This window comes from Geminocystis sp. NIES-3708, assembly GCF_001548095.1.
GTDB lineage: Bacteria > Cyanobacteriota > Cyanobacteriia > Cyanobacteriales > Cyanobacteriaceae > Geminocystis.
The window spans coordinates 115,343-346,028 of sequence record NZ_AP014815.1 but is presented as its reverse complement, the minus strand read 5'-3'; the positions used below and the strand labels follow the sequence as shown (position 1 = coordinate 346,028).

At 31.9% G+C, this 230,686-nt stretch carries 201 protein-coding genes, 2 tRNA genes, 4 pseudogenes, 1 riboswitch and 1 other annotated feature (2 of these 209 cut by a window edge); of the genes and pseudogenes, 103 read left to right on the top strand and 104 right to left on the bottom strand.

The window, feature by feature from the left end; genetic code table 11:
* The 6 genes from GM3708_RS01480 to GM3708_RS01455 all read left to right on the top strand — a co-directional run.
* Nucleotides 1-2,259 carry the 3' portion of a response regulator gene (locus GM3708_RS01480; protein WP_066343470.1) on the top strand. It extends 705 nt beyond the left edge of the window, so the window shows 2,259 of its 2,964 coding nt (coding positions 706-2,964); its start codon lies beyond the left edge, outside the window; the stop codon is at nucleotides 2,257-2,259.
* Between the two features lie 87 nt (nucleotides 2,260-2,346).
* Entirely contained in the window at nucleotides 2,347-3,660 is a 1,314-nt protein-coding gene (locus GM3708_RS01475; protein ID WP_066343463.1) for a PleD family two-component system response regulator, read from the top strand.
* 138 nt (nucleotides 3,661-3,798) lie between these two features.
* The gene (locus tag GM3708_RS01470) at nucleotides 3,799-4,539 is read left to right on the top strand and encodes an MHYT domain-containing protein (protein ID WP_066343456.1); all 741 of its coding nucleotides are present in this window, start codon (nucleotides 3,799-3,801) and stop codon (nucleotides 4,537-4,539) included.
* 366 nt (nucleotides 4,540-4,905) lie between these two features.
* Nucleotides 4,906-5,685, top strand: coding sequence for a molybdate ABC transporter substrate-binding protein (gene modA / locus GM3708_RS01465; RefSeq protein WP_066343455.1), 780 nt, complete (start codon nucleotides 4,906-4,908; stop codon nucleotides 5,683-5,685).
* On the top strand, nucleotides 5,682-6,332 hold the full coding sequence (gene modB, locus GM3708_RS01460; protein ID WP_066343454.1) for a molybdate ABC transporter permease subunit: 651 nt from the start codon (nucleotides 5,682-5,684) through the stop codon (nucleotides 6,330-6,332). The genes modA and modB overlap by 4 nt, the downstream gene beginning before the upstream one ends.
* Before the next feature lie 140 nt (nucleotides 6,333-6,472).
* Entirely contained in the window at nucleotides 6,473-7,741 is a 1,269-nt protein-coding gene (locus GM3708_RS01455) for a cytosine deaminase (protein WP_066343450.1), read from the top strand.
* A gap of 29 nt (nucleotides 7,742-7,770) precedes the next feature.
* Here GM3708_RS01455 and GM3708_RS01450 read toward each other — a convergent pair whose 3' ends face one another.
* The 4 genes from GM3708_RS01450 to GM3708_RS01435 all read right to left on the bottom strand — a co-directional run bounded on the left by GM3708_RS01450 (nucleotide 7,771) and on the right by GM3708_RS01435 (nucleotide 10,339).
* A complete protein-coding gene (locus GM3708_RS01450) occupies nucleotides 7,771-8,745 on the bottom strand; it encodes a DMT family transporter (protein WP_082713970.1) in 975 nt (324 codons plus the stop codon).
* Nucleotides 8,729-9,097 carry a cupin domain-containing protein gene (locus GM3708_RS01445; RefSeq protein WP_082713968.1) on the bottom strand — a complete coding sequence of 123 codons (369 nt, stop codon included), beginning with the start codon at nucleotides 9,095-9,097 and terminating at the stop codon, nucleotides 8,729-8,731. Before GM3708_RS01445 ends, GM3708_RS01450 begins: the two co-directional genes overlap by 17 nt.
* 315 nt (nucleotides 9,098-9,412) lie before the next feature.
* The gene (locus GM3708_RS01440) at nucleotides 9,413-9,895 is read right to left on the bottom strand and encodes a DUF2808 domain-containing protein (protein ID WP_066343445.1); all 483 of its coding nucleotides are present in this window, start codon (nucleotides 9,893-9,895) and stop codon (nucleotides 9,413-9,415) included.
* 66 nt (nucleotides 9,896-9,961) lie between these two features.
* On the bottom strand, nucleotides 9,962-10,339 hold the full coding sequence (locus tag GM3708_RS01435; RefSeq protein WP_066343442.1) for a hypothetical protein: 378 nt from the start codon (nucleotides 10,337-10,339) through the stop codon (nucleotides 9,962-9,964).
* Between the two features lie 115 nt (nucleotides 10,340-10,454).
* On the opposite strand from GM3708_RS01435, the gene GM3708_RS01430 reads away from it, so the two are divergent.
* Nucleotides 10,455-11,348 (top strand): LysR family transcriptional regulator, encoded by an 894-nt coding sequence (locus tag GM3708_RS01430; RefSeq protein ID WP_066343441.1) that lies wholly within the window; start codon nucleotides 10,455-10,457, stop codon nucleotides 11,346-11,348.
* Nucleotides 11,349-11,435: 87 nt separating this feature from the next.
* On the opposite strand, the gene GM3708_RS01425 is transcribed toward GM3708_RS01430, so the two are convergent.
* From GM3708_RS01425 to fbp, 9 genes are all read right to left on the bottom strand, one after another.
* Nucleotides 11,436-12,212 carry an ABC transporter ATP-binding protein gene (locus GM3708_RS01425; RefSeq protein WP_066343440.1) on the bottom strand — a complete coding sequence of 259 codons (777 nt, stop codon included), beginning with the start codon at nucleotides 12,210-12,212 and terminating at the stop codon, nucleotides 11,436-11,438.
* A gap of 28 nt (nucleotides 12,213-12,240) precedes the next feature.
* Nucleotides 12,241-13,074: an ABC transporter permease gene (locus GM3708_RS01420; protein ID WP_066343439.1), complete on the bottom strand. Its 834-nt coding sequence runs from the start codon at nucleotides 13,072-13,074 to the stop codon at nucleotides 12,241-12,243.
* Between the two features lie 149 nt (nucleotides 13,075-13,223).
* Nucleotides 13,224-14,276 (bottom strand): ABC transporter substrate-binding protein, encoded by a 1,053-nt coding sequence (locus tag GM3708_RS01415; protein ID WP_066343437.1) that lies wholly within the window; start codon nucleotides 14,274-14,276, stop codon nucleotides 13,224-13,226.
* A gap of 74 nt (nucleotides 14,277-14,350) precedes the next feature.
* Entirely contained in the window at nucleotides 14,351-15,058 is a 708-nt protein-coding gene (gene hypB, locus GM3708_RS01410; protein WP_066343436.1) for a hydrogenase nickel incorporation protein HypB, read from the bottom strand.
* Between the two features lie 182 nt (nucleotides 15,059-15,240).
* Complete coding sequence (gene hypA, locus GM3708_RS01405) at nucleotides 15,241-15,594, bottom strand: hydrogenase maturation nickel metallochaperone HypA (protein WP_066343434.1); 354 nt, start codon at nucleotides 15,592-15,594, stop codon at nucleotides 15,241-15,243.
* A 9-nt stretch (nucleotides 15,595-15,603) separates the two neighbouring features.
* A complete protein-coding gene (locus tag GM3708_RS01400; RefSeq protein WP_144439259.1) occupies nucleotides 15,604-15,831 on the bottom strand; it encodes a hypothetical protein in 228 nt (75 codons plus the stop codon).
* Between the two features lie 101 nt (nucleotides 15,832-15,932).
* Nucleotides 15,933-16,544 (bottom strand): glutathione S-transferase family protein, encoded by a 612-nt coding sequence (locus GM3708_RS01395; protein ID WP_066343431.1) that lies wholly within the window; start codon nucleotides 16,542-16,544, stop codon nucleotides 15,933-15,935.
* 5 nt (nucleotides 16,545-16,549) lie between these two features.
* Nucleotides 16,550-17,707, bottom strand: a complete 1,158-nt coding sequence (speB, locus tag GM3708_RS01390) for an agmatinase (protein ID WP_066343428.1) — start codon at nucleotides 17,705-17,707, stop codon at nucleotides 16,550-16,552.
* Nucleotides 17,708-17,777: 70 nt separating this feature from the next.
* A riboswitch (guanidine-I (ykkC/yxkD leader) is annotated at nucleotides 17,778-17,899 on the bottom strand.
* Nucleotides 17,900-17,977: 78 nt separating this feature from the next.
* Complete coding sequence (gene fbp, locus GM3708_RS01385) at nucleotides 17,978-19,012, bottom strand: class 1 fructose-bisphosphatase (protein WP_066343426.1); 1,035 nt, start codon at nucleotides 19,010-19,012, stop codon at nucleotides 17,978-17,980.
* Between the two features lie 180 nt (nucleotides 19,013-19,192).
* Here fbp and GM3708_RS01380 point away from each other — a divergent pair, with 180 nt between their 5' ends.
* The 6 genes from GM3708_RS01380 to GM3708_RS01355 all read left to right on the top strand — a co-directional run bounded on the left by GM3708_RS01380 (nucleotide 19,193) and on the right by GM3708_RS01355 (nucleotide 25,987).
* Nucleotides 19,193-20,524, top strand: coding sequence for a sensor histidine kinase KdpD (locus GM3708_RS01380; RefSeq protein WP_066343424.1), 1,332 nt, complete (start codon nucleotides 19,193-19,195; stop codon nucleotides 20,522-20,524).
* Complete coding sequence (locus GM3708_RS01375; protein ID WP_066343417.1) at nucleotides 20,521-22,182, top strand: AarF/ABC1/UbiB kinase family protein; 1,662 nt, start codon at nucleotides 20,521-20,523, stop codon at nucleotides 22,180-22,182. Before GM3708_RS01380 ends, GM3708_RS01375 begins: the two co-directional genes overlap by 4 nt.
* A gap of 94 nt (nucleotides 22,183-22,276) precedes the next feature.
* Nucleotides 22,277-23,572: a histidinol dehydrogenase gene (gene hisD / locus GM3708_RS01370; RefSeq protein WP_066343415.1), complete on the top strand. Its 1,296-nt coding sequence runs from the start codon at nucleotides 22,277-22,279 to the stop codon at nucleotides 23,570-23,572.
* 86 nt (nucleotides 23,573-23,658) lie between these two features.
* Nucleotides 23,659-24,414, top strand: a complete 756-nt coding sequence (locus GM3708_RS01365; protein WP_066343413.1) for an SDR family NAD(P)-dependent oxidoreductase — start codon at nucleotides 23,659-23,661, stop codon at nucleotides 24,412-24,414.
* A gap of 11 nt (nucleotides 24,415-24,425) precedes the next feature.
* On the top strand, nucleotides 24,426-25,523 hold the full coding sequence (locus GM3708_RS01360; protein WP_066343411.1) for a cell wall metabolism sensor histidine kinase WalK: 1,098 nt from the start codon (nucleotides 24,426-24,428) through the stop codon (nucleotides 25,521-25,523).
* 32 nt (nucleotides 25,524-25,555) lie between these two features.
* Nucleotides 25,556-25,987, top strand: coding sequence for a hypothetical protein (locus GM3708_RS01355; RefSeq protein ID WP_066343408.1), 432 nt, complete (start codon nucleotides 25,556-25,558; stop codon nucleotides 25,985-25,987).
* Here the strand turns inward: GM3708_RS01355 and serS are convergent.
* The 3 genes from serS to GM3708_RS01340 all read right to left on the bottom strand — a co-directional run bounded on the left by serS (nucleotide 25,981) and on the right by GM3708_RS01340 (nucleotide 28,763).
* Nucleotides 25,981-27,273, bottom strand: a complete 1,293-nt coding sequence (gene serS / locus GM3708_RS01350; protein ID WP_066343407.1) for a serine--tRNA ligase — start codon at nucleotides 27,271-27,273, stop codon at nucleotides 25,981-25,983. The two genes, GM3708_RS01355 and serS, sit on opposite strands and share 7 nt — an antisense overlap.
* Nucleotides 27,274-27,363: 90 nt before the next feature.
* Nucleotides 27,364-28,029, bottom strand: coding sequence for a photosystem II biogenesis protein Psp29 (psb29, locus tag GM3708_RS01345; RefSeq protein WP_066343406.1), 666 nt, complete (start codon nucleotides 28,027-28,029; stop codon nucleotides 27,364-27,366).
* Nucleotides 28,030-28,259: 230 nt separating this feature from the next.
* Complete coding sequence (locus tag GM3708_RS01340; RefSeq protein ID WP_066343405.1) at nucleotides 28,260-28,763, bottom strand: DNA-processing protein DprA; 504 nt, start codon at nucleotides 28,761-28,763, stop codon at nucleotides 28,260-28,262.
* 309 nt (nucleotides 28,764-29,072) lie between these two features.
* Between GM3708_RS01340 and GM3708_RS01335 the strand changes: the two genes are divergently transcribed.
* Both GM3708_RS01335 and GM3708_RS01330 read left to right on the top strand, forming a co-directional pair.
* A complete protein-coding gene (locus tag GM3708_RS01335) occupies nucleotides 29,073-29,849 on the top strand; it encodes a DUF2092 domain-containing protein (RefSeq protein WP_066343399.1) in 777 nt (258 codons plus the stop codon).
* A gap of 50 nt (nucleotides 29,850-29,899) precedes the next feature.
* Nucleotides 29,900-30,766: a DUF6515 family protein gene (locus GM3708_RS01330; protein ID WP_066343393.1), complete on the top strand. Its 867-nt coding sequence runs from the start codon at nucleotides 29,900-29,902 to the stop codon at nucleotides 30,764-30,766.
* Nucleotides 30,767-30,863: 97 nt separating this feature from the next.
* Here GM3708_RS01330 and GM3708_RS01325 read toward each other — a convergent pair whose 3' ends face one another.
* The 3 genes from GM3708_RS01325 to GM3708_RS01315 form a co-directional block, all read right to left on the bottom strand.
* Nucleotides 30,864-31,904: an AI-2E family transporter gene (locus tag GM3708_RS01325; RefSeq protein ID WP_066343391.1), complete on the bottom strand. Its 1,041-nt coding sequence runs from the start codon at nucleotides 31,902-31,904 to the stop codon at nucleotides 30,864-30,866.
* Between the two features lie 108 nt (nucleotides 31,905-32,012).
* Nucleotides 32,013-33,111, bottom strand: a protein-coding gene (gene prfB / locus GM3708_RS01320) for a peptide chain release factor 2 (protein ID WP_144439258.1) whose coding sequence is annotated in 2 segments (ribosomal slippage) — nucleotides 32,013-33,038 and nucleotides 33,040-33,111 — 1,098 coding nt in all. Because the reading frame shifts where the segments join, the coding sequence is not laid out codon by codon here.
* A 93-nt stretch (nucleotides 33,112-33,204) separates the two neighbouring features.
* Nucleotides 33,205-34,044, bottom strand: a complete 840-nt coding sequence (locus GM3708_RS01315; RefSeq protein ID WP_066343387.1) for a M90 family metallopeptidase — start codon at nucleotides 34,042-34,044, stop codon at nucleotides 33,205-33,207.
* A 126-nt stretch (nucleotides 34,045-34,170) separates the two neighbouring features.
* Between GM3708_RS01315 and GM3708_RS01310 the strand changes: the two genes are divergently transcribed.
* A complete protein-coding gene (locus GM3708_RS01310; protein WP_066343384.1) occupies nucleotides 34,171-35,043 on the top strand; it encodes a 6-carboxytetrahydropterin synthase in 873 nt (290 codons plus the stop codon).
* 98 nt (nucleotides 35,044-35,141) lie between these two features.
* Here the strand turns inward: GM3708_RS01310 and GM3708_RS17715 are convergent, their stop codons facing one another.
* Nucleotides 35,142-35,303 carry a hypothetical protein gene (locus tag GM3708_RS17715; protein ID WP_231933022.1) on the bottom strand — a complete coding sequence of 54 codons (162 nt, stop codon included), beginning with the start codon at nucleotides 35,301-35,303 and terminating at the stop codon, nucleotides 35,142-35,144.
* A 17-nt stretch (nucleotides 35,304-35,320) separates the two neighbouring features.
* The gene (locus GM3708_RS01305; protein ID WP_066343381.1) at nucleotides 35,321-35,854 is read right to left on the bottom strand and encodes an OsmC family protein; all 534 of its coding nucleotides are present in this window, start codon (nucleotides 35,852-35,854) and stop codon (nucleotides 35,321-35,323) included.
* A 262-nt stretch (nucleotides 35,855-36,116) separates the two neighbouring features.
* Between GM3708_RS01305 and GM3708_RS01300 the strand changes: the two genes are divergently transcribed.
* The 4 genes and pseudogenes from GM3708_RS01300 to GM3708_RS19155 form a co-directional block, all read left to right on the top strand.
* Nucleotides 36,117-36,818 carry an MgtC/SapB family protein gene (locus GM3708_RS01300; protein WP_066343379.1) on the top strand — a complete coding sequence of 234 codons (702 nt, stop codon included), beginning with the start codon at nucleotides 36,117-36,119 and terminating at the stop codon, nucleotides 36,816-36,818.
* Between the two features lie 32 nt (nucleotides 36,819-36,850).
* The gene (locus GM3708_RS01295; protein WP_066343376.1) at nucleotides 36,851-37,252 is read left to right on the top strand and encodes a rhodanese-like domain-containing protein; all 402 of its coding nucleotides are present in this window, start codon (nucleotides 36,851-36,853) and stop codon (nucleotides 37,250-37,252) included.
* Between the two features lie 163 nt (nucleotides 37,253-37,415).
* Nucleotides 37,416-38,108: pseudogene (locus GM3708_RS19160) on the top strand (FAD/NAD(P)-binding protein); the annotation flags it as partial.
* Nucleotides 38,109-38,894: 786 nt separating this feature from the next.
* Nucleotides 38,895-39,572: pseudogene (locus GM3708_RS19155) on the top strand (MBL fold metallo-hydrolase); the annotation flags it as partial.
* 216 nt (nucleotides 39,573-39,788) lie between these two features.
* Here the strand turns inward: GM3708_RS19155 and GM3708_RS01285 are convergent.
* Nucleotides 39,789-40,463 carry a cadmium resistance transporter gene (locus GM3708_RS01285; protein WP_066343372.1) on the bottom strand — a complete coding sequence of 225 codons (675 nt, stop codon included), beginning with the start codon at nucleotides 40,461-40,463 and terminating at the stop codon, nucleotides 39,789-39,791.
* Between the two features lie 273 nt (nucleotides 40,464-40,736).
* Between GM3708_RS01285 and GM3708_RS01280 the strand changes: the two genes are divergently transcribed.
* Nucleotides 40,737-41,915 (top strand): aliphatic sulfonate ABC transporter substrate-binding protein, encoded by a 1,179-nt coding sequence (locus tag GM3708_RS01280; RefSeq protein ID WP_144439257.1) that lies wholly within the window; start codon nucleotides 40,737-40,739, stop codon nucleotides 41,913-41,915.
* Nucleotides 41,916-41,922: 7 nt separating this feature from the next.
* On the opposite strand, the gene GM3708_RS01275 is transcribed toward GM3708_RS01280, so the two are convergent.
* From GM3708_RS01275 to GM3708_RS18630, 3 genes are all read right to left on the bottom strand, one after another.
* Nucleotides 41,923-43,584, bottom strand: coding sequence for a DUF3352 domain-containing protein (locus GM3708_RS01275; RefSeq protein ID WP_066343369.1), 1,662 nt, complete (start codon nucleotides 43,582-43,584; stop codon nucleotides 41,923-41,925).
* A 79-nt stretch (nucleotides 43,585-43,663) separates the two neighbouring features.
* Entirely contained in the window at nucleotides 43,664-44,638 is a 975-nt protein-coding gene (locus GM3708_RS01270) for a PRC-barrel domain-containing protein (protein ID WP_066343367.1), read from the bottom strand.
* Between the two features lie 237 nt (nucleotides 44,639-44,875).
* Entirely contained in the window at nucleotides 44,876-45,043 is a 168-nt protein-coding gene (locus GM3708_RS18630; RefSeq protein WP_158505843.1) for a hypothetical protein, read from the bottom strand.
* Between the two features lie 26 nt (nucleotides 45,044-45,069).
* Here GM3708_RS18630 and GM3708_RS01265 point away from each other — a divergent pair, with 26 nt between their 5' ends.
* Both GM3708_RS01265 and GM3708_RS01260 read left to right on the top strand, forming a co-directional pair.
* A complete protein-coding gene (locus GM3708_RS01265; protein WP_066343366.1) occupies nucleotides 45,070-46,185 on the top strand; it encodes an ABC transporter permease in 1,116 nt (371 codons plus the stop codon).
* 95 nt (nucleotides 46,186-46,280) lie between these two features.
* A complete protein-coding gene (locus tag GM3708_RS01260; RefSeq protein WP_066343364.1) occupies nucleotides 46,281-47,183 on the top strand; it encodes a PhzF family phenazine biosynthesis protein in 903 nt (300 codons plus the stop codon).
* 23 nt (nucleotides 47,184-47,206) lie between these two features.
* Here GM3708_RS01260 and devC read toward each other — a convergent pair whose 3' ends face one another.
* Together devC and GM3708_RS01250 are read right to left on the bottom strand one after the other, a co-directional pair.
* Nucleotides 47,207-48,358 carry an ABC transporter permease DevC gene (gene devC, locus GM3708_RS01255; RefSeq protein ID WP_066343362.1) on the bottom strand — a complete coding sequence of 384 codons (1,152 nt, stop codon included), beginning with the start codon at nucleotides 48,356-48,358 and terminating at the stop codon, nucleotides 47,207-47,209.
* A gap of 41 nt (nucleotides 48,359-48,399) precedes the next feature.
* Nucleotides 48,400-49,653, bottom strand: coding sequence for an HlyD family efflux transporter periplasmic adaptor subunit (locus tag GM3708_RS01250; RefSeq protein ID WP_231933021.1), 1,254 nt, complete (start codon nucleotides 49,651-49,653; stop codon nucleotides 48,400-48,402).
* 107 nt (nucleotides 49,654-49,760) lie between these two features.
* Here GM3708_RS01250 and GM3708_RS01245 point away from each other — a divergent pair, with 107 nt between their 5' ends.
* The gene (locus GM3708_RS01245; protein ID WP_066343359.1) at nucleotides 49,761-50,348 is read left to right on the top strand and encodes a TetR/AcrR family transcriptional regulator; all 588 of its coding nucleotides are present in this window, start codon (nucleotides 49,761-49,763) and stop codon (nucleotides 50,346-50,348) included.
* Between the two features lie 253 nt (nucleotides 50,349-50,601).
* Here the strand turns inward: GM3708_RS01245 and GM3708_RS01240 are convergent, their stop codons facing one another.
* Nucleotides 50,602-51,294, bottom strand: coding sequence for a sugar transferase (locus tag GM3708_RS01240; RefSeq protein WP_066343356.1), 693 nt, complete (start codon nucleotides 51,292-51,294; stop codon nucleotides 50,602-50,604).
* Nucleotides 51,295-51,578: 284 nt separating this feature from the next.
* On the opposite strand from GM3708_RS01240, the gene GM3708_RS01235 reads away from it, so the two are divergent.
* The gene (locus GM3708_RS01235; RefSeq protein ID WP_066343354.1) at nucleotides 51,579-52,244 is read left to right on the top strand and encodes a PEP-CTERM sorting domain-containing protein; all 666 of its coding nucleotides are present in this window, start codon (nucleotides 51,579-51,581) and stop codon (nucleotides 52,242-52,244) included.
* A gap of 304 nt (nucleotides 52,245-52,548) precedes the next feature.
* Here the strand turns inward: GM3708_RS01235 and GM3708_RS01230 are convergent, their stop codons facing one another.
* The 3 genes from GM3708_RS01230 to GM3708_RS01220 form a co-directional block, all read right to left on the bottom strand.
* Complete coding sequence (locus tag GM3708_RS01230; RefSeq protein ID WP_066343352.1) at nucleotides 52,549-53,985, bottom strand: GTP-binding protein; 1,437 nt, start codon at nucleotides 53,983-53,985, stop codon at nucleotides 52,549-52,551.
* 411 nt (nucleotides 53,986-54,396) lie between these two features.
* Nucleotides 54,397-54,621 carry a hypothetical protein gene (locus GM3708_RS01225; RefSeq protein ID WP_231933019.1) on the bottom strand — a complete coding sequence of 75 codons (225 nt, stop codon included), beginning with the start codon at nucleotides 54,619-54,621 and terminating at the stop codon, nucleotides 54,397-54,399.
* A 115-nt stretch (nucleotides 54,622-54,736) separates the two neighbouring features.
* A tRNA-Asn gene (locus GM3708_RS01220) sits at nucleotides 54,737-54,808 on the bottom strand.
* A 130-nt stretch (nucleotides 54,809-54,938) separates the two neighbouring features.
* On the opposite strand from GM3708_RS01220, the gene GM3708_RS01215 reads away from it, so the two are divergent.
* On the top strand, nucleotides 54,939-55,430 hold the full coding sequence (locus GM3708_RS01215) for a hypothetical protein (RefSeq protein WP_066343341.1): 492 nt from the start codon (nucleotides 54,939-54,941) through the stop codon (nucleotides 55,428-55,430).
* Here GM3708_RS01215 and mraY read toward each other — a convergent pair.
* The 6 genes from mraY to sufB all read right to left on the bottom strand — a co-directional run bounded on the left by mraY (nucleotide 55,423) and on the right by sufB (nucleotide 64,606).
* On the bottom strand, nucleotides 55,423-56,487 hold the full coding sequence (mraY, locus tag GM3708_RS01210) for a phospho-N-acetylmuramoyl-pentapeptide-transferase (RefSeq protein ID WP_066343338.1): 1,065 nt from the start codon (nucleotides 56,485-56,487) through the stop codon (nucleotides 55,423-55,425). The two genes, GM3708_RS01215 and mraY, sit on opposite strands and share 8 nt — an antisense overlap.
* A 160-nt stretch (nucleotides 56,488-56,647) precedes the next feature.
* Complete coding sequence (locus GM3708_RS01205) at nucleotides 56,648-59,221, bottom strand: glycosyltransferase family 39 protein (RefSeq protein ID WP_066343335.1); 2,574 nt, start codon at nucleotides 59,219-59,221, stop codon at nucleotides 56,648-56,650.
* Nucleotides 59,222-59,249: 28 nt separating this feature from the next.
* Entirely contained in the window at nucleotides 59,250-60,608 is a 1,359-nt protein-coding gene (locus tag GM3708_RS01200) for a hypothetical protein (protein ID WP_066343328.1), read from the bottom strand.
* Nucleotides 60,609-60,934: 326 nt separating this feature from the next.
* Nucleotides 60,935-61,819, bottom strand: coding sequence for a tRNA pseudouridine(55) synthase TruB (gene truB / locus GM3708_RS01195; protein WP_066343326.1), 885 nt, complete (start codon nucleotides 61,817-61,819; stop codon nucleotides 60,935-60,937).
* A gap of 125 nt (nucleotides 61,820-61,944) precedes the next feature.
* Entirely contained in the window at nucleotides 61,945-63,012 is a 1,068-nt protein-coding gene (gene bchI / locus GM3708_RS01190; protein ID WP_066343325.1) for a magnesium chelatase ATPase subunit I, read from the bottom strand.
* Between the two features lie 154 nt (nucleotides 63,013-63,166).
* Complete coding sequence (gene sufB, locus GM3708_RS01185) at nucleotides 63,167-64,606, bottom strand: Fe-S cluster assembly protein SufB (protein ID WP_066343323.1); 1,440 nt, start codon at nucleotides 64,604-64,606, stop codon at nucleotides 63,167-63,169.
* A gap of 270 nt (nucleotides 64,607-64,876) precedes the next feature.
* Between sufB and GM3708_RS01180 the strand changes: the two genes are divergently transcribed.
* Together GM3708_RS01180 and GM3708_RS01175 are read left to right on the top strand one after the other, a co-directional pair.
* The gene (locus GM3708_RS01180; RefSeq protein WP_066343322.1) at nucleotides 64,877-65,386 is read left to right on the top strand and encodes an inorganic diphosphatase; all 510 of its coding nucleotides are present in this window, start codon (nucleotides 64,877-64,879) and stop codon (nucleotides 65,384-65,386) included.
* 57 nt (nucleotides 65,387-65,443) lie between these two features.
* Nucleotides 65,444-66,121: an N-acetylmannosamine-6-phosphate 2-epimerase gene (locus GM3708_RS01175; protein WP_082713966.1), complete on the top strand. Its 678-nt coding sequence runs from the start codon at nucleotides 65,444-65,446 to the stop codon at nucleotides 66,119-66,121.
* 16 nt (nucleotides 66,122-66,137) lie between these two features.
* On the opposite strand, the gene GM3708_RS01170 is transcribed toward GM3708_RS01175, so the two are convergent.
* Nucleotides 66,138-67,277 (bottom strand): LptF/LptG family permease, encoded by a 1,140-nt coding sequence (locus GM3708_RS01170; RefSeq protein ID WP_066343321.1) that lies wholly within the window; start codon nucleotides 67,275-67,277, stop codon nucleotides 66,138-66,140.
* Nucleotides 67,278-67,478: 201 nt separating this feature from the next.
* The gene (locus GM3708_RS01165) at nucleotides 67,479-68,750 is read right to left on the bottom strand and encodes a pitrilysin family protein (protein WP_066343319.1); all 1,272 of its coding nucleotides are present in this window, start codon (nucleotides 68,748-68,750) and stop codon (nucleotides 67,479-67,481) included.
* Nucleotides 68,751-68,864: 114 nt separating this feature from the next.
* Between GM3708_RS01165 and thiD the strand changes: the two genes are divergently transcribed.
* Entirely contained in the window at nucleotides 68,865-69,662 is a 798-nt protein-coding gene (gene thiD / locus GM3708_RS01160) for a bifunctional hydroxymethylpyrimidine kinase/phosphomethylpyrimidine kinase (RefSeq protein WP_066343313.1), read from the top strand.
* A gap of 15 nt (nucleotides 69,663-69,677) precedes the next feature.
* Here the strand turns inward: thiD and GM3708_RS01155 are convergent, their stop codons facing one another.
* Entirely contained in the window at nucleotides 69,678-70,484 is an 807-nt protein-coding gene (locus tag GM3708_RS01155; RefSeq protein WP_066343312.1) for an alpha/beta fold hydrolase, read from the bottom strand.
* Nucleotides 70,485-70,825: 341 nt separating this feature from the next.
* On the opposite strand from GM3708_RS01155, the gene GM3708_RS01150 reads away from it, so the two are divergent.
* Together GM3708_RS01150 and mnmE are read left to right on the top strand one after the other, a co-directional pair.
* Nucleotides 70,826-70,945, top strand: coding sequence for a photosystem II protein Y (locus GM3708_RS01150; protein WP_066343310.1), 120 nt, complete (start codon nucleotides 70,826-70,828; stop codon nucleotides 70,943-70,945).
* 126 nt (nucleotides 70,946-71,071) lie between these two features.
* Nucleotides 71,072-72,454: a tRNA uridine-5-carboxymethylaminomethyl(34) synthesis GTPase MnmE gene (gene mnmE / locus GM3708_RS01145; RefSeq protein WP_066349291.1), complete on the top strand. Its 1,383-nt coding sequence runs from the start codon at nucleotides 71,072-71,074 to the stop codon at nucleotides 72,452-72,454.
* An 87-nt stretch (nucleotides 72,455-72,541) separates the two neighbouring features.
* Here mnmE and GM3708_RS01140 read toward each other — a convergent pair whose 3' ends face one another.
* The 4 genes from GM3708_RS01140 to GM3708_RS01125 all read right to left on the bottom strand — a co-directional run bounded on the left by GM3708_RS01140 (nucleotide 72,542) and on the right by GM3708_RS01125 (nucleotide 77,375).
* A complete protein-coding gene (locus tag GM3708_RS01140) occupies nucleotides 72,542-72,976 on the bottom strand; it encodes a DUF4079 domain-containing protein (RefSeq protein ID WP_066343307.1) in 435 nt (144 codons plus the stop codon).
* Nucleotides 72,977-73,544: 568 nt separating this feature from the next.
* A complete protein-coding gene (gene shc / locus GM3708_RS01135) occupies nucleotides 73,545-75,464 on the bottom strand; it encodes a squalene--hopene cyclase (protein WP_066343301.1) in 1,920 nt (639 codons plus the stop codon).
* A gap of 68 nt (nucleotides 75,465-75,532) precedes the next feature.
* Nucleotides 75,533-76,237 (bottom strand): 1-acyl-sn-glycerol-3-phosphate acyltransferase, encoded by a 705-nt coding sequence (locus GM3708_RS01130; RefSeq protein ID WP_066343299.1) that lies wholly within the window; start codon nucleotides 76,235-76,237, stop codon nucleotides 75,533-75,535.
* A 115-nt stretch (nucleotides 76,238-76,352) separates the two neighbouring features.
* Nucleotides 76,353-77,375: a calcium-binding protein gene (locus tag GM3708_RS01125; RefSeq protein WP_066343297.1), complete on the bottom strand. Its 1,023-nt coding sequence runs from the start codon at nucleotides 77,373-77,375 to the stop codon at nucleotides 76,353-76,355.
* A gap of 50 nt (nucleotides 77,376-77,425) precedes the next feature.
* On the opposite strand from GM3708_RS01125, the gene GM3708_RS01120 reads away from it, so the two are divergent.
* Together GM3708_RS01120 and GM3708_RS01110 are read left to right on the top strand one after the other, a co-directional pair.
* Nucleotides 77,426-77,647, top strand: coding sequence for a hypothetical protein (locus tag GM3708_RS01120; protein ID WP_066343291.1), 222 nt, complete (start codon nucleotides 77,426-77,428; stop codon nucleotides 77,645-77,647).
* A 942-nt stretch (nucleotides 77,648-78,589) separates the two neighbouring features.
* The gene (locus tag GM3708_RS01110; RefSeq protein ID WP_066343285.1) at nucleotides 78,590-78,784 is read left to right on the top strand and encodes a hypothetical protein; all 195 of its coding nucleotides are present in this window, start codon (nucleotides 78,590-78,592) and stop codon (nucleotides 78,782-78,784) included.
* Nucleotides 78,785-78,795: 11 nt separating this feature from the next.
* Here GM3708_RS01110 and GM3708_RS19575 read toward each other — a convergent pair whose 3' ends face one another.
* Nucleotides 78,796-79,077 carry a putative toxin-antitoxin system toxin component, PIN family gene (locus GM3708_RS19575; RefSeq protein WP_255358456.1) on the bottom strand — a complete coding sequence of 94 codons (282 nt, stop codon included), beginning with the start codon at nucleotides 79,075-79,077 and terminating at the stop codon, nucleotides 78,796-78,798.
* 63 nt (nucleotides 79,078-79,140) lie between these two features.
* Here GM3708_RS19575 and GM3708_RS18200 point away from each other — a divergent pair.
* The 10 genes and pseudogenes from GM3708_RS18200 (at nucleotide 79,141) to GM3708_RS17695 (ending at nucleotide 87,042) form a co-directional block, all read left to right on the top strand.
* Nucleotides 79,141-80,056, top strand: a pseudogene (locus tag GM3708_RS18200) (IS630 family transposase).
* A gap of 477 nt (nucleotides 80,057-80,533) precedes the next feature.
* Nucleotides 80,534-83,515: an isoleucine--tRNA ligase gene (ileS, locus tag GM3708_RS01090; RefSeq protein WP_066343282.1), complete on the top strand. Its 2,982-nt coding sequence runs from the start codon at nucleotides 80,534-80,536 to the stop codon at nucleotides 83,513-83,515.
* Between the two features lie 308 nt (nucleotides 83,516-83,823).
* Nucleotides 83,824-84,042 carry a DUF2283 domain-containing protein gene (locus GM3708_RS01085; RefSeq protein WP_066343280.1) on the top strand — a complete coding sequence of 73 codons (219 nt, stop codon included), beginning with the start codon at nucleotides 83,824-83,826 and terminating at the stop codon, nucleotides 84,040-84,042.
* Nucleotides 84,043-84,058: 16 nt separating this feature from the next.
* Nucleotides 84,059-84,289, top strand: a complete 231-nt coding sequence (locus tag GM3708_RS01080) for a type II toxin-antitoxin system MqsA family antitoxin (protein ID WP_066343279.1) — start codon at nucleotides 84,059-84,061, stop codon at nucleotides 84,287-84,289.
* A gap of 14 nt (nucleotides 84,290-84,303) precedes the next feature.
* The gene (locus GM3708_RS01075; protein WP_066343277.1) at nucleotides 84,304-84,561 is read left to right on the top strand and encodes a hypothetical protein; all 258 of its coding nucleotides are present in this window, start codon (nucleotides 84,304-84,306) and stop codon (nucleotides 84,559-84,561) included.
* 37 nt (nucleotides 84,562-84,598) lie between these two features.
* Nucleotides 84,599-84,832 carry a sel1 repeat family protein gene (locus GM3708_RS01070; protein WP_066343276.1) on the top strand — a complete coding sequence of 78 codons (234 nt, stop codon included), beginning with the start codon at nucleotides 84,599-84,601 and terminating at the stop codon, nucleotides 84,830-84,832.
* Nucleotides 84,833-84,974: 142 nt separating this feature from the next.
* Nucleotides 84,975-85,367 carry a type II toxin-antitoxin system Phd/YefM family antitoxin gene (locus GM3708_RS01065; RefSeq protein ID WP_066343274.1) on the top strand — a complete coding sequence of 131 codons (393 nt, stop codon included), beginning with the start codon at nucleotides 84,975-84,977 and terminating at the stop codon, nucleotides 85,365-85,367.
* A gap of 18 nt (nucleotides 85,368-85,385) precedes the next feature.
* Complete coding sequence (locus GM3708_RS01060) at nucleotides 85,386-86,078, top strand: hypothetical protein (protein WP_066343271.1); 693 nt, start codon at nucleotides 85,386-85,388, stop codon at nucleotides 86,076-86,078.
* Between the two features lie 164 nt (nucleotides 86,079-86,242).
* Nucleotides 86,243-86,647 carry a PD-(D/E)XK nuclease superfamily protein gene (locus GM3708_RS01055; protein WP_066343269.1) on the top strand — a complete coding sequence of 135 codons (405 nt, stop codon included), beginning with the start codon at nucleotides 86,243-86,245 and terminating at the stop codon, nucleotides 86,645-86,647.
* Between the two features lie 221 nt (nucleotides 86,648-86,868).
* Nucleotides 86,869-87,042 carry a hypothetical protein gene (locus GM3708_RS17695; protein WP_231933017.1) on the top strand — a complete coding sequence of 58 codons (174 nt, stop codon included), beginning with the start codon at nucleotides 86,869-86,871 and terminating at the stop codon, nucleotides 87,040-87,042.
* A 133-nt stretch (nucleotides 87,043-87,175) separates the two neighbouring features.
* On the opposite strand, the gene grrM is transcribed toward GM3708_RS17695, so the two are convergent.
* The 8 genes from grrM to dacB all read right to left on the bottom strand — a co-directional run bounded on the left by grrM (nucleotide 87,176) and on the right by dacB (nucleotide 94,975).
* Nucleotides 87,176-88,357 (bottom strand): cyclophane-forming radical SAM/SPASM peptide maturase GrrM/OscB, encoded by a 1,182-nt coding sequence (grrM, locus tag GM3708_RS01050; RefSeq protein ID WP_066343268.1) that lies wholly within the window; start codon nucleotides 88,355-88,357, stop codon nucleotides 87,176-87,178.
* A gap of 47 nt (nucleotides 88,358-88,404) precedes the next feature.
* Entirely contained in the window at nucleotides 88,405-88,806 is a 402-nt protein-coding gene (grrA, locus tag GM3708_RS01045) for a GrrA/OscA1 family cyclophane-containing rSAM-modified RiPP (RefSeq protein WP_066343265.1), read from the bottom strand.
* Between the two features lie 60 nt (nucleotides 88,807-88,866).
* On the bottom strand, nucleotides 88,867-89,220 hold the full coding sequence (grrA, locus tag GM3708_RS01040; protein ID WP_066343263.1) for a GrrA/OscA1 family cyclophane-containing rSAM-modified RiPP: 354 nt from the start codon (nucleotides 89,218-89,220) through the stop codon (nucleotides 88,867-88,869).
* Nucleotides 89,221-89,247: 27 nt separating this feature from the next.
* Complete coding sequence (grrP, locus tag GM3708_RS01035) at nucleotides 89,248-90,156, bottom strand: extracellular substrate binding-like orphan protein GrrP (protein WP_066343261.1); 909 nt, start codon at nucleotides 90,154-90,156, stop codon at nucleotides 89,248-89,250.
* Between the two features lie 154 nt (nucleotides 90,157-90,310).
* The gene (locus GM3708_RS01030) at nucleotides 90,311-92,623 is read right to left on the bottom strand and encodes a DHH family phosphoesterase (protein WP_066343260.1); all 2,313 of its coding nucleotides are present in this window, start codon (nucleotides 92,621-92,623) and stop codon (nucleotides 90,311-90,313) included.
* A gap of 105 nt (nucleotides 92,624-92,728) precedes the next feature.
* A complete protein-coding gene (gene murQ, locus GM3708_RS01025; RefSeq protein WP_066343258.1) occupies nucleotides 92,729-93,622 on the bottom strand; it encodes an N-acetylmuramic acid 6-phosphate etherase in 894 nt (297 codons plus the stop codon).
* Nucleotides 93,623-93,681: 59 nt separating this feature from the next.
* On the bottom strand, nucleotides 93,682-94,071 hold the full coding sequence (locus GM3708_RS01020; protein ID WP_066343249.1) for a DUF3110 domain-containing protein: 390 nt from the start codon (nucleotides 94,069-94,071) through the stop codon (nucleotides 93,682-93,684).
* A 16-nt stretch (nucleotides 94,072-94,087) separates the two neighbouring features.
* A complete protein-coding gene (dacB, locus tag GM3708_RS01015; protein WP_066343247.1) occupies nucleotides 94,088-94,975 on the bottom strand; it encodes a D-alanyl-D-alanine carboxypeptidase/D-alanyl-D-alanine-endopeptidase in 888 nt (295 codons plus the stop codon).
* A 71-nt stretch (nucleotides 94,976-95,046) separates the two neighbouring features.
* Between dacB and GM3708_RS01010 the strand changes: the two genes are divergently transcribed.
* The gene (locus GM3708_RS01010) at nucleotides 95,047-95,697 is read left to right on the top strand and encodes a 1-acyl-sn-glycerol-3-phosphate acyltransferase (RefSeq protein ID WP_066343244.1); all 651 of its coding nucleotides are present in this window, start codon (nucleotides 95,047-95,049) and stop codon (nucleotides 95,695-95,697) included.
* A 109-nt stretch (nucleotides 95,698-95,806) separates the two neighbouring features.
* Here the strand turns inward: GM3708_RS01010 and GM3708_RS01005 are convergent.
* Nucleotides 95,807-95,888: transfer RNA gene (locus GM3708_RS01005), tRNA-Leu, on the bottom strand.
* The gene (locus GM3708_RS17690; RefSeq protein ID WP_071827553.1) at nucleotides 95,867-96,727 is read right to left on the bottom strand and encodes a M48 family metallopeptidase; all 861 of its coding nucleotides are present in this window, start codon (nucleotides 96,725-96,727) and stop codon (nucleotides 95,867-95,869) included. The genes GM3708_RS01005 and GM3708_RS17690 overlap by 22 nt, the downstream gene beginning before the upstream one ends.
* 241 nt (nucleotides 96,728-96,968) lie before the next feature.
* Between GM3708_RS17690 and GM3708_RS01000 the strand changes: the two genes are divergently transcribed.
* Entirely contained in the window at nucleotides 96,969-97,307 is a 339-nt protein-coding gene (locus GM3708_RS01000) for a hypothetical protein (RefSeq protein WP_066343242.1), read from the top strand.
* A 282-nt stretch (nucleotides 97,308-97,589) separates the two neighbouring features.
* On the opposite strand, the gene GM3708_RS00995 is transcribed toward GM3708_RS01000, so the two are convergent.
* The 6 genes from GM3708_RS00995 to GM3708_RS00970 form a co-directional block, all read right to left on the bottom strand.
* The gene (locus GM3708_RS00995) at nucleotides 97,590-98,666 is read right to left on the bottom strand and encodes a class I SAM-dependent methyltransferase (protein ID WP_066343241.1); all 1,077 of its coding nucleotides are present in this window, start codon (nucleotides 98,664-98,666) and stop codon (nucleotides 97,590-97,592) included.
* A gap of 151 nt (nucleotides 98,667-98,817) precedes the next feature.
* On the bottom strand, nucleotides 98,818-100,173 hold the full coding sequence (locus GM3708_RS19715) for a WD40 repeat domain-containing protein (RefSeq protein WP_066343239.1): 1,356 nt from the start codon (nucleotides 100,171-100,173) through the stop codon (nucleotides 98,818-98,820).
* 30 nt (nucleotides 100,174-100,203) lie between these two features.
* Nucleotides 100,204-100,503: a type II toxin-antitoxin system HicB family antitoxin gene (locus GM3708_RS19745; RefSeq protein WP_082713958.1), complete on the bottom strand. Its 300-nt coding sequence runs from the start codon at nucleotides 100,501-100,503 to the stop codon at nucleotides 100,204-100,206.
* Nucleotides 100,504-100,525: 22 nt separating this feature from the next.
* Nucleotides 100,526-101,425 carry an AEC family transporter gene (locus GM3708_RS00980; protein ID WP_066343236.1) on the bottom strand — a complete coding sequence of 300 codons (900 nt, stop codon included), beginning with the start codon at nucleotides 101,423-101,425 and terminating at the stop codon, nucleotides 100,526-100,528.
* Between the two features lie 103 nt (nucleotides 101,426-101,528).
* Nucleotides 101,529-102,683, bottom strand: coding sequence for a DNA-processing protein DprA (gene dprA / locus GM3708_RS00975; protein WP_066343234.1), 1,155 nt, complete (start codon nucleotides 102,681-102,683; stop codon nucleotides 101,529-101,531).
* 179 nt (nucleotides 102,684-102,862) lie between these two features.
* Complete coding sequence (locus GM3708_RS00970; protein ID WP_066343231.1) at nucleotides 102,863-108,598, bottom strand: alpha-2-macroglobulin; 5,736 nt, start codon at nucleotides 108,596-108,598, stop codon at nucleotides 102,863-102,865.
* 159 nt (nucleotides 108,599-108,757) lie between these two features.
* On the opposite strand from GM3708_RS00970, the gene pbpC reads away from it, so the two are divergent.
* Entirely contained in the window at nucleotides 108,758-111,133 is a 2,376-nt protein-coding gene (gene pbpC / locus GM3708_RS00965; protein WP_066343228.1) for a penicillin-binding protein 1C, read from the top strand.
* A 248-nt stretch (nucleotides 111,134-111,381) separates the two neighbouring features.
* A complete protein-coding gene (locus GM3708_RS00960) occupies nucleotides 111,382-112,245 on the top strand; it encodes an aldose epimerase (protein WP_066343226.1) in 864 nt (287 codons plus the stop codon).
* On the opposite strand, the gene GM3708_RS00955 is transcribed toward GM3708_RS00960, so the two are convergent.
* Nucleotides 112,242-113,495 (bottom strand): folylpolyglutamate synthase/dihydrofolate synthase family protein, encoded by a 1,254-nt coding sequence (locus GM3708_RS00955; protein WP_066343224.1) that lies wholly within the window; start codon nucleotides 113,493-113,495, stop codon nucleotides 112,242-112,244. The two genes, GM3708_RS00960 and GM3708_RS00955, sit on opposite strands and share 4 nt — an antisense overlap.
* A gap of 300 nt (nucleotides 113,496-113,795) precedes the next feature.
* On the opposite strand from GM3708_RS00955, the gene GM3708_RS00950 reads away from it, so the two are divergent.
* Nucleotides 113,796-114,323: an SH3 domain-containing protein gene (locus tag GM3708_RS00950; protein WP_066343223.1), complete on the top strand. Its 528-nt coding sequence runs from the start codon at nucleotides 113,796-113,798 to the stop codon at nucleotides 114,321-114,323.
* A gap of 256 nt (nucleotides 114,324-114,579) precedes the next feature.
* Here the strand turns inward: GM3708_RS00950 and GM3708_RS00945 are convergent, their stop codons facing one another.
* The 3 genes from GM3708_RS00945 to lnt form a co-directional block, all read right to left on the bottom strand.
* Nucleotides 114,580-114,900: a DUF3155 domain-containing protein gene (locus GM3708_RS00945; RefSeq protein WP_066349289.1), complete on the bottom strand. Its 321-nt coding sequence runs from the start codon at nucleotides 114,898-114,900 to the stop codon at nucleotides 114,580-114,582.
* Between the two features lie 345 nt (nucleotides 114,901-115,245).
* Nucleotides 115,246-117,039, bottom strand: coding sequence for an iron uptake porin (locus GM3708_RS00940; protein WP_066343220.1), 1,794 nt, complete (start codon nucleotides 117,037-117,039; stop codon nucleotides 115,246-115,248).
* A 134-nt stretch (nucleotides 117,040-117,173) separates the two neighbouring features.
* A complete protein-coding gene (lnt, locus tag GM3708_RS00935) occupies nucleotides 117,174-118,742 on the bottom strand; it encodes an apolipoprotein N-acyltransferase (protein WP_071827551.1) in 1,569 nt (522 codons plus the stop codon).
* A gap of 173 nt (nucleotides 118,743-118,915) precedes the next feature.
* Between lnt and pap the strand changes: the two genes are divergently transcribed.
* The 3 genes from pap (at nucleotide 118,916) to GM3708_RS00920 (ending at nucleotide 121,379) form a co-directional block, all read left to right on the top strand.
* Nucleotides 118,916-120,415, top strand: a complete 1,500-nt coding sequence (pap, locus tag GM3708_RS00930) for a polyphosphate:AMP phosphotransferase (RefSeq protein ID WP_066343216.1) — start codon at nucleotides 118,916-118,918, stop codon at nucleotides 120,413-120,415.
* A gap of 84 nt (nucleotides 120,416-120,499) precedes the next feature.
* On the top strand, nucleotides 120,500-120,715 hold the full coding sequence (thiS, locus tag GM3708_RS00925) for a sulfur carrier protein ThiS (protein ID WP_066343214.1): 216 nt from the start codon (nucleotides 120,500-120,502) through the stop codon (nucleotides 120,713-120,715).
* A 70-nt stretch (nucleotides 120,716-120,785) separates the two neighbouring features.
* A complete protein-coding gene (locus GM3708_RS00920; RefSeq protein ID WP_066343212.1) occupies nucleotides 120,786-121,379 on the top strand; it encodes a hypothetical protein in 594 nt (197 codons plus the stop codon).
* 76 nt (nucleotides 121,380-121,455) lie between these two features.
* Here GM3708_RS00920 and aroQ read toward each other — a convergent pair whose 3' ends face one another.
* Together aroQ and GM3708_RS19570 are read right to left on the bottom strand one after the other, a co-directional pair.
* A complete protein-coding gene (gene aroQ / locus GM3708_RS00915) occupies nucleotides 121,456-121,902 on the bottom strand; it encodes a type II 3-dehydroquinate dehydratase (RefSeq protein WP_066343210.1) in 447 nt (148 codons plus the stop codon).
* A gap of 40 nt (nucleotides 121,903-121,942) precedes the next feature.
* Nucleotides 121,943-122,077, bottom strand: coding sequence for a hypothetical protein (locus GM3708_RS19570; protein WP_255358410.1), 135 nt, complete (start codon nucleotides 122,075-122,077; stop codon nucleotides 121,943-121,945).
* A gap of 192 nt (nucleotides 122,078-122,269) precedes the next feature.
* On the opposite strand from GM3708_RS19570, the gene pipX reads away from it, so the two are divergent.
* Nucleotides 122,270-122,539 carry a transcriptional coactivator PipX gene (pipX, locus tag GM3708_RS00910; protein WP_066343207.1) on the top strand — a complete coding sequence of 90 codons (270 nt, stop codon included), beginning with the start codon at nucleotides 122,270-122,272 and terminating at the stop codon, nucleotides 122,537-122,539.
* On the top strand, nucleotides 122,536-123,222 hold the full coding sequence (locus GM3708_RS00905; RefSeq protein WP_066343206.1) for a YggS family pyridoxal phosphate-dependent enzyme: 687 nt from the start codon (nucleotides 122,536-122,538) through the stop codon (nucleotides 123,220-123,222). The genes pipX and GM3708_RS00905 overlap by 4 nt, the downstream gene beginning before the upstream one ends.
* Before the next feature lie 6 nt (nucleotides 123,223-123,228).
* Here the strand turns inward: GM3708_RS00905 and GM3708_RS00900 are convergent, their stop codons facing one another.
* Together GM3708_RS00900 and GM3708_RS00895 are read right to left on the bottom strand one after the other, a co-directional pair.
* Nucleotides 123,229-123,942 (bottom strand): energy-coupling factor ABC transporter ATP-binding protein, encoded by a 714-nt coding sequence (locus GM3708_RS00900; RefSeq protein ID WP_066343204.1) that lies wholly within the window; start codon nucleotides 123,940-123,942, stop codon nucleotides 123,229-123,231.
* 131 nt (nucleotides 123,943-124,073) lie between these two features.
* Nucleotides 124,074-125,411 (bottom strand): TRAP transporter large permease subunit, encoded by a 1,338-nt coding sequence (locus tag GM3708_RS00895; RefSeq protein WP_066343203.1) that lies wholly within the window; start codon nucleotides 125,409-125,411, stop codon nucleotides 124,074-124,076.
* A 71-nt stretch (nucleotides 125,412-125,482) separates the two neighbouring features.
* On the opposite strand from GM3708_RS00895, the gene GM3708_RS00890 reads away from it, so the two are divergent.
* The 9 genes from GM3708_RS00890 to cynS all read left to right on the top strand — a co-directional run bounded on the left by GM3708_RS00890 (nucleotide 125,483) and on the right by cynS (nucleotide 134,411).
* Nucleotides 125,483-126,439 (top strand): PhoH family protein, encoded by a 957-nt coding sequence (locus GM3708_RS00890; protein WP_066343199.1) that lies wholly within the window; start codon nucleotides 125,483-125,485, stop codon nucleotides 126,437-126,439.
* Between the two features lie 98 nt (nucleotides 126,440-126,537).
* Nucleotides 126,538-127,137, top strand: a complete 600-nt coding sequence (locus GM3708_RS00885) for a DedA family protein (protein ID WP_066343198.1) — start codon at nucleotides 126,538-126,540, stop codon at nucleotides 127,135-127,137.
* A 318-nt stretch (nucleotides 127,138-127,455) separates the two neighbouring features.
* The gene (gene hemH, locus GM3708_RS00880; protein ID WP_066343196.1) at nucleotides 127,456-128,619 is read left to right on the top strand and encodes a ferrochelatase; all 1,164 of its coding nucleotides are present in this window, start codon (nucleotides 127,456-127,458) and stop codon (nucleotides 128,617-128,619) included.
* 505 nt (nucleotides 128,620-129,124) lie between these two features.
* Nucleotides 129,125-131,635 carry a phosphoenolpyruvate synthase gene (ppsA, locus tag GM3708_RS00875; protein WP_066343194.1) on the top strand — a complete coding sequence of 837 codons (2,511 nt, stop codon included), beginning with the start codon at nucleotides 129,125-129,127 and terminating at the stop codon, nucleotides 131,633-131,635.
* A gap of 54 nt (nucleotides 131,636-131,689) precedes the next feature.
* Nucleotides 131,690-132,901 carry an AAA family ATPase gene (locus GM3708_RS00870; RefSeq protein WP_066343193.1) on the top strand — a complete coding sequence of 404 codons (1,212 nt, stop codon included), beginning with the start codon at nucleotides 131,690-131,692 and terminating at the stop codon, nucleotides 132,899-132,901.
* A gap of 19 nt (nucleotides 132,902-132,920) precedes the next feature.
* A complete protein-coding gene (locus GM3708_RS19135) occupies nucleotides 132,921-133,085 on the top strand; it encodes a hypothetical protein (protein WP_231933015.1) in 165 nt (54 codons plus the stop codon).
* Nucleotides 133,086-133,529 (top strand): DUF4276 family protein, encoded by a 444-nt coding sequence (locus GM3708_RS00865; RefSeq protein ID WP_315862630.1) that lies wholly within the window; start codon nucleotides 133,086-133,088, stop codon nucleotides 133,527-133,529. It begins immediately after the preceding gene.
* Between the two features lie 32 nt (nucleotides 133,530-133,561).
* Complete coding sequence (locus tag GM3708_RS19740; protein ID WP_144439342.1) at nucleotides 133,562-133,750, top strand: putative PEP-binding protein; 189 nt, start codon at nucleotides 133,562-133,564, stop codon at nucleotides 133,748-133,750.
* Between the two features lie 217 nt (nucleotides 133,751-133,967).
* The gene (gene cynS / locus GM3708_RS00860; RefSeq protein WP_066343191.1) at nucleotides 133,968-134,411 is read left to right on the top strand and encodes a cyanase; all 444 of its coding nucleotides are present in this window, start codon (nucleotides 133,968-133,970) and stop codon (nucleotides 134,409-134,411) included.
* A gap of 45 nt (nucleotides 134,412-134,456) precedes the next feature.
* Here the strand turns inward: cynS and GM3708_RS00855 are convergent, their stop codons facing one another.
* The gene (locus GM3708_RS00855; RefSeq protein WP_066343188.1) at nucleotides 134,457-135,311 is read right to left on the bottom strand and encodes a metal ABC transporter permease; all 855 of its coding nucleotides are present in this window, start codon (nucleotides 135,309-135,311) and stop codon (nucleotides 134,457-134,459) included.
* Between the two features lie 73 nt (nucleotides 135,312-135,384).
* A complete protein-coding gene (locus tag GM3708_RS00850; protein WP_066343186.1) occupies nucleotides 135,385-136,137 on the bottom strand; it encodes a metal ABC transporter ATP-binding protein in 753 nt (250 codons plus the stop codon).
* A gap of 213 nt (nucleotides 136,138-136,350) precedes the next feature.
* Here GM3708_RS00850 and scpB point away from each other — a divergent pair, with 213 nt between their 5' ends.
* From scpB to GM3708_RS00835, 3 genes are all read left to right on the top strand, one after another.
* Nucleotides 136,351-136,836, top strand: coding sequence for an SMC-Scp complex subunit ScpB (gene scpB, locus GM3708_RS00845; protein ID WP_066343184.1), 486 nt, complete (start codon nucleotides 136,351-136,353; stop codon nucleotides 136,834-136,836).
* A gap of 74 nt (nucleotides 136,837-136,910) precedes the next feature.
* On the top strand, nucleotides 136,911-137,234 hold the full coding sequence (locus GM3708_RS00840) for a DUF760 domain-containing protein (protein WP_066343182.1): 324 nt from the start codon (nucleotides 136,911-136,913) through the stop codon (nucleotides 137,232-137,234).
* Between the two features lie 328 nt (nucleotides 137,235-137,562).
* Nucleotides 137,563-138,306: a hypothetical protein gene (locus GM3708_RS00835; RefSeq protein WP_066343181.1), complete on the top strand. Its 744-nt coding sequence runs from the start codon at nucleotides 137,563-137,565 to the stop codon at nucleotides 138,304-138,306.
* A 66-nt stretch (nucleotides 138,307-138,372) separates the two neighbouring features.
* On the opposite strand, the gene bchB is transcribed toward GM3708_RS00835, so the two are convergent.
* Both bchB and GM3708_RS00825 read right to left on the bottom strand, forming a co-directional pair.
* Nucleotides 138,373-139,899 (bottom strand): ferredoxin:protochlorophyllide reductase (ATP-dependent) subunit B, encoded by a 1,527-nt coding sequence (bchB, locus tag GM3708_RS00830; RefSeq protein ID WP_066343179.1) that lies wholly within the window; start codon nucleotides 139,897-139,899, stop codon nucleotides 138,373-138,375.
* A gap of 460 nt (nucleotides 139,900-140,359) precedes the next feature.
* Complete coding sequence (locus GM3708_RS00825) at nucleotides 140,360-141,745, bottom strand: aldehyde dehydrogenase (RefSeq protein ID WP_066343177.1); 1,386 nt, start codon at nucleotides 141,743-141,745, stop codon at nucleotides 140,360-140,362.
* A gap of 249 nt (nucleotides 141,746-141,994) precedes the next feature.
* Here GM3708_RS00825 and GM3708_RS00820 point away from each other — a divergent pair, with 249 nt between their 5' ends.
* Nucleotides 141,995-143,671, top strand: a complete 1,677-nt coding sequence (locus GM3708_RS00820; protein WP_066343175.1) for a transglutaminase domain-containing protein — start codon at nucleotides 141,995-141,997, stop codon at nucleotides 143,669-143,671.
* Nucleotides 143,672-143,947: 276 nt separating this feature from the next.
* Entirely contained in the window at nucleotides 143,948-145,270 is a 1,323-nt protein-coding gene (locus GM3708_RS00815) for a sugar ABC transporter substrate-binding protein (RefSeq protein ID WP_066343174.1), read from the top strand.
* A gap of 199 nt (nucleotides 145,271-145,469) precedes the next feature.
* Here the strand turns inward: GM3708_RS00815 and GM3708_RS00810 are convergent, their stop codons facing one another.
* Entirely contained in the window at nucleotides 145,470-147,215 is a 1,746-nt protein-coding gene (locus tag GM3708_RS00810; RefSeq protein WP_066343173.1) for a M61 family metallopeptidase, read from the bottom strand.
* A gap of 85 nt (nucleotides 147,216-147,300) precedes the next feature.
* A complete protein-coding gene (locus GM3708_RS00805) occupies nucleotides 147,301-147,993 on the bottom strand; it encodes a Crp/Fnr family transcriptional regulator (protein WP_066343171.1) in 693 nt (230 codons plus the stop codon).
* A 236-nt stretch (nucleotides 147,994-148,229) separates the two neighbouring features.
* Between GM3708_RS00805 and GM3708_RS00800 the strand changes: the two genes are divergently transcribed.
* Entirely contained in the window at nucleotides 148,230-148,631 is a 402-nt protein-coding gene (locus GM3708_RS00800) for a DUF4278 domain-containing protein (protein ID WP_066343163.1), read from the top strand.
* A 65-nt stretch (nucleotides 148,632-148,696) separates the two neighbouring features.
* On the opposite strand, the gene eno is transcribed toward GM3708_RS00800, so the two are convergent.
* The gene (gene eno, locus GM3708_RS00795) at nucleotides 148,697-149,986 is read right to left on the bottom strand and encodes a phosphopyruvate hydratase (protein WP_066343161.1); all 1,290 of its coding nucleotides are present in this window, start codon (nucleotides 149,984-149,986) and stop codon (nucleotides 148,697-148,699) included.
* A gap of 28 nt (nucleotides 149,987-150,014) precedes the next feature.
* Nucleotides 150,015-150,764: a DUF3887 domain-containing protein gene (locus GM3708_RS00790; RefSeq protein ID WP_066343150.1), complete on the bottom strand. Its 750-nt coding sequence runs from the start codon at nucleotides 150,762-150,764 to the stop codon at nucleotides 150,015-150,017.
* 355 nt (nucleotides 150,765-151,119) lie between these two features.
* On the opposite strand from GM3708_RS00790, the gene GM3708_RS00785 reads away from it, so the two are divergent.
* Entirely contained in the window at nucleotides 151,120-152,442 is a 1,323-nt protein-coding gene (locus GM3708_RS00785) for a hypothetical protein (RefSeq protein WP_066343148.1), read from the top strand.
* A gap of 244 nt (nucleotides 152,443-152,686) precedes the next feature.
* Here GM3708_RS00785 and GM3708_RS00780 read toward each other — a convergent pair whose 3' ends face one another.
* The 4 genes from GM3708_RS00780 to GM3708_RS00765 form a co-directional block, all read right to left on the bottom strand.
* Complete coding sequence (locus GM3708_RS00780; RefSeq protein WP_231933011.1) at nucleotides 152,687-153,922, bottom strand: VWA domain-containing protein; 1,236 nt, start codon at nucleotides 153,920-153,922, stop codon at nucleotides 152,687-152,689.
* A 155-nt stretch (nucleotides 153,923-154,077) separates the two neighbouring features.
* A complete protein-coding gene (locus GM3708_RS00775) occupies nucleotides 154,078-154,371 on the bottom strand; it encodes a hypothetical protein (protein WP_066343146.1) in 294 nt (97 codons plus the stop codon).
* 105 nt (nucleotides 154,372-154,476) lie between these two features.
* The gene (locus tag GM3708_RS00770; protein ID WP_066343143.1) at nucleotides 154,477-157,182 is read right to left on the bottom strand and encodes a CBS domain-containing protein; all 2,706 of its coding nucleotides are present in this window, start codon (nucleotides 157,180-157,182) and stop codon (nucleotides 154,477-154,479) included.
* A gap of 12 nt (nucleotides 157,183-157,194) precedes the next feature.
* On the bottom strand, nucleotides 157,195-159,231 hold the full coding sequence (locus GM3708_RS00765; protein WP_066343141.1) for a hypothetical protein: 2,037 nt from the start codon (nucleotides 159,229-159,231) through the stop codon (nucleotides 157,195-157,197).
* A gap of 169 nt (nucleotides 159,232-159,400) precedes the next feature.
* Between GM3708_RS00765 and GM3708_RS00760 the strand changes: the two genes are divergently transcribed.
* Complete coding sequence (locus tag GM3708_RS00760) at nucleotides 159,401-160,165, top strand: hypothetical protein (RefSeq protein WP_066343136.1); 765 nt, start codon at nucleotides 159,401-159,403, stop codon at nucleotides 160,163-160,165.
* A gap of 109 nt (nucleotides 160,166-160,274) precedes the next feature.
* On the top strand, nucleotides 160,275-162,278 hold the full coding sequence (locus GM3708_RS00755) for an NAD(P)H-quinone oxidoreductase subunit 5 (protein ID WP_066343134.1): 2,004 nt from the start codon (nucleotides 160,275-160,277) through the stop codon (nucleotides 162,276-162,278).
* A gap of 202 nt (nucleotides 162,279-162,480) precedes the next feature.
* Here the strand turns inward: GM3708_RS00755 and GM3708_RS00750 are convergent, their stop codons facing one another.
* Nucleotides 162,481-165,969: a response regulator gene (locus GM3708_RS00750; protein WP_066343128.1), complete on the bottom strand. Its 3,489-nt coding sequence runs from the start codon at nucleotides 165,967-165,969 to the stop codon at nucleotides 162,481-162,483.
* Between the two features lie 271 nt (nucleotides 165,970-166,240).
* Nucleotides 166,241-167,182 carry a spermidine synthase gene (locus GM3708_RS00745; RefSeq protein ID WP_066343127.1) on the bottom strand — a complete coding sequence of 314 codons (942 nt, stop codon included), beginning with the start codon at nucleotides 167,180-167,182 and terminating at the stop codon, nucleotides 166,241-166,243.
* A gap of 392 nt (nucleotides 167,183-167,574) precedes the next feature.
* On the opposite strand from GM3708_RS00745, the gene egtD reads away from it, so the two are divergent.
* The 3 genes from egtD to GM3708_RS00730 all read left to right on the top strand — a co-directional run bounded on the left by egtD (nucleotide 167,575) and on the right by GM3708_RS00730 (nucleotide 171,738).
* A complete protein-coding gene (gene egtD / locus GM3708_RS00740; protein WP_066343119.1) occupies nucleotides 167,575-168,567 on the top strand; it encodes an L-histidine N(alpha)-methyltransferase in 993 nt (330 codons plus the stop codon).
* Between the two features lie 96 nt (nucleotides 168,568-168,663).
* The gene (gene ovoA / locus GM3708_RS00735; protein ID WP_066343114.1) at nucleotides 168,664-169,983 is read left to right on the top strand and encodes a 5-histidylcysteine sulfoxide synthase; all 1,320 of its coding nucleotides are present in this window, start codon (nucleotides 168,664-168,666) and stop codon (nucleotides 169,981-169,983) included.
* 171 nt (nucleotides 169,984-170,154) lie between these two features.
* Nucleotides 170,155-171,738 carry an NAD(P)H-quinone oxidoreductase subunit 4 gene (locus GM3708_RS00730; RefSeq protein WP_066343100.1) on the top strand — a complete coding sequence of 528 codons (1,584 nt, stop codon included), beginning with the start codon at nucleotides 170,155-170,157 and terminating at the stop codon, nucleotides 171,736-171,738.
* Between the two features lie 161 nt (nucleotides 171,739-171,899).
* Here the strand turns inward: GM3708_RS00730 and GM3708_RS00725 are convergent, their stop codons facing one another.
* Nucleotides 171,900-172,649, bottom strand: a complete 750-nt coding sequence (locus GM3708_RS00725; RefSeq protein ID WP_066343099.1) for a phycobilisome rod-core linker polypeptide — start codon at nucleotides 172,647-172,649, stop codon at nucleotides 171,900-171,902.
* A gap of 277 nt (nucleotides 172,650-172,926) precedes the next feature.
* On the opposite strand from GM3708_RS00725, the gene GM3708_RS00720 reads away from it, so the two are divergent.
* The gene (locus tag GM3708_RS00720) at nucleotides 172,927-173,796 is read left to right on the top strand and encodes an RnfABCDGE type electron transport complex subunit D (protein ID WP_066343093.1); all 870 of its coding nucleotides are present in this window, start codon (nucleotides 172,927-172,929) and stop codon (nucleotides 173,794-173,796) included.
* 74 nt (nucleotides 173,797-173,870) lie between these two features.
* On the top strand, nucleotides 173,871-175,181 hold the full coding sequence (locus GM3708_RS00715; protein ID WP_066343091.1) for a DUF2330 domain-containing protein: 1,311 nt from the start codon (nucleotides 173,871-173,873) through the stop codon (nucleotides 175,179-175,181).
* Nucleotides 175,182-175,348: 167 nt separating this feature from the next.
* Here GM3708_RS00715 and plsY read toward each other — a convergent pair whose 3' ends face one another.
* A complete protein-coding gene (plsY, locus tag GM3708_RS00710) occupies nucleotides 175,349-175,981 on the bottom strand; it encodes a glycerol-3-phosphate 1-O-acyltransferase PlsY (RefSeq protein ID WP_082713954.1) in 633 nt (210 codons plus the stop codon).
* Nucleotides 175,982-176,205: 224 nt separating this feature from the next.
* On the opposite strand from plsY, the gene lipA reads away from it, so the two are divergent.
* Nucleotides 176,206-177,078: a lipoyl synthase gene (gene lipA, locus GM3708_RS00705; protein WP_066343085.1), complete on the top strand. Its 873-nt coding sequence runs from the start codon at nucleotides 176,206-176,208 to the stop codon at nucleotides 177,076-177,078.
* Nucleotides 177,079-177,094: 16 nt separating this feature from the next.
* On the opposite strand, the gene GM3708_RS00700 is transcribed toward lipA, so the two are convergent.
* The 3 genes from GM3708_RS00700 to GM3708_RS00690 form a co-directional block, all read right to left on the bottom strand.
* Nucleotides 177,095-178,459 (bottom strand): recombinase family protein, encoded by a 1,365-nt coding sequence (locus GM3708_RS00700; protein WP_231933009.1) that lies wholly within the window; start codon nucleotides 178,457-178,459, stop codon nucleotides 177,095-177,097.
* Nucleotides 178,460-178,546: 87 nt separating this feature from the next.
* Nucleotides 178,547-179,140: a ParA family protein gene (locus GM3708_RS00695; protein WP_066343079.1), complete on the bottom strand. Its 594-nt coding sequence runs from the start codon at nucleotides 179,138-179,140 to the stop codon at nucleotides 178,547-178,549.
* A gap of 75 nt (nucleotides 179,141-179,215) precedes the next feature.
* Nucleotides 179,216-180,535: an ABC transporter substrate-binding protein gene (locus GM3708_RS00690; protein WP_066343078.1), complete on the bottom strand. Its 1,320-nt coding sequence runs from the start codon at nucleotides 180,533-180,535 to the stop codon at nucleotides 179,216-179,218.
* Nucleotides 180,536-180,712: 177 nt separating this feature from the next.
* On the opposite strand from GM3708_RS00690, the gene GM3708_RS00685 reads away from it, so the two are divergent.
* The 7 genes from GM3708_RS00685 (at nucleotide 180,713) to GM3708_RS00660 (ending at nucleotide 189,668) form a co-directional block, all read left to right on the top strand.
* Nucleotides 180,713-181,255 (top strand): DUF3124 domain-containing protein, encoded by a 543-nt coding sequence (locus tag GM3708_RS00685; RefSeq protein ID WP_066343075.1) that lies wholly within the window; start codon nucleotides 180,713-180,715, stop codon nucleotides 181,253-181,255.
* A 145-nt stretch (nucleotides 181,256-181,400) separates the two neighbouring features.
* Nucleotides 181,401-182,522 carry a vWA domain-containing protein gene (locus GM3708_RS00680; RefSeq protein ID WP_066343063.1) on the top strand — a complete coding sequence of 374 codons (1,122 nt, stop codon included), beginning with the start codon at nucleotides 181,401-181,403 and terminating at the stop codon, nucleotides 182,520-182,522.
* Between the two features lie 161 nt (nucleotides 182,523-182,683).
* Entirely contained in the window at nucleotides 182,684-182,929 is a 246-nt protein-coding gene (locus GM3708_RS17680; protein ID WP_082714179.1) for a nucleotidyltransferase family protein, read from the top strand.
* Nucleotides 182,916-183,293, top strand: a complete 378-nt coding sequence (locus GM3708_RS00675) for a DUF86 domain-containing protein (RefSeq protein WP_066343061.1) — start codon at nucleotides 182,916-182,918, stop codon at nucleotides 183,291-183,293. Before GM3708_RS17680 ends, GM3708_RS00675 begins: the two co-directional genes overlap by 14 nt.
* Nucleotides 183,294-183,429: 136 nt before the next feature.
* Nucleotides 183,430-186,837: a tubulin-like doman-containing protein gene (locus GM3708_RS00670; protein WP_066343058.1), complete on the top strand. Its 3,408-nt coding sequence runs from the start codon at nucleotides 183,430-183,432 to the stop codon at nucleotides 186,835-186,837.
* Between the two features lie 115 nt (nucleotides 186,838-186,952).
* Nucleotides 186,953-187,168, top strand: coding sequence for a hypothetical protein (locus GM3708_RS00665; protein ID WP_066343056.1), 216 nt, complete (start codon nucleotides 186,953-186,955; stop codon nucleotides 187,166-187,168).
* A 448-nt stretch (nucleotides 187,169-187,616) separates the two neighbouring features.
* Nucleotides 187,617-189,668, top strand: coding sequence for a methyl-accepting chemotaxis protein (locus GM3708_RS00660; RefSeq protein ID WP_066343046.1), 2,052 nt, complete (start codon nucleotides 187,617-187,619; stop codon nucleotides 189,666-189,668).
* A gap of 132 nt (nucleotides 189,669-189,800) precedes the next feature.
* Here GM3708_RS00660 and GM3708_RS00655 read toward each other — a convergent pair whose 3' ends face one another.
* Together GM3708_RS00655 and GM3708_RS00650 are read right to left on the bottom strand one after the other, a co-directional pair.
* Nucleotides 189,801-190,142 carry a DUF86 domain-containing protein gene (locus GM3708_RS00655; RefSeq protein ID WP_066343043.1) on the bottom strand — a complete coding sequence of 114 codons (342 nt, stop codon included), beginning with the start codon at nucleotides 190,140-190,142 and terminating at the stop codon, nucleotides 189,801-189,803.
* Nucleotides 190,139-190,453: a nucleotidyltransferase family protein gene (locus GM3708_RS00650; RefSeq protein WP_066343041.1), complete on the bottom strand. Its 315-nt coding sequence runs from the start codon at nucleotides 190,451-190,453 to the stop codon at nucleotides 190,139-190,141. The genes GM3708_RS00655 and GM3708_RS00650 overlap by 4 nt, the downstream gene beginning before the upstream one ends.
* Nucleotides 190,454-190,524: 71 nt before the next feature.
* Between GM3708_RS00650 and GM3708_RS00645 the strand changes: the two genes are divergently transcribed.
* A complete protein-coding gene (locus GM3708_RS00645) occupies nucleotides 190,525-190,776 on the top strand; it encodes a hypothetical protein (RefSeq protein WP_066343039.1) in 252 nt (83 codons plus the stop codon).
* Here GM3708_RS00645 and GM3708_RS00640 read toward each other — a convergent pair.
* A complete protein-coding gene (locus GM3708_RS00640; RefSeq protein ID WP_066343038.1) occupies nucleotides 190,773-192,191 on the bottom strand; it encodes a mechanosensitive ion channel domain-containing protein in 1,419 nt (472 codons plus the stop codon). The two genes, GM3708_RS00645 and GM3708_RS00640, sit on opposite strands and share 4 nt — an antisense overlap.
* A 327-nt stretch (nucleotides 192,192-192,518) precedes the next feature.
* Between GM3708_RS00640 and GM3708_RS00635 the strand changes: the two genes are divergently transcribed.
* Both GM3708_RS00635 and GM3708_RS00630 read left to right on the top strand, forming a co-directional pair.
* Entirely contained in the window at nucleotides 192,519-193,148 is a 630-nt protein-coding gene (locus GM3708_RS00635; protein WP_066343031.1) for an OmpA family protein, read from the top strand.
* Between the two features lie 919 nt (nucleotides 193,149-194,067).
* Nucleotides 194,068-194,298 (top strand): hypothetical protein, encoded by a 231-nt coding sequence (locus tag GM3708_RS00630; RefSeq protein WP_066343026.1) that lies wholly within the window; start codon nucleotides 194,068-194,070, stop codon nucleotides 194,296-194,298.
* A 19-nt stretch (nucleotides 194,299-194,317) separates the two neighbouring features.
* Here GM3708_RS00630 and GM3708_RS00625 read toward each other — a convergent pair whose 3' ends face one another.
* Nucleotides 194,318-194,818 carry a YchJ family protein gene (locus tag GM3708_RS00625; protein ID WP_066343023.1) on the bottom strand — a complete coding sequence of 167 codons (501 nt, stop codon included), beginning with the start codon at nucleotides 194,816-194,818 and terminating at the stop codon, nucleotides 194,318-194,320.
* A gap of 203 nt (nucleotides 194,819-195,021) precedes the next feature.
* Here GM3708_RS00625 and GM3708_RS00620 point away from each other — a divergent pair, with 203 nt between their 5' ends.
* Nucleotides 195,022-196,614: an RNA-directed DNA polymerase gene (locus GM3708_RS00620; RefSeq protein ID WP_066343020.1), complete on the top strand. Its 1,593-nt coding sequence runs from the start codon at nucleotides 195,022-195,024 to the stop codon at nucleotides 196,612-196,614.
* 31 nt (nucleotides 196,615-196,645) lie between these two features.
* Here GM3708_RS00620 and GM3708_RS00615 read toward each other — a convergent pair whose 3' ends face one another.
* The 5 genes and pseudogenes from GM3708_RS00615 to acnB form a co-directional block, all read right to left on the bottom strand.
* Entirely contained in the window at nucleotides 196,646-196,891 is a 246-nt protein-coding gene (locus GM3708_RS00615) for a hypothetical protein (RefSeq protein WP_066343018.1), read from the bottom strand.
* A complete protein-coding gene (locus GM3708_RS00610; RefSeq protein ID WP_066343016.1) occupies nucleotides 196,891-197,079 on the bottom strand; it encodes a hypothetical protein in 189 nt (62 codons plus the stop codon). The genes GM3708_RS00615 and GM3708_RS00610 overlap by 1 nt, the downstream gene beginning before the upstream one ends.
* Nucleotides 197,080-197,280: 201 nt before the next feature.
* Nucleotides 197,281-197,622, bottom strand: a complete 342-nt coding sequence (locus tag GM3708_RS00605; protein ID WP_066343010.1) for a XisI protein — start codon at nucleotides 197,620-197,622, stop codon at nucleotides 197,281-197,283.
* A pseudogene (locus GM3708_RS00600) lies at nucleotides 197,610-197,990 on the bottom strand (element excision factor XisH family protein); the annotation flags it as partial. The gene GM3708_RS00605 and the pseudogene GM3708_RS00600, both read right to left, overlap by 13 nt.
* Nucleotides 197,991-198,071: 81 nt before the next feature.
* Nucleotides 198,072-200,675, bottom strand: a complete 2,604-nt coding sequence (gene acnB / locus GM3708_RS00595) for a bifunctional aconitate hydratase 2/2-methylisocitrate dehydratase (RefSeq protein ID WP_066343007.1) — start codon at nucleotides 200,673-200,675, stop codon at nucleotides 198,072-198,074.
* A 451-nt stretch (nucleotides 200,676-201,126) separates the two neighbouring features.
* Here acnB and GM3708_RS00590 point away from each other — a divergent pair, with 451 nt between their 5' ends.
* The 3 genes from GM3708_RS00590 to GM3708_RS00580 all read left to right on the top strand — a co-directional run bounded on the left by GM3708_RS00590 (nucleotide 201,127) and on the right by GM3708_RS00580 (nucleotide 205,110).
* Nucleotides 201,127-202,680 carry a hypothetical protein gene (locus tag GM3708_RS00590; protein WP_066343006.1) on the top strand — a complete coding sequence of 518 codons (1,554 nt, stop codon included), beginning with the start codon at nucleotides 201,127-201,129 and terminating at the stop codon, nucleotides 202,678-202,680.
* Nucleotides 202,681-202,846: 166 nt separating this feature from the next.
* Nucleotides 202,847-203,020: a type II toxin-antitoxin system PemK/MazF family toxin gene (locus GM3708_RS00585; protein ID WP_082713953.1), complete on the top strand. Its 174-nt coding sequence runs from the start codon at nucleotides 202,847-202,849 to the stop codon at nucleotides 203,018-203,020.
* A 1,184-nt stretch (nucleotides 203,021-204,204) separates the two neighbouring features.
* A complete protein-coding gene (locus tag GM3708_RS00580; RefSeq protein WP_066343004.1) occupies nucleotides 204,205-205,110 on the top strand; it encodes a S1 RNA-binding domain-containing protein in 906 nt (301 codons plus the stop codon).
* A gap of 85 nt (nucleotides 205,111-205,195) precedes the next feature.
* Here GM3708_RS00580 and rimM read toward each other — a convergent pair whose 3' ends face one another.
* Together rimM and GM3708_RS00570 are read right to left on the bottom strand one after the other, a co-directional pair.
* Complete coding sequence (gene rimM / locus GM3708_RS00575) at nucleotides 205,196-205,837, bottom strand: ribosome maturation factor RimM (protein ID WP_066343002.1); 642 nt, start codon at nucleotides 205,835-205,837, stop codon at nucleotides 205,196-205,198.
* Nucleotides 205,838-206,214: 377 nt separating this feature from the next.
* Nucleotides 206,215-207,510, bottom strand: coding sequence for a pentapeptide repeat-containing protein (locus tag GM3708_RS00570; protein WP_066342999.1), 1,296 nt, complete (start codon nucleotides 207,508-207,510; stop codon nucleotides 206,215-206,217).
* A gap of 307 nt (nucleotides 207,511-207,817) precedes the next feature.
* Here GM3708_RS00570 and ctpC point away from each other — a divergent pair, with 307 nt between their 5' ends.
* The 3 genes from ctpC (at nucleotide 207,818) to GM3708_RS00555 (ending at nucleotide 211,230) form a co-directional block, all read left to right on the top strand.
* Complete coding sequence (gene ctpC, locus GM3708_RS00565; RefSeq protein WP_066342997.1) at nucleotides 207,818-209,083, top strand: carboxyl-terminal processing protease CtpC; 1,266 nt, start codon at nucleotides 207,818-207,820, stop codon at nucleotides 209,081-209,083.
* A gap of 250 nt (nucleotides 209,084-209,333) precedes the next feature.
* A complete protein-coding gene (locus GM3708_RS00560) occupies nucleotides 209,334-210,155 on the top strand; it encodes a Cof-type HAD-IIB family hydrolase (RefSeq protein ID WP_066342994.1) in 822 nt (273 codons plus the stop codon).
* A gap of 106 nt (nucleotides 210,156-210,261) precedes the next feature.
* The gene (locus tag GM3708_RS00555) at nucleotides 210,262-211,230 is read left to right on the top strand and encodes a protochlorophyllide reductase (RefSeq protein ID WP_066342992.1); all 969 of its coding nucleotides are present in this window, start codon (nucleotides 210,262-210,264) and stop codon (nucleotides 211,228-211,230) included.
* A gap of 251 nt (nucleotides 211,231-211,481) precedes the next feature.
* Here the strand turns inward: GM3708_RS00555 and GM3708_RS00550 are convergent, their stop codons facing one another.
* The 3 genes from GM3708_RS00550 to GM3708_RS00540 all read right to left on the bottom strand — a co-directional run bounded on the left by GM3708_RS00550 (nucleotide 211,482) and on the right by GM3708_RS00540 (nucleotide 214,816).
* Nucleotides 211,482-212,558, bottom strand: a complete 1,077-nt coding sequence (locus tag GM3708_RS00550) for a DNA cytosine methyltransferase (protein ID WP_066342990.1) — start codon at nucleotides 212,556-212,558, stop codon at nucleotides 211,482-211,484.
* Between the two features lie 51 nt (nucleotides 212,559-212,609).
* Complete coding sequence (locus GM3708_RS00545) at nucleotides 212,610-213,374, bottom strand: hypothetical protein (protein ID WP_066342982.1); 765 nt, start codon at nucleotides 213,372-213,374, stop codon at nucleotides 212,610-212,612.
* A 194-nt stretch (nucleotides 213,375-213,568) separates the two neighbouring features.
* Nucleotides 213,569-214,816 (bottom strand): FGGY-family carbohydrate kinase, encoded by a 1,248-nt coding sequence (locus GM3708_RS00540; protein ID WP_066342979.1) that lies wholly within the window; start codon nucleotides 214,814-214,816, stop codon nucleotides 213,569-213,571.
* A gap of 266 nt (nucleotides 214,817-215,082) precedes the next feature.
* Here GM3708_RS00540 and GM3708_RS00535 point away from each other — a divergent pair, with 266 nt between their 5' ends.
* The 8 genes from GM3708_RS00535 (at nucleotide 215,083) to GM3708_RS00500 (ending at nucleotide 224,629) form a co-directional block, all read left to right on the top strand.
* Nucleotides 215,083-215,817, top strand: coding sequence for a PEP-CTERM sorting domain-containing protein (locus GM3708_RS00535; protein WP_066342972.1), 735 nt, complete (start codon nucleotides 215,083-215,085; stop codon nucleotides 215,815-215,817).
* Nucleotides 215,818-215,883: 66 nt separating this feature from the next.
* A complete protein-coding gene (locus tag GM3708_RS00530) occupies nucleotides 215,884-216,684 on the top strand; it encodes a sulfotransferase domain-containing protein (protein ID WP_231933007.1) in 801 nt (266 codons plus the stop codon).
* Between the two features lie 132 nt (nucleotides 216,685-216,816).
* Nucleotides 216,817-217,629, top strand: coding sequence for a sulfotransferase domain-containing protein (locus tag GM3708_RS00525; protein WP_066342968.1), 813 nt, complete (start codon nucleotides 216,817-216,819; stop codon nucleotides 217,627-217,629).
* Between the two features lie 39 nt (nucleotides 217,630-217,668).
* Complete coding sequence (locus tag GM3708_RS00520; protein WP_066342966.1) at nucleotides 217,669-218,805, top strand: glycosyltransferase family 4 protein; 1,137 nt, start codon at nucleotides 217,669-217,671, stop codon at nucleotides 218,803-218,805.
* A 230-nt stretch (nucleotides 218,806-219,035) separates the two neighbouring features.
* The gene (locus GM3708_RS00515) at nucleotides 219,036-219,287 is read left to right on the top strand and encodes a hypothetical protein (protein WP_066342961.1); all 252 of its coding nucleotides are present in this window, start codon (nucleotides 219,036-219,038) and stop codon (nucleotides 219,285-219,287) included.
* Between the two features lie 74 nt (nucleotides 219,288-219,361).
* Nucleotides 219,362-220,810 carry an Asp-tRNA(Asn)/Glu-tRNA(Gln) amidotransferase subunit GatA gene (gatA, locus tag GM3708_RS00510; RefSeq protein WP_066342958.1) on the top strand — a complete coding sequence of 483 codons (1,449 nt, stop codon included), beginning with the start codon at nucleotides 219,362-219,364 and terminating at the stop codon, nucleotides 220,808-220,810.
* Nucleotides 220,811-220,992: 182 nt separating this feature from the next.
* Entirely contained in the window at nucleotides 220,993-221,418 is a 426-nt protein-coding gene (locus GM3708_RS00505; RefSeq protein WP_066342955.1) for a thiol-disulfide oxidoreductase DCC family protein, read from the top strand.
* 115 nt (nucleotides 221,419-221,533) lie between these two features.
* Nucleotides 221,534-224,629: a type ISP restriction/modification enzyme gene (locus GM3708_RS00500; protein ID WP_066342953.1), complete on the top strand. Its 3,096-nt coding sequence runs from the start codon at nucleotides 221,534-221,536 to the stop codon at nucleotides 224,627-224,629.
* A gap of 87 nt (nucleotides 224,630-224,716) precedes the next feature.
* Here GM3708_RS00500 and rplL read toward each other — a convergent pair whose 3' ends face one another.
* Nucleotides 224,717-225,097, bottom strand: coding sequence for a 50S ribosomal protein L7/L12 (gene rplL, locus GM3708_RS00495; RefSeq protein ID WP_066342944.1), 381 nt, complete (start codon nucleotides 225,095-225,097; stop codon nucleotides 224,717-224,719).
* A gap of 57 nt (nucleotides 225,098-225,154) precedes the next feature.
* Nucleotides 225,155-225,688 (bottom strand): 50S ribosomal protein L10, encoded by a 534-nt coding sequence (gene rplJ, locus GM3708_RS00490; RefSeq protein WP_066349285.1) that lies wholly within the window; start codon nucleotides 225,686-225,688, stop codon nucleotides 225,155-225,157.
* A 156-nt stretch (nucleotides 225,689-225,844) separates the two neighbouring features.
* Nucleotides 225,845-225,965, bottom strand: a sequence feature (ribosomal protein L10 leader region).
* A gap of 555 nt (nucleotides 225,966-226,520) precedes the next feature.
* Here rplJ and GM3708_RS00485 point away from each other — a divergent pair.
* Nucleotides 226,521-230,686: the 5' portion of a CHAT domain-containing protein gene (locus GM3708_RS00485; RefSeq protein WP_066342942.1), read on the top strand. It continues 4,414 nt past the right edge of the window; only the first 4,166 of its 8,580 coding nucleotides appear in the window; the start codon lies at nucleotides 226,521-226,523; its stop codon lies off the right edge, out of view.

Below are 230,686 nucleotides of genomic sequence, written 5' to 3'. Positions count from 1 at the left end.
CATGCTTTGGTGATGCGTGGTAGTTTTGATAAGTTACCTTCTAAGGTGGAAAGCCATGATTTAATCGGTTTCAATGAATCTGTTTTTGATGCTGAGGGTTTTAACTTTGATTTTAATGAGGATGATCTCTCATCATTAACTAATGCTTTAGATGAGGCTGTTAATTTGGAAATTGTCGTTAGTAATGATTTCCCTTTGACAGAAGAAATTGCCTTATCAGATTTTGATTTATTCTCAGAGGAAAAAATTGAAAGTGAGGATTTAGAAAAGTTACAAGATGCTTTTGCTCAAGTTTCTGAACCACAAAAATCTTTAATTCCTGAACCTAAAACTCTTCAAACTTCACCCAAATCAGGTAAATTGGTGCGTGTACCTGTAGAACAATTATCTCAATTTAACACTTTATTCGGTAAGTTGATTATAGAACGTAATCGCCTTAATCTGCGGTTAGAACAATTGAAAAATTTTGCCCAGTTAATGCAACGGCGGATGAATCAATTAGAACAATCCAATAAACAGTTAAGAAATTGGTATGATCATGCTTCTACTGAAGGTTTGTTGAAAGAGCAATCTTTCACTCAAATTCCGACTTTTGTTGGAGTAAATGTTTCTAATTCTTTGATGGCAGATCAGACTTTAGCTCAATTCGATGCTTTAGAAATGGATCGTTATAGTGATTTACACTTGATTTCTCAGGAACAAATCGAAACCATTGTGCAATTAAAGGAAGTCAGTACAGATATTGATTTTGGCTTAGAGGATATTAACCAAGTTGTACAAGAATTAAATCATACGATGCGATCGCTTCAGAAAAATGTGACCCGTATTCAGATGCGTCCTTTTGCCGATTTAGTGAGAAGTTTTCCTCGCCTAATCAGGGATTTGAATTTACAGTTTGGGAAAAAAGTTAATCTCAAAATTGAGGGAGAAAGTACTTTACTTGATCGTACCCTAATCGAAGCCCTCAATAACCCTTTAATGCACCTAATTCGTAACGCTTTTGATCATGGTATTGAAGATCCTCAAACTCGGACAATGGCAGGAAAACTTAGTGAGGGAAATATTACCATCAGTGCTATTAACCGAGGTACACAAACTATTATCAAGATTAAAGACGATGGAGCGGGGATTCGCCTTAATAAAATATGCGATCGCCTACGATCAATGGGTATTAGTGATGAAGAAATTAAGAAAATGTCGGAGTCGGAAATAATTGACCATATTTTTCAAGCAGGTTTTAGCACTTCCACAAAGGTAACAGAACTTTCAGGCAGGGGAGTGGGAATGGATGTAGTTCGTACCAACTTAGAAGAAATTCGTGGTGATATTCATGCCGAGACAAAAATAGGACAGGGTACAACCTTTACCCTCAAAGTTCCTTTCAGCCTGTCCATTTTAAGAGTGATGATAGTGGAAATAAAAGGCATGGTGTTTGCCGTACCCGTTAATAGTGTTCGAGAAATGTTACATTTGAAACCAGAACAAGGTTTAACGCTCGAAGACTTAACATACATTAGTTGGCACGAACAAACAGTACCTTTGGCTCACTTAGAGCAAACATTAACCTTTAATCGACCATCAAAACCTTTTGAAATGCCCGGAAATCCCGTGATTAACCAACCGACAATTCTCTTGGTAGGAGAAGGAGATGATCTGGGTGCGATTAAAATTGATCGATTCTGGGGCGAACAAGAAGTAACTATTCGTCCTATCAATACCCATTTACCTCTAACTGTGGGGTTAATTAGTTCTATGATACTAGGAGACGGTCGAGTTTTACCTCTAATTGATCCTGTGCAAATTTTCCAAGAATCTTTGAAAACTAAAATAAGGGAAAATAAAACTGATTTAATTTCCAAAGATAAAAATGGAGAAATTAATTCTACCAAAGTTAACACAATTCTGATTACAGATGATTCTATCAACGTTCGCCGTTACTTAGCCTCAACTTTAGAAAAAGCAGGTTATCAAGTTGAACAAGCTAAAGATGGAAAAGAAGCAGTAGATAAACTTTTAGGTGGACTATCTGTTCAAGGGGTTATTTGTGATATTGAAATGCCCCGTCTTGATGGTTATGGTGTTTTAGAGGAAATTAAAGGTAAACCAGAATTTCAATCTCTTCCCATTGTGATGTTAACATCTCGCAGTAATGAAAAACACCGAAAACTAGCTTTTAATTTGGGAGCATCTGCTTATTTTTCCAAGCCTTATAATGAACAAGAATTACTGAGTAAAATTAGCGAGTTAATTGGTACTTAGATTTTAGATTTATTTTCCATTTACGTTATATGAGTCACTTAAGTTTTATTCCATAATTTATCATCTATCTTTTTTCTAAAAAAAATCATGAAATCAAATTTTCAGCCCTTTAAAATTCTTGAAGATGGACTTAATCTAAAAAAAACTAATCATCTTCAAATCACCTCAAATTCAGTAAATTGGAATATTTATTTAGTCGAGGGGAAATTGCAATATGCACATCATTCCTTACAATCTTTAGAAACACTTAAGTATTATTTAATGCGTATAGCACCTGATATAGCTTCTAAAATGTCTTTAACTCAACCTCAAAATAGTACCAATAATCTTGAACTCATAACAATAATAAACGGGTTAGTTTATCGGAATGATCTCAGCTCAAGTCAAAAAACAATGTTGATTATGGAATTGACTCAAGATGCGTTAGAGTCTTTTCTTTGGTTAAGGGATGGAGAATATCAATGGAATCAAATTAATACAGTTGAATCCTTGAAAATGAAAACTACGATAGAAGTAAATCCCATGGAACTTTCTACCCTTCTAAAGTCTTTGAAGATTCGCCTAAAAATGTGGCAAAAGCTAACTCCTTTAATTACTTCTGTTCACCAACGCCCTTTCTGTATAGATCCTTCTAAATTACAAGAAAAAGTTCCCAATGGTAATCTTTCTCCAGGTATTTTGATGCAGTTGGCAAAATTAATGAAGGGTGCAACGATTCGTCAGTTAAGTATTTTTCTAAAACAGGATGAGTTAAGAGTAGCTCAATTGTTATTTCCTTATCTTCAATATAAAGTTATTAAATTATATTCTCCGAAAACCCCCCTTGATAAATTACCCTCAATTCCTTCAACGTTAGAAAATCAACCCGAAAATAATCCTCCCTTAAAATTTTCAAATTCCAATATTATTAGTCGAAGTCAAACGACAGTTACTCGTGAATTCTCTCTAAAAAATAGTCCCTCAATTAATCCTAAAGGTCTTATGGCTAATGAACCTAAGACTTCAAAAACAAATGTTCAAACAAATGAGCAAAAAACTTATCGGATTATTTGTATTGATGATAGTCCGACAATGCTAGAAACTATTAAAGAGTATTTAGGAAGTGATAAATATGAAGTCTTTACGGTGATAAATCCCATGGAATCTCTTTCATTTTTATTCAATATTAAACCCAATTTAATTTTGATGGATTTATCGATGCCCGGTATTAATGGAAATCGACTAGCTCAAATACTCAAAAATAGTTCTGTTTTTAAGAATGTTCCGATTATTATTATCAGTGGCAATACAAAAATGTTGGATCAAGAAAAAATTGAAGCAATTGGAGCAAAAGATTTTTTAGCAAAGCCATTTACACAGCAAAGTTTATTGGCTATAGTAGATAAATATTTACAAGTTTAAGATTCGAGAAAAGAAGTTAATAAAATCTTTCAAATTTTTCATATTTATTAATTATAAATATCTGAGAAAATTTTTCAAAAATCAGCTTTAATTTAGTCAAAATATTACAAAAATCTTGTTAAAAAATAGGTATTAATTATGAATGTTACTTATAATATTCCTTTAGTCATACTTTCAGCAATTGTGGCTGTGGCGGCGGGTTACTTCACCATTGAAATGTCAAGAGAAATCACTTTAAATAAGGGTTTAGAGCGTTGGACATGGTTAATTATTAGTGCGGTAACTATGGGCATGGGTATTTGGGGAATGCACTTTATTGCCATGACTGCTTTTTCCATCGAGCCTAAAATTACTTATGATTTTGTGATCGTCTTAATTTCTTTAGTTGCCGCCGTTGCGGGATGTCTTCAAGGTTTATATATTATTACTCAACCTTTGATTAATAAGAAAATTCTGATTGCTGGATCTATTACTATGGGTTCAGCCATTGCAGGAATGCACTATATTGGTATGGCAGCTATGAGAGTATCGGCTAATATTAGTTATGATCCCCTAATTTTCGCTTTATCCGTATTAATTGCCATCGTCGTTTCTTTTGCGGCAATCATCATTGTAATAGGATTACGCACAGCCAAAAAAGATCAAACTTATACTTGGAAAACAATTCTTGCTTCTTTGATTATGGGGGGTGCAGTTTTATCAATGCACTATACTGGGATGGCTGCCGCCCGATTTAAGATTAACTACGGTATGATTATCGAACAAACTAATATGTTGGATAGTGGAGTGATTGGTTTTTCTATCGCTTTAGCTGTGTTAGGAATGTTTGCGATCGTCTATGTTGTATTACTTAATGCAAACTGGAATCGTTCTACTTAATACTAGAGAGTGGCATAAATTAGACTTATAATAACTTTTCGGTTAGTTGGAATATTATTGAAATCTTTAATTGTCATTTTGAGCTTATCCAAGAATATCAAAAAGTTCTAAGCATGATAATGACTACTATAAAGTCATTAGTTTATCTCACTCCAACAAAATAAAAATAACAAAGACGAGACAGACTGGGAGACTAGAAGAAAAATTTCCGGTATTTTTGTATTTTGAGACAATTATATTGACTAAGTTTTAATTTTACATAAAATTTATTCTAAATATTGCAAAATTGTCCTTATCGAAGGTATTGCTAAAGTTAATAAGATAATTATTCTATATAATATATTATTTTAAATTTAAGATAAAAAAATGTTAAGAAAATCTTTGTTAAAAGGACTATTTATTTTTTCTTTAGTATTATTAGGAATAATCTCTTTTCCTTCTATAACAAGAGGAAATAATAATCCAAAGATTTTAGTAGGTGCGGCGGCTAGTCTTCAACTAGCTTTACAAGAATTTAGTAAAAAATATCCCCAAAATGTTGATTATAATTTTGCTTCATCTGGTATTTTACAACAACAAATTGAACAAGGTGCACCCATTGATGTGTTTATTTCTGCCGCTTCTAAACAAATGGATGCTTTAGAAAAAAAGAATTTATTATTACCGAATACTAGAAAAAATTTATTACTTAATCAAATTGCTTTAATTACTCCTAAAAAAAACCCTTTATCTTTATCTTTAGCTAATTTTTCTCAACTAGCACAACCGAAAATAAAATTCATTGCCATTGGCGAGCCACGAAGTGTACCAGCAGGACAATACGCAATAGAAGTATTTAAAAATTTAAGAATTTTAGCCTCCTTAGAATCTAAATTTGTGTTTGGAAATAATGTCAGAGAAACTTTAACTCATGTAGAAACTGGTAATGCTGATGCTGGAATTATCTATTTAACTGATGCTAAAAGTTCTGATAAAGTAAAAATAATTGCCATCGCAGATAAAAAGTTACACACCCCCATTGTTTATCCTATAGCAGTTATTAAAAATAGTAAATATAAAGAAGTATCAAAAAAATATTTAAAATCTTTACAAAGTGAAACTGCTAGAAAAATTTTTCAAAAATATGGATTTGGCATAGCTAAATGACAATTAATTTATCTCCTTTGTGGATTTCTTTAAAAGTATCATTATTATCCACTATAATTACTTTTGTTTTAGGAATTATTATTGCTTATCAAGTATATCAATATAAAGGAAAATGGCGATCATTTATCGAAACAATTTTATTGATTCCCCTTGTTTTACCGCCTACCATAGTAGGATTTTTAATATTAATATTACTAGGAAAAAATAGTATAATTGGTCAAATATTATCCCGATGGAATTTAAACGTTATTTTCACATGGTATGGTGCTGTAATTGCTTGTATAATAATCGGTTTTCCCTTGATGTTTCGAGCTACTTTAGGTACATTTGAACAAATTGATTCTTTATTATTAGATGCAGCGAGAATTGAAGGTGCGTCAGAAATTGCCATATTTTATTATATTAGTTTACCCTTGGCTTTTCGAGGTATTTTGGCGGGAATAATCTTATCTTTTACCCGTATGTTAGGAGAATTTGGAGCAACTTTAATGGTAGCTGGAAATATCCCGAATAAAACTCAAACAATTCCGATGGCTATTTATTTTGCAGTACAAGCAGGAGAATTTGAAGAAAGTTGGTTTTGGGTTATAATTCTTTTATTCTTTTCTTTTTTAACTATTTTTCTTTTCAATAATTTATCACGATAAAATAAACTTTAATTGTGAAAAACTATTGATAACAATCAGTTGAAATTATTACTCAATATCATTGGCAATTATTGATAAAAACCTTTATAAGAAACAATAAATTTTTAGTAAATCATTTAATATTTTTATAAAAAAACTTAATGATAAATCATAGTAATTACTGGCTTAAAAATGCTCATATTCCTTCTTGTTTGATAGTCAATAATCAATTTATTTCTGATACAAGAGAAAATTTATGTTTATGTGATATACAAATTGAAAAAGGAAAAATAATCAAAATTATCAAGGCTTCTAATAATACCATTGGTATTGATTTACAAAAAGGAATTGTTTTGCCTTGTTTTGTTGATATACATACCCATCTTGATAAAGGACATATTTTTGAGCGATCACCAAACTTACAAAGTGACTTCAAAACAGCCTTAGAAACAGTAAAAAAAGATGCTATTTTCTGGGATGAAGAAGACTTATATAAGCGCATGGAATTTGGTTTAAAATGTAGTTATGCTCATGGTACGATCGCTATTAGAACACATTTAGATTGTCATGAAAATCAAGCCGATATTACTCTAAAAGTTTGGCAAAAATTACAAAAAGCATGGCAAAATAAAATTACTTTACAAGCCGTTTCTTTAGTTAGTTTAGATTATTTTTTAACAGAAAATGGTGTAAAATTAGCAGATAAAATGGCAGAAATTGGTGAAATTTTAGGAGGAGTTGCTTATACAAATCCAGAATTAGAAATTCAGTTAGAGAAAGTTTTTCAACTAGCAAAAGAGAGAAATTTAGATTTAGATTTTCATGCAGATGAAAACGGAGAAATTGACTCAATTTGTCTGCAAAAAATTGCTGAAATAGCGATTAAAACTAATTTTAGTGGTAATATTCTTTGTGGACATTGTTGTAGTTTGTCGGTGCAACCAAAAGAAGTAGTACAAAAAACAATTAACTTAATAAAAGAAGCAAATATTAATATTGTTAGTTTGCCGATGTGTAATTTATACTTGCAAGATAGAAAAGAAAATATAACTCCTTTTTGGCGAGGAATAACTAAAGTTAAAGAGTTAAAAAAAGCAGGAATAAAAGTTGCTTTTGCTAGTGATAATTGTCGTGATCCTTTTTTCGGTTTCGGTGATCATGATTTGTTAGAAGTGTTTAATCAGTCCGTAAGAATTGCTCACTTAGACACTCCTTATAGCGACTGGATTACCTCTGTTACGAAAATTCCTGCTGATTTAATGCGATTACCACAGTTAGGGCGAATAGGGGTAAATTATTCTGCTAATTTAGTAGTTTTTAAAGCTCGTTATTTTAGTGAATTATTATCTCGAAATCAAAATGATAGTCTTATCATTAGAGATGGTAAAATAATAAAAAATGAGTTACCTAACTATCAAGAATTAGATTAAAAAAAGGCTCATCTTACAGCAAACTCTAATTATTGAGGTAAATTACCTAAAAAACTAAGGATAATTCCTATTAGCAATAAACTTCCTCCCAAATATTGAGCCATAGTAGGAATTTCTCCTAAAATCAAATAAGCCATAAAAATAGCAACCATAGGATTAAATAAACTAGCTAAGTTAATTTGCGTTGAAGTGGCATTCTTTAAACCTGCTAACCAACAAAATTGACCAAATACAACAATAATTCCTGCATATATTAACATCCATTGCCAAAGAAAAGGAGATAAGACATGATTAAAATGATCTAATCCATAAAGAAAATTGGCTAAGAGAAAAAAAATTACTGTCCCTAGTATATTACGATAAATCATAAAAATTCCTAAAGGAATAGATCTCAATTGTAACTTACCCATAATGGTGGAAATCGAGGAGATAATAGCGGCAATCGCCACAAAAATTTCGCCAATTCCGATTTGAAATCCGCCCATAGAGATCATCTGTCCAGAACTTGCGAATAAAGCAGTTATAACCACACCAAAAAAGGATACAATAGAGCCTGTCATTGTCCAAAAATTAACCCGTGAACTTAACAACCAAACACCCAAAATTAGGTTTAAAATAGGTTCTATACGTCCAATTAAAACAATATTAGTTACATTGGTTTTCTCAAGAGCAGTGAAAATTAACCAAGGTGCGATCGCCCCTGATAAAATACCTGTAACGGTTAAACTAATCCAATCTTGACAAGTTAAAACTTTAAGAGTAGTAAATTTCCAATCTTGACGAAAAATCAGGAACATTAATCCTAAAGCACAAAGATTACCCACAAATAAAACATTACAGGGTGAAATGGGATTTTGACCATCAATTAAGTGAGATTTACCAATGTCAATAAGTTTAGTGGTAACGGAGTTAGAAGCCCCAAAAATTAAAACCGCAATAATAAGATATATTTTAGTAGAAACTCGACTTAAATTTTTTTGTACATTATCAATAGTTTTCATCATCTGTTAATAATGCTTTTTCATAGCCGATGTTTGGTGCAGAATAAATAGAGACAAACACAGCATCTTCGTTACTTTTATTTATCGCCCCATGAATCTGATTTTTTTGAGCTAAAGCAATTTCACCAGCATTTAAACTTTGACTTTGACCATCACCTAAATAATAGGTTAAAGTACCTTTGATCATTATCCAACTATCTTGCCCGTGGGGGTGATAATGAGATGGAACAATTTGTCCGGGTTTTACTAACCATACGGCAATACTAGAATTTTCAGTCTGAGTAATCTCTGTCACCGTAGCATTTTGGTCATTGGAACAAGTATAGTCTTCTAAAGCAAAAATTCTTCTATTCATATTATCTATCATGAGAGTTTGATTAAATATAAAGCATGAAGGAGTAATACTGTGAAATTAACAATTTTTATATAATGAGGAATCATATGGCAAGATACCTATTCCCCACCTCAGTTCGACAGAAGAAAAATGATGAAGACAAGACGGCAGAACAAGTAGTAGGGAAGGGTAGGTAAAAAAATTGCCAATATTTCTGCTGATGGAGAAAATTTTATTCCTTCACAAAAACATAATCTCCTGTGTCTACCAAATCTTCCAAATCTTTCATCACCTATTTTTTTATATCGAACTCAGGAATTTCTCATTCCTCATTACTTAAGTTTGATCCTTTAATCTTACCATTGCCGAACCAATGGGGATTTCCTCTCCTATTTCTTGTAACTTAGCACTTACACGATAAAGGACACGACCGCCCATTCTCGACATATCAACTCCTGAAAGCCTAATGGTAACATAATTATCTGGTTTTACAGGTTGAGCAAAATTAATTGTTACATTACCCGGAGTTAATGCAATGGTACTGGCAATCTCTCTACCATCTCTATCTACCGCCTTTGCTGTAATTGAACGCCCCATATCCATTGGTAAAGAAATTGTAGCTGATTCTAAAGAAAATCCCGTTACCGCTAAAGTAATAAAATGCGTATCTCCTGAAGCTCCTACAATACCTGAGTTAGAAACAAAAGGCGCAGTAAAACTCATGGTCATTTGCGCTTGTGCTTGGGGAGTGATTATGGGGAGAAAAGTAGTGGAAATAGCTAAAGCAGAAAGAGAAGTTGCGATTAAACGAAGGTTCATAGTATTAAACTCCTTAATAATAAAATTTGATAAGTAATAAATAGATATTGATGAAGATAGTATTAATTACTTAACTTCATTAGGGGGAAACATAGTTACTTTACCTTTTTTGACGGCTACAACCACATCATAGGTAGCACAGTAAGAAAAGGTGACATCATTGGCTTTGTTGTAAAGATTCACCACCATACCTGCACCTCCGGGTTGTACCCCTAAAGGTAACAAATCACCATAGAAAAAGCGACGCAATTGATCACCTCCTCCAATTTGTCCTTTATTTTTTGTCACTGCTTCAATTTGTTGAGCAGGGGTCATTTTTGGTGCTGCGATCGCCTTATTTTCCAATGGAGGAATAAAACTATCAATAGCGACATTTCCCACCGTGATAACCGTGGCAACGGCTAAAGAAGTCAGAAAAGTACCTAAAAATCTTGACTTTAACATTTTTTTTGGGAAATCAATGAAATTAATAACGGTATGGTAATTTATTTAATTTTTTTTGAGAAGTGGGCAAATTAGAATATTAGATATGCCATTTTGGAAGAGGTAAAACTGTTGTATGGATCGACTTGCTTGTATGCAGAGTTTTGTTAGAGCCGTTGAATTAAATAGTTTTTCTGCCGTAGCACGAGAACAACAGACGACGCAACCAACTATTAGTAAACAAATTGTTGCACTAGAAAAATATTTAGGTATACAGTTACTAATTCGTTCTACTACGAATTTATCTTTAACGGAAGAGGGCAAAATATATTATCAATACTGTCAGCAAATTTTGGAAACCGTTGCCGAAGCTGAAGCTAATCTGAGGGGAAAAGAAGAAGCTAAAGGTACTTTACGAATAGGTTGTTCTGTTCTTTTTGGACAAATGCAGATTTTACCCAGATTAAATACTTTTATCAAATATTATCCTGATCTCAAAATCAATTTGGTGATGGCAGATCATTTTGTGAATATGGTGGAACAAGGTTTAGATGTTTTAATCCGTATTGGCGATCACCAAGATAATTCTCTGATTAGTCACCCTATTGGTACTACTTATCGAATAACGGTAGCAACAAAAGACTATTTTGATCAAGCTGGTAAACCACAAACTCCTGAAGATTTAGTTAATCATCACTGTATTATTTATAGTAATCTAGCAACAGGAAATGAGTGGCATTTTCAAGGAAAAGACGGATTAATTAAAGTACAAGTTGCAGGATATTTTCAAACTGATAGTTCTATAGCTATTCGATCAGCAATTTTATCAGGTTTAGGTATTGCCGTTGCACCGGTATGGATGTTTGGTGATAAAATTTATGAAAATGATCTTCAAATTGTGTTACAAGATTATCCCCCTACATCATTTCCTATTAATGCCGTTTATCGTCGTAGTCGTTTTTATCCTGCTAAAATCAGTTGTTTTATTAATTTTTTAAAGTCAGAATTTAAACTTGATCCTTGGGTTTAAGAAAGTTTTTTAACACCATCAAGAATTAGATTAAAAAGAGGCTTATCGTAACAACTAAAACCCTAGTTTTCCTGAATTTTAGACAAATCAAGCCACCATAGTTAAGGCTTCTTTTCCGTGCAATCGCATTAATTCCATTAATTCATCACGATAGTCATGAAATTGACTATGACGTTTGACATGAGCGGTTCTTTCTGGTAAGCTAATAGTCATCTCTTTTCTGACTGTACCCGGACGAGAACCTAAAGCATAAATACGGTTAGATAAAAACACCGCTTCTTCTACATCATGGGTGATCATAAAGATAGTTAATTTAGTACGTTTCCATAAATCTAAGATAAATTCGTGCATGGATTCTTTAGTGTGAATATCTAATGCGCCAAAAGGTTCATCCATAAGTAATACTTTAGGTTCTGAGGTTAAAGAACGGGCTATGGCAACTCGTTGTTTCATACCGCCAGATAATTCTTTAGGTAAAGATTTGGCAAAATTAGTTAAGCCAACAACACTTAGATAATAACTAGCTTTTTCCTTTCTCTCTTTTTTATTTAATCCTTGTAATTTCAAACCAAATTCAGTATTTTCTTGTACTGTTAACCAAGGATAAAGAGTGTAATGTTGAAAAACCATTCCTCGATCTGGACCAGGTGCAGTGATAGTTTTACCATCAACTTTTACTTCTCCAAAACAAGGCTTATCTAACCCTGCAATTTGACGTAATAAAGTAGATTTACCTGAACCAGAAGCACCTACAGCACAAATAAATTCACCTTCCTCAATGATCATATTAATATCTTTGAGAACTGATAATTTTCCATTTTTAGTATCAAAATTTTTGTGTAAATTATTAACTTGTATAAACATATTTTTCTTTTTTTTGTTATAATTAAAATTAGCGTTTTTGACTAGACCAATTACAGGAAACTCTTAATAAATATTGAAATAATAAATCTAAAGATAAACCAATAATTCCAATCACAATTAAACCGACAAAAATTTCATCAGTTTTGAGAAATCTTCCTGCGACACTAATACGTCTTCCTAAACCTTCCGTTGACGCAATTAACTCTGATACGATTACTAATTGCCATGCGGCGGCTAAATTAATACGACAAGCATCAAGAATACCGGGCAAAGAATGGGGTAAAATCACTTGAGTTAAAATCTGCCAACGATTACCCCCTAAAATATACGTTGATTCGATTAAATCTTTTGATACAAATTTTACAGTATCCATAACCATTAGTGCATTAAAGAAAAATACACCTATAAATATCAGGGTTATTTTAGGTTCTTCCCCAATACCTAGATAAAGGATTAGTAAAGGAATAAAAGCGGGGGCTGGCATATAACGCATCAATCCAAAAATAGGCTCAAATAATGCTCGAATACTGGCAAAACTGCCCATTAAAATCCCAATGGGGATAGCGAACAATGCCGCAAAGAAAAAACCAAATCCCACACGCCACAAACTGGCTACAGTATCTTTTTGTAAATCTCCACTACTCCATAACCTGCTAAAAGCTTCTAAAACTCTTGAAGGAGAAGGTAAAAATTTAGGATCAATATTACCAAGAGTAGTAACTAACCACCACACTAAGAATGGAATAGCAATAGAAGCAACGGTAAGGGTTATATAAAGAGGTTTAGGAATATCCTCTGATAAACGCCAAAAACCGTTAAGAATATTTGCTTTACTTTTGTCCATGTTTTTGGTTATAGTCATAATTGTTATTCATTTTTTACATGATGTTGTTAGTTAAGTCTCAAAAAGTTAGCTAACCATCTATATCAAGCTAAATCTAAAAAACACATAAATTTACTGATGAGAATAGGCACTCTTACAATAGTTTCACGGTGTTTAAATCATAATTGCTATTTACCTTTGATTTTTTCTGCATAGGCTTTGACAAAACGATCATCAAAAATAGTAGTAGTATCAATTTCTTTAGTCGCTAAACCCACATCCACAAGAAACTTACTCAATTGTTTAGCTGAAAAATCAAGAGATTTCATGTTTTCACCTTTAGTAAAGGCTTCTAAATTTTCTTCAATGGTAAATAACTTAGTACCTTCGGCGTATTTTCCATATTCTTCAACGGAAACTCCTGCCCGTTTTGCCATAATTTCATTAGCTTGATCAGGATTAGTTTTGATATAGTCTAAGGTAGCGAACCAACTATCCACCATTGCTTGTACTTTTTCGGGGTTTTCCTCCACAAATTTACGAGTAAACACAAGGTGATCAGAAATTGAACCGGGAAAGTCTTTTGAGCTAAATAACTCTTTACTATTAGGGCGAGTTAAGGCTTGAGTCGTAAAGGGTGCAAACACCGCTACAGCGTCAACTTGACCAGCTACAAAGGCGGCGGCGGCTGAACCAGTTTCCAATGGTACAAATTCAATGTCTTCTGGTTTTAAACCTGCTTCCTTCATGCCCAAAAGTAAAAGAAAATGATCTACTGTACCTTCTTCGGCGGCGACTTTTTTACCTTTCAAGTCTTGAACAGAATTAATACCTTCACTGACGATGATTTTATCGTTACCTGTAGAATTATCATTAACTAAAACAACGAGTTGATCAGCACCACCTGCGATCGAACTAACGGTATCCCCTAAAGTTTGACTATTAGCATCTATTTGTTCGGCATTGAGAGTGCTAATGGATTCGAGATAGCCATCAAACCACTTTAAATCAACCTTGACATTATTTTGATCAAAAATATCTTGATCATTTGCTACTTGCCAAGGAAACCAACCAGGCCAAGCACTAAAACCCAGTCTGACTCCAGTTTCAGTGGAAGTGTTTGGAGTTGTAGGGGTTTCTGTATTAGTCTGAATGTTAGATGCAGGGTTAGAACAAGCTACACTTAAGCTAACAGTTGCCAAGAAGATGACAATATATGATAAGAGCGATCGTCGTTTCATGGTTGTAACTCTCAAAGGATTAAATGTTGATCAAAATGAAAAATTAATTGAGTTGAATAATTGCTAATAAATTTTTAAACAGTTATAAACTCTTTTGTCTCCGAGTTTTTGCGATCGTTAACCTGATTTTTGACCCAAGTAAACCATTCATCTAACCCCATTTCTGTCTTACTAGATACAGGAATAATTGTTACATGAGGATTCATTTGTCTGACATTGTTAATTAATTTATCCAAGTCAAAGTCTAAATGTGGTGCTAAATCTATCTTAGTGATAAGCAAACAATCAGCTTCTTGAAACATAATGGGATATTTAAGAGGTTTATCTTCTCCTTCAGTAATGCTCAATAAAGCTACTTTAGAATGTTCACCAACTTCAAACTCTGCGGGACAAACTAAGTTACCAACGTTTTCTACCCACACCAAATCAAATTCAGAAGGGTCATATTTAGCCACTAATTGATGAATGCCTCCCGATACCATTTTGGAGTCTAAATGGCACGATCGCCCTGTATTAATGGCAATAACAGGCACATCATAAGCTCGGAGTCGATCAGCATCTAATTCTGTAGTCATATCCCCTTCAATGACTGCCATTTTTAACTCTTGATTAAGATGAGCGAGGGTTTTTTCTAGTAAAGCGGTTTTACCTGCCCCGGGGCTACTCATGAGGTTAAAGCAAGTAATACCCCATTCGTCAAAGTGTGAGCGATTATGATCAGCACCGGCTTGATTGGCATGGAGTAGATTTATTTCTAAAGCGGCATCGAATGTTTGGTGCATAATTAGTGAATAGTGAAGAATGAATAGTGATTAGTGATTAGTGATTAGTGATTAATTTTTTAATTCGCTTTAGCAGACTTTAACTATTAACTTTGTTAATTTATTGCAAAGCTATTTATTGCTTAAAACCTCAGTATCATAACTTTTAAGATTTAATGAGAAAACGAAAATACACTACAGTATTAAACACAAGAATACTCCAAGCGATCAATCTTTAACTCTCTACCTGAGCGAATATCATCCATCGGAGAATTACACTTAGGGCAGGAATACTGCAAACCAATTTCGGGCTTGTATTCTTCTTGGCAATGATGACAATAGGCAACTAAGGGAATTTCTTTAATGGCTAAGGTTGCTCCCTCAAGGAAAGTGTTACGGGTTTGCACCTCAAAGGCAAATTCCAAAGATGCAGGTTCAACACAAGTAAACTCCCCTACAATTAAATGAACCTTATCAATTTTGTAGGGTTGGGGTTGAGAGTCATACCAGTCTTTCACTGTCATAATGAGAGCCTTTGTCATATCCGTTTCGTGCATGATAGGAGTTTAACTTTTTTCTAAATTTTCAATTCGGCGAGTAAGTTGTAACAATCTTTCCTCATAATCAATCTGCTTTATTTCTTGGGCTATATGTAGATTTAGTAATTGCTCTAAAGCTGTATTTAGTTTCAATTGTTCGTCATGGAGTTTGATTTGAGACTCCTGTAACTTTAATTGAGATTCCTGTAAGCCTCGTTGAACACCTAACATACCTTTGATCGCCAAGGGCGGCACTGTGCGATCGTATTTTCAATGTCCTCTATATTCATTGTCTTAATCTGATATTTGATTAATTCTTAGGATAATTTATAGATTTAATCATTGACAGGTAACTTTTATGAGAATCGATGGGTTATAGGCACATAATCAGGTTTTTGCTCAATACGATTCAACCAAGAAAGAATTGAGGGAAACGATCGTAAATTAAATCCTCCTTCTTCTGCTACATGGGTATAAGCATATAAAGCAATATCGGCAATGGTATATTGTTCATTGACAAAAAAGGTTCTTGTTTGCAAATGTGCTTCCATTATTTTTAAAGCATGGTATCCTCCTTGTTTTTTTTTCTCTAATTCCCTTTGATATTCTTCAGGTTGATTGAGAATTATTAACCAATATCGAGAAGTTGCTATATATGGTTCATGACTGTACTGCTCAAAAAATAACCATTGCATTACCTGAGCGTCATACCATGAATCATGAGGAAAATAGGAGGTATTTTGACTTAGGTAGTAAAGAATAGCGTTAGACTCAACTAAATATTGATTAGCAGAAATTTCTAATACAGGTATTCTACCATTGGGATTTTTCGTCAAAAACTCAGATTTTCTTGTTTCTTCTCTTAAAATATCAACTTCTATCCAATCAAAAGGAATTTTGAGTTGACTTAATAGCAACCGTATTTTGTAACCATTTCCCGAAGACAAAAAATCATAGAGACGGTACATTTTACTTAACTCCAAGGCTCATCAACCACTTGAGCTTCCTCATGGATATAATAGGGTTTCTCTTTGCGAGGTAACTGCCCAGAAACAACCAAATGAGCCATAGTATCGCAAATAACACGGGTTGCCATTAAAGAAGTCATATCGCTGACATCATAGGGCGGTGAAACTTCCACTACTTCAATACCGCAAACTGTGGTATTTTGTACAATTTTCTTAAGTAGATATAAAGCCTCACGGGGTAATAAGCCTCCGGGTTCAGGCCATCCCGTGCCGGGTACAAAACCAGCGTCAATACAGTCAATATCAAAGCTAATCCAAACGCAATCAGTGCCATCGGTTGCTTTTTTGATCGCAAAATCGGCAGCCGCATCTAACCCCATTTCCATAATGTCGGTAACGGTGAGGATATTAGTAGCTCTTTCACGGCATACCTTAACCCCCTGACGTGGCACTTGCCAACCACCTATGCCTAGTTGTACAAGGTTTTTGGCTGGTGCGTTTGCCATGTTAGTGGCATGAAACCAAGGGCAAGTGTGCATTCTTTCGTCTAAGTCTGTTTCTTGAGTATCCACATGACGATCAAAATGGATGATTCCTACTTTTTTATCTCCTAAATGACGACAAATTCCCCTGACGGTAGGGAAACCGATGGAATGATCACCGCCTAAGATAATGGGAAATGCACCCGATTTGAAGATATGGGCGATACCTTTGGAGATTTGATCAAAAGATTTTTCGTTATTAGCAGGAATAGTGAAGATGTCTCCTACATCGCATAGTTTAATTTGTTCTCTTAAATCTACGCCCAACTCAAAGTTATAGGGAGTATATAAGGCACTGATACGGCGAATACCTTGAGGGCCAAATCTTGTACCGGGGCGGTAAGTCGTACCAGAATCATGGGGTACACCGACGATGGCGACATCATAGTTACCAACTTTATGGACATCTTCGATATAAGGTGCTTTTAGGAAAGTATTAATACCTGCATAGTGAGGCAATTCTCCACGAGAGAAAGTTGAAATAGTCCGATCTTTGATACTATCCGCCGCTTCGAGTCCATAATTTAAACCGTCTTGAACTTCCTGTTGCCACCCTGTGAATGATAGTTGAGTCTCCTTTTTTAAAGCTTTTTGAGCTTCACTTTCTGGTTGATTACTCATGATTTATTCTCCTTGAATTGGTGTTATAGATCAACAAAAAACCCAGAAGGGTGACAGTCATACCATCACATCCTCCCGGGCTTTTCTCCCTCCGTGTAGCTACTTTTATCCTTATCAAAAAAAAATCTTGTCAGTAGCTCGTTTCTCTCGGACCAGTCATGTAGGCACATCGGAACCCTAGAAACCTTCTTTATTACTTTTTTGTTGGCTACAGGATAACAAACCCCCCTAGGGGATAACTGTATAGAAAGATACGAAAATAACAATTAATTATTCACCTTTATCTTGAATAAAAGATTCTACTAATTGCACATCTTTTTTACTGCCTAAAATGGCAGGAGTTCGTTGATGAATTTTTTCTGGTACAATATCTAATATTCTTGTTGTGCCTGTAGATGCTTTGCCCCCAGCTTGTTCCATAATAAATGCTATGGGTGCAGTTTCATATAACAATCTTAACTTACCTTCTGGTTGGTCTGTTGTACCTGGATATAAAAATACTCCCCCTTGCATCAAAATACGATGAATGTCTCCCACTAATGCACCACTATAACGCCCAGTGTAACCTTCATGACGATGAACATAACGAATATAATCCCTTAAAGAATCATTCCATTGCCAAAAATTGCCTTCATTGACGCTATATACTGAGCCATGATCAGGAATTTTAATGTTTTCTTGTGCTAAGATAAACTCTCCTAAACTTGGATCTAAAAAAAAAGAATGTACACCTTGACCGATAGTATAAACTAATACGGTAGCTGGTCCATAAAGAATATAACCCGCCGCAATTTGTTTAGAACCATCTTGTAATAAGTCGGTTGCTTTACCATCAAAATCTTCCCCTTCCTGTTGTCGAATCGCAAAAATTGAACCAACATTTAAGTTTATATCGACATTGGACGAACCATCAATGGGATCATAAAGTAAAGTATATCTACCAATGGGGCAATTTTCAGGAATATAATAGGGTTTTTCCATTTCTTCCGAAGCCAAACGACAAATTAAACCACTTTGCTTGAATACAGAGATAAACACTTCATTGGCATAAATATCCATTTTTTTGACGGATTCCCCTTGAATGTTGCTGTCTCCTGTAAAGCCTAATACATCTTCCATTAAACCAGCACGACTGAGACGACGAGATATTAATTTTCCTGCCAATGCAATACGGCTCATAATAGCACTTAAATCTTGAGCATCGGCAGAAAAGCTGTTTAATTGTTGTAGAACGTGTCGGGATAAAGTGGTACAATCTCGATCAAGACTATATTCGGGAATAATTATTTCTGATTGTGCGATCATGTCCATTGATATTTCTCATAAATAGTTGCTAACATTATCATTTTACCTTTACAAACTAAATTCTATTGTTTTTATTCTTTGTGATAATTACTTTTCGTTAAAAATTTCATGGTTAATCATTAATGATAAATTCTCCTTTAGAATAAATATTAGTTGTCAATACTTACCCAAGATAAAATAATGGATGGTATCTTTGATGTCGATATTGCTACAACAGCAAAAATACTAAAATTAGATCGTTTTTTTATTTTAAGATTTAAGTATAAAAATTTTTCTAATCAAAATCAAACTGACACCATTCCATCCGCAACGGTAGAAATTAGTTTTAATTGGGAATTAAATTCAGATAACTTTCATAAAAAAAAAGTTAATTCTTATCAATTATCAGACTCTCCTTTAACTTATTATGCTTGGCAACAAGCCCCCTCTTATACTAAGATTAGTAATAGAAAACAACTAGAAAATCTTAATATTTCTCAGGATGTTATCGAAGTTTTTGATATAAACTTAATTGAATCTTTATTAATTATACCTCTTTTTTTGCAACGTAATTCTCAAAATTCTTTACCTTCTCAATCTCTAATTCTTGGTTTATTAGTGATGGAAAATTATAAACCTAGACGGTGGCAAATTTCAGAAATAGAAACAGGAAAATGGATGGCAAAACAAATTACTGCATCTATTATTAATCAACAAACAGTGGAAAAGGTTCAATCATTAGTAGATGAACGCACAACTCAACTACAAGTTAGTTTAGATGTACAGGCAAAATTAGGTAAAAGAATGCGAGATTATATTGACGAATTAAAACGTTTAAATATGATTAAAGATGAGTTTATTGCGAGTTTAAGTGATGCCTTAAAAACACCATTATCTAATATGAAAATGGGGATAAAAATGTTACGTTTAATTAATAAACAAGAACAAAATATTCGTTATTTAGATATTCTTGAAGATGAATGTGAAAAAGAAATTAATTTAGTTAATAATCTTTTAACTTTACAAGAATTAGAATCAAATCAATTAGCTATCGAACCTCAAAAAATTTATCTTAAACCTTTATTAGATGATTTGTATAACTTTTTTTCTCAAGAATTACACTATAAACAAATTAGATTAACCATTGAGAATCAACAAGATTATATCTACACGGACTTAAATAGTATGAATTTAATAATTAAAGAGTTACTTAATAATGCTAGTAAATTTTCTGAAGAAAAAACCGAAATTATTTTACGAATTTATCCTAAAAAATCTGATAATATTATTGAAATTAGCAATTATGGATGTGCTATCAATGAAGAAGAAAGAATACGAATATTTCAACCTTTTTATCAAGGACTACAAGTAGAAAATGTTACAAACAGTGGTACTGGATTGGGCTTAGCTTTAGTCAAATCTTTAGTACAAAATTTAAACGGAATAATTGATGTTTCTAGTATTTTTATCAAGAAATCAAACAATTATTTAAACACTTTTACCATTACTTTTCCTCAACTATCTAATGAATGAGATCTTTGCAATATAATCTATCTTGGGATTACCAAAATTATTCTCCTTTTCAGCGTCAATGGGATATTTTTCTCGTAGCATTACAATTTTCTTGGTTTATATTTACTGATTTTATTACCAGAAATAACTCTAGTCGTCAATATCATAAAAGAGCAAAATGGTTAGTACAAAAATTAATTAAACTAGGTCCTACTTTTATCAAAATTGGTCAAGCATTATCAACTCGTCCTGATTTAATTCCTTTAGAATACATAGAAGAATTTAGCTTACTACAAGATCGTGTTCCTCCTTTTTTATCTGAAGATGCCATCACTATTATTGAACAAGAATTAGGAGAAAAATTAGATAATATTTACGAAGAATTTGAAAGAGTACCTATTGCCGCCGCTAGTTTAGGACAAGTTCATTTAGGAGTCTTAAAAACAGGTGAAAAAGTTGTTATTAAAGTACAAAGAAAGGGTTTAGAAAAATTATTTAAACTCGATTTTCATGTATTAAAAACTTTCATTAATTTAGGTGATCGCTTTTTACCCGGATTTAAAAAATATGAATTAAAATTAATATATCAAGAATTTTTTACGATTTTATTTGCTGAAATAGATTATATAAAAGAAGGAGAAAATGCTGAACGCTTTAGTTATAATTTTCAGGATGATCCTAGAATAATTGTCCCAAAAGTTTATTGGCAATATACTACTAAAAAAATATTAACATTAGAATATTTACCCGGTATAAAAATTAATGATAAAGAAACCTTAAAATCTAAAAATATTCCTTTAAAACCTTTAATTGAATTAGGAATTTGTACTTATTTAAAACAACTATTAGAAGACGGTTTTTTTCAGTCAGATCCTCATCCGGGCAATATGGCAGTAAACAAGGATGGATCTATAATTTTTTATGATTTCGGTGCGATGGCAGAGGTAAAAGGATTAGCACAAGAGCAAATGGTACAAACATTCTTTGCTATGCTACGAAAAGATGCAGATCAGGTATTAGATACATTAATATATATGGGTTTAATTGAGCCTGTCGGAGATATGACGGCTATAAAAAGGTTAATCAGCTTTTCTTTAGCACGTTTTCTTGATAAACCTATAGATATTAATGCTTTTCGAGAAATTAGTACCGAAATTTACATTATGTTTGAGCAACAACCCTTCCGTTTACCGCCTCAAATGACTTTTATTATCAAAGCCATAACTACTCTTGACGGTATTGCACGTAATTTAGATCCACAATATAGCCTTCTATCCGCTAGTCAACCTTTTTTCCGCAGAATTACTCGCTCTAGTGCATCTAACAACATATTATTAATACTTGCTCGTCAAGGAAAACTTTTTCTTCAGCAACAGTTTCAAAAACCATCACCCTTAGAAACGACTATTCAAAATTTTCAAGAAAAATTAGAACAAGGTGAATTACAAATTAGAATACGTTCTCTGGAAAATGAAAGGATTAGCAAAAGTCTTTATTTAGCAATAAAAGTTCTAATTTATACTTGTTTAACTGGCTTTTCTTTACTCAATGGCATCCTTCTCATTTCAACTATTTATCACTCATGGGCTGTTATTTTATTCGGTTTGACAGGATTATTTACTTTTCTTTTACTGCGATCATTGATCATTTTAACGGTATCAGAAAAATTATTAAAATAAACAAAAACTCGTAATTAACTATTTCCCAATACTTTTAAGAAAACTGCTATGATAAACAAAATAGTTAAGGTTTATTTAGTTTGATAGAATCTAAATGCTGCGAATAATAACGGATCAAGTCGAAGCAAAACAAGAATTGCAACGCATTAGCGATCGCACTCATAATGAGCAAATCGAAACACAATCTGCCATCGTAAAAGACATTATTCAAACGGTGAGAAAACGTGGAGATGAGGCTTTATTAGAATATACTCAGAAATTTGATGGTCAAACTATTGCCCTCGAAAATCTAAAGGTGAGTGGGTCGGAAATTGATGCGGCTTATCAACAAATTTCGAGAGATTTATTAAAAGCTATCAAACTAGCAACGAAAAAAATTGAGGCTTTTCACCGACAAAGAGTACCGAAATCATGGGTACAGTTTGCAGAAGATAATGTTGTTTTAGGAAGACGTTATACCCCCGTAGATCGTGCTGGTTTATATGTACCTGGGGGCAGAGCCTCTTATCCTAGTACGGTACTAATGAATGCAATTCCCGCTAAAGTTGCTCAAGTACCCAGAATTGTAATGGTTACACCTCCTAGTCAAGATGGAAAAATTAATCCTGCGGTATTAGTAGCCGCCAGTGAAGCAGGAGTAACAGAAATTTATCGTGTTGGTGGTGCCCAAGCAGTCGCAGCTTTAGCCTATGGTACGAATACTATTCCCAAAGTTGATGTTATTACAGGACCTGGTAATATTTATGTCACTTTGGCGAAAAAGGAAGTTTATGGCACTGTGGGCATTGATTCCTTAGCAGGACCTAGTGAAGTATTAATTATCGCCGATAAATTGGCAAATCCAGTGCATGTAGCTGTTGATTTGTTAGCACAGGCAGAACATGATCCGATGGCGGCGGCAATTTTAATTACGGATAATCGTGATCTAGCGGAAAAAGTCCAATTAGAAGTGGTGAGACAATTAGAAGATCATCCCCGTCGTACTTTAACCGAAAAAGCGATCGCCCATTATGGGGTAATTATCCTCACCGAAAACATAACTCAAGCCGCAGAATTATCAAATTTATTCGCCCCCGAACACTTAGAATTAGAAGTCGAATCTCCTTGGGAATTGGTAGAATCTATTCGTCACGCAGGAGCAATATTCTTAGGTAACTCTACCCCTGAAGCTGTGGGAGATTATCTAGCTGGACCTAATCATACTTTACCAACATCTGGTGCAGCTCGTTACGCTTCGGCTTTAGGAGTTGAAACTTTTATGAAATATTCTAGCTTAATTGAATATAGCCCCGTAGCTTTACAAAAAGTATCTCAAGCCATTATGGATTTAACCGTAGCCGAGGGTTTACCATCTCACGGTAATTCCGTTAAATATAGAAAGCTAAAATAATTGAAAATTGGGTGGATAAGCTAAAGAAGAAGGCTTACAGCAAGGTTTAGAAAATTGGTTTGAAAATAATTAAATAATTTTCTTTTATGGCAACTAAAAAAAATATCCTAATTATCGGTGCAAGTCAAGGTATTGGCAATGGGTTTGTAAAAGAATTAATTAATGATAATAATATAGAGCATATTTTCGCTACTTATCGTACAGGAAAAAATGCGCAAAATTTATTGTCTTTAAAGGTATTAAATCCAGAAAAATTAACTATTATTCAAGCAGATGTTACCTTGGAAAATGATATTCAAGAAGTAACTAATATTATTAAATCTCAAATAGATAAATTACATTTAGTGATTAACTGTGTTGGTGTTTTACATGAGGAAAATTTACAACCAGAAAAAAGTTTAAAGCATCTTAATGCCGATAATTTATTACGTTATTTTCAAGTTAACACAATTCCTACAGCTTTATTTGCTAAACATTTACAACCTTTATTTAAACATCCAGAATTAAGTATTTTTGCGACAATTTCCGCTAAAGTTGGTAGTATTGAAGATAATAAAATTGGTGGTTGGTATGGTTATCGTGCCTCGAAAGCGGCTTTAAATATGTTAATTAAAAATATTGCCATTGAATATAGTAGAGTTAGCAAAAATACTGCAGTTATTGCTTTACATCCAGGCACAACTAATACTCAATTATCCGCCCCTTTCCAAAAAAATGTTCCACCTGAAAAACTTTTTTCGGTTAATCTTTGCATTCAGCAATTATTATCAGTAATTAATAATATTACTATTCAAGATAACGGTAAATTTTTTAGTTGGGATGGTAGTGATCTTCCTTGGTAAGATTCAAAATTATGAATCAAAAATTAACTTTAGCAACAAGACTGTTTCTGTCTCATTTAGCGGTAATGATGGTGGGTTTAGGCACTTTTGTTTTTATCGCTAAATTTTCTTCACCTCAATTTTTCATGTTACGGTTAGAACAGTTAGAAAAAAAAGGTTTTATGACAGTAAGATCTGCTAAAACTTACTTAATAGAGGGTTTTGAAATAGCATGGAATCGTAGTACTTTTTGGTCATTAATTGTAGGTAGTGGTACGGCAGGATTTTTAAGTTATTGTTTAAGTAGAAGAATTATGCAACCTCTGGATAAAATGAAGGATATAACCCAAAATTTTGCGGGGGGAAATTGGGAAGAAAGAATGCCAGAAAGTGATATTCCTGAATTAAATCAACTTAGTGTTAGTTTTAATCGTATGGCTAGTGGTTTAGAGGATGTAGAAATTAGAAGAAGAGAATTAGTTAGTGACTTAACCCATGAATTACGAACTCCTTTAACGGTAGTTAGAGGATACTTAGAAGAATTAGCCGCAGGAGATATTGAGGCAACTTCGGAATTATATTCAAGTTTAGTGAATGAAACAAGAAGATTAGAGCGTTTAACTAGAGATTTACAGGAGTTATCAAAAGCAGAAGCTGGTTATCTTTCTATTAATGCTAAATCCTTTAATTTATATCCTTTACTACAGTCTTTAGTTGATAGATTTTCTGATCAACTTTTAGAAGATGGTCCTATTCTAACCCTTGATAGTCCCCTTTCTTTACCAAATATCATAGCCGATCGTGATCGTACTCAACAAATTTTGGTTAATCTAATTGGTAATGCTATTCGTTATACAGAAAATGGCACTATTACCCTGAAAACAGAAATTAAACCTCCTTATCTTTGGATAGCGGTGATTGATACTGGAGTTGGTATTTCTGCTGATGATTTGCCACACATTTTTGAACGATTTTGGCGTGCAGATCGTTCTCGTTCAAGTTATTCTGGTGGTAGTGGTATTGGCTTGGCGATCGCAAAAAGACTTGTGGAGTTACAAGGAGGAAAAATAGAGGTAGATAGTGAAATAAATAAAGGTACAACTTTTCGATTTTGCTTACCTTTAGGATAAATTTTTACTCAAATTTTTCAAAAATAAAGAATATGTTAATTAATACTTTTATTGCTTCTTTTTTGGTTGCCAATAGTCAATTATCTCCTGAATTTAGTGAATTAAAACAAAGGTTAGAAAAATATAATTTCACGGTTAAAATTGAATCTCCTTCGGTGAGAAGCACCTATGGTTTGTTGGAGATAAAAACCCGCACTATTTACATTTCACCCATAGTCTTTGATTTAGGTATTGCTTTACCTACTCTAATTCATGAAGCCACCCATGCCGCACAATTATGTGGAGGAAAAGGAGAAATCAGAGCATTAAATTTACCTTTTTCACCTCCTAATGTTAGTCGTCCTTTTTTCACTCATTATAACAACGGTTTAAGACGACATTTAGAAGCCGAAGCTTATGCAGTACAAACTCACCCTGATGGTTATAATTTAGTACTTTCTTTGCTGGATAGATATTGTCAATAAGCACTTAAAATATCCGTTTTAAGATAAGGCTGTAATACTTCAGGAATTTTTACACTACCATCAAATTGTTGATAATTCTCTAAAATAGCAGCCATAGTACGCCCGACGGCTAAACCTGAGCCATTCAAAGTATGTACATACTCCGTACCTTTTTTACCTTTTTCTTTAAAGCGAATATCAGCCCTTCTTGCTTGAAAATCATGACAGTTTGAGCAACTGGAAATCTCTCGATAAGTATTCGCTGAAGGCAACCACACCTCCAAATCATAGCATTTAGCCGCACCAAAACCTAAATCTCCAGTACATAAATCCACCACTCGATAAGGTAATTTTAGAGCCTGTAAAATCGCCTCTGCATTATTTACCATCTTCTCATGCTCTTCGGCACTTGTTTCAGGGCGAACTAATTTAATTAACTCGACTTTGTTAAACTGGTGTAAACGAATTAAACCGCGCATATCTCGCCCATAACTTCCTGCTTCTCGACGAAAACAAGGAGTATAAGCACAATGATAAATAGGTAATTTTTCCGCTTCCAAAATTTCTCTACTGTAAAAATTAGTTACAGGCACTTCCGCAGTAGGAGTTAACCATAAATCATCATTTTCACACTTAAAACTTTCTTCCGCAAACTTAGGTAATTGTCCTGTCCCTTGCAATGCTTCACTATTAACTAACACAGGTGGCATAACTTCAATATAACCTGCTTCTATTTGGCGATCGAGCATAAAATTAATTAAAGCTCTTTCTAAAGCCGCACCCATGCCAACAAGAGCAACAAAACGACTTTGAGCGACTTTTACCGCTCTTTCTGAGTCAATAATGCCTAATTTTTCGCCAATTTCCCCATGAGGAAGAATATGACTACCATCAGGAATAAACTCATCACCCCAGCGTCTTACCTCAATATTTTCCGTTTCATTTTTGCCGATAGGAGTGGTTTGTGAAGGTAAATTAGGCAATTCTAACAATAAAGCGTCAATTTTAGCTTTTAACTCTCTTTCTTCAGGTTCTAACTGTGCTAATCTAGTTTTAACATTATTACCCTCCTCTTTTAAAGTTTTGATTTCTTCACTTTGAGGATTTGCACCACTAAGGCGCATTTTTTCACCGATAATCTTACCAATTTCATTACTTCTAGCTTGTAATTCTGTTCTTACAGATTGCATTTCTCTTTGTTTAGTATCTAAATCGAGAATTGCCCCTAATTGATAATCGGTATTGCGTTGATGTAATAATTTTAAAACTTCATCAGGATTTTCCCTAATTCTTTTTAAATCCAACATGATAATAAATAATTAATAATAAAATAAAAAAAATAGAGTACTAGGAAAAAGTAGAATATTTATTGATTCCTAATTCCTAATTCCTAATTCCTAATTTTTTTCTAGTCTTTTTTTCTTACTAGCTTCAAGAGTATCAGCTAATACGATAAGCATTTGAGTCATTTTTTCAATATTACTACGATATAACTCTAAGTCTTTTTTAAGTTTATCAATAGGTAAATTTAATTTATCAGTTAAAGGTTTAATTAGCTCAGAAAACTTAGTTTCATCTTTGACAATTTCAGAATCACTTTTTTCCAATAAACTATAAAACCCAATGGCAAATAAACGACTATATTTAAAATTAGGATTATCTAAAGCATAACGCCAATGATCGGCAACGGCATCCATACCATTATCATTATCAGGAGAAAGTAACCAGTTAATTAAATCTTGAGGGGATTTTTGAGTGGCAAAATTAAGTAAAGTGTCCGATTTATAACGATATTCATCAGGATTATCACCCATAGACTGGCATAATGCCCTAAAAATTGATTCCTTATCAGATTCTGGAGTATAACCATTCATAAATTGATTAAAACTCTGACATACACCCAAATAATAAACAGGATCAGAACGAAAATCAACATTAACAGATAACAAGTGCATTTCTACCATTAATTCTTCTACCACACGGCGATAAATAGAATTAATGGGGCGATTGTGATGTTGATAAAAATTTCTTTTAGTGTCCGAAACGGTACGAAGTTTATCCACGTAATATAATAAATAAGTTGATAATTTTGTTAACAATACTTAATTATCTCACATCTTTATCCCTTACTAATGACTCATAGAATCATTTTCTCTATTTATATTTTTATTTCAACCTATGAGCAACTCCATAAATCGTTTTTATGAAATCGCCAAAAAAACAAATCAAGCACGAGACAAGACAAAATTTGATCGTTTTGCCTTAAGCCTCCTGCATGAAACCGATTGCACCATTAATCAAAATAAAATCGAGTTACTAATTTTCGTTGTTCATCAGCCTCTTCACAAGTTTGCATTAAAGTATGACTATCATGAAAAGCGAAACAAATCAACTGCTGACAACGAGAAATAATATCACGGTTACAAATAGCACTAGCTTCCCCTAACGAGAGATGATCGTGATCTTGATTTTCCACTAGGTGAATAACCTGATTTAGTTGATCTTGAGATTCTCTTGGTTGACGAGCTAGACTTTGAGGTAATATTACTGTCAGTAAATTAGGATCGGCACGCATCGCCCCTCTAATAGCCGCTGAATTAGTTCCAGCCGCCCCAGAAGTAATGATTCTATTGCCTTCTAACACAAGTGCATAACTCATCATTTCGATTAAATGCTGATGAGTAATTGGAACATGGCGAGAACCTAGCAAAGCTATTTTTTTCGAGCTTGTTTGCTGAATAGCTGCTAATTCTTGTGCCAAGGTATCGAGTTTAGGAATTTCTAGTGATTGACTCAAAGACTGTTAATTTATCCTTACATTTCCCATGTTATTGTAACAAATGATCGTGAATGATCCCATATTTTTTATTTATTTTACAATTTGTAAATTTTTTTGCTATTTTCAGTAATATTTTGGGAAAATTGTTCAGTAGGAGAATTTATTGACAAATCATAATTGTCTCCCCATTCGCAAATCTGGAAAATAAACTTAGATTTTGCACTAAAACTGAAATTCACTGGTGAAAATAAATACAAGGGCAAGGAATTAAACAGGTAAAGAAATAAATTCTTCACTCAACAATACAATTTGGTTGACAATTATACTATGATTAATCCTCATATCTTTTTTGTGTTGATCATAAGCCTGATAACTACTTTTACTCTCAGCGAAAAAGTAGAAGCTCAAAATCAGGATGATACAACATCGTCGAGTCAAACATCATCTATAACTACTGATAAATTATTAACCCAAGTATGTGATTTTCTCAAAAGTAAGTCTTCTTTCACTGTAACAATGGATATTACTTATGATAATGTCTTAGAATCGGGATCAAAAGTTCAATATAGCGGTTATCAGAAAGTAGAAGTTCAAAAACCAAATTTTTTACATACTGATTATGTGGGAGATCAAGGTAACAAACATTTTTACTATGATGGTAAGAATTTTACTTTATTTTCCCCTGATCTCAAAGTCTTTGCCACGAAAAAAGCGCCTGCTACCCTTGATGAATTAGTTAATAATATTGAGGAAAAACATGGCTTTACCATTCCCATGTCTAACTTGTTAGTTAACAATCCTTGCAATGTTTTAGAATCGGCAACGGAAGATCCTTTATATATTGGAAGTGATTTAGTTAATCGAGTGGAAAATGACCATATTTTAATTGTCACAGAAGATTGGGATGGACAATTATGGATTAGTCAAACCGAACCTCCTTTAATTTCTAAAATCCTTCTTACTTATAAAAAATTACCGAACTCTCCTCAATATACGGTGTTATTTTCTGACTGGAATTTTGAATCTTCTATCCCCAAAGAAACTTTTATCTTTAAACCGATGAAAGATGATGTTCAAATTCAAATGTTACCTCCATTTCCTTAAATCACTTGTCCATAATTGTTATAACTTAATATTTTTAAGAAATTAAGACTATGAAAAATTTATCCTATAAACCCTTTATTTTGACTCTAACAGTACTATTCACTACTTTAATTCTTCTTTCTGATGTTGTTTATGCAGGAAGAGGTGGAGGTGGTAGAGGTGGAGGTGGTAGAGGCGGTGGTGCGAGAACAAGTAGTGTACAAAGATCTGGTGGAGCAAGATCTGGTGGCTCAAGATCGACTGTGAATAGAGGCGGTGGTGCATCTTCACGAGTCGGTAGTAGCTCTAGTTTACAAAATCGAGGTAATTTCAGTAATTCACGTTCTCAAGCTCGTCAAGGCACTCGTCAACAAAATGCTGGTAATCGTCAAGGTAATCGTCAACAAAATCAAGGCGATCGCCAAAATATCAGAAACGATCGTCAAGGCACTCGTCAAGACAATGCGGGTAATCGTCAAGATAATCGTCAACAAAATGCGGGTAATCGTCAGGATAATCGTCAACAAAATGCTAGTAATCGTCAGGATAATCGTCAAGACTTTCGTAACAATAATTGGCGAGGGGGAGGATGGTATGGTGGGGGTTACTATGCACCTTCTGGATGGGGAGCATGGACTGCGGCGGTAGGATTTACCACAGGAGTTATACTAGGAGCAACGGTTTCTTCTCCTCCACCTTATTATGACACTGTTTATGTCGGCTCAAATTCCTATATTTATTCCGATGGTGTATATTTAGAGCCTGTAAATGACTCTTATACGGTGATTTCTCCCCCTATTGGTGCGGTGGTTAACTACTTACCTGATGGATGTAATATAATTCAAGAGGAAAACACTCAATACTATGATTGTGCTGGTGTTTATTATGAGACTTTTTATCAAAACGGAGCAACGGTATATAAAGTAGTTCAGTTTTAATAGTCTAACTTCTTAGGTTTTAGGTTGATTTTTCTAAATCCTAATTCATTAAATAACCTAAGTTCAAAATAAAAATAGGTAATTATTGAATTTTATATTAATTATTAATATTTTCGGAAGTTTCTTCTAATAATATAGATTCTTCAACTTTGAATGATCGCATCCAAGCCCCAATCATTCCTGCAATGGGAATAGCAAGAAAAACTCCCAATAATCCTGCAATTCTTTCACCGATAAATAAAGCTAAAAATAAAAGTACAGGATCTAGTTGTAAAGCATTACTCATCACTTTAGGATGAATAATATTATCTTGGATTTGTTGTAGCAAAACACTAATAATTACTACTGTTAAAGCCATAGTACCGCCTTCAGAAGTAAAAACTAATAATGTGACTACTACAATACCTAAAGTTGCACCGATACCCGGAATGGCATCTAAAATACCAATAATGATAGATAAAATTAGTGCATAAGGAACTCCAAAAAGAGAGAAAATAATAAAAGTGGATATTGATAAAAATATCATTAATAATAATTGTCCTCGTAAAAATCCGAGAAAACTTTGTATAAAAGTTTGTTTAAAACGATCACGAGATGACAATGGTATTAATTTAAGAAATGATTGCCATAATTTGTTACCGTCAATCAACATATAAACAGTAATTACAGCACCAAAAATTACTTTAAATACGCTGGAAAAAATTGTTTGTACGATGGTTAAACCAGAAGCTAATCCTGTTTGTAGTGTTGAAATTATTTTATCAATTTCTAGTTTCTCTAAAAAATTCTGAAAAGGTAAAAAATTTTCTTCATTTAATGTGTCTTGAAGTTCGTTTAATAATCCTTGTCCTTGATTAATTACTTCTATACCTATAATTAAAATTATGCCTATCACTAAGGCTACAGCAACAATAAAAGTAGTAGCAATGGCAACTCCTCGTGGTAAATAAAGAGATAACCAAACCACAGGGTAATTTAACAAAGTAGCGAAAATCCCAGCAATGGCAAACAAGGCGATCGTGTTATAAAAATAATTTATTAAAATTACGATTGACCAACCACAGGCAAAAAGTAGCAAAAAACGCAGAAGAATTGAGTTGCTGAAATTGTTCCACAATTTCGATGAAGGAGGTTGCATAGTTAGATGTTCTCTATATGATGCACCACCAACAATAGCATATTCTTAACAAATATTGTGCAGAAAAAATCACAATTTAATTTATGAAAAAATAAACATGATTTTATCTTATAAGTTTCTTAAATATGCTTCCACAAAGTTATTTAATTCACCATCTAAAACATCATTGACTGCTGTTGTTTCGATATTAGTACGCAAATCTTTGACTAATTGATAAGGGTGAAAAACATAGTTACGGATTTGATTTCCCCATGCGGCTTCCACTATATCCCCTCGAATTTCGGCAATCTCCTTCGCTCTTTGCTCTTCTAAAACTATCAATAGTTTACCTTTGAGTATAGCTAATGCTTTTTCTTTATTTTGTAACTGTGATCTTTGTTGAGTACATTTGACCGCAATACCTGTAGGAATATGAACAATACGCACAGCCGTTTCTACCTTATTAACATTTTGTCCTCCTTTGCCCCCAGAGCGAGTAGTTGAAATATCTAAATCTTTATCTGGAATATCTAACTTAACGGCATCATCTCCTAAATTCGGCATAACATCCACTCCCGCAAAACTGGTTTGTCTTTTGCCGTTAGCGTTATAAGGGGAGATTCTAACTAAACGATGTGTGCCTTTTTCTCCTTTAAGATAACCAAAAGCATATTTCCCTTCAATTTCTAAAGTTGCTGACTTGATACCTGCCTCGTCTCCTTCGGAAATTTCTGCTAAAGTAACTTGATAATTTTGTTTTTCTGCCCAACGAGTGTACATTCTTAGTAACATTTGAGCCCAATCCTGTGCATCTGTACCACCAGCACCAGCATTAATGGTGAGAATAGCACCTTTTTGATCATAAGTGCCACTCAGTAATTTTTGCAATTCCCACTTATCCAAATCACGAGTTAAATCAATGATATTATTTTGTGCTTCCGTAAATAATTCTTCATCTCCTTCTAATTCTAATAATTCAATAATTGCTTTGGTATCTTCTAAGTTATTTTGCCAGTGATAAAATTGCTCTAAATTTGACTTAACATCATTTAATTGTTGTAAAGTTTGTTGTGCTTCATCTCCACTATCCCAAAATTCTGGCTGAGAAGCTACTTGTTCTAAATCAACAATTTGTGCCTTAAGATTGGGTATGTCAAAGATAGTCCTGAGTTTTACCCAGGCGATCACTGATTATGTTAATATCTCTCTTTAAATCTGATAATTCCATTCCTATTCTATATTCTTCCGAGCTTTGAATTTTTTGTCAATTATGATTTAGTTGTTTCAATAAATTCTATTGTCAATGGTTAATTGTTAACTGTCAACTATCAACTGTCCATGAGATAGGATCAAGATTATAATATTTACACAGTTGTTGATATAGCAAAGGATGATGCGCCTTAAAAAGTCTTGAGTTAAGAAAAAAAGCCTCCGTTACTACCGCAAAAAATTCTGCACTGTTGATTGCACCATAAGAATCTATTACTGTAGGATAATTTTTTTTCACTGCTTGACAATGATCATAATATTCCTTCGCAAAAATTTCACCCCAGATTAAACTATCTTGTAAATTTTTTAAGCGAGGCATTCCCGTAGCGTTACCAAATTCTTGATCAAGTTGATGAGCAAATTCGTGTAAAATTACATTTTCACCCTTAGAGGGAAATTGAGATTGTTTTGTCACTTCATTCCATGATAAATATACTACCCCATCATAACCACTCTTATTGCCAACAGATGATAGACCTAATAATATTAAAGGTTTTTCTTTCGGATTTTGATTGTCAATGACAATATCAGGATAAACATAAATATATTTAAGATAGGGAAAATAATTCCGTCTATTCTCTTTATCCCCTAATAATAAGACACTCGCTTGGGATGCGATAGTTAATTTTACCTCAAAAGTGATAGTAAAACCATTTTGACCAATAAACTGCTTTTCTGCTAAAAAAACTTTGATATAATCTTGTAATTCCAACTTTAAATGAATTGGTAAAATACGATATAGATAAATATTTTTTTCTAAAAAATTGTGCCAATCCAGAGAAAAATTTGTCTGTTTTAAATATTTTCTTCTTCTTTTTATTTGTTCAGGAATAATTACATAATAAATAAAAATAAAAATAATTAATAAAAAAATTAATAACACATCAACCATAAATCTAATTATCTCTTTTATTTTGCAAGAGGTTTAATAAAACATTAAGCAGAGTAAAGCTAAAAATGGTAAATTAATATAAGAATCTTAAAGATAAGCATCAACTAACTAATTACCAATTATTATATGGAATGTGTCGTCAATCGTAGGGCGAAATTTAGCGCTAGTCATCGTTATTGGTTGCCAGAGTTATCAGAATCAGAAAATCAAACCAAATTTGGGGCAAATAGTCGTTTTCCGGGTCATGGACATAACTATGTGCTATATGTATCTATTATCGGTGAATTGGATAAATATGGCATGGTACAAAATCTTTCTAACGTCAAGAAAGTTATCAAACAAGAAGTTACTAGCCAGTTAGACTATAGCTATCTTAATGATACATGGGCTGAATTTGAGGTAACATTACCGACTACCGAAAATATTGCAAAGGTAATATGGGAACGTTTATCACCTCATTTACCATTAGTAGATATACAATTGTACGAACATTCTCAACTTTGGGTTAATTATCAAGGAAATAATATGGAAGCCACTTTAACTATCCAAACTCATTTTAGTGCCGCACATCGTTTAGCTTTACCTGAGTTAAGTTTTGAAGAAAATACCGAAATTTATGGTAAATGTGCTCGTCCTAATGGTCACGGACACAATTATCATTTAGAAGTATCAGTAACAGGTGAAATGGATGCTCGTACAGGTATGATTATAGATCTAGTTGCTTTACAAAAAGTTGTTGATGATTATGTAGTAGAGCCTTTTGATCACACTTTTCTCAATAAAGACATACCTTATTTTGCAGAAATAGTACCGACTGCGGAAAATATTGCTGTTTATATTGCTCAGTTATTACAAGAACCTATCAGTAAATTAGGTGCGCAATTAGATAAAGTAAAATTAATTGAAAGTCCGAATAATTCCTGCGAAATTTTCTGTCGTAAATCAATATTAAAAGGAGAAAAAATTGGGGAATTTAATTTACAACCTCTTTTAACATAAAGAAAGTTTGCCTTCATGGGTTTTCTGATGAAAAAAGTAGATAGGAAAAAGACTTACAAATCGAAGTGTTTATAAATTAACTTTTCCATCTACTGACTTTATCTTTCATGTTTCCAATATTGATCTGCTAAACGAAAAGCTAAATCAAGTCCATAACCAATAGCACCAATAATTATAATTACTGATAATAGTTCTGAGTAGGCAAGACGATCACGAGTATCTAAAATATAATAACCTAAACCAGCCCTTACTCCCAACATTTTATTAAAATAATTTACTAGGCTAAAGACACATCAATATTGACGGGTAAACGTAAAGTATTCGCCACAGGAGACCAATTATTTGAATGGACAATAAGGGCATCTAATTCTTCTCTGGTAGTATCCCCTTCAATATCGACTTTGACTCGAATATCTGTAAAACCTAGTCTTTTTTCTGATAAATCACCAATGCCCCAGACACCAGTAATATTAATATCACCTTCTAGGTTTAATTCTAATTTCGTTAAATTAATGCCTCTACTAATCGCATTAGCATGAATTCCCACAGATAAACACGAACCCAACGCCGCTAAAACCGCTTCAGAAGGATTGGGGGCAGTATCATCTCCTAATAGAGTTGGTGGTTCATCAATTACATGAGCTGGTAAATCACGCACATAGTTTAAATTACGAAACTTTCCCTCTAAAATAGTTCGAGTTTTTACTGTGGCGATCGCTTGGGGATTATTACGAGCTTTTTCGGCTAATTGTTTTAATCCTTCCTTGCGGATAGGTTCAATTACTTTCGTTTCTAAAGTTTTTTGAGGCATAACTTTAAGACTTGATAAATGGATATAGAAAATAATACATGACTGTTAAAGAAAATTATAACACAAAATCAGATTAAAACAATCAAAAAACATTTTAAAAACAAATTAGAATAGATTTTTTCTTGACATAAAAAACATATTGACATCTTTCTCATTTGTATCCTAAGATAAGTTGTTAACCTTTTCTTAACCTTTATGTTGTGACAAAAGTAATTAAGAGAAAATACTAAGCAACTTTTGCTTTGAAGGGGGATAAATAATAATGGAGTGGACAGATTTTGCACTGAGAATAATTGTTGCATTTTTATTAGGTTCAGCTTTAGGATTTGAACGTCAATGGCGACAACGTATGGCAGGATTGCGTACTAGCACTTTAGTAGCCACTGGATCAGCACTTTTTGTCATTTTTTCTGTACTAACTCCGAAGGATGCTAGTCCTACCCGTATCGCAGCTCAAGTTGTTTCTGGGATAGGTTTTTTAGCAGGTGGTGTTATCTTAAGAGAAGGTTTAACCGTTAAAGGATTAAATACGGCTGCAACTATTTGGTGTTCTGCTGCTATTGGTTCTTTGGCTGGAGGAGGTTATATCAGTCAAGCTTTTATGGGTGCGATCGCTGTACTTCTTTCTAATACTGTTTTACGACCGATCGCCCATCGTATCAATGCACAATCTTTACAAGGCACAGAAAGACAATTAGCTTATCAATTTTCTTTAGTGTGTCAACGAAAACAGGAAATTCATGTTCGCGCATTATTATTACAATCTCTTACGTCGGGAAGTATCACATTACGTTCTTTACAAAGTGAGGATTTTGCGGATACTACCGATAAAGTAAAATTAGAAGCGGAAATGCTAACCCAAACCAAAGATGATCAACTTTTAGAACAAATTGCCAGTAGATTAAGTTTACAAAGGGGAGTTGTATCGGTTAGTTGGCGTTTGTTAGAAGAAGAATTTGGCTAATAAAAATCAAATTAGATCTAAAATAATTTAAAATGATTTTTAATACAATTAAAATAAAAATTGAAAACATGAATCATCAAGAATTAGTAGAATTAGCCCAAGAGTCAAAAACCCGTATTCAAGAAATTACCATCGATGAAGCTCAAAAAGCGATCGCAGAAAAAGATGTAATTATTTTGGATGTAAGAGAAACCGATGAGTATGAAAGTGGACATTTAGCGGATACCCTTCATCTGAGTTTAGGAGAAGTGAAAGAGCAAATTCACAACGTAATTAAGGATAAATCTACAAAAATAATTTGTTATTGTGGTGGTGGTAATCGTAGTGCTTTAGCAACAGATACTTTGAATCAATTAGGTTATGAAAATGTAGTTTCTTTAATGGGGGGTATTACTGCTTGGGAAAATAGTGGCAAAGAAGTAATTAGAAATTAGAAATCAAAAGTTTTTATTATCATCGAATTTGTAATAATTAATCGTTATTTATTATTATGAGTTATCGATGTTAAGTTTACTTTAAAAAATATTTTATTAATAATATTATTAATTTTTAATGTTATATTTCAGAATTTAAAGGACATTTTTAATAGGTTAAATTATGATCAATTCCAGCTTTTTTCATGTGTCTAATCCTGTGACAATAGCTATTGTGGGCGGTGGTTTTAGCGGTTCATTAATTGCAACTCATTTACTGAAAAATGCTACACAACCTTTGATTATTAAATTGATTGAAAGAGCGAAAGAAGTTGGAAAAGGTATCGCTTATGGTACAGAAGAAAATGGTCATTTATTAAATGTTTCTGCGGGAAACATGAGTGCTTTTCCCTACGATGCAGGACATTTGTTACGGTGGTTAAATTATAATGAGCAACAGTTAAAAAACTTATTACCTGAAACTGTCGATGCTAGTACTTTTATCCCTCGTAAAGTCTATGGCTTATATATTCAGTCGATTTTAGCCGAAGCAGAAGCAACGACTTCCTCCGATGTGCGCTTAGAAAAGTTAAAAGATGAAGTGGTAGGTATTGAAGCAGGAGTTAAAGGAGCGATTATATCTTTAAGTAGTGGTAGATGCTTCTCGGCGGATAAAGTCATTTTGGCAGTGGGTAACTCTCCTTTTCTCCCTGAAGTAACCAAAGAAGAATATGTTAAAAATGCTTGGTCTACCTCAGCTTTAGACAATATTGATTCTACTGCTAATGTGTTATTAGTGGGTAGTGGCTTAACGATGGTAGATATGATTGTCACTTTAAGAGATCGCCAACATACAGGAAAAATTTATGCTATTTCTCGGCGAGGTTTATATCCTCAACGCCACAAAAAAGCTCAACCTTATTCACCATTTTTAACGGTAGAAACTGCCCCAAATAATGCTTTAGCTTTACTTAAAATTATTCGTCAGGAAGTAAAATTAGCTCAAAATTTAGGTTATGATTGGCGCTCAGTAATTGATTCTTTACGCCCTATAACTCAAAAAATATGGAAAAAATTATCTTTTACCGAGCAAAAAAGGTTTTTACGTCATGTAACACCCTATTGGGATATACACCGTCATCGTATTGCTCCAAGTATTGCGAATCTTTTAGAAGAAAAGATCGCATTAGGACAATTACAAATTTTTCCTGCCCGTATCAGAGGTTATGAATTGGAGAATAACAAGCTATCGGTAACAATTCGCCCTCGTCATCAATCAGAAGAAAGTTTTTTAGTAGTTGATCGCATTATTAATTGTACTGGTATTCCTGCGGATTATCGTAAAACATCTCATCCTCTCATTACCGATTTAATTGCCCAAGGTTTGATTTTGCCCAGTGATTTGGGCTTAGGAATACACACGGCTTCTAATGGTGCAGTGATTTCCGCCGATGGACAAGTATCATCTTTAATTTATACCATCGGTACACCTCGTAAAGGAGATTTATGGGAAACCATTGCTGTGCCAGAATTGAGACAACAAGCCTTAAGTTTAGCCCAAATTATTCTAAACAATTTACCGTTACAAGTACGTCCATTACCAGCTTATTCTGTGGCTTCGCAAGAGAATAATTTAGCTGTTAATAATGGTAAAAGTAACTTTATTTTCCGTCAATTTTTCGATCCTGAAACTAGCAGTTATACTTATTTAATAGCTGACAACTATACCAAAGAAGCAGTATTGGTTGACTCGGTATTAGAGCAAGTTGATCGAGATTTGGAAGTATTAGAAGACTTAGGCTTAAAATTAATTTACTCTTTAGAAACTCATCTCCACGCTGATCATATCACGGGAGCAGGAAAACTCAGAGCATTAACAGGATGTAAAGTCATTGTACCTTATAACCCAGCCGTTACTAAAGCTGATCGCTCTTTAAGTGGGGGAGAAACCTTAAAAGTAGGCTCTGTTACCATTGAAACTATTACCACACCCGGACATACTGCTAGTCATATAACTTATTTCGTGAATAAAACTCACCTTTTAACAGGAGATGCTTTATTTATTCGAGGTTGTGGGCGTACAGATTTTCAAGGAGGAGACGCTGGTACATTATACGATGTTGTCACGGAAAAATTATTTACTCTCCCCGATGAAACTTTAGTATATCCTGCCCATGATTATAAAGGGCGTACAGTTTCCACCATTGGGGAAGAAAAACGTCTTAATCCTCGCTTTGCTAACCATAATCGTGAGCAATTTATCACTATCATGAATAATCTTAATTTAAGTTATCCTAAAAAGATGAATTCTGCAGTACCTGCTAACGAATATTGTGGGGATTTTATCTCTCAAGATAGCATTATCAATAATGTTAATTTAGCTCAAGAAGAAAAAGAAAAAATAGCGGAAACCGTCGATAAAAATACCGAAATTTATAATGATTATTTTGCTATGTACATATAAACTTTACAGTGGATAACGGATAATGATTTCCCCTTGTCTCCTTGTCTCTACGCCCTGCCTTCTAACTTCATCAAAAAACTTTTTCATCACACCCTAACTATAAGGCAAAAAAAGTTTATAGGATTCATTGTCTAAAATAATACGTAAACCTAACCACATTAATACAAAAGGGAACAGTTTACCGGCATAACGACTTAAAACTACGGCTATTCCGGGTTGACGAGTGAGATTATAAGACATAAAAAGCCAAACAAGCACAAGAGCATAACAACAGAGGATAATAACGATTAAACTTTCCAGACTACTACTAGCAAATAAAGGGATATAGATACCTAAATTATTTCCTCCGTTGGAAATGGTAACAGCAGAAATTTGATAGGTTTTTCGATCTTGTAACACTTCCCAAAGAGATAAACGACGAGAATCAAAGCCATGAAATTTAGCATTCTTTCTTAAATTAGCTGATATATCCTTGGAAGAATCATCCCGACTAAGAAGAATTAAACGTAAATTATTGAACCCAATTAGTATCGGTAAAAATCCAAGTAAACCTATCCAATTAGGAGAAATTACTAAACCGATTAAAAAACCGATTAAGCTAATACATACTAAGGTTGTAAAGCCTAATAGTTCGCCTACAACAACGTGTTTCGGGCGAAAAGTCCGATTTACCTTACTAAAAAAGCCCGTTAAATAGATATTATCATCAAAAGTAGTTGCTAAACCCGTTGCTAAACCGATTTTAATGGCTGTCATTAACCAATCCATTATAAAAGTCCTTATCCCAATAATTATTTAAGTAAAACTACAAAATCTTCTCATCATGTTATATTTTTGATTAACGAAATATTTTGATGGTTTATTTTGTATATTATGATTAATTTAAGACACAATTATAATAAAATTGAACTCAATATCAAATACATTTTTATTTTTTTTGACACAATTGTCAATATGCTTAATCATTTATTCAAAAAAATTCATAAAAATTTCCTTCCATTGCTTAAATTGATTTTCTGGCAAAGAATTCAATATCGATTTATGTTTTTATTTAGTGGAGGATTGATTGTTAGTTTGCTCTGGAGCGTTATTTTTAGTGACTCTAGTTTTGCTAATTTGATTCCAAATCATAGTTTTTCGCCCGTTGTGAGTCAATTTACTCTACCTAAAAATACGAATCGCCGTGTATTGGAAACCATCGGCTTATTTATTGGCGGCATACTGTTTGCGATTATGCTTGATCGAATATTCTATAAGCGTTCTAATGGTGATACTCAAATTTATATAACCAAAGAAGCAAAAAAACTGAAACAACTAAAAATTGGTTATCCAGAAGGGATGACAAATTTAGAAGTGTTAAGAGAACAAAAATTTCTCGAAAAATACTTTGAACCATTGGGTGTTACCGTTACTTGGACAAGTTTTTTAGCGGCATCTTCTCTCATTGAAGCCTTGAGTAATGGTTCGATCGATTTTTGTGGTGGAGGAGGCACTGCCAGTATTTTTTCCCAAGCCGCCGAACACGTTTTTGTTAGAGTAGCACGAGAGAAATATACTGCTCCCAAAGGTCAAGCTATTTTAGTTTTAGACAATTCTCCCATTCAAACTTTGGCAGATTTAAAAGGCAAAAAAATTGCTTTTGATCAAGGTTCTAGTTCTCATTATGTTCTGATTCGTGCCTTAGAAAAAGTAGGATTACGTTATAGTGATATTGAACCTATTTATCTGAATCAACCAGATGCTTTACCAAAATTTCGTCGAGGTGAAGTAGATGCGTGGGTAGTATGGGTTCCTTATACTTCTACCCAGACTCGTACTGCTTACCCAGGTCGTTGTATTGCGGATTTAGAAACTATTTTTGGAGATCGGGCTTCTATAGAAGTTCCCACATTATATTACGCTATTCCTGAATTAGTTAGAGATTATCCTGACATTTTAAAAGTAATTTTAGAAGAAGTCAACGAAGCTGGAACTTGGGCTAGAAAACGAGAATTAGAAGCAACTCAACGATTAGCGGAGCATCATCAAATTGATCCTATGATTATCAAAAATTTACAACAACGTAGTATCGAACGGACAATTATTCCTATTGATGAAGCAACTTTAACCGCTTTACAACATCAAGCCAATACTTTTCGAGATTTAAAATTAATTCCTGAGCGCATTAATGTTAAAGATGGAACTTATAGTTTATTAACAAAACAAAATTGGACTTATTAGTAATAGATTAACGATCAACTAAATTAAAGAAAATTGTACCTCGTCTAATGCCATTTTCTACGCCTTCACTGGTAAGAGTTAAAGATTGTAAATTGTCAAATAAAGGTTTAAATGCTAATTCAACTATTTTAATCACAGGAAATTTTTTGACGAGATAAGGTTCTGCAAGTTGCCATTTGAGATATAAATAACCATCGTTATTATCGGGTAAATCTTGAATTATTGACTGAAAATCAGTAGATTGTAATAAATTATTTTCGGGATGACTTAAATTATTACTTAAAACATTAACTGAATTAGTTAAAATCTCATAGGAATCTTTTTGTGTATGTACTCCTTTGACTTGTGCTTCAAGGCGTGAAAAATTATTTTCAGAGGTGGTAATTAATTGTGTCCAAGCAGTAATTGTATTATTTTTTAAAGGTAATTTGCCAACACTCAAACTTCTGTCTTTAGCAATATTATCTAATTTATCCGTTAATAATTCTTCTTGTTTTTCCGTAACAAATAACCAGTCTAATTCTTGATTTATTTCATCAATAGATAACGATAAACCATATTCTCCTGTTATGTAAGAAAAAATATCTTCAGCAAAATCTAATTGTAAAGATTCTTCTAAGGGATGAATACCTTGATAAATTAATTGGGGTAATGGGTTATTATTGTCTAATCCTGTCTTAATTTGTTGCCAAAAATCTTGTAAGTTGACTCCCACAACTGACAAAATACTATTATCGGGAATGTAAGCTAAGGTTTGTGGTGGCTTTGTTAAACTAGGAGGTTGATTTTCCTCTACCGTTGTGCCGAATAAGGCGGAATGAATTATCAATCCTTTAGGATTAAGGGCTAAAGATAAAGTTAAGCTTTCATTGACTGAAGGAATAGAAATTTCCCCTTGATTGGTAATCCATGCAGAGGTAGTGGGTAAATTTAGATAAGCAAGACTAACTTTTGGATTAGTTAAAGAGGCGATCGCTTTTTGATAAGCTAAATCATGAGCTAAATTAAGATCAACAGCTTGAGCATTATTAATCGCTTCTTTTAAAACCTGTAAATCATTGGCAAATAAAACAAAATCTGCCACTACTGCCGCCGCAACTTGTTTAATTTCCGTATCAACTATTGTAGAACGTTGATAGACTAAATTAACTCCTTTATATTGTTCAAAAATTAATTCAGCAGTATTTGAAACCGCCTGTTTAGCATAATAAGTTTGTAAAAATTCTTTCGCCAATTCTGGTGATTTATTTTTAGCTACTAACAAATATCCCGGTTTAGCACCATTATCAATATTGTGATCATAATCTAAAGATGTCACGGCTAAAGTAATTTCATCTCCCAACCAATCTCGTAAATCTTCCACCGAGTCCACTTGAGCTTGAGATAGTAGTTTTGTTCTTAATTGTTCAATCGCTTTAAAAACTCGTTTTTGTTCACCATTAGAAGGTAATAAGGTTGCTATGTTACCTAATTTATCAGGATTGATTAATAAAGACACCATAAGGGGCGACTGTTTGGGAATAAAAACTACTCCTTGAGGATTATTTTTAACTCCTCCTTTGGTGATGTAATTAGAATATTTGCCAAAAAATAACCATAAACTAACTACGGCGACAAAAATCACCCCTATCACTATCACAATTTTAGACACAGGGAAACGAGATTTCATGGGCAGATTAATTAATTAGGAATTTGTTATTTGTCTTCTCTCATTATCAATTGTTAATTGTTAATTATTCATTGTTATTTTATTCTTCGTATTCAGGAATTCTCTGTTTTTGAGGAATATTAACTCTTTGAGGACGATAATCAGACTCGACATCATCATCCCACATATCTTCCTCTAAAGAATCATCATCATAATCTCGTTTATTTGGAGCATCATAATTACTCGATTGATAGCGAGGAGCGGGTTCTCTTTCCACTACATTTTGACCCCAATTATCTTCTTCGATGTCATCTTCATATTCATCATAGGGCATCGATTGTGCTTTTTGACGAGAAGGTGCATTTACAGGTCTTGCTTCTTCCCATTCATCATCATTCCAATTTTCTTCTACTACAGCAGGACGACTTTTTACTGTCTGTACTACAGGTTTCATGGGAGTTCCTGTGGGCAATTGATTAGCGGGAGGAGTTGTGGGAGCATAGTACATTTCCTCGTCTTCTTTTTCCCAAATTGGTCTGCCGATACCTAATCGCTCTAAAACACCGACAGTAAGCTGAGTTAAGCGTTCTTCTGCCCCTTCAAAAACGATTATTCTATTTGGTCCACTACTAACGATTTCATCGACTGATAATTCATAGGTACTGATTAATTGCTCTGGAATTTGAGGATAACCAATCACTGCAAGAGTCAAAGAAAAAACTTGACCATCAATTAAGTTAAACTGAAAATCTCTTACTTTACCTAAAGGTTCGCCTGTTTCGGTGACTACTTCACAATTAATTAAAGGACTATAAAGATCTATATCAACATCTTCAATTATGTTTTCATCTTCTACTAAAATAACATCTCCTGTCTGAATAACACTGTTAAGATACATATATTTAGGGATACCCGACATCGCTAAACGATTATCTCTTAATCCTAATGCTACTACTTCTCGACGATCAATATCTACTAATACTTCTCTTACTATTCCGAGTCGCTTCCCTGTTGTTCTTGTTATTACTTGAGTATTTAAAAACTCATTGCGTAAACGATTATCTGCATTTGTCATAATAGTTTATTTATAAGGGGAACTTAATTTGATTTAGACTGTTTAATTAATTTGCTCTTAGTTTATTGATAATAACTCAAAATCTTGACTTTTAGAGTTAGTTTTAGTCGTTAAACTATCAACTTCTGCTAAAAAAAAGATCTGAGTTCGACTAAAAATACATAATGACTGACTCTTGTTAACAGAAAAACAGGCAGATAGGGTAATTATATTTTGCTTGAATCAATAAAGTTATTTTCAAAATGTGTAACTATTGGTAATTTTTCTCCCTGTCCACTTGTCCACCTGTCTCGTCTTCACCATTTTTCTTCTGTCGAACTCAGATGTCCTCCCTGTCTTGCTTTCACCATTTTCTTTTGCTAAACTGAGGTAAAAACGATTTTCGGGTATTAAAATAGTGGACATCAACTTCAATAATCATTTTAAAATATATGAATTGGTGGCGTAAACTCAATAAAAATCCTTTGGCAAAATTAGGAGCTATTACACTAATACTTTTCTACATGATAGTTATAGCGGCAGATTTTATCGCACCCTATAATCCTTATTCTGCTCAAGAAAACGGTTCTTTATTGCCACCAACAACTATTTATTGGCGTACTCCACAAAACCAATTTATTGGTCCTCATGTTTATCCTACCACTCAAGGTAAAACAGATTTAGAAACAGGCGATCGCTTATTAGAAATTGATTATACAAAACCATCACCACTAGGCTTATTTGTTAAAGGTGAACCGTATCAATTTTTACAGATAAAATTACCTTTTCCTCCTCAATTTAAGGAAAAAGAAATATTTTCTGGTTTTAAATTAAATAGACATTTATTCGGTACGATAGGGGAAGGGAAAATCAATCTTTTAGGCACAGATGAACAAGGAAGAGATCAACTAAGTAGATTATTACATGGGGGTAGAATTAGCCTTTTTATTGGCTTAATTGGAATTTTAATTTCTTTTCCTCTTGGTATGATAATTGGAGGTATTGCTGGCTATTATGGAGGCATTTTAGATAATATTTTAATGCGACTGGTGGAGGTTTTAATGACCATTCCGGGTATTTATTTATTAGTAGCATTAGCGGCTATTTTACCTCCTAGCTTAAGCAGTGCTCAACGATTTTTATTAATTGTTTTAATTACTTCTTTAATTGGTTGGTCAGGATTAGCTAGAGTCATTAGAGGACAAGTTTTAACCATAAAAGAGCAAGAATTTGTACAATCAGCTAAAGCAATTGGAGCAAGTTCATTTCAAATTATTATCAAACATATTCTACCTCAAACTGCTACTTATATTATTATTTCTGCAACCTTATCTATTCCTAGTTTTATCATTGCTGAATCAGTTTTAAGTTTAATTGGTTTAGGTATTCAACAACCAGATCCTAGTTGGGGTAATTTATTATCATTGGGGACTAACGCATCAGTATTAGTTTTACAACCTTGGTTAATTTTTCCTCCTGCAATTTTAATTATTTTAACAGTTTTATCTTTTAATTTATTGGGGGATGGTTTAAGAGATGCTCTTGATCCAAAAACTATTAATAATTAATAAATAAAAGGAACAATAACTAATTTATTTTGATTTTTAAGCGATAATAAATTAACACAATAAAAGTCAATTTTATCCATTGTTAATTAATAAAAATGAAATTTTACACTCTTGATGTTTTTACCAATCAACCCTTTAGTGGTAATCAATTAGCTGTATTTCCCCATGTTGAGGAGTTATCTTCGCAAAAAATGGCAAAAATCGCTAAAGAATTTAATTTTTCGGAAACGGTTTTTGTTTTTCCTCCTAGCAACCTTGAAGCTAACTTTGATGTGAGAATTTTTACCCCCGCTGGTGAGATTCCTTTTGCGGGACATCCGACCATTGGTACTGCTTTTCTGTTAGCATATTTGGGAATGATACACTTAACGGGTAATACCACCGAAATTATTTTACAAGAGAGAATAGGTAACGTTCCTGTAACTATTTACTGTCAGTATAATGAAGTCGTCTCTGCAGAATTAACTGCCCCAAATCCTCCCAAATTTTTTAGTGATATACCTTCAAAATTAGCTTTAGCAGAAGTTTTGTCTTTATCACAAACAGATTTAAGCGATAAATATACTCCTCGAGCCGTTTCTTGCGGTTTACCCTTTTTAATTATTCCTGTTAATAGTCTTTCCGCTTTAAATAAAGCACAAATTAATTTAATTTCATGGCAAAAAACTTTATCTAATCATATCGCTCCCCATATATATCCTTGTTATCAAGTTGATGAATTTGAATGGAAAGTGAGGATGTTTGCTCCAGCTTTAAATATAACAGAAGATCCCGCAACTGGTTCGGCGGCTACGGCTTTTGCCGCTTATTTAGCTAGTTATCAGCCTGAGATTAATGGTCATTGGCAATGGTTAATTAACCAAGGTTTAGAGATTAATCGTCCTAGTAAAATTATAGCTAGTGCTAGTAAAAAAGATAATAAAATCACCGAGATTAAAGTTAAGGGTGAATCAGTAATTATTACTGAAGGAATTTTGACAATTAATAATTACAATTAATAATTAATAATTACTAAACTATTTTAAAAAATGTCCGCAGGATCAGCAGATTTCAATTTATTGACAGCGATCGCACCTGATAAAAAGCACATAATAACAGTTAAAATAAATACTAATATGGCTAAATCTTTAGTCATAATAATGGGTAAACCAGTAGCTTTTGCCGCCTGATAATAAAGAAAACTAGAAATCCCAAAACCCGGAATAAAACCTAAACAAGCTAAAATAATTGCTTCTTGAAAAACGAGAATTAAAAGATAAGAATTATCATAACCCATCGCTTTTAAAGTAGCATATTCAGGTAAATGATCAGCAACATCAGTATAAAGAATTTGATAAACAATAACGATACCAACAACTAAGCCCATACCTGCACCAAGAGTAAAAATAAAACCAATAGCAGTGCTACTTTCCCAATAATTTTTTTCATAATTTAAGAATTCTTCTCTGGACAAAATTAAAACATCACCGCCATTTAATTTCTGTTTTAAAGTGTTAATAACTGCCGTAGAATCAGCCTCTTTTTCAAGTTTAATAACTCCAATATCAATTAAGCCTTTACTACGATTAGGAAATAATCTTAAAAAGTTTAAATCACTGGTAATCAAGTTACCGTCAGCACCAAAAGTTGCACCAATAGTGAATAATCCGCCTACTTTTACTTGCCGACTATCAATTTCTGTTTTTACTTCTTTTTCTTGTTCATAAAGTTGGGAAATATTGCCAAATTCTGGACGAGATTCATTATCAAATAAAACCACATCCGGTAATTTTAATTTATCTAAATTTTCAGTGACTCCTGATAAGTTAAAAACTCCTTGTTTGGGATTAAAACCTACTATCATAATTTGTCTAGTGTTTTGATTTTCAGGATTTTTCCAAATACTGAAACCGATATAAATAGGATTAATCGACTCTACACCATCAACTCCTAAAGCCTCATATAAACGCCGAGAAGAGAAACTTTTCATGGCAATTAAAGCATCAGATTGAGGGCTAATTAAAAATACATCTCCTTCGATTTTTTCGTGTAATCTCACAGAACTATTTAGTAAAGCAGTTTTAAATCCTAACTGCATAAACATTAAAATATCGGCAAATCCAATTCCTGCTAAAGCGATTAATAAACGTATTTTCTCTCTACTTAATTGCAACCAAGCTAAGGGTATTTTCATAGTGAATAATTAATAGTGAATAATTAATTGATAAATATTTATTACAATGAAATTTCAGCAATGATTTGAGCGTAAATTAAGTTATTAACAATGTGATTATCTTCAGGATTAATAGCTATTTTTACCTCTATCACTCGTGCATCAACACTAGCGGCAGGATCTGTTTCTAATACATCTTTTTTGCCTATTTTTGGGCTAATTTCAATGATTTTACCCTTTAAAGTTTGATTAAAACTATCATTATCACTTTTTATCTTAGCTTCTTGTCCTAACTTAATTTTACTAACATCACTTTCATATACTTCTGCTACGGCTACCATTTGAGTCGTATTAGCCATTTCTACTACTCCTTTGAGGTTATCAATATTTTCTCCCTCCCTTGCGATAATTTCCAGAATTTTGCCATCACTAGGTGCTTTAATTTTTGTTAATTCCAAGTCAATTTCTTTATTTTTGACAACAGTTATAGCTTTATCTACTTGTGTTTTGGCTTGTATCACATCCACTTGCCGAATTTCCTGAATTTCTCTTAATTTAGCTTCTGCTTCTGCAATTTGTTTTGTCAAGGTATTTACTTGTTGAGTGGCTAGTGCTTCTGCCTCTCGGATTTCTTGTGTTAAAGTAGTAAAAGTTTTTTGATAACTTGCCTGAGATTCTTGATAACTTTGAGTTGCTGTATCAAAAGTCAACTGTCTCGATTCCAAATTTGAGGTAGAAATTACTCCATCTTTTGCCAATTCTTGATAACGCTGTAATTCTGATTTTGCATTATTTACTTCTGCTTTTAACCGTTGAATAGCTGCTTTTTTTTCTGACATTTCTGCTGATAATTGGGCATTTAACCGAGCAATTCTGGCTTTATTTGTGGCAATAACTCCATTTAATTCTGCTTTCAATCTTTCAATAGTAGATTCTTGTGCTTCTAAAGTTCCTTCTTTTGCACCAGCTTGTATAATAGCTAAATTAGCTTGGGCAACTTCAACTTCTTTTTGAGCAGTTTCTAACTCTGCTTTTTTTGTATCATAATCCGTCGTGATGGCTATAGTATCACCTTTTTTAACTATGTCTCCTTGTGTAACCAATAATGTTTTCACTTTTGCTCCCGCCATGGTGGGTGATGCGATTACATTAATAACATCTCCCAGGGGTTCAATTCTACCTAAAGCGGTAACTGATTTTAAGGGATTGATTTGAGTAATTGAGGTCTGCTTAGTATTTTTGACTTCTAGTTGATGAAAGAGATAAAATCTGGTGAATATAATCATTAAAGGTATAAATATACCGATCATGATCATTATTTTCTTCCCGTTTTTCCTTAAAAAAGATGTTGATTCGCCCATGTTGCCTAAATTTTAGACTAGACTGTACAGTGTGATTTTATATGAAAAATTATAACACTAAAATGACTTTAAATTATCATCAGCAAAAAACGGAAGCAAAAACAGAAAAGATTTTGCAAGGTGCATTATCTGAATTTTTAAATCATGGTTATTTAGGTACAACTATGGATAAAATTGCCCAAACTGCTGGAGTTTCTAAACAAACTTTATATAGTCATTTTGGTGATAAAGAAAAATTATTTAAGGCATTAATTTATGAAGTGACTACAAAAAAATTCCAACTGGTTTGGTCAAAACCATTGCAGGGAAAACCAGAAATTGTATTAAAAGAATTAGCAGACAGAATTATTAATGAGGTTAATGATCCTCAATATTTAGATTTTGTTCATATTATCGTTACTTCTGCTAAAATTTATCCTGAATTAGGAGAGTTATTTTTAGAAAATGTTGCTAAACCAGCTATGAATATTTTAACTAAATATCTTGATGATTGTTCTGATTTAAGTTTAACTGATTCTGAAGCGATCGCACATATTTTTGTGAATAGTTTAATTCACCACATCCTCACCCAAGAAACATTACAAGGCAAAAAAGTTATCCCTATCAGTGTAGATAGAATTGTAGATCAATTAATAATTATGATTAAATAGAGTCAAAAATCATTACTACAGAGTTAAAAAAGTTATCATTATTGATGTTCTGTAGCTTAAAATAATGACAAAAATTTTTAACAATAAAGAAAAAGAAGAAATCTTATCCTCATTTTTTCTTTTTGTTTTTTTATCCTTTAATTTTATATTTTTTACTTTATATAAAATAGTATTTATTAAAAATATTATTTATAATTCAAATGCTAATCCGAACTATTTTAGATTATTTAATATTAGATGTTAAATGTGATATTTAATGGGCTCCTTTACCGTGAAAAACGACTTTTATCGTTTCCAATATTAAATTTAAGTCATATAAAACAGTCCATTTTTTTTGATAATCTAAATCTAAGGTAACAATTTCCTCAAAGTCGTCCACTAAAGATCTTCCTCTTACTTGCCACTCTCCTGTAATGCCAGGTTTTACGTTTAAGCGTAACCAATGACGTTTACTATAGTTATTTACTTCGTCTTGAGTAGGAGGACGAGTACCAACTAAGCTCATATCATTAAATAATACATTCCAAAATTGAGGAAATTCATCTAAGCTGGTTTTTCTTAAGAATTTACCTATTTTTGTAATACGAGGATCTTGCTCATTTTTAAAAATATGACCTTTTGCTTGATTTTCTACTAAATGTTTTTTTTGATCTGCATCAGAATACATAGAGCGAAATTTCCAAATCCGAAAAGTTTTTCCAGATAATCCGCAACGAGTTTGACTATACAAAATTGGTCCTTCGCTGTCTAACTTTATGGCGATCGCCACAGGAATAAAAATCAATGCCGTAATCAATAAACCAACTAACGAACCGATAATATCAATAAACCTTTTCAGATTGCTAAAGGTAGAAATATGAACTGTTGAGCAAGAATTATTAGAAGAATTGATGAATGTTTCATCATAAGGATATTGGTTAATCAATCTAGTGTCTGAAAAAAACATAACGTTTGTGCCTCTTGGTTATAAACTAAAAGTTTACACTATAGTGTTTTTACGTAAGTATAAGACTTGTTATTTAGTATATATTTTTTTTCTCCAATTGTGTTATTTTTTTATTAAAGATTCTATAAAGTTCTAATTTGATTAATCTGCAAGGTATTCTTGATGGGGAAAAAAATATTAAGAAAAAATAAAATTTTCAAAAATTAGTGGCAAAAAATAAAAAGCTGTTATATTGGGTAAGTAGAAAACACTTACGTGTAAATAAGTAGGAAAACCTTAAAATTATGAACAATTTTCTTTGTCTTTCCCTAATTCCCCTAGGGAAAAAATCTTTTAAAACTATAGCTTCTAGCTCTCTTGCCTTGGGAATGGCAACGGTGGCTTCCTTAGCAGGTTCAACTCTTCTTGCTCCTGGTGCACAAGCACTTACATTGTGGGATTTTAAACAAGCTCCTATCATTTTGGGAGATAAACAGTTTACATACATTTTTAGCGATAACATAGATGATGGTGCTACCATAGATGTGTCATCTAGTGGACAAGACTATATATTTAGCTTAGATTTACTAGGTGCAAATCGCAATGTTGCGGCTTTTAAATTAGATTACGATGTACAGGTCTTAGATCCCAAATATGTAATCGCGGAAGTTGATCTCGATTCTACTGTAAACTCCTTTGCTCCTAATGAAGTGTTAACAACTGACTTTAATGCTACTCAGTTGGTAAGTACCAATGGATCTGCTGATATAGGTGGTATTGTTCCTCGCTCTGCTGTTGTTGCCGTTCGTAACGATTATGTTTCTAATGGAGGTACAATTTTCTCATTCCAGAACAGTTTCCATCAAGTGGAAGTACCTGAACCTTTAACCATTTTAGGTACTGGAATTGCTTTAGGTTTTGGTGGTTTATTCAAAAGTAAATCTTCTAAAAAACAATCAGCGGAGGCTTAATAAGATAAGGTCATTCTATTTCCTTGGGTTGAATTTTTATTAGAAAAAAATCTAAAAAAAATCTAATAAATATAGATAATTTAGGGAAATTGTCGTTGTGATTCGCTATAATGAAAATCGATTTGTATATCAACTCTTCTCAAGATCAGGCTAATTTTTGTGATTTGTTTTTTCTCATTTATTGCTCTTGATTGAGTAATAAATTTCAACCTTAATGTTAACTCATTAGGGTTTTTTTTTTGAAGAAATCTTTTGCTAATTTGGTCATTTAAGGAGAAAAATTTTATAGTTTAGAAAAATAATCTTAAGGTAATATATTCGGATTTTTCAATTTCGCTTTTAATTCCCACTTAATACGATTTAGAATTGAAGTTTCATCTAAGGAATTAATGATATTTTCTACTACCGCTGAAGGTCCATTTTCCCCCCAAGATGCACCATTTGCAAGATAAACTTTTGTAACTTGTCCAATAGCGTAAGTAGAGACTCCAGCGATTGCCCCTTGAGTAATAGCAACAGAAAGATAAGGAGCGATACTTAAACCACCAGATACGGGAGTAGCTAACCCGAATAAGCCTTTGAGAGAACTTAAACCAAATGTTACTAATATATCACTAGCAGTAATTCCTCCTAAACTCATGGCAATTTTTTGTAATAATTTAACCGCACTTTGTTGAGTCATGGAAATACCATAAAGATGAGAAAGAGTTAAAATCATGGCAACATCAATAATCGCCCCTGTAAATAAATCTAAAGCAGTAACGGGATTAAAAGCAATGGCAGTGGCTTTCGTCATAACAGTTTTTTGAATTATTTTTTCAGCTTGGGTTTCTCGACAAATAAATTTTTGTTGTACTAATTTTTCGTTAATTTCCCCGGTAAATAACATGGCATTTAAAGCCACTAAAGATTTGCCTTCTTGATGAAGAATTTGCAAAATTTTGACTTGTAAATCTTGAATTTGTGGTTTTCCCCGTTGACGAGAAATGCTGATTTTTCCTTGTTTATCTTTAACGCTCGTGATAATTAAAGGAGAAGCGGCAACCATGACAATTTCATCAGGAGATAATAATTCCCTCACCCTAACATCTCTAATGGTAGAATAAATTTCTGTGCGATCAGCATCAGGATACTGATCAATTTTATTAAATACTAATAACATGGGTTTTCCCACTTCTCGTAACTGACATAAAGCGTTATATTCAACCCTCGTTATATCTCCTGCAATCACGAATAAAATTAAGTCAACTTGGGTGGCAATTTGATGAGCTAGAATTTCCCTCGTTTCGCCGTCTATTTCATCAATGCCGGGGGTATCAATTAATTGTATTTGCACATTTTCGATGGCTTTAATTAAACGTTGCACTTTTTGCTGACTTTCGCCGATGTTTTCCTTGGTTAAGTGCCAATTAGTTTGCTCTTGCTCACGAGTTACGCCATGTAAAGGACCAGTAATAAAAATTTCTTGCCCGACTAAGGCATTTAAAACACTAGATTTTCCTCTGCCAACCATACCAAAAGCAGCAATTTGAATAACAGAATCTTCTAATTTTTGTAACATTTGGCTTAAATGTTCAATATCGGTTTCTAAGCCTTGTTTTTCTTCTTCTTTTAGATCAATATTAAGTAATAAATTTTGTAAAGATTCTTGTGCTTGTTTATAATTAATTTCTCCTTGCAAATGAGCAAAATCGAGGATAGTATTTTCCCAATCTTCTTCTTGCCATTGCCATTCTTTCATCTTATTTTCTACCTAAAAGCTTATAAAAAATTTGAATTTTATGAATTATAAAAATTAACTTATTACTATTTATAATAATTATCTAAAATTAATTTAATTTCATTAATGCTAATATTTCATATTTCAAATTTATTGTAAATTATTAATAATAAAATACTTGTTTTTGATTCACATGAATAAATTATACGATAACCTGTACTTTTACCTTTTTGTATATTACTATTTTTGACTGTGACTTTATAAATATAAATTTCACTCTCAAAGCCTGTAAGACGATCTTCTAATAAAATACTCTTTATTGTATTGGTATTGTAGACTTAATATCTTCTTTAAGATTAAAATATTTTTTAGATAAATTATATACTTTCTTTTTCAAATTCATCGGCAAATCTCACATAAATTGAAAAATTATTAGTCATCAATTTTCCTCCATAATTCTGAAATTGATCTAGTTTTTCCTTCTTTTACTCGTTGTAATGCTCCAATTAAACTAGCTTTAATTTCTTCCACAGAGGTATCATCTTCATGAAATTCATTTTTATCAGATACTAAAAGAATATCTTTTACTAGGCTAGAAATATCAATATCTAAAGAATCATCTAAGAATAATTCTCTGGGATTATTTACTGTTGCCATTACTTCAAAAGCTCTTATAATCTTATCTTAACTTCTTTTAACTTAATAATATTATTAGTTAAATTAATAAATCATTGAATCAGTAATAGCTTTTTTTGTTACTATATGTTTAAAACTCCCCGAGTAGGATTCGAACCTACGACCAATCGGTTAACAGCCGACCGCTCTACCACTGAGCTATCGAGGATTGCTCACATTTAATTATTATAGCGAAAGGAAAAAAAAAAAGCAATAGCAACAGGAAATTTTTTTTAGAAAAACGTAAATTCTCTTTCATTTCGATCTATGCTAGAGTATAACAAGTTTCGAGGTTGCTTATGTTAACCGAATATCGTTCTATTTCTTTGTCTTATATTTCTACTAATTTAGAAATTCTTGCTCATTTAGATGCCATTGCTACTGTTTACCAAAGAGATCATGATAAGTTTCATGTGGTAATAAGTAATATCGATTTTGCCAATGCCTTTGATAACACAGAGACAAAAGTCTTAAGGAGTAAAAATAATCGTAGTAATAAAAATTTACTATGGCTAGAAATATCTCCTTATCGAGTAATCATGACTCAGCAAAATAGAAATAGTGTCAACTATCGTCATTTTTGGGAAAGGGGTATCTATGGTAAAAGTCGTTACTGGATTAATAATGATGCTGATGATAATAATCAGCAAAATTGTCTTCACTTGCGTAACTTTACCCGTAGTTTAACCTTAACTGATAAATCTTTGCCTAAATCTTTAAGAATAGAATATGAGTTATGGAGTAATCATCTGAATTTGGGTAACTATGTTTTACACTTAGAAATTAACTGAGAATCAATAAAATCAAAATAGTATTGATGATATAAAATACTCCCACAATTTGAGTTTCTGACCAACCACTTAATTCTAAATGGTGGTGAATGGGTGCCATTTTTAAGAGTCTTTTTCCTTTTCCTTCAGCATCTTTGGTGGCTTTATAATAAGTAACTTGAGCTATTACTGATAAAGATTCCACGAAAAATAATAAACTGATGATAAATAACGCCCATAAATTTTGACTTAAAATGCCTACTGCCGCTAAACTTGCACCTAATGCTAATGAGCCTGTATCGCCCATGAATACTGATGCTTTATTGCGATTATGGATGACAAATCCTAAGCAACCTCCGCTAATAGCAAGACAAAATATTAATAAATCAGGATAATTTTCTCCGACTAAAATTCCTAATCCTAAAAATGCGATGGCACAAGTGCCTCCAGCTAAACCATCAACTCCATCCGTTAAGTTCGTTGCATTGCTTTGTGCTACCATGACAAAAGTTGCCACAAACCAGAAAAAAAAGCCTAAAGGTAAGATGAAATTAAAGGGTAATTCGATACTTGTGATAGAAGCAGGTTGAGAAAAATACATCCAAATACAGAAAATGATTGCAACTCCGATTTGTAGGATTAATTTTTGCTTGGGAGTTAAACCAAGATTGGTTTTTTTCCGTAAAATTTGCCAATCATCTACCCAACCGATAAAACCATAACTAAGAGTTACCAATGCTGAAGCTATCACGTTTCCTGTAAAATCTCCCATAATTAAGCCGATAATAACTGCCGTTGGGATGAAGAAAATTCCCCCCATCGTAGGTGTACCTGCTTTTTTTAAATGACTTTGAGGACCATCTTCTTGTATAATCTGGGAGGCTTTGATTTTTTGTAAAATAGGTACGACTACATACCCTAAAGCACCACAGGCAATAGTTGATAAAAGTAAAGGTAAAATTTGATTAATCGTTAAAAAACCGAAAGCGATAATCATTAAAATTCCCCCAAGGAAAACTAATAATGTCCATCCAGTAGGATTTATTAAACGATTCAAAGATACAGAATTGCTTTTCATTTTACTTATAAGTAGTTAGACAAAATTAATGTTAAATTTAGTTTTAGTAATCAATAAAATATTGATCAATAATCACTATGATCAATGAGTGATTATTCATTACTATTTCTGACATCAAGATGAATAAAGTATTAATTATTCATTGACAATTGTCAATTTTTTAACTGTTTGATAATTGTTTGTAAATATACCATGTTTTCACTAAGTTACCTTGCATCAAAGTACTAACACCTTTTAAGTATTGAAACTCAATCATTTCTGGTTTTAATGTTAATGCTGGTTGTAAGGCTTTTTCTCCTTCTTGTCCTCTCCAATCATACAAGTATAGAAAAGTTAGATAAGCATGATTAAAAGGGTTTTCAGGATCTTTTTCTACTAATCTTTGAGCTGTTGCGATCGCATCATCAACTTTTTGTTGTAATACTTGAGATAAAAGTAAAGTATATAAATAGCCTAAATTATCCTCAGTTTGTAATCGATATTGCATAGCTTTTTCAGTTACCTTGAGATAATCTTGAGTAGGATCATATTGATTAATTCTGCCAATATCAGCAAAAATAGGATCTAAACCATCAATTCCTAGAGATAAATTGGGGGCTAATTTGCTAATTTGAGAAACTAAATCTAACTGTCTATTAGAGGATATTAAATCAGCATTTTTGTCAAGAGTAATTTGAATATTAGGAGTAAAAATAGGATAACTTTCTCCTGTATCCATATTCAAATAACTTGCTTGTAAAATATAATCTCCATCAGGTAAATTTTCTTCAGCAAACATAGCCGTATTTTCGATAACTTGAAAATCTTGATTTAATTCTTTTAAAGCGACATTATCAGAGTGTAAATTTCCCATAGCAAGACGATGATCATGTGTCCATTTTTCTTGACTTGTCAAAGATTGCCAGTTTAGAACAAGAATGGCACTATTTAAATTATTCCATGACCCTGACCATTTATAAGTAATAGGAATAGATTGCCCTTGTTTGACTTTTTTCGGCACAATTATTTCATCTAATTTAAGATTATTATTACTACTATTTAAAGGTAAAACTTCATTATTAGGTAAGAGACGATGGTATAATTTTAATTCACTTTCATCAGGTAATTGCCATTGTTTAATTACTTTGAAATCTCCATTATTTTCAACTAATTCTACGGTAGTTTTTTGAGCATCAGGTATCGAGCCTTGATAGCCTGTTTTCGTCAAAAACCAATCTAATGAATTAACATCTTGAAAAACAAATTTTTCTTGAACACCTACTTGTCTTCCAAATACTTTAAAAGCAGGAATTGAACCATAAAAAGAGATATTATGTTGATTTATTTCGGCAGTGGAAGGTAAAACACCGATATTAGATCTTAGGTAAGGAGCGATATTAATAGCGGTAGGAATAATATCTGGAGTAGCCCATTTTTGAGACATATATGGAAAATTTTGCATTTTTGAACTAAATTTTTCCGTTAAAAAATTACCTCCAATGGGGAATAAATTTAATAGCATTAAAATAATAGCAAATAAGACTGTAAATAATTTTAATAAGTTAGAGCCAATAGCTTTATAACTATAAATTAATGCTGATAAAATTAAGGCAAAAATGGGTAATAATGGTAAAATATAACGAGCATCTTTATTAACGTTTAATGAAGATAATAAGTAACCACCAAATAAAAATACTCCTAACCAAATAGTAATCAAATAAGTTAAAGAATAGTTGTTATTTTTGACATTTACTTGATTTTGATAAAAATTAGATTGAATAAAAGCAGAAAATTTGCTTAATTTAGCTGATTTATTGGTTAGATATTTAATAGTTAAATAAATCAAACAAAGAACAGGAATAATCAATAAATGCCATGATAATAAATAAGGTAAAACTTCACCATAAAAAGTCCATGCTTGTAAGGTATTTAAAGGTGGATCACCTTCTAATATAGCCGAATCAACAGTTGCTCTTTTGCCGGATGTAAAAATTAAAAGCCAATTAGTACGATACCAAGGAAAAAAAATAAAAATTGCTATCAAAAAGCTAGTAATTAATTGTGTTAACTTGTGCCATTTTTTATATATAAATAAAGATATAAAGGCAAAAACAATCGGTAAAAATAGGAAGAAAACAAAGGTTTGTTTTAACATTATTCCCAAACCGAAAGAAATTCCTGATAAAATTGCCAACCACCATGAAGATTTAGTTTTACTAAAATACCAATAACTAAAAATAGTGAAGCTAAAAGTTATCATTACGGTTAGAGGATAATCTAACAAAAATTCAAGTCGATAATAATATAAAGCAGGAATTAATTGTACTAATAAACAAGCAAATAAAGCAATTTTTGAGTTAAAAAATAAAACTCCTAAATAAAATAATGAAATTAATAAAATGAAGCTAAATAATGATAAAACTAAGTTACCATGATCAACACTTGCACCTAATATTAAAAAAAAAGGTGCAGTTAAAATATACATTAAAGGAGGTATTTTATTTGATAATAACCAAAATTCTCGCCACCATGAAGCATCAAAAAAATGAGGAGTTTTTAGTGCTTCTTTATATACCATTACTCCATTAAGATATTCCGAAGGATCCCATGCTGGTATGGTATTATCTAAACTAAACCAAATACGATCAACTATAAAACCAAAACTCCAGATTAAGATTAGCCATAAAATGACTCTCCTATTAGATAATTTATCTGATAATGAATAATTATTTGTTAAAATATTTTTGACTGACATTTGTTTATTAGAATAGAAATCTGAAAATTTATAATTTCTTTAATACTGCTTTTCGTTTTTCCATTAATAATTGAGCAATGGCTTCAGAAACAATAGTAATTAATGGCGATGGAAAAAGTTTTAAAAATTCTTCGTTCGTAATTTTATGATCGAAAAAAAGATAACATTTTTGTGTATAAATAATAATTTTAGAAAAGGTTAAATATTTAACAATAAAGGTAGTAAATAGAGCTTGTTTAAAAGGATATTCAAAGTTTTTTTGACATTCTAATTCTAATAAAGCTAAAGTATCATTTTCAATTTTATCAGTGGGTGCATAAAAATTGAATACAGGTAAAAAATTAATTAATGATAAATGTTTAGACTTCATGTTACCACGTATGCCGAATAAAAAAGATAAAGATATTTGAGGGTAGAAACGCATACAAATCGCTTCTAAAAAAGAAATACTAACTAATTTAGCGGTGAGATAAAGCCTAGTAATTTTTAAGTTATATTGAGCAGAATTAATTAATTCTTGAAAAGCTTCCTTAGAAGGTTCATTATTATAATTATGAAAAATAAATTGAGGAGATAAATAATTGATAAAATTAAGAGTATTTGCTAAGGCGATTCTATACTCTTCAATCGTATATTTTGTTGTTTCTCTTAAGCAATGATTTGTTTCTGGTAATAATAGCCATGTATTATTAATAAATTCCATAACATCAGAAGAAGCAAAACCGCTCACATCAACATTTGCTAGTTTAACAGCTTGGGTAATCGTACTAACAAGATCTTGATCTTTTAAACCTAAATTAAACTGATTATTTACTCTTTCTAAACGTTTTTTTAAAAGTACGGTTATTTGATTAATTTCGCCGTCAATATGTCGAAAAGGAATAGTTAATTCTATTAAGGTAATAATTTGAGTAATGATAGGTAATGATAAAATTGGTTCTAATACTTTTGTCGCTACTAAAGCACTTAAAAATTCATTTTGTCCACTAAATTTAGATAAATTATCCCCTAAATTTAAACCAAAAATATTCAATAAAATTTTAAAAGAATTATCTTGATAATTTAATTGTTTTTTTATGAGTAAGCTATCATTTTTTTGTTCAATAAAAGGAGTGATATAAGGTGTTAAATTAAAAGGAATTTTACCATCAACTTGCCAATAAACTATATCATGAAATAATCCAGCTAAAGTAATTAAAGGATAATCTGAATTAGATACCATTAAAATATGTTTAAAGTTATGAAAATATCGAGATTTTTGCGTCATCATCTCAATTATTAATTCAGAAACTTCACAGATTTTATCATCAGTAACTATAAAACCCAATTTTGTAATGGCATTATTTAGTATTTGACAACACTGATACAGATAATCTGTTTGATTCATGAGTTTTAGCCACTTTATGATCAGTAGTGATGGATAATATAAAGATTTTTTTTAATTTTATCTTGAAATGAGCAGAATTTTCCTGTGGTATTTTTTTATTAGTCACATAAATTTAAAAAATAGCTCTTCTGGTTTGAGTCTGAATCAATTTTTAGTTAAAACAAATATCAGATCTTATGACTTAAGTTTTGTTAATTTTGACATAAAATATACAATTTACTTTGTTTTAAAATTTATTTAACTTTAACTTCATAAAATTAAAAGAAAAGATAATAAATATATTTTTGTTTTATGATAAACAATTACTTGAAGATAAAATTTTTTCCTTAATTAATAACTACTTTTGGTTTTATTAATTTTATATTTTCATCCATCTTTAATTCACTGATACCAATAAACTCACAAAGATAATTATAAGTACGATAAAACTGATTATCTACATTATTATTAATAACTATTTTTTGTCCTTGACACCATCTTTTACTCTCATCTTCATTAAGATTTATCATAGATAAATTTTCTAAGGGATAATCAAGATTAATTAATTTAAAATCACTTGTTTTTTTTTGTGAAGTTATATCTTCAAAATCTAAGCTATTTTCTATGATCATTCCACAGCTAAGAGTTCGATTTAAAGCGGATAAAGTTGCACCTGTACCTAATTTTTCTCCTAAATCGCGCGCTATAGATCTAATATAAGTGCCACTACCGCAAAACACTTGTAAATCTAATTCAGGAAATTCTCCATTTACCCAGTCTAAAATATCAATTTTAGTTATTTCTACTTCTCTTTTTGGTATATCTATTATTTCCCCTTTTCTCGCCAATTCATATAATTTTTTACCTTCTTTTTTTATGGCACTATAAGCAGGAGGAGTCTGCTGAATTTTACCGATAAAATCTTGTAAATAAGGAGTAATTTTTTCTAAAGTTAAATCAAAAGCTGAAGTTTTTTTGATAATATCTCCCTCTAAATCATCGGTAGTGGTAACAATTCCAAATCTAATTTTAGCTTGATAAGCCTTCCCTGTTGGTAAAAATTGTAATAATCTAGTAGCTTTACCAATGGCGATGGGTAAAACACCCGTAGCTAAAGGATCTAAAGTACCACCATGACCGATTTTTTTGGTTTTTAAAATCTTTCTTAATTTAGCAACACAATCATGAGAAGTGAAATTTTGCGGTTTATTTAAGTTTAGAAAACCATCCATTGATTAATAAGGAGTGAGGAAGAATAAATCAGTAAGGGGTTTAAACCCCTCGTTAAAAATAAGGAATAGACAATAATTCTGGAATAGACATATTGTCTATTATTTTTAATTGCTAATTGTTAATTTTATTCAGTTAATCCAAAAACACGATTAATGGATTTTTCGACTTTATAGCCAGAATCAATGGATTCTAAAGGATCTTTTCTTAAACGATGACGCAAACACAACGGCATCACACGACGAATATCATCCGCCGTAACTTCTGTACGAGATTCAAAAGCTGCTAAGGCTTTCGCCGCACGATTAGTAACAATATCTCCTCTTAAACCATCAATATCTAATTCTGAGCAAATTTCTGATACTTTAACTCGAATATCATAATCCATTGTTACTTTTGGTAATAATTCTTGAGCTTGAACTAATTTTTTTTGTAATTCTTGTTGTTGTGATTCATATTGAGTCAAGAAACTTTGAGGATCACGATCAAATTCTCCTCTTTGTTCGACAATTTGGACTCTCAAATCGGGCTCTTTGACTGTGCGTATCTCTGCGTGCATTCCAAAACGATCAAGTAATTGAGGTCGTAATTCCCCTTCTTCGGGATTACCTGAGCCTACCAAGACAAAACGGGCAGGATGGCGAATAGAAATACCTTCCCTTTCTACTGTATTCCACCCACTAGCGGCGGAGTCCAATAATACATCAACTAAGTGATCATCAAGTAAGTTAACTTCATCAACATAGAGAATACCACGATTAGCTTTAGCTAGTAATCCGGGTTCAAAGGCTTTAACTCCTTCTGAAAGTGCTTTTTCAATGTCTATCGTACCACAAACTCGATCTTCCGTTGCACCTAAAGGTAAATCAACCATGGGTACTTTTTTTTGAATAATTGTTAATTCTTCTTGACGATCAATTTTGTCTCGAATATCATCAGTCATCATTTCAACATCAATAGGAGAGGAGTTAAAAGGATCACCTGCCACCACGTCAATCTCTGGTAATAAGTCCGCTAAAGCCCTAATAGTGGTAGATTTTCCCGTACCTCGATCGCCCATAATCATTACTCCGCCAATTTTCGGATCGATGACGTTAAGTAATAATGCAAGTTTCATTTGTTCTTGTCCGACAATAGCGGTAAAAGGAAAAACAACACGACGATTTTTAGGGGGGGCTTGTAAAGTTGCGGTCATAATTTTTTATAAAAAGATTTACTTAGAATTAAATTTAATTAGTGCAATGTAAATAAGCATAACCTTTCTATAATATTCGTTTGTTCAAAACCCGTCAACTAAGCTGAAAAACTTAATTTACCGATAAAGAACTTATTACTTATTAATTATTTATCTATCCAACACTGCCTTCTAATTTAAGACTGAGAAGTTTATCAGCTTCGGCGGCAAATTCCATCGGTAACTCGTTTAAAACATCTTTACAGAATCCACTTACTAACATTGAGACGGCATCTTCTTCGGATATACCTCGTTGAGCAAAGTAGAATAATTGATCTTCACCAATTTTAGAAGTAGAGGCTTCATGTTCAACCCTAGCACCATTATTATCCACTTGAATATAAGGAAAAGTGTTTGCTTCGGCGTTATCACCAATTAGCATAGAATCGCATTGAGAGTAATTTCTTGCACCAGTGGCTTTATTTCCCACTTTCACTAACCCACGATAGCTATTCTTCGAGTTTCCTGCCGATATTCCTTTAGAAATAATTGTACTGCGAGTATTTTTGCCAATATGCACCATCTTAGTACCAGTATCAGCTTGTTGCATATTATTGGTTAAGGCGATGGAATAAAATTCACCCACCGAGTTATCACCCACTAAAACACAACTAGGATATTTCCATGTTATCGCAGATCCAGTTTCTACTTGAGTCCAAGAAATTTTCGAGTTAATACCCTTACATAAACCGCGCTTGGTAACAAAATTATAAATACCGCCTTTACCATTTACGTCTCCTGCATACCAGTTTTGTACAGTAGAATATTTTATGTCTGCGTTATCTAAAGCCACTAATTCTACTACTGCGGCATGAAGTTGGTTACTATCGTACATAGGAGCAGTACAACCTTCAAGATAACTCACCGACGCTCCTTCTTCGGCTACGATTAAAGTCCGTTCAAATTGTCCAGTATCCCCGTTATTAATCCGAAAATAAGTAGATAATTCCATCGGACATTTTACTCCTTTGGGAATAAATACAAATGAACCATCACTAAATACAGCACCATTAAGAGCCGCAAAATAGTTATCAGCAGAAGGTACAACACTGCCTAAATATTTTTGTACTAATTCGGGATGTTCCTGTAATGCTTCAGAAATTGAGCAGAAAATAACCCCATCCTCCGCTAATTTTTCCTTAAAAGTTGTACCGATAGAAACACTATCAAAAATAGCATCAACAGCAACATTACTTAATCGTTTTTGTTCAGATAATGAGATACCGAGTTTTTCAAAGGTTTCTAGTAAAGTGGGATCAACTTCATCTAAACTATCTAATTTTTTCTTCTGTTGTTTGGGTGCAGAATAATAAATAATATCTTGATAATTAATTTGAGGATAACCGACGTGTGCCCATTGTGGTTCAGTCATTTTCAGCCATTGACGATAAGCCTTAAGGCGAAATTCTAACATAAATTCAGGCTCATTTTTTTTGGCAGAAATCAATCTTACGACATCTTCACTTAAACCTTTAGGAATAGTATCCGATTCAATATCTGTAATAAATCCGTATTTATAAGGTTGATTAACTAAGGTTTTAACGGCGGCACTCATATTAATTTCAAAATATAGTAATAATTAAATAGTTTAACAACATTTTGGTTGCTAAAGTCCATTTTACAGTTAACAATCAATAATTAACAATGAAATAAATATGTAAATATTACTACACTTGAAACCTAACCACTGATAAATGATAGCTAACAACAGTAAAAAATCTCACATACTTAAGATTGCTATAGCCTAAGATTATTTTTTGCACTTTATCAATTTATGGTTAAATATTAACCGTATTTGTAAATTTAAGTTAAGGAACTATTAAAAATGGATTTATCAAGAATTCCCGCCCAACCTAAAGCTGGTATTATTAATGTTTTAATCGAAATCCCTGGCGGTAGCAAAAATAAGTATGAGTTTGATAAGGATATGAATGCTTTTATCTTAGATAGAGTATTGTTTTCTTCTGTTAAATATCCCTATGATTACGGTTTTGTACCTAACACTCTCGCTGATGATGGTGATCCTCTTGATGGTATGGTGATGATGGATGAGCCTACTTTCCCCGGTTGTGTTATTGCCTCTCGTCCTATTTGTATGTTAGAAATGATTGACGGTGGCGATCGTGATGAAAAAATCTTATGTGTACCAGCAGAAGATCCACGTTATGATCATGTTAAATCCATGAAAGATGTTGCACCTCATATTTTAGAAGAGATTGCCGAATTTTTCCGTAGCTACAAAAATTTAGAGAAAAAAGAGACTAATATTTTAGGTTGGAAAGATATTGATAAAGTTGCACCTTTAGTAGAAGAATGTGTAAAAGCCTATAAATAATCAATTAATCATAGATTATTGACAATTAACAATTTATAGTTTTTCATTGGATTTTTTATGATCGAAATTTTAAAATCAAATCTCATTATTTCCTGTCAAGCACCCAGTGATTCACCGTTACATGATCCAAAAATCATTGCAGCGATCGCCAAAGCCTGTATAAACCAAGGAGCAAAAGGTTTAAGAATTGATAGCCCTAGTCATATTCAAGCGGTTAAGCAATTATTGCCAGATATTCCAGTAATTGGTTTATGGAAGCAAATGAGGCTGAATTCATCAGTTTATATTACTCCTCGTTTTGCTGATGCAGTGGCAGTAAGTGAAGCAGGAGCGGATATTATCGCTATTGATGCCACTCAAAGAAGTCGCCCTGACGGGGAGAAGTTAGCAGAAATTATAACTCAAATTAAAGAAAAACTCGGTAAACCTGTCATGGCGGACATTGATACTATTGAAAATGCCATCGCAGCAGAAAAAGCAGGAGCTGATTTTATTGGCACAACTCTATACGGTTATACAGAAACAACACAAAATTTGATACCACCTAGCTTTGAATTTATAGAAAAATTAGTTAACACCATTCATAAGCCAATTATTTGTGAAGGAGGCGTCAAAACACCTCAAGAAGTCATAAAAGCCTTAGATTTAGGTTGTTTTTCCGTAGTAGTAGGAACTGCAATTACAGGTATTGATTTATTGGCTCAAAAATTTGTCCACGAAATTGAGATACGATAAAAACATCTAAAAATTACTAAGCAAAATTAGGTTTAAATAATAAATAAATTCCAATTAATAAACCGCAAAGATTGGGTATCCATGCCGCCATAAAAGGTGAAAGAAATCCAATTAATCCTAAACTGCCAATGAAAAAACTAATAAAATAATAGCCAAAAACGATAGCAACACATAGCCCAAAACTGGTTGCTTTACTAGCAGTGTTTGGCAAACAGCCTAAAGATGAGCCTACTAAGGCAAAGATGATACAAATAAAGGGAAAAGATATTTTTTGAGCTGTACGAACTTGAAACATTAAGACATTTTTTTCATCTCCTAATAGTCTTAATAATTTGATATATTCTTCTGATTGAACTATATTCATTTCATAAGGATCTCGACTTTTTGCTGCTAATTCTAAAGGAGTTTTTGATAAAGGAAATTGTCTTTCTTGAAAAAAAGATTCTTTTGCCACGAATGGATTTGTTTTGACATCATAAATCACTCCATTGAATAAATCCCATACTTGTTGTTTATTATTCCATGTACCTCTTTCCGAAAGAATTACTTTATTTAATCCTTTTTTTTCTGTATCTAAAATAGTTAAAGATTGCATATTTTCACCATCAAATTCTTGGGCATAAAATAAAGTTTTGAGTTGTTTATAGTTTTGACCATTATCTTCTTTTACTTCTACATATTCAGGATAAAAAATATCTTTTCTTAATAAAAATTGTCTTTGTTCATTCAACTGTTCTACTAAAATTGTGGTAGCCTGATAATTAGCATTGGGAACAATTAATTCATTGAAAATAAAGGTTAAAACTGTTACGAATAAACTTAAGATTAAGGCTGGAGTAACTAGCCGAAAAATACTCACTCCACAGCTACGTAACGCAACTAATTCACTATCTTTACTGAGGCGACTATAAGTTATTAATGTTGTTAATAACACAGAAATAGGTAAACCATAAGCAATATATTCCGGTATTTTTAAGCAAAAAATTTGTATTGCAGAAATAAACGCTAAATTAGAATTGACAATTTTATAACTTAAATCGGATACTGTACCTATGGTTACTCCTAAAGCAGAAAAAATTCCTACGCTAAAGAAAAAAGGAGTTATTAGCTCTCTTACCAAATAGACATCCATAATTGATAATTTAAAATTGCGCATTAAAATTAAGATGATAATTTTTATTTCTTAAAGTTTGACTTACCTAAAATCTGTCTTTCAATATATCATTGTTCACCACTATTAAGCTCAGATGTATCTAAAGTTTCCATAATAAAATTAGACGATAGGTAATGGGTAAGAAGTTTCACAGATTGTTGTTAAAATCAAAAAATTAGAGTTAAATGGATTTTAGCTTAATAGTCAATTATCTAAAGCTATGACAACACCATAAGCATTTAAGTCTAAAAATTTTTGGGCTGCTTTTTGTATATCTTCAATCGTCAAACGTCTGATATTTTCCGCATATTCTAAAGCTGGAATTATAGTATTTATCTGTGAATAATAATAACCATATAAATTAGTTCTATCACTTGGTTTTTCGCTTTGAAAAATAAATTGATTAGCCACAATCTGACAAACTCGATTTAATTCCTTCTGGGTTATTCCATTAATTTGAATTTTCCTGAGATGATTAATAATAGCATCTTTTACTTCAGAAATGTTCTCTTTTGATAATTGTGCAGAAATTGAGAAAACTCCTTGTATTTGATTAGTAATATTATTTGCAGAAATACGAGTTACTAAATGACGATTTTCCCGTAAGTCTCGAAATAATCTTGATAATTTTCCTTGTCCCAAGATTACAGCTAAAACGTCTAAAGGTAAAGTTTCTGAGAAATTTTCTAATCCGGGGACACGCCAAGTTAAAATTAAACGGGATTGTTGCAAAGAAGAGTCAATATATTTGTCGGTGATAATTTCTGTAAATGGCAATTCTGATTGATACTTGATTTTTTCTGGTTGAGGATTTATTTTATCTATCGTTAAGGAATTAATGATCGTTTCCGTTAATTCTTCCACAGGTAAATTTCCCACTGCTACCACTGTCATTCCTGAAGGTTGATACCATGAATCATGAAAGGATTGCATCTGTTTACAGGTTAAATTTTCGATAATTTCTGTTGTACCTAAAATGGGACGATGATAGGGTAAATTAGGAAAAACATTGTTCATCATTCTTTCTGATAGTCTTCGACGAGGATTATCATGAGATCTCCTAATTTCTTCTAATACTACCATTTTTTCTCTATCAAATTCAGGAGACGGTAAAAGAGGGTTTAATACCAAATCTAGCTGTAAAGGTAGAATTTCCGCAAAATCTTCAGGGGTGCAAGTAAAATAAAAATGAGTATATTCTTGACTTGTGGCAGCATTCGTCACCGCACCTTTAGCTTCCAATAAACGTTCAAATTCACCACTAGCTAATTTATGACTACCTTTAAAGATCATGTGTTCTAAAAAATGAGCCATACCATTAATATTATCAGTTTCGATCGCTGAACCCACATTAAACCAAATATTGAGATTAACCGCAGAAACAGGTATTTGTTCTGCAATAATAGTTAAACCATTGGGTAATGTAGTAATAGTAGGAGAATGAAGGCAATTAGGTCTAACTAAAGTGAAGGTCATAGCAGATTTTTGCTTAATATTTAAGTTACAATTCCCATTGTATATTAAGAAACAATTACTTCAGATTTTGGCTAAAAATGGCGGATAAGAGAAAGAAAGACAAAAATAAAATTTATGATCAAAATTCCTTCAACTTTAACTATAGCTGGATCTGATAGTGGTGGTGGTGCTGGTATTCAAGCAGATTTAAAAACTTTTGCTTTCCATCGTGTACATGGTAGTAGTGTCATCACTTGTGTAACTGCTCAAAATACTGTTACCGTAACCGATGTTTTACCAATTCCTCCTTTAATTGTCAAAAGTCAACTAGAAGCAGTATTTAATGATCTTGAGATTAAGTCTTTAAAAACAGGAATGTTACTTAATCAAGAAATAATGACTACTGTCGCCCATTTTTTGACACAAATATCTTTAGAGAATATTGTCATTGATCCTGTCATGGTTTCTCGTACAGGCTCATTACTAATTGATAATCAGGCGATCACAACCTTAACAAAATTATTAATTCCCAAAGCTTTAATCGTAACACCGAATATTTATGAAGCTCAATTATTAAGTGATGTGGAAATATTTGACATAAAAGATATGGAAAAATCAGCTCAAAAAATTTATGAATTAGGAGCAAAAAATATATTAATAAAAGGGGGAGCAAGAGAAGGGAAAAACAAAGGAATTGATTTATTTTATGATGGTAAAAAAAGCCAAATTTTACAAATAAAAACCATCAATACAAAAAATACTCACGGAACAGGTTGTACTCTCGCCGCCGCTATCACTGCCAATTTAGCCCTAGGAAAACCGTTATTTACTGCCGTTGCTCAGGGAAAAGAATATGTAACTAATGCCCTTGAATATGGACTAGATATAGGGGCAGGAGCTGGTCCTGTAGCTCATTTTTATTCATTGCTATAAAAAAATATATGTACCTTAAGAACTTTTTAAATATTGAGAAATAGTATAAGCAACGATATAAGGATGAGTTAACTGAGGAAAATGTCCTTTTGTCGGAAGTATCTGAATTTTACTATTTTGTATATTTTCATTTAAGTATAAACCAACGTTGAGAGGCACAAACAGATCATCTTGAGGTTGAATAATTAAAGTTGGTAATTTTAATTCTGACACTTGTTTACGATAGTCAGAAGTGATAATCATCTTAAAAACTATTAAAGCAATATCTGGATTTAACTTTAATAAACATTGAGCAAATTCTTGTGATAATAATGGTTGAGTTGGATCATCTATGGCTTTAAATGTATAGTGTTGAATCCAGTCAGTATAATTTTTGGTAATTCCTCCTAGCATTCCTATCACATCGGTTTTTGTAAATCCACCAACATAATTAACATCATTCAAATAGCGAGGAGAAGCACCGATAAAAATAAATTTTTTAAAAAAACTAGGATTTTTCAAAGCAGCTAAAGTTCCTATCATACAACTAGCTGAATGAGCAATAAAACTAACTTTTTCTAACTCTAAAAAAGAACAAATTTTAACTAAATCTTCTGCATAATCTTTAAAACTGTGATAATGATCAATGTCAAACTTATTCATTCCTAAAAAAGTACTACCAATAAGATCAAATAAAATAATCCGATACCTATGTTCAAATGCAGGTAAAATAAATCGCCATGCTGATTGTTGACTACCAAAACCATGAGCAAATATTAAAGTTTCTTTAGAATCTAAATTTCCTAATATTTCAATATTATGTCGTTGAATAAGGTCATTCATAATAATTAATCTGAGAGATCTCTATTATCTTTAAATAATAACAAAATTAGTATTGACTTTAGCTTGTCATGGAAAGTGAGATTTAATTTTTCATCTAAGTTCTTATTTTTAATTATTTTTTGACTTTGAAGAAGATATTTCACCTCTTGCAACGTGAAAAAAATCTATTGAAGATGAGAAATTATCAATTTTAATAAACATTACAAGAGTGCCTATTGCTGATTGTCTGACTTGTGCAAAAAGTCTATTGATCTAAGTTATTATTTTTCCTGCTTAATGATTGCAACAAATGTTATCATTTTTCTAATAAAGACAATTATAAAAAACAGGAGTATAAGAAAATGGACTGGAGAATCTTAATCGTTGTATTACCTTTAGCAGTAGCAGGTGGTTGGGCAGTATATAATATTGGTACATTAGCTATCAATCAAGCACAAAAATTCTTAAAAAAACAAAGCTAGATAACAATTAACAATGGACAATTAATCAATTAACAATTAAACCCCTAGGGGTGAATACTATTCATCCAATTTCATGGTATTTCCTCAATCAATTAGCTTTTGCTTTTCCGTTGCTTTAATAACTCTATAGTGAAAAATATAATTCAACAAGAAACGATTGTTGCCATCGCCTCGGCAGTTGTGCCAAATCAGGGTAGTATAGGCATCGTCAGACTAAGTGGTGTAACGGCATTAGATATTACTCAAAAAATTTTTCAGCCTCAAGGTAAGCCTTCATGGCAATCTCATCAAATCCTTTATGGCTATATTCAAAATCCTAATACAAAACAAATTATTGACGAAGTTTTAGTCTTATTAATGCTATCACCTCGCTCTTTTACTCGTGAAGATGTGATCGAATTTCACTGCCACGGTGGTATTATTCCCGTGCAACAAGTTTTAGAGTTATGTTTAGAGTATGGTGCAAGACTTGCTAATGCAGGAGAATTTACCCTGAGAGCATTTTTAAACGGTAGAATTGACTTAACCCAAGCCGAAAGTATTGCTGAAATTGTTGGGGCAAAATCTCCTCAAGCCTCTCATATTGCTTTGGCTGGATTACGAGGAAAATTAGCACAACCAATTCGTCAAATGCGTCATTCTTTACTGGATATTTTAGCAGAAGTTGAAGCAAGGATTGATTTTGAAGACGACTTGCCACCTTTAAATGAAGAACAAATTAAGGGAGATTTACACAATAATTTACTTCAAGTTAAACATATTTTAGAAACTAAAGATCAAGGAGAATTATTACGTAGTGGAATCAAAGTTGCTATTGTCGGTCGTCCAAACGTAGGTAAATCAAGCCTTTTGAATGCTTGGAGTAAAAATGATCGAGCAATTGTCACTGATTTGCCCGGCACTACCCGTGATGTCGTAGAATCTCAGTTGGTAGTAGAAGGTATCCCTATTCAAGTATTAGACACCGCAGGAATTAGAGAAACAGAAGATACCGTTGAAAAAATTGGTGTAGAGCGTTCACTTCAAGCCGTATCACAAGCAGATTTAATCCTTTTCACTATAGATGCTAGTGTAGGATGGACTCAAGAAGATGAAGAAATTTATCAAAAAATTCAAGAATTAAACTTAATTTTAGTGATCAATAAAACAGATATTGCTACTTTAGAAACCGTTAAATATCCTTCTAAAATTAAACAAGTAGTAAACACTGCCGTCGCTATTAATGAGGGAATAGAAGCCTTAGAAAAGATGATTATTAAATCAATTCAACGAGGAGAAACTATAGCTCAAGATTTAGATATTGCCATTAATCAACGTCAAGCGGCTAGTTTAACCCGTGCAAAATTAGCTTTAATACAAGTAGAAGAAACTATTAAAAATAAACTTCCTCTTGATTTTTGGACTATTGATTTACGGATTGCTATTCAGGCTTTAGGAGAAATAACAGGAGAAGAAGTAACAGAATCAGTATTAGATAGAATTTTTAGTCGTTTTTGTATTGGTAAATAAAAAATATCTATTTCATTTATCAGTATTTATCTTATCTTCTAATTTTTACTCATCACTTATACTTTTTTACCACATCCTAATTATTTATTATAAGTATTTTTGCACCACATTCCAACCGCTTAAACCAACAAAAAGTAACGAGAAAAATAAGCCGATATTAAGGCTTATATGAAGTTTTTTCGCCCAAAGTCGAGAAGGATGTATTTGACTAGAACTCCACGCCGATGACAAGACTAACGTCACCACTATAAATCCCGCTCCTAAATGCCATGAATGCCCCAAACTGCCATAATGCCCTAATGTGCCGATTAAGCCAATAGATAGCAATAATAACACGAGGATAACGATTATTATTCCTATAATCCAATGAAACGGGCGTAACCATTTTGGGCGTGGTTTTTTTTCTTGTCGATATTTAATCAATAAAATTCCCGATATACCTAGTATAAAATAAGAGGTGATCGCTAATCCCATTGACCATGCCGCAATTTTCCATAACCAGAGAAAAGACGGTAAATTCATGTACTTAGTTAATAATTATCTATCTTATCAGCTTTAAATTTAGTTTGAGGTATTTTATATTATCTCTAACTTTTACTGCTTTATGTTCAGACGTTGGATATTTTTAGGGGTGGTTAATAAATATAATGTTTCTTTCATTGAGCCATAATCTTAATTGAGCCATAATCTTATAAGTATTTATGCAAAATTAATTATATACAAGCAATTGGTTTAAACCCATTGTTACCAAAACTTTGAGAAAAATAAAATGTACAATTAATTTTATGCACTCATTTAGAGACATTGTCAGTATTAGCTTTTGATATTGACCAGTAATGATAATTAGTGCATGATTATCACACACCTGATTCATTACATTAGCAAAGTTTTTTTGAGCTTCAGTATAAGTAATTACATCTACGATGTTACTATTACTAATTTGTTTTCAGTTTATCATTTCTGTATTTATATGGTCAATAACAGAAAAGAGGAGATAGTAGTAATAACTGACAAAAATTTTAATTAATGTTTTCAAAATATTTATTAATTTTATTAAAAATTACCTCTTTTTGAATTTTTTTTTAAATTCTTATTGGTAACAAAACTTCCGATATTTACCCAAAGCAATTAAAGGAAAATAATGACGATATAAGTGGTAGTTAATATAAAAATTTCCCGGAAATCCTGTCCCTGTAAAGTGCTTTTCCTCCCATGTACCATTATCATTTTGGGTAGATAAGAGATATTTTATCCCTTGATTAATACTATTTTCTGCAAATTTATTAAGAGCATTTCCTCCATCTAATAAGCCAATTAATGCCCATGCTGTTTGAGACGGTGTCGAGTCTCCTTTTCCTTTCAAAGATGGATTTTTATAACTTTCACAAGTTTCTCCCCAACCACCATCATTATTTTGACAACTAATTAACCAATTAATACCTTTTTCTATTTCCAGTTGATGAATTTGAGGGGCTATGACGGCTAAGGCAGATAAAACTCCTGATGTGCCATAGATATAGTTTACCCCCCAACGTCCGAACCAGCTACCATCTTTTTCTTGTTGATGTATTAAAAAGGAAATTGCATTTTGAATTTTATCTCCTTTCATTGATAAGTCACAACTTCCCACCATTTCTAATACTCTAGCAGTGATGTCCGCCGTAGCAGGATCAATCATTGCTTTTAAGTCAGCATAAGGAAGAAAATTTAACCAATTCGCATCGTTATTAATGTCAAAGGCAGCCCAACCTTTATTTTGACATTGCATAGTTTCAATCCATCGTAAGCAACGCAATATGGCTTCTTTTTTTTCATTTTCATGAGGTAATTCTAGCTGATGTAATGTCATAACAGTTACTGCCGAATCATCCATATCAGGATAAAAACGATTTTCATACTCAAATGCCCACCCCCCTGGTTTTCCTTGAGGATTTTTCACAATCCAGTCGCCATAATCAAGAATTTGCTTATTTAGTAACCACTCACCACCTTTGACTAATTGCGGATGATTAGGGCTAATTCCTGATTCTACTAAGGCTCGTAAACTCCAAGTTGTATCCCATACGGGAGAGATACAAGATTGTACTAAATAATCATCATGAGTTTCGATGGCAAAATTTTCCGCTGCTTCTAATCCTCGTACTACAATAGGATCATTGACGTGATAGTTAAGTATTTTAAAAGCTAAAAGAGAGTTAGTAATGGGCGGGAAAATTCCTCCCCAATCTCCCGTAACTTCTTGTCTTTCAATAATCCATTTTTCAGCCGCTTGAATACTTTGTTCTTTGAAGGGTACAATATTCCAGTCTTCTGCTAGTTTAAATAAATTGTCTAAATGCCCAAATATATCAGTCCAATCACCATTACTAGGCATCTCATATTTTACGTTATGAATGCCTTCGCTATATAATTCATTTAATTTTATTCTGGGTTGAATGGGGAAAATAGGCTTTTTATCGAATAGAATTAATAAGGGTACTGTGCTACTTCTTGCCCAACTTGACATTTCATAAATGGTAAAAAAAGGATTATTAGGTAATAACATAATCCATGGAGGAATTGACGGCACACCACGCCAATCATAACAACCAATCAATGCAAGGTGAAATTTTGTGAAAATACGACTTTTACTTATACCACCTTTACTTAAAATAAATTTTTTTGCCTTTACTAATGCACTATCATCGATACTAACTCCTAATAATCTTAATGCCATATAGGCTTCTACGGATGTGCTTAACTCCCCTCCATCTCCGTAATATAACTCCCATCCTCCATGACTACGCTGTTGCGATCGCAAATAATGTTCAATTTTATGTAAAGGCTTTTGATTATCAACACCCAAAATTTTATAAAGTAAAACAGCTTCGGCGGTGATAGTAACATTAGACTCTAAATAAGCACACCAATGACCGTCATTTTTTTGTAAAGAGAAAAGATAATCTTGAGCTTGTTTGATAGCAGTATGGGTTGATGCTTTATCAATTGCCTGGGTGTTAATAATTTGCACGGTTATGGATACTTATTAATCAATTTTTAGATTTATTTTACAATCTCATCACCATAAATCATAGTCAATCAGGCAATCATTTTCGTCATCGTCTCTAGGGAATCAGTTAAACTAGCCGTCAATGCGATGCTATCTTTTCGACTAGATTCTTTTTGATAATCTTTAACCGTCAAACATTTACCAATACTAATGACAACATTGCAACCTCTATGAGGTATTGATTCACTATACTTAATACTTATAGGCAAAATTTTTATCTTCATCTCTGGTTTTACAGTTTCAACTTCCAGGGCAATTTTTGCAATCCCTCTTTTTAAAGGTTGCACTTCATCTGTGCGAAAAATATTGCCTTCAGGAAAAATCACTACCATTTGTTCTTGACATAATAAATCAAAGCTATGACGTAAACTATCCAAACCGGGTTTATCAGTATTGACGGGAAATCCACCCATTTTTCTCACAATCCACCCTTGAAGCCCTTTCATTTCGTTAGCAGACACCATAAAATGAGGATTTCTGCCACTGACTAATTTACCTGTAGCGTAAGGTACTATTAAAGCATCCCAACGAGAGCGGTGAGTAGGTGCAATGATTACCGCACCATCTTTTGGTACATTTTCTTTTCCTGTGATAATAATTTTCTTGAAGAAAAAAGGAAAAATTAATCTCGTGACTAAAGGATAAGCTAATTTAACTAGCCAAGGAGAAATATGAGAAGTAATTTCTGTTGTATGGTTGCTTAGATGAGGTTTGATGTCTGATTTGATAATCATCTTTTGTCGCTTAGATTAGCTTTTAACTTTTACTTCTCTAGCTTAAAACTATTTTTAATAATATTTTTATTCCTTTGTGACAGTTTTTTATGCGTCAATAATTTTTTTTACTTCTCTAATAAATTAAAATATCAAATATATTCGTATTGGTTAAGTTTTGAGTAGGAGTATTTCCATTATTGAAAGTAGCTAATAGTTGATAATTTGTTCCTGCTGTTGGATCTATATCATAATAAATAGATGCAGGTAGCACATCACTAGTAATACCATTAGGAATAATAGCTACAATTTTAGCAGTAGCATTGGCTAAAGCTGTAGTAAGATCAGGATCATCTCCAACTCCAATACCAACAATTCGTTGTTCATATTCAGTCAAAGCTAGTTTATGAAATGTAGTTGTGTTAGTAAATAAACCTGACTGAGTAGCTAGAGAAAAAGAAGAAGGTTTTGTGGCGTTAACTAAATTATTTTTCGTTAATCCAAAAGAAGAAGCATTTAAAACAATTTTGTCTTGGCTTTTAGTAAAATCTTCAATATTGTCTCCGATTTCATTTGGATTAGTATAGACAAACCAATCAATACTACCATCTGAGGCTACTCCGCCATTACCTCCAGCCAAAAAATCGTTACCAACTCCGCCCACTAAAATATCTGAACCAATGCCTCCGATCAGAGTATCATTACCTATACCACCGTCTAAATAATCATGATCTTGACCACCATGTAAGTAATCATAACCCTCTCGCCCAAAAATACGATCATTGCCTGTATTGCCATAAAGGGAATCACCATTATAGATAACCACTGTTTCATTGGTTAATGGATCTAAGTATGGAGTTGCGATGGCAGTATTGGTGGTAGGATCGATATAGGGCAAAGACTCATCTTCTTTTCCTCCGTCAATATAATCATTTCCTACTCCTCCAAAAATAGTATCACGACCATCAATGTATATTAATAACGGATTTGGATTTCTGATTTGTCCTCCGTAAAGAGAATCATTACCATTTGCACCCTCAATGAGATCATCACCTCTTAAGCCATATATGTTATCACTAGAATTTGTGCCTAATAATTTTTCTGTATAGTATAAATTCGGTAATAATATATTTCTATTTGTACCATTTATAGTTGCCATAATTTTAGTCTTTAAAGATAGTTTGACTTATACTACTATTTTAAAAGAAAATGGGGGGCTTTCCTATCTCCTTATCTGAAGTTTTTGTGGCAGACTTTAACCTTGGTTTTATTGAACATTTAGACTTAGTCCCTCTCTTGAAATATTTTAGTAACAATTTAGTGTTGCCAGAATATTTCAAGGGCAGTCGCAAACGTCAAACGATCAAGCAGATGGAGTCTCATATTATTCAACCAGTTGCCTACTGGCAAACTTTTAATTGTATTCTTTAACTTATCCAAATCAGTTACAACCTTTAGATGGTGTAGCTGTCCAAAAATAATATAGTTGGAAGCTAGAAAATAAAGTTGGAAACTTAGTAACCAAACTTTCTCTAGTTTTTACCATAAATAACGCCTAGTGGCGATCAAAGGTTAAACAGAGCGACTCCTGAAATTCTTACAGTACAATAGCTGATATTGAAGTTTTCAAGGTGCAAAGAATTTTTTAGATTGTAGGATTAATATAGCAAATTTTGGCATTGCTGATTTAAAATATGAATTAAAATGATCTGAAAAATCATTTTACTTTTGAGATCATGTGAACATAAGGAGTTCCATTTTATAGCGTTGAAAATTTAACAGCAAATGATTTCAAAAATACAAAATTTATATCAGAGCAAGTGTTCAAACATGAACAACAAAGAGTTTCAATTAAGAGAAATGATATTTTAATGACTCGAATTGGAGATATTGGAACTTGTCGCTTAATAGATTGGGATGTTCGCGCCTCTTTTTATGTAAGTCTTGATCTAATCAAAGAAAATAAGTTTACAAATTCAGCTTTTTTAGCTTGTTTTATTTCTAGCATTTACTTTAAAAAAAGTTACATAAAAGAACTATTCATGTTGCTTTTTCCAAAAAAATTAATCTAGGAGAAACAGGAAAGTGTATGGTTCTATTACCTTGCGTAGAATAACAAGAAAAAATAGCATCTTGTCTGAAAAATTTAGAAAAAGAAATAAGCATCTTAGAACAACAAAAATAACTATTCACAAAGCAGAAAAAAGGACTAATGCAACAACTATTGACAGGCAAAATAAGAATTAAAATTGATAATTAAACAATTAAAACTTAGTAATAAAATAAAATGATGCTAATTGATAAAATCATCCAAGAATTACATCAAATTCTCTCAGAAAATCTAATTCAAATTTATGAATTATTCCATCAAATGTGCTTAGAAATAAATCAAGAAAATCAACAACCACCCGTAAAGCCTTAGAAGATAAAGCAGTAGTTCCCCGCACCCTAGGGCTACTAAAAGGCAAACTAAGAGAGGCATTTTTTGAACCAATAAAGCAAAAATCTTTACTAGAAACCCTTACCACCCTTGAAGGCATTGACGAGGAATTTCTCGACTTTAGTTAATAAAATCTAGTTTATTTACTACTTATTAAATCCCAAAAATCACGAGGTTTAAGGATAGAAATATCTTGAATAGGATTTAAAACTAATAAATCATTATCGCCAGTAATAAGATGAGAAGCCCCACCATTTAAAGCCAAATCAATAAACTTATTATCTTTCTCATCCCGACATAAATTAACCTTTTGAATAATTGAGACATAATGCCAATTTATTTTAATCCGTTCCGATAATCCATTAATCTCTTTTGGTTCGATATATTTCGCAAATTTATCTCTACTTAAAACCGATAATATAGCGTTTATTAAAATGATGAGGTAGAAGTGAGGGGAAATTTAGACCATATCAACATTAATGTAATGCGTCCTTATTCTTTGGATTTAAGACAAAAAATCATCCACGCCCGTGAAAAGCAACAATTGTCTATTCGTCAATTAGCCCAAAATTTTGCCGTGGCAAAAAGTTTTGTACAAAAAATACTCAAGCAATATCAAGAAACTGGAGATCTTAAACCCCTTTATTCTGGGTGAAGACCACCGAAAATAAATTCAGAACAAATTGTTGTATTTTTACAAATTATTGACGAAAATAATGACGCTACTCTCTCCGAATTAGCCGAATTATTTGAGGAAAAAACTGGACTTCAACTCAGTACATCTACTATTGATAGAACCAGTCGTAAATTTGACTATACGGTCAAAAAAAACCCTCTACCTTACAGAAAAACATAGTGAGAGGGTTCAAGAAAAAAGATGGGAATATTGGCATACAGTCAGAGAAATTAATCAAGAAAACTTAGTTTTTGTGGACGAATCAGGAAGTAATTTGGCAATGGTTCGCCTTTATGGCAGAGCAAAAATAGGAGATAGAATCAGAGGAGAACAACCTCAAAAAAGAGGTCGCAATGTTTCTATGGTTACGGCAATATCTTTAAAGGAAGTAGTTGCATCAAGAAATATTTATGGCTGTGTAGATGGATTAACTTTTGAGGCTTTTGTGGTAAGAGGTTTAATCGCAAAATTATGGGCGGGAGCTTGTGTAATTATGGATAATGCAAAAATTCATTTAGGAGAAACAATCAGAGAGGAAATAGAAAAAGTGAGAGCATCATTCGTGTATTTATCGCCATATTCTCCCGATTTTTCACCCATTGAAAATTTTTGGTCGAAAGTCAAAAATCAGATCAGAAAACTAAAACCAAGAAATTATAATGATCTGGTAGAGGGGATTGCAACGGCAATGGAACAAGTAACACAGTTCGACATACATAGCTGATTCACTCATTGCTGTTACTATACCTCATAATTATGAAAACTGCTATATATCGAAAAATGACAAAAAAGAGATAAAGCAAAGATTAGTCTTATGTTTTAAATGAAATAATGTTCTGTTAAAATTTGTCTCTAAACTTTTATATCTTTACATCCATGTATTACTCTTTTCTGTTGCCTCTGACTGTTTTTGCCAGAACTAATCTCAGTTTTTTCACTATTCTTGAAATCTAAATGAATTTTGTAAGAAATAAATGATTACTAATTTTCATTATTTTCCTAGTTTGTTAATCAATTACATAAGGTCAAAATTTTGTAATTCGTAGTTTAACTGTTTAATTTTTTTAACTACTTTTTGTAAAAGTTTGGTTATTTTATCCTAATTTGAAATCAACTAAGTATAATTCCATCTCAATGATAACCCCTGTTCACGATACAATCACAGAAAGAGAAATTTTATATTAACTTTAAGGATACCGTTGTGACTGAACCGAAAAACTATAAAGATACAGTAAATTTACCAAAAACAGGCTTTAACATGAGAGCCAATGCCGTCAAAAAAGAGCCAGAATTACAGGAATTTTGGACAGAAGAGCAGGTTTATGAGAAATTAGGTCAAAATAATCCTAAAGATCTTTTTATCCTTCACGATGGGCCACCCTACGCTAATGGTAGCTTACACATGGGTCATGCCTTAAACAAAGTTCTTAAAGATATTATTAATAAATATAAATTATTACAAGGTCATAAAGTTCGATATGTTCCAGGTTGGGATTGTCACGGATTGCCGATCGAGCTTAAAGTATTACAGAGTTTATCCAGTAAAGAAAGAGAAGCCTTAACCCCCATTACCCTGCGTCACAAAGCTCATGATTTCGCTCTCAAAACACAACAAGAACAATCCGAAGGATTTCAAAGATACGGTATTTGGGGGGATTGGGAAAAACCTTATTTAACTTTATTACCTGAATACGAAGCCGCCCAAATTGAAGTATTTGGCAAAATGGCATTAAATGGCTATATTTATAGAGGCTTAAAACCTGTTCATTGGAGTCCAAGTTCACAAACCGCTTTAGCCGAAGCCGAATTAGAATATCCTGAAGGGCATACTTCTCGCAGTATCTATGCTAGTTTTAAGGTAACGAAGTTAGGCGAAAAGTCTCAATCTTTAGCAGAATTTATGCCTAATCTTGAAGTAGCTATCTGGACAACAACCCCTTGGACAATTCCGGGTAATCTTGCAGTTGCTGTCAATGGTAATTTAGACTACGCAGTGGTAGAAGTAATCTTTCCTAATATTCCGGGACAAGGAGGCACTGAATTTGTTATTTCCCCCGATTTTGAGGGAGAGTTTGAAATTCCCCCCTCAGAGAAAGAAACTTATTGCCCACCAAGATTTCTCATCGTTGCCAAAGACTTAGTCGAAAGTTTAAAGAATACCCTCGATTTTGTGTTAGTCGTCAAAACCGTTATCAAAGGTGCAGACTTAGAATTATCCACCTATAAGCATCCCCTCTTTGACAGAGAAAGCCCTATTATCATCGGCGGTGATTATATAACCACCGAATCTGGTACAGGTTTAGTACATACTGCCCCCGGACATGGTTTAGAAGACTATATCACAGGACAAAAGTATCACTTGCCTATTCTCTCTCCAGTAGACGATAAAGGTAACTTTACGGAAGAAGTAGGAGAATTTCAAGGGTTAAACGTATTAAAAGACGCAAATCAGGCGATTATTGACGCTTTAACCGCAAAAGGTAGTTTATGGAAGGAAGAAGCCTACGCCCATAAATATCCTTACGATTGGCGTACTAAAAAACCGACAATTTTTCGTGCTACAGAGCAGTGGTTCGCCTCCGTTGATGGTTTCCGTGACTTGGCATTAAAGGCAATTAAAGAGGTTAAATGGATTCCCTCTCAAGGAGAAAATCGTATTACTCCGATGGTGGGCGATCGAAGTGACTGGTGTATTTCTCGTCAACGCAGTTGGGGTTTACCGATTCCTGTATTTTACGATGAGGAAACAAACGAACCATTATTGAATGAGAAGACGATTAACCACGTTAGAGATATTATCAGAGAAAAAGGCTCTGATGCTTGGTGGGAGTTGTCGGTAGAGGAATTATTGCCCGAAAGTTATCGTAACAACGGCAAAACCTACCGTAAAGGTATGGATACGATGGATGTATGGTTCGACTCTGGTTCATCTTGGGCGGCGGTTGCCAATCAACGAGAGGAGTTAAAATACCCTGTGGACTTGTATTTGGAAGGTTCTGATCAACATCGGGGATGGTTTCAGTCGAGCTTACTAACCAGTGTAGCAGTTAACGGCATCGCTCCTTATAAAACCGTGTTGACTCATGGTTTCGTCTTGGATGAAAAGGGTACGAAGATGAGTAAATCATTGGGTAACGTTGTTGATCCGAATCTTATCATCAATGGTGGCAAAAATCAGAAACAACAACCGCCCTATGGTGCTGATGTGTTGCGTTTATGGGTGTCTTCTACGGACTATTCTGGAGATGTGCGCATCGGTGATAATATCATCAAACAACTTGCAGACGTTTACCGTAAAATTCGTAATACTGCCCGTTTTTTAATTGGTAATTTGCACGATTTTGATCCTAAAAAAGATGTAGTTAGTTATGAAAATTTACCTGAATTAGATAAGTATATTCTCCACGAAACCCATTTAGTTTTTAGTGAAATTACGGAAGCATTTGAGAGTTATCAATTCTTTAAATTCTTCCAAAAAGTACAAAATTTCTGTGTAGTTGATCTCTCTAATTTTTACCTTGATATTGCTAAGGATAGACTCTATATTTCTGATCCTAATTCTCCCCGTCGTCGCAGTTGTCAAACTGTTATGGCAATCATTCTTGAAAATTTAGCAAGGGCGATCGCACCTGTTTTATGTCACATGGCAGAGGATATTTGGCAAAATCTCCCATACGAGAAACCCTGTAATTCAGTGTTTGAGAATGGTTGGGTTAAATTAGAACCTGAGTGGGTTAAAAGCCCCGAATTTGCTCAAAAATGGGCAGAATTACGCAAGATTCGCACGGGAGTAAACAAGGTATTAGATGACGCTCGTAATCAAAAGTCGATCGGTGCATCCTTAGAGGCGAAAGTGTTGATGTATGACACCACTGGCAAATTAATGGAAACTTTAACCAGTCTCAATCCTAGTCAAGGAGTGAACGATGCTAACAGAGTTGATGAGTTGCGTTATCTTCTCCTTGTGTCGCAGGTGGAGTTAGTAAGTGATGAATCCGCTTTAAGTGTCAGTCAATATCTTGGTGATATTCAGCTTGAGGAGACGACTTTAAAGGTTGCTGTTGTTAATGCTGATGGTCATAAGTGCGAGCGATGCTGGAATTATTCTACCACAGTGGGTACTTTTAGCGATGAACCTTTAATTTGTGACAGATGTAAGGAGGCCTTGACGGGTAATTTCTAATTTATTAGTTAAGATGGAGAAATAAACTAACTCAATATTTCTCCATTTATCATGACAAAAATAAGTAAATGACAGAATATAAATTTACACAATATTTTGAAAATGATGTTTTATTAAAACGTCCTTATCTCAAAAAAAGAATGGTGTATTCATGTTATTAAAAATCCGTTAAAATGTGAACCACAAGAAAATAATCGATTTCGTTTTTGGGGGATAATTCCAGAATTTGATAATAAAATTTTGCGAGTAATAACGTTAGAAGATAAAAGAACTATTCATAATGCTTTTCCAGATAGGAGATTTAAACTGTGAAAATTAACTATTATTCTGATACCGATTCTTTATATATTCATTTATTGGATAAACCAAGTATTGACAGTCAGGAAATTTCGGAAGGAGTTGTACTTGACTATGATGAAAATGGTAATTTAGTAGGTATTGACATTGATAATGCTAGTAAAAAAGTTCAACTGAATGAATTAATTTTAAATCAATTACCTTCTAATATTATGAAAGTTGCTGCTTAAATAAAAAATAGAATTTATGAAGTGTGATTTTTGTATTTCAGGAAAAGCTAAAATTCGCTATATTTCTCGAAGTTATGGAAATGATGAAGAACTTTTTATCATTGAAAATATACCTTTAATAAGTTGTCCAGATTGTGGTGAAAGTTATTTTACTGCTGAAACTATGAGAAAAATTGAGACTATTAAACAACAGAAAAAATCGATCGCAATTACTAGAAATATACCAGTAGCTAAATTTGCATCTTAGAACGAATATTTATCATGTTATCTCAAGAACAAAACCCCGTAATATTAAATAATAATTGGCAATTTGTGGAATTATGGATTGATACAATTATTTTCCCACCTAGAATTTTAATGTTGATAGGAGATAATGAGGGAAAATATGAAGTTTATAATCCTGCACAACAGTATAAATTAATATTTTCTAGTAATAATTATGATGATGTTAATTCGTGGTTATTAGAAGATGAATATGAAAGAGTTGATGGTAAAAATGTAGCTAATAAGTTTATATAATTAAAAATGTCAAACTTAGAAAAAGGCTTACTTGCTTTTGAAGAGAAAAATATCAATATTAAAGCCATTAGCAGAAGAAGGAAATCAAGAATTACAATGTATTTTAAGTAATATTTATCATTTAGGTTTAGGAGTAAATCATAATATTCAACAAGCAATTAAATGGTGTCAAAAATCTCCAAAACAAGGTTATTTGATAGCTGAAAATAATTTGAAAACAATTTACTTAATAGAGAAAATAGACAAAGAAGTCTTAGCTGGTAATTTCTAAATCAATGGTGAGGATTTCTCACACTAACAAAAACTATCAATCCCTTTAATTATATAATTTGTAAACACAAAGTTTAAAATGTTTGACAAACTTTATTAAAAATGTTAATATTTTAAATGAAAGAAAAAGGAGAATATACATTGTGAGTAAAAACTTCAAGGTTGTCCCTATATCTGAATTAAGAATAAAATTAACGAAAATCAAAAGACAGGTACAGTTAGGACATCAACGTATCGTTATTACTTCCTATGGTGAAGTAGTGGGCTTTCTATTACCACTCAAAGATTTAGAGCCTGAAAATGGTATTCCCATTGAGAATTATATAGAAATGCCTTTAACCAAATTTAGAGAACAATTAACTGAAGCCGGAGAGTTAGTAGGGCAAAATATTGATTGTATCTATTTAACCTTTCATACAAGAAAAATTATTGCATTTCTTAGCAGTCGTTTAACTAGCTATTTGACAATTCCTTTAATGGAATTTGATTACCTAAAATCTGATGAACAGTTTTTTGTATTAGCTAAATCTAAATAGTATTATCGAGGTTTTTTTATGTTTGAAATAGAACTGGCAAATCAATTTTTTGATAATATTTCGACTGATAAACTAGAAGTAATTAAAACAATATTTGAGCATTTGAAAAAGCATGGAGATATTGAAGGTTCTGATGCGTGGAGACTTCCTGAAATTCCCCGAATTTGCTATGTTTTTACTTGCGGAGAAATAAATTTACTTTATGACGTATTGAAGGAACACAACACAATTCGTGTTTATGGCTTTGATTTAGATCCCCGAAAAAATATTATGAGAATGATGAATAGTCTGAAACATGAATGGAATGAAGATGAAGAACATTATCCTTATATTCCTCAAACAGATAGACCTGAAAAAATTATTAGAACAGTTGAAATTGTACATCAAGGTTTTGTTAATTCATTTGATATTGGAAGGGAATTAGGGCATAAGGGTAAACAGGAAACATTAAAACGACACGGTTCTTATTTTACTCGTACTTGTACCGAGCTTAATTTACTAAAATATAATCTGCGAGGAAAAACTCGCATTTATTATTTAACAGATTTTGGAGAACAATTAATAAAATTTAATGATCATTGGGATAGATATTCTTTTCTTTCAAAACTGATGCTCGATTTTAAACCTGTAACAATAATTTTCGATGAAATTTACTATGGAAAAAATGCTTTAACTCTTGAATTAATTCAAGAAAAGATTGAAATGATTTAACCAGGTAATCATAGTCTGAAAACAATAGAACGAAGAGCAAAATGTTTAATGAAATGGGTTTTGTGGGTGGCTAATATAGAAAAAATACCTGTTAGATGTTCTGAAGAGTCGGGGATGCAATTATTTTTATCTTTATCTTAACTTTATCTATTTTTGTATTTATCATGTCAGGAAGTAGAGCTAATAAATCAGGGAGAACTGCTGAAAGTATTTTACAGCATACATTAAAATTGCAGGGTTTTAGTGTTCAATCTCAATATAAAATAGGTCACAATATCTATGGCGGTATGTTAAAAATAGATCTTTTTGTTAAAGATACTCTTAATTTTCCCGATGGATTAGCCATTGAATCAAAATGGCAAGACGTAAATGGTAGTGCAGATGAAAAACTACCTTACTTGGTTCAAAATATTCGTGAATGTTATCCTTGCCCGACAATTGTTGTTTTACAAGGTGGTGGGATTCGTCAAGGTGCAATTCAATGGATTAAATCTCAAATTGATGACAAATTAATAGGTGTATATTCTCTTGAAGAGTTCATCTCTTGGGCAATGCGTCATCTCAAATAATTTAATTAGATTCTTCTTGAATATCAAAATGATTAAACTATGACTATCACAGAAATCAAAAAACAAGTCAAAAATTTATCTGTCACCGAACAAAAAGAGTTATTTAATTGGATAGATGAATATACAGAGAATTAATGGGATAAACAAATAGAGGAAGATTTAGAAAAGGGAAGATTAAATAAGTTGATTGCACAAGTTAAACAGGAATTTAGATAAGGAAAATGCCAGAAAATATAAGTTATTACACCAGTTATAGCTTTTGTCAATTTTATTATAAATTACCACTTAAAACTCAAAAAATAGCAGATCAAAAATATCAATTATTGAAAGAAAATTCTCGTCATCCCTCATTAAAGTTGAAAAAAATTAGAACTTTATGGTCTATTAGAGTTTAGGGCATTAGGTGTTGATGAATCCGATAGTATTTTATGGTTTTGGATTAGAGATCATGGTCAGTATAAACAGATTTTATCAGATTTATAAGTAGAGAAGAACACACCATGCTACACATCGTTGCATTTAATTGCTTTAAGAAATCAAAAGAGATTTTTCTATAGCATTAACTAAAACATCTGTTAAAATCTTAATGCGATAACGACAGGCTTGAGTTTCCATGGAAGCAAAATTACCATTTTCCCAATACTTATTACTACCTGCACCACCACCACAAATACCGAAATAACTACAGTTGTTTGAACATAATTTTACTCCTTCATTAATATCATTATAAATAGCTTTAAATTTATTGGTTTCACAAATATATTCAAGAGTATCTGTTAAAACATTGCCGAAAATAAAGTCTCCATATTTTTCTGTTTTTACTGATAATAATTCAGGATCAAATGTAGAGAAATTTCCTAAATAATCATAATTAACAATAACAAAAGGTTTATTCATGTCGGTATTTTTTAGTCTATTGCCGCTATAAATTAAGCTAATTAATACCTCAAATTCTCTGACTATAAAAGGTAATTTACTTTCTGTTACTAATTGCCAAAAACGCTCAATAAATTTGATATAACGAGACTCAATTTCTTTGCCATGAAGAGAAGTTAATTCATTGACTCCCTCAGTTTCTTCCATATTGAAAGCGATGTCATAAATCTCATTTTCAAGGAAAAAATTAAACATTTCATCAGGATAATTTAATGATTCTTCGGTGATCACAGAAATAGTATTATAAGGGATATTATTTTTTTGTAAATAACGAATTCCTCGCATGGTTAAATCATGGGAATTACCACCTTTGCGATTTTTTCTATGGGCATCATGTAAAAATGCTGGACCATCAATACTTACGCCAATATGCACAGGATTTTCTTGCCAAAAATCACACCATCCTTGATTTATTAATGTACCATTAGTTTGGTAAGAATGATTAAAACCAAAGTCAGTTTTATTATATTTTTGTTCCGCTTCATTGATTAGTTGAAACGCAGATTTATAAAAAGAAATAGGCATGGTTAAAGGTTCACCTGCGTGCCAACAAACTGTAAAATTATCTTTAAAAAAAGGACTGGTAAAAATACTTTTAAAAATAGGATCAATTAAGTCTAAAGATAAACGATTTTGTAAATGGCGATCAGGTAAATAACAATAATCACAGTTTAAATTACAGAATGAATTTGGTTGAATAACCACTAAAGAAATAGGTCCAAATTGAGAGGATTCTTGTAAGTTAATTGAAAGTTTGTTTTTTGTGATCGCCATTATTTAAAAGTAATGATAAATGAGTAATAGGTAATGAGTAATAAATTTTAGCGTCGATTCCAAAAACCGCCACCATCTCCCCAACCACGATTATTGAGGAAATTTCTGGGTTGATTAATGAAACCACCACCTCTGTTGTTATTCAAGAAGCTACCGCCATTTCGCCAATTTCTGCCACCATTAGCCCAACCTGCTCTATTACCATTTAAAAATGCTTGTCCTAATAATATATCCTCCTCAGAATAATTTTCTATTTGAGTATCTTGAGGTAAGTCTTTTTCTCTAGCTTTTAGGGCTTCAGAAATACGGTTTAAACGGGTTTCTATATTTTCGGTAATATTATCAAAATTATTAAGGTTATCGGTATTTAAAGCCTGAGTTTTAGGTACAATGGCAAGACTAGATAAAGTCATTAAAAAGCCTAGCCATGTTAAATTTGTGATTTTCATAAATAAATTAATCAAACAATAAAGGGATAAATATTTTTTCTGATTTTTTGAACATAATTATTAGTAACGGCGATTTATAAAGCCACCGCCTCCATCTCCCCAGCCGCCTCGCCCATTGACGAAACCACCGCCGCCTCGATTATTAATAAAACCGCCACCACCAGCTATATTACGAAAACCACCACCACCATTGATAAATCCACCTACTAAAATTTCTTCATCAGGATAATCTAAAGGATTTTCTGGTAAGTTGTTTTCTCTGGTTTTTAGGGCTTCAGAAATGCGATTTAAACGAGCTTCAATATTGTTGGCACTACTGATATTATTACTTTCAACGGCAAGAGTTTTAGGGGAAATACTCAAACTCGATAGGGTTAAGAAAAAACCCAACCACGTCAGATTTGAAATCTTCATGATATTTCATCAATTATAAATTTGATTTTATTTTTTAGGAAAAGGAATTTGTTCGTGATTGATGATCGTAGTTTTAAAGAATAATTCAACTGCTTCATCACTAACTATATTAACAACACCATTTTCTCCCATCCATTTTTGAAATAATTGAGTCATTTCTGGATCTTTAACAATATAACCTTCCATCATTCTGGCAATACTATAATTGGCAATATTTAAGAAAGCAGAATTGTTTTCAGGAACAATACAACCAACTCCATATTGAGCTAAAGAAGGTTCGGCAAAGGGAGGAAACTGCTCAAATCCATCAGGATTAACTTGTTGACGAAAACCATCTAAAAGAATGCTATCTCCTGCCAAAGCGTCTATTTTACCTTCATTTAAACTATTAGTTCCTTCTTCTAAACTTTTGACATCCACTAATATCGCACTGGGATAATTTAATTTAATGGCATCTCTCACAAAGGTTTGGGGAGGAATACCAATTTTTTTGTTAGTAAAAGAAGTATCAGTAGGTGCTTTACCTTTAGGAATTAATAATCGAATGCCAGAAATGGTATATCTGAGAGTATAGTCCACATATTTATCTCTTTCCCATGTAAAAGCTGTATTACAAGTAATATCTACCTGTCCGCTTATCATCTTCGGAATAGCTTCTTGAATAGAATTAACTTCGACAAAATTTAGCTCTATTTTACGCCCTAATTCTTTTTCTAATTGTTGATGAATTAATTTGACGACATCGATGGAAAAACCAGTCAATTCGTTTTCAGGATTGTAATAAGAATAAGGCACTGTGTTAAAAGGAGTTGCAACGGTAAAAGTTCCTGTTTTAGCAATATTTTCTAATACCGTACCAGCCATAGTCGGTTTTACGCCCGTGGATAGCAATAAACCCATTAGAGATAGAGATGTGATAACAAGTTTTTTCAACATAATTTTACTAAAATGGTTTCGCTATATTATTACATCTTTTAAACTTTTAGGATCATATTCATGTATTAAGCTCAGAGGGATCTAAGTTGAGTGGTAAAAATAGTCAATGAGCTGAGGGTTTCTTTGATTTTTTACTAATTTTAAAAAATACAAGTTAAATGTGTTTTAGGTTATTAGAAATAACTTCGTCTTTGATTGTGGAAATAGGTATTTGATAAAAATAATTTTTTTGTAAATTTTCTTGCTTAATGATGTCTTCAAAATTTTGTTTAACTTGTTGATAAACTTCAGAGGAAAAAGTGGTAAAAATTTGTTGAAATTGGAGCTTATTTTCTTGATTTTCATAAACTATGCCAATTTTTTCTAAAGAATCTAAAATATTTTTTAGTGATAACTCACTAATATCAAGTATCTCTAATAATATATTAATATTTTTTGCTTCATTTTCTTTAATTAAAGCCTTGATAATATTAATAAATATATACCATAATTCTTGACTATTTTTTTGATTGTTATAGTGATAACCTAAGACCAAATTTTTCTGATTCGTGACAGCATTTTGATAATGAGAGGTTATTTCTTGCCATTCAACAGGACATTTATCTAATATAATTTTAGAATTATCATTAATATCTAATTTTGATATTTCTTGTCTATTATCAATAATTAAAGGAGCAGATTTTATAGTAGTGAGATAATTAATATTTTTTTGACTAAGTTTAAGATCAATTATCCTAATATAGTATTGTTTATTCAAAAAATTATAATCTAATTCCACCACTATATCATATATAGAATTAGGATTAATTTCGTTGCTATAATGTCCTAACCAAATACCATTAAAACCCTTATCTGGAGAACTTTGATCGTAAATAGTAAAAGATGTTTGAATATATTCTCCTTCTTTTCTTTCATTTTTATAGCTTTGATTTTTATTGGTAAGATTTTTAAAACAACAATTTTGTATTAATAATTTAGGATTAGGATTATCAACACTACAAGGCTCAATTAATCTTAATTCATGACGTAAATTTTTACCTAATTCAGAAACAGTGACAACTAAATCAATATTAATTAATGGTTTGAAAAAATCAAGATTAATTTTACTTCTTAATTGTTGATTAATACTATCTCTAACTAAAGAGATATTTTCTATAGGTAGAGATAATTCTATAGTATCATGGTATTCAATAATACTATAGAATAATTCTTGTTTATTACTTAATAATTCAACCAAGTTTATCTCATTAATAGAACAACCATAACCTTTAGCTATATTTTGATTTTCATCACTAAATAATAAAATAGTTGGGCGATTATATTCTTTACTAATGAGATGAGTTATTAAAGGCAAAAAATTTACTTCCCATTGATTATTATCAAGAATAATAAGACCACCATTAGATATATCTAAATTATTAATTTTTTTACGTATTTCAAAAAGAATTTTTGTTTGTAAATTTTTCACATTAAAATAAGCTTTCTCAACTAAATTTGCTAACTTTCGTCCTAATTCTTGATCCGTAGTTGTTAATAATTGAAAAGCCAAATTATGATCATAATGAATATAATTAATAGCATTAATTCTTTGGGCAATACCTTGAGAAATATTCATAGGGCGATCGCCATTATCTTGACACAATTGAACGAGAAAATCAAGACCTGATCGTTGAGTTTGTTGTAGAATCTTAATACCTTCTCGTGCTAAATAACGACAATCACCTTTTAAAGGAGTGGTATCAGCTAATAAACCAATGGCAACTAAATCAAGTAAACAGGTAAGGGATAATGAAGAAATAGAAGGAAATTGTTGATATAAAGCTTCTAATAATTTATAAGCGATACCAACTCCTGAAAGAGCAAAGAAAGGATGATTTTCAGCAAAATTTAAGGGATTAAGAAAAGAAATTACCTCTGGGCGATGATTTGGTAACGTATGATGATCAATAACAATTATATCAATTCCTAAATTTTGAGCATATTTAATTTCTTTGATATTATCACTACCCATATCGGCAGTAATAATGAGATTAATCCCCTGTTTTTGTAGAAAATCAATATATTGATAAGTTAAGCCCTGAGAGTTATGAAAACCAGGAGGAATATAGTAAATTAGGTGATTTTCTGAGGGGAAAAAGGGTTTTAAACCTTCCCATAAAACACAAGTGGCAGTTATACCATCAATATTATAATTTCCCCAAATAGCAACTTTTTCTCCTCGATTCCATGCGTTTTCTAAACGTTTTAAAGCCTGTTTTATTTCTCTACCAAATTCAAAAGGGGAAGAAGAGGAATAATTATTCGTACTTAAAAACCATTGCAATTTTTGAGAATCACGAATTCCTCTACCCCATAATAACTTAGTTAAATAATTAGATTTATTTCTGCTTGTAAGATGATTTACTTCTTTATGAAACCATTCTGGAATATCATCAGAAGGATAAATTTTCCAATCAATTTTAGTCATAATTTCACCTTCAAAAACTTAGTCTTTTATATTTTTGATGGTAGTAAATGCAATGGATAATAAAAAATTAATATTGTCTATGTAGGTTATTTTAATTATTAATTATTAATTATTTAACGCTTGTCGTAAATTTCCATTATTTTCTGCCAACAACAATTCTGCTTCAGATAAAGTTTTATTACTCCAGTGCATTAATAAAGCTAATTTTACTTTATTACCACTAGCTATTAACAGTTTAGTCGCACTTTCTCGATCTAAATTAGTTAAATCACTGATAATACGCAATGCTCGATCTTCTAATTTACTATTCGTTACAGAGACATCAATCATACGATTACCGTAAACTTTTCCTAATTTTACCATTATTCCTGTGGAAATGATATTAAGAGCCATTTTTGTAACTGTTCCTGCTTTCAAGCGAGTTGAACCTGCCAAAATTTCTGCACCTGTCAATAAGCGAATATCAATATCTGCATCAATTGGTACTTGATTTTTTGGTACACAACTCATGGCGATCGCCACAGCACCTAATTTTTTAGCTTCTTTTAATGCACCATGAACATAGGGAGTTGTACCACCTGCAGTAATACCAATAACTATATCTAGGGAGTTGACACCATGATCAATCATCGCCTTAGCACCATCTTCAGGGCGATCTTCTAAGGCTTCTGAACTTTTTAATAACGCAGACACTCCTCCAGCTAAAATGCCCTGTACCATGTCTGGATCTGTGCAGAAGGTGGGGGGACATTCGGCAGCGTCTAATACCCCTAAACGTCCGCTAGTACCAGCTCCAATGTAAAATAAACGACCACCTTTATTCAAAGCTTTTGCTGTTATTTCGATGGTTTGTGCTAATTCTTCTTTAGCATTGGCGATCGCCTCAATAGTTTTTTGATCTTCTTGATTAAATAAATCGACAATTTCCGATGCTGAAAGTTGATCTAAATTCGTACTAGCAATGTTAATTTGTTCAGTTAATAAATGACCACGATTCATAAATAATGAGTAATAAATAATGAGTAATAATAAAATTCCTAATTCCCAATTGGTAATTATTAAAGTAAACCTTCAAGTTGACGACGAATGCGTTCTAACTCAAAAGCCGACATTTCAGCTTCAGAATATTGAGCAGAAGAAGGTGGAGAATAAACCCCGTCTTCATTCCAATCTGTTTGATTAACATTATTTTCGGGGGGGATTTCTAACATCCCATCACTAATAAATTTCCATTCATAACCAGCCGAAAGACAAAAATCTTCAACTTCCTCTTTATCAATAGCTTCTACCGAAGGAGTCGGAAAATCTTGAGCTTCTAATAACAAAGCATAACGAATGGCATCATCTTCTGATTCAAAGATTAAGACAAAATCTTGATCTCCTATTTGAATAGTGTGAATTCCTTCATTAGCTGTACCTGCATTATATAAAAGAACGTATGTTCGCATTTTAAATAGTTAATAATTAATAATTTGACTGACAAGTATAATTAGTATTTATAGTAATTACTATTTCATCGATCGCCCGTACTAAAGCAGCACCAGATTGATTAGGACTATTAGCTAAAATACTAAAAACTAAAGTACCATATTGATGATGATCTAAGTAACCAGATAATGCTCTAACCCCTGTTAAAGTACCTGTTTTAGCGTGAACAATACCTTGTACGGGAGTTTGTTTCATTCTATTTCGTAAAGTACCACTAATTCCTGCGGTAGGTAAAGAAGCAAAAAAGATGTCTTTTTGAGGTGTAGAATACATAGCCCTAAGAGTATCAACTAAAACTCTAGGAGTTGCTAAATTTTTTCGAGATAAACCTGAGCCATCAGCGAAATGAAAGCCTTGAGGATTGATGCCCAATTGACTTAAAGTTTGTTTTGCCACTGCACCCCCCCCTAGTTTTTTAAGTAAAGTATCAGCATAATAATTATCACTTCTTAAATTTGTTACTGTTACCCATTCTTTCAAAGATTTATTAGCACTGATAGTTGTTTGGGGAGATAATCGTTGTAAAGCGGCGGCGGTAGTTAAAATTTTCATGTTAGAAGCTGGGATAAAACCACGATCAGCGTTATACTGATAAATAGCTTCACCATCAGATAATCGTTCAACTAAAATTCCCCAACCCCCTCCATAACGTTTAACGATAGTTTCAATACTAGGGGCAAGGAAAGAGTTATTACAGGCTGGGGTAGAAGTGTTATTTTCTGGAGGGATAACTTCAATGGGAATAGAAAAATTATCTTGATTATAAGTATTAACGGTCGGTATAATAGTCTGTGCAGAAACTGAACTGGCAGAAGTAATGGCAAGAATTGAGATCCAATGAATAAATTGCTGTTTTTTGGACATAAGATTAATTTGTGAGTTAACTATAATAATTTTTCAGATTTTAACAATTTATTTATATTTATTAAAAACGGATGAATCAAAATCAATCATCGCTAAAAGTAAAAAAAACTAAAACAACAGTTTATCACCTTGTTAGATCTTTTGTCGTTAATCCTGTATTTCATCTTTATTTCCGAGGTACTGTTGCAGGGAGAGAAAAGATACCCTCTAAAGGTAAATTAATTATTGTTAGTAATCATGCTAGTGTTTTTGATCCTCCTTTACTTTCTGCTGCCATTACACGCCCTGTTTCTTATATGGCAAAAGAAGAATTATTTCAAATTAACGGTTTAACACAAATAATTACAGCTTTGGGTGCTTATCCAGTAAATCGTGAAGGTGTTGATCGTAAGGCAATCCGTCAAGCCATTTCTAGAATTGAAGAAGGATGGGCAACAGGTATATTTATTGAAGGAACTCGTACTGCTGATGGGAAAATTTATGATCCCAAATTGGGGGCGGCTTTAATTGCGGCAAAAGCTCAAGCCCCTTTATTACCAGTGTGTTTATGTGGCACAGAAAAAATTAGCATACCAGGCAAAAAAATGCCCCAATTTGTCAAAATTCATGTGAAAATTGGTGATTTAATTGAGCCGCCTATTTCTGGTAAAAAAGAACAATTAGAATTAGTTACCAATCAATGTGCCCAAAGTATTAATAACCTGTATGAAACTTCTAGTTAGATTTTACCAAAAGAATGCTTTCTTAAAAGCAATTATTCTTGTAATAACTAAAAGTAAAGGTTTTTAAACAAAAAACATGATTACTGATGGAAAACTCTATTTTTACTCATGGGCAGAGCGAGACTCGAACTCGCATGACCGAAGCCGCCACATTTTGAGTGTGGTGCGTCTACCAATTTCGCCATCCGCCCGTACTTTTGTCATTATAACCTATTTTTTCTTTCTGGGTCAACTGATAATAATCGGAAGATGTTGACCAATTTTCAATTTCTTTAGCTCGAATAATCGGCACGGGATGAGTCAATTGAGATGTTTGCATTTCTTGTAACATTTTACCGATGTCAGTCTGACTCATCGCTTGATATTTTTTAACTTGTGCCATAAAAGCCTCTAAACTCAATTTACTGGCAATGCTAGGAGAACCTCCTGTTAATTTCATGAGTAACGACATCACTACATTGGGATCTTGTACTACTAATAATGCTGAACGATCACAACTAAATTCTGCACAACGCACCCATTGTAATAATTGACTTTGTAAAGATTGAGCCACAAAAGTTCCCCAAGAAGGTATTAAACCTGCGGCTAACACCATGATATTGGCTAAAGTTAGGTAAACTCCGTGTTCGCATTTTAGATGTCCTAATTCGTGAGCTATGACGGCTTTAATTTCATCAGGGTTAAGAATTTCTAGTAATGATGTATGAATTACAATAAAAGGTTTTTTTCCCCTAATTGCCAAGGTATAAGCGTTGGGAATAGGGTTTTGTTGGATATAAAGTTGTGGTACGTCTAAGTCTAAGACTTCACAGGCAGACAACAACAATTCATATAAATCTGGTAATTGTTTTTCACTAATTAGAATGCTAGAAGCGATATTATTTAGATAAAAAAAATCTTCAGCCACACTACCTAAAACCCCTCTCATAGCTAAATCTAAGCCTGGAATTTGCTTTAATTGAGTCGTTGCTTTTAAATCAAGGGGATGACGAAAATGGTCTGCTTTTAATCCAATCAATTTAATAGTCATAGTTATAGCTGATAAATTTTCTTTTCCACATTTTAACAACAACTATCTTAAATAGAAGAAAAAGCCCGAAAAACTAAATTTATAATTCAATTTTTAGAATTGATATTTCATTTTAATCACTTTTATGTAATAATAGATAGTAAATATTTGTAAAGTTTTTGCCTAATTTTTGGCAAAGTAGAGAAGTTTTATACTACTCTAGTATCACCTAATGTCTAAATAATTTAAAGGAATAAAAATTATGCGCGGAGTACACAGAACATCGACAACTCAAATGGAAGTAACCAGTATCCGTTTGGAAAAAACCCTCAAAGATAGCTTAAAAGCATTATCTGGTAGTCAAGGTTATCAAACTTTAATCAGAGATATTCTCTGGAATTATGTTCAACAAAAATCTGGTGAATATCGTCCTAATTTTTCCAAAACTGATATTCGCGCCACTATTCCCGCTACTGCAAGAAAGGATGAAAGTTGCGTACTTAGTGGTAAATTAATCCCTGAAGATGACGAAATGCTATTAGCTTTAACCATTCATGGCGACTTTGTACCTGTTTCTCAAGAAGCTATTAATGCGAAATAAAATATAAAATATTTGTTATTTTGATGCAAGGTTTAGAGTGTAAAATCTAAGGTGTTAAACTTATTCTTTATATGTTATTTCCTTATTAAATTATTATCACTAAACCTTGTATTATTTTTAGTTTTTTCTATCAACTTGCTATTTTTAAGAATAGTAATTTTAGTAGTTGTAAAATTTTAGAAACAATAATCAATAATTTTGATGGTATCGTGAATCAAGATTTTCCGAAAATTTCGTTTTAAAGAAGAAATAAAAATCAAGAAAAAAATCTAAAATTTCTAATTATTTTGTCGCTACCCAATATTTACTAAAGCCATAGGTTTTCACTTCAATATATTTAAACCCAGCTTTATCTAAGCGTAATTCTATATCATCTTGAATATAATCATGATAAAATGGCTCATGAAATGCAATGGAAAAGTTAGTCATCATGGCTTCTAACTCAGGAGAATCTGATAATTGTATGGAATCGCAAATCACGAAAACTCCTCCCGATTGTAAAACTCGGAAAGATTCATCAATAACTTTTTGTCTGATAGGATTAGGCAATTCATGAAAAACAAAAACGTTACTAATTCCTTGAAAATAATTATCTTGATAAGGTAAATTTTCGATGTTGCTTTCGATTAACTGCGGTAATTCTTGGGGAAGTTGAGATAATAATTGATTGGCTTTGCGTAAATAAGCAGAAGATAAATCAACGCCATATAAAGATACATCAGGAAAAGTTGCCCTTAAAAATTTCAAAGTTCTACCAGTACCACAAGCACAATCCAATATTTTCAAGTCAGAATTTTTATCAAAGTTTTTTAACCTTTCCAAAAGTGGTTTTAAAATTCGGCGACGCATGGCATCAGCAATACCATTGAAAAGAATATCTACTTGCAAATCATAAATATTAGCAGAATAATCGCTTAAATAACCATCAGTTTGATAGTGAAAGTTACGGCGATAATATTGAGGATAAGATTCGAGGTTAACATCTTCAGCGAAATCTTGAGATTTTTGTTGTTGCATCCTTGTCCAAGTTTGGGGATAATCTAACCAAATTTTGAGATAGCTTTGTAAAAATTCCTGCCAGTCAGCATCGAATAATAAATTAACAGGATAAATTCCTCTTTGTGCATCTCGCCAATCTTCTTCAATAATTATCTGAAATCTAGCTTGTAAAGTTTGGAAAGTTTCAGGAGTTATTTCTTTATATTCAATGGCATTATTCGGAAAAAAGACTTTTTTGATTTCAGTACTAAAGTTTTTATGCGCTAAACTAAAACCTGCTTTGGTTTGTTGCCATGTTTCATAAGCGTTTTTTAACAATTCTTCGGGTATAAATTGGGTTAAGTCAAAGATTGATTCCATGGTTATGATATACAGTTATGATTTTATGATGAAGTTATATTAACTATTGTAAAGAAAAATTGCGATCGATAACTGTTTAACTTAGATATTGCACTAATTATAAAATATACTGATGTTGATGAAGGATGATCGATAACTGTTTAACTTATTCTCATTGTAGCTTCCAAATTTTAATAGTATTATCCCAACTACCACTAGCTAAATATTGACCATCACAGCTAAATGCTACACTATTTACATTATTAGAATGACCAGTTAATGTCTGTTTTAATTTTCCATTATTTACATTCCAAATTTTAATGTTTTTATCACCACTACCACTAGCTAAATATTGACCATCACAGCTAAATGCTACACTATTTACACTCTTAAAATGACCAGTTAATGTCTGTTTTAATTGTCCATTATTCACATTCCAAATTTTAATAGTTTTATCCTGACTACCACTAGCTAAATATTGACCGTCAGGACTAAATTCCACATTATATACATCATCAGAATGACCAGTTAAAGTTTGTTTTAATTTTCCATTATTCACATTCCAAATTTTAATGGCTTTATCCCAACTACCACTAGCTAAATATGAACCATCAGGACTAAATGCTACACTATATACAATGTTAGAATAACCGGTTAAAGTCTGTTTTAATTGTCCATTATTTACATTCCAAATTTTAACAGTTTTATCCCAACTACCACTAGCTAAATATTGACCATCACAGCTAAATGCTACACTATATACAATATTAGAATGACCAGTTAAAGTCTGTTTTAATTTTCCATTATTAACATTCCAAATTTTAATAGTATTATCCCAACTACCACTAGCTAAATATTGACTATCAGGACTAAATGCTACACTATATACAATATTAGAATAACCACTTAAAGTTTTTTCAATTACAAACTTTTTTTCGGCAACAAACTTTTCAGGAAAATTTTGCTTAGTAAACTTTTTGGGAAATATATATTCAGATATAATTTTGTTAAATATAGATGGTTTTTTTGTCGATAAATAACCTTTAAAAGAATCTTTCCATAAATTACTATTATCTGAGATAAATTGCTCTAGTGATTGTATAATTTTATTTTGCTTTTCTAACTCTTTTATAATGGTATCAATACCTTTTTTTAGGTGACAATTAATAACCAATAATGAATTATTATTTTTGAAAATATTATTAACTTGTTGCTGAAAATTAAGACTATAATTCAGAGGATTATTATTACTTTTTTTACCCAAATTTAACCAGAGTAAATATTCAATAATAGTATGAGGATTAACGATCGCTCTTAAAGTTAAAAGTCTTACCATTTCCATCGTATAAATCTTATCTTTTAGGGCAAAATTAATATTATTTCGGTTAAGAATATTATCCCATTGTTCATTATTAAAGTTATTGTATTTCAGAGCCTGATCAATGATTTGTAAATGTTCTACTTTAATATTTACCCGTCTAGTTAAACCTTTAACTGCTGTAATTAACGTTTCTTCTTCTATTAGCATAGCTTTACAGTAAGTTTCATTATTATTTTACTATAACTGTACTATATTGAGAATTTTTCTTCCTGTCCACTTGTAGACTCTTTCACCTGTCTTGTCTTCACCATTTTTCTTGTGTAGAACTGAGGTATATTTGGATGCTGTGTGGCAATTGTCAGCAATTAGGCTTTCAATATATAACTCAATCACTTCTGTGATATTTGCAATAGCCTCTTCAAAAGTATCTCCTTGAGAGTGGCAACCTTTAAGAAGAGGACAAAAAGCATGATAACTGCCTTCTTCTTTTTCAACAATAACTGTATAATCATAAACTTTTTTACCGTTATTATTCATATTTAATTATTGTAATTTTTTATTAAACTAAAGGTGAAGTCATTAACCAAATTATTAGGGGCAAAGTTGCAAAACTCATCAATGTAGATATGATAATTGTTCTTGCTACCATTGTCGTATTTCCGCCGAATTCTTTAATCATAATCACTGCATTTACTGCCGTTGGCATCGCTGTTTGTAAAGTCAATACTTGTAAATCTAATCCGTCTAAACCAACTAACCTTCCTACACTATAAGCTATTATCGGGGCGATCGCCAATCTTCCAATGGTAGCGGTAAATTCGCCGACACCAAACTCAAATTTAGTTTTACTTAACTGCATTCCTAAAATAATTAAAGCAATGGGAATAGCAGAAATGCCTAACCATTCCAAACTTTTGCCGAGATTGAAAGGTAAAGTTATTTTCGTAAAATGTAAAATAATTCCGATGACCATTGACCAAATTAATGGTAACTTAAAGGTAACTTTTAAACTTGTCATTAAACTATCACCCTTTAGCATCGCTGGTAACATTCCAAATAACACGACACTAGAAAAAATCATATAAATTACCGCTCTTTCTAACCCTTCATTTCCTAAAGAAAAAGCAATAATTGATAAACCCATATTACCGTTATTTGGGCAAAGACTAATGGCTAATAATCCCTTATCATCATCGGCGGATAATTTGAGAAGTTTGCTAATTATTACCACGCCACCATAAATAATTCCTGTGGTTAAAACATAAGCTAAAAGTAACCTTAAAGCTGCATCATTAGAAATAGTTGTACGATAAAAACTATCTGCAACTAATGCAGGTGCTAAAATATAAACACTAATTTGAGATAAAGTTGATTGATCTAATTTTAGAGTTTTATTGCCAACATAACCCATCGCAATAATTAAAGCTACTGGCAACACCGAAGATAAGATTATATTCACAACAAATAATTAGGAATTAGATTGAAAAGGAAATCGAGAATGAGGAATTAATTGATAATTAGGAATTAAAAGTTAATTAGATATTTTGGATTTTCTAATATTATTAATTATTAATTCTTTGATACATCATGCCGGGTAATTGAGTGATTAAACCCTCTAACTCTAGTTGTAATAAAATTCCTGAAACTTCTCCACTATTGAGAAAACTTTTTTCCACAATCACATCAAAAGAAGTGGGGTTGACATCGATCTGGTCATAAATTATTCTAAAAGTAGAGGATAAGATGGGTTCTTCTTTTGTTTTTTGCGGTATTGAAGGAGAAGACGCTGAAAATAATGATAATTGTTGCCCTTCAACTAAACTAGGAATCACTCCTAAACTAGCTAATAACTCTTCTGGGGTAATAATCACCTCCGCCCCATTATGAATTAACCGTAAACATCCCCTCGCTTGAACATTATCAGGAGTATTCGGTAAAGTATAAACATCTCGATTAAACTCATTGGCATAACGGGCAGTTATTAACGCCCCTGATTTTTCTGGTGCTTCCATCACTAAAACTGCTCGACATAAACCAGCAACAATGCGATTACGGGCTGGGAAATTACTCCTTTCTGGTGTGCTTCCATACTCATATTCTGTCATAATTAGCCCTTTTTCGGCAATTTCTGCCATTAACTGACGATTGCTTGAAGGATAAGCCCTATCAAGTCCATTACCTAGTATAGCAATAGTTCTTCCACCACCATCTAAACAACCACGATGCGCTTGAGTGTCAATACCTTCAGCTAAACCTGATACCACCGTAAAACCATTTTCAGCTAAAGCCTTCGCTATATTATACGTCCATTTTTTTCCATGTTCTGTGGGTTTTCGTGTGCCAACAATACCGATTAATGGATTTATACCTTGATTTTCAGCTAAATTTACTTTTCCTTGATAATATAATATGGCTGGAGGGCTAGGAATTTCTAATAATAATTGAGGGTATTCTTTTTCGTTAGGAGTCCAAAAGTTAGGATTTTTTTCGAGATGTTTTAAGTATAAATTTTCAGGCTCAATTTTTATTTTTTCTTCTTGAATTGAGTTACATAATTTTTTACCTATTCCTTCTATTTTTATCAATTCTTGGGGTGAAACTTTCCAAGCTAGTTCCAAGCTACCAAAATAATCATATATTTTTTTTAGAGATACTGCACCTAGTCCTTTTATTTTTGACCATGCTAACCAGTAAATTTTTTCTTGATCTTCTATCATAAAATTAGGCAATATCTATTATCTACTTTAATACTAAATCTTTATAATTAATGACAATAAATATAATACTTTGAATTACTAAAAAAATATTATATAGCAATCTTACTATGGAAGTCGTGAGATTTTTAGAAGTTTTAACTATGAGTACTCAGCTTTCAGTTATCGTAATATTTACGGATTTATTTTATCTCCATTTTTGCTGAGGCAGTACGTCCAAATTCTTCAGGAGCGTATTGTAAATGAACTTCAGCACCGGGCCATTCAAAAGTTCCTTTAGTAACTGAGCGTACTAAATAATGTAAATGATACACTCCTGCTTCTAGTTGATCACCATAAGCAACTATTTTATCTTTATAGATTTGTTGATAATTAATTTGCCAACTGTCTTCTTGAGCTTGAAAATAGTTACTTGATGTTTGAAAATTGCTATCAATAGCTTCTAATCCTGCGGGAAGATAATCATTAATAATAAGATGATTGACGGGATGATCTGTGATAATTTCTAATTCTAAATCAAAAATATTTCCTACAGGTAAAGTTACTAATTTATCAGGGGCATAAAGTCCTAATTTTTCAATGATATTTTGTTGATTAACAGGATGAATATAACGAGTAACTCGCAGTCCATTTAAACACCCCGGTTGATTGCCAAGTAATCGATATTTATAAGCTGTTAAATAATGTAAAATACCTTCACCAGATTTACTTAATTTTAAATTATTTTTTCCATTTGGTAAATTTTTGTTAGAAATATTGATGTCATAATTAGATGGTTTATAACCTTGAAATTTGACATTTTCTAACAATTGATTATTAAGTTTTACTGTTGCCTGAAAATTAGAATAAATACTTTCTAATTGACTATATTCAACTAAAGCAGTTAATGCCTGAGCATTTTCATAATTATTATTCCAAACTCCATTTCGTCGCATTGCTAATAATCCTTCTAATAAACGATCAATATTTTCTGATGAATTTTCCTTAGTAATAAATAAACGTAATGCTTCTGCTTGAGCAATAGTATTTGAGTCAAGCCAACTCCAATAAGAAGGTAAATTAACAGTACTATTTCTTCCTGTTTGATAGATGCTTTCTTGAATATTATTAATAAGATTTTCTGCTTGATTTGTCCATTCTGGAAATTGACTAAGATAACGAGCTAATTTAATCTGATTTACGAAATCTAATTCGTCTTTTTGTTCATATATAGATTGTAAAAAATCAGTACGTTTTTGTCCTAAATTATCTAACGCAATTAAACTATTTAAACGGATTTGATTTTTACAAATCAAGTTATTGCATAAGTTATCTTGATCTGGATTTGCTAAGATTTTTTCTAAGTAATTAGTCACAGAAGTGAGTAAATTTTTATCAATCTTAAATCCTGCTAATTTTGCTTGTACTAAACTATTAGCAACATAAGGTGTTAAAAAAGGATCTGACTTTTCTCCTTGTGGAAATGAGGTAAATCCACCGTCTTCTTTTTGCAATTTTTCTAAATTTTCTATAGCTTCATTAGCTTTTTTTATCGGTTGAAAATCCGTTAAATTTAATTTACCTTTCTCTTTGAGAATTTGTAAATTTGCGGCAATCATTAAACGATTGGCAGAGCTTTCTAAAAAGGGATATTCTTCGTTATCAAAAATTTGTTTAGCAGTAAGATTTATATTAGGAATTAAGGTGTTAGCTAAGGAAATTTCTAAACCTCCTGCATCAGCTATTACTTGATTATTAATATTTAAAGGTATTGTAATTTCATTTTCTATTTTACCTGATGTTATTAGTTGTTCTGTTATGTCTAAATTTTTGACTTCTAAGGGTGTTTCAAAAGCGTCTTTTTCCTGATTATTTAAGTTTGTTAAAAATTGTATTTTACCTTCGCCTATTTTACTTACAGTTATAGGAAAAGTATAAATTTTTGTTCCTGATTCTGCTTGAGTTTTTAGCTGAGATTCTTTAGTAAATTTAAAATTGTTTGAACTCTCACTATTAATACTTAAATATCCTGATTTTTCTGCTAAATTAGTAACGGATAAACCTCCTAAAAATTGATCTCCTAAGCGTACAAATTGAGGTAAAATCGGATTAGTGCTAAGGGGTTTTTGCGTAATAAAAGTTGTTTCAGCGTTTCCGAAATGTAAGTTCCCATCAGTGGCGATCGCCATTAATCTCCAAGTAGTTAAATCATCAGGCAAGGTAAAATTAATACTAGCTTTTCCGTTGCTATCGGTTAAAATAGAGCCATTATAATAGGCTAAAGCACGAAAATCTTTACGAATTTGGGTATTAGCAATTCCTGCTGAGTCTCCACCTCCGTATCCCCAACCCTTTTGTAGTGGAGAAGCTGGAGAATTCAAAACCACTTGAGGACGATTATCAGCTAAACGAGTTGATATATCTTGATCTGCATAAACAGTCTTGACTAAATCTGGAGGACTATAACCCGTCAATTGTAGTATAGCTTCATTAACAGCCATCAGAGTAAATTGTCCTTCAATGGGATTACCTTGATAATCTTTTAGCTCTAAATTAATAGTTTGCTCTGTAGTTGGTTTTGTTATGGTTTCTTGGGGAGTGACTTTTACTTGTAAATATTGTTCATCCAAGTTGAGATTAAAAGGTGTAAAACCAATGCGTACTAAATTTTTGACGTTACCTGCTTCCATTTGTGTTAAAGGTGTACCTTGACGCACTAAAACAGCTTCTACCGCAGCATTAGGCAACATTTCAGGAGTAACGGTAAATTGAACTTTAGGTGCACCCCCTGTTACTTTTTGAGTAGTATGATAAATAATATCATGACGAATTACGGCAAAATATAATTCTCCTTCGGGATAAGGAGATTGTATCAATGCAGTGGCAGTTTCTCCCACTTGATAGGTGTCTTTATCAAGTTCAATTTTTAGTTGATTACTATCGTAACTATCAGCCCAATTAACTTGATTTTCCCCTGTTACCCAAATTTGTGAATCGGTAGCTGTAATATCAGTATTACTATTGATAAAATTTGCTTGAATACGGTATGAGCCAGAATCAGAAGGGGTAAAAGAAATTATTTGAGGCTCGTTACTAGACATTATGTCTTGCTGTGCTACTGTTTTATACTCAATTTGTTGGTTAGCAATGCGACTTCCTTCTTCCAATTTCATGACACTGCTATAATTCATTGATTGCAATTCTACTTTGACTTTCTCCCCAGTAATCACTTTTCCTGTGGCATCCGTCACAATTAATTTAACAGGAAAAGATTGCCCTGCATTCGCGACAAAGTCGCTTTGTAATCCAATTAATTTATCACTAGGTAAAGCTGTAAAAGTTTTACTATTCGACACCGATAAATTAGAAATATCGCTAACTTGTGCTTCCACTAGGTAAGTCATGGGATAAGGTAAATCTTGAGATACAGCAATTTGTTGAGTATTTTTACCAGTCTTATCTAAAATTTGATTATCTTGTAATACATCATTGGGGACTTCAGGCTCTTCTTCAGGAAAAAACCATTGACGACCAAAATTAAACTTATCCCAATTTTTTGGTGTAAAATTAGCTTTTTGACGGGTAACATAATAATTTATTTTACCTCCTTGAACGGGTGAACCAAAGAAATAATTACTTTCTGTATTAACGGTTATTTTTTCATTAATAAAAGCAAATTCTTGATCCAATTTAAGATCAACTTTAAAATTGGGTGGTTTAAATTCAGCCACCCGAAAATCTCCATAAATTTCAACTCCTGTTTCCCCTTTTGCTACTAAAGAATAGTTACCTAATGGTTGATTTTTAGCTAAAGGTAATTCTAAGGAAAATGTTCCAAATTCATTAGTCGTTTGTGTACCTAAATCAACCTTTTTTCCATCAGGATTTGTTAAAGTAACTTGATAAAGAATATTTTTATCTTGCTGTAAAATTCCATTTTTTAAGTAATAAGCAGTACCAGTAAAATAAGCAGTTTCTTGAGGTTGATATAATTGTCGATCAGAAAAAATAATTCCTCTGGAAATAGGTTTTTTATCATCCCAACCTGCGTTAATTCCATATTCATAAGCACCACTATATTCATTAGTTCTTGCAAATGCCCAATCATCATTTTTTTTGGCAATTACTAATAATTTCGGAGGTTCATTATTGATAAGACAATTACTCCATTTTTCACCATCAAAAATTATAGTTCCTGTTTCATCGGTTTGACTTATTGCACAAGGTTGAGGAGGATATTTTTCTTCAGTATTTTCTAATTTTGACAGATAAATTTCTACCGTAGCATTATTTACTGGTAAACCGTCAGATAAATGATAAACTTTAATTAAACCAGATTCAGGAAACCACTGAGAAAATACACCTAAATTAGTTAATTGTACTAATCCGTAATATTCTGGTTCACGCCATAAAATTTTATCTTTTTCATTATAACTATTCGTCTTTGCTTTAACTCCATAAGCTAATATTCCCTTACTATTATTTAGTTTTTCTTTGAGAGGAATAACATTATCATAAACTTCATTTTTTTTGCCCTTGGCAGTAAAAGTTGACCAAGTTTTTGAGTTTGGTAATAAATCATTATTTTGTCCTGTAGGATAAGCAGATTCACTATAAACTAAATCTTCTGGTTGAATAACTTTATAAGTGGCTTGATACTGAGAATTTGGTAAATTTACTGTAGAAATATTTAATTGTAAATCAGTTTCTGAAGGGAAAATATTTAACTCACTAGGTGCCCATATTTCTGGGGCAATATCTCCTGTTTGATATTTTAAAGTAAGGGGTTTATCTAAAGTTTGATCAAATTTATCTTGAAGTTTAGAATTAATAGTAATTGTATAGTTAGTATTTGCTTCTAATGCCCAAGGATTAAAACTTACAATATTATCTTCATCATAAGTTTGAAGTAATTTTATAGCTTTTTTTGGAGTAGGATTAATAGTTATATTTTCGATTACTGACTTAGCGATTAAACCATTATTAAATTTTAATTGAGGACTACCATTAACAAAACGTCCATAAACTCCATATTGATCAGGTTTTCCATAATTTTCAATTTTATCAAAGGCTAAAGGTGCATAGGTAAATAGCTTACTAGAAAAAGGAAATTGACTGGGTAAATTACCATTGAGAGGAAGTAAACCTGGGGCGAATTCTAATTGATAATTAGTTGCTTTATTTAGAGTTTTTTGAGGTTTAAGTGTATAAATCCATAGAGGAGAAGAAGGATCAAATTTTTCTGAAGAATCTTCAGTATATTCTGTATTTTTATCTTTAGGTTTTAATGCAACTGTAACGTTAATTTTTTCTTGACTTTCTGAAGAATTCAAACTAATTTTATTTGTGAGAGAATGAAGATCTAGTTCAACGTTAGAAGTAAATTCTAAATTAGGCTTAATATCAATAGGTTGAACTTCTTCATCTGAATCCATAGTTTTACCGGGTAAATTGGTTAATTTTATTGTTTCAGTATTAAATGTCCACGCTAAATCTTCTTCTAAAGTGTTATTTTTTAAATCTGATAAACCTGCTTTTAACGTAACTTTAATTCTCGTGGCTTTTGGTAATGCTTGATCAGCCTGAAAACCTACCATTTTTGGTGTTAAAATACGAAACTGACCAGGTAAAGGAGGTAATATTTCAAACTTAGTTAACAGATTTTCTTGTTCAGGTGTATCAAGTTTTTCAAGAGGAGTTAAGGGATTTTTGAAACGAATCAAAATTTGAGATAAGGGTTTAGCTTCATCGATGGGGGTAATTTGCTCAATCCAATTAGGTAAAGTTGGTAAAGGTATAGAAGAAACTGATGGTAAAGGCTCTTTTCCTTCTTGAATACTCAATAGGTTACATCCTACTATAAAAATACAGGCAATAATACTCAAGATCAAGTATTTTCCGTATTTAATAATTTTACGAGTTTTACCCTTTGCTGACATTTACTTTTCCCCAATTATTCATAACTTTGTGATAGCAAATTTAAAAAAAAGATTACTCAAATAGATACAATTCTTATGATTTAGCCTTGAAAATAGTTTTGCTAAAATGAAAAATATGCAAACTATGGCAACAGTAAGACAGAAATTGTCGAAATTGAAATGAGCAAACTTCCTCAAGGGCTAATTATAATTACTCAACAAATTTACCTACTCCTCTGGCAAAGACGTAGTGGTAAAATGAGAGGATTGTTAATACTAATATTTTTGTCATTAACAGTGAGATTAATTCCTTATCTTGCTCCTATTACAGAAAAGGATATTCAACAAAATGAACAAGCTATAGAATTTAGCGATCGCAATGGTTTACCTTTAGGAACTATTTTAACCCGTGATCAAAATCATACTTCAGTCATTACCCTTGATCAAGTTTCGCCAATATTTATTAAAGCAATTTTAGCGACAGAAGATGCAGAGTTTTATCATCATGGTGCATTAGATTTTAAAGCAATTATTCGCTCAATTTACCAAGCCATAGAATCAAAAAAAGTCATTAGTGGTGCTTCCACCATTACTATGCAATTAGCGAGAATGCTCGAACCTTCTTCCCGTACTTTACCAGCAAAATTTAAAGAAATCTGGCTTTCTTGGCGATTAACCGCAGGAATGGATAAAAATGCTATTTTACAAGCCTATATTAACCGTTTGCCCATGGGAAGTAATATATATGGTTTAGAAGCCGCTTCTCGTATTTATTTTGGTATTTCCGCCAAAGATTTAAACCTTGCTCAAGCAAGTATTTTAGCTGCGATTCCCAATAATCCGACTTATCTTAATCCCTATATCGGTTGGGAATATTTAAAACGCCGACAAAAATATGTACTTAAACGGATGACAAAAGAAGGTTATATCACCACAAATCAAGCAAGAGAAGCCTATCAAGAAAAAATACCTCTACAATCTCGACAACAAGGCATTATTGCCGCACCTCATTTTCTTTTTTGGGTAACGAGTCAACTTCCCGTAAATCATCCTAGCCAAATTCAAACAACTATTGATCTTCCTTTACAAAAATTTGTAGAAACCCAAGCAAAAGAAGTAATTCGCAGTCTTAAATCTCATAATGTTCATCAAGCCGCTGCTTTAGTAATTGATAATCATACAGGAGAAATATTAGCCTATGTTGGCTCTACAGATTATTTTGGGGTAGATGAATTAGGCAATAATGACGGTGTACAAGCCTTACGACAGCCAGGCTCAACTTTGAAACCTTTTTTATATCAATTAGCCTTAGAAAAGCGTTTAATTCATGGTAACACTGTTTTAGCAGATGTTCCTACTCATTATGCAATTCCGGGGGCAAAATTGTATAGTCCTAGTGATTATAGTGAAACTTTTTCTGGACCAGTAAGGATAAGAGTTGCTTTAGCGAATTCCTTAAATGTACCAGCAGTGCGTGTTTTAGAGAAAGTAGGCGTTGAAAATTTTTTAACTCGATTACAAAAACTAGGTTTTGAACATCTTAATCAATCTCCAGAATACTATGGACTAGGTTTAACTCTTGGTAGTGGTGAAGTTTCCCTTTGGGAATTAGCCCGTGCTTATCGTATCATGGCACAAAAAGGAACTCAAAATTTAGATTTACAAACAATAACTAATCAACCACAACCTACCAACTTTAAATTGTCAAAAGATACTTCTAGTTGGAGTTTAGTTACAGATATGTTAAGCGATCGCCATGCCCGTGCTAAAGCTTTTGGAGTTAATTCAATTCTCAATTTACCGTTTCCTTCAGCAGTCAAAACGGGTACTTCATCTAATTTTCGAGATACTTGGACAATTGGTTTTACATCTGATTATACTGTTGCTACGTGGGTGGGAAATTTTGACGGGCAACCAATGCGTCAAGTTTCTGGAGTTATGGGTGCCGCACCTCTTTGGAATCGCATTTTATTACACTTACATGAACAAAAAACACCTCAGCCATTTGATTTACCTGTAGGAATGATAAAACGCCCTATTTGTGCTCTTTCAGGTTTAAAGCCAACTCCCTATTGTCCTTCTATTGTGCAAGAATATTTTTATCCACAGGATTTGAGTGATTACGAAAATAAGCCTGATATATTTTATCAGTCCACCTCAGACAATAATAATTCTTCCTCTGATCTCAATTTACCATCAGAATATAATGAATGGTTAGCAAAACAACCTCTTTCTGATTTGATGCCCACTAATTTAAGAATTTTATCTCCTCGGAATGGTGATGTTTTTTTATTAGATAGTGATAAAAATCACCAACAAAAATTAGAATTTCAATTAGGAGGAAAAATCAATGAGCCAGTAGAATTATGGTTAAATAACCAGAAAATAGCTACTAATGTCTCTAATTCTTTTTTCTGGGAATTACAAGAAGGTTCATGGATATTAGAAATCAGAAAAGATAAAATAGTTGATCAAGTTAAATTTCAGGTACAATTAACAAAATCTCGGTCTAATCCTAAAGGATTTTCAATACCTAAAACATCAGAAAAAAAATAAATATTTATAATTATAACTTGCTACAAAAGTCAAAAGTCTTTTATGATCAACGATTTAGAAATATTCCATTAACAACAGTGTAACATTTTGTTTGCTTTTATTTAAAAACCTAACATTTTTAATCCGATTTTATACAAAATATTTACTTATTTAATTAGAATACTGAAATAAAAATCTTTATTAATAAGTATTTCTCCTAACTACCATCCATCAAAAAGTTTTTTAATCATACTCTACTTAATAATTATATGTTTAATATTGCCATAAAACAAGAAGAATACTTAACTTATATTTTAAAAGATTTAGATAGTAACTCTCGCTTAGAAATTGTTCCTGAAAAGGGAGGTATTGTTACAGATTGGACAATACAAGGACAAAAAATTTTATACTTAGATCAAGAAAGATTTAAAAATCCGCAATTAAGTGTTAGAGGAGGAATCCCTATTTTATTTCCTATTTGCGGTAACTTACCTGATAATATCTTTAACTATCAAGATCAGCAATATATTTTAAAACAACATGGTTTTGCGAGGGATTTACCCTGGAAAGTAATAAGTCAATCTACTGATTCTTCCGCTAACATAATTTTATCCTTAAAAAGTAATTCAGAAACATTAAAAGTTTATCCCTTTGAATTTGAGTTACAATTTACTTATAAATTATTAGGAAAAAAGTTAATTATCGAGCAATTATATCAAAATAAATCTCAAGAAAAAATGCCTTTTTCTGTCGGTTTTCATCCTTATTTTTATTGCAATGATAAAAATCAATTAAACTTGCAAATTCCTGCTACTGAATATCATAATAAAAATGGAGATATTACTTATCCATTTAATGGAGAATTAGACTATTCTACGGAAGAAATTGACATTGCTTTTACTCAAATAAGTGAACAAAAAACATCTTTTGCTGATTATAAACGTAATTTAAAAGTTGATATAACTTTCACTGAATTATTTTCTACCTTAGTATTTTGGACATTAAAGGATAAAGATTATATTTGTCTCGAACCTTGGAGTTCACCTCGTAATAGTATTAATACAGGAGAACAATTAAAATATTTACAACCTCAAGAAATTCATAAAGCAAATATAATCATAGAAGTTTTTTAATTTATTTTTAAAAAATATCCTAATAAGTATAATGAGCCACAAATAACAATAATTTGTTTATCATTATTAACTGTTTTTTTTACCGTGTCTAATGCCATAAACAAATCTGAATATTGATTAACTTTTTTTAACTGAAAATTGACCTTTTTTGCTAATTCTGATAAATGTTCTGTTGTCGCAGTGCTATGATCAGGTACAGGTACTAAGTGTAGTTCATCGTTAGAGCTTAACAAAGTCTGAAAAATCCCTTCATGATCTTTTGTGGATAGCATCCCTATAACCCAGATAATTTCTTTATTGAAAGTATCTACATATTCTCTTAAAACTCTTGCTGAAGCTACATTATGAGCTCCGTCAATAAGAATTTTTTGTCCTTCCCATCTCACCCATTCAATTCTACCTCTCCAATTAGCTTTTTTCATACCTTGCTGTATCGCTTCTTGGCTTAGATTCCATCCTTTTTTTCGTAGTATTTTGCAAGTGGCGATCGCCAAAGCAGAATTTTGTAATTGTATATTACCCCCAAGAGATAAAGGATATTCAATATCTTCATATTTAGCCCAATTTTCGGAACTGTGAGGGATTTTCTGGGCAGGTTTTACCCAAATATGAGGACAATTTAAAGTTTTAATCTTATTTTCGACTACTTCCTTTGCTTCTTGAGGTAAATTACCCACAATTACAGGACATTCTTTTTTAATGACTCCTGCTTTTTCTGTGGCAATCTTCCCTAAAGTATCCCCTAATCTTTGCCAATGTTCACGACTAATCGAAGTTATTATACTAGCTAAAGGGCGATCGCAAACATTTGTAGCATCTAATCTTCCTCCTAGTCCTACCTCCATAATCGCAATATCAACTTCTGATTGAGCAAAATAGAGCCATGCCGCCGCAGTAATAACTTCAAATTGAGTAGGAAATTCGGAAGTGAAATCAATTACAGATTGAATTTGTTTAAGAATATTAATTAATTTTTCTTCTTCAATGGGTTTTTCATTAATGCAAATTCTTTCATTCCAATTTACCAAATGAGGAGAAGTAAAACGTCCTGTTTTATAACCAGCTTGAGTAAAAATTGAGGATAAATAAGCACATACCGAACCTTTACCATTTGTTCCAGCTACATGAATTATTGATACTTTTTTATGAGGATTATCTAATAATTGTAATAATTTTTCTATTCTTTCTAGTCCTAGATTTATACCAAATTTTTGATAAGATTCTAGTAATAAATCAATATTTTCTGTCATATTGTAATAATTATTAATATCAATATCTTTATTTAAGATTAATACTTAAATAATTTTTTTTATTTTAAATAATTATAAATTATTTTGTTCATCCAACTTTAAAAAATGGTCAATTATCAATAACTAATTATTAATAAATATTACATTATTCTTTATAAACAAGAATTTTTCATAGTATCATCAAATTGTGAATAAAAATTTTAAATAATATCTCATGATTATATTTTAAAATACTTTATTTCTATCAATCATTGAATTAGTCTAAGATCTATTTTGTGTATTAACAACAATTAATAAATTATGAATAAAAAACTCCCTTCTACTATAAAAACTTTACTAGGATTAAGTGTTACTTTTTGTTCTTTGACTATTCCCCTAGAGTCCAAATTATCTAGTGTATCGGCTCAAAATAGTCAAGCAGTGATTTACGCCCCTCCTTCTAATGTGAGAGCGACTCCTAACGGTCAAATTCTTTGTAGTATTAAAACCGTCACGGCTATTGATACTTATGGTTATAGTAACGGTTGGTATATCACGGATGTCTGCGGTAAAAATGGTTATATTCACGAAAGTCAAATTCGCTTTCAAAGCACTTCTCAATCTTCCTCCTCTTCAGGTAATTGTTCGGTTATTAACATTAAAACGGGACAATTAGCAGTGCGTAAAAGTCCTGATGGAGAATCTATCGCTGGATTGAATAATAATAACATAGTCCAATATATTAAAGGAGATTTTCCTTGGTATTATATTAAAGTAATTAATGGACCGAATAGTAGAGTAAATGGAAAAACAGGATGGGTAAATGCTAATTATTTGAATTGTTATTAAAAATAAAAAAAGGGGATAAAACCCCTGATTAATATATAAATAAAATAAAAATATTTTAAATATATTGATGAAATATTTAAGCTAGACAAATGATTGAAAAAACAAAAATTCCGCAATTTGTTAAGAGAAATTATATAAAATTATATTCAACCTTTGATAATAATATAAAAGTTTGAAAATCTTATATATAAGTAAAGTAATAACCAACTTATACATGGTTTTTATTTACTCATCAAAAACCGTCAATTAAAAAATATTAATGAACTGTTAGTAAAGCAGGAGTCGTTACTTTTACTTGAGGTTTTATTACTCTTAAACTAGGGAAAAGAAAATGATTTTCTTCAACGTACTGAGCACCAAATAATCCTTTTTCTGCCCAAAAATATCGATCAGTAGTATGTTCATTTCTTTTAACTACTAATAATGCTGGTGGAGTAATACCATTGGCTCGAATATGTTTACGAGCGGCTGTAACTGGCTTATCTTCTCCACTTTCGATATAGTAATGAGGCACAAGTTCAAGAATTTTACGTCCTTCAAGGCGGCGGCGACTTTTACGTTTTCTTTTTCTAGCCAACCTTACTTCCTCCTTCATAAGTTAAATGTTATATTTACTACATTTTTGGGAATTATATAACGTTTTTATCAAAAAGTCAATCCTTTTTCGGGATTATTTTTAGACAGTATTTTTAAGATTACCTTAATAAAATAGACATCTGGAAAAAAGAAATTTAAAATCAATTCTTATTTAGAAATTATCAATTTTTATCACCATTGCAAGATTACCTACTGCCCATCGCTTGACTTGTGGAACAACTCTTAATATATGAAATTAAAAACTACAAAAAATGAACCAAGTTTCTATATTTAGAACCTGATTCACTTTTATCTGATTCTGAATTAACAGAATATTTTTTTTATCTTAGAATTTGAAGACAGTACGGAGAAGACCAACTACGATGGTGTTTTGTCCACTATCGGTATTGTTAGGATCGAATACTGCATAAACACCCGGAGTAATAGAAATATTATCGGTGACAGGGTATAAATATTGACCTTCCACAATCCAAGATTGTCCACGATCACGACCAACAGTACCATCTACACTACCAGCACGGGGAACTTGACCACCAGCAACAGTTAACACAGAACCTTCTTTACCCAAATCAAGGAAAGAAACGTTCGCATTCCATGTGAATAAGTCCGCACCATCACCTTTACGATTAGCACCAGTACTATCATGAGATTGACCTTGAGCAAAAGCCCAGCCTACCCAACCAGCAAGGTTTACTTTCTCTGCCACTTTCCAACTGGCTTGTAAACCGACGTTATCGGAAGTCGTAGCCGCACCACTGAAAGGATCTCTTGAACCACGGAAACCACCACCATTAGGATCCAATGAAGATATACCTCTGGAAACTGCACTGGTATAATCACTACCTGTACTGCCAGTTAAGTTAGCTCGACTAGGTACACCTACTCCGGCTCTGTCTCCATTGAAATAAGAGTGCATATAAGCCGCCGCTATGTTCAAGTTTTTGGTAGGACGAAAGCCTAACTGAACACCAGTACTATAAGTTCCATCAAAGAGACCTCCACCACTAGCCGGATTAGCAGCATCTCCTGAACTACCACCAGCTAAATAAGAAGCGGTAATATCGAACTGATTATTAAATTTGTATTTAAAACCAATACCCGTATCACCGGGTTGACGATAAATAAAGGGGTTATAACGGTTAACACGAGCTAATGCACCAGTAGCATCACTGGAAGTATAAGGACTTACGGTGTCGTAAATATCTTGAGGTGGCAAAGCTGTACCGACCCAGAAAGTTGCATTTTTACCTAGAGGGGTTCTATAATAAGCACGGTCTATGATAACATCATTTTCTGTATTTTGCTCAAAGTTAAGACGAGCCATATCTGTACCGTAGGCAGCACCCAAATTAGGAATATTCGCTGCCGCCAAACGAGTTCTTAATAAGTCTTTACCAGTGAAGCTCGTATCTAAAGTTAAACGAACACGATTACTAACGGTAGCTTGTTCATCAGAATCTCTTGCACTACGTTCAGCATCTCCTCTGTTGGTTATACGACCGCTACTGTTAACGGTAACGGCTGAATTTCTGGTGCTATAAACATCAGTTAATTTGAAATCAGGACCAGTTTGGGCTACGAAGTCCATTATGACTTCCCCTTTTAACTTGGTAGTAGTGGAGAATTGATGATCTTCTAAGAAAGCAACTCTACCTTCTAAATTATCTACTCTTGCACCTAATGCGGCTAATTCAGTTTCAAATTCAGCCATTAAGCGTTTTAATTTCTCAATATCTTCTTTTAACACGGCTTCACTAGCGGCGATTAAACGCTCCATTTGTTGCATACAAGCGTTTAAACCGGCGGCGAATTCGTAACGACTTAATGCACGGTTTCCTCTGAAGGTACGATCAGGATAACCAACGATACAACCATAACGCTCAACTAAGCTTCTTAATGCTTCAAAAGCCCAATCAGTAGGAGAAACATCTCTTAATTGGGAAACAGAAGTAACTTGACTCATTGGTTGAGTATCGTTATATTCTGTAATCTGTTGTAATGTTGTATCAGGATTTACTTCATTCGCACTAGCGGAGTTTGTAATAATACCATTGGACACAACACTTAGAGCCAAAATCGCAGGAGTTGCGATGGCGTAATTCTTGACTAATTTAAACATGAGACTAAAAAGCTCCTCACACCTTTTTTTCTTTACATAATCTTTTTAGCACAAAACTTGATCTTTGATCCACCTTTTTAGTGTTTTACATCACAAATATTCGATTAATTTTGTGTAATGAGTGTTATTTTCAATTATTTATCAAATGTTACAATAAAAATATAGCAGTTCATTATAACAATCATTAGTATGATTAACCAATCTCCCTTTGCTATATATAAATTAATCCTATCACGGCGATAAATTTCACCTACATGAGTCTGGAATTGATTAAGATTAGAAATCCATTTTGTATTACCATGAGGGTCAATGATGGCTGAATATCCTGTATTTGTTGCTCTTGCAGTCCATCTATCTGCTTCAATCGATCGCATAACATCTTGACTATGATGTTGAAAAGGCATAATATCACTATAGTGAGCATTATTAGAGGCTGTGACAATAAATTTGCCTCCTTTTAAGGCTTGATGACGAAAAATGTCTGAAAAAGCCGAATCATAGCAAATACCAACAATAGCTTGTCCAAAAGAAGTTTGGAAAATTTGATCTTTTTTTCCAGCAATTAAATGAGTATCTAGGGGAGAAAGTCGATTGATAATATTACCGAAAATTTTTCTTAGAGGAATATATTCACCTAAAGGAACTAATTTAATTTTGTCGTATTGGCTAATAACTTTTCCTTGTTGATTAATGCTAAATAAAGTATTAGTATAACTTTCATTTTTTAGATCAAATGCTCCTAATAGTAAAGGTATTTTTTCTTGATTTATTGCTTTAAAAATAGGACTGTGATCAACAATTTCATTATAAAAAAAAGGTAGGGCTGTTTCGGGAGTTATAATCAAATCTACTTTTTTCTCAGCTAAGTAATTATAACCTTTGGTATAGTTAATCATGGCGGTTTTAAAACCTGAATCATAAAGTTTTATTTCGTTGGGAATATTACCTTGAATAATACCAATTCTAATTAAATTTTCAGATTGATCATTAAGAGGTTTTTGATAATGTAAATAACCCATACCATGAGTAATAGTTAACAAAATTATGCCGTTAGTAATTAGGGAATATTTATTCTTATAGGAATTTTTATAATTATTTTTTATAAATAAAATATCTTCAGCAAATAAACCATTAATTAAGACAATTAATGCTGTAACAGTAGTTGGTCCTGAAATTTTTAATAATTGTAAAATAGCTAAATTATAAGGACTTTGAGTAAAAGATAAAGAAGTCCACCATAAAGGTGTAAAACTCCAAATTTTTTCTAATAAACACCAGAATATTACTCCTAAAAATATTGTTGTTAAATTAGGACTTAATAATTTATTCTTAGATATATTTTTTCTAATAATTAAATTTAAAATATATGACCAAATCGTAACTAAAATTGCTCCCCAAAAAGTAATAAATAACCAACAAAAAATAGCGATAATTAAGCTATTAAACCAAGAAACCCCCATCCACGTCATCGGATGAATACCAGTAATCCAAAATAAAGCAAAACCATGATAACCAAAACCCCATAATAATCCTGCTAAAACTGCTGTTACAGTTGACTGATATAAGGCTATCCATAAAGGAATTAAAGCTATCCATCCTAAAAACCATAAATTAGTTGGAGCGACAGTAAAACCCATTAATAGCCCTCCTATAAAGGCATAAATTAGGTATTTAAAAGATATTTTTTGTGAATTAATAAACATTTTATAAGTTAAAATTAATATAAATTATTTAGCTAAATATTAATTACTTTTTTTATAGATAATATTTGTAAAATAAACTATAAAAAAAAATTATTAAGAGAAGTTAAGAGTTTTAATATTTAGGTTATAGTAATTATATATTGAATGTATATTTATTATTCATCAGAATCACAATGTTAGATACTTTAGACTTAACTATTTCTTTGGATAAAGAAACTTATCGTGCCAAAATAGAAGGCTTAATGCGAGAATTGCGATCGCTACAAAATATTTGCTGGTTAGAAAAACTACCAATTATCGTTGTTTTAGAAGGATGGGCGGCAGCAGGAAAAGGGGCTTTAGTCAAGCAAATGACTAATTATATGGATCCTCGTGGTTTTATTGTACATCCGACTTTTGCACCTTCAGAAGAGGAAAAAAAATATCCTTTTCTGTGGCGTTTTTGGCAAAAAATACCTGCTAAAGGTAGTATTGGTATTTTCTATCATAGTTGGTACACTCACTTATTAGAAGATCGATTATTTGAGCGATTATCTAATGGAGAAGTGCCAATTATCATGCGTGATATTAATGCTTTTGAAAGACATTTAGTAGAAGATGGAGCAGTAATTGCTAAATATTGGCTTCATTTAAGCAAAAAAGAATTAAGAAGTCGCCTCAAAGAATACGAAAAAGACGAATTTGAATCATGGCGAGTCAGAAAAGAAGATTGGCAACAAGCTAAAAATTATGATCAATATCATGATTTAGCGGAGGAAATGCTTATTTATACAAGTAGTGGTTTTGCCCCTTGGGTGTTAGTCGAAGCTGATTGTCAACGGTGGGCAAAAGTTAAGGTGTTAACACAATTAGTTTCTACTATTCGAGAAGCCTTAGCAAAACGTAAAATTACTCCACAAACCCCTTCTTTACCTCCTCAAACTGCTTTATTATCTACTGAGCATGATTATTTAGGGCAAATTGATTTAAGTCTTACTATTCCAAAAGAAGAGTATAGAATCAAACTTAAACAATCTCAATTAGAACTCAGAAAGTTACAAAAAGACATCTTTGAACAAAATATTGGTATTCTCCTATTATTTGAAGGTTGGGATGCGGCAGGTAAAGGTGGTGCAATTAAAAGAATTACTGATATTTTAGATCCTCGTAGCTATGAAGTCCATGCTTTTGCCGCACCTACAGATGAAGAACATTTACATCATTACCTATGGCGTTTTTGGCGACGATTAACCCCCACAGGAAAAATTGGTATTTTTGACCGTAGTTGGTATGGTAGAGTTTTAGTGGAAAGAATAGAAGGTTTTGCCACAGAAATGGAGTGGAGACGTGCTTACAGAGAAATTAATGAATATGAGGCACAATTAGCTAGTTCTAATTATATTATTCTTAAATATTGGTTACATATTAGTCCTGAAGAACAATTAAGACGTTTTGAAGCAAGAAAAGATGATCCTTTTAAAAGTTATAAATTAACCGATGAAGATTGGCGTAATCGAGAACAATGGAATTTATATAATGTTGCAGTTAATCAAACTATAGCACGAACTGGCACGGGTCAAGTTCCTTGGACTATTGTGCCGGGTAATGATAAATATTATGCAAGGCTTTATATTTTAGATACTCTCATTAATGCTGTTAAAAATAAGTTAGCATCAATAAATAAACTTAATTGAAATAGTAATGGCGATATTTTCAGAATGCCTGATATATTAAAATGCTAGGACTAAAGTCTGACATCTCAATTTTTGATAGTTTTTATGATTCAAGATAATATTACTATTATTGTCAACGGTGAGCCTTACACTTGTGCTAACGATCTCTCTTTACCTTTATTATTACCCTCCCTTGGTTTTAATCCTCGTTTAATTGCTTTGGAATATAACGGCGATATTCTTCATCGACAATATTGGGATACTACTATTGTTAAGAATGGCGATCGCCTTGAAGTTGTTACTATTGTCGGTGGGGGATAAAATAATTAGAAATTAATAATTAATAAGATAGTTATAGAACAAAAAAGATAATTAAATTAAAGTATTAAAAATGAGTAGTAAAATAATTTGGCAACAAAATAGCGAAAATGTAGATAATTATAATGTTACTAATTTACAATTTATTAGTGAATGGTGGTCAAATTTAGGGCAACAAAAAGTGAAAATAGCCCAAAGATTAATTCCAGAAACAGGGAATCTTAATGATATTGATTGGAAATCCCAAAGATTTGATGAAGAATTTATCTTAGAATCACCCCAAATAAGAGGGATAACAGTTTATGGAAAAAAACAAAATGATGAAAAAGAATTTGGTTACACTCCTCAAAAACTAGAATTGGACATCAATAATCAAGAATTAGACATTTATTTACAATCTCAATCAAATACTCTTATTCGTTTTAGTGTTGCAAAGATTGTCTATCAAACTTTTTCACTAGGAGAGGTAGAAATAGTCAGTAATAGTGACAGCAAAAATCATCTTATCCTTGTCAGAAATAAAGAAAAAAAAGTAGAGATAACTTTTACCTTAAACCCTAATCAACAATTATATTTATTATCACAACTAGCGAAAAGTGTTAAACATAACCCGAAACTTAATGTATCTCCAGAAACCTTAACAGAATTACTAAAGTTATCGGAATAATAAGCTCTTAAATAATTAAAATTTATAATTATTAAAAACATTAAAATTCTAATAATATTCTAAGTGTGTATTCTAATTATGAAGATTGCAAATAATTAACTAATGCCCGTAAACCTAGACGATAACTTTCAGCACCAAAACCACTAATTTGTCCAATGGCTATCGGTGCTATGTATGAATTGTGTCGAAAACCTTCTCGCTTATAAATATTACTCAAATGTACTTCTACCGCAGGAATAGCTACTCCGACTAAAGCATCTCGGATGGCTATACTTGTATGAGTGTAAGCACCAGCATTAATGAGAATTCCTTGATAATTATTTAATGCTTCGTGGATATGATCAACTAACACACCTTCATGATTAGATTGAAAGCAAGATAGCACAACATTTAAGTTATTAGCTTCTTGCTCTAAGATTGTGTTAATATTCTCAAGGGTCAGATTTCCATATATAGTGGGTTCTCTTTTACCTAAAAGATTCAAATTGGGTCCGTTTAATACTAGAATACTAAATTTTAACAAGGATTAAGATTTTCTATAAAAATTAAGGTTAAATTATAACTTAATATTGACCACGATCCCTTACAGGAATAGGAATTAATTCGGGTTCAGGTTCTGATTGTGGTCCTAGTAAAGCCTCAATTAATCTTTGAGTCCACTCTTTTAGTTTTTCAATCACTTTCTCTATCTGATCCATTAATAAAGAAGACTCCTATAAAACTTTTTATCTCTAAAACCATCATAACCTTTACTTTTCTTAAATGCAACCGTTAATTTTTGTAAGAAATAGGAGTAATTATGGTTAAAAGATAGAATTATTGCATAATAAGCGATACAATCAAATATCATCTATGCTAAAGCCTAAATATTAGCATTATTCCTAAGTTTAATGAGTACAGAAATATATATCAATCACCCAAATTTTGGTCTTCTCTATCGTTTGTGCATTATCGAAAAAAATGAGGAGTTATTTACAACATTATATGCTCAACGTCTTTTTTTTAAAGTCGTCATTCAAGCTACAGAGACCATTTTTGAGCCTTTAAGTCGTACAGAGGCACGTATCTTAGTAGAAGCAAAATTACGTCGTCTTAGAGGTAACGGGGAATGGGATATTTATAAACAAGTCAATGAACTTTATCAACATACTTTTCAATGAGTAATCCTATCATTAACAATTTACGCCAAATTCAAGAGACAATTCCTTCTAATGTCTGTTTAATTGCAGTGACAAAAACCGTTTCGGTAGAAGTTATACAGACAGTTTATGAAGCTGGGGTGAAGAATTTTGCAGAAAACAAACTACAAGAGGCTATTGATAAACAAGAAAAATTAAAACATTGTAGAGATATTTGTTGGCATTTTATTGGTCATTTGCAAACAAATAAAGCGAAAAAAGCAGTAGAATCTTTTGAGTGGATTCACTCTGTTGATAGTTTAAAACTTGCTCAAAAATTGGATTTTCATGCTCAACAAGCATTAGAAAATGGGGTTATTGGTAAATTACCCCAAGTTTGTTTACAAATTAAATTTTTACCCGACGAAAATAAATATGGATGGAGTGTCGATGAATTTTATCAAGATCTGTCTGAGTTACTAAACTTAAAAAATCTACATTTTCGTGGTTTAATGACTATTTTGCCTACGGGTTTATCTTCAGAGGAGATTTTATCAGCTTTTCAAGGAGTAGCAAATGTCGCTTCAAATTTACGGAAAAATCAATATTTTCCACCAGATTTTGATCAATTATCTATGGGAATGTCTGGAGATTATTCTTTAGCTATTGAAGCTGGTGCAACGATGATTCGTTTAGGTACTATTATTTTTGGAGATCGCAAATAATAATTTTCAATTCTTTAAAGAAGGTGGAATTTCTAAATTATTTTCTAACATTAAATCAGCATTACTCATCACATCTATAGGATTACCATCGGCGACTATTTTGCCTTGGTTTAAAACAATTACTCGCTCACAAACTTCTAAAATTAACTCTAAATCATGGGAAGAAATTATAATAGTTTGAGAGGAAGATCGTAAAAAATTAATTAGTCTTCTTCTTGCTTTTAAATCTAAATTAGCACTAGGTTCATCATAAAGAATAATTTTCGGATTCATGATTAAAACTGATGCAATCGCTACCATACATTTTTCCCCTCCTGATAATTGATGAGGGATTCGATTTTGTAGATGTTCAACTCCAGTTGTTTTAAAAACTTCTGCCATTCTTAAATCAATTTCGTCGGAAGATAAGCCTAAATTTTCAGCTCCAAAAATAATATCATCTTTCACTCTAGGACAAAATAATTGATCATCAGGATTTTGAAATACTAAGCCAATTTCAGGATAAAAATTGTTAGGCTTTACTACTTTATCAAATAACTTAATTTCTCCTAGTTTGGGTGTTAAAATCCCACAGATGGATAAAAAAAGAGTAGTTTTACCACCACCATTCGCCCCAATTAAGCCTACTTTTGTTTGAGGTTCAATAGTTAAAGATAAGTTATCAAATAAATTATAGTTATTGTATTGAAAATACAAATTATTAATATCAATTGCTTTCATTCATTTTTAATATTTTATAGAATTAATCATAATAATAATAAGCTAAAAATCTTCTTAATGTTCAGTAATTTAAGATGATAGCCAACTGCTGATAGTTAACTTATTAAAATAAAATACTTTTTCAGTAAACTTTAATTAATTCCTTGATTTAAAGATGGTAAAAAAGTTACTAAAGGTGGAAAAGTTATAATTAATAATAACACAAATAATTGTAATAAAATAAATGGAATTACTCCTTTATAAATATCAATAGTTTTAATTTCAGGCGGTGCAACTCCTCGTAAATAAAACAATGCAAAGCCAAAAGGAGGCGTTAAAAATGAAGTTTGTAAATTAGTGCCTAAAATAACTCCATACCAAAGTAAATCAATGCCTAAAGCTTTAGCGGCTGGAGCAAAAATAGGAATTACAATAAAAGCAATTTCAAAGAAGTCAATAAAAAATCCCAAGATGAAAATGACTAACATATTAATAGCTAAAAAGCCCCATTTTCCACCGGGTAAATTAACCAATAATTGTTCCATAAAATGATCGCCACCAATACCACGAAAAACTAAACTAAAAGCCGTTGAACCTAGTAAGATAAAGATCACCATGGAAGAAATTCTCATGGTGGAATCACAGGCTTTTTTTAAAGCATTCCAAGTTAAATTTTGATTAAAATAAGCCAAAATCATTGCTCCTAATGAGCCAATTGCACCTGCTTCGGTGGGGGTGGCAACACCAAAAAAGATACTTCCCAAAACTAAAATAATTAACAAAATAGGAGGAATCATAGCCTGATAAACCCTTACCCATAAAGCTTTACCACCAATATTTCTAACTTCGGGAGGTAAAGCTGGTGCTGTATCAGGACGAATCCATGCTACAATCAAAACATGAAGAGCAAAAGCTCCTGCCATCAATAATCCGGGGATAAGTGAGCCGATAAATAAACTTCCAACAGGGGCTCCTAATTGATCAGCTAAAACTACTAAAACTACGCTAGGAGGAATAATTTGCCCCAATGTGCCACTAGCGGCAATTACTCCCGTAGCTAATTCCTTGTTATAACCATAACGAAGCATAATGGGTAAAGAAATTAACCCCATTGCCACCACCGTTGCCGCCACCACTCCTGTCGTTGCCGCTAATAATGCTCCAACTACAACCACGGCTAAAGCTAATCCACCTCTGATTCTGCCGAATAAAATACCTATCGTTTCCAATAATTTCTCGGCGATACCCGTAATTTCTAACATTGACCCCAAAAAGATAAAATAAGGAATAGCTAAAAGGGTATAGTTAGACATAATCCCAAAAATTCGGGAGGGCATAGCACTAAAAAAAATAGGGTCAAAAATCCCTAAAATTGAACCTATTAAAGCGAAAATTAATGCGACTCCCCCCAAGGAAAAAGCAACAGGATAACCTAATGATAAAAATAGTAACGCTCCTGCAAACATTAATAAGCCTAACCAATCATACATAATCAATGAATAATGAATAATGGATAATAAGAGGATGATATTTCACAATTCCTCATTCCTAATTATTAACTATGACTGAAGATTCTCAAACTATTTCCTTACCTAATATTGCTAGTGCCATTGCCTTAGCTGGTAGTCAAGAAGAAAATTTAAAATATATTGCTCGTCATACTGGGGCAAATCTAGTATTACGAGGTCAAGACTTAGTTATTCATGGTAAACCAAAACCAGTACAAAGAAGTATTGACGTTATTTATTGTCTTAAGCCTTATTGGGGTGAAGCTAAACCTTTAACTCAGCCTGATATTATGACAGCATTTCAGGCTTTAGATACTGGTAAAACAGAGGAATATCAAAATATTCAAAAAGAAGTATTCGCCAAAACTCGCAACGGTGAGTTAATTCGGGCAAAAACTTTTCGTCAACGACAATACATCAAGGCTATTCAACAACATGATATTACCTTCGGTATCGGTCCTGCTGGTACTGGTAAAACTTTTTTAGCCGCAGTATTAGCAGTACAAGCCTTATTAAAAGATGAATGCGATCGCCTAATTTTAACACGTCCTGCGGTGGAAGCGGGAGAAAGACTAGGATTTTTACCCGGAGACTTACAACAAAAAGTTAATCCTTTTTTACGCCCTCTTTATGATGCGTTATATGAGTTTATTGATCCAATGAAAATTCCTGAATTAATGGAAAAAGGAAAAATAGAAGTTGCACCATTAGCATACATGAGGGGACGAACTTTAAGTAATGCTTATGTCATTGTTGATGAAGCACAAAATACAACTCCAGCACAATTAAAAATGGTATTAACTCGTTTGGGTTTTGGTTCAAAAATGATTGTTACAGGGGATATTACCCAAACTGATTTACCATCTCATCAGCAATCGGGATTAGTAGTAGCTACAAAAATTCTTAGAAATGTAGAAGGTATTGGTTTTTGTTACCTAACTCAAGCAGACGTAGTTAGACATCCTCTTGTGCAAAAAATTGTCGCCGCTTATGAAGCTAATAGTAATTAAGTATTGCCGAACAATAATTTAGAAATTTAATTAAAAATATTACTTTTTGGCAATTAGGTTAAGATTTGTGATGAATTAATGAAAAAATATAAAAAATCATGACTGAATGGATTACCAACACAATGAATTCTTTAGGGTATATGGGAATAGCCCTATTAATGTTTTTAGAAAATTTATTTCCGCCTATTCCTTCCGAGTTGATTATGCCTTTAGCTGGTTTTACTGTGTCTCAAGGAAAAATGGAGTTAATACCCGCTATTGTTGCTGGGGTAATCGGAACGATTTTGGGAGCATTTCCTTGGTATTATTTTGGCAAACTTGTAGATGAATCCAGATTAGAAAAATTAGCAGATAAATATGGTAAATGGATTTTTGTTTCTGCTACGGATATTAGTAAAGCCAATCAATGGTTTAACAAATATGGAAATATTGCTGTTTTTTTAGGCAGATTAGTACCGGGAATACGAACTCTTATCTCTCTCCCCGCAGGAATAAATAACATGAATATGAGTTCTTTTATCATTTATTCTACCATCGGAACATTACTTTGGGTCTCACTTTTAACGGGTTCAGGTTATGTTTTAGGAGATAATTATGAATTGGTAGAACAATATATTGCCCCCGTATCTAAAATTGCTTTATTAAGTATTATATTTTTCTTTTTGATATGGATAATTAGAAAACAAATGAAAAAATAAGTTGTAACGGCTTCAGAAAATCGATCTAAAAATCTTCATCTGTAAAAATGATGACTTTTTTTGGATCAAAGTTAATAATTTCCTATGGCTCTCATTGATAATTACTTGCAATAAACTGGAAGAGTTGGCATTATATATTTAGTCAAAGTGTTGACATTATTTCATAAATTATTGCGAAATGAAACAAAAAACCCATAAAACCTGAAAATTTTTTCAGTAAATCATTGGTAAATTGTTAATTTTGCTAATAAACTTAAACTAGCAATAATATATTGTTACACTTAGTAAAGAAAATTTTAAAATAAAAATATTAATATCATGGGTCGTACAGGAGTATTGTTATTAAATTTAGGTGGTCCAGAAAAATTAGAGGATGTACGTCCTTTTCTATATAATTTATTTTCAGATCCCGAAATTATTCGTTTACCTTTTCCTTGGTTACAAAAACCCCTTGCTTGGTTAATTTCTACTCTTCGCAGTAAAAAATCTGAGGCTAATTATCTGGAAATTGGTGGTGGATCACCATTACTACAAATTACTGAAGCACAAGCACAAGCTTTACAATCTAAATTGTCTGAACAAGGGAAAGATATTCAAGTTTATGTTGGTATGCGTTATTGGCATCCTTTCACTGAAGAAGCGATCGAAAAAATTAAACAAGATAATATTGAAACGTTAGTTATATTACCTTTATATCCTCAATTTTCTATTAGTACCAGTGGATCGAGTTTTAGAGTTATAGAAGAAATGTGGAAAACAGATCCCCATCTCCAAAATGTTGAATATACCCTAATACCTTCATGGCATAATCATCAAGGTTATTTAAAGGCAATGGCAGATTTAATTAAACAGGAATTACAACAATTTGAAAATCCTGATGAAGTACATATTTTCTTCAGTGCTCATGGTGTTCCCAAAAGTTATGTAATGGAAGCAGGAGATCCTTATCAAGTAGAAATTGAAGAGTGTACTGACTTGATTATGAAAACCCTTAACACTAAAAATCCTTATACCCTAGCCTATCAAAGTAAAGTAGGTCCTGTGGAATGGTTAAAACCCTATACAGAAGATGCACTAAATGAATTAGGGGAACAAAATATCAAAAACTTATTAGTAGTACCAATTAGTTTTGTTTCTGAACATATTGAAACCCTCCAAGAAATTGATTTGGAATATAGGGAAGTTGCAGAAGAAGCAGGAATAACTAATTTTAAACGTGTACCAGCGTTGAATACTGATCCTATGTTTATCGAAGCCTTGAGTAGTTTAACCACTGAAGCCTTAAACAAAAAACCTTTGCTATTTAATGAAGTCACCCATCCAAAGAAAAATATGAAGATGTATCCCCAAGAAAAATGGGAATGGGGATTAACCAGTGCCGCCGAGGTATGGAACGGAAGATTAGCGATGCTTGGGTTTTTAGCTTTGATGATTGAAATAATCAGTGGTCATGGTCCTTTACATTTTGTAGGGATATTGTAAGTATGAAGGAATGAGGAATTAATTTTGATTCTTCACTCCTTTAAATTTTTAAATATTTTTCAAGATAATTTGATTTTCGCAACGATGAAAGATAATAAGCTATATTTTCAGAAATATAAAAGTTTAATCTTTGCAAAGAATAGTTAAGTTTTCTGTCAAAAAAAATAATCTAGTTATAATATCTGCTTTAATAAAATTAGGTTTAAATAAGTAATTAAAAATTAGAAGAAAAATCAGTCAAGAATAAAATAACAAATAAATTGGACGAGTAAATGTTCTTTTTAAAAGACTTTAGCAATTCCTTAAAACTAGCTAAATTATGTTTTATTCTAAGATAAGTAATAATTGATGAAAATAATGTTTGATGGTTTTTGATATTTATCTTTAGAAAGAATAAGAGTTTTGAATAAATATTAAATTAACCAAAAATTTATCAACAAAATAAAATTAATCTTAGAAATTTCTCGACTTTTTTTAATTCTGTCAATAAAGGAGATAAATTATTATGGTAAATGCCTCCACAGAAAGAATTAACGTTACAACCAAACAAGAAAAATTCGTCTTGTGGTTTGAAGAAGTAGGTATCGAAGATGTGCCAATGGTAGGAGGAAAAAATGCCTCCCTAGGGGAAATGATCCAACAATTGACCGCAAAAGGTGTTAATGTTCCCACAGGATTCGCTACTACTGCTTATGCTTATCGTTACTTTGTAAAAAAAGCAGGATTAGAAGTCCAATTACGCAAAATTTTCGCCAATTTAGACGTGGAAGATTTGCCCAATTTACAAGCTGTTGGACGACAGGCTAGAGCGTTGGTGTTAAATACTCCTTTCCCCAAAGAGTTAGATTTAGCTATTTCTGAGGCTTATTTTACACTTTGTGAACGCTATGGTAATAATCCTAATCTCTGCACTACGGATGATGAAGAAGAAATGATGCGTTTGCGTAGTTTCTCTTATGATATAGATGTAGCTGTAAGATCATCAGCAACGGCGGAAGACTTACCTGATGCTAGTTTTGCAGGGCAACAAGAAACCTACTTAAACGTTCACGGAGTAAAACAAGTTCTTGAATCTTGCCATAAATGTTTCGCTTCCATTTTTACAGATAGAGCTATATCATATCGTACTGTCAAGAATTTTGATCATTTTGAAGTCGCCTTATCGGTGGGTGTACAAAAAATGGTACGATCGGACTTAGCCTCATCAGGGGTTATGTTTAGTATCGACACAGAAACAGGCTTTAAAGATGCCGCCTTCGTGACTTCCGCTTATGGTTTAGGGGAAAACGTGGTACAAGGTGCCGTCAACCCCGATGAATTTTTCGTCTTCAAACCAACTCTAAAACAAGGCTTCAAACCCATTTTGAATAAACGTCTTGGCTCTAAAGAAATTAAAATGGTGTATGATTTAGGGGGTGGTAAACAAGTTAAAAACGTTCCTGTGTCAGAATCTGAGCGTTTACAATATTCCATCACCGATGAAGAAGCCTTAACCCTCGCCAAATGGGCTTGTATTATTGAAGATCATTACAGCGAAAAAAGGGGTCAATATAGCCCTATGGATATTGAATGGGCGAAAGATGGTCAAACAAGTCAATTATTCATTGTACAAGCCCGTCCAGAAACCGTACAATCGCAAAAATCAGGTAGTATCCTCCGTGACTATAAACTAAAAGCTACAAGTGAAATACTTATTACGGGTCGTGCTGTCGGTGAAATGATCGGTCAAGGTTTAGCCCGTGTTATCCTTGATGTACATAAAATTGGTGAGTTTAAAGCAGGTGAAGTGCTTGTAACTAACAAAACCGATCCCGACTGGGAACCTATCATGAAAAAAGCTAGTGCCATCGTCACTAACCAAGGGGGACGCACCTGTCATGCGGCGATTATTGCCCGTGAAATGGGTATTCCTGCGATCGTCGGTTGCGGTAACGCTACAGGTATCCTCAAAACTGGTCAAGATATTACCGTGTCTTGTTCTGAAGGAGAAGAAGGACGAGTGTATTCTGGATTACTACCCTTTGACATCATAGAAACTCAACTGGACAATTTACCCAAAACTAGCACCAAAATCTTGATGAATGTGGGTAATCCCGAAGAAGCCTTCAAATTAGCGTTAATTCCTTGCGATGGTGTTGGTTTAGCCCGTTTAGAGTTCATTATCGCTAATCATATCAAAGCACATCCTTTAGCATTGATGAAATATGATGAATTAACCGATGAATCCGTCAAGAAAGAGATTGCACAGTTAACTCTAGGTTACGAAAACAAATCCGATTTCTTCGTAGATAAAGTCGCTCAGGGTGTAGGTACGATCGCAGCCGCCTTCTATCCCAATCCAGTAGTAGTAAGGATGTCTGACTTCAAATCCAATGAGTATGCTAATCTTTTAGGGGGAGCAGATTTTGAACCTAAAGAAGAAAACCCCATGATTGGTTGGCGTGGTGCATCTCGTTACTATGATGAAAAATATCGTGATGCTTACGGTTTAGAATGTAAAGCCTTAAAACGTGTCCGTGATGACATGGGCTTAATTAACGTAATTCCGATGATTCCTTTCTGTCGCACTCCCTATGAAGGTCGCCGAGTATTAGCAGAGATGGAAAAACACGGTTTAAAACGGGGTGAAAATGGCTTACAAGTTTATGTAATGTGCGAAATTCCCAGTAACGTTATTTTAGCGGATCAATTTAGCGAAATCTTTGACGGTTTTTCTATTGGTTCAAATGATCTTACTCAACTAACTTTAGGACTTGATCGAGATTCCTCATTAGTAGCACACATTTTTGATGAACGCAACGATGCCGTTAAAGATATGGTACGCATGGTAATTGAGAAAGCGAAACGCAATAACCGCAAAATCGGTATTTGTGGACAAGCACCGAGTGATTACCCTGAATTTGCCCGTTTCTTAGTAGAATTAGGTATTGATTCCATGAGTTTAAACCCTGATTCTTTACTGAAAACCTTGCTTGATATTGCGAAACTAGAAGAAAGATTAGACGCAAATAAATAGTTATAATATTTGGGTAGGGTCAAATTATTAAGGCCTTACCCACTTATCAAGAAGATGCAACAAAATATTCCTAGAATAGAATCTCTGAAAGTACAAAATTATCGAGCTTTACATAACCTTGAATTAAAAGAGATTACTCCTTTAACAGTATTTTTGGGGCCAAATGGCAGTGGAAAATCTACTATCTTTGATGTTTTTGCTTTTTTATCAGAATGTTTTACAGAAAGTTTAAGAACGGCATGGGATAGACGGGGAAGATTTAGAGAATTGCGTACTAGGGGTAGTGAGGGATGTGTTGTAATTGAGATACAATATAGGGAAAAATATCATCCCGGAAAATCACCAATTATTACATATCATTTGGCGATCGCAGAAGAAAATAATCATCCTTTTGTAGCTGAAGAATGGTTACATTGGAGAAGAGGAAGTGGTGGTAAACCTTTTCGCTTTTTAGACTTTAAAAGAGGGGAAGGACAAGTTATTAGTGGTGATACTCCCGATGCTGGAAATGAACGTATTTCAGAAAAATTAGAATCGCCAGAATTTTTAGCGGTGAATACTTTAGGACAGTTCTCTAGACATCCACGGGTTAGTGCTTTACGAAAATTTATTACCAGTTGGTATTTATCTTATATTAGTGCCGATAATACTAAAAATCGTACTGAAGCAGGTGCCCAAGAAAGATTAACTCCTACGGGAGATAATTTACCCAATGTAATTCAATATCTAAAAGAAGAACATCCAGAAAGATTAGATCAAATATTAAAAGTCCTTTCTGATCGTATTCCTCGTCTGGAAAAAGTGGAAGCATCAATTATGCTTGACAATCATCTTTTATTACAAATCAAAGATGCTCCTTTTGCTCAACCGATACTCTCAAAATTTGCTTCTGATGGAACATTAAAAATGTTAGCTTATTTAACTGTGTTATACGATCCTCAACCACCTCAATTAGTAAGCATAGAAGAACCAGAAAATCATTTACATCCTCGCTTATTGCCTGAATTAGCAGAAGAATGTCGTAGTGCATCTAGTCACACTCAATTAATGGTGACAACTCATTCTCCCTTCTTTGTAGATTCTTTAAAACCTGAAGAGTTGTGGGTTTTATACCGAGATGAAAAAGGTTTTACCCAAGCAAAAAGAACAGCAGATATGAAGGGAGTAAAAGAATTTATTGAACATGGTGCATTATTAGGTTCTTTATGGATGGAAGATCATTTTGATGTAGGAAATCCTTTGAAAAATTCTGGTTTAGGAAGATAAATTTGAGGAGTAAATAATCGTGAATTTAGAATTTTTAGTCGAGGAAGCATCGTTAAAAGAAGCGTTACAAAATTTATTACCAAAAATACTATCCTCCGAAATAGCTTTTAACATTCACGATTTTCGAGGGAAAGAAGATTTATTGAAAAAACTGCCTAATCGTTTAAAAGGTTATAAGGCTTGAATTCCTAATGATTACAAAATAGTTGTTATGATTGATGAAGATAGAGAAGATTGTCTTAAATTAAAACAAAAATTAGAAGATATTGCTAAACAAAATGGTTTTATTACTAAAAGTTCAAAAACAAATAATCAAGATTTTCAAGTTCTTAACCGCATTGTTGTAGAAGAATTAGAGGCATGGTTTTTTGGTGATATAAATGCTCTTCGTCAAGCCTATCCAAGGGTACCGCAAAATCTAGTCAATCAAAAATCTTATCGGAATCCCGATAATATAAAAGGAGGAACTTGGGAAGCATTAGAAAAAATTTTAAACAGAGCAGGTTATTTTAAAGGTGGATTACAAAAATTAGCCTGTGCAAGAGAAATTTCTCAGTACATGAATCCATACGAGAATCGCTCTCAAAGTTTCCAGATTTTTGTTCAAGGTTTACTAGAAATAATTTAGTTTGTCTTGATTTTTATACGTTTATATTTTGACTGAAATTCGATCGAGATTCCTCATTGATAGCAGACATTTTCGATGAACATAACCAAGCAGTTAAATATATAGTAGAAATGGTAATTCAAACAGTGAAAGGTAATGACCGTAAAATTGTTATCTGTGGACAAACACTCAGTGATTATCTTCAATGTGCATTAATGTACATTATAAAAACAAATAATTAAAAATTATAATACAAAAAAATATGTTACCTCTAATAAAATGTCAAGAAATTAAAACTAAATTAATACATTGAATTTAGACAATTATCACTTTTGATTTTCATGTAGTAATAATGTTGAAATATAAAATTTAATTGTTTAACTTTGTATCATTGAAGACAATTTGCAGAAACTGAATAATTTCATAATTGATGTTTAATATTATCAAGAAAAAAAAATTATGGCGATCGCAAAAATCACTGAAAAATTAATAGCGGCAAAACAAGCAAAAGGAATTACATTTGAAGAATTAGAAAAAATTTTAGGTAGAGATGAAGTTTGGATTGCCTCTGTTTTTTACCGCCAAGCCACTGCTGATGAAACTGAAGCGAAAAAAATTTTGGAGGTTTTAGGATTACCACAAGAATTAGCACAAGAATTAACCGTTTCTTCTGTTAAAGGTTCATTAGAGCCTGTTATTCCTACTGATCCTTTGATTTATCGTTTTTACGAAATTATGCAGGTTTATGGAATGCCTTTAAAAGACGTCATTCAAGAAAAATTTGGAGATGGAATTATGAGTGCTATTGATTTCACTTTGGATGTAGAAAAAATAGAAGATGTGAAAGGAGACAGAGTAAAAGTTGTCATGTGTGGTAAATTCTTGCCTTATAAAAAATGGTAAAAATGATTCTCCTCTCAATCTTTAGAGGGGAATTGTAATTAATAATTATTCCTTAAATTTTAATCGAAAATAACCAGTAATTAAACCTTGATTGGGACTAAATAAAAAGCTAATAATAAAAAAAGTAGTTGCAACTAATACAATAGCTGGACCAGAAGGTAAATTAAAATAATAACTTAAATACATTCCACTAATACTCGAAATCACCCCGAACAAAACTCCCACTAACATAACTTGATTTAAACGATTTACTAATAAATAAGCAGTGGAAGGAGGAGTAATTAATAAAGATAAAACTAAAATAACTCCCACAGCTTTTAAACTTGCCACAATAGTTAAACCAATTAAAATCATTAATCCTGTATCTAGGAGGTTAACAGGTAAACCAACAGATTCTGCACCTAATTTATCAAAAGTATAAAATAATAACTCTTTGTAAAATAAAAATACAATTAACAAGACAAAAAGGGCAATAATAATGGTATCTCTTACTTCAGGTAAACTAACTCCTAATATATTACCAAAAAGAAAATGATTTAAGTCTATTTTATTCTCTTTTTGAACTACTGTAATTAAGGTTATTCCTAACGCAAAAAAAGCAGAAAACACTATTCCCATCGCAGCATCTTCTTTAATTTTTGAGTTATTTCTAATAAAATTAATACAAACAGTACTAATTAATCCAGCAATAAATGCACCAATAAAAATATTAATGTCTAAAATAAAAGCGATAGCTAATCCGGGTAAAACAGAATGACTAATGGCATCTCCTAATAGAGCTAGTCTTTGTACCATTAAATAACTGCCAACCACCGAACAAATTATACCTATAACGATAGCAACTAACAAAGATCTTTGCATAAAAGCATATTGCAAAGGTTCAATTAACAAATTTAGCATTATTTATTATACTTAATATGTTTAAAATAAAAATAAGATAAAAGGTCAAATAGTGTAAAGTAAAAAGACTTTATTAAGCTACAAATTTAGAACTATGGGAGAAAAAAGATACTTTTCCACCATAAGCATTATATAAATTTTCTTCTTGTAAAACTTCTTCTTTGTTTCCTGAAGCAATTAAAGTTTTATTGAGTAAAATAAGATCATCAAAATTGTTAATAGATTCTCCTAAATCATGATTTACTACTAATACAATTTTATTTTCATCCGCTAATTGTCGAAAAATATCAAAGATTACAGCATGAGTTTTTTGATCAACTCCAGCAAAAGGCTCATCAAAAAAGAATATATCAGCTTCCCCAGCTAAAGATCGAGCTAAAAATACTCTTTGTTGTTGTCCTCCTGATAATTGTCCGATGGGACGATGGCAAAAGTCAAACATTCCTACTTTTTCTAATGCCTTTTTAGCGGTTAAGCGACTCATCATGGAAAACGGCTTTAACCATCCAGTTTTTTTGACTCTACCCATCATAACGACATCCCAAACTGTGGCTGGATAAGTCCAATCAATTTGCGATCTTTGTGGTACATAAGCAATTCTCTGTCTTTGTTTAATTAAAGGCTGACTATCAAACAAAATTGATCCTAACTGGTAAGGGATTAAACCTAACATGGCTTTCATTAGAGTACTTTTTCCTGCACCATTTGGACCGATAATTCCTGTCACTCGTTTTGGTATAATTTGAAAACTTATATTTCTTAAAGCCTCAACTTCTCGATAATTAACCGTTAAATTCTCAACTTTTAAACAGCTAGAATCATTCATAAATTTATTAAACCCAATAATGGACACAGAATTATTATAACAAAAATGAAAAGATTATGAAAATTTTAGGGCATAATTTTAACTTGAGGCAAAAGTATTATTTCTAGTCCATGAACTAGCCTTTTTTCTTGATTTTTTGTGATATGATGCCTACTATAATTTTTAATCTAAATGTTTATTTATTAATCAGTTTAAACAAGTAAATATTTGGGCATGGAACTAGAATCATTATCTCCTAATCTGACTAACAAAATTGAGGCAATTCTTTATTTAAAGGCACAACCAACTCCTCTAAATGAACTTGTAGCATTAACTAATCAATCCATAGATGAAGTTCAAGAGGCTTTAATTCAGTTAATGTCTGATTATGGTTATCGTGATAGTGCTTTAGAAATATTAGAAACACCTAACGGCTATAGTTTACAGTTAAGAAATTGTTATCAATCTCTGCTAGAGCATTTAATTCCCGCAGAATTAAATCCTAGTATTCTTAAAACTTTAGCTGCCATTGCTCTTAAAAATCCAATTCTTCAAAGTGATTTAATTGTATTGCGGGGAAGTGGTGCTTATCAACACGTTAATGAGTTGTTGGAAGCTGGATTTATCCGTAAACGTCGTCAAGAAGAAGGGCGATCGTACTGGCTAGAGGTGACAAATAAGTTTCATCAATATTTTGAAATTAATCAACTACCACAGTAAAAAAAAGATTATCATATTGTTAAGAGATTATAGAGTTAAAGTAAAGGCATAAATTCCAATAGAGGAAACTAATAATGGTATTTGATTCAAATTTTTTCCAGCACGAATCAGAAACGACAATTAAGAATACATTAGTAGAATACTTACAAAAACAACACCCTGAAACTTTAGAAAGAGTGGCACAATCTGCGACTCCCGAGGTAAGAGAAATTATTAGCCATAATGTGCAAGGTTTATTAGGAAGTTTGCCTTCTGAAGGTTTTAATGTACAAATAGTGACGGATAGACAAAATTTAGCTAATTTATTAGCTTCCGCTATGATGACAGGTTATTTTCTATCGTTGATGGAAAAAAGAAAAGATTTAGAGGAAAGTATTGCTAACACTGATTCTCTATAGTTAATTGCTAATTGTTAATTGCTAATTGTTATCCTCCTTTAGCAAAGGAAGCCATTACTAAAATAGAAAGCAATAATCCCGGCACTAATAGTACAATTAACATTAAAAATTGATCGATAGTCATAATTTGATGGTGGTTTTAGTGTATTAATTATCATCTTAGAAGATAGTCTTGATTTAGAATCCTTAAAAATGATAAAAAAAATCATTTTCTTATAGATTGATGAAATAATTAATTATGGCCTACATTTGATGTCAAGATTTTTAATGAATAAATATTTATGTCAAAACTGGCTACTTTTTATTATCAATTATCAATGATCTTATTATGGATTTTAGTTCTTTTTCTTTAGGAGTATTATTATGGCTAGGTTGTTGTGGATTATTAGTGACATTATTTAATGATACTTCCTCCACTGAAAAGATAAAATCAAAATCTAATGATGTGGTTAAAGACTCCCTCTTGAATCATGAAGTGAATATCACAGAAGTTGAGGATGTAAAAAGACAATTGACAACAAAAATCCATGAGTTAGATTTTGCTACACAAAAAAATCAGGCTTTAGAAGAAGAGTTACAAATTATCAGCGATCAGCTAGAATCTAATGAAGATAAATTTATTCAATATGAGCAAAATTTCCAGAATCAAGTCCAAGAATTAGAAAATCATATTAAAGAATTAGAAAATCAGTGTCAGGATTTAAAAGAAAAATTAGAGAATCTTCCTCCGGAATTAATGGATAAATGGCAACAAGAATCTTTTAATTTATTACAAACTCTATTAGTAAATTATCCCACAGCTAAAACCATGGTGAAATTAAAACCAGATTTAGCCGCTATAAATGTGATTACTTTACTAAAACCTCTTGATAAATTATTAGCCAAATGGGATATTGAATCCATAGGAAAACCTTGGGAAAGAGTTGGGTTTAATCCTGAAATTCACTATAGCAATGAGGAAAATTTAACTTTGAATGAGTTAGTTTATATTCGTTTTATTGGGTATAGTCAGGGTAATCATATTTTACTTCGTGCTAAGGTTAGTCGTACATTACCGGGTAAAAGTCTCTGACGAGAAGAATTGATAATTGGATTGCCTTAAATTGATTTAATTGTTAATTATTAATTGTTGATTAATTTAAGCACCTACAGATTCTTTAGCAGCATACATTACTTCGAGAGTAATTTCATTAAATCCTCGCTCACGAGCAAATTTTTCAGTATTACGTTTGACTTTACCGCGCACAAAACCGGGTACTTTATTTAATTCTCCTTGTGCTTCTCTATCCCAATTTAAGTCAGAATTGGCAGAAATACCTTTAGTAATAACTTCTTTTGTATCATGACCGCCAAATATTTCTAACAAATGATCTTCCATACCCAATGTAAAAGAATTATAGATTAAATCGGTAATTTGATTTGTACCTTCATAACCTAAGAATGGTTTATAGCCTATGGGGAAGTTTTGAATATGGATAGGGGCGGCAATGACTCCACAAGGTATATCTAATCTTTTTCCTACATGACGTTCCATTTGTGTGCCAAAAATAGCGGCAGGTTCAAGTTTGGCGATCGCATCAGCAATTTCACCGTTATCTTCACTAATTAAGACGTTATCGCAATATTCACTGACTTCTTTCCGAAACCAATCTGCATCATATTTACAATAAGTACCAGCTAATACAACATGGATTCCCATTTCACGGGTTAAAATTTTGGTAATGGCTGCGGCATGGGTATTATCCCCAAAAACTACTGCTTTTTTGCCCGTTAAATTTTGACAATCAATAGAGCGAGAAAACCATGCAGCTTCAGAGACATGAAGGGTTTGATACTCGATAAAGTCTTCATAATCAACATTAGCACCTTGAGCATTAATGACTTCTTGAATTTTACGAATACAACGGGCAGTTTCTACGACTCCCATGGGGGTTATATCTACCGTTGGCATCCCAAATTCTTCTTTCAAATAATTAGCCGTCATTAAGCCTAATTCTCGATAAGGCACAAGATTAAACCATGCTTGAGGAATTTTTTTCAAATCATGAACAGAGGCATTATCAGGGATAATTAAATTAATTTCAATACCCAAATCTGCCATTAATTTTTTCAATTCTCGACAGTCGTGATGGTTATGAAAACCGAGAGTAGAAATACCGATAATATTCACCGAAGGATTAGCCGTTTTTTCTGTGACAATATCACCTTTTTTTTGAGCTTTACGGATATAGTATTGTATAATCTGCTCTAAAGTGCGATCGGCAGCTTGTAATTCATTAACACGATAATGATTAACATCAGCTAATAAAACATCACCTTTAGAATCAATTTGTGCTCTGGCTACAAAATTTTCTAAATCTTCTTGTAAAATACTAGAGGTACAAGTAGGAGTAAGTACAATCAAATCTGGATTTTCTTCTTGATCTTTACGGACAATATTATCAACTACCTTTTCTTGAGATCCTCTTGCTAATACGTTACGGTCTACTATACTAGCAGTAACAGGAGTAAAGTCTCTTTCTCTTTCGAGCATTGAGCGCATAACGTTAAAGTAATCGTCACCTAAAGGTGCGTGCATAATAGCATGAACATTTTTAAAAGAACTAGCAATTCTTAAAGTGCCGATATGTGCAGGTCCAGCATACATCCAGTAAGCTAATTTCATAAAATAATATCTCCGTGTTTGCCTGATGTCAATCTTCTTATTATAGTGTGGTGTTTTTTCTGATCGTCAGAGGTTTTCAGTTACAAATATTCACAGAAAATAACCTGAATTCAACAGAAAAAAAATGATGAAGACAAGACAGATGGAGAATTAGAGAAGTGGACAGGTAAAATAATTCTCAATATTGGATGCACTTTCATAATAATTTTATTGATTGACAAAAAATCATCTACCTATCTCTTACTCTCATGAAAGCACTTTTTCATCACACCCTAATTAACAGAAAATAACCTGAATTCAACAGAAGAAAAATGATGAAGACAAGACAGGTGGACAAGTAGAGAAGTAGACAGGTAGAATAATTCTCAACATTGGATGCACTTTCACAATAATTTTATTGATTGACAAAAAAATCATCTACCTATCTCTTACTCTCATGAAAGTACTTTTTCATCACACCCTAATTATTGGCAAACATTTTTTTAAACATTTTGACAGTTTTTTGAGTATAAGGTGCATAACGCCAGTTTAAATCTCCCCAAAATGGACGAGATAAAACGCTTTTATAATGAGTAAAAATATCAAAACTAGCTTTGCCATGATAAGCACCAATGCCGCTATCTCCTACACCACCAAAGGGTAATTCTGTTATGCCAACGTGCATAATTGTCTCGTTAAAACATAACCCACCTGATGAGGTTTCTTGCAAAATTCGTTGTTGCTTTCCTTTATTATTCGAGAAAAAATATAAGGCTAAGGGTTTAGGTTTACTATTAACAAAAACGATCGCCTCATCTAAAGTTTGATATTCTAAGATGGGTAAAATAGGACCAAAAATTTCTTCTGCCATAACGGGAGAATCTATATTAACGTGATCTAAAACTGTGGGGCTAATATATTTAGTATCAGGGTTAGTGTCTCCACCGATAATAATTTCACCACTATTCAATAAACCTCGTAAACGCTCAAATTGTCGGGCATTAATAATACGAGCAAAATCTGAACTTTCCGAAGGATTTTCACCAAAAAAGTCTTTAATACACTGTGTTATGGCTATGATTAGATCTTTTTTGATGGCATGGTCTACTAAAATATAATCAGGTGCAATACAGGTTTGTCCTGCATTAATAAATTTGCCCCAAGTAATGCGTTTTGCAGTTTCTTTTAAATTTATCTCTTGATCAACAATACAAGGACTTTTGCCCCCTAATTCGAGAGTTACAGGGGTTAAATGTTGGGCGGCGGCACTCATCACAATTTGACCAATTTTTGTTCCCCCTGTGAAAAAGATATGATCAAATTTTAATGATAGTAATTCTTGGGCAACTTCCACTCCCCCCTCTTGAATTGATATATATTCAGAAGAAAAAGTATCTTTAATTAATTCTGTTAAAAGTGTAGAGGTATGAGGTGCTAATTCTGATGGTTTTATCATCGCACAATTACCAGAGGCGATCGCACCAATTAAAGGAGAAATAATCAAAGAAAAAGGATAATTCCAAGGACCAATAATTAAAACTACACCCAATGGCTCAGAATATATTTTAGCACTGCTAGGAAAAACTTCTAAACCTGTTTTGACTTTCCGAGGTTTTATCCATTGGGGTAAGTGTTTAATAGCATATTCAATGTCTTGTAAAACAGCTAACTCAAAACAACCTTCTAACTCAGGCTTTCCTAAATCTTGGTTTAATGCTTTTAATATTTTATCTTGTCTAGCAACAATAGCTGATTTTAACTTTTCTAATTGTTGTCGGCGAAAATGAATAGATTTAGTTTCTCCCGTCGCAAAATACTGACGTTGAGAAGTTAAAACTGATGAAATTGAATAGTTATTAATAATCATAGAACAATGGGTAATGGACAAGGGAAAGCTAAAAGATAGTAGATGATCGAATTACTGTAAAATCTCGGAAATACGCAATAATGTTCACCATAAGCAAACATCGGGGAATGTATTTTGTTATTGTCTCTTAGTATTTAAGATATGATTAATAAGTTTATGTGTGATCTTTGTTTGATATTTACAAATATACATAAATTTTTATTAATTTAATCCCCAATTTATTGTTGTACTCAGGAATTAATTCTCAACATGAATTTCAATTCTCATACCAAAAATCAGTTTTACTCTACAATTCGCCCGATAATTGCAACGTCCCTTGATGGAATTGCTTTTAAAAATAAATCTTTATTTGCCGTAGATTCTCGTAATGGATATTTATTACAAATTAATCCTCATAATAGCATAACGAAAATAGTTAATAATTCCTGTTGGCAAGATTTTATTGGTGCGAAAGGATTATGTTTCTCTGAAAATGAACTATGGTTTACTTGTCGAGAACGTATTTATGTTTGCAATATAGTATTTGATAATGACGAATTAAAAATAGTTTCACCCCCTCAATTTGTATTTTCTATTTCTTATCCTGCTAATGGCATCGCTCTTCATGAAAATACTGTTTATATTACTTGTGAAAAAACAGCACAGATTTTAGTTTATTCTAAAGCTGGGGAAGTTGTTACTAAGTTTTATGCTCCCGGTATTGGTACAGAAAATATTACCATTAAAGGGGAAGAAATTTGGTTATGTGATTATTTAGAGCAAAGTGTATATTGTTTAGATAGAGCAACAGGCAAAAGTAAGTATAGTTTACTAACTCCTTTTGAATACCCGACAGCCTTAAGTTTTTATGATGATGATAAAAGTGGTGAAGATCTTTTGTATATAGCTTATAGTGATCAAGAGCCTTATATTCGGGATAATCCTAATGCTGAACCAAATCACGAATTATTATATCGAGATCGTACATTTATTCATCCTCTTTATTTTAAGTATGATCAAGAAAATAAATATACTTTATCGAATGGATTTCTTTTAGAAATGACTTATTTGGAAGAAATTGCCCCTTTAGACTCCATCGAATTTAAAGATTTAGAATGGCGCATTGCTTTACCGACGGAAAGTGATAGACAAAAAATTAGAAGTATTGAACCCGTCGGATTGCCTTATATTGAAGAAGATTATAATGGGCAAAAAGTAGCTTTATTCAAGTTTTGTGACTTCAATTCCGATGAACGTTTTGTCTTTGGTTGGCGGGCAATTTTAGAGGTATGGAGTATCAAATATCAAATTAAGCCTCGTGATTGCGAAAGTTTACCTCCTTTATCTGCTGAATATGAAACTAAATATTTAATTGATAATGATAATTTAGCTATGAGTACGGATGTTATTTTATCAGGTGCAGAAGAGGCTAGAGGCACAGAAACAAATCTTCTAAGAAAAATGTATAGTATTCGTAATTATGTTTATGATCATCTTACCTATGGTATTAAACCTCATATTGATACACCAGACATTGTTTTAAAAAGAGGCGTAGGTTCTTGCGGAGAATATTTAGGGTTATTATTAGCTTTAGGACGTTTAAATGGCATTGCCTGTCGCACAGTAGGGCGTTACAAATGTCCTCTTAAAGTCTTAAATTTTGGTATTCCTTTAGTGCCAGATTTTAACCATGTGTGGATGGAGTTTTATTTACCAACGATTGGTTGGTTGCCGATGGAGTCAAATCCTGATGATTTAGATGATGGTGGACCTTATCCTACTCGATTTTTTATGGGTCTTTCATGGTATCATGTGGAAATGGCAAAAGATGTACCTTTTGAAACTTTAATGAGTGAAGGAAATCCTGTTAATAAGGAAAAAGTTTCTATCGGTCAATTAGCTATCAATCACGTTTCTTTTACCATACTTGAAGAATTGCAACCTTAAGCTTTTCTGCTACGATAAGCCCAAACGCATCTGAGTTTATTGGTGAGAGAAAGTAATCAGCAATGGAATAGTTTTAAAAAATTCTTACTAATTTAAAAAATTCTTACTAATTTAAAAAATATAACTTAAATGCTTTTTAGCTTATTACCAATAATCTTAAAACTTTATTAGCCTCCATGTTTCTTTTATATATTGTTTTGAATTTATGGAAGGATTGGAAAGTTTAGTAATATAATCTTTGAGTCTTTATCTATAAATTATTAGGAATTTTAATAAATGTTTTTTTGGTCATGGCATAAAAATAGTATAAGTAGTTATATTCTCTGGTTTATTTCTGGGTTACTCATCACTTTGCTGATTAGTTGTACGACTCCTAAAGCTACTTCTAACGGAGAAATAGAGTTTTGGACAATGCAGTTACAACCGCAATTTACACCATTTTTTACTGAGTTAAATAAAACCTTTGAAACTCAAAATACTGATAATAAAATTCGCTGGGTAGATGTGCCTTGGAATGCCATGGAAAGCAAAATCTTAACGGCAGTTTCTGGGAAAAATGCCCCTGATGTGGTAAATCTTAATCCTGATTTTGCCGCACAATTAGCCAGTCGTAAAGCATGGTTAAATTTAGATGAAAAAATAACTCCAGAAATTAAATCTCAATATTTACCAAAAATTTGGGAAGCTAATCAGATTAAACTTTGTGGGGCTGAAAATCAGTGTGAAACTACTACTTTTGGTATTCCTTGGTATTTAACTACTACGGTTACAGTTTATAATCAAGAATTATTTAAAAATGCTGGTGTCGAAAAACCTCCCACTACTTATGAAGAATTAGCCATTGTTGCTGAAAAAGTTAAAAGTAAGACAGGAAAATATGCTTTTTTTGTGCCTCTTATTCCTAATGACTCCAATGAAGTGTTACAATCTTTCGTACAAATGGGAGTAAATTTAGTTAATGATCAAGGAAAAGCAGCATTTAATACTCCTGAAGGTATAAAGGTATTTCGTTTTTGGGTAGATTTATTTCAAAAAGACTTATTACCCCCAGAAATTATGACCCAAGGACATCGTCATGCCTTAGAATTGTATCAGGCTGGAGAATTATCTCTTTTAGGTACGGGTGCTGAATTTTTAAAAACTATCTCTAATAATGCACCAACAATTTATGATCAATCTGGCGTAGCTCCTCAAGTAACAGGAAATACTAATAAAAGGAGTGTCTCTGTCATGAATTTAGTTATTCCTCGTGATAGTAATAAGTTAGATGCCGCCATCAATTATGCTTTATTTGTCACTAATAGCGATAACCAATTAAATTTTGCTCAACAGGCAAATGTATTACCATCTCATAATGATGCCATTGCAAAATATATTAGTAATTTAGAACAAGAAACCACAAAAGATATAGTAACAGAAGCAAGAAAAATCAGTGCAATGCAGTTAAATACCGCAGAAGTATTAATTCCTCCTATCAAAAATATTAATCAACTGAAAAAATTTATTTATGAGAATATACAGAGTGCTATGTTAAAAGAAAAAACCATCGAACAAGCTATCACGGATGCGGCTAATCAATGGGATAATCTTTCTAAATAGAGTTTAGTTAAAAAGTGTTTTCGTGAGCATAGGAAATAGGAGAGAGCTTAACTTAAGTTAGACATAGAAATAAATGATAACTGACTTGGAAGACAGGGAAACAAGAAGATTATCTTTTTTGTTAATTGATAAAATTTTTTGAAAAACGTACAAATATTGAGAATTTTTCCACTTGTCTTCTAGTTTTCTGAAACAACTTCTAAATAACATAAAGCCATTTTTTCAACATTTCCTGTTGTTTTTTAGTAGGATTATCAATCATTTTTACTTGATAATTAGATGTTTGAGGAGTGGCTAACTTTATCTCTACAGTTTTTAATTCTTCTTGATGAAAATAACTGAGTTTGATCGTGTCATTGGGTTGATAATCTAATAATCTATCGGTTAAATTATCAATATTTACTCGAAAACCATCTATCGCTAATAATTCATCTCCTGCTTCAATACCTACTTTTCCTGCAGGAGAATTGGCATCGACAAAAGTTATCTCTTCATTACCATTTTTTCTTTGAATATTTAAGCCTAAATAAGGTGGTATATTGACATCTATTTGCGGCTCTAACTTTAAGCCAAAAGGTTCAAAATATTCATTAAATGGTAAATCAGCAGTGCTATCTAAATATAATTGAAAAAATTCTGTTAAATTTGTATTAGCAATAAGCTCAATTTCTTTTTTTAATTGTTCGGGAGAAAAGCCTATTTCTTTTTGTCCAAATTTTAACCACATTGATTTCATTATATCATCAAAAGATTTTTCATTATCACTATTTTTTCTAATTAGTAAATCTAAAAGTAAAGTAACTAATTGTCCTTTTAAATAATAAGAAATCTGACAATTATTACTATAAGCATCTCGACGATATAATTTAATCCAAGCATCAAAACTAGATTCACTTAAAGGCTGAATATTTCTCCCCGGGATTGTTAAATATTGACTAATATCTTTACTTAATAACTCAAAAAATGTTTTATGGTTATAAATCCCAGCTCTTAAGGGAATAATCATATCATAATAACTGGTTGTACCTTCAGAAAACCAAAGAGAAGTGGTATAGTTTTCTTGCTCATAATTAAAGTTTTCTAAAGCTTTAGGGCGGATTCTTTTTACATTCCAAAGATGAAAATATTCATGAGCAACTAATTGAAGAAAACGATAATATTTTTCTGATTTTTTAAAACCAAAACGGGGATAATTTAATACACAACAGTTTTTATGTTCTAAACCGCCAAAACCACTAGCTGATAAATGTAATAAAAAAAAGTAGTTATCATAAGGCAAATTACCGAATATTTTTTCTTCTGTTTTAATAATTTTTTCTGTATCTTGAATAAGTTTTTTTATTTCAATATTACCATCTCCCCAAATTACCCATTGATGAGGTTTATTTTCTACTTCAAAATCATAAATTTTTTGTGTCCCAATTTCAAAAGGACTATCTACTAAAGTATCAAAATTATCAGCTAAAAAAGTATTTTCTAAGGACTGTATTTTCGGTAAAGATGTTGATATTTGCCAATGAGATTGAGGAGGATTAATCGTAATTTTTAGAGGTAAATTTTCATAATTAGGAATATAAAAAAATAATGCTGCACCATTAAAATAACCATGGGTACTATCTAAATGATTAGTTCTCACTGTTAAGTCATTAGCATAAATTTGATATTTAATTGTTATTTGAGATTGTTCTAGTGTATCGATTAACCAATGATTTTTTGCTTTTTTTTCCCATATTAAATTACTATTATTATCAGTTAAATGAGCTGTAAAATTTTGTAAGTGTCGAGAATATTCTCTTACTAAATAAGAGCCGGGAGTCCATACTGGCATTTTTAAATCTAGGGTTTTTTCTTGCCAATTATCAATATTTAATGTTACCTCAAATAAATGAGATTCTGGACAAGACATGGAAACAAAGTAGTGGATATTTGGACTATTTTTTTTCATTTTTCTTATTAAATCATAATTAATTATTTATTTAGACAAAGAAGATTTTTGCCTCAATTATTCATCGTTGGTAGCTAATTATTCATTATTCATTACCTAACTTTCCAATAATATGATGAAGTTGTTTTATGTTAGAGATATAAAGGATATGATCATGATATTTAATAGAAATCAAGCCTTTATTTTTTAATTTCGTGATAATTAGTTCACATTCTTCTAAACTTAATTGAGCTAAATTAGCTAAATCTTGTGATTGAAAATGATAAAGTTTTACCCCTGTTTCTGTTATTTCACCATATTTATCTGCTAGGGAAATCAAAACAGTAGCTAATCTTACTTTTCCTGTCTGACGATGAAATTGACAATATTTTTGAAATTCAGTAACTCGACTTACCATCAATTTTAAGAAACGGTTTTGTATTTGAGAATCCCGAAATAATATCTGAAGAAATCTTTGTGCAGAGATGGTAAATACTTCTACCGCAGAAATCGCTACTACTTGACTATTACCATTTAGAGTGCTTAAAATACCAGCTTCACCAACACATCCACCTTTCCCAATAATTTCTACCGTTACAGTTTCTTCAGTGTAAATATTTTCTAGTTTTACCCATCCAGAAACTATTAAATATATAGCTTTACCCCAGTCATCTTCAGTAATAATCCTTTCTCCTGATTCATAATTATCACTTTCTCCCATGGATAAAAGCCATTCCAAGGTTTCTGTATTAAGGTTATGAAATAACGGAAAAAGATCGCTAATTTCTTGCGTCTCCATGAAATATTAATTAAATATAAGAACTTGATTTTAAGATCTTGAACTACTGCATTCTACTCGATTTGGTCTATGAACATCAACTAATTAAGAATCATCAATTATTGAAGGGAATTGAAATCTTAAGTTTTCCTTACATAGTCTTTACTTTAATTGGTAAAAATGTAAAAATAGATACAGAAAGAAAAAAGATGTTAAAACTCATAAAATAAAAACATATAACCTTAGGAGAAAATAATATGAAAATGAAATATCGTGGTACTCAATATAAATCTGAAACTTCTTTATTAGAAATGAAAGAAAGTGACATTATTGGTAAATATAGAGGCAATAAATGTAATTATAAGTTACCCAGACATATTCCACAACTTCAACCCAAACTGTTTTTAACTTATCGTGGTGTTAGTTACAGTACTTGTCCAAATGCTACTCCCGTAATGACCAACTCCGAAACTCCTGTAGTTGCGATCGCACCTCATTCTCGCATTGTCAGCAATTTTCCCGAATCTAATTTAGAGCAAGTGCATCTATATAATTTGAGACAAAATTTAGAAAGAAGAATCAAAGTAGCAGAAAATAGTCATAATGATTATTTATTAGAAATGCTGAAAAAAGAATCTCAAGAATTAGCGATTAAATAATTAGGAACATAGGAATTAGGAATGAGAAATATTACCCATTACCTATTACCTATTACCTAATAATTTTAAAGAGGACCTAAACCGACTTTAGGGGCATAGACGGCACGATCTCCTAATTCATGTTCAATACGCAATAAACGGTTATATTTAGCAACCCTTTCACTACGACATAAAGAACCTGTTTTAATTTGTCCTGCACGAGTAGCTACAGCCAAATCAGCGATGGTAGTATCTTCGGTTTCTCCAGAACGATGACTGATAACAGAACTATAACCTTTACGGGTAGCTAATTCAATAGTTTGGAGGGTTTCTGTTAAAGTACCGATTTGATTGAGTTTGATCAAGATAGAGTTAGCAATCCCTAAATCAATACCTTTTTGTAAACGGGTGATATTCGTCACAAATAAATCGTCACCCACTAACTGAATTTTAGAGCCGAGTTTTTCGGTGAGTAATTTCCAGTTATTCCAATCATCTTCATGTAAAGCATCTTCAATCGAGATAATAGGATATTTACCGACTAAACCTTCTAAATAATCGATAAATTCGATAGGGGAATGATTAGAGCCGTCATAATTATATTGACCATTTTTGTAAAATTCACTAGCGGCAACATCCATCGCTAAAGCAACTTCTTCACCGGGTTTATATCCAGCAGATTCAATGGCTTGAATCAATAAGTCTAAAGCCTCTTGATTAGAACCTAAATTAGGTGCATATCCCCCTTCGTCACCTACCCCTGTGAGGAGATTTTTTTCTTTTAAAACTTTGCTTAAACAAGCAAAAATTTCCGCCCCCCAACGTAAACCCTCAGAAAAAGTTTCTGCACCTACAGGCATAATCATAAATTCCTGAAAATCTACGTTATTGTTAGCATGAGAACCGCCGTTAAGCACATTCATCATGGGTACTGGTAAAACATTAGCTAAAGGACCACCTAAATAACGATATAAAGGAACTCCTAATTCTCCTGCGGCGGCTTTCGCATTGGCTAAAGATACGGCTAAAATCGCATTAGCACCGAGATTTTTTTTATTCGGTGAACCATCAAGATTAATCATTGCCGTATCAACGCCCACTTGATCAAAAGCATCGAGATCGAGTATCGCTGGTTCAATTTTGTCAAGAATATTATCTACTGCTTTTAAAACACCATTGCCACCGTATCTTTTCGGATCGCCATCTCGTAACTCATGGGCTTCAAAACTACCCGTAGAAGCACCACTAGGCACTTGTGCTAAACCGACAACACCACTTTCTAAACGAACTTCTGCTTCTACAGTGGGCCTTCCACGAGAATCTAAAATTTCCCTAGCAGTAATTTCTTCAATTAACATTGATTGTTGTTCTAACATGAATACACCTACCTATTAAACCTTAGAATTATTGAATAAAATCTACACCAATGATACTCTTAGAATCGTCAAAAATCACGAAGATTTGTTCTTTATTTTGACTAAATTCTAAGTCCATAATTACTATATCCGTATCGTCACTTTTTGAAGCACTTCTAACTGTAGTAGTCGTAATTCCTTTAAATTCTCCTTTGCCTTCGGTAAAACTATTCCAGCGAGATTGTAACTGTTGAGGAAAAATCTTTTCTTTTAAAAAGGGATGAAGATAAGCCCTAGCTTCAGCAGAATCACTGCTCACAAGGGAATTGATAAAGTTACGGGAAATAGTATCTATATTTTGAGAAGTAGGAATATCTAAGCCGATAATTTCTTGTTGATCATTGAAAATAATTACCCAATCCTCTGTTATTTTGTCAAAGTTAAGAGTAAAAATAGCCAAATCACTACCGGGGGTAATCATTACTTTAGACTCTTGGATATTTTTAAATTTACCATTTCGTTGAATAGTCTCATCCCAATTTTTTTTAATTAGCTCTTGAGAAATTTCTCCTCGTAATTGAGGTGACAATAATGGAATGACAGAATCAAATTTTTCAGCAAAAAATAAATTGATAATCTCTTTACCTTTAACTTCAAGTTGAGAGGATTGATCTTGATTATTATTTTGAGCTATTAAGCTATAATTCGCCGATGTTTGTGCATAACTAGAGGTTTGATAACTTAACCCTCCTAATATCACAGAAAGACAACCGACTGTCACAAATCTACTAATTTTCATGAAAATAAATTATTTGACAAATTAATTTTAGCTAAATATTTAGCTACCGAGAATGAATTTTAGCTTTTATTGTTCCTATTATTGATTCTTTTTTTCGTTGTCTTACAGTAATTATATGTTTGGTCTAAAAACTCTATTAAAATCCTAAATTATTGGTGAATCATTAAAAATTTTAAAAAAAGTCTGTAAATCTTACTATCTATAGCTCAAAGCTAACAACCAACACCTCTAAAAATCTTACAACTCACACAGTCGGATGCTATCTTAATTGCTTTTGTTTTATATTCTGACAAAAAACTGCTAATAAGAAACTAAAATTTGGCATACTAAAAGAAAAAATCCTAATTTATTGATTATGATCAGTAGTCCAAATCCTGCGGTTATGCAGTCTATTGAAGAATTAAATTATCGAGTTACAGTGGGGGATGTTGCTAGTAAATCGGGATTAGATTTAAAGATTGTACAACAAGAATTATTAAATCTGGCTTCGGATACCAACGGTAATTTACAAGTAGCTGAAACAGGAGATATAGCTTATTTATTTTCTCCTAATTTTCGTAGTATTTTAAGAAATAAGTATTGGCAATTACGTTGGCAAAAATTCTTACAAAAAACGTGGCAAATTATTTTTTATTTAATTAGAATATCTTTTGGAATTTTATTAATTTCTTCTATTATTTTAATGCTTGTAGCTATTTTAGTAATTGTAATAGCTATTAATAGTAAAAATGATAGTGATAGTGACAGTAATAGTAATTCAAGCAGACAAGAAGGAGGAACTTTCTTTTTCCCAAGGTTTTGGTTTTCTCCTGATATTTTCTGGATATTCACCCCTAATTATCAACAAAAGCGTTATCAAAGACAAATCAGTAATTCTTCTGAAAATGAGCTTAATTTTTTAGAATCAATTTATTCTTTTCTTTTTGGTGATGGTAATCCAAATGCTAATTTTGAAGAAAAACGTTGGCGAAGTATAGCCACAACAATTCAAAATAATAATGGTGCGATTATCGCTGAACAATTAGCTCCTTATTTAGATAATATTAACATTTATAATGAACGAGATGAAGGTTATGTTTTACCTGTTTTAATTCGTTTTAATGGTTATCCAGAAGTATCAGAAAAAGGTGAGATTATTTATTATTTTCCTGAACTACAAGTCAAGGCAGAAGCTAGAGAAAAAGTGGCTATCTCTCCTTATTTGAAAGAAAATTTATGGCAATTTAGTCAAGCAACAAGTAGTCAAAAAATATTGGCGATTGTTTTAGGTGCAGTTAATATAGTATTAGCTTTAGTCTTAGGCTCATTATTAACACCAGAAATAGCAGAAGAAATTGGTGGTTTTATCTTATTTATTGACTTTCTTTACCCATTATTGTTAACTTATGCAATTAGTTATTTAACAATTCCTTTAATTCGTTATTTTTGGCTACAAAATCGCAATAATAAAGTAAATGAAAGAAATAATAAAAGAGAACAAAAAGCTAATATATTAAAATCTAGTAAAGAATTAGAGTTAAAAATTAATTATGCTCAACAATTCGCTAATCAAACAATTATCAATCAAGAAAATTTGGCTTATTCCACAGAAAAAGATTTGCTAGATCAACAGTTAACACAAAAAGATAAAATAGATCAACAATGGCAGAAAAGACTTAGACAGAAAAAAGATGAATGATAAAAATTAGCTGAATAAATATAAAATTTTATATAATCAAGGTTTTTAAAATACTATTAATAATAAATCGCAATATTTTGGTTATATTTATTCAAAAACTCAATATTTTTGATTTTATTTTCTTTTTTTAGTTGTACTTAGTCTTAATACTTAAATTAATATCTTTCGTTATATTTATCGATATTTTCCTAATTTTTATCTTTCTTTTGCTATCAAAAAAGGCATTTTTTCAGCAATCCTTTCATTATTTAACAATAAATCCTTTTGCTGATAATTGTTTTTTTAAAGTTTCAATCATTAAAATATCGAGGGTATTTTCTTGAAAAGATTGAGGAAGATTTTTGCGAATATAATCATCTCTTTTTTGAGATAATTCAGCTATTTGTTTACTGATTTTTTCTCTTTCTTCCTTCATGGTTTGAATATATTTTATCTTTTCTTCTGTAGTCATTCCCCGCATATTTTCTGGTAAACTGTTATTATCTATAGCTTTTAAATCCGTAACCCCATCAGTAAAAGCATCAACTAAATCCCAATTAGAATTACGATAATTACTCGTAGTTTTTGTCACGGCACGATTTAACACAGCTTCAGAATTAGGGCTACTAATAGCATTCATGTCCTGTTGTTGTTGTCTTGCATAACCAATATTACCTTGATTACCATAAGGAATATAAGTTTGATTTAATGATTGATTTAAGTCAGTAATCTGTTTATCATGAGGACTGGGAATATTGACAAATTCTTGATCTTGATTAATATTAAAAAAGTTACCCTTACCCATATCCGCCGCCTTCACCCATAAATCACTTTCCGAGTTTTCTGCCAAACCACAATAAATTGTATTAACTAAAATATCTTTTTTTACCGCCGAATTAATCGCTTTTTGCCAATCCATACTACCTTGATCAAAAGGTTCATTTCCTGCTATAAATATGACACGAAAATCATCTGGATTATCACTCCATTGCAACTCTTTTGTCGCTGAATCAATGACCCAACCTGAATATTCTTGCCCTCCATTAGTTTGAATACTAAATAGTTTTTCTGAGACAACATCCAAATCTGTTGTTAACTCGTTAAGCATTCTTTGAAATCCTTCTACAGAAGGCAGGGAATTATTACCATAATGATAAAGAGACACTCGAAAAATAGGTTTTTCTTCATTCTTCGTAACATCAGAGATGGCGTTAATAACTTTCCAGATTTGAGTTCGAGTTTGCTCAATTAAACCATCCATACTATTACTAGAATCGAGTAAGATTGCTATTTCTATTTTTGGTTTATCAATAGTCGTATTATTAGCAATACTTTTTGATGATAGTGTTTGATTTTTAACAGAAAAACATTGTTCATTTTCACATTTTAAAAAGTCATTAGTAAAACTTGTAGTTTCGGCTTTAGATGTTATTTTTTGAATGGTTAAAAAAAAAGGAATTCCCATTAATACTAAGATAGTTAATAAAAATTTTCTATTCATTTTTTATTTCCTCATTATTTAGTCGGTAAAATATTATTGCTTTATACGAGACTTGTCAAAAAAGATTTTTACCTTTTTAGTAAAAGTTTTATCTTTGCTAAATTAATAATTATTAGAGATGTCTATTAAATATAAGTAATAGCTAAATAATTGTTCTAATCATAAGAATTGAAATTATTAGCAGGAAAAATTTTAGATTGATAAATATCAACATTTATTCCATAACGTAAACCCAAACCAAATCCTAAACCACCAAAACTAAAAATAATACTGGTAACAATAATTAAATTTTTAAATATATTGAAGTAGTTGATTTCTTTTTTATTAGTAATATCATTATCAACTTTTTTCTTAGCAATTGGCGATTTTTTGATTAACTCAGTCGAGGGTAATTCTAAATTAGGAGATTGAAGATTTGATTGAGATATTATGGAAGATGATTTGCTCATAACACTATATAAATTTATAGATCAAATAGTAAATAATATAAGGATAATGAATGATATATAAAGTATATCTAAAAGTCAAAGTTTTTTAAAATTTAAAAAATTTCATTATACAAGGGGATAGTTGTTACTAATAAAATCCATTGCCTCTTTTTTATTTTTAATCTTGCCATCTAATACTAAAGCCTGTACTTTTGTTAACATTTCTTTATATTGTTTCCCTGGTTTATAACCCAAATTCTGTAAATCTTTTCCATTTAAAGGAGATTTTATTTTACTCCAGTGCATTAAATAATCCCAAAGAATACTTCTAATTTGTTTATTATTTTTGACGGCGATAAGTAAAAGGGTAAAAGGTTGATAGATTGCTAAAAATTCTACCTTTTGACTTATACTTTCACAAGAGAGTAATCTATTTTTAATTTTTTCATTATCAATTGATAGGTGTCTTAATCTTTCAATACTTTCTTTCGGTAATTGTAAATTTTCAGCTACTTTTACTCCTTCTTCAAAAGATGCCAAAATAATTTCTAGTCTTAATAACCAAGAAGATACTTTCTGATTTTGTTGATTCAAATTATAGTATCTTAACCATCGATGAAGACAACGAATTTGCCACCATAATTCAGGAGTCAATTTACACTGAGGATGTAAACAAATTAATGCACCTACTTCGTCTAATAATTTTAAAGCCTGTTTCCAGTATTTGGCTTGAAGAATATAAGTTAATTCTGCTTTCAAACGGGTTGTTAAAGCAGGAATAGAAGTTTTTTCGAGGGAAACTCTTTCATAAACGCCACTAGAAATAGCATAGTTGATATATTCTCTTGTTTGGTTTTCGATGGTAAAATTTAATCTTACTGCAAATCTCACCGCCCGAAAAATTCTGGTAGGATCTTCTATAAAGCTATTAGGATGCAAAACTTTGATAAGATTCGAGCGTAAATCCTGTAAACCACCGAAAAAATCTAATAACTCACCACCATGAGGATTAGTAAGCCTTATAGCCAAGGCATTAATAGTAAAATCTCGGCGATATAAATCTTGACGAATGGAAGAAGATTCAACTTCTGGATTTGCGGCTGGATAAGGATAAAACTCCGTGCGTGCAGTGGCAATATCTAACCATAATGAGCCTAAATTTTTGTCTTTATGCCATAATAAAGCCGCCGTCTGAAACTCTCCATGAATACTGAGACGGGCTTGAGGATAAAAACTTTGTAGTGCTTCAGCTAATTTGACTCCTGCTTCAGTAACAGCATTACGATGAAAACCGTCTACTACTAAATCAATATCTTGTAAGGAGAAAGTTTCGGATTCTGGTGTCAGTAATAAATCTCTTACTCCTCCTCCTACCAGATAAAGATGCCATCCTTGACTTTGTGCATAACTTGCCGCCTGTTGTAATAATTTCCAGATGGATGGATGTAAATGTTTTGCCAAAGAGGGAAAAAAACAAGACAGTAAAGGAGAATTTTCTTTTTCCTGAGAATTATCGAGATTGAAGTTAGGTTGATGAAGATACCTTAAAACATCTGTGCGGGTAACAATGCCTAATAATTGATGATCCCTAATGACGGGTAATCTGCCAATATCATTATTTACCATCAATCCTTCAATCTCATTTAAAGAAGTATCAGGGTTAATTACTTGTACATTTTTTGTCATATAACCTTTAACAGGTGCATGGGAAAAGCCATGATGTAAAGCTAAATCAATGTCACGACGAGAAATCACTCCTTGCAATTCTCCTTCTTTATTCACAACACATAAACCAGAATGTCCATAACGGAGTAAAATTCTTTGAGCTTCTTCTATAGTCGTGTAAGGAATAATTGTTCTTACAGGAGATGACATTAAATCTGTTGCGGTAAGAGAAAGAGGAATTAAATTTTTAATACGATGTAGTAAATTATCGATTACATCTTGAGGATTATCACATCGCCAACAAAAAGAAGCCGCACTACTGTGTCCACCACCGCCAAAATCTGTGAAAATATTAGCTAAATTCACAGACTCTAACTTACTACGTCCAATAATTGTTAATTTTCCTTGTTTGCCTTTTTTACCATAAAAATGTCCTAACAATAAGACATCAATTTCCACTAAATTTCTAATTCTTTCTGTTAAATTAGACAATCCAGCAATGAAATTTGAAGTTTCTAACACCATCCACCCCACACAACTACCATTAATTATCTCTGTGTGTAAATTTTTCAATACTTGGGGAAATAATGCTTGTAATTGGGGAGATAAACTGGGTTCAACATATTCACTTAAACTGCGAATATTAATTCCTTGACTCATCAACCATGCTAAAGCTAAGGCATCTCTGGGAGTAGTTTGTTCAAAAGTAAGTGAACCAGTATCCACATGAATACCTAAAGCGATGACAGTGGCTTCTATATTATTAAGGGTGATAGAATTTTGTTGCAAAAGTTCACAAATAATTGTGGAACAAGCTCCCACTTTTTCGATATATTTAAAAGTAGTCGCACTAATAGATTTATTTTCTGGGTGATGATCATAAATGGTAATAGATTCTAAACTCTTCATCTGTAACCATTCCAATGCTTTTCCTAATCGCTCTCCTTGCTGAGTATCAACGATAAATAAACGGCGGATTTTTTGAGGGTTAACACTACGAAATTCGATTAAATTTAGTTCATCTCGATGCAATGCTAGAAAACGTTTTACCGAAGGATGAGCCCCTCCAGTTAAGACAATTTTTGCACCATGATGTAATTTTGTTAAACCGACGGCTGCCCCTAAAGCATCGAAATCTGCTGTTTGATGACATAAAATTAAATCCATTTGATTGTTAAATTAAGGATAATTTTGAGTGGAATTGTTAATTAAAGATGATAATTTACCTGTCTGTTCACTACCTTTAACATCTAACTCGCTATAACAAAGAAAAATTTTTTCTGTGACTCTAGCTAATAAATCTTGCATGATTCTCGTCAGTCTTTCATTTTCTGATTCTATCTCCTCAGAAATAATTTGAGAATTTGGTTGCCATGATTTTAATAAAATAGATGAAGCTAATAATTCTCCGCTTTGACTCCAATAATTAGTGCCAATATCTAACCAAAATTGCCAACGATGATGAACACGAGAAGAGCGATATTGATATACAGATGCGATGGCTACGGCTTTAGTTTCAATAGCGATTAAAGGGGGTATTGTTGTCATTGGTAAGGGATTTGCTGTAATTGTACCTTTACGTAATAAGTTAATTAGTTGAGTAAGTATATCGTTGATATTTTCGTTTTTCAATCGTTTTTGTATTTCCCAAAAATGTTGAGCAGTTTCTCTAAATTCTCTGATGGTGGCTAATTGACTATAGTTTAATTTTTCTATATTCAGAAAAAAATGCTCTAAAATATTGTCAATGACTCCTAAAAGATGATTATTTCCTTGATTAATTTTTTCTTGATTTTGATCAATCCATTCTCGAATTTGATTGTAATATTCTAAACTTTGATAAGTCAATCTATCCCATCTAGGAAATGATTCTACTGTTAATAAACGGGGTGATTTTATATCGGGAGAATAACAATAATCTACTAATAAACCTCCTCTCACCAAATCAATATTTTCCCATGATAAAATAACCAACATTTCTGTAATCATTTCTTTTTTTAATAATAGACCATTTCCTTCATATAATAAAGTTAAAAGGGTTAAAATACTGCGTATTAAAGGAGATGTAATTAATGGGCGTTGTTCATTTATTGGCTTAGTTTCTATGTCATTATCTTTGAGATAACTCATAATAGTATAACGGGCAATTTCATCTAATCCGGGAGCTATAATTGCTATCTCATCAGCTTGAATTTTTCCTGATTTAATTGACTTAATAATACAATCAGCTATTATATTTAATAAATCTCCCCTAGAATTTGTTTTAATATTTATCATATTTTCAGGAAACTTTTGGTCAGAATAACCTTTATTTATAGTTTCTAAAATAATATTTTCAACTTTTATCCGTAAACTATTGAGATGATTAATTATTAATAATTCTTGATTACATAAATTGGATAGTTTTTGTAAATATTCAGGATCTCCACTTAAACCTAAAGAAATTTTGCCGTTTTGATTATAGGTAAAAACTCCATATTTTTTTTCTTCTATAAATATTTCAGCTAAATCCTTCATCATGGCAGGATAATCATCTACATCATCGGCGAAAATAGCTTTATAATTATTCTTTAAATAAGATTGATAATGATTATTTTGTAATAAGTAAAGTCCATAAAGTTCATAAATTAAACCATAACTTAATAAACCTTTTTCTAAACACCATTCACGCCATCGTAAAATTAATTTTTGGATTAAGTCTATGATATTTTTTTTGTTATTTATATTAATAACATGAGACTGTAATAAGTGATCGCCAATTTTTTCAGGGGAAATTCCTCCCGAAGTTGCTAACTGTAAAAAATCTAAAATACGTCTGACGCAATTATATTCACCGCCAAATATTCCCACTAACTCAGTAGCTAAATGTGGTTGCCATAATTGAGTAGCTAATTCTTGTTCAGTTTCTGAGCGTAAACGTATAGGTAATTGTGAAGGTAAATTTAATTCTTGACACAGTAAGGGATAGAATAGGGTAACATCTTCCATCATCAATGCTAAAGGAGTTCGGATTTTAGTCTGATAACTATTACTATTCAAATTTAACAGTATATTAATCAAAGTTTTTTTTCCTTGATTATTAGCACATAAAATTAGAGGTTTTTCAAGAAAAGAGGATGTTTCAAACCATTTCACCATCAAAGAAGCTAAACGGGTTGTTTTACCGCAACAACTATCACCGACAATCCAAATCGGCTGAGATTCGAGAATAGACAAAGGCTAAATTTTAACTATAATTTTTACTTATTATAACAATGTAAAAATTGATTTTAACTGTATTGAAATTAATTTTTATATTTTTATTTATTAAGTATTTATACTTTATTATACTATCTTCGTATAATATTGAAATAAAAAGTGAGTATTTCAATGTAGGAGGTTGGCAATGGCACGAATTGACTTAATTGGTTTTATACTTTCCACTGCAACAATTTCATTGGTGTTATCTGTTGGTAAAGTAGCTCAAGCGTGTGCTGATTTGCCAAACATTTGTGAACAACAAAGATTACATTGGCAAGAAATGAATGATATAGGTGCAGTACAAGAAGCTATCAACAGATCACAACAAGAAGAAGAAAGTTTTTCGACACCTTCATCACAGCCTTATGATCCCATGCAAGAAAGGCTAAATGTGGCTTTTAGTTTAATTCAACTGGTGATTTCAAATGCCCAAAAAGTAGATCAATTAACCAATGATCCTCGATTCCAAAGATACCATAACGGTGGTTGGGATTTCTTTCAGGGCAAAAATGATGCCGCACCGGGAGAATATTGTGCTGCTTTCTTCTGGAAAAAAGACGGATTCATACGCATTTCAGGACCTGGTGGTGATTATCAAGGTGCACTATTAACATTTTGGGGAGAAAATATTCCACGTCCAGACAAACTACAAACCATAAGAGCTACTTTGTCTCAATCAACGGGAGCACCACAAACCGTAAAAGTATTTAACTACATACAGCCGGGTGAACCCTATGGCGCTATTTCCTTTACTGTACCTAGCATTGAAATGGCATTAGAGGCAATGAATGACGTTGAGAGTTTTGATATATCTATAGAAGGCAAATCCGTTGCTAAAGTGGAGTGGAATGACGGATTAATGGCACGGGATAAATTACGTGAGTGTGTGAGTGCGAAAAGAACAAAATAAAAGTAAAACAACAAGAAATAAATTATTGAACAGTTTTAGTTTATTGTTCATTGTTCATCATCCTATGTCACAATTAAAACGTTATGAATAAATTAGACAATAACTTAGGATGGATAGTTTAAAATTATATGAGTATGCTTGGTTAGTACCAGCACTACCACTCATCTCTTCAATGATAGTCGGTATAGGATTAATTTCTTTTAATCAAGCCACCAACAAATTAAGACAAGTTAACTCTATTTTCATTATCTCTACTTTAGGCGTTTGTTTAACCATGGCGATCGCTCTTTTTTGGAGTCAATGGCAAGGACATGAACCTTATACAAAAATGATAGAATGGGCATCAGCTGGAGACTTTAGTCTCAGCATGGGTTATACTATCGACCATCTTAGTTCCTTAATGCTCGTAATTGTTACTACCGTAGCGTTGTTGGTGATGATCTACACCGATGGTTATATGGCACATGATGCGGGTTATGTCCGTTTCTATGCCTATCTGAGTATTTTTAGTGCCTCCATGTTAGGTTTAGTTATTAGCCCTAATCTCGTACAAGTATATATCTTTTGGGAATTAGTAGGGGTTTGTTCATATTTACTCATCGGTTTCTGGTACGATCGCAAACCTGCCGCCGATGCCTGTCAAAAAGCTTTTGTCGTCAATAGGGTAGGAGATTTTGGCTTATTACTTGGTATGCTCGGATTGTATTGGGCTACTGGTACTTTTGATTTTATACCTATGGGCGATCGCCTTCATGAATTGGTCTTCTCAGGACAAGTTGCTGGGGGTTTAGCGGCATTATTTGCAATTTTGGTTTTTTTAGGTCCTGTGGCAAAATCAGCACAATTTCCCCTTCATGTATGGTTGCCTGATGCGATGGAAGGTCCCACTCCTATCTCAGCTTTAATTCATGCGGCAACAATGGTAGCGGCTGGTGTATTTTTAATCGCTCGTATGTATCCCGTATTTGAGCCGATTCCTGAAGTAATGACAGTAATTGCTTGGACTGGTGGTTTTACTGCTTTTCTCGGTGCTACGATCGCCATTACCCAAAACGATATTAAGAAAGGCTTGGCTTATTCTACGGTTTCTCAATTAGGTTACATGGTATTAGCTATGGGCATTGGGGCATATAGTGCTGGATTATTTCACCTTATGACTCACGCTTACTTCAAGGCTATGTTATTCTTATGTTCAGGTTCAGTTATTCATGGCATGGAAGAAGTTGTGGGACATGAGCCTGTTTTAGCTCAAGATATGCGATTAATGGGAAATTTACGTAAATATATGCCTATTACTTCTTCTTGCTTCCTCATCGGCACTTTAGCTATTTGTGGTATTCCTCCTTTCGCTGGATTTTGGTCAAAAGACGAAATTCTTGGTTTAGCATTTGAAGCCAATCCTGCTTTATGGTTGGTGGGCTGGTTAACAGCAGGTTTAACCGCATTTTATATGTTTAGAATGTATTTTATGACCTTTGAAGGAGGTTTCCGAGGTAAAGATCACAAAATTCAAGAAGAATTATTAAAAGCCGCAGGTGTTAGCCCAAGTGATGAAGGGCATCATGGCGAAAAACCTCATGAATCCCCTTTAACCATGACATTTCCCTTGATGATGTTAGCAATTCCTTCTGTATTTGTTGGCTTGTTGGGTATGCCTTGGAATAATCGTTTTGAGGAATTTATTGCATCTCCTAATGAAGTGGTAGAAGTTGCTCATCATTTCGACTTGAATGAGTTTTTAATTATGGGTGGTAATTCCGTTGGTATCGCTTTAATTGGTATCACCATTGCTTCTTTGTGTTATTTACAAGGCAAGATTGATTACAAAGCGATCGCAGAAAAAATTCAACCCTTATATGAGCTTTCCTTAAATAAATGGTATTTTGACGAGTTTTACGATAAAGTCTTTGTGCAAGGATGTCGTAGAATTGCTCGTGCCATTATGGAAGTTGACTATAAAGTAGTTGATGGTGCAGTTAACTTAACAGGTTTGGTGACAATTATTAGTGGTGAAGGCTTAAAATATCTGGAAAATGGTAGGGTACAATTTTATGCTTTAATTGTTTTCGCCGCCGTTTTAGGTTTTGCCGTTGCCTTTACTGTGATTGGTTAACAATCTTAAAAGTATTAATAAGTAATAAGTAATAAGTAGGGATGGCTGAAAAAGTTTTTTGATAAAAGTAAGGCAAAGAGCAACACTTTTATTTCCTTTAGTAGAAATGAGCAAAGATAATAATTGTTGACTTTAGTAATATCAAAATTTATTTTCTAAGGTTTATCTGTTAGCTATCAATGTACTTATATAAGATCTAAGTTTAATTTATTTTACAAATAGATTCTTTCAGTTGTTCTATGGCAATGGGTTTACTAAGATAATCATTCATCCCCACAGATAAGCATTTTTGACGATCTTCTTCTAAAGCATTCGCTGTTAAAGCGATGATATAAGGTTGAGGTAGAGATGATTGACGGATGAATTGAGTAGCCGTTAAACCATCCATTTCAGGCATTTGTATATCCATTAAAATCACATCGTAGGCTTGTTTTTCTAGTTTTTCCAATACTTCTTTCCCATTATTAGCAATATCGGCGGTGTAACCAAGTTTTTTGAGGGTTAAACACGCTACTTTTTGATTAATTTTATTATCTTCTGCGAGAAGTATTTTAAGATTTAACGGTTTGATGGATAATGATTCTTCCAGTTTTAAGGATGATTTTTCTAGCTCAATTTCATTTTCCAGAGGAATTTTAAGTTTAATGGTGAAATAAAATGTTGTACCTTGATGAGTGCATAAATTTAACGTCCAATCTTCAGGAGGATTACCTCCGAAATTTTCTCTACTTTCTACCCAAATTTGACCGCCCAGAAGATTGATTAAACTTTTACTGATAGCTAATCCTAAGCCTGTACCCCCATATTTACGGCTGATGGAAGCATCTCCTTGACTGAAAGGTTGAAATAATAATTTAATGCGATCGCCATCTATGCCAATACCTGTATCTCGAATACTGACTATCAAATTAAATTGATCTGATAATTTTTTTGTGGTTATTGTTTCTTTGCTTTTTTCTACCCCAATAAAAATCTCCCCTTCAGAGGTAAATTTAATAGCATTACCGATAATATTCAACAAAATTTGACGTAAACGGGAAACATCGCCGATGAAATTGTCGGGAATATCAGGATGAACAAAATATTGGAGATTGATATTTTTACTAGAAGTACTATGATACATTAAGTCAGAGATCGACTTAATTAAATGTGATAAATTAAAAGGACGTTCTTCTAAATCTAGTTTTCCTGATTCAATTTTGGAAAAATCTAAAATATCGTTGATAATAGTTAAAAGTGCATTGCCACTATCTTGAATGGTTTTGACAATATCCTGTTGTTCATCATCAAGATTTGTCATTGCTAGTAGTTGCGTCATGCCCAAAACACCATTCATGGGAGTGCGAATTTCATGACTCATATTCGCTAAAAATTCACTCTTAGCTTGAGTCGCCGCTTCTGCAATTTGTTGGGCTTTTTGTAAATCAATATTTTTTTGTGCTAGTTCCTGTAATCGTTGTTGTTCTTGCTGTAATAGTTGAGAATGTGCGATGGCAATTCCTAGTTGCCCTGCTAAAGATTCCAGTAGTTGTACTTCGTTTTGTGTCCAGTAATGATAATCATCGCAATAATGTAGCCCGATAAGTCCATTGACTGCCCCTTGATAAAATGTTCCTATTCCCAATAAAGATTTTATCTGTAAGGATTTAATAAAAGGTAGAACAAATTTTAATAATTCATTATTATCAACATCATTAACAGGTATTGCTCCCTCTTTCTTAATCAGAGTTTGCATATACAAATTATTGGTTAGGGATATTTCACTCCCCAATATAGAGGGATAATTACCATTGAGATATTCTGCTACACAAATAATTCTGATATTATTTTCTTCTTGAATATAAGTGTAAATGTTGGCACGATCAACTTTATATGTTTTACCAATCTCTGTTACGGCGGATTGAATAATAGTTTCTGTGTCTAAACTTTGTCTAATTTTGTCAGTGATTTTTCTTAACAGGGTAAGTTGATTAAATTGATGTTGTAAAATTTTTTCAGCTTTTTTTCTCTTTGTTATATCAATGTAAGTAATAGCAACCCCATAATTTTCGATGGGAATAGGGGCAACACTAATACTTATCCAACTTATATTACCATTAGGTGCAATAATACTATTTTCCACATTTTGAATATGGCGATTTTCCTTCAAAGCCCTAACACTAGGATACTCTTCCGAGGGCATAGGTGAACCATCTTCACGCATAATTTTCCATTGGGGAGAATCATAAGTTTGGCTTGTGGCTTCTTCTACGGGAATCTGTAAAATTTTTTCTGAAGCAGGATTACTTTCGATAATTTTACCTTGAGAATTGGTAATAGAAACTCCTATCGGTAAAGTGTTAAACAGGGTTTTATATTTTTCCTCAGATTCTTGTAATGCAATTTCTACGTTATCAAAAGATTGCTGAATTTGCTTTGACATTTCATTAAAAGATGTCGATAACAATTTTATTTCTGTAATCATCGAATCTTCTGATAAAAATTGTTCTAATTCCCCTTCAGCCAGAGATTTACTTGCTTCACTTATTTTAGAAACGGGTAAAGTAATTTTACGGGCGGTAAAAATACCAATTCCTGTAGTAGTAACAAAGGTGAGGAAAGATAAAAGAATAGTCTGTTGATTATTTTTTTCAATTCTGGCAGTAAAATCTGATTCAGGTACAACAACCACAATGAACCAATCTTTTGTTAAATTATGATGATAAGGAATAACTTGTACAAATTGTCGATGACGCTCATTTTCGGTAAAAAAGTCAAATTGTATCTTTTTTGATAATATCCCAAAACTTTGAAATTTGTCATTTATATAAATACTGGTAGATTGAATTAAATAATCTTCACTGTCAACTGCCTTAATTTTTTCAAGAATAATTTTGCCGTTTTTTTCTATTTTATGAAAAGGTAAATATTGTGTCGAATTACCAATTAAAAAACCATCCTTATCAACAATAAATACTCGTCCATTTTTACCTACTTTCAAATTAGCAATAAATTTGCGAAAAAAGTTTAAATCTGATGCGGCGGAAAAAACTCCTAATAATTTACCTGTTTTTTGATCATAAATGGGATGACTACTATTGAGGGAAAGATCAGTATTATCTGATAACTGAAAAATCGGTATAGCAGTAGGTTTACCTGCCTTGACGGCATTTTTATACCACGGGCGAGTTTGGAGTTTAAAGGCTTTAAAAGTATTAATTACACCAATAGGATTACCTTTTTCATCTACTTTATAAACATAAACTTGGTTGGGTTGTACAGGATTTGCTCGTAATAAACTGGGAGAAGGATTACGATTAGCCACCCGAAAAATTCCCGCTTCTGTGCCCACCATAATATGACTTACTGTGGGAAATTGTTGTAGTTGTCGAAATAAATAACGCTCTAGTTGGGGGATATTATCAAGTTTTAATAATCCTTCGTAAAAAGCCTCCGCATTAATCCGATTTATTAATACGGGGGTAGCTAAATAATTATCTAAATACTGAACAACATTATTAGTAGTTTCTCGATGAATTTCAATAATTAACTCTTCAATGGAATCTCGTTCACTTTTGTAAGATAGATAACCGACTAAACCGACAGCCCCTACAATTTGCACCATAAAAGGCACAATTAACAACCATTTCAGGGAAATCCCCAGATGAGATTGAGATTGTGGAGATTTTTGGCGTTTTGGTAATTTTGGCATGAAAAAATTTTTTACATTGCAAAGGAATAAGAAAAGATGAAATTCTTTAGATAAGACTTTTGTATCCCTATTAGCAGTCCTAGGAACATTATATCATCTATATTCTGTATGTTCTTTCAGAAAATAATCATGCTTTAATTGTTAATTAGACTTCTTGCAAAAGTCAGGTAATGAGCCATGTGTAATGAATAGGTAATGATTATTACAATTAATAATTTCTCACCTTAAATAGATTTTAATTTTTATTTTGCAAGAGGTCTATTGTTAATCGTTAATTATTCACCCCTTTGCCGAAGAATTTGGGTGGTTGAGTAATGCTATAAACTTCTGTTTCTTTCTCAATACATTGTCTGACATAACCCGGAGTTTGTAACATTCCCAAGAGGCTAATACCATCAAAAGAACGAAAATCATTACTGGTTTTTTGTTCTAATAAAAGATCAATTTTTTCAGGATTAGGAATAGTATCAAATCTTGATTCAGAAGCAATTGCAAAGCCCCATGCCGAGCCATAAGTACAAGTTGGGGCAAAATAAGCATGAACATTGCTAAACACAGCTTTAAGAGTATTTACTAAACGCCCGTGAATATGAAGATTTGCTGGGGCAATAGGACCAGCTTGTATTACAACAATACCATTTTCTCTTAAAACTTGCTTTAACTGAGAAAAATATTCTTTGGTGAACAGTTGAAAAGAAGGACCTTCTTCGATAGGATCAGACAAATCGGAAATAATAATATCCCATGTAGGTTCAGTAGTATCTAAAACATTAAAAGCATCACCGATAATTAATTCTAAACGAGGATCATCAAAAGAACCTTGGTGCATTTCAGGTAAATGTTGACGACAGGCTTCCACTACATCACCATCAATGTCCACCATCATAGCTTTTTTGACAGCATTCCAGCGAAAAACTTCTCTAGTAGTTGCACCTTCTCCGCCACCTAAAATCAAAACATTTTCAGGATTAGGATGATTAACCATGGCTGGATGTACTAATGCTTCATGATATAAAAATTCATCTCCCGTACAAGATTGCCATTTCCCATCTAATACTAAAGCTTTACCATAAGCACCACTTTCCACAATATACATTTCTTGATAAGGAGTCTTCTTATGGGCGAGAATGCTAGTGATACCGTGAACATAAATATCATAAGGGGTGATGTATTCACTAATCCAAACATCCGCATTTAATTGAGATCCAGCCATGTTTTCTTATTCTCCTGATTTTAGAGCAAACTTCTAAGATAACATAAAATTTTAGTTAAAGTCAAGTTAAATTTTTATTTTGCACTTTTTTTAAGGGTTGTAAATAGTGAAAATATATTAATCTATTGCCTGTTATCTATAGCAATAGTAAATCATTTGTGAATAATTAAACATGACAACATAAATCTGTAAATCCTACTATATTTGAGAACAGATAAATGATAGCTAATATCTCTGAAAATTTTACAACTCCCATCGTAAGATTGCTATATTATCCATTAAGTTAATTTTGGAAAAAGTCTAGTGAAAAGTTTGATCAATGAAATGATAGGATTGTACAAATTTAATTGTTAAAACTTGTATTTTTAAATACAACTATCTTAAAATTAACTATGCTGATTATCAATCAAGAGAAAAAAATAAATATTAAGTATTTGAAGAGTCTTTCTACTAATCTTGATGAAGGTGTTGATGTTATTCAAGGTTTAACCAGCATACCCAAAAGTTTACCATCAAAATATTTTTATGATCGCCTCGGTTCAGAATTATTTGAAAAAATTTGCGATTTACCTGAATATTATCCTACTCGCACCGAGACTTCTATTTTAATGACTGCGAGTCAAGAAATTGCCGAGATAACAGGAATTTGCGAATTAGTAGAATTAGGCAGTGGTAGCTCGACGAAAACTCGCCTGTTATTATCCGCTTATGATAGTTTAGGTAAATCTTGGCAATATGTACCTATCGATGTTAGTAGCGAAATCCTGAAAAATAGTGCCTTACAATTGCATGAAGAATATGATAATTTATCCATTTTAGGTTTAGCGGGAACTTATGAACAAGCTTTATTGCAACTTCCTATTTCTTCTTTACCCCAACGGATGATTATTTTTTTAGGGAGTACATTAGGTAATTTTACTTATGAGCAAAGCGATGAGCTTTTTAATGAAGTTCGAGATATATTGCAAGTAGGTGATTATTTTTTGTTGGGCATCGATTTACAAAAATCAGTTAATATTTTAGAAAATGCTTATAACGATAGTCGAGGCATAACGGCCGCATTTAATCTTAATATGTTGTCTCATCTTAACGCTTGTTTTGATGGTAATTTTGACATTAATCTATTTAAACATCAAGCTATTTATAATCAAGAGAATCAACAAATTGAGATGTATTTATATGCTCAAAAAAATCATGAAGTCAGATTAGATAAATTAGACTTAAACATTAATTTTCAAGAAAATGAGCCTGTCTTAACAGAAATTTCTCGAAAGTTTAACTTAAATCAAATGCAAGAATTTTTGAATAATCATCAACTTAAAACTATTAAATATTGGACTGATAAAGATAATTATTTTGGATTAATTTTAACTCAACTAATTTAGTTTTATTTAGTTAATTGTCTAATTTTTTTCTCGCAAAGGTGCAAAGATGCAAAGAAATTTAATATTATTTTTGGTGAAGGATTTTAAGGTGTAAAAATGTTAATTTTAAATGAGTGCAAGAAAGAAGATATTATTAATTATTTAACTGACTCTTGGCAAACAGAAGATTTATTATTTAAAAGTATTATTAACTCTGAAACTTTTTATCAAAATCCTGATTCTTTACGTAATCCCTTAATTTTTTATTTAGGACATTCTGCGGTTTTTTATCTTAATAAATTAGTTATTCTTGGCTTATTAAAAGAAAGTCAACGAATTAATCCAGACTATGAAAAATTATATGAAATGGGAGTAGATCCCGAAACACCATCTGAACTACAACAAGCGATTGCTTCCGTAAAATGGGCAAAAGTAGAAGAATTATGGCATTATCGTCATCAAGCCTATAAAACCGTTATTAATATCATCGAAAAAACTCCTTTAACTTTACCCATAACTCCTGATAGTGTTTGGTGGGGAATAGTTATGAGTATAGAACATCAAAAAATACATATAGAAACTTCCTCGATGTTAATTCGACAACTACCCTTAGAATTAGTAACGAAACCAAGTCAATGGAATTATGCAAAATCTCAAGGAAAACAGCCTCAAAATGAGATGATAAAAGTAGAAGGAGGTATAGTGACATTGGGGAAGAAAAAAAAAGATAATCTTTACGGTTGGGATATTGATTTTGGCGAAAAAGAAGTGATAGTTAATCCTTTTCAAGTTAGTAAATATATGATTACTAACGGCGAATTTTTAGAGTTTGTTAATAGCAAAGGTTATGAGAATGAAAATTATTGGGATGAAATATCATGGCAATGGAAACAAGAAAACAATGTTATTTATCCTAAATTTTGGCGTAAATCGTTAGATAATTATTATTACCGATTGATGTTTGATGAAATTGATTTACCTTTAGATTTTCCAGTAGAAGTAAATCATCATGAAGCTAATGCTTATTGTTGTTATCTATCACAAAAATCGGGAAAAAACTATCAGTTAATGAGTGAAGCACAATGGCAATTTCTTCAACAAAAAAGCGATTATAACGTTAATAACTATAACCTTGATTTCAAATTTATTTCTCCTCATCCCGTGGGTAGTTTAGAAACAGCAAGAAATCCTCAAGGTATTTACGATTTAAGAGGAAACGTCTGGGAATGGTTAGGAGATATTTTTACTCCCTTATCAGGCTTTAAACCTCATTATTTATACGAAGATTATTCTGCACCTTTTTTTGATGATCGTCATTATATGCTCATCGGCGGTTCGTGGGCAACCAACGGTTATGAGGCAACATCTTATTATCGTAACTGGTTTCGTCCTTATTTTTATCAACACGCAGGTTTTAGAGTTGTTATCAATAAATAAATGAAAATAAAACAAAAATTAACATTCTGAATTGTTAGATACTCAAAAAATCTTGCTAGATTGTTCATATAGGCTAATTATCTAGCTATTGTTGTACTTCTATAACTAATTAAAAAATTATAGATATTCACTAGATAACTGATCAGCATTTATTTATTAACTAGATTACAAATGGATTTAACAAATTTTCCTTGGTTAACAACTATTATTCTTTTCCCCATCATCGCTTCTTTATTCGTCTTTGTCATTCCTGATAAAGATGGTAAAACTGTTAGGTGGTATGCTTTAACCGTTGGCTTAATCGATTTCGTTTTGATTGTATATGCTTTTTATCAAGGCTACGATTTTAATAATCCTAATCTACAATTAGTCGAAAGTTATACATGGGTTGCGGATATTGATTTAAAATGGTCTGTAGGTGTTGATGGTTTATCCATGCCTCTAGTTTTATTAACAGGCTTCATCACTACTTTAGCTATTATGGCGGCATGGCCTGTCACTTTAAAACCTAAATTTTTCTACTTTCTCATGTTAGCAATGTACGGCGGACAAATTGCTGTTTTTGCTGTACAAGATATGTTACTTTTCTTCCTTGTCTGGGAATTGGAATTAGTGCCAGTCTATCTCATCCTCTCTATTTGGGGTGGTAAACGAAGATTATATGCGGCGACCAAATTTATACTTTATACTGCTGGAGGCTCATTATTCATTCTTGTGGCGGCTTTAACGATGGCTTTTTACGGTGATACCGTCACTTTTGATATGACTGCGATCGCCCATAAAGATTTTGGATTTAATTTACAATTACTACTTTACGGAGGTTTATTGATTGCATATGGTGTCAAACTGCCTATTTTCCCTCTCCATACATGGCTACCTGATGCTCACGGAGAAGCAACAGCACCAGCCCATATGTTACTGGCAGGAATTCTTCTAAAAATGGGTGGTTATGCCTTAATTAGGATGAATGCTGGAATGTTACCCGATGCCCATGCCACTTTTGCCCCAATTTTAATTATTTTAGGGGTAGTTAATATTATTTATGCCGCCTTTACTTCTTTTGCACAACGAAATTTAAAGAGAAAAATTGCCTATTCTTCCATTTCTCACATGGGTTTTGTCTTAATTGGTATTGCTTCTTTTACTGATATTGGTATGAGTGGAGCGATATTACAAATGATTTCTCATGGTTTAATTGGTGCCAGTTTATTCTTTATGGTTGGTGCTACTTATGACCGCACTCATACTCTCATGCTAGACGAAATGGGAGGAGTTGGTCAAAAAATGAAAAAAATATTCGCTATGTGGACAACTTGCTCTATGGCTTCCCTTGCCTTACCCGGTATGAGTGGATTTGTCGCAGAATTGATGATATTTATTGGTTTTGCTACCAGTGATGCTTATAGTTTAACTTTCAAAATTATCATGGTATCTCTTGCCGCTGTTGGGGTAATTTTAACGCCGATTTATCTCTTATCCATGTTGCGAGAAATGTTATACGGTGAAGAAAATAAAGAATTAGTCTCTCATACCAATTTAGTCGATGCTGAACCTAGGGAAGTATTTATTATTGCTTGTCTTTTAATTCCTATTATTGGTATTGGTTTATATCCGAAAATTGTTACTCAGATCTATGATTCTACCACTAATCAATTAACGACTTTATTACGTCAATCAGTGCCTAGTTTACAAGTAAAAACTGCGGCGAAAAATAACTCACAATTTATCGCTTTAAACGCACCACAAATTAATTAATTTTGAGTTTTACTCTGTTTTGTTGACGATTAAAGCTAAATCTGTTCAGTCTTTTTTGAAGTAATTCTTAATCGTTGATTGTCAATTATTACAAAGACAATTATACCCCCTCTCAATGAACAAAGAAGGGGTATAATTTTATGAACTACTACAATGTTTGATTATTTGCGATAAGGAACTTTATCCAAACCAATATTTCCAGTAGATACACGAGGTACGGCTGCTGGTCTTGCATTAATACTACGAGCCATGTTTAGATAGAGAGAAGGATCTCCAGCTTTGGCTTGTTTCTCTTGAGGTACAAAGCGACGAACTTGATTTTGCCAAACAATTTGAGGGAAACCAAGAATGCCACGATAGTAAGCATCATAACGAGGAGAACTAATATTAAATGGTCTTTCTCCTAATTCACGAGAAGGTAAGTTACGACGACGTTGGTAAGGTACGATGTCATAACCAAAGTTTTCGAGGTATTCATCGGAGTTTAATAACTCATCAACGAAGCCTTTAATACCTTTGTTAACTACAACAATTGACCATGCAATTTTTTCTTTTTCACTATAAGGTGCACGACCTAACACTTTTTGAATACAATGCTCTACAAAACGATAGTTACTATTTTTTTCGTAAAAACTATTTCTAAAGGTTTCTGATAATAATAGACCACGAATGAAATCACGCACCGTAATTTGTTTGTTGCGTAATTGAGATTCTAAAGCCGTTTCACGATCGGATTTGAAAGCATGGAAAAAGATTTGACGATAAGCCGCTTCAATTAATACATCCATATCAGATGCACTATAAAGACTTTCAGCGTTATAGATTCTTGGTTGTTCATCACCACCTACTTCAAAACCAGCTACACGGGTATTTTGAGAGTTAGGTGCATAATTTAAAAGAGGAATAGCCAATGTTAAGACCTCCGTATCTTAAGATTATTTTAAATGTTTTTTCTACAATCATTAGCATAATCGACAACGGCATCTAACCTGAAAAAACGTAAAGAATTGTTACAGTAAAAAATCCAAAAACCAATTAATGGAACATCATTTAAAGGTAATTAGTCTTTTTTTGTGATGGGTATTGTCTCGGTTAGGTTAAAGATAAATCAACCCAACCAATTGATAATGATTTTTTGATTAAACACTGTTGGATTTCAATTTTAGCCCAACCTACAAGGTAATTATTATGAATTTATTGAAAGATGCTCGTGATTATCAGATTCTTTGTCTTAGTTCATTTCTTTGTTTAGGTATTTTTTATCGAGATTGGACTTTACAAATACACGGAATTTTTCTCACTATTATTACTTGTTTATTAACTCAGATTTTCTTAAATTCATTGGTTAAATTAACAACTATTAAATCTAACGTTAATACGATTAATATTGATAAAAATCAAGCATTTTCTTGGCTATATACATTAGATTTTTCAGGAGTTAAAAGTGCTTTAATTACGGGATTAGGTTTATCATTATTATTACGCTCTAATAGTTCTAATATTTTAATGTTAGCAGGAGTATTAGCCATCGCTTCTAAGTTTATTTTTAACTATCATCAAAAACATTTTTTTAATCCTGCAAATTTTGGCATTATAGTTACCATATTTTTAACTAAATCTGCGTGGGTTTCTCCGGGGCAATGGGGGAGTGATTGGTGGTATTTGTTATTATTTATCTGTACAGGAGCTATGGTATTAAATAAAGTAGGAAGATGGGAAACCAGTGCTATTTTTCTAACTTTTTATGGCGGTTTAGAAGCAATTTATAATTATTATTTAGGGTGGAATTTTGACGTTTTAACTCACCAATTAATGAGTGGAAGTTTATTAGTTTTTACGTTTTTTATGTTGACGGATCCTCGCTCTATACCTAACGCTAAAAATAGTCGTATTATTTGGGCGATTGCCGTTGCTTTTTTGAGCTTTATTCTCAAAGAATTTTTTTATATAAATAGTGGAATTTTCCTAGCCTTATTTATTATTTCACCTATGACAATATTATTAGATTTAACTTGGAAAGAAAATCGTTTCCGTTGGCAAAAGTTAAATATAGTTTAAGTTTCTAGTAATGGACTAAAATATTTTCCTTGATTTTTTTACCTGTAAATAAATTATTAATAACATAAAAAATAATGAAAAAATACTTAATCTTAATTTCTTTTTTGCTTATATTTCTATTATGTTTCCCTACATCTGTTCTAGCTTTTTGTGGTTTTTATGTAGCTAAAGCAGATAGCAAATTATATAATCAAGCCTCTCAAGTTATTATAGCTAGAAATGAAGAAAAAACTGTTTTAACTATGGCAAATGATTATCAAGGAAACGTCAAAGATTTTGCTTTAGTTGTACCAGTACCAGTACCCATTGAAGAAGATCAGGTGAATGTTGGCAACCCCAAAATTCTTGAAAGATTAGACGCATTTAGTGCACCAAGATTAGTGGAATATTTTGATAGTGATCCTTGTCAACCAATATACACAATGGATGCCATGCCCAGTACCGCCGAAAGTAGTGGTGTGGCAAGAAGGGGAGGAAGACAAGCAAAAAATGAGTCTTTTGGAGTCACCGTTGAAAGTAAATTTACCGTTGGGGAATATGATATTTTAATTTTAAGTGCGAAGGAATCTGATGGTTTAGAAAAATGGTTGATTAGAGAAGGTTATAACATTCCTAAAGGTGCTAGTGAATTGTTACAACCATACATTAAGCAACAAATGAAATTTTTTGTAGCGAAAGTCAATTTAAAAGAATTGGCAAAATCAGATTTTCAATCCTTACGTCCGTTAATGATAGCTTATGAATCACCAAAATTCATGCTTCCTATACGTTTAGGCATGGTAAATAGCCAAAAAGAGCAAGATTTAATCGTTTATCTACTTTCTTCTAAAGGTGAAACGGAATTAACAAATTATCGTACAGTGAAAGTGCCTTCTGATGTGGATATACCAGAATTTGTCAAGGAAAAATTTGGAGATTTTTACAAAACTATGTTTACTCGTAGTTATGAAAAAGAAGGTCGTAAGGTGGCATTTTTAGAATATGCTTGGAGTATGGCAAACTGTGATCCTTGTTCTGCCGAGCCTTTAAACCCTGATGAGTTAAAACAAGCAGGAGTTTTTTGGCAAAATTCTCCCTATGATAATAACTTATTTATAACTCGTTTACATATTCGATACGATCGCCAACACTTTCCCGAAGATTTAAGATTTCAAAACACCGTTAATCAGCAATTATTTCAAGGGCGTTATGTCATTCGTCATCCTTTCCGTGAAAAAATAACTTGTGATGCTGGAAGAGATTATCCCCAACAGGTAAAACAAAGACAGGAAAAAGAGGCACAAACTTTAGCAACTTTAACAGGTTGGAATTTAAGTGATATTAAGGGAAAAATTAATTTCCTACAAGGAGATAATATTCCTTGGTGGCGTAAATTGTGGCAATGACTGGCGAAATTAATCAATAATTAATAATTGATATTGACTTTTCTCAATACATCTCTTGCAAAATAAAGATTAAAATCTATTCAAGGTGATCAATTATCAATTTTAATAACTATTGCAAGAGTACCCATTCCTTGACTTATCTGAGAAGTCTAATGTTTTTAAGTTTATCATGCTGTTTGTCCAATACGAGGTTCTGTTCCTGCGATGATTCTCTGAATATTTGTACGATGCCTGAGAATTACATAAATGGCGGCAACAATTGCAAAACTGATATAAGGAATAGAAGGATTAAAAATCCACATTAGTATATTAACAGCGATAGCGGCACTGATGGAACTAATGGAGACTATTTTAGAGATACCTAAAACTGTTAAAAATACAACTAAAGTACCTAAACCAACAAAAGGATTCATCGTTAACAATATACCTAAACTGATGGCGGCGGATTTTCCTCCCGAAAAATTTAACCATATAGATTTACTATGACCTATAACTGCTAATAATGCAGAAATGGCGACTAACCATCCTTTCCAATTCGTAGGCAATAAATTGGCATCAAGAGAAGCTAATTCAACTATATATACGGCGAATGCTCCTTTTAACATATCGATTAATAATACTGCGATCGCCGCTCCTTTGCCAACTATTCTCAGTACATTAGTAGCACCCGTAGAACCTGATCCATGTTCACGAATATCGATACCTTTAAGCATACGAGCTAGTATATAACCTGTAGGAATAGAACCTAGTAAATAAGCAGATAAAATTAAGCTAAAACTAATTAAAATAGGGTAATTCATCATAAAATTTTCTCAAATTTAATATCAATAAAAAACTTTACATACCTTAAACAATAATTTAGGTTTAAATGGAAAAAAGTTATTTTAAAGATCACTAAAGAATCTAACATATTATTTAGATAAAAAATTTTTCATTTTTGGAGATGCAGATTGAATATTCTTGTGATCTGGGATGAAAATAGTTATGATCACAAAGTAGTTGATATTATAAAAAGATTAAGACTGTGACGGTAAAACCAGATTGGCTAAGGGTAAAAGCACCACAAATTGAAAGAGTTGGCAATGTTAAAGATATTTTGCGAGATTTGAACTTAAATACAGTGTGCGAAGAGGCATCTTGTCCAAATATTGGTGAATGTTTTAACGCTGGTACTGCTACATTTTTAATTATGGGTCCAGCCTGTACTCGTGCTTGTCCTTATTGTGACATAGATTTCGATAAAACTCCTAAAGAACTTGATACTACAGAACCATTACGATTAGCGGAAGCTGTAAAAAGGCTTAATCTTAATCATGTTGTCATTACATCAGTCAATCGTGATGATTTATCTGACGGTGGTGCTAGTCAATTTGTGAACTGTATTATGCAAACTCGAAAATTATCTCCAAATACGACTATTGAGGTTTTAATTCCCGATTTATGCGGTAATTGGAACGCTTTAGAAAGCATCTTACAGGCTCAACCAGAAGTCTTAAATCATAATACAGAGACTATTTCCAGATTGTATCGTAAAGTGCGTCCTCAAGGGGAATATGAAAGATCTTTAGAACTACTAAAGAAAACTAGAGAAATATCTTCCAAAACCTACACCAAATCAGGCATTATGGTGGGTTTAGGGGAAACTGATTCAGAAGTTAAGCAAGTAATGAAAGATTTACGAGAAGTTGATTGTGATATACTTACCATCGGACAATATTTACAACCATCTCAACATCATTTACCAGTGAAAGAATTTGTCACTCCTACTCAATTTCAATTATGGGCTGAATATGGAGAAAGATTAGGATTTTTGCAAGTAGTTTCATCACCTCTTACCCGTAGTTCATATCATGCGGAAGAAGTCAAAAAACTGATGCAACTTTATCCACGTTATTAGAAAAGAAGAAATAGGCTTAATTTTTGAATTTATTACTTTTAGTCTCAATAGTCTTATCATAGTTACTAAAAACAAAGTTTAGTGTAATATCATAATTATTAATATTATTATCTATTGGCATAACATCAATTTTTTTGATAAATTCTCTTAAATAAAAACGACATTCAGAAGGAGATAAATCATACCAAAATTGAGGATTAGAAAGAGTAGAAGCAATAATATTAAGATTATCAGGAGGTAATTGTGTCATTTGTTGTTTTAGTGTTGCAATTTCTAAATTAAGGGTATAGCTTCTAAGATAGGTGGTTTCTTCATCTAAAATATCTTCTATTCTGAGTTGCTGAATTTTACTTAAAATGGCTTCTTTTTCTAGTATCGTTTTTTCTATTTTATGTTTTGTCAAATTAGGACTTGGAACATTAATTTGTTTTATTAATAAAGAAAAATCTTTACAAATTTGATTAATTACGTTATCCAAAAATAGATGGTATTTAAAAGATTTACAAGAGGCATCTCCCTGACATTCACTAGGAATTAAATATAAATATTTTTCAGGATATCTTTTATTGGTAACTTTTGTTATTCTAAATGGTGACTGACAAATTCTACATCTTACTAACCCCGCCAAAGCATAGTTAGCAGATGCACTTCGAGATTTAACAAGACTATGACTTTTTAATATTCTATCGATTTGTGCGGCTTCTTCTCTACTAATAATAGCAGTGTGAGTATCTGTGATAATTTCTTGATTTTTATAGCTTAAATCTCCTCGATAAATAGGATTTTTTAACCAATGAATAGCTGTAGATAAAGCAATTTTTTTATTATATTTTCTTTCTAAATAACGAACACTATCACTAACGGAAGAATATAGTAAAAAACGATCAAAAAAGTCTCTTATTATGGGTGAAGTTGCTCTATTGATAATATAACTATCTTTTCCTTTTAAATAACCAAATGGTGCTTTTCCGGGGGGAGGTAGGGTATTTAAACGATTATGACTGTGAGATTTTAATAATTTTCTGTGATAAATTTTTTTTCTAATTTCTTCCCAAAGAATGATTAATTTTTCTTTAGTCTTACTATCTTTTATTATTTTAAATTTATTAGTATTGTAATCTTCTTCAATAGCAACAATTTCAATATTTAAGTCTTCAATTTTCGCCATAATTTGGTTAATTTCACTTAAGGTATCACCAAACTCTGACAAACTACGAATTAATAAATAATTTGCAGAATTTACATGACAATCTTTCATTAACTTTTTTAACTGTTTTCTATCACTAATGTCTTGATAAACTTTGTTAATTTCACAACCCCACAAAAAATCTGATGGGATTTTATCAATAATAGGATCAATATAAATATAAGCAATAATCAAGATAAATAATAGATGATTGTTAAATTATAAAATAGTTTTTTGTTTTTGATTATTAATTGGGTGAATGATATTCACCCCTACCAATTTTTAATTATTTATAACTTCCTTGCCCACTTGTGCATATTGTTGCCATGCTTGTTTTGCACGAAAATCATGATAATCTTTGACAGTTTTACCATTTTGAGATGCTCTTTCAAAAGCAATTAATAAAGGAATTTCTGTTTTAAATAAAGGGATATTTTCTTTTACTAAAAATTGTTTTGCCGTTTTACTATTAGTAGTTCGTGCATCAACTTTTGTCAAGAGAATTTTATAATTATTAATATTCCATTTCTTGAAAAATTCTACTGCTTTAACTGTTGCATCTAAATCAAGATGATTAGGAGTTGTGGGAATAATAATTAAATCATTGCCCTTTGCTAAATCAACCAAATCTTCTTCTTCTGGACCTGCTTTCATATCAGTTACAATATGTTGATGTTTGGGAATAAATGCCGGAGAACCTGCTTGAGATGCTACAGTAAAAGGAAGATTATCTTCTTTAGCCCATACTAACGCAGAACGATTACGATCAGCATCAATTAATAAAGTTGGTTTATCAGTTTGTAAATACGTGGATAAATGAATGGCAGTGGTTGTTTTTCCCACACCACCTTTTAATGAGGCAATTGCAATTAACATAATTTTGATAGTTAATAGTTAATATAGAAAGATTATGCTAGGTTCGTACAGTTAATAATTTAATTGTTAATATGATTATTGAATAATAGGTGAAATTTTATCAATAATAGCTAGACTACCATCAGGATTAACTTTCCATACATCATAAACTCCAATAACATCACCATTTTCATCAATATCAACATTACCACTCGCACCTTGATAATTTATTTTTTCTCCTTTACGTAATAATTCCATCGCCTGACAAGGATCTGTAACTTCTGTACCTTCACCACTAGATACTTCTCGAATTTTATTCTTAATTCCCTCCCCAGTATTATTTCCTGCCGATTGTGCGGCTAACATTAATATAACAGTCGCATCCCATGTATGAGGTACAAAAGCGGTTATAGGTTTATTCTCCGTTTTTTCTTTCCATAGAGTAGTAAATTCGTCTAAAGCCTTACCATCTGCCCCTGGTACTGTACCCAATGCACCTGCTATAATAGAAGTGCCATCGGCAGTTTTTCCGACTTGTTTAGTGAAATCTTCCGAATAAACCCCATCGGTTAATAAGACAGTAACACCCTTGCTTAATCCTTGTTTATAAGCCGCTTGTAGCAATAAACTACCTGTTTCTGCATATAAAACCCCAGCTACAGCATCGGGTTGATTTGCAAAAGCCAAACTTGCTTCTGAATCTAATGTAGTTGCCTTGGGATCATAACGTACTGGTTTATCTTGATTGAGAATATTACCTCCAGATGTAGTAAAAGCATTGACAAATTGCTCTTCAAATGCCACACCATAATCATTATTAATAACGACTGTCGAAACATTTTTAAATCCTTGTTTATCAGCTAAAGCGGCTAGGGCTTGGGCTTGATATGTATCAGGTGGTGCAGTGCGTGCCCAAAATCCGTTAAATTCACCTTTTTTTGCTCTATTGGTGAAAACAGGACTTGTACTACCGGGGGAAATCATCATGACGTTATTTCTCACAGCCACATCTAAAGCGGCAGTAGAAACACTACTAGCAAATGATCCTACTACTGCTGATACTTTATCAACTTCTGTTAATTTAGTTATAGCAGAAGTTCCCGCCACTGGATCAGTTTGATCATCTTCTTTAATAATAGTGACAGGTTTTCCATTAACACCACCACAAGCATTAACGGTATCTACAGCTAATTGAGCAGCAATAGGCATATTTTGACCAATAGAAGATAAATCCCCTGTAATGGGAAATAATGCTCCTAATTTTAAGCCCTCACTACTTGAAGCATTACTATTTGAATTTTGCGTTTCCGTGGTTGTTGTATTTTCTTCTGTCGTGCCAAATATGCCGCAGCCAACAGTCAACCAATTAAGGCTAAGAAATAAGCTTAAAAATAGTTTAGTTTGACGGTTTTTCATGGTATTTTCTTATATCTAGTTAAGTTTAAATTAAGATCATACCTTACCTTTTCAAATTTGTTTAATTTATTAGTAGAAGAAAAATTATCAAGCTAAATAGAAGAGTTGATATTATTATATTTTTAGCTCAAGTATTTTTTGAAAATCTATTATTATTCTCCCAAAATTTAATTAATAATGTTGAACAAATATTTATCTTCTTGTTTCTTATTAATCTGTTTAGTACTCTTTAGTTGTAATTCTAATCAAAATTTAGATATTCAAAAACTTAATGTTACTAATAATAATCCTGTTAATACTGAATCTATTACTTTGTCTGAGAGTTTTAAACCTATTACTGGACAAATTATTTATATACCTATTTATTCTAATATTTATCATTCTAATCAACAAAGAAGCCATAACTTAGGAGTTACAGTTACTTTTCATAATATTGATTTAGATAATTCCATTATCATTAAATCAGTTAAATATTATGATAGTCAAGGTAATTTAATTGATGATTATTTAACTTCTTCTGTAATATTAAAACCTCTAGCATCTACTAATTTTTATATCGAAGATAATGATATTAGAGGAGGAATTGGTGGTAATTTTTTAATTGAATGGGTAGCTGATAAAAAAGTAGCTAAACCTATCGCTGAATCAGTTATGGTTAGTACTGCTAGTACTCAAGGAATATCTTTTACTAGTCAAGGCAGAATTGTCAAAGAGTTTTAAATAAAAAAATGATTTCACTACTAAAATTATAGAATGAAGTAATCACGAAACAAAGTTATATTATTTCATGACTTTTAGACTTATTTAATTGATATTTAATTGATTTTTTGTGACATAATTATAGATAATTTAATGGTGTAGAAAAGTGGCAAAAAATTGTGATCAAATTACCATCGGTGAATCTTTATCAAAACATCAACAATTAAGTTTAGAATTAGTTTCTAAATTCAGTGGTGGTAGAGATATAGTTTTTGCAGTAGATTTAACTCAAAGTGTTAGTCTTGATGATGAAGGAAAAGTAAGGTTAAAACAAATTGTGCAAGATAGTTTGAATAAAAGCGATTCCGTTTATATTGTCCCTTTTTCTTCTCAAGTAAACCCAACGAATTCTGATGTTAACCCTCTGACTATCTCAAATTCGATTGCATTTAACAACCCCAAAGAAGATATAAATAAAATTATTGAGCAAATTCCTTTAAGTGCAAATATAGCAGAGAAAAATACAGATATTCAACTAGCAGAGCATTTTATTTACAAAAATTTAGCTCATATCAATCAAAAACGTCTTTGTGAAAATCAACCTATCAAACCTCAATCTGTAGTGTGGTTAACGGATGCACCCTTAAAAACGGAAGTAGGTATAACTTCTCAAGTATGGATTGAAACTCCTGCTAATAGTTCCTATCGTAATAGTACCAGTCCTGAAAGTGTTGATCGAATCAACTGGTTAAATCATCTTGCTATAAATTCTCGTAGCAAGAATATCAGTAATTATCAACTCACCGTTGCGGATATTAAACCTAGTGTACAAGAATTTTGCACCCCAGCCCCTGGCGGAAAAGAAACTTGTCTAGTAAATAATTATATAGTCAATCAATTATGGCTACCTACGACTATTTTATCCATAATCATCATTAGCTTATTTGGGGGAGGAATTGTTGCTATCAAATATTATTTAAGTTTAAAAGAAACGTGGAAATTAGAAATAGTATCGTCAAATGAAGAAAATAAAAACATTGATTATTTAAAAAATAAAAGTAGTCTTTCTATTGGTGAAGATATAGAGTGTAAAGGGGGAGAAATTAGAGGTTATTTAAAAAGAGAAGGAAATAAAATATTTATTGAACCTACTAACATTTTACCTATTATTTATAAAGGTAGAGAATTAAAACAAAAACAGGTAATAGAAGGAAATATTATTAGACTTAATTGTCCGTATAATGATGAAGATTTTGAAATAAAAATTACTGTCTCTAAAACTAAATAACTGTGAAATAGATATCTTGTCTGTTCGATAAAAAAATAAATTATAAAGATTATCAAACTGGAGACTATATAACTTTATAAAATGAGGAAAAGATGATAAATTTTACACAAATAAAAAAGTTTACAAAATCTATATTAAAAGATATTTACGATAGATAGTTAATCAAAGAATTAGCTTTATTTGGTTCAATTTTAATAGATAAATTTAACGATGAAAGTGATATTGATATTTTAATAACATTTGATGATGATGCTAGGTGGAGTCTTTTTGATATTGTTAGACTGAAAAACGAGCTTAAAAATATATTTAATAGAGAAGTTGATTTAGTAGAAAAATCTGCACTATCTAACCCTTTTATTCGTTATGAAATATTGAAAAATAACTATATTCTTTATGAATCAAATTAATAAAAATTACGCTTTTCTTTGGGATATGCCTCAATCTTGTCAAAGAATAATCCTATTTATAAAAAATACTTCATGGGAAGACTATCAAAATAATATTTTATTGCAAAGTGCTATCGCTCAGCACCACTTTGTGATCGAGCGACAATTAGAAATTTCGGGAGAAGCGGCAAGAAGAATATCTCCTGATTTTCAACAACAAAATCCTCAAATTCCTTGGAGTGATATTATTGGACAAAGAAATATCATAGCCCATCAATACGAAAAAATAAATCAAAAAAGAATCTGGCAAGTTATTACTGTTGATATACCTCATCTTGTCATAAAATTAGAAAAATTAATCTCACCTTTACCCCCAGAATATTAAAATTTCGTTTAAATGTTGGGAGAAACCCACTATACCGATAACAAAATACCAAATAACAAAAAAAATCTCAAATATTGTATAAAAAGACAATTCGTTACTGATAATTAGTTAGTAGTTCCATTATTTTATAACTATTATGCCGAACAATAATCCTACAGACACAAAAACTCTCAATATTAAACGCACCGTATGTATAGGCTTAGGCGGTACTGGTAGAGATATTTTAATGCAAATTCGCCGTTTGATCGTTGATCGATATGGTAAACTAAGCGAGTTACCTGTAGTCAGTTTCGTGCATATAGACACCGATAAAAATGCTTCTCAAACTACAGGCTTAAAAACGGGAGACACCTATCACGGGGAAAATATCTTATTTAAACCAGCCGAAATCGTCACCGCCACCATGAATAAGCAGGAAATAGACGACTTGAGTAAAGGGTTAGAAAGAAGAAGCGAATATGAAAGACAATCCCCTTGTGATCATATCGGTACATGGTTTCCCAAGCAAATATTAAAGGATGTTAAATCTATTGAAAACGGTGCGGGGGCAATTCGTCCAGTAGGCAGACTCGCTTTTTTCCATAACTACAGCAAAATTCACCAAGCCATCGATACTGCCGATAATGCTACAGTTGGTCATGCTCAAAAATTACTCAGTAAAAATATTGTAGTTGAACCTGGTACTAATATTATTATAATTGGTTCGCTATGTGGAGGTACAGGAAGCGGTACATTTATAGACATGGCATATAGTTTAAGAGAAAAATACGGCTACGAAATCGATAGCGAAATTACAGCTTATTTGATTATCGCACCAGAATTATACGGCAATACTCCCAGTGTGAAAGCTAACACTTACGCCGCCTTAAAAGAATTAAATTATTATACTGCTCAAGGTACAAATTTTAATGCTAATTATGATCCCGTAAATTTATTTTCTGTCAAGGAAAATCGTCCTCCTTTTGACTTTGTTTATTTAGTCGGAAATCGCACTAATAGTGGGCATAAAATCTTGAGAAAAGAAAAGTTATCCCAAATAATTGCTCATAAAATATTTGCAGATTTTGCAGAAGAAATAAACGTACCAGTTAGAGGTAATAGAGATAATTATAAATTAGTATTTAGTAGAGAGCCAAATGATCAGCATCCTCGTTATAATACCCAAAAATATTTAACCTTTGGATTAGCGAAAATTTATTTTCCCCGTGATTTAACTATTGCTATCTGTTTAAATAAAGTTAAAATAAAACTAATTAACTTCTGGTTATACGGTGAAGGGCAAAGCCCAGATTCAGCAGAATTATTAGATAAATTTTTATTAAATTGGCAATCTCAAAATGAAACTAACCCCAATATTTTTAAAGCAAAACTAGAGGCAATTACCCAAGAAAATGACAAGACATTTAAACAGATATTAAAAACTTGGTTAAGTAAAAATCAACAGGAAATTGATAACTGTAAAAATGCTGAGGATAGACAAAGATTTATTGATAAAATTCGTAGCGAAATCAAGAGCCAATTTAAAAAAGTACAGTTTGGAGAAACTGAAAATATTAGGGGTGTATGGTTGACCCAATTACAGAAAAATAGTATCAAATTAGAGAAACAATTTACTCAAGATATTCTTAATTATTTAAGTAATTTACTCGAACCTACTAACCCTCATTTTGCCTTAGATAATAGTCGAGGTTGGTTAGAAGCATTGTTAACTAAATTAAATGAATATGTCAAAGAATTAGAAGAAGAAAAAGAAAAAGCTACTTCCTTTGTTACTATCGAAAATATTGATAAAAAATGGCAAGATTCTTGTCAAAGATTTGAAGATATTGAAACCGATAAAAAAGGTTTTTTAGGCATTGGAGGTAAATCTAACAATACTAAAAATAAAGAGTTTCAAGAGGATGCAAATCAAGGGATTCAAGAAATCAATAAACTGATTAAGCGTAACTTTGATTTAACCTTAACAGAAGAAGCTTTTAAAATTGTCACAAATTTAAGACAATTAGTCTTAGAGTTAAAAACAAAAACCAGTAACTTTTATAATCTTTTGCAAGATTTAGAAGGATTTTATAACAGAAAAGCAGAAGATTTAAGCCACATTGACGATGATGAAATTAACGGGGAGGCAGTATTTGAAGCTGATGATAATGATCAATATTATCAAACTTTGTTACCTGATCGAGAAAGAAGAAACTTACTGGTAGAAGTGAGTCATAAAATTAATGAAAGTGTAACTTTGCCACCTTCTTTACTGCACTTTTTCACGGTAGGAAGAATTATCGATGATAAAGAATTAAGTCAAAGCATTGATGGTAATATTGAGGCTAAATTTGGTGATAAAACCTTAGATTTAACAGAGTCAGTTGTCAATCGTTTTGTGCAGAAATATCCCTTTTCTGATGGGCGAATTCGTTTAAAACAAATCATTGATGAAGCAGATGTTTTATTACCTTTAAATAGTAATGCCCCTTATTTTATAAATGAAGAGGATAAAACAAAACAAGTTGTTGCCTTTAAACAAACTGATGACAGAGAAAATAAGCAGTTTAAAGATTTACTAAAAGACATTCCTATTTCATCTGATATGTTAGTGCCGATACAAACTAAAAATGAAATATTTATTATCAAGGAATTTGGTGGTTTTCCTTTAAGAATTATTAACGGATTAAAAGAATTAAGAGAACAATATGAGCGTCAGAAAAGACTCTATGATGGTTATAATTTACATAATGACTCTCAAGTTTTCTTCCTTGATATTATTCCCCCTGATGGGCGAGAAATGGAATTATTGCAGGATGACTTTTATACTTGTTTAGCTTTCGGTAAAATTCAGAAAAATCTCGATAATAATAGTTATTATTTAGAATTAGAAGACGAGTTAAGAGGGGAAACTTATGGGCTAGAAATTAGTGGTATTTGGGAAGAAGCCTTAGAGAGTATTAGTCAAAATGAAACTATCAGAAAGTATTTAGCTGATACGGTTAAAAATATTGAAGAAGAAGTAAGGGTAAATCCTAATTTATTCCAAGATTTTTATTATCGTAACTTGATTAATTTTGTCGATGAATTGGAAAAATTGACAGAATATGACATCAATTATAATCAGAAAAAACTGGTTTTAGGTGAACGTCCTGATCGAACTTCTTTAGGTAAAGATGGTATCTTAAAAAGAATATACGATCGATTTGTTAAGATTGTCAATGATGCACAAAAAGACGAAATTGTCAACAAAAAACCTTCCTTATCAGGAAGAAAAAATGAGCAACAGCAGAAACGATTAAAGTCAGGCAATAATCAAAATAACGGAAACCATAATCAAACTAATAATGTTAAAGATACGGAAGTTTTAGAAGCTGATGTTATTTATGAAAATGAATCTGATTATTGGCATGATAATTCTAACCAAATGACAGAAGAAGCTGAGAAAGAGTTTTTAAAAAAATGGGAAAGAGTCACCATGAAAGATTTAATCGATTTACGCAAAGCTGGTGACTTAAGTGACGATGAATTTGACAAAGCTAAAAAAATTATCGGAGGTTTATAACAATTAAAAATTAAAAGATAGGCTTAAACTTATAAGGTAATTAAATCATTATTTCATAATTTTTTCTATAATAAATTTAATGACCAAATTAAAGTTACTTTAAGGGAAATTTACCATGAATAAACCTACCAGAATATTAGAGAATTTAACAATGAAACAATTAGAGTTAATTATTGAAAGAATTGTGCAAAAAAACTTAAACAAAGACAATAATAACTATGATAATGAAAAGTTATTAAATACTTTTGGAAAATGGGAAGATACTAAAATAGAGGAAGAAATAATAGAAGAAATTTATCGTAGTAGAAATAATAATTTAGAATCAATATAAATCACATGAGATATTTATTAGATACGAATGCTTGTATTTACTGGTTAAAAGGTAAAATATCAGTACAAAATAAATTGTTGAAAATAGGTTTTCATCAAGTATGTATTTGTTAAATTAACGTATCAGAGTTATATTTTGGTACTTATAATTCTAGTACAATAGATGATAATTTAAAGACTATAGATGACTTTCTTCAAAATATTTCAGTATTATCATTCGGTAATAATAGTCTAAAAAAATTTGGTGAATTAAAAGCCTTATTACGAAAATAAGGTAATATTGTTGCCGATTTTGATTTACTTATTGCTAGTGTTGCATTAATCGAAAATTTAATTTTAGTAACTAATAATACTTGTCATTATCAACGTATCCCAGAAATAAAGTTAGATAATTGGATGTTATAAAATAATCAGGTTAAATTATAAACCCTATAATCACAATCAACATCATGCTAGAAACATTTAAAATTTTTCCTTTATGGTTAACAATAACAACAGTTATTTTTGTTATTTTACCTGCTATTTTATCGGGCTTGATCAGACGTAATTTATACCTTCATTTACAAGATTTAGAAAAGAAAACAAGAAGATTAGTTAACGGTGATAGTCAAGGAATACAACCTAGGTTTATTAATCTCTTACAACAAAGATTTACTAAAGTAAGTCAACAAATAGAAAATGTTAATACTATTGCTTTAATTGATGGAGTTTATCACCAAGAAACTATTACTTTTTTGAATGACAATATTCGTTGTGAAGAAGCAGAATATATCACTAAAACTATTCCTAATTTACTATTAGCTTTTGGTTTATTAGGCACATTTTTAGGCATCACTTTAAACTTAAATAGTATCAGTCAAATTATTAATAATGACGGTACAAACATTATCGATTTAACAAGTAAATTACAGCAACCTTTGCAAAGTATGGGAATTGCTTTTATTACCAGTTTAATCGGTTTATTATGTGCCTCTATTTTAACGATTATTAATCTTAAATATAATATTATTTTAGAGAAAAATTCCTTACTTAATAATTTAGAAGACTATCTCGATAATATTTATAAGCCTTTAGTAGAAGGTGACACTAGATTAGATAAAGCTGTGAATAAAATGGTGGATAAACAAACAGAATTTTTAACAAGATTTCATGAAAATGTAGGGCAAGTTTTAGAGCGGACTTTTAAAAAAGCCGCAGATAAAATTGCTGAAGAAAATGAGAAATCACAACAATTAGCTTATCAAGTTTATCAAAGTTTATTAGATGCTTCTAGTACGATTAATACTGGGGCAAATATTTTTCAATTATCAACAAAATCCCTGGAAAATCAAGTAGAAAGTCTCCAAAGAATGATGCCAATTCTCAGAAAAAATATTGAAAGTTTTGATCACAGTGCTAATCTTATTTTAACTGCTTCTACTCGTATAGAGGCGAGTAAATTTAGTGAAAATTTAGAGAAAATTACGGATAATTTAGCTCAAACTCAAGGGGAGTTTACCGCATCGACAAAAGAGTTAACCCAAAGTGTAATTAGTTTTAATAATGATAGTAAAAAAGCTACTGATTTAGCTTTAAATATTTATCAAGAATTGAAAAAAGCTAGTGAGAGTTTAGAGGAAAGTTCGGTTTTATTCGCTGATTCTGCGAATACTATCAAGGAAAGTCAATTTAGTGAAAAACTTGTGATTGCTACTAATAATTTAATGGCAATTCAGCAACCCCTTTTGGATATGATTAATATTCTTAATCAGGCTATTCAACCTCTCGAAATTAATATTAAAACTTTTGATGCTTCTATTAATAAAATGGTAGGAGTTACTCCCAATTATCAACAGTTTAAGACTTCGATCGAACTCTTAGATAAAAGTGCTAATATTTTTATAAACTCAGCAGAGGCAATTAAGCAAAGTAAATTTAATGAAGGTTTAGCGAAAACAACGACAAATTTAGCAACTATTCAAGAGATATTTGTTAGTGTGATTAAACAGTTAAGTGAAATAGTAAAGCCGATTGCTATTAATGTTAAAACTTTAGAAGTTTCTACAGATAAAATGGTACAATTATCCCAAAATGTTAATCAAATTGAATCTAATATTAACACTATTAATGATCGATATTTAGAAATGACGAATACCAGTCGAGAAATTTTATTAAAATTAGGAGAAAATACCGTTAAAAATAATGAGCGATATTCAGAAATGACTAATATCAGTCGAGAAATTTTGTTAAAATTAGGAGAAAGTACTGTTAAAAATACTAATAGTTATTCTGAATTATTCAAAAGTTTAGAGAAAATTAATAAAGAGTTAGAAGAAAGATTAAAATTATTAGAAAAAAATGAAAAATTTATGTTACTTTTAATGAGAAAATTATTTGAAAATTCTTATAATCAAAACAAGTCATCTAGCCGAAAAAAATCTGATGGGGAATCGGAAAGATTTTGGAATGAGGATTGGCAGAAAATGTGGGATGAAGATTGGCAAAATTTATGGAAAAAATAAGTAGCAATGCTTTTCGTAGGTTTGTTTAAACGAACTAAAACCCAACACAGAGTTTTTTTGTTGCCCTTGGGTTTTGATGCCCCAACCTAACCGACAATAGTTTAATCTTAATATTTAATTTATAATTCCTAGTTAAAGGTTTTTCATAATATCCTCAATTACTGGTTTTAATATAGGTAAGTCTATTGTGATAGTATCCCAGACAATTTGATAATTAATACCAAAATAATAATGAATAATTTTATCTCTCATACCACTCAATCCTTTCCATTTTATATGAGGGTATTTTATTCTTATATTTTCAGGAATATTTTTAGTCGCTTCTCCTATTCTTTCTATGGCGTGATTTATGGCAAATAAAGTTTTTGTATCATTAACAAAAGAATCAAAAATTAAATCATCTGTAAATGTTTCAATAATTAATAATGTTTCTAAAATATCTTCTAAATAATCTTTTAATTCTCTTTTAGTCATAGATAAACTACCTCATTTAAAATATATTGACTAAGGTGAGGTTTTAAATAATCTTTCATCACTAAATCTACTTTCTTCCCTAATTTTTCACTTAATAAGTTTTCTAATTCACAGTATGTAACTAGCCCAAATCTTGCGTCTGATTTAAACTTAATCAATATATCAATATCACTATTTTCTGTTTCTTCCCCTCTGATATAAGAGCCAAATAAGCCTAATTCTTCTATTTGATATTCTTCTTGAATTTCTGATTTTATTACTCTTATTTGTTTTTTTAGAATAGTTAATTTATCTTCTGTAACATTATTCATGTTAAAATACTTTTCTAAGATTTTATAAATATTTATAATTAATCACTATATTAAAATCCTATCATAAAAATATGAGAAATGTTCGATGGAACCGAAGAAATACCAGTGATAATAAAGATTTAGATGTGTTTCCTTACTTCACAGATTTGATGTCAAATGCTTTTATGATTATTAGTTTTTTATTATTAGCCTTATTTCAATCCTTAGAATTAAATAGAAAATTACAATCTACAACGCCGATAATAATTGATAAAAAATCAGGTAATTTTAAGTTTAAATCAGGAAGTGCAGAATTAAATAAAGATTTAAGACAATATTTTTAATTTTTGGTGATATCTAATGGTGTGTTAAAAATTTGTTGGAAACATTGACGAATTAAAGATAAAGGATTTTTATTTTCTTCTTGTAATAATAAACCCATTTCTCGTAATTGTTGTTGATAGTCTTGAATCATATCTTGACGCACATTTAATTCTTGAATAATTTGCTCTGCTAAAAAAGGATATTCTTTGATGAGATGATAGAAGTTTTCTTCTTTGATTAATAATAATCTTGTTGGTTTTGTCGCTTTCATGGTAGTAGGATAAGGTGTTTTCAAAAGTAACGGTAATTCTCCAAAATATTCTCCTTCTTTAAAGAAAAATATTGATTTTTTAGTAATTTTTGCTGTAAAAATTGCTTCTATTTCTCCTTCTAAAACCAAAGCAAAAAAATCTCCATACTCTCCCTGTTTTATTAAAATTTCTTCAGGCTGTAAATATTTTTGACGACTTACTTCTATTAAACGAATTAATTGCAAGTCATTAAAATTACGAAAAAGACTCACGTTTAATAGCAAATATTTAATATATTTTTCATTGTTAATATTTGCTTGAGAGGTGATTTTTATATCATTTATATCATTCGTATTATGTAACCAAACATCTCTTTGAGGAAAGGGAATATTGATATTATTTTCTCTAAAATTATAGTCAATAACATATAGTAAAGAACTGGTAATCTTTACTCTAAAATTAATTTTTTCTACCCATACCCATAATGAAAAATTTAGAGAATTATCGCCAAAACCCCGAAAAATAACTTGAGGAGCAGGAATTGATAAAACTTCTCTTACCATAAAAGCTGACTGTAATAAAACATCAGTGACAAGTAATAAATCACTGCCATAAGCTACTCCTATTGATACTTCAATTCTACCTTGACAATTACTATAATTCCAATTAATTACATTATTATTAGTTAATTCCGTATTAGGTATAATTAATTCAGAATCATCAAACATTTTTAGCACAGTGCAACGAATAGAAATTTCCATAATATAGCCCAATTTTCCTTGATATTCGATCAAATCTCCTACTTTTAATTTGCCTTCTCCTAATAAAGTTATACCACTAATCAAATTACGAGTTAATTCCTGAAAACCAAAGCCGATGCCAACACCAAGACTACCAATTATAACGGCTAAAGAAGTTAAATTTATACCCATTATATAAATAACAATTAGATAGCCAATGGTAGCAATCAAAAAACTCAGAAATGTGGAAATAACTTCTCTATTACTCTCACTTATTTTTAAACTTAATAGTATTTTATGTTTTAAAATTCTTTTAAAAATTTTGGCTAAAACAGTTACTATTATTACTAATAAGATAGTTTGAACAATCCATGCTAACGAAACCCCTTTTCCCCCTAGATAAAATAATGGATTAGTGAAGATATTTTTTAACCAATTAAGCATTCTTTTCCTCCGTACAAATTACGGGATATTAAAATATAGTAATCCTATGTGAATTATGAGATTATGATCGATGACTAATTCCAAAATCTGACTAATTTTTTTTATTTTACCTTTGAATATACATTAATTTATTAGCATTTTTTTTATTAGTTGACTCTTAATTTATAACACTATTTTTCTCCCTTAAAATAGATCATACTTTCTTAAAAATAATATATATTAATAATTTTAGTCTGTTATTCTACTGATCAAAGTCAGGTTTATTGATGTTAAAATAAGTTTTCCAGATGTATAAATATTCAATACATTAAAATCCTATCATAAAAAATGAGAACTCGATCAAACCGAAGAAATACCACAGAAAATAAAGAATTAGATGTTTTTCCTTCCTTTACAGATTTAATGTCTAATGCTTTTATGATTATGAGTTTTTTATTATTACTAGCATTATTTCAATCCTTAGAATTAAATCGAAGATTGCAGTCAGCAACACCTATTATAATTGATGAAAAATCAGGTAAATTTCAGTTTGAATCAGGAAAAGCTCAATTAAAACCAGAATTAAAAAAGTATGTAAATGAGGTAATTGTACCCCAAATAAAAAAAATTATTCAAGAAAGAAATATTGATTTTATTCAAGTAATTGGACATACAGACGGGCAAGTTTTAGGCTTGACAGGAAACTTGGATCATAACTTAGAAAAAGTAGCACGAAATCAACTGAAAGTCAATCAATTAAATGCGGGTTCAAATGCAGATTTAGCCTTAATGAGAGCCTTAGCAGTGGTGCAAGAGTTACAAAAAAAAGAAGAATTTAAAGACATTAAATTTAGGGCATATTCTGGAGCTCAATTATATTTACAATCAGGAGAATTAGCCCCATTAAATCGTCAAGCTGATGAGACAAGAAGACGTATCGAAATTCGCTTTATTCCTCCGGGTAAAAATAATTTATAATTTAATCTATTTTTTGTGCTTTGAAAGACGTACCTCGAACACAAAAAACAAAATCACTAGAATTTTATAAAGCATCTTATTCATATTGTTTTAAAAATTTCACTTTACCATATATTCTGCTTAAATTGCTTTTTGTGGTATTAATAACTAAAGAGAACGTTAAATCAGGAGAATATTCTATTAAAAAGTGAACATATATCTGTTAGATAATATTTTTGTTTTTGGTTTATTCTTTCATCTCGGAAAATAATGAAAGATATTTATTACAGGTAATTATTACCTATTTTACCATTATCCAAAGCATATCTAAAATGTCCTCAATTTTGAGTATTTCTTCTAAGGAAATGACTGCTCTTTATCTTCAAGATTATCAATTTTATTGAAATTTAAGTAACGATATAATTCACTTTTGAAAAGATCAATTTTTTCAGAGATGATTGATATATACTTCTCCAAAGTAAGAATTTTAACCAATAGTTATAGTCATTTTAAATAAGAATGAAACAGTTTAATAATATTAAAAATTTTCAAAAACTTTGATTTGTGAGCATTATTCATCCTGTATATTTTCTCTAACTGTCTCAGTGTTATTTTAATTAACTATACACCTAAAATTAATAAAAATTAAAGAGTAAAGATGAATAATATTGAACAATTTAAAATTAAATTACCAGAACGTATTTAAAAAAAATTTTGATCCTTCTGACAATCCTTTTGAGGAATTATCGGCTTTTGAATTAGGGTAAAAAAATGTTGTTATGAGTATGATTATAAAGTCATTATAGAAATAGGAGAAACTAAGTTTAATGTATTTTTAGAACTTGATATTTGTATATTATTAGAGGAAAGATTTCCTGAACAAATAGGAGAATTAGAACGAGGTAAAACTATTGATTTAGAGTTTGCTGAAAGTTATAGAATGATAATTAAATTTGTACCTATTGCTAATGAGATTAAATATTATTTAAGAGAGTTTGGTTATTCAACTGATGAAAGAATAGTTATGTTAAATAAGCAACAAGTTTTAGAAGAGTTAAAACGGTTTTTAACGGAATTAATGCAACTTGCTGTCAATCTAAATTATATAACTTTACAGGATAAAAATGAGTTTATAAAACCTGCTTTTAGTGATTTAATGGTGTTGATATAAAGTTTGATCGAACCTTTTACTACCTAAGTTTACCGTGACACTGTTTAAACTTTTTGCCACTGTTGCACCAACAAGGTTCATTTTTTTTTGCTTGAATGGGTGGTAGAATCTCCCCATCACTGTAAAACCATTTACCCTTTTCCTTGATAAAATTCGATCGCTCGTGCAGTTGAGCTACTGACTTTCCTTCTTGATATACTGCCATAAACTCAACAATACCCGTTTCATCCTCAGATTTTCCTCCTTCGGTGTTAAGTACGGTTAAACCAAGCCATATAAGACTGTTAGCAGTCGCCGTAATCATAGCTCTACTATTGGGTTTGCGGTATTTAGGATGTTCTGTGTTGAATAGGTAATCTATATTTTTGAGATAGTAAGCAGAATAGCGCGATCTCATCAATTTCTCTGCGGTAGGAGCTGGTAATTGTCCTTGTAGATAGACATCACAACATTGATTTAATGGCTTTTGACTTCCACAGGGGCAAGGCACAGAAGAAAGACTATGATTAGAAATAAACATGATCAAATGTCGATTGATAGCTAATTGAAAAATAGGTTTTTGGAATCTTGCTTTAGCTTTTAAAGATGGAGAAGATTATATTTGGGTTTAGATAGGAAGTCATGAAGAATATGAAAGATTATTAAAATAAAAGCGATCTGATAATTTTATGTTACACTCAAATACATTATATTATCAATGATTAACTTTCTAAAAAGATATTGATGAGCACTATGCCATTAAAACTTAAGGATGATTCTTTAGACTGGGCTTTAAACCACGCTCTTACATTAGGTGATACTGATATATTTCCTGAACTTTTTGAGTTTCAAGCAATCTCATCTGAGTGGGAAAACATCAAGAAATTCATTCAAGAAACAGATATTTTACATTGGAAAGTTAGACCATTTAGAAGATGTTTAGTTCCAAAGCATCGTTTTGGATTCCGAATATCTACACAACTTGATCCACTAGATTTCCTAGTATTTACAGCACTTATAAAAGAGATTGGAGAAAAACTAGAAGCACAAAGAGTCCCTGTAAGCGAGAATATTATTCACTCTTACCGGTTTTCGCCCAATAATAACGGGAATATGTTTTCCGATGAGTACACATATCAAAGTTTTCAAAAAGCTTCACAAAAAATATGTGAAGAAAATACGTTATCCCATGTTGTGATTGCAGATATAGCAGATTTTTTTCCTCGCATTTATACACATCGCATTGATAATGCTTTACATCGTGCTTTAGGTACTGGTCATATGCACGCAAAAGCTTTGAAGGACTTAATAGCTCATTGGGCTGGATCATATTCCTACGGAATTCCTGTCGGTTCTTCTGCCTCACGTCTGATTGCGGAAGTAACTATTACAGATATTGATCAAATATTACTTTCTGAAGGTGCTAAATATCTTAGATACTCTGATGATTTCCGAATTTTCTGTAATTCTGAAGCAGAAGCCTACAAATACCTAACGCTTATAGCTCGCTCTTTACTAGATAATCACGGTCTTACACTTCAACAGAATAAGACGAAAATTATCCCTGTTGATGTATTCAGGAGAATTTATCTTAAAGAAAATGAAAATCGAGAGATTGAAACTTTATCTGAACGTTTTTATGATTTGCTTGCCTTAATGGGTATTCAAGATACTTATGAAGAAATCAATTATGATTCTTTATCACCTGAATATCAAAAAGTAATTGATGAACTGAATCTTCAAAAGATACTACAGGAACAGATTAATGAAGAAGAACCTGATCTTTCTCTGTTGAAGTTTTTACTACGGCGACTAGGACAAATAGGTGAATCTGATGTAGTTGACCTTATTTTCGATAACTTTAATAAGTTTGTCCCAGTTATACGAGAAACAATTGAATATTTGCTAAAACTTAATACATTAACACCTGAAAAAAAATTTGATCTTGGGAAAAAAATCATCGATATATTTCAAGATAAGTCTTCAACTACTTCATACCTTGAATACTCTCGAATGTATATGCTAATGCCATTTGCATCAGACGGAGAATGGAACTCTGATGATCAATACATAAAGCTTTATAATGATGCACTTGATGACTTTTCAAGACGAGAAATTTTATTAGCAATGGGACGTAGTCAAAAGGATTTCTGGTTTCGTAATCGTAAACAATATCTTCATGATATGACACCTTGGATTCGTCGTGCTTTTATATATGCGGCATCTTGTTTACCAAATGATGAATATAAACATTGGATTCGTGGTATAGATTTTAATTTAGATCATATGGAGCGGACTATAGCAGAATGGGCAAAAAAAAATCCTATCAATACATAAATATCTTTCGCCATTTTTCTCCGTACTATAATTAATCTTGTAAAGTTTCTAATTCATCAGAAATTAAATCTTGAAAATCTTTATTACAATGACTATCTAAATAAATAGAAGATACTAATAATTCTGATAAAATTTTACCTTTTTGTCGATCGCTTAATTCCGAAATTTCCAGTTGATTAATTAGAGAAAGAACATTTTGACATTCTTCTTTTAATTCGATAATTAAAGTATTTAAAGTAGAGTTTTTTATATGAATTTTTCTTTCAGTTAGTTGCATTATTTTTTCCCCAATCTTTTTAATGCTTGTTCAATTCCCTTTTCAAAGGCTTTGATTTCTTTTTGCCAATGGTTAATTAATCCTCGATCTGGATAATCTTTCTTTAATTCTAATCTAATTTTTTCTTGATGTTCAGCAATTCGATTCTCTAAAGATAAAATTGCTTTTTTAAAGTGATTTTTTCCCATAAACAAAAATAATGGTGGACAATACAACCCCCTACAATTATACAGTCATTCCTAAGATGTCCTCGATTTTTGGCATATCTTCTAAAGTAATAACTCGTCCTTCATCTTCAAAACCATAGATTTAATTAAAGTTTAAGTAACGGTATAATTCGCCCTTGAAAGGATCGATCGATTTTCTCGGATATGATTATAATAATTAATTTAAGCCACAGCAAAATTAGTATATTTGCGAGTTTCAGGATCATGAAAAGCTAACACAATATCCTCTTTAGGCACACCTTCTTTTAATAACTCTGTGGCAATTCCTTCTTCAGTCCAATCTTCCTCAATATAAATTTTCTTATTTTTAATGCGAATATGAACAGAATTTCCTTTTATTCTTTCCTCTGATGTCCAACCAACTTGAAACCATAAATATTGATCTCTTTCCTCATCAAAAGCTAAAAGCATTTCTACATTTTCGGGGGAAGCTGAAGAAAAGATATGATGATATTCTGTTAAAATCTTTTTAATTAAAAAACGATAATTTTCTAATTTATCCATTTAGTAATAACCTCCTTTTCTGTCTCTACAATTATTAATTTTATTTGGTTTTCTTTAACAACAATATCAATAGTTTCATCGAAATTAGCTTGATAAACAAGCTGACTAAGTGCCAAATAAATTTGATGATCTGGGGCAGTTTTTTTGAGAAAGTTTCGATAAATAATATATTGCCCCACTGCCATTTCTAAATCATAAATAAAAGAGGAGTTAAGAAAACTTTTAACTTCAATAACTATTTTATCATTTCCTTTTTGTGCCGATAATGAACGTTCAGCACCCAAATCAGCAACAAGTCTTAATTTCTTATAAATAATGAAGTAAGGATCAGCTGTAATTGTCCAACCATCCTTCATTAAAGCATTTTTAACGGCATCATGTTAAATATCTTTTGCAGGCATTTTTCCCAATTACTTTTGTTAAAAGGTGGGCAATGCCCACCCTAAAGATTATACTGGCATTCCTAAAATATCCTCGATTTTTGGCATATCTTCTAAAGGAATTACTCGCCCTTCATCCTCAAAACCATCAATTTCATTGAAGTTTAAATAACGATATAACTCACCCTTGAAAGGATCGATTTTCTCAGATACGATCGACATATACTCCTCAACTGTAGGAATTTTGCCCAATAAAGCACATACTGCGGCTAACTCAGCGCTACCGAGATAAACCCTTGCACCTTTACCCATACGGTTGTTAAAGTTACGGGTAGAAGTCGAGAAAACTGTAGCATTATCCTCAACCCTTGCTTGATTACCCATACAAAGAGAACATCCGGGCATTTCAGTTCTTGCCCCCGAAGCAACAAACACATCGTAAACTCCTTCATTGCGTAATTGTTGCTCATCCATGCGAGTGGGTGGACAAATCCATAAACGCCCTTTAACTGTACCAGCACCCTCAAGAATTTTCGCCGCCGCACGGTAATGTCCGATGTTTGTCATACATGAGCCGATGAAAACCTCATCCACTTTATCACCAGCACATTCACTCATCAGTTTAACATTATCTGGGTCATTAGGAGCAGCGACGATCGGCTCTTTAATTTCACTTAAATTGACGGTGATAACATCTGCATATTCAGCATTTTCATCGGCAGACATGAGAGAGGGATTCGCTAACCATTCCTCCATTTTGGCAATACGGCGTAATAAAGTACGAGCATCTTGATAACCCCGTGCGATCATATTCTTCATTAAACTGACGTTCGATCGCAAGTATTCCGCTACGGTTTCTTCACTGAGTTTAATTGTACTACCAGAACAAGAACGCTCCGCCGTTGCGTCGGTTAACTCGAAAGCCTGTTCAACTTTTAAATCGGGTAAGCCTTCCATTTCCATAATACGCCCGTTAAAGACGTTGATTTTATTCTCCTTGCCATAGGTTAACTTACCTTCCTGCATTGCCACCCAGGGAATAGCATTAACGATGTCTCGTAAAGTCACTCCGGGTTGCAATTCCCCCGTGAATTTGACTAAAACCGACTCAGGCATATCTAAAGGCATCGCCCCCAAAGCCGCCGCAAATGCCACTAAACCTGAACCTGCGGGGAAAGAGATACCCAGAGGGAAACGGGTATGAGAATCGCCACCAGTGCCGACGGTATCGGGCAATAACATACGGTTTAACCATGAGTGAATGATACCATCTCCCGGGCGTAAGGCAATTCCCCCTCTGGTGGAGAAGAAATCGGGTAATTCTTTATGGGTTTTGATGTCAACGGGTTTGGGATAGGCGGCAGTATGGCAGAAGGTTTGTAAGGTTAAATCTGCATTGAATCCTAAACAAGCTAATTCTTTTAACTCGTCTCTTGTCATAGGTCCAGTGGTATCTTGAGAACCAACAGTAGTCATTATCGGTTCGCAGGAAGTGCCGGGGCGGATTCCTTCCACTCCACAAGCTTTTCCTACCATTTTTTGAGCTAAGGTAAACCCTTTACCAGTGTCAGCAGGGGTTTGAGGGCGTACAAATAAAGTACTAGGCTCTAATCCCAATGCTTGACGGGTTTTATCGGTTAAGGCACGTCCAATTAAGAGAGGAATGCGTCCTCCTGCTCTCACTTCGTCTAAAATGGTTTCAGGCTTGAGAGTAAAAGTGGTAATGGTGTCGCCGTTTTCGTTGGTGATTTTGCCTTCGTAGGGGTAAATGGTGATAACATCCCCAGTGTTTAAGTTGGTGACATCGCACTCGATGGGTAATGCCCCAGAATCTTCGGCGGTGTTGAAGAAGATAGGTGCAATCTTGCCGCCTAAGACATAACCCCCAGATTTTTTATTGGGTACGAAAGGAATATAATCGCCAATGTGCCATAATACAGAATTGATTGCAGACTTACGAGAAGAACCTGTACCCACTACGTCACCGACATAAGCCACAGGATAACCTTTTTCTTTTAATTTAGCAATAGTTTCTAACCCGTCTGGCATTCTCGATTCTAACATTGCTAAGGCGTGTAAGGGAATGTCAGGGCGAGTGGTGGCGTGGGGTGCGGGGGATAAGTCATCGGTGTTGGTTTCACCCGGCACTTTAAACACTGTCACGGTGATAGATTCGGCAACTTTAGGCTTACTGATAAACCATGCACCATTTGCCCATGCGTCGATAACTTGTTTGGCGTGGGGGTTGGTTTCCGACAATTCTAAGACATCGTTAAAGGCATCGAATACTAAGAGGGTTTTGCTTAATGCGTTGGCTGCTTCGATGGCAACATTGCTATCTTTGGATTTTAATAAACTGATGAGGGATTGAACATTATAACCTCCCATCATTGTACCTAATAAGCTCACTGCCCCTTGTTTGGAGATAATGGGGGATGTTAATTCTCCTTTGGCGATCGCCGTTAAAAATCCTGCTTTTACATAAGATGCTTCATCTACTCCGGGAGGAATTCGATCGCGCAGTAACACCATTAATTCTTCTTTCAATTCCTCTGGGGGATTCTGCAACATTTCGCATAGATGGGATGTTTGTTCGGCGTTAAGAGGTAAGGGAGGAATGCCCAATTTAGCTCTTTCTTCTGCGTGTTGATGATATGTTTCTAACCAAGTCATAGTATTTATGCTTATATTTTTTACAATAATTTACTATTTTAAGCATATCAAGGTTATGAACAGGGGTTTTGTATCAACTCTATCAAGGTTCGATCGATTTTTAGTTATGATTAGAATCGTTTATTTCAAAATATAAACCTAGTAATAAGTTAGACTTATAAAGTTGCCGTAAGTGAAAACCAGACTATGAATCAATCCAACAAAAAAAAAAAATGTCACTGTTGAAGGACAAGGTGTTCTATTTGATACATCTGTTTACTCTGTAGAAAATATTATTGATTCTGAGCAAACTGATAATAATGACTCTCACACTATAGAGGAAGAACAATCTTCACAATATGAAGAATACCAAGAATTTACACAGATCGAAAAATCCTCACAATATGAAGATTTTGTAGATACTACTATAAATACTATTCCCGATTTAATTTTGCCAACAAGATGGGAATACTTGGAACCTAAAATTGAATCCAACAAAGTTTCATTACAAACTATTATTAGACCAGTACCAGATGCTCTAAATGTAATAATAGATATTGTTGAATATTTAAAAACGACTGGAGGATGTCAAGTTTTAGTAATTCGTGCTGATACTGGTAGTGGAAAAACAACATTTTTAAATACCATTTATCACTATATAAAAGAAATTCAATTTTTGACACAAACAATAGATTTACAGACTTTAGAGGCAGAAGATTTTAGTTCTGAACTTCAAAACTTAATAATTGATAAAGATAAAATAAACTTAATTATTTTAGAAGGTAGAGAAAAACCTCAAAGTATTTCAGATCAATATATACAAATCATTCTAGCAAATATCAATAGATTTGGTCGTAGAAAGAGATTACCTATTTTATTTGTTGTTCCAACAATTGAGGATCAAGTGGCAAGAAATTGGTGTGAACATGGGGTAAAAATAGGGGATTTAATTCCTGAACAAAAATTATATGGTGGATCAAGATGGTATAATTTCCCTGGTATTTCTAAAGATAAATACATAGAAATTGCACAAGAAACAATAAGAACTTTAAATCCTCCTTATAGTATATCAGATTATGGAATTAATTTAGATGAATTAAAAACATGGGTAGAAAATTCTCATACAATTGGAAAATTTATTGAGACAATAGCTACTCGTATTTCAGATAGAAGAAATCAATGTAAAATCAGATCACAAGGGAAAAGAGATCATGTTTGGATTGTTTATTGTTGTCCTGATTTGCAACATTATGATCATACTTATCTGATTATCAAAGGATTAGTACAAGATAATGAGAATTTAAAAGCATCACCTACTAAATTAGTATCTTCAGAAGATGCTTTATCTAAACATTGGAAACAAGATCAAGAATGGATTAAATTTGTACCTGCTCTTAATTTTTTAGATATTAGACTAATTAATATGCCAATTATTACTGTGGTAACTGCGGCTTTAGTTTATGGTGATGATAAGTTATTGGAGTCTTTCAGAAAAACAAAATTTTCTGCATATAAAGATGTGATTATGAAAAAACTTCCAGGTGAATGTAATAGTTTTGATTGGAATCAGCCTTTAGCAGAAAGAAGACAAAAAGAAGAAAATGTTAGAAATTCAATAGCTGGTACTAATCTATTTTATTTATTAAGAGGAATGTCAGCTAAAAAAAGGAGTGGAAAAACAGAATCTCCAAAAATTTTAGGACAATATTTACATCTTAGAGAAAAAGTTCATGAATCAACTTTGCATGAATTTATGGCAAAAGCACTCAAAGTCGCATTAGAATATCATCAATTTCAAGGACTTATAGATATAGAATTTGAAAAACCGCTTGTTCAAGGAACAACTGCTCCAAAACCAGATATTAAAATTAATACTATAAGTGATACTTATGCTTTAGAATTTCATTTCACCAAACAGCAATATACAACAAGTGAGATTACTAGATATGCATTAAGAGATGTTATTGAAAAATATATGAGAGATTTAGAGTATTTAAGATCGCAATTAGATAATATCAAACCCTAGAACAAATTTTGATCGCTTTTGCTAAGGGTAATTTGAGGTCATATTTATTTTATCATATAATAAAACATCAGAATAAAAAGGATGTGATTATGGTAAATACTATGATCATTAATAGGAATCAAAATAACAAAAAACTTATTCGATTAAAGAATTAGTAAAACTTTTTATGGTAAAAATAAGTCAAGATAAAAATAATAAATTACTTCAAGATTTTGTGAGAAATATTTTACAAATTAGAAGTATCTCAACCCAAAGATTTATCAAAAAAATTGGCATTATTTCTTCTGATGTTATGAGTGATATACTCGCTTCACTTATGATTAGTGTTGATTATTTCTAACTTTGGGAGGTTCGATCACATTTGTGGAGTGTGGGAGGTTCGATCAAATTTTTGGAGTGTAGAAGGTTCGATCGAGCTTAACTTGCTATACTAAAAACATACTCGAATCTAAAAATATTTTTAAGAATGGGGAAAAAAGAAAAACTATTTGATAAACTTAAAAATAGCCCCAATAACATAAATTTTACCCATATTACTAAATAGTGAGAGTTAGAAATATTTATTTCTGATAGAATTACAAGAATTCATCATATTTTAAAAAAAATAATATTGTTTTTGTTATCGTAGTTCATTATTATCGAATAAAATTATTATATGTTTAAAAAGTAATAGAATTAATTGAAGGGGAGTGAAAATGAATTATTTAATGGTTATTTATCCTTCTGAAAAAAGAGGATTTGTAGCTGAAATATTTTACTCAAAATGATCGATGTATTGTTCAAGGAAAAATATTAGAAAAATTGTTAAAGATTTATAGTTAGAAATAGATCAGAAAAAAGTCATATATTATTTGATCAAAAAATTAGCAATTTCTAAAGTTAAAATATGAAATTTATAAATATAATTTCAACTGAATTTTTATAAGTTAGTAGGTTAGAATATCTATAACAAAAAATTTATCTTATCCTTAATTTATAGAATTTATGGTTTATTTAGATCCATGGAAAAACTTCTTAATTAGTAGTGTTAATTTTCCTATAAATTTAGGTAAAAAAGATATTACCAAAGATTTACTAAATACTGTTATATTTTAAATAATCAATAATATAAAAAATTTTTTAAAATTTAATTTCAATAATTTTATTTACGATGACAACAAAATTATTTTTTAATATATATTATCATTTGAAAGAGACAAAATAACAGACTAAAAGATTATTTTATATTATAGAAAAAGAATAATATTTTATTAGTAAATTCTATATATTTAATTTTTATACCCTATTTATTATTAACCCATTTTTCTTCAATTACAAATAACTTATGAGATTTAGATAAAAATAATGTAAAAATACTTATATTTCTATTCAAATTTTACATATGTTTTAAGACATTATCAGATCTTCTTATCGTGTTTTTAGATACTTTTTTTTGGTAAAGTTCTGTAATAAATTTAATCAAAATAAGACAGAAACTATTATAATGAAACTGATTCGTTTAATTAACTGATTTTATTATTAATTATGACCGCTAATTCTAATCCCTCTGAACAGCAAAACACGACCTTTTCAATGGATGATTTTGCTCAAGCCTTAGAACAGGAACAATATGACTATCATTTCAATAAGGGTGAGATAGTAAAAGGGAAAGTGTTTCAGCATGATTCTAGTGGTGTTTATGTTGATATTGGCGGAAAATCCCCGGGTTTTGTTCCTCTAAGTGAGGCTTCTTGGCAAAATGTAACTAATATTGCGGATATTCTACCTCTTCATGAAGAATTTGAGTTTCTCATCATAAAAGAACAAGATTCTGAAGGACAAGTAAAATTATCTCGTCGTCAGTTATTCATTGAACAAGCATGGGATAATCTCATAGAAATTCAAGAAAAAGGGAAAGTCGTGCAAATGTTGGTAACAGGTGTTAATCGTGGCGGTGTTATCGGACAAATTGATGGTTTACGAGCATTTATACCTCGCTCTCATTTGATTGAAAAAGATGATTTTGAAAAGTTAATTGATCAATCTTTACCCGCTAATGTATTGCAAATTGATAGAGGACAGAATAAAATTGTACTAACTCAAAGGGACTTAGCTCGATCTGCGGCTATGACTAATTTACAAGAAGGAGAAGTAGTACAAGGAAAAGTTGTAAAAATTCAGCCTTATGGAGTGTTTGTGGATTTTGGTGGAATTGCGGGATTATTACATATTAAACAAATTAGTGAAGGACAAATTAGTGCTTTAAGTAATGTATTTAAAATCGGAGAAGAAGTTAAAGTCGTTGTCTTAGAAATAGACGAGATTAAAAACCGCATTTCTTTATCAACTAAGGTTTTAGAAATTTATCCAGGAGAGTTTTTGGAGAAAAAAGATCTAGTAATGGAAACTGCTGAACAAAGATTAGCAGATAAAAAAGCGAAGATCAATTAGCAATTAATTAGCAATTAACAATTATTTATACCTATTCTCTGTTAAATAATTAAGAATGAGTAAGTTTAATCTAACTTTAACTAAATTATTCTGATTCTTCGATTAAGTCTAAATTTAATAAACCTTTAGGAGGATTTATTTCAATCAAGCCTTTTTCTAAGTTGATAATTGGAACAATATCTTTGACAAAAGGAATTAAAATTGTCGCCGCTTTATGTTTTTTGGTTTTAAATTTTTTACGTTTAGATATTCGACTTATTTTTTCTAAATTGTGCACAATATCTGGTTTTACTTCTGGTTGATTATGTAGGGTTACTTCTAAAATATCATTCCCCGCACTAAAAACTTCTGTTATAACACCGATATTTTCCCCTGTTTTTTGGTTATATACTTGTAAATTAATTAAATCCGTAACATGATATTCTTCTTTATCTAAGTATGGACGATCGCTTTTTTCGATTAATAAGAGACTTCCTCGCAAACTTTCGGCTTGATTGCGATCATTAATACCAGCTAACTTAATAATAAAAATATTTTTACCCGGAATTTGTTTCCCTCTGATTAATTCCACAGGTTGGGGAGACTGATGAGGTTGAATTTGTAACCATCTATTACCAGATTTTTCAAAACGTTCAGGAAAATCTGAGTCAGTTTTTACTTTTAATTCTCCTTGTAATCCTTGAGGAGCAACAATTGTACCAATTTCTATTAAATCCTGAATCTCCAATTTATTTTCGGCTCTATGAATGAAAGACTATTTTTATTGTACTGAAATTTTGCACTAACGATTTTTTTGAAATCTAAATTCCTTGCAGTCACAAACTTAAGCTGATAGCTAACCTCATCATTCATACTTTTTCATCACACCTTAAGTACACCTGAGTCCGATATGAAATTATAGGTGAAGGTGAGACAAAGAGACAAGAAGAGAATAGACTTAAATATTATTAAAATTGATTTTCTATAATTATTTATCAAATTTAATTCAGATGTTGAGTTATTTTGACAACAATCCCCCCATCTCCCAGTCACCCCCCTCCTCCCTGTCTTACCTCCATCCGTTTTATTCTGTCGAACTGAGGTGAACTCAGGTAAGTACTATTGTCAAAATCCTTCATTGTTATTTCCTTGTGACTTAAGGAGAGTTAAACGATCAGGGATACCTTGACATCCTCCCGGAATGGTAGAACGAGTATATTCTCCGCCCCAACAACAACAATAATAACGATTCTCCTCACTGAGATTTTTGATTCCACTTAAATTAGCTTTTTCAATGACTACCCCAGTACCTTCTCCTGTGTTATAGTTAGGAGCATGAATACGACTACGAGGACTAGCAGTATTATAGTTCCCATAAAATAATTTAACACCTTTAAAATCAGCTTTTTCTAAGTTAGCTTCGTATAAGATAGTACGAGATAAATTAGTCTTAATAAGATCACATTTACTCATATCCGTTCGTATCATATTCGCGTCACTTAAATCAGTCCAACGTAAATCTTGCCCTGTAAAATTACATCCTGCTAATACTACTCCTAAATTAATAACTCTTGTACCTAATTCCCGATCTTCTTCATAACCTCCTACACCATCTAAAATAGGTCGCCCTAAATGACTATCTCTTCTCAAAGGAGTTATTAAACGAGAACGAGATAAAAACCGCAGTATTTTTGCTTTTCCTGATGCGTCAACACTACTTAAAATAGCGGCTGTTCTACCTTCGGCGATCGCCCGTTCTTGAGGCCAATCTTCTAGCAAACCATCGGGTCCTAAAACTAGATCGGAAATACCTTGAAAATAAGCATCAACTGTTTGTTGTTGAGTAATACGATTTTGCTGAATAGTTAAATCTTTAGAGATTACATATTGTTGCCAAGCCACATAAACTGCCAAAACAGCAATCATAATTTGTCCTAATGCACCTACCCATTCAGCCCATGATCCAAATTCATCATACTTAAACTGATTCAACCATAAACTAATACGATGATAAATACCTAAATAATGACCTAAAATAACTGAAGCTAAAACTAAACCAACTCCACTGATTAAAGTTTGTCTTTCTTGAGGAGTTAAAAAAAATCTAATCCATTCTTGAGCATAAGGTACAATTTGAATTAAGGCAAAAATGAAGGCAAAAAGAGATCCCATTAATCCTAACCAATGACTACCAAAAAAAATACCGACAAGAGCAAAGAATAAAGAAATAATTATTTTGCCCGAATAAGATGTTTTTTCTTTTTTGATATATGTTAATTGTTTCGGAGGAATCTGTATTGAATTTAAGTCTCCTTGAGGAGAAATAGAAGAATCCAAAGGAATAAACTTATCTTGATCATTCTTGTTGTTAGATTTTATTAAATTATTAGGTTCATTAGATTTTTCTATATTTTCAGTCATATGTGGATATGCAGTTTAAGGATTAATTTTCATTGAAAATAATTTAACAATCAACAATTAAAACATATTTATACTATTGCTTATTGTTTTAACTTTAACTATTAAATCTATTTTTGTTATTTTTTTTCAGATATGATTGTTCGATTATTTTATGCAAAGGCTGTCTATTATTAATTATGTTAGTATGAAATCAGGTAAATATTTTTAGTTAAAATTAGCGTTGGTTCATTTTATTTTATAGAACGAACTTAGATTTTAACTTAGAGATTTCCATTCCTTTATAAGTTTTCAGTATAGATTTTAGAATATGAGAATCACTAAACGTGGGCTTGTTCTCGGTACAACTGCATTAGCCGTTTCTAGCGTAGCGGTTACAGGTTTTGGACTTCGTTTTTCCCAAAGTCAGGCTTTTTTCCAAGATAGTCCGAAAGAATTAGTTGATGAAGTATGGCAGGTAATTAACCGAAAATATGTAGATGCAACTTTTAACGGAGAAGATTGGCGTAAAATCAGAACAGAATATTTAGATAAGCAATATAGTGATAAAGAACAAGCCTACGAAGCTATTCGGGAAATGCTTAAAAAGCTAAATGATCCCTATACTCGCTTTATGAATCCTGAAGAATTTAAAACTATGCAAATTGATACTTCAGGAGAATTAACAGGTATTGGTATTCAAATTAGTAAAGACGAAAATACACAAAATATAGTCGTTATTGCCCCTATTGAAGATACTCCCGCATTTAAAGCAGGAATTATCTCTAAAGATATTATCCGTAAAATTGATGGTAAAAGTACCGAAGGAATGGAGCTTAATGACGCTGTTTCTATGATTCGAGGAAAACCCGGAACTTCAGTAACTGTGGTGATTGAAAGAGACGGAAAGACTTTAGATTTTACCATCACCAGAGCTAATATTGAAATTCATCCTGTAAGAGCAAGAATTGACACTAATCAAGGATTAGGAAAAGTAGAGTACATTCGTTTAGTTCAGTTTAGCGGTAATGCTTCTCAAGAAATGAAACAAGCTATTCTCGATGGAGAAAAAGATAATGTTACAGGCTATATTCTCGATTTGCGATCGAATCCAGGAGGATTATTATACTCTAGTGTAGAAATTGCCAGAATGTTTATTGATGAAGGAAGAATTGTTTCTACTGTTGACAGAGTAGGAGAAGTTGAAGCCCATCAAGCCAATGGTACAGCTTTAACAAATAAACCTATTGTTGTCTTAGTTGATGGTGGTTCGGCTAGTGCCAGTGAAATTCTTTCAGGAGCATTACAAGATCATAAACGAGCAACGATTATTGGTACACAAACTTTCGGTAAAGGCTTAGTACAATCTGTCAGAGGTTTAGGAGATGGTTCGGGCATGGCAGTGACGATCGCCAAATATTTAACTCCTGATGGCAGAGATATAAATAAACATGGTATTACTCCTGACGTGGTATATGAGATGACTGATGCTGAAAAAGAAGTATTAATTAAAGATCGAGAAAAAGTGGGTACGATAGAAGATGCACAATTCAAAAAAGCCATTGAAATTTTATCTCAACAAGTAGCGAAAAAATAATTAATAATTAACAATTAACAATTTTTAAAAATTACTGCAATTATTGGCTTTGCTTTATCTAGCCATAAAATAAGCAAAAAAATTTTCTTAAGTAATCTTCTCATCTATGGCATTTTTTGATTATTTCTAATTAGTAACCCTCATGAAAAATCATAATTCCAATAACCTTCAGGAAAAAAGAAGATAATATTAAAAAACTAACACATCCCTGTCATAATGCAAGAAAATTATAATCTTAGTTAAAAATTTCATGAGCAACATTAAAGTATTAATTTTAGATATTGATGGCACAATTTCAGGAAAATCTAATCAAGTTAGTGAGAAGGTTAAAAAAGCCATAAAAGAAGTAAAAAATAAAGGCATAAAAGTTGGTTTAGCAACAGGTAGGATGTACCGTTCAGCTTTGCGATTTCATCATGATATTGAGGCAGATTTACCCATCATTGGCTATAACGGAGCATGGATTCAAAATCCTGAAAATTCAGAAATTTTATTACATAATCCCGTTAATAAAGAAAAAGCTCAAGATTTATTTTTTTATTTAAAAGAGCAACAAAAAATCAATAATAATATCGAAATTCATTTTTATTTTGATGATCAATTATATGTTGAAAAAATAACAGAAAAAACAGATTTTTATGTAGAAAGATCAGGTATTGGTGTTAATATAGTTGATGATTTAAACTCTCTTTTACACCAAAATCCAACTAAAATTTTAGCTTCAAGTCCTGATTATAATTTAATTTCTCAAATGTTAGTTGAGTTAAAAAAACGTTACCAAGATCATGAATTATACTTAACTCAATCCAACCCTATTTATTTAGAGGCAACTCAAGCCAATGTTAATAAAGGTACTGCTGTTAAATATTTAGTGGAAAAAATATTAGGATTTACCGCCGAAGAAATCATGACTATCGGAGATAATTTTAATGATTATTCTATGTTAGGATACGCTGGTTTTAGTGTTGCGATGGGTGATGCACCGAAAGAAGTTAAAGCTATTACCTCTTTTGTCACCCGTGATGTGGAAAATGATGGAGTAGCAGAAGCGATCGCTAAGTATATCTTATAAGAATTTCTAAGTATTATCTTAAAAAAACTTAGAACTTGAATTTAGCCTTATGTGCAATCATTAAGATATTGTGAAATTTAATAATATAAAACAAGTTTAAGTAAATATGACTACAGATAATAAACCTACTGTAATAATTACGGGAGCGTCTTCAGGTGTCGGATTACAAGGGGCAAGGGCATTAGCCGAAAAAGGCTGGTTTGTAATTATGGCTTGTCGTAACCTTGAAAAAACTCATAAAGCAGCCGCAGAAGTAGGTATTTCGACTCAAAATTATCAAGCACTTCATCTTGATTTAGCATCTTTTGGTAGCGTTAAAAAATTTGTACAGGATTTTCGAGCAACAGGTAGAAAATTAGATGCGTTAGTGTGTAATGCAGCCGTTTATTATCCTTTACTAAAAGAGCCATTGCGTAATGAAGATGGTTACGAAATTAGCGTTGCCACTAACCATTTAGGGCATTTCTTACTTTGTAATTTAATGTTAGAAGACTTGCAAAATTCTGGAAATCCTGAGCCGAGATTAGTCATTTTAGGTACTGTTACCGCAAATCCGAAAGAATTAGGTGGCAAAATCCCTATTCCTGCCCCTCCAGACTTAGGGAATTTAGACGGCTTCAAACAAGGATTTAAAGCACCTATTTCCATGATTGACGGTAAAAAATTCAAGTCAGGAAAAGCATATAAAGATAGTAAATTATGCAATATGCTAACTATGAAAGAGTTACATCGTCGTTATCATCAATCTACCCGTATTGTTTTCTCAGCTTTATATCCCGGATGTGTTGCTACTACTGCACTTTTCCGTAATCACTATTCTTTATTTCAAAAAATATTTCCTCTATTTCAAAAAAATATTACTGGGGGTTATGTCACAGAAGAATTAGCTGGGGAAAGAGTTGCTATGGTTGTAGCTGATCCAGAATATAATGTTTCTGGGGTTTATTGGAGTTGGGGAAATCGTCAAAAACAAGGGCGTAAATCTTTTGTACAGGAGGTTTCAGACGAAGCTAGTGATACAGATAAAGCACGAATTCTCTGGGATTTGAGTAAACAATTAGTCGGCTTAAGCTAATTAATAATTAGGCTTTGGTTATTTTGAGTATAATTTATGTTTCTTGGAAATTACTCAACTATTAAATAGTAAATATTCCAGATTATTAAGTTTTTATTTTCATACCTTGATTCAGCAATGCCAACAATTATAGCAAGGCGTCAGATACAAAGGGTAAAAGTAAATTTTTAATAACAAATGAAATCATTAATGACAATTAACAATTAATAAATGATAATTAATATATAATTTTTATCAACATTCTGACAAGTTTAAAATAAAGACAACTGTTTTGCCTCTTGAATCGCAATTTTCTTCTCGCCAGTTAACATACTAATTAAACATTTTCCCAAATGAAAAGCCATATTAACGGGTACAGCATTACCTATTTGCTGATATTGTGATGTTAATGAACCCATAAATTCCCAATTATCGGGAAAAGTTTGTATTCTTGCATATTCTCTCACGGTTAAAGGTCTAGTTTCCGTCGGATGACATCTTTCTGTTTGAGTTTGTGCAGGACTACAGGTCAAGGTTAAACAAGGATCATTGTATGACAATCTTTTCGCAAAACCTGTTCTTCCTCCTTCCTGATAATAGCTATTTTTCATATATTGTTTTTGAATTTCTTCGGGCAAATTACGCCAATTTCCTCCTTCAGGTACTAATTGCATAATCTCTTTTTTTCGTTTATTGTATTTAACACCATCAGATTGAGGACAATTTTTTAAGGCTTCTTTTAAACTAATAATATAATTATTTTCTCTGGGAAAGATAGGTTGAATATCTAAATCTTTTCTTGTTCCCATAATAATAATTCGTTCTCTTTTTTGGGGAACATCAAAATATTGAGAATTTAATAATTTATAACTTGTTTGATAGCCTAATTCATCTAAAGTCTTTAAAATTATAGCTAAAGTTTCACCTTTTTTATGAGTAATTAAACCTCTAACATTTTCACCAATAATTATTTTTGGTTGCACTTCTTTTATACATCTAGCAAAATCAAAAAAAAGTGTACCTCTAGTATCTAAAAATCCTTTTCTTTCTCCTGCATGACTAAAGGCTTGACAAGGAAAACCACCTGTTATTATATCAACTTTATTTTTATATTTTGTAAAATCTATTTTAGTTACATCTTCATTCATAATCTGCCAATGAGGACGATTTTTGCTTAATGTTTCACAACAATTTTTATTAATTTCAACTAATAACTTTGTTTGTAAACCAGAATTTTCTAATCCTAATGCCATGCCGCCACAACCAGCGAATAACTCAATAACGTTAAAATTATATTTTTGTTGATTTATTAATATTTTATATGACCTAGACAGATTCGTTGATAACATATTAATTAAACAATTAAACGATTATTGCATTTATTATAGCAACTCCAAATATTAATAAAGTTTCTTATCTATTTCTTTGATAGTTTTTGCAAGTTTATTAACTATTAAATTATAATCTAAATTAAGCAAAGACCAAAAAGATTCACCTGCTAATGTTTCAATGTTATATTTCTCACAACTTGTTTTACTAATAGTCCAACTATTTCCCATATCTAAGGCTGCCGCAAAAATAGAAAAAGGATGAATTTTTAACTCATTAATTGAGCGACTACTTTGACTTCCTGTAAGAGTATCTTTTTTCGTTTTCAGTTGAGTATATTTTATCTTTTCTTCATGAAAAATAATTAAGTCAATACCTTTTATTTTTATATCTAATTCTTTATCAGGCAAAAAAACGTTATTTGCTATTTCTGCAATATCTTCTAATTTATGCCCCATATTTTCCGAAATAAAACGAGTATAAAGATTAGATAAATATAAATTTTCACATCCTGCAAACTCAAAAATATTTTTAAAAGTAGTCTTATTTTCTTGAATCTCTTTTCTAAATCTATCTTTTTCTTTAGATAATGTTTTCAAAACTTCTTGTTTAAATTTGACTAAAATTTTATCTATTTTTTTCTCAATTTCAATTGATATTAATGGTTTATTATAATTTTTAAAATAATCTAATAAATATTTATCTAAAATACGAGAAACTTGATAAGCATTTATCAATTCCTGATCTTGAGGTACAATATCTGGAATAACAATCTTTTCTTTTTGATTACTTATTTCTTTTAAAAGATTTTGTTTTATAGCTTGATTAATATGCAAAGTAGAACCTCATAATAAATCAAATTAATTTTATCTCGATATGTGTCTAAATTTTAATTTTTATAAATACTTTGACGATCACCCACTTTAATAATGTAAATGATCAGTGCTGATGATTTTATTTCATAAATTATCCTACGAGAGAATAAAAAATTTTTTTACCAGAAATATTATAAATAATTAATTTATCAGACTCAAACTAAAACAGTCGATTTTGCTAATAAGGCAGTGCCATAAGCGGCTTCGGTTTGAGGTGATATACTTACATTTACCTTCAATCTTTTTTCACGAATATAACCCCAAGTTTCATTTTTTGCACCGCCTCCAGCAGTATAAACTTTGGTGAGAGGGGTTGCACCTAATTCCTTTAATAATTCGTAGCCTTTCGCTTCAATATCTGCTATTCCCTCTAATAATCCTTGTAAAAATATTACATTGTCTTTAGGGCGTGGTGTTATTTTTGGTTCAAGATTTGGGTTATTAATGGGAAAGCGATCGCCTTTATTTAAAAGAGGATAATAATATAAATTAGTCGGTAAATTCGGGTTAATTTTGAGACTTAATTTTTGCAGTTCATTTTCATCAAAAAAATGTTTTAATACTGCTCCACCAGTGTTAGAAGCTCCACCAGTTAACCATAAATCACCTAGTTTATGGCTATAAATTCCGTAGCGGTTGTCATCAATTTTCGTTTTACTTAAAAGTTTTAACACCAAAGTTGAGCCAATAGAAGTCACGGCTTCCCCTGCTTGAGTTACTTCACTAGCCAAAAAAGCGGCGATACTATCTGTTGTACCAGCTTTAACAACACAATCAGGGTTAATTTGATATAATTTGCTAATTTGAGGGGTTATTCTGGCAATTTTTGCCCCTGGTACAGTTATTTGGGGTAAAATGTCAAAAAAAGGTTGATTTTTTAACCATTGGGGATAATCTAAACTAATCAAGTCATAACCTAATTTCAAAGCATTATGATAATCGCTGATGCCTAATTTCCCGTGCAAAAGAAAAGCTAACCAATCAGCTTGGTGAAGAAAATAACAAGCATTTTTAAAAATAGGTTGCTGATACCACCAATAAAGTTTAGCTAAACTAGAGGCTGCACTAATGACTAGATGATTTTCGGGAGCAAATTTAGCAATTTCACTTAGGTATTTTTTTCCTCGATTATCGCTATACCACAGAGGATCATCAATAGAGTTTCCTTTATTGTCGCATAATACTACTGTGCTAGATGTTCCATCAATGGCGATCGCCTGTAAATGTTGAGCAATATTAAGAGGGATTTGAGACAATAAATCTTGTAATGCTTGTTGCCAATGTTGAGGTTGAGAATAATTATTTTGAGAAGTCTTAATGTTGAGAATAATCTGCTTTGCCTCATCAATGATAATCCCTCTTGCACCTGATGTACCGAAATCTAATCCTAAGTAATAATTCAATGATAACCTCCTATTAATCTAATTATATTGTCTTTTGAGTAGATAACATATTGTTTGTAAGAATAACAATATTTAAGTGATAACATTTATGCAATAGTGAAAATTAATAATTACTTACGTAAAAATACGCAAATAACATGACAAGCAATACGAAGTTTTTGATAAGATGTAAATAATTTTCGATCAACCATATTATTCCATTACTATTAATGTGAAAATTTATGTATAGAAATTCCTTTTCAATCTTTAGCACTATAACATTGTCAATGCTAGGTTTTAGCTTATTTCCAGTTTTACCTTCACAGGCTTTAGTACTTACTGGTAGTGCTGTCGTAGGTGGTTATCGTTTTGGAAATAGTAATGTTATAAATCCTCAACCAACTGGTGTTAGCATTTTACAAAAATCCGATTTACTGGCTTTATCAAATAATCAAGTAGGTGCTGGAAAAGTTGAAGGAAAAAATGTATTTGCACTAACAGAAAAGCAAAATATTACTTTACAGAAAGACTTAATGATCTTTGGTAATTATTTTTTTTCAGATCCTAATTATACCCAGCCTAGTGCCATAAAAAATACTTTAACCAAGGGAATGAATGTCAGCAGTGATTTGATTTGGGTTGATCCTGTGGGACAAGGTTTTTTAAATGGTAATGGTGGAGAAAGGTTGGCGTGGGAAGGAACATTGGAATTTAAAGGAAGAATTTTAGGAATTTTACCTCGAGATATTATAGTTCCTTTAGCAAGTAGAACAAGTCAGACAAACGCAATTTTTGGTTTAGATGGTGTCAGTTATTCTATTAATCAATCTCTAGATAATGTTTTTGATGTTGTTACTTTTAATGGTAATACTTTGAATTTTAAATTAACTGCTGGAGATGGTACAGATCATTTTCGGGTAATTACTGCTGTTCATACACCTGAACCAATGACAATTTTAGGATCATTTGTCGCCTTATGCTTTGGTGGTATTTTTAAAAAATTTACAGCAAAAAAAATCTAAGTAAAATATAGTTTTCACTTAATATTTATGATCAAATTATCACCAAAGTTACTATTAAAAAATATAGTGTATCCAATAATTAAATCTACTCCCGATTTTCTGATTATTGGTGCACAAAAAGCAGGTACAAGTTCTTTATATAATTACTTAAAGTTTCATCCTAATATTTTTGGTAATTTGGGTTTTAAAGAAGTTCGTTATTTTGATCGCTCTGAACACTATAACTTAGGTTTTAGTTGGTATTTAAGTAATTTTCCTTCCAAACTTATTAAAGGAAATAAATTAACTTGTGATGCTTCTCCTAATTATTTATATTATGATTTTGTACCCGAAAGAATTAAAAATGATTTGGGAGAAAATATCAAGATGATTGCTGTATTAAGAGAGCCAGTTTCAAGGGCTTATTCTGCATGGCAAATGTTTCATAGTTTTGAAAATATTGATAATGATCATTTAAAAAGATTTTATGATAATCGTAATTTTTCTGAAGCAATTCAAGAAGAATTAAATCCTGACTTTGATTATCATAAATATCCCTTTCGTTATGATTATATTAATCGAGGAAAATATGCAGAACAAATAAAACATTATTATAATTATTTTAACAAAGAAAATTTACTCATTATTAATACAGATGATTTTCGTCAAAATTTGGCATTAGTTTTAAAAAAAGTTTGTGATTTTTTAGAGATTAATAATTTTTCTTTAGAAGACATAAAAAAACTAGAAGTGACTAAATATAATCAAGGAAAATATTATTTTCAAAAAACAGATGAAGATGAACAAATGCTACTTTTTTTAAAAGATTACTATCAAAAATATAATCAAGAATTATATAATTTATTAGGATATTCTTATGGATGGTAAATTATTATCTAGTAATCCTAAATAATTTGTCAATAATTAAAGATTAAAAAATAAATCTGTAAATGTTACTATAACCAACGGCTAATAACTAACATATTAGGATTGCTATAGATTATTCTTAACATTAAAAATATGATAAAATTGGCAGTTAAAAATACTATTTATCCCCTCATTAAATCATCACCAGATTTTTTAATTATCGGAGTGCAAAGAGCAGGAACTACATCGTTATATAAGTATTTAATAAATCATCCACAAATTATTATTAGTCATAAATTAAGAGAAACTTATTACTTTGATATTGATGATAATTATGACAAAGGTTTTGGTTGGTATTTAGGACATTTTCCCTTTTTATGGAATAAAAGAAATAAACTTACTTTTGAAGCCTCTCCTAGTTATATTTTATCCTCAAAAACTATGTTTAGAATTAGAGAAAAATTAGGTAAAATTAAAATGATTCTTTTATTAAGAAATCCTGTTGAAAGGGCTTATTCTGCATGGCAAATGTTTCATAGTTATACAAATATAAGCAATCAAAAACTACGAGATAGAGCAGATAATCGTAGCTTTAGTGAAGCAATTACTCAAGAATTAAATGAGCCTAATCAAATTAATAAATATCCTTATAATTATTTAAAAAGAGGTAGATATTATGAGCAATTATGTAATTATTTAGAATATTTTTCTCTTGATGAGCTTTTAATTTTAGACTTTAAAGAATTTGCTAAAAATCTTAATGAAAGTTTAAATAAAGTCTCTAATTTTCTGAATATAGATAACTTTTCTAAAGAAGAAATTGACTTATATAAACAACAAAAATATGCTGTAGCAACTTATAAAATTAGTGATGAAGATAAGTATTTATTAGAAAAACTTAAAGATTATTTTATGCCATTTAATGAGCAATTATATCAACTTTTAGAGATTAATTATAATTGGTAATGGTTATAAAAGCTAAATCATAAGAATATAAACTTAAGAATGTCAAAAATAAAAGTAGGTTTTTTATCAGCACATAATTATTTTGATTACAATACTTCTTCTGGTACACCTTATCGAATGTATAAAGCATTAAAAAATCAGAATATAGAAATAATTAATTTAGGCTATCCTCATAAAGTATCGTTTTGGGAAAAATTAAAAAAACGTCTATTGAATCCCTCTTTATCTGTTCATGGTAATTTATCAGAGAATATAGTTAATTGGCAAAACTTTGGTAAATTAATCGAAAAACAGTTAAGAAATAAACCTTGTGACATCATTTTTGCACCTTTTGCATCCAGAGAAGTTGCTTTTTTAGAAACAAATATTCCGATAATTTATAGTTCTGATATTACTTTTAAGTTACTACAAAATTATTATCGTTCAGATTTTAGTGCAAATGAATCTAAATGGCGAGAAAAAATAGAATTAGATAGTATTAATAAATCCCGAAGATTAGTATATCCTTCCCAATGGGCGGCACAATCAGCTATTAATGATTATCAAGCACCATTGAGTAAAATAAGTATTGTTGCTTATGGTGCTAATTTAGATAATCCCCCCAAAACAGAAGAAGTTTTACAAAGAAGAAAATCTCTTTCTCCTTGTCGCTTACTATTTATCGGTAAAGATTGGCAAAGAAAAGGAGGTGATATTGCTGTAGAAACTTTGAATATTTTAAATAGTCGAGGCTTTAATACAAGTTTAACGATGGTTGGTAGTGTGCCACCATCACCGATAGATAATGATAAATTAACAATAATTCCTTTTTTAGATAAAAATTCCCCTACACAAAGACAAAAATTTAATCAACTATTTTGGGATTGTAACTTATTCATTTTCCCAACTCGTGCGGATTGTTCTCCTATTTCTATTTGTGAGGCTAACGCATTTGGGCTTCCCGTTATTAGTAGTAATGTGGGAGGTATTCCTGATATTGTGACAGAGGGGAAAAATGGTTATTTGATTGATATTTCAGCCACTCCAGAAGATTATGCTAATTCTATTGAGCAATTAATTAAAAATCCCCATGTTTATGAAGAATTAATAATTAATTCCAGAAATGAATACGAGACAAAGTTAAATTGGGACAAATGGGCAGAACAAATATACGTTATTTGTAGTTTGTTTCTGTGAATGAATAAAATTATTTTAAAAATACTCAAATATTAGTAATTATTCTACCTATTAACTTGAATAAAAGTCTTTAAATCAATATTTAATCGAAAGATTCACTAAATTTTTTGGATAGAAAAAGTTATTTTACGTGAATATATATGAACATTTTTTAGAAATAATTCCCCAGCAATTAAGCGATAGCAACAAGTATAAGTGCTATATTTTAAAATAATAATTAATAATAAATTATGATTGATAATCAACAATTTTTAACCCCAGAAGAATCCCTCGAAGTCGAAAAAGCCTTACTTACATCCTCAGAAAAGTTTTTAACTCGTTTGACTATCTCATCTTTAAGGTTACTACAAGTTATCGCTCAAGATTTGAATATCTCTATTAATGACTTAACCAGTGAGCAAATTATTATATGGATGGAAAAAGACAGTAAAACTAGAAAAGAGCAAGGAAAAGATCAAGCCGTACTTAAATGGGAAAATTAACCATGTTCATCAGTGCAACCGTGCCAGAATAATTCAATAATAGAATAAGTTAAAAATTTAAAAGTAATTGATTCATGACCTCAATAAGTGAGTTACATCAACAGATTAAAAGTAAACAACGTTCCGCACTAGAAATTACGGAAGAATATTTAAACAATATTGAAAAATTAGAACCACAAATTAAAAGTTTTTTGTGTGTTACTAAAGATTTAGCCCTTGAAACGGCAAAAAAAGTTGATCAAAAAGTTGCCAATGGTGAAGACATAAATATCTTAGAAGGCATCCCCATCGCCATTAAAGATAATATGTCCACTAAAGGCATTCCCACTACTTGCGCTTCAAGAATTTTAGAGAATTTTATCCCTAGCTATGAATCTACTGTCACTCAAAAATTAAGAGATCAAGGGGCAGTAATTTTAGGTAAAACTAATTTAGATGAGTTTGCTATGGGAAGTTCGACAGAAAACTCTGGTTATCAAGTCACCGCTAACCCTTGGGATATAACTAGAGTGCCCGGAGGTTCTTCTGGTGGTTCAGCCGCCGCCGTTGCCGCTAATGAATGCGTGGTGTCGTTAGGCTCAGACACTGGTGGTTCAATTCGTCAACCTGCTTCCTTATGTGGTGTGGTAGGTTTAAAACCGACTTATGGCTTAGTCTCTCGTTTTGGTTTAGTTGCCTATGCTTCTTCTCTAGATCAAATTGGTCCTTTTGGTTATACCGTAGAAGATACCGCTATTTTATTACAGGCGATCGCAGGATATGACAGTAAAGATTCCACCAGCTTAAAAGTCGAGATTCCAGACTATACAAAATCTTTCAGTAATGACTTAAAAGGTGTCAAAGTAGGTATTATTAGAGAAACCTTCGGGGAAGGATTAGATAACGTTGTCGCCGAAAGTGTCAATGTTGCCATCAAAGAATTAGAAAAATTAGGTGCACAGGTAAAAGAAATTTCCTGCCCTCGTTTTCGTTACGGTTTACCCATTTATTATATTATCGCTCCTTCCGAAGCCTCAGCGAATTTAGCCCGTTATGATGCAGTAAAATATGGCATTAGAAACGAAGCTGATAACCTCTTAGAAATGTACACCAGTACTAGATCAAAAGGATTTGGTGCAGAAGTGAAACGCAGAATAATGCTCGGTACTTATGCTCTTTCCGCAGGTTATTATGATGCTTATTACCTCAAAGCTCAAAAAGTCCGTACCTTGATAAAAGAAGACTTTGATAACGCTTTTGCCGATGTGGATGTGTTAATTTCTCCTACTGCACCAACCACCGCTTTTAAGGCTGGAGAAAAAACCGATGATCCTCTTAGTATGTATTTATCAGATTTGATGACTATTCCCGTAAATTTAGCAGGTTTACCCGGCATGAGTATTCCTTGCGGTTTTGACAGTCAAAACTTACCTATCGGAATGCAATTAATCAGTAATGTGTTACGGGAGGATGTTTTATTTAAAGTTGGTTATGCTTATCAACAAGCCACAGATTGGCATACAAAACGCCCCAATTTAAACTGATTTTAAGATTGAGATTTGGGTGAGGGAAGTAAAAATAAGTAATAAGTATTAGATTAGTCCAAGAAAATCTTTACTATTAATCGGGGAAAAAAAGGGAATATCGAATTTGGATAATTATCATTATTTGATTATTAGAAAGAAATAATATAATTTAAAAATATCTTTCAATATTAACCATAAATATGAATCAAAAATATCATGTAATTTATGATGGTAATTGTAATTTATGCGTTACTTTTACCCAATTATTAGAAAACTTTGATAAGGGGAATTTATTTAATTATATTCCTATGCAAGATACAGAAGTTTTAGCACAGTTAAAAGTTACTTCTGATGATTGCGAATTAGGAATGATATTAGTTAATCGTAATCATCTTAACGAACGTTGGCAAGGCAGTTTAGCCGCTGAAAAAATAATAGAATTATTGCCAAATGGTCAATTATTTATCACCGCTTATCGTGCAATTCCGAGCTTAAAATGGTTGGGAGATAAAAGTTATTTACAAATCAGAGATAATCGTTATCAATGGTTTGGTAGTCGTGAAAAAACCTATTATTCAATCTATGGTTTAAGCTGTAAAAATAATCCTGATTGTGATAATTTATAAACAATAATGGATTTAATTTTTTATTCTTGAATAAGTTTAATATTCATTTCCAAAAAGAAGAAGTAATGAGTATATAGTAAATAAAGATGAAAATTTTAAAAGTTAAAAGTAAATTATGTCTCGTATCCTCATTAAGCAATATCGTCAAGAATTAGAGAGAATTATTCGCTACGGTGGTAGTCGTAATGAAGGGGCGGTAAGAAGGGCAATGGGTAGTTTATTAAATGGTTATTGTAAACCGAGAAATTTTGTTTTAGTTGAGGAGTTAACCATTATCAGCCCTCTTAAAAATAATATTAGGCTTGACGGTATTGTTAAAGATGCTTTGAGGTTAGACTGGGGATATTGGGAAGCCAAAGACGAAAAGGATAGTTTAGATGCTGAAATTGAGGCTAAATTTAAGAAAGGATACCCCACGGATAATATTTTATTTGAGGATACCAAAACAGCCGTATTAATCCAAAATGGGGATGAATCATTACGGATTAATATGGAAAATGATGATGATTTAGACAAGTTAATTAATCAATTTTTAGACTATGAAAGGACAGAAATAAAAGATTTTCGTCAAGCTATTAATACTTTTAGTCAAGATTTACCCACTATTTTAGATACTCTCAGAAATTTAATTGATAGTCAATCCCCCTCACCCCTAACTCCTCTCCCACAAGGAGAAGGGAATAAGGCGTTTATTGAGGCAAGGGATAAATTCTTAAAAGTATGTCAAGAATCCATTAATCCAGACATCAAAATAGCTGATATTAGGGAGATGATAATTCAGCATATTTTAACAGAAGATATTTTCACTAATATTTTTAGTGATGCTCAATTTCACCAAGAAAATAATATTGCTAAACAATTAAATGAAGTCATCAAAACTTTCTTTACTGGTAATGTTAAAAGGAATACTTTTAAGACGATTCAAAGTTATTATAATGTTATTATTCGCACGGCTTCTAATATAGTTAATCATCAAGAAAAGCAGAAGTTTTTAAAGGTAGTTTATGAAAACTTTTATAAAGCCTATAACCCGAAAGAAGCGGACAGATTAGGTATAGTTTATACCCCTAATGAGATAGTAAAATTTATGGTACAAAGTACCGATTATTTACTAGAAAAACACTTTAATAAAACATTAGGAAATAAAGGAGTAGAAATATTAGATCCTTGTACTGGTACAGGTACTTTTATTACGGAAATATTAGATTATTTATTAACAAGAGATGTGGAGTATAAGTATAAAAATGAGATTCACTGTAACGAAATTTCTATCTTACCTTATTATATAGCAAATCTGAATATTGAATATTCTTATCAACAAAAAATAGGGGAATATTTAGAGTTTAATAATATCTGTTTAGTTGATACTTTAGACCATACTAATTTTGGTGGTAAACAGTTTGATTTATTCTCTATGAGTCAGGAAAATACTGAGAGAATTAAACGTCAAAATGAGAGCAAAATATCAGTTATTATTGGTAATCCACCTTATAATGCTAATCAGCAAAATGAAAATGATAATAATAAAAATCGCAGTTATGACGCAATTGATAAACGAATAAAAGAGACTTATGTTAAAGAAAGTACAGCCCAAAAAACTAAACTTTATGATATGTATTCTCGTTTTTTACGGTGGGGTACAGATAGATTAGATAATGATGGTATTATCGCTTTTGTTTCTAATTCATCTTTTATTGATGCTAAAACTTATGATGGATTTCGTAAGTTAATTGTTGAAGATTTTAACGAAATTTATATTATTGATTTAAAAGGAAATGCTCGTAATAGTGGAGAGAGAAGACGACAAGAGGGAGGAAATATTTTTGATGATCAAATAAAGGTTGGAATTGCGGTTTATTTTTTAGTAAGAAATAGCAAATTAAAAGGTTGTAAAGTTTATTATAACGCTGTTGATGATTATAAAAAAGCAGAGGATAAATTAAAGTTTTTAAGTGCTAATAATTTAGAGTCAATTAATTTTGAAACTATTAATCCTGATAAAAATAATAACTGGATAAATTTAGCAGATGATAATGATTTTAATACTTTATTACCTTTAGTAAATAAAGAGACTAAATTATCTAAAAATAAAGATGATGAAAAAGCTGTATTTAAGTTATTTTCTAATGGTGTAAATACAGCTAGAGATGAATGGGTATTTGATTATAATGTGAATAATTTATCGGAAAAAATTAAATATTTTATTGATAAATATAATTTAGTAGTTAATCAATTTGATAATAAAAAAATAGATGATATTTTGGATGCTCCAATAAAATGGAGTGCTGATTTAAAGAAAAGTTTATTAAGAAACTGTATAATCAACTTTAATGATGAAAAAGTAGTTGAATATAATTATCGTCCATTTATAAAAAATTATTATTATTCAGAGCAATTATTATCAGATAGACTAACTTCAAATCACTATGAAATGTTTGGTATTGACTTAAATAAAAATAATTTATTAATTATTATTTCTAATCCAAACTTATCTAAAAAATTTTCAATTTTGTCTTGTATAAATTTAGCTGATTTTCATTTAGTTGGTGATACCCAATGTTTGCCATTATATCGATATGAAAAAGGAGAGAGAATTGATAATATAACAGATTGGGGATTAGAGCAATTTAGAGATAATTATGGAGATAAAAAGATAGAAAAAGAAGATATATTTAACTATGTTTATGGAGTTTTACATAACCCAGAATATCGTCAAAAATATGAGCTAAACTTAAAGAGAGAATTTCCGAGAATACCCTTTTATGATGATTTTTGGCAATGGAGTAAATGGGGTAAACAATTAATGGAATTACACCTCAATTATGAAACTATTAAACCTTATAAATTAACTAGAATAGACATCCCCTTAAATAATCCAGAAGCTACTCCTAAACCTAAACTAAAAGCCGATAAAACTAACCATAAAATTATCCTTGATGAAGTCACAACTTTAGAAAAAATACCTTCAGAAGCATGGGAATATAAACTAGGTAATCGTAGTGCATTAGAATGGATTTTAGACCAATATAAAGAGAAAAAACCTAAAGATAAAACCATAGCTGAAAAGTTCAATAACTATCGCTTTGCTGATTATAAAGAGCAAGTAATAGAGTTATTAATGAGAGTGACTACAGTCAGTATTGAGACCATGAAAATTATTAACCAGACGAATAAATACAAAAAAACTAAGAACAACACAAATTTTGAATAAAAAAAGACAGGTAATAAAAATAAAACCTGTCCTTGTTGATTATTTTTTTGTAAAGTGGATAATACCCACAGTATTTATACCAATAAACTATTTAACAGTAGCTTTAGCACCAGCTTCTTCTAACTGTTTCTTAATGGTTTCAGCTTCCTCTTTACCGACACCTTCTTTAATAGCTTTAGGCGCAGCTTCGACTAATTCTTTGGTTTCTTTTAAGCCTAAACCAGTGATGGTACGAACGACTTTAAGAACATCCATTTTCTTCTCGCCGAAACTTTCTAAGATAACGTTAAATTCAGTTTGTTCTTCAACTTCTTCAGCAGGAGCAGCAGCCGCAGCTACAACAACACCACCAACAGGAGCAGCAGCACTTACACCAAATACTTCTTCAATTTGTTTAACTAACTCGGACGCTTCTAATAAACTTAAAGTTTTTAACTCTTCAACAATATTTGCTACTTTATCAGACATAATTAAAATTGATCTCCTTTGTACAATTAATTAAATAAACAGCGAAACCGATTATGATTAAGCGGCTTCTTTTTGAGATTTGACAGCATCGATAGCACGAGCCAAAGAAGTAGGTACTTCGTTGATACCACGAGCAACTTTTGCGGTAATAGCATTGATTGAACCAGCAATTTGACCAATGAGTTGATCTTTGGTAGGTAAGTCGGCTAAGGCTTTCACCTGTGTTTCACTGAGACCTTGTCCTTCCATGACACCGCCTCGTAATTCACTTTTCTTACGCTCTTTCTGAAATGCTTGATAAGCACGAACTGCATTACCAATATTTTCTTCATCAGCTAAGATAAAAGCCGAAGTACCTTTTAAATAAGGGTTAATGGCTTCCCATTTTTCGTTACCTTCTACCGCTTTACTCATTAAGGTGTTTTTTGTCACCTTACAGACGTTACCACTTTCTCTTAAACGGTTACGTAAATCGGTAATGTCAGCAACACTAAGCCCCTGATAATCAACTACGAATGCTAATTGAGATTGTTCAAGTAGTTGTTTAATTTCAGCTACTTCTTGTTTTTTGCTCTCTAGGGATTTAGATATTGTTCTCACCTCCTTAGGTGTTGAATTTTGTTGTTTTTTAAATTTGATTTTTAGTCAAACCCAAAATATTTATCGACCAACGGACACAAAAAAACCCAAGCCATACTTAGCCGGGTTTTTGGTTGATGTGTTGAGATAGTTTTTTATAATAAACCGTAATCAAAGAAAATAGAATATTTCCTAAAATCACATTTACTGATTATCTGCATCAACCTAGGCAGGTATATTAAGCTAATTTATTCGCTCCTGCTGTCTTCGGCTTCAGCCAAATTTAATATATATTTTGACTTTAAGCTTAACATTATAACTTAACTTAGTTTTATTTTCAATCTTTTTTGATTATTTTGCTCAAAACTTATCAAACAATAAATATAAATTGTTTATTACTTCATTATTTTGTTTTTCATAATTCTTTCTTTTATATTCTTTGTTGTTACTGATAATTTTATTAAATGAAGAAGGATATAAAATTACTTCATTATTATTAAAATATTAAACCAAATAATAATTAATAAAAATTAAAATAACATATTCAAAACTTGAAGAAGTATTTTATTGTTTTTTATTCTGTCCCTTCACTTATTATTGATCTATAGTCTTTTCTACTGATCAATCAATTTTTTTTGATAATAATTTTGGTTTCTAATCTCTGTATTTTAATTTCATTCTTCTGCTATAATTCTAAAACAATCAAAATAAAAGCTTTAAGAGAATCAACCATTAAGAAAAGTAAAATAAGAAAAGTAAAAAAAAACTTTTCCACTGATAAAATATTTAATCCTGATTACATAGTCAATATATTAGTTATTCCTGTAAAACTGTTGAAAAAGTTATGGTTAAAAAAGTTAGTTTAATTGTTGCAATTGTATCAATTTTTACACTCTTAGATTCTTCATTCGCTAACAGTCAAGAAATTAGTATCGATGGCAATACAGCTACCATTGTCACCAAAAATGGAGAACGCATCGTAATTGACGGCAACACATTATCCAGAGACGGGAAAAACCTCTTTCACAGCTTCAAAGAATTTGGTTTAACGAATCAACAAATAGCAACTTTTTTAACAAATCCCAATATTCAAAATATTTTAACCAGAGTTACAGGGGGAAATCCATCTTATATTAACGGCTTAATCGAAGTTGTCGGTGGAAACTCTAACCTTTTTTTGATGAATCCTGCAGGAGTTGTTTTTGGTCAAGGAGCTAGTTTAAATGTACCAGCAGATTTTACCGCTACTACCGCTACAGGTATTGGCTTTAGTAACGGAATTTTAAACGCCATTGGCAATAATGACTATCAAAATTTAACGGGTAATCCTACTAACTTTATTTTCAACACTCAACAATCAGGAAGTATTATCAACGCGGGGGATTTAAAAGTAGCACAAGGAAATAACATCAATCTTTTTGCGGCTAATATCATCAATACAGGTACAATCGAAACTGCCCAAGGGAAAATCAACATACAGGCGGTTAAAGGTACATCAAGGGTAAAAATAACTCCTGAAGGTAGTTTATTGAGCTTAGAGCTTGATATCCCGAAAGATGAGCAAGGAAATTTATTAGGCTTCACCCCTCAAGATTTACCAACTCTATTAACAGGGGCAAATAATAGTGGTGTGACAACGGGGAATGTCATGGTTGAAAATAATCAAGTACAAGTGGCTAAAAGTAATATCCCTAATGAAACGGGAATTGTCATTGCATCAGGAAAAATTAGTACTTCATCGGCAAATAAAGGGGGAGAAGTAACGGTATTAGGGGATAAAGTTGGGGTGATTGATGGTGAAATCTCTGCGAGTGGTGATTTAGGGGGCGGTAAAGTTTTATTAGGTGGTGAGCGTCAAGGAAAAGGCACAATTCCCAATGCTCAAATTACCGTTATTGATAAAAATTCTACTGTGAATGCTGATGCCAACTTAAGGGGTAATGGGGGAGAGGTTATCGCCTTTGCCAGTGATTATCTAGGAGTTGATGGTCAATTAACGGCAAAAGGTGGCTTGATTTCAGGGGATGGTGGATTTATTGAAACCAGTGGTTTAAAATCATTTTCGATCAACACAGTGCCTGATGTGGGTGCAACTAATGGCACAGGTGGAGAATGGTTAATTGATCCTTACAATATTAATATTCTCGATAATTCATTGGGAGAAGTGATTAATGAGATAAATGAAGACATAAATAATGTCTTTACACCTAATGATACGGGTGCTAGTTTATCAGTGGGTATAATTAGAGATGCTTTAGTCGATGGAGACGTCAAGATATACACAGGAGATTCTGGGAGTGAAGAGGGTAATATAACATGGAATGCAGACGCAAATTTATTTTATAGAGCTACAGGAAAAACTTTAACCTTAAAAGCGGCTAACGATATATATTTCAATGGCAAAATACAACCCTCAACTCCTTTGTCAGGAGAGTCTCTCAATGTCGTCTTTCACGCTGATGCAGATAACAATCAAGCGGGAGGAATTATTATTGAATTCGGCTCATCTATTATTACTAATGGTGGAAATGTAATTCTCGGCGGTGGTTCAAATCCTCTTCTTGATGCCGCAGTAGGCACGAATATTTTTAATCCTAATGGTGTTTTTATTGGTGGTGAAATTGATGCTGGTGGAGGAAATATTAATATCATTGGACAAGGATATTTAGGAGGGGGAAATGCTAGTGGTTATAGTGGTATTGTTTTATCAAGAGGAAGTCTCACTACCAGTGGCAATGGTACTATTACTCTAAAAGGTACTGGCGGAAGCAACACTAATCCTATCAGTGAAATGGGAGAGAATGTTGGCATTGTAATTGATTCTGGTAATATACAATCTGACACGGGAAATATTTTTTTCGAAGGGATAGGAGGAACTGGAGGAAATAACAATAATGGTATAGTGATTGGTAATTCCATATCAACAGCTAGTTCCATAATTACTAATGGTGGTTCAATTACTTTAAAAGGTAAAAATGACGCTCCATTCTCACCCCATTCTATTCGGATTCTCAATAACCCACAAAGTACCGTTATTCAGTCAGGAGGCGGTGATATTAATCTAATCGGTGAAGGAAATTCTACAGGGATGGAAATTAACAATTCCCAAATTGCTTCTGGTGGCGGAGCGATAAATATTAATATACCTGTAGGCTCCGTGAATAGCAACTCTATTGGAATAAATAATAGCACAAATATTGATTCAGGTGATGGAAATATAAACATATCCGCAACAGATTTGCGTTTTGGCATAGGTGTTTCTGATTCATCAATTCTTTCAGGTGATGGAAATATAGATATAGTATTGGATGGGAACATCGATTTTGGTAGTAGTGCAACAGGTATATTTATTAATTCTTCCACTATTGAGTCCAATGTAGGAAATCTTAATCTTGAAGTAAAAACTCTTGATATACCAACCTCTTTTAGTAATGCTGTTGGTATTTTCTCCAGTTCATTAATTTCTGATGGTGCAATTTCCCTAACAGGTACAGGAAAAACAGGTATTAATATTAACGGAAGCTTAATCAATACTTATACTACTGGGACTATTACAATGAATGGAATCAGTAATAGTAATGTTAATGATGGAATGTCTGATGGTCTTAAGATTATTAATAGTAGTATTTTTGGCTATGATGGCGAAATTCGTTTAAAAGGTACAGCTACAAATGGTAATGGTATTACGATACGATCTCAACCTATTGATGTTGGTGACGGATTCTTCGATTCAGGTCATACCGAAATTGCTACATTAAAATCTATTACTTTAGAAGGACAAAGTGACTCTGGTAAAGGCATTACTATTAACGGTAATGGCGGAAGTATTTATATCTCTAACTCTCGTAGTGGTGAAGGTGTTACCATTGAAGGTACAGGCTCAATTACTTTTATCGGTAAATCAGAACAATTTGATGCCGTTAATATCTCTAGTACTGTGGATCCAGATTACGGCGGATCTGTCTCAATCTTTAATGCTGATACAATTAATGGTAATTTAATTTTTAGTGGTACAACCAATACTAATAATCCAGATCAATATCCGGCAGTTACAATTTCTGGAGAGGGAACAAATATTGAATCTGGCAATGATTTGACCATTACCGCCAATGCACCCATTCGTCAAGATAATTTATCTTTTTTAAAGGTAGCTGGAAATACCAATTTAACTATAACCGAAGGTAGTAGAACCAATGTTAATTTTACTAATAACAATTTAACTGGCACTGTTTTAGATGAAGTTTTAATTGGTGGTAAATTCACCTTAAATTCTACAGGAAATGTTATTCAAACAGGTAATGGGAAGGTACAAGTTGCAGGAGAAACAGTCATAGCTCCTTCAGCCGAAAAACTCACAAATGCAGATAATATTATTAATGCTGAAACTAATTCTGGCAGTATCATCGATGATGGTTTAGGGAATTTAATCATTACTCAAATTGGAATTGTTGATGTATCTGAGGTTTTGACAAACGCTAAATATAATCTAGATATAGATGGCAACTTAACAGTTATCAGTGAAACAGGAGGAGGAGGTTTAGGGTTTGATGCACCAGCATTTACAGGAGGAGATGCTATTACTTTAAATGGTTCTTTTCAAGGAAATTTAAGTATCACAACTCCAGCACCTAGTATTAGTTTTCAAGCGGCTCAACTCCCCGGTATTATCCAATCTGATCTTATTACAGTTACAGGTACAACATTTTTAGATGCTACACCTGAAGGTGATATTACTTTAACCAAAAATAATGATTTTCAAAATATTATCTCTATCGGAGGTGCAAAGAATGTCAGTATCACAGATATTAATAATTTGAGTCTCTTAAATCTCGATTCAGATATTAATCCCATTGATATTAACATTGGTGGTAATTTGCTATTAAAATCAGGAGCTATTACCAAAATTGATAGTAATATTCGAGCAGAAAGTAATGGAGAAGGTAAAACTATTACTATTGATAGCGTAGGAGATATTTTGACCAAGAATTTGAATACTTTTGGTTCATCTTC

Bases quoted from the DNA above. Each gene is read 5' to 3' on its own strand.
- GM3708_RS01475 (WP_066343463.1), top strand. From the start codon at position 2,347: ATGAAATCAAATTTTCAGCCCTTTAAAATTCTTGAAGATGGACTTAAT.
- GM3708_RS01470 (WP_066343456.1), top strand. From the start codon at position 3,799: ATGAATGTTACTTATAATATTCCTTTAGTCATACTTTCAGCAATTGTG.
- modA (WP_066343455.1), top strand. From the start codon at position 4,906: ATGTTAAGAAAATCTTTGTTAAAAGGACTATTTATTTTTTCTTTAGTA.
- modB (WP_066343454.1), top strand. From the start codon at position 5,682: ATGACAATTAATTTATCTCCTTTGTGGATTTCTTTAAAAGTATCATTA.
- GM3708_RS01455 (WP_066343450.1), top strand. From the start codon at position 6,473: ATGATAAATCATAGTAATTACTGGCTTAAAAATGCTCATATTCCTTCT.
- GM3708_RS01450 (WP_082713970.1), bottom strand. From the start codon at position 8,745: ATGATGAAAACTATTGATAATGTACAAAAAAATTTAAGTCGAGTTTCT.
- GM3708_RS01445 (WP_082713968.1), bottom strand. From the start codon at position 9,097: ATGAATAGAAGAATTTTTGCTTTAGAAGACTATACTTGTTCCAATGAC.
- GM3708_RS01440 (WP_066343445.1), bottom strand. From the start codon at position 9,895: ATGAACCTTCGTTTAATCGCAACTTCTCTTTCTGCTTTAGCTATTTCC.
- GM3708_RS01435 (WP_066343442.1), bottom strand. From the start codon at position 10,339: ATGTTAAAGTCAAGATTTTTAGGTACTTTTCTGACTTCTTTAGCCGTT.
- GM3708_RS01430 (WP_066343441.1), top strand. From the start codon at position 10,455: ATGGATCGACTTGCTTGTATGCAGAGTTTTGTTAGAGCCGTTGAATTA.
- GM3708_RS01425 (WP_066343440.1), bottom strand. From the start codon at position 12,212: ATGTTTATACAAGTTAATAATTTACACAAAAATTTTGATACTAAAAAT.
- GM3708_RS01420 (WP_066343439.1), bottom strand. From the start codon at position 13,074: ATGACTATAACCAAAAACATGGACAAAAGTAAAGCAAATATTCTTAAC.
- GM3708_RS01415 (WP_066343437.1), bottom strand. From the start codon at position 14,276: ATGAAACGACGATCGCTCTTATCATATATTGTCATCTTCTTGGCAACT.
- hypB (WP_066343436.1), bottom strand. From the start codon at position 15,058: ATGCACCAAACATTCGATGCCGCTTTAGAAATAAATCTACTCCATGCC.
- hypA (WP_066343434.1), bottom strand. From the start codon at position 15,594: ATGCACGAAACGGATATGACAAAGGCTCTCATTATGACAGTGAAAGAC.
- GM3708_RS01395 (WP_066343431.1), bottom strand. From the start codon at position 16,544: ATGTACCGTCTCTATGATTTTTTGTCTTCGGGAAATGGTTACAAAATA.
- speB (WP_066343428.1), bottom strand. From the start codon at position 17,707: ATGAGTAATCAACCAGAAAGTGAAGCTCAAAAAGCTTTAAAAAAGGAG.
- fbp (WP_066343426.1), bottom strand. From the start codon at position 19,012: ATGATCGCACAATCAGAAATAATTATTCCCGAATATAGTCTTGATCGA.
- GM3708_RS01380 (WP_066343424.1), top strand. From the start codon at position 19,193: ATGGATGGTATCTTTGATGTCGATATTGCTACAACAGCAAAAATACTA.
- GM3708_RS01375 (WP_066343417.1), top strand. From the start codon at position 20,521: ATGAGATCTTTGCAATATAATCTATCTTGGGATTACCAAAATTATTCT.
- hisD (WP_066343415.1), top strand. From the start codon at position 22,277: ATGCTGCGAATAATAACGGATCAAGTCGAAGCAAAACAAGAATTGCAA.
- GM3708_RS01365 (WP_066343413.1), top strand. From the start codon at position 23,659: ATGGCAACTAAAAAAAATATCCTAATTATCGGTGCAAGTCAAGGTATT.
- GM3708_RS01360 (WP_066343411.1), top strand. From the start codon at position 24,426: ATGAATCAAAAATTAACTTTAGCAACAAGACTGTTTCTGTCTCATTTA.
- GM3708_RS01355 (WP_066343408.1), top strand. From the start codon at position 25,556: ATGTTAATTAATACTTTTATTGCTTCTTTTTTGGTTGCCAATAGTCAA.
- serS (WP_066343407.1), bottom strand. From the start codon at position 27,273: ATGTTGGATTTAAAAAGAATTAGGGAAAATCCTGATGAAGTTTTAAAA.
- GM3708_RS01335 (WP_066343399.1), top strand. From the start codon at position 29,073: ATGATTAATCCTCATATCTTTTTTGTGTTGATCATAAGCCTGATAACT.
- GM3708_RS01330 (WP_066343393.1), top strand. From the start codon at position 29,900: ATGAAAAATTTATCCTATAAACCCTTTATTTTGACTCTAACAGTACTA.
- GM3708_RS01325 (WP_066343391.1), bottom strand. From the start codon at position 31,904: ATGCAACCTCCTTCATCGAAATTGTGGAACAATTTCAGCAACTCAATT.
- GM3708_RS01315 (WP_066343387.1), bottom strand. From the start codon at position 34,044: ATGGTTGATGTGTTATTAATTTTTTTATTAATTATTTTTATTTTTATT.
- GM3708_RS01310 (WP_066343384.1), top strand. From the start codon at position 34,171: ATGGAATGTGTCGTCAATCGTAGGGCGAAATTTAGCGCTAGTCATCGT.
- GM3708_RS17715 (WP_231933022.1), bottom strand. From the start codon at position 35,303: ATGTTGGGAGTAAGGGCTGGTTTAGGTTATTATATTTTAGATACTCGT.
- GM3708_RS01305 (WP_066343381.1), bottom strand. From the start codon at position 35,854: ATGCCTCAAAAAACTTTAGAAACGAAAGTAATTGAACCTATCCGCAAG.
- GM3708_RS01300 (WP_066343379.1), top strand. From the start codon at position 36,117: ATGGAGTGGACAGATTTTGCACTGAGAATAATTGTTGCATTTTTATTA.
- GM3708_RS01295 (WP_066343376.1), top strand. From the start codon at position 36,851: ATGATTTTTAATACAATTAAAATAAAAATTGAAAACATGAATCATCAA.
- GM3708_RS01285 (WP_066343372.1), bottom strand. From the start codon at position 40,463: ATGGATTGGTTAATGACAGCCATTAAAATCGGTTTAGCAACGGGTTTA.
- GM3708_RS01280 (WP_144439257.1), top strand. From the start codon at position 40,737: ATGTTTTTATTTAGTGGAGGATTGATTGTTAGTTTGCTCTGGAGCGTT.
- GM3708_RS01275 (WP_066343369.1), bottom strand. From the start codon at position 43,584: ATGAAATCTCGTTTCCCTGTGTCTAAAATTGTGATAGTGATAGGGGTG.
- GM3708_RS01270 (WP_066343367.1), bottom strand. From the start codon at position 44,638: ATGACAAATGCAGATAATCGTTTACGCAATGAGTTTTTAAATACTCAA.
- GM3708_RS18630 (WP_158505843.1), bottom strand. From the start codon at position 45,043: ATGTCCACTATTTTAATACCCGAAAATCGTTTTTACCTCAGTTTAGCA.
- GM3708_RS01265 (WP_066343366.1), top strand. From the start codon at position 45,070: ATGAATTGGTGGCGTAAACTCAATAAAAATCCTTTGGCAAAATTAGGA.
- GM3708_RS01260 (WP_066343364.1), top strand. From the start codon at position 46,281: ATGAAATTTTACACTCTTGATGTTTTTACCAATCAACCCTTTAGTGGT.
- devC (WP_066343362.1), bottom strand. From the start codon at position 48,358: ATGAAAATACCCTTAGCTTGGTTGCAATTAAGTAGAGAGAAAATACGT.
- GM3708_RS01250 (WP_231933021.1), bottom strand. From the start codon at position 49,653: ATGATCATGATCGGTATATTTATACCTTTAATGATTATATTCACCAGA.
- GM3708_RS01245 (WP_066343359.1), top strand. From the start codon at position 49,761: ATGACTTTAAATTATCATCAGCAAAAAACGGAAGCAAAAACAGAAAAG.
- GM3708_RS01240 (WP_066343356.1), bottom strand. From the start codon at position 51,294: ATGTTTTTTTCAGACACTAGATTGATTAACCAATATCCTTATGATGAA.
- GM3708_RS01235 (WP_066343354.1), top strand. From the start codon at position 51,579: ATGAACAATTTTCTTTGTCTTTCCCTAATTCCCCTAGGGAAAAAATCT.
- GM3708_RS01230 (WP_066343352.1), bottom strand. From the start codon at position 53,985: ATGAAAGAATGGCAATGGCAAGAAGAAGATTGGGAAAATACTATCCTC.
- GM3708_RS01225 (WP_231933019.1), bottom strand. From the start codon at position 54,621: ATGGCAACAGTAAATAATCCCAGAGAATTATTCTTAGATGATTCTTTA.
- GM3708_RS01215 (WP_066343341.1), top strand. From the start codon at position 54,939: ATGTTAACCGAATATCGTTCTATTTCTTTGTCTTATATTTCTACTAAT.
- mraY (WP_066343338.1), bottom strand. From the start codon at position 56,487: ATGAAAAGCAATTCTGTATCTTTGAATCGTTTAATAAATCCTACTGGA.
- GM3708_RS01205 (WP_066343335.1), bottom strand. From the start codon at position 59,221: ATGTCAGTCAAAAATATTTTAACAAATAATTATTCATTATCAGATAAA.
- GM3708_RS01200 (WP_066343328.1), bottom strand. From the start codon at position 60,608: ATGAATCAAACAGATTATCTGTATCAGTGTTGTCAAATACTAAATAAT.
- truB (WP_066343326.1), bottom strand. From the start codon at position 61,819: ATGGATGGTTTTCTAAACTTAAATAAACCGCAAAATTTCACTTCTCAT.
- bchI (WP_066343325.1), bottom strand. From the start codon at position 63,012: ATGACCGCAACTTTACAAGCCCCCCCTAAAAATCGTCGTGTTGTTTTT.
- sufB (WP_066343323.1), bottom strand. From the start codon at position 64,606: ATGAGTGCCGCCGTTAAAACCTTAGTTAATCAACCTTATAAATACGGA.
- GM3708_RS01180 (WP_066343322.1), top strand. From the start codon at position 64,877: ATGGATTTATCAAGAATTCCCGCCCAACCTAAAGCTGGTATTATTAAT.
- GM3708_RS01175 (WP_082713966.1), top strand. From the start codon at position 65,444: ATGATCGAAATTTTAAAATCAAATCTCATTATTTCCTGTCAAGCACCC.
- GM3708_RS01170 (WP_066343321.1), bottom strand. From the start codon at position 67,277: ATGCGCAATTTTAAATTATCAATTATGGATGTCTATTTGGTAAGAGAG.
- GM3708_RS01165 (WP_066343319.1), bottom strand. From the start codon at position 68,750: ATGACCTTCACTTTAGTTAGACCTAATTGCCTTCATTCTCCTACTATT.
- thiD (WP_066343313.1), top strand. From the start codon at position 68,865: ATGATCAAAATTCCTTCAACTTTAACTATAGCTGGATCTGATAGTGGT.
- GM3708_RS01155 (WP_066343312.1), bottom strand. From the start codon at position 70,484: ATGAATGACCTTATTCAACGACATAATATTGAAATATTAGGAAATTTA.
- GM3708_RS01150 (WP_066343310.1), top strand. From the start codon at position 70,826: ATGGACTGGAGAATCTTAATCGTTGTATTACCTTTAGCAGTAGCAGGT.
- GM3708_RS01140 (WP_066343307.1), bottom strand. From the start codon at position 72,976: ATGAATTTACCGTCTTTTCTCTGGTTATGGAAAATTGCGGCATGGTCA.
- GM3708_RS01130 (WP_066343299.1), bottom strand. From the start codon at position 76,237: ATGATTATCAAATCAGACATCAAACCTCATCTAAGCAACCATACAACA.
- GM3708_RS01125 (WP_066343297.1), bottom strand. From the start codon at position 77,375: ATGGCAACTATAAATGGTACAAATAGAAATATATTATTACCGAATTTA.
- GM3708_RS01120 (WP_066343291.1), top strand. From the start codon at position 77,426: ATGGGGGGCTTTCCTATCTCCTTATCTGAAGTTTTTGTGGCAGACTTT.
- GM3708_RS01080 (WP_066343279.1), top strand. From the start codon at position 84,059: ATGAAGTGTGATTTTTGTATTTCAGGAAAAGCTAAAATTCGCTATATT.
- GM3708_RS01075 (WP_066343277.1), top strand. From the start codon at position 84,304: ATGTTATCTCAAGAACAAAACCCCGTAATATTAAATAATAATTGGCAA.
- GM3708_RS01060 (WP_066343271.1), top strand. From the start codon at position 85,386: ATGTTTGAAATAGAACTGGCAAATCAATTTTTTGATAATATTTCGACT.
- GM3708_RS01055 (WP_066343269.1), top strand. From the start codon at position 86,243: ATGTCAGGAAGTAGAGCTAATAAATCAGGGAGAACTGCTGAAAGTATT.
- GM3708_RS17695 (WP_231933017.1), top strand. From the start codon at position 86,869: ATGCCAGAAAATATAAGTTATTACACCAGTTATAGCTTTTGTCAATTT.
- grrM (WP_066343268.1), bottom strand. From the start codon at position 88,357: ATGGCGATCACAAAAAACAAACTTTCAATTAACTTACAAGAATCCTCT.
- grrA (WP_066343265.1), bottom strand. From the start codon at position 88,806: ATGAAAATCACAAATTTAACATGGCTAGGCTTTTTAATGACTTTATCT.
- grrA (WP_066343263.1), bottom strand. From the start codon at position 89,220: ATGAAGATTTCAAATCTGACGTGGTTGGGTTTTTTCTTAACCCTATCG.
- grrP (WP_066343261.1), bottom strand. From the start codon at position 90,156: ATGTTGAAAAAACTTGTTATCACATCTCTATCTCTAATGGGTTTATTG.
- GM3708_RS01030 (WP_066343260.1), bottom strand. From the start codon at position 92,623: ATGACTAAAATTGATTGGAAAATTTATCCTTCTGATGATATTCCAGAA.
- murQ (WP_066343258.1), bottom strand. From the start codon at position 93,622: ATGAATCGTGGTCATTTATTAACTGAACAAATTAACATTGCTAGTACG.
- GM3708_RS01020 (WP_066343249.1), bottom strand. From the start codon at position 94,071: ATGCGAACATACGTTCTTTTATATAATGCAGGTACAGCTAATGAAGGA.
- dacB (WP_066343247.1), bottom strand. From the start codon at position 94,975: ATGTCCAAAAAACAGCAATTTATTCATTGGATCTCAATTCTTGCCATT.
- GM3708_RS01010 (WP_066343244.1), top strand. From the start codon at position 95,047: ATGAATCAAAATCAATCATCGCTAAAAGTAAAAAAAACTAAAACAACA.
- GM3708_RS17690 (WP_071827553.1), bottom strand. From the start codon at position 96,727: ATGACTATTAAATTGATTGGATTAAAAGCAGACCATTTTCGTCATCCC.
- GM3708_RS01000 (WP_066343242.1), top strand. From the start codon at position 96,969: ATGCGCGGAGTACACAGAACATCGACAACTCAAATGGAAGTAACCAGT.
- GM3708_RS00995 (WP_066343241.1), bottom strand. From the start codon at position 98,666: ATGGAATCAATCTTTGACTTAACCCAATTTATACCCGAAGAATTGTTA.
- GM3708_RS19715 (WP_066343239.1), bottom strand. From the start codon at position 100,173: ATGCTAATAGAAGAAGAAACGTTAATTACAGCAGTTAAAGGTTTAACT.
- GM3708_RS19745 (WP_082713958.1), bottom strand. From the start codon at position 100,503: ATGAATAATAACGGTAAAAAAGTTTATGATTATACAGTTATTGTTGAA.
- dprA (WP_066343234.1), bottom strand. From the start codon at position 102,683: ATGATAGAAGATCAAGAAAAAATTTACTGGTTAGCATGGTCAAAAATA.
- GM3708_RS00970 (WP_066343231.1), bottom strand. From the start codon at position 108,598: ATGTCAGCAAAGGGTAAAACTCGTAAAATTATTAAATACGGAAAATAC.
- pbpC (WP_066343228.1), top strand. From the start codon at position 108,758: ATGAGCAAACTTCCTCAAGGGCTAATTATAATTACTCAACAAATTTAC.
- GM3708_RS00960 (WP_066343226.1), top strand. From the start codon at position 111,382: ATGTTTAATATTGCCATAAAACAAGAAGAATACTTAACTTATATTTTA.
- GM3708_RS00955 (WP_066343224.1), bottom strand. From the start codon at position 113,495: ATGACAGAAAATATTGATTTATTACTAGAATCTTATCAAAAATTTGGT.
- GM3708_RS00950 (WP_066343223.1), top strand. From the start codon at position 113,796: ATGAATAAAAAACTCCCTTCTACTATAAAAACTTTACTAGGATTAAGT.
- GM3708_RS00940 (WP_066343220.1), bottom strand. From the start codon at position 117,039: ATGTTTAAATTAGTCAAGAATTACGCCATCGCAACTCCTGCGATTTTG.
- lnt (WP_071827551.1), bottom strand. From the start codon at position 118,742: ATGTTTATTAATTCACAAAAAATATCTTTTAAATACCTAATTTATGCC.
- pap (WP_066343216.1), top strand. From the start codon at position 118,916: ATGTTAGATACTTTAGACTTAACTATTTCTTTGGATAAAGAAACTTAT.
- thiS (WP_066343214.1), top strand. From the start codon at position 120,500: ATGATTCAAGATAATATTACTATTATTGTCAACGGTGAGCCTTACACT.
- GM3708_RS00920 (WP_066343212.1), top strand. From the start codon at position 120,786: ATGAGTAGTAAAATAATTTGGCAACAAAATAGCGAAAATGTAGATAAT.
- GM3708_RS19570 (WP_255358410.1), bottom strand. From the start codon at position 122,077: ATGGATCAGATAGAGAAAGTGATTGAAAAACTAAAAGAGTGGACTCAA.
- pipX (WP_066343207.1), top strand. From the start codon at position 122,270: ATGAGTACAGAAATATATATCAATCACCCAAATTTTGGTCTTCTCTAT.
- GM3708_RS00905 (WP_066343206.1), top strand. From the start codon at position 122,536: ATGAGTAATCCTATCATTAACAATTTACGCCAAATTCAAGAGACAATT.
- GM3708_RS00900 (WP_066343204.1), bottom strand. From the start codon at position 123,942: ATGAAAGCAATTGATATTAATAATTTGTATTTTCAATACAATAACTAT.
- GM3708_RS00895 (WP_066343203.1), bottom strand. From the start codon at position 125,411: ATGTATGATTGGTTAGGCTTATTAATGTTTGCAGGAGCGTTACTATTT.
- GM3708_RS00890 (WP_066343199.1), top strand. From the start codon at position 125,483: ATGACTGAAGATTCTCAAACTATTTCCTTACCTAATATTGCTAGTGCC.
- GM3708_RS00885 (WP_066343198.1), top strand. From the start codon at position 126,538: ATGACTGAATGGATTACCAACACAATGAATTCTTTAGGGTATATGGGA.
- hemH (WP_066343196.1), top strand. From the start codon at position 127,456: ATGGGTCGTACAGGAGTATTGTTATTAAATTTAGGTGGTCCAGAAAAA.
- ppsA (WP_066343194.1), top strand. From the start codon at position 129,125: ATGGTAAATGCCTCCACAGAAAGAATTAACGTTACAACCAAACAAGAA.
- GM3708_RS00870 (WP_066343193.1), top strand. From the start codon at position 131,690: ATGCAACAAAATATTCCTAGAATAGAATCTCTGAAAGTACAAAATTAT.
- cynS (WP_066343191.1), top strand. From the start codon at position 133,968: ATGGCGATCGCAAAAATCACTGAAAAATTAATAGCGGCAAAACAAGCA.
- GM3708_RS00855 (WP_066343188.1), bottom strand. From the start codon at position 135,311: ATGCTAAATTTGTTAATTGAACCTTTGCAATATGCTTTTATGCAAAGA.
- GM3708_RS00850 (WP_066343186.1), bottom strand. From the start codon at position 136,137: ATGAATGATTCTAGCTGTTTAAAAGTTGAGAATTTAACGGTTAATTAT.
- scpB (WP_066343184.1), top strand. From the start codon at position 136,351: ATGGAACTAGAATCATTATCTCCTAATCTGACTAACAAAATTGAGGCA.
- GM3708_RS00840 (WP_066343182.1), top strand. From the start codon at position 136,911: ATGGTATTTGATTCAAATTTTTTCCAGCACGAATCAGAAACGACAATT.
- GM3708_RS00835 (WP_066343181.1), top strand. From the start codon at position 137,563: ATGGATTTTAGTTCTTTTTCTTTAGGAGTATTATTATGGCTAGGTTGT.
- bchB (WP_066343179.1), bottom strand. From the start codon at position 139,899: ATGAAATTAGCTTACTGGATGTATGCTGGACCTGCACATATCGGCACT.
- GM3708_RS00825 (WP_066343177.1), bottom strand. From the start codon at position 141,745: ATGATTATTAATAACTATTCAATTTCATCAGTTTTAACTTCTCAACGT.
- GM3708_RS00820 (WP_066343175.1), top strand. From the start codon at position 141,995: ATGAATTTCAATTCTCATACCAAAAATCAGTTTTACTCTACAATTCGC.
- GM3708_RS00815 (WP_066343174.1), top strand. From the start codon at position 143,948: ATGTTTTTTTGGTCATGGCATAAAAATAGTATAAGTAGTTATATTCTC.
- GM3708_RS00810 (WP_066343173.1), bottom strand. From the start codon at position 147,215: ATGAAAAAAAATAGTCCAAATATCCACTACTTTGTTTCCATGTCTTGT.
- GM3708_RS00805 (WP_066343171.1), bottom strand. From the start codon at position 147,993: ATGGAGACGCAAGAAATTAGCGATCTTTTTCCGTTATTTCATAACCTT.
- GM3708_RS00800 (WP_066343163.1), top strand. From the start codon at position 148,230: ATGAAAATGAAATATCGTGGTACTCAATATAAATCTGAAACTTCTTTA.
- eno (WP_066343161.1), bottom strand. From the start codon at position 149,986: ATGTTAGAACAACAATCAATGTTAATTGAAGAAATTACTGCTAGGGAA.
- GM3708_RS00790 (WP_066343150.1), bottom strand. From the start codon at position 150,764: ATGAAAATTAGTAGATTTGTGACAGTCGGTTGTCTTTCTGTGATATTA.
- GM3708_RS00785 (WP_066343148.1), top strand. From the start codon at position 151,120: ATGATCAGTAGTCCAAATCCTGCGGTTATGCAGTCTATTGAAGAATTA.
- GM3708_RS00780 (WP_231933011.1), bottom strand. From the start codon at position 153,922: ATGAATAGAAAATTTTTATTAACTATCTTAGTATTAATGGGAATTCCT.
- GM3708_RS00775 (WP_066343146.1), bottom strand. From the start codon at position 154,371: ATGAGCAAATCATCTTCCATAATATCTCAATCAAATCTTCAATCTCCT.
- GM3708_RS00770 (WP_066343143.1), bottom strand. From the start codon at position 157,182: ATGGATTTAATTTTATGTCATCAAACAGCAGATTTCGATGCTTTAGGG.
- GM3708_RS00760 (WP_066343136.1), top strand. From the start codon at position 159,401: ATGGCACGAATTGACTTAATTGGTTTTATACTTTCCACTGCAACAATT.
- GM3708_RS00755 (WP_066343134.1), top strand. From the start codon at position 160,275: ATGGATAGTTTAAAATTATATGAGTATGCTTGGTTAGTACCAGCACTA.
- GM3708_RS00750 (WP_066343128.1), bottom strand. From the start codon at position 165,969: ATGCCAAAATTACCAAAACGCCAAAAATCTCCACAATCTCAATCTCAT.
- GM3708_RS00745 (WP_066343127.1), bottom strand. From the start codon at position 167,182: ATGGCTGGATCTCAATTAAATGCGGATGTTTGGATTAGTGAATACATC.
- egtD (WP_066343119.1), top strand. From the start codon at position 167,575: ATGCTGATTATCAATCAAGAGAAAAAAATAAATATTAAGTATTTGAAG.
- ovoA (WP_066343114.1), top strand. From the start codon at position 168,664: ATGTTAATTTTAAATGAGTGCAAGAAAGAAGATATTATTAATTATTTA.
- GM3708_RS00730 (WP_066343100.1), top strand. From the start codon at position 170,155: ATGGATTTAACAAATTTTCCTTGGTTAACAACTATTATTCTTTTCCCC.
- GM3708_RS00720 (WP_066343093.1), top strand. From the start codon at position 172,927: ATGAATTTATTGAAAGATGCTCGTGATTATCAGATTCTTTGTCTTAGT.
- GM3708_RS00715 (WP_066343091.1), top strand. From the start codon at position 173,871: ATGAAAAAATACTTAATCTTAATTTCTTTTTTGCTTATATTTCTATTA.
- plsY (WP_082713954.1), bottom strand. From the start codon at position 175,981: ATGAATTACCCTATTTTAATTAGTTTTAGCTTAATTTTATCTGCTTAT.
- GM3708_RS00695 (WP_066343079.1), bottom strand. From the start codon at position 179,140: ATGTTAATTGCAATTGCCTCATTAAAAGGTGGTGTGGGAAAAACAACC.
- GM3708_RS00690 (WP_066343078.1), bottom strand. From the start codon at position 180,535: ATGAAAAACCGTCAAACTAAACTATTTTTAAGCTTATTTCTTAGCCTT.
- GM3708_RS00685 (WP_066343075.1), top strand. From the start codon at position 180,713: ATGTTGAACAAATATTTATCTTCTTGTTTCTTATTAATCTGTTTAGTA.
- GM3708_RS00675 (WP_066343061.1), top strand. From the start codon at position 182,916: ATGAATCAAATTAATAAAAATTACGCTTTTCTTTGGGATATGCCTCAA.
- GM3708_RS00670 (WP_066343058.1), top strand. From the start codon at position 183,430: ATGCCGAACAATAATCCTACAGACACAAAAACTCTCAATATTAAACGC.
- GM3708_RS00665 (WP_066343056.1), top strand. From the start codon at position 186,953: ATGAATAAACCTACCAGAATATTAGAGAATTTAACAATGAAACAATTA.
- GM3708_RS00660 (WP_066343046.1), top strand. From the start codon at position 187,617: ATGCTAGAAACATTTAAAATTTTTCCTTTATGGTTAACAATAACAACA.
- GM3708_RS00655 (WP_066343043.1), bottom strand. From the start codon at position 190,142: ATGACTAAAAGAGAATTAAAAGATTATTTAGAAGATATTTTAGAAACA.
- GM3708_RS00650 (WP_066343041.1), bottom strand. From the start codon at position 190,453: ATGAATAATGTTACAGAAGATAAATTAACTATTCTAAAAAAACAAATA.
- GM3708_RS00645 (WP_066343039.1), top strand. From the start codon at position 190,525: ATGAGAAATGTTCGATGGAACCGAAGAAATACCAGTGATAATAAAGAT.
- GM3708_RS00640 (WP_066343038.1), bottom strand. From the start codon at position 192,191: ATGCTTAATTGGTTAAAAAATATCTTCACTAATCCATTATTTTATCTA.
- GM3708_RS00635 (WP_066343031.1), top strand. From the start codon at position 192,519: ATGAGAACTCGATCAAACCGAAGAAATACCACAGAAAATAAAGAATTA.
- GM3708_RS00630 (WP_066343026.1), top strand. From the start codon at position 194,068: ATGATAATTAAATTTGTACCTATTGCTAATGAGATTAAATATTATTTA.
- GM3708_RS00625 (WP_066343023.1), bottom strand. From the start codon at position 194,818: ATGTTTATTTCTAATCATAGTCTTTCTTCTGTGCCTTGCCCCTGTGGA.
- GM3708_RS00620 (WP_066343020.1), top strand. From the start codon at position 195,022: ATGAGCACTATGCCATTAAAACTTAAGGATGATTCTTTAGACTGGGCT.
- GM3708_RS00615 (WP_066343018.1), bottom strand. From the start codon at position 196,891: ATGCAACTAACTGAAAGAAAAATTCATATAAAAAACTCTACTTTAAAT.
- GM3708_RS00610 (WP_066343016.1), bottom strand. From the start codon at position 197,079: ATGGGAAAAAATCACTTTAAAAAAGCAATTTTATCTTTAGAGAATCGA.
- GM3708_RS00605 (WP_066343010.1), bottom strand. From the start codon at position 197,622: ATGGATAAATTAGAAAATTATCGTTTTTTAATTAAAAAGATTTTAACA.
- acnB (WP_066343007.1), bottom strand. From the start codon at position 200,675: ATGACTTGGTTAGAAACATATCATCAACACGCAGAAGAAAGAGCTAAA.
- GM3708_RS00585 (WP_082713953.1), top strand. From the start codon at position 202,847: ATGGTAAAAATAAGTCAAGATAAAAATAATAAATTACTTCAAGATTTT.
- GM3708_RS00580 (WP_066343004.1), top strand. From the start codon at position 204,205: ATGACCGCTAATTCTAATCCCTCTGAACAGCAAAACACGACCTTTTCA.
- GM3708_RS00570 (WP_066342999.1), bottom strand. From the start codon at position 207,510: ATGACTGAAAATATAGAAAAATCTAATGAACCTAATAATTTAATAAAA.
- ctpC (WP_066342997.1), top strand. From the start codon at position 207,818: ATGAGAATCACTAAACGTGGGCTTGTTCTCGGTACAACTGCATTAGCC.
- GM3708_RS00560 (WP_066342994.1), top strand. From the start codon at position 209,334: ATGAGCAACATTAAAGTATTAATTTTAGATATTGATGGCACAATTTCA.
- GM3708_RS00555 (WP_066342992.1), top strand. From the start codon at position 210,262: ATGACTACAGATAATAAACCTACTGTAATAATTACGGGAGCGTCTTCA.
- GM3708_RS00550 (WP_066342990.1), bottom strand. From the start codon at position 212,558: ATGTTATCAACGAATCTGTCTAGGTCATATAAAATATTAATAAATCAA.
- GM3708_RS00535 (WP_066342972.1), top strand. From the start codon at position 215,083: ATGCTAGGTTTTAGCTTATTTCCAGTTTTACCTTCACAGGCTTTAGTA.
- GM3708_RS00525 (WP_066342968.1), top strand. From the start codon at position 216,817: ATGATAAAATTGGCAGTTAAAAATACTATTTATCCCCTCATTAAATCA.
- GM3708_RS00520 (WP_066342966.1), top strand. From the start codon at position 217,669: ATGTCAAAAATAAAAGTAGGTTTTTTATCAGCACATAATTATTTTGAT.
- GM3708_RS00515 (WP_066342961.1), top strand. From the start codon at position 219,036: ATGATTGATAATCAACAATTTTTAACCCCAGAAGAATCCCTCGAAGTC.
- gatA (WP_066342958.1), top strand. From the start codon at position 219,362: ATGACCTCAATAAGTGAGTTACATCAACAGATTAAAAGTAAACAACGT.
- GM3708_RS00505 (WP_066342955.1), top strand. From the start codon at position 220,993: ATGAATCAAAAATATCATGTAATTTATGATGGTAATTGTAATTTATGC.
- GM3708_RS00500 (WP_066342953.1), top strand. From the start codon at position 221,534: ATGTCTCGTATCCTCATTAAGCAATATCGTCAAGAATTAGAGAGAATT.
- rplL (WP_066342944.1), bottom strand. From the start codon at position 225,097: ATGTCTGATAAAGTAGCAAATATTGTTGAAGAGTTAAAAACTTTAAGT.